223 protein-coding genes and 1 tRNA gene (2 of these 224 cut by a window edge) are annotated in these 226,651 nt (G+C 70.2%); 135 read left to right on the top strand and 89 right to left on the bottom strand.

Features of this window, described 5'->3' with window-relative positions; all coding sequences use genetic code 11:
• Both ACYVC6_RS19810 and ACYVC6_RS19805 read left to right on the top strand, forming a co-directional pair.
• Positions 1-212, top strand: the 3' portion of a protein-coding gene (locus tag ACYVC6_RS19810; protein ID WP_460716189.1) for an SDR family oxidoreductase. Its footprint begins 670 nt before the window's first position; only the last 212 of its 882 coding nucleotides appear in the window; its start codon lies off the left edge, out of view; the stop codon is at positions 210-212.
• A gap of 163 nt (positions 213-375) precedes the next feature.
• Positions 376-1,548, top strand: a complete 1,173-nt coding sequence (locus tag ACYVC6_RS19805; protein WP_460716188.1) for a serine hydrolase domain-containing protein — start codon at positions 376-378, stop codon at positions 1,546-1,548.
• A gap of 12 nt (positions 1,549-1,560) precedes the next feature.
• Here ACYVC6_RS19805 and ACYVC6_RS19800 read toward each other — a convergent pair whose 3' ends face one another.
• Entirely contained in the window at positions 1,561-2,724 is a 1,164-nt protein-coding gene (locus tag ACYVC6_RS19800; protein WP_460716187.1) for a steroid 3-ketoacyl-CoA thiolase, read from the bottom strand.
• A 163-nt stretch (positions 2,725-2,887) separates the two neighbouring features.
• On the opposite strand from ACYVC6_RS19800, the gene ACYVC6_RS19795 reads away from it, so the two are divergent.
• Both ACYVC6_RS19795 and ACYVC6_RS19790 read left to right on the top strand, forming a co-directional pair.
• The gene (locus ACYVC6_RS19795; protein WP_460716186.1) at positions 2,888-4,156 is read left to right on the top strand and encodes a cytochrome P450; all 1,269 of its coding nucleotides are present in this window, start codon (positions 2,888-2,890) and stop codon (positions 4,154-4,156) included.
• A gap of 19 nt (positions 4,157-4,175) precedes the next feature.
• On the top strand, positions 4,176-5,411 hold the full coding sequence (locus ACYVC6_RS19790) for a cytochrome P450 (RefSeq protein ID WP_460716185.1): 1,236 nt from the start codon (positions 4,176-4,178) through the stop codon (positions 5,409-5,411).
• Between the two features lie 162 nt (positions 5,412-5,573).
• Here the strand turns inward: ACYVC6_RS19790 and map are convergent, their stop codons facing one another.
• Positions 5,574-6,341: a type I methionyl aminopeptidase gene (map, locus tag ACYVC6_RS19785; protein WP_460716184.1), complete on the bottom strand. Its 768-nt coding sequence runs from the start codon at positions 6,339-6,341 to the stop codon at positions 5,574-5,576.
• A gap of 80 nt (positions 6,342-6,421) precedes the next feature.
• Between map and ACYVC6_RS19780 the strand changes: the two genes are divergently transcribed.
• The 4 genes from ACYVC6_RS19780 to ACYVC6_RS19765 all read left to right on the top strand — a co-directional run bounded on the left by ACYVC6_RS19780 (position 6,422) and on the right by ACYVC6_RS19765 (position 9,473).
• Positions 6,422-7,141 (top strand): SDR family NAD(P)-dependent oxidoreductase, encoded by a 720-nt coding sequence (locus ACYVC6_RS19780; RefSeq protein ID WP_460716183.1) that lies wholly within the window; start codon positions 6,422-6,424, stop codon positions 7,139-7,141.
• On the top strand, positions 7,138-8,118 hold the full coding sequence (locus ACYVC6_RS19775) for an S-adenosylmethionine:tRNA ribosyltransferase-isomerase (RefSeq protein ID WP_460716182.1): 981 nt from the start codon (positions 7,138-7,140) through the stop codon (positions 8,116-8,118). The genes ACYVC6_RS19780 and ACYVC6_RS19775 overlap by 4 nt, the downstream gene beginning before the upstream one ends.
• A 120-nt stretch (positions 8,119-8,238) precedes the next feature.
• Positions 8,239-8,865, top strand: coding sequence for an ATP-dependent Clp protease proteolytic subunit (locus ACYVC6_RS19770; protein ID WP_460716181.1), 627 nt, complete (start codon positions 8,239-8,241; stop codon positions 8,863-8,865).
• Positions 8,862-9,473: a ClpP family protease gene (locus tag ACYVC6_RS19765; protein WP_460716180.1), complete on the top strand. Its 612-nt coding sequence runs from the start codon at positions 8,862-8,864 to the stop codon at positions 9,471-9,473. The genes ACYVC6_RS19770 and ACYVC6_RS19765 overlap by 4 nt, the downstream gene beginning before the upstream one ends.
• 4 nt (positions 9,474-9,477) lie before the next feature.
• Here the strand turns inward: ACYVC6_RS19765 and ACYVC6_RS19760 are convergent, their stop codons facing one another.
• The 5 genes from ACYVC6_RS19760 to ACYVC6_RS19740 form a co-directional block, all read right to left on the bottom strand.
• Complete coding sequence (locus ACYVC6_RS19760; RefSeq protein ID WP_460716179.1) at positions 9,478-9,789, bottom strand: helix-turn-helix domain-containing protein; 312 nt, start codon at positions 9,787-9,789, stop codon at positions 9,478-9,480.
• A 68-nt stretch (positions 9,790-9,857) separates the two neighbouring features.
• Positions 9,858-10,079 (bottom strand): putative signal transducing protein, encoded by a 222-nt coding sequence (locus ACYVC6_RS19755; protein WP_460716178.1) that lies wholly within the window; start codon positions 10,077-10,079, stop codon positions 9,858-9,860.
• A gap of 49 nt (positions 10,080-10,128) precedes the next feature.
• Positions 10,129-11,292: a thiolase domain-containing protein gene (locus ACYVC6_RS19750; protein ID WP_460716177.1), complete on the bottom strand. Its 1,164-nt coding sequence runs from the start codon at positions 11,290-11,292 to the stop codon at positions 10,129-10,131.
• 1 nt (position 11,293) lies between these two features.
• Positions 11,294-12,358 (bottom strand): thiolase domain-containing protein, encoded by a 1,065-nt coding sequence (locus tag ACYVC6_RS19745; protein ID WP_460716176.1) that lies wholly within the window; start codon positions 12,356-12,358, stop codon positions 11,294-11,296.
• Positions 12,359-12,377: 19 nt separating this feature from the next.
• On the bottom strand, positions 12,378-13,352 hold the full coding sequence (locus tag ACYVC6_RS19740; RefSeq protein ID WP_460716175.1) for a Zn-ribbon domain-containing OB-fold protein: 975 nt from the start codon (positions 13,350-13,352) through the stop codon (positions 12,378-12,380).
• A gap of 56 nt (positions 13,353-13,408) precedes the next feature.
• Between ACYVC6_RS19740 and ACYVC6_RS19735 the strand changes: the two genes are divergently transcribed.
• Entirely contained in the window at positions 13,409-14,452 is a 1,044-nt protein-coding gene (locus ACYVC6_RS19735) for an LLM class F420-dependent oxidoreductase (protein WP_460716174.1), read from the top strand.
• Between the two features lie 8 nt (positions 14,453-14,460).
• Positions 14,461-14,868, top strand: coding sequence for a PaaI family thioesterase (locus ACYVC6_RS19730; protein ID WP_460716173.1), 408 nt, complete (start codon positions 14,461-14,463; stop codon positions 14,866-14,868).
• Between the two features lie 34 nt (positions 14,869-14,902).
• On the opposite strand, the gene ACYVC6_RS19725 is transcribed toward ACYVC6_RS19730, so the two are convergent.
• Positions 14,903-15,148, bottom strand: a complete 246-nt coding sequence (locus ACYVC6_RS19725) for a hypothetical protein (protein WP_460716172.1) — start codon at positions 15,146-15,148, stop codon at positions 14,903-14,905.
• A gap of 345 nt (positions 15,149-15,493) precedes the next feature.
• Entirely contained in the window at positions 15,494-17,077 is a 1,584-nt protein-coding gene (locus ACYVC6_RS19720) for a hypothetical protein (RefSeq protein ID WP_460716171.1), read from the bottom strand.
• A gap of 99 nt (positions 17,078-17,176) precedes the next feature.
• On the opposite strand from ACYVC6_RS19720, the gene fadD8 reads away from it, so the two are divergent.
• From fadD8 to ACYVC6_RS19705, 3 genes are all read left to right on the top strand, one after another.
• On the top strand, positions 17,177-18,772 hold the full coding sequence (gene fadD8, locus ACYVC6_RS19715) for a fatty-acid--CoA ligase FadD8 (protein ID WP_460716170.1): 1,596 nt from the start codon (positions 17,177-17,179) through the stop codon (positions 18,770-18,772).
• The gene (locus tag ACYVC6_RS19710; protein WP_460716169.1) at positions 18,769-20,007 is read left to right on the top strand and encodes a hypothetical protein; all 1,239 of its coding nucleotides are present in this window, start codon (positions 18,769-18,771) and stop codon (positions 20,005-20,007) included. The genes fadD8 and ACYVC6_RS19710 overlap by 4 nt, the downstream gene beginning before the upstream one ends.
• Before the next feature lie 88 nt (positions 20,008-20,095).
• Positions 20,096-21,550, top strand: coding sequence for a sensor histidine kinase (locus ACYVC6_RS19705; protein ID WP_460716168.1), 1,455 nt, complete (start codon positions 20,096-20,098; stop codon positions 21,548-21,550).
• Between the two features lie 35 nt (positions 21,551-21,585).
• Here the strand turns inward: ACYVC6_RS19705 and ACYVC6_RS19700 are convergent, their stop codons facing one another.
• The 4 genes from ACYVC6_RS19700 to ACYVC6_RS19685 are packed head-to-tail and all read right to left on the bottom strand — an operon-like array spanning position 21,586 to position 24,265.
• Positions 21,586-22,140, bottom strand: a complete 555-nt coding sequence (locus tag ACYVC6_RS19700) for a LemA family protein (protein WP_460716167.1) — start codon at positions 22,138-22,140, stop codon at positions 21,586-21,588.
• Positions 22,137-22,835, bottom strand: a complete 699-nt coding sequence (locus ACYVC6_RS19695; protein ID WP_460716524.1) for a DUF3137 domain-containing protein — start codon at positions 22,833-22,835, stop codon at positions 22,137-22,139. Before ACYVC6_RS19695 ends, ACYVC6_RS19700 begins: the two co-directional genes overlap by 4 nt.
• A 24-nt stretch (positions 22,836-22,859) precedes the next feature.
• A complete protein-coding gene (locus ACYVC6_RS19690) occupies positions 22,860-23,402 on the bottom strand; it encodes a hypothetical protein (RefSeq protein WP_460716165.1) in 543 nt (180 codons plus the stop codon).
• A 44-nt stretch (positions 23,403-23,446) separates the two neighbouring features.
• Positions 23,447-24,265 (bottom strand): crotonase/enoyl-CoA hydratase family protein, encoded by an 819-nt coding sequence (locus ACYVC6_RS19685; RefSeq protein ID WP_460716164.1) that lies wholly within the window; start codon positions 24,263-24,265, stop codon positions 23,447-23,449.
• Between the two features lie 46 nt (positions 24,266-24,311).
• Here ACYVC6_RS19685 and ACYVC6_RS19680 point away from each other — a divergent pair, with 46 nt between their 5' ends.
• The 7 genes from ACYVC6_RS19680 (at position 24,312) to ACYVC6_RS19650 (ending at position 34,726) form a co-directional block, all read left to right on the top strand.
• On the top strand, positions 24,312-25,943 hold the full coding sequence (locus ACYVC6_RS19680) for an acyl-CoA synthetase (RefSeq protein ID WP_460716163.1): 1,632 nt from the start codon (positions 24,312-24,314) through the stop codon (positions 25,941-25,943).
• On the top strand, positions 25,924-27,024 hold the full coding sequence (locus ACYVC6_RS19675) for an NAD(P)H-dependent flavin oxidoreductase (protein ID WP_460716162.1): 1,101 nt from the start codon (positions 25,924-25,926) through the stop codon (positions 27,022-27,024). Before ACYVC6_RS19680 ends, ACYVC6_RS19675 begins: the two co-directional genes overlap by 20 nt.
• Entirely contained in the window at positions 27,024-28,502 is a 1,479-nt protein-coding gene (locus ACYVC6_RS19670) for an LVIVD repeat-containing protein (RefSeq protein WP_460716161.1), read from the top strand. The genes ACYVC6_RS19675 and ACYVC6_RS19670 overlap by 1 nt, the downstream gene beginning before the upstream one ends.
• A gap of 73 nt (positions 28,503-28,575) precedes the next feature.
• Positions 28,576-29,265 carry a response regulator transcription factor gene (locus ACYVC6_RS19665; protein WP_460716160.1) on the top strand — a complete coding sequence of 230 codons (690 nt, stop codon included), beginning with the start codon at positions 28,576-28,578 and terminating at the stop codon, positions 29,263-29,265.
• Positions 29,258-31,843: a DUF4153 domain-containing protein gene (locus tag ACYVC6_RS19660; protein ID WP_460716159.1), complete on the top strand. Its 2,586-nt coding sequence runs from the start codon at positions 29,258-29,260 to the stop codon at positions 31,841-31,843. The genes ACYVC6_RS19665 and ACYVC6_RS19660 overlap by 8 nt, the downstream gene beginning before the upstream one ends.
• A 52-nt stretch (positions 31,844-31,895) precedes the next feature.
• Positions 31,896-34,133: a glycoside hydrolase family 3 C-terminal domain-containing protein gene (locus ACYVC6_RS19655; RefSeq protein WP_460716158.1), complete on the top strand. Its 2,238-nt coding sequence runs from the start codon at positions 31,896-31,898 to the stop codon at positions 34,131-34,133.
• Positions 34,130-34,726: a class I SAM-dependent methyltransferase gene (locus ACYVC6_RS19650; protein WP_460716157.1), complete on the top strand. Its 597-nt coding sequence runs from the start codon at positions 34,130-34,132 to the stop codon at positions 34,724-34,726. Before ACYVC6_RS19655 ends, ACYVC6_RS19650 begins: the two co-directional genes overlap by 4 nt.
• Here ACYVC6_RS19650 and ACYVC6_RS19645 read toward each other — a convergent pair.
• The 3 genes from ACYVC6_RS19645 to ACYVC6_RS19635 all read right to left on the bottom strand — a co-directional run bounded on the left by ACYVC6_RS19645 (position 34,713) and on the right by ACYVC6_RS19635 (position 38,120).
• Complete coding sequence (locus ACYVC6_RS19645; RefSeq protein WP_460716156.1) at positions 34,713-35,990, bottom strand: HNH endonuclease signature motif containing protein; 1,278 nt, start codon at positions 35,988-35,990, stop codon at positions 34,713-34,715. The two genes, ACYVC6_RS19650 and ACYVC6_RS19645, sit on opposite strands and share 14 nt — an antisense overlap.
• A gap of 332 nt (positions 35,991-36,322) precedes the next feature.
• Positions 36,323-36,826, bottom strand: a complete 504-nt coding sequence (locus ACYVC6_RS19640) for a HEPN domain-containing protein (protein WP_460716155.1) — start codon at positions 36,824-36,826, stop codon at positions 36,323-36,325.
• 91 nt (positions 36,827-36,917) lie between these two features.
• Positions 36,918-38,120, bottom strand: a complete 1,203-nt coding sequence (locus tag ACYVC6_RS19635) for a GmrSD restriction endonuclease domain-containing protein (protein ID WP_460716153.1) — start codon at positions 38,118-38,120, stop codon at positions 36,918-36,920.
• Positions 38,121-38,583: 463 nt separating this feature from the next.
• Between ACYVC6_RS19635 and ACYVC6_RS19630 the strand changes: the two genes are divergently transcribed.
• The 4 genes from ACYVC6_RS19630 (at position 38,584) to ACYVC6_RS19615 (ending at position 41,565) form a co-directional block, all read left to right on the top strand.
• A complete protein-coding gene (locus tag ACYVC6_RS19630; RefSeq protein WP_460716152.1) occupies positions 38,584-38,874 on the top strand; it encodes a hypothetical protein in 291 nt (96 codons plus the stop codon).
• 96 nt (positions 38,875-38,970) lie between these two features.
• Entirely contained in the window at positions 38,971-39,291 is a 321-nt protein-coding gene (locus ACYVC6_RS19625) for a hypothetical protein (RefSeq protein ID WP_460716150.1), read from the top strand.
• A gap of 415 nt (positions 39,292-39,706) precedes the next feature.
• Positions 39,707-40,498: a hypothetical protein gene (locus ACYVC6_RS19620; RefSeq protein WP_460716149.1), complete on the top strand. Its 792-nt coding sequence runs from the start codon at positions 39,707-39,709 to the stop codon at positions 40,496-40,498.
• A 92-nt stretch (positions 40,499-40,590) separates the two neighbouring features.
• Positions 40,591-41,565, top strand: coding sequence for a DUF4268 domain-containing protein (locus ACYVC6_RS19615; protein ID WP_460716147.1), 975 nt, complete (start codon positions 40,591-40,593; stop codon positions 41,563-41,565).
• Positions 41,566-41,666: 101 nt separating this feature from the next.
• On the opposite strand, the gene ACYVC6_RS19610 is transcribed toward ACYVC6_RS19615, so the two are convergent.
• The gene (locus ACYVC6_RS19610) at positions 41,667-42,776 is read right to left on the bottom strand and encodes a hypothetical protein (RefSeq protein WP_460716145.1); all 1,110 of its coding nucleotides are present in this window, start codon (positions 42,774-42,776) and stop codon (positions 41,667-41,669) included.
• Between the two features lie 191 nt (positions 42,777-42,967).
• Positions 42,968-43,285, bottom strand: coding sequence for a hypothetical protein (locus ACYVC6_RS19605; protein WP_460716143.1), 318 nt, complete (start codon positions 43,283-43,285; stop codon positions 42,968-42,970).
• 388 nt (positions 43,286-43,673) lie between these two features.
• On the opposite strand from ACYVC6_RS19605, the gene ACYVC6_RS19600 reads away from it, so the two are divergent.
• Positions 43,674-44,594 carry a tyrosine-type recombinase/integrase gene (locus tag ACYVC6_RS19600; RefSeq protein ID WP_460716142.1) on the top strand — a complete coding sequence of 307 codons (921 nt, stop codon included), beginning with the start codon at positions 43,674-43,676 and terminating at the stop codon, positions 44,592-44,594.
• Positions 44,595-44,706: 112 nt separating this feature from the next.
• On the opposite strand, the gene ACYVC6_RS19595 is transcribed toward ACYVC6_RS19600, so the two are convergent.
• Positions 44,707-46,002, bottom strand: a complete 1,296-nt coding sequence (locus tag ACYVC6_RS19595; RefSeq protein ID WP_460716141.1) for a Shedu anti-phage system protein SduA domain-containing protein — start codon at positions 46,000-46,002, stop codon at positions 44,707-44,709.
• A gap of 283 nt (positions 46,003-46,285) precedes the next feature.
• Between ACYVC6_RS19595 and ACYVC6_RS19590 the strand changes: the two genes are divergently transcribed.
• Positions 46,286-47,044 (top strand): DUF4259 domain-containing protein, encoded by a 759-nt coding sequence (locus ACYVC6_RS19590; protein ID WP_460716140.1) that lies wholly within the window; start codon positions 46,286-46,288, stop codon positions 47,042-47,044.
• A gap of 106 nt (positions 47,045-47,150) precedes the next feature.
• Here ACYVC6_RS19590 and ACYVC6_RS19585 read toward each other — a convergent pair whose 3' ends face one another.
• On the bottom strand, positions 47,151-48,359 hold the full coding sequence (locus tag ACYVC6_RS19585; protein ID WP_460716139.1) for an IS110 family RNA-guided transposase: 1,209 nt from the start codon (positions 48,357-48,359) through the stop codon (positions 47,151-47,153).
• 389 nt (positions 48,360-48,748) lie between these two features.
• On the opposite strand from ACYVC6_RS19585, the gene ACYVC6_RS19580 reads away from it, so the two are divergent.
• From ACYVC6_RS19580 to ACYVC6_RS19565, 4 genes are all read left to right on the top strand, one after another.
• A complete protein-coding gene (locus tag ACYVC6_RS19580) occupies positions 48,749-48,964 on the top strand; it encodes a hypothetical protein (RefSeq protein ID WP_460716138.1) in 216 nt (71 codons plus the stop codon).
• Positions 48,965-49,101: 137 nt separating this feature from the next.
• Complete coding sequence (locus tag ACYVC6_RS19575) at positions 49,102-50,199, top strand: SRPBCC family protein (protein ID WP_460716137.1); 1,098 nt, start codon at positions 49,102-49,104, stop codon at positions 50,197-50,199.
• A 195-nt stretch (positions 50,200-50,394) separates the two neighbouring features.
• Positions 50,395-50,742, top strand: coding sequence for a histone-like nucleoid-structuring protein Lsr2 (locus ACYVC6_RS19570; RefSeq protein WP_460716136.1), 348 nt, complete (start codon positions 50,395-50,397; stop codon positions 50,740-50,742).
• 186 nt (positions 50,743-50,928) lie between these two features.
• A complete protein-coding gene (locus ACYVC6_RS19565; RefSeq protein WP_460716135.1) occupies positions 50,929-51,162 on the top strand; it encodes a DUF3099 domain-containing protein in 234 nt (77 codons plus the stop codon).
• A 246-nt stretch (positions 51,163-51,408) separates the two neighbouring features.
• On the opposite strand, the gene ACYVC6_RS19560 is transcribed toward ACYVC6_RS19565, so the two are convergent.
• A complete protein-coding gene (locus ACYVC6_RS19560; RefSeq protein WP_460716134.1) occupies positions 51,409-51,882 on the bottom strand; it encodes a GyrI-like domain-containing protein in 474 nt (157 codons plus the stop codon).
• A 104-nt stretch (positions 51,883-51,986) separates the two neighbouring features.
• Positions 51,987-52,466 (bottom strand): methyltransferase family protein, encoded by a 480-nt coding sequence (locus tag ACYVC6_RS19555; protein ID WP_460716133.1) that lies wholly within the window; start codon positions 52,464-52,466, stop codon positions 51,987-51,989.
• 93 nt (positions 52,467-52,559) lie between these two features.
• On the opposite strand from ACYVC6_RS19555, the gene ACYVC6_RS19550 reads away from it, so the two are divergent.
• Positions 52,560-53,084 (top strand): 2'-5' RNA ligase family protein, encoded by a 525-nt coding sequence (locus tag ACYVC6_RS19550; RefSeq protein ID WP_460716132.1) that lies wholly within the window; start codon positions 52,560-52,562, stop codon positions 53,082-53,084.
• Between the two features lie 40 nt (positions 53,085-53,124).
• A complete protein-coding gene (locus ACYVC6_RS19545) occupies positions 53,125-54,063 on the top strand; it encodes a GNAT family N-acetyltransferase (protein WP_460716131.1) in 939 nt (312 codons plus the stop codon).
• A gap of 10 nt (positions 54,064-54,073) precedes the next feature.
• Here the strand turns inward: ACYVC6_RS19545 and fadD1 are convergent, their stop codons facing one another.
• Genes fadD1 through ACYVC6_RS19530 form a run of 3 tightly spaced genes read right to left on the bottom strand, consistent with a single transcriptional unit; the run spans position 54,074 to position 57,992 of the window.
• Positions 54,074-55,663, bottom strand: coding sequence for a fatty-acid--CoA ligase FadD1 (gene fadD1, locus ACYVC6_RS19540; RefSeq protein WP_460716130.1), 1,590 nt, complete (start codon positions 55,661-55,663; stop codon positions 54,074-54,076).
• Between the two features lie 7 nt (positions 55,664-55,670).
• Positions 55,671-56,783: an acyl-CoA dehydrogenase family protein gene (locus ACYVC6_RS19535; protein WP_460716129.1), complete on the bottom strand. Its 1,113-nt coding sequence runs from the start codon at positions 56,781-56,783 to the stop codon at positions 55,671-55,673.
• Positions 56,784-56,789: 6 nt separating this feature from the next.
• Entirely contained in the window at positions 56,790-57,992 is a 1,203-nt protein-coding gene (locus tag ACYVC6_RS19530; RefSeq protein ID WP_460716128.1) for an acyl-CoA dehydrogenase family protein, read from the bottom strand.
• Between the two features lie 64 nt (positions 57,993-58,056).
• Between ACYVC6_RS19530 and ACYVC6_RS19525 the strand changes: the two genes are divergently transcribed.
• The 3 genes from ACYVC6_RS19525 (at position 58,057) to ACYVC6_RS19515 (ending at position 60,801) form a co-directional block, all read left to right on the top strand.
• Positions 58,057-59,211 (top strand): Rieske 2Fe-2S domain-containing protein, encoded by a 1,155-nt coding sequence (locus ACYVC6_RS19525; protein WP_460716127.1) that lies wholly within the window; start codon positions 58,057-58,059, stop codon positions 59,209-59,211.
• A 164-nt stretch (positions 59,212-59,375) separates the two neighbouring features.
• Positions 59,376-59,678, top strand: a complete 303-nt coding sequence (locus tag ACYVC6_RS19520) for a hypothetical protein (protein ID WP_460716126.1) — start codon at positions 59,376-59,378, stop codon at positions 59,676-59,678.
• Between the two features lie 16 nt (positions 59,679-59,694).
• Positions 59,695-60,801 (top strand): 2Fe-2S iron-sulfur cluster-binding protein, encoded by a 1,107-nt coding sequence (locus ACYVC6_RS19515; RefSeq protein ID WP_460716125.1) that lies wholly within the window; start codon positions 59,695-59,697, stop codon positions 60,799-60,801.
• Between the two features lie 331 nt (positions 60,802-61,132).
• Here ACYVC6_RS19515 and ACYVC6_RS19510 read toward each other — a convergent pair whose 3' ends face one another.
• Genes ACYVC6_RS19510 through ACYVC6_RS19500 form a run of 3 tightly spaced genes read right to left on the bottom strand, consistent with a single transcriptional unit; the run spans position 61,133 to position 64,099 of the window.
• On the bottom strand, positions 61,133-62,029 hold the full coding sequence (locus ACYVC6_RS19510) for a phosphatase PAP2 family protein (RefSeq protein ID WP_460716124.1): 897 nt from the start codon (positions 62,027-62,029) through the stop codon (positions 61,133-61,135).
• On the bottom strand, positions 62,026-63,426 hold the full coding sequence (locus ACYVC6_RS19505; RefSeq protein ID WP_460716123.1) for a hypothetical protein: 1,401 nt from the start codon (positions 63,424-63,426) through the stop codon (positions 62,026-62,028). Before ACYVC6_RS19505 ends, ACYVC6_RS19510 begins: the two co-directional genes overlap by 4 nt.
• Positions 63,419-64,099: a winged helix-turn-helix transcriptional regulator gene (locus tag ACYVC6_RS19500; protein ID WP_460716122.1), complete on the bottom strand. Its 681-nt coding sequence runs from the start codon at positions 64,097-64,099 to the stop codon at positions 63,419-63,421. Before ACYVC6_RS19500 ends, ACYVC6_RS19505 begins: the two co-directional genes overlap by 8 nt.
• 71 nt (positions 64,100-64,170) lie before the next feature.
• Here ACYVC6_RS19500 and ACYVC6_RS19495 point away from each other — a divergent pair, with 71 nt between their 5' ends.
• Positions 64,171-65,331 (top strand): acyl-CoA dehydrogenase family protein, encoded by a 1,161-nt coding sequence (locus ACYVC6_RS19495; protein ID WP_460716121.1) that lies wholly within the window; start codon positions 64,171-64,173, stop codon positions 65,329-65,331.
• A 1-nt stretch (position 65,332) separates the two neighbouring features.
• Here ACYVC6_RS19495 and ACYVC6_RS19490 read toward each other — a convergent pair whose 3' ends face one another.
• Together ACYVC6_RS19490 and ACYVC6_RS19485 are read right to left on the bottom strand one after the other, a co-directional pair.
• Complete coding sequence (locus ACYVC6_RS19490; protein WP_460716523.1) at positions 65,333-66,010, bottom strand: MBL fold metallo-hydrolase; 678 nt, start codon at positions 66,008-66,010, stop codon at positions 65,333-65,335.
• Between the two features lie 2 nt (positions 66,011-66,012).
• The gene (locus ACYVC6_RS19485; RefSeq protein ID WP_460716120.1) at positions 66,013-66,732 is read right to left on the bottom strand and encodes a maleylpyruvate isomerase family mycothiol-dependent enzyme; all 720 of its coding nucleotides are present in this window, start codon (positions 66,730-66,732) and stop codon (positions 66,013-66,015) included.
• Between the two features lie 71 nt (positions 66,733-66,803).
• On the opposite strand from ACYVC6_RS19485, the gene uvrA reads away from it, so the two are divergent.
• Positions 66,804-69,776, top strand: coding sequence for an excinuclease ABC subunit UvrA (gene uvrA, locus ACYVC6_RS19480; RefSeq protein ID WP_460716118.1), 2,973 nt, complete (start codon positions 66,804-66,806; stop codon positions 69,774-69,776).
• Between the two features lie 69 nt (positions 69,777-69,845).
• Positions 69,846-70,334 carry a Rieske (2Fe-2S) protein gene (locus ACYVC6_RS19475; RefSeq protein ID WP_460716117.1) on the top strand — a complete coding sequence of 163 codons (489 nt, stop codon included), beginning with the start codon at positions 69,846-69,848 and terminating at the stop codon, positions 70,332-70,334.
• Between the two features lie 51 nt (positions 70,335-70,385).
• Here ACYVC6_RS19475 and ACYVC6_RS19470 read toward each other — a convergent pair whose 3' ends face one another.
• A complete protein-coding gene (locus tag ACYVC6_RS19470; RefSeq protein WP_460716115.1) occupies positions 70,386-71,069 on the bottom strand; it encodes a hypothetical protein in 684 nt (227 codons plus the stop codon).
• Between the two features lie 143 nt (positions 71,070-71,212).
• Here ACYVC6_RS19470 and uvrC point away from each other — a divergent pair, with 143 nt between their 5' ends.
• The 10 genes from uvrC (at position 71,213) to ACYVC6_RS19420 (ending at position 80,583) form a co-directional block, all read left to right on the top strand.
• Entirely contained in the window at positions 71,213-73,201 is a 1,989-nt protein-coding gene (gene uvrC / locus ACYVC6_RS19465) for an excinuclease ABC subunit UvrC (RefSeq protein WP_460716114.1), read from the top strand.
• The gene (gene rapZ, locus ACYVC6_RS19460; RefSeq protein WP_460716112.1) at positions 73,198-74,058 is read left to right on the top strand and encodes an RNase adapter RapZ; all 861 of its coding nucleotides are present in this window, start codon (positions 73,198-73,200) and stop codon (positions 74,056-74,058) included. Before uvrC ends, rapZ begins: the two co-directional genes overlap by 4 nt.
• Complete coding sequence (locus ACYVC6_RS19455; RefSeq protein ID WP_460716111.1) at positions 74,055-75,032, top strand: gluconeogenesis factor YvcK family protein; 978 nt, start codon at positions 74,055-74,057, stop codon at positions 75,030-75,032. Before rapZ ends, ACYVC6_RS19455 begins: the two co-directional genes overlap by 4 nt.
• Before the next feature lie 32 nt (positions 75,033-75,064).
• Complete coding sequence (gene whiA, locus ACYVC6_RS19450) at positions 75,065-76,051, top strand: DNA-binding protein WhiA (RefSeq protein ID WP_460716110.1); 987 nt, start codon at positions 75,065-75,067, stop codon at positions 76,049-76,051.
• 19 nt (positions 76,052-76,070) lie between these two features.
• Entirely contained in the window at positions 76,071-76,715 is a 645-nt protein-coding gene (locus ACYVC6_RS19445; RefSeq protein ID WP_460716108.1) for a hypothetical protein, read from the top strand.
• A gap of 100 nt (positions 76,716-76,815) precedes the next feature.
• The gene (gene gap, locus ACYVC6_RS19440) at positions 76,816-77,811 is read left to right on the top strand and encodes a type I glyceraldehyde-3-phosphate dehydrogenase (protein ID WP_460716107.1); all 996 of its coding nucleotides are present in this window, start codon (positions 76,816-76,818) and stop codon (positions 77,809-77,811) included.
• Between the two features lie 2 nt (positions 77,812-77,813).
• Positions 77,814-79,022, top strand: coding sequence for a phosphoglycerate kinase (locus tag ACYVC6_RS19435; RefSeq protein ID WP_460716106.1), 1,209 nt, complete (start codon positions 77,814-77,816; stop codon positions 79,020-79,022).
• 72 nt (positions 79,023-79,094) lie between these two features.
• Positions 79,095-79,889, top strand: a complete 795-nt coding sequence (gene tpiA / locus ACYVC6_RS19430) for a triose-phosphate isomerase (RefSeq protein ID WP_460716105.1) — start codon at positions 79,095-79,097, stop codon at positions 79,887-79,889.
• A gap of 79 nt (positions 79,890-79,968) precedes the next feature.
• Complete coding sequence (secG, locus tag ACYVC6_RS19425) at positions 79,969-80,205, top strand: preprotein translocase subunit SecG (RefSeq protein ID WP_460716104.1); 237 nt, start codon at positions 79,969-79,971, stop codon at positions 80,203-80,205.
• 18 nt (positions 80,206-80,223) lie between these two features.
• The gene (locus ACYVC6_RS19420; protein ID WP_460716103.1) at positions 80,224-80,583 is read left to right on the top strand and encodes an RNA polymerase-binding protein RbpA; all 360 of its coding nucleotides are present in this window, start codon (positions 80,224-80,226) and stop codon (positions 80,581-80,583) included.
• Positions 80,584-80,788: 205 nt separating this feature from the next.
• Here ACYVC6_RS19420 and pgl read toward each other — a convergent pair whose 3' ends face one another.
• From pgl to tkt, 4 genes are read right to left on the bottom strand one after another with little or no spacing between them, the layout of a single operon-like run.
• Positions 80,789-81,541, bottom strand: a complete 753-nt coding sequence (gene pgl / locus ACYVC6_RS19415; RefSeq protein WP_460716102.1) for a 6-phosphogluconolactonase — start codon at positions 81,539-81,541, stop codon at positions 80,789-80,791.
• A complete protein-coding gene (gene pgi, locus ACYVC6_RS19410) occupies positions 81,541-83,181 on the bottom strand; it encodes a glucose-6-phosphate isomerase (RefSeq protein ID WP_460716101.1) in 1,641 nt (546 codons plus the stop codon). The genes pgl and pgi overlap by 1 nt, the downstream gene beginning before the upstream one ends.
• Before the next feature lie 10 nt (positions 83,182-83,191).
• Positions 83,192-84,304, bottom strand: coding sequence for a transaldolase (gene tal, locus ACYVC6_RS19405; protein ID WP_460716100.1), 1,113 nt, complete (start codon positions 84,302-84,304; stop codon positions 83,192-83,194).
• Positions 84,301-86,406, bottom strand: coding sequence for a transketolase (gene tkt, locus ACYVC6_RS19400; RefSeq protein WP_460716099.1), 2,106 nt, complete (start codon positions 86,404-86,406; stop codon positions 84,301-84,303). Before tkt ends, tal begins: the two co-directional genes overlap by 4 nt.
• 94 nt (positions 86,407-86,500) lie before the next feature.
• Between tkt and ACYVC6_RS19395 the strand changes: the two genes are divergently transcribed.
• The 7 genes from ACYVC6_RS19395 to ACYVC6_RS19365 all read left to right on the top strand — a co-directional run bounded on the left by ACYVC6_RS19395 (position 86,501) and on the right by ACYVC6_RS19365 (position 97,209).
• Positions 86,501-87,460: a heme o synthase gene (locus tag ACYVC6_RS19395; RefSeq protein ID WP_460716098.1), complete on the top strand. Its 960-nt coding sequence runs from the start codon at positions 86,501-86,503 to the stop codon at positions 87,458-87,460.
• A gap of 222 nt (positions 87,461-87,682) precedes the next feature.
• Positions 87,683-88,510 (top strand): glycosyltransferase family 2 protein, encoded by an 828-nt coding sequence (locus ACYVC6_RS19390; RefSeq protein WP_460716097.1) that lies wholly within the window; start codon positions 87,683-87,685, stop codon positions 88,508-88,510.
• 20 nt (positions 88,511-88,530) lie between these two features.
• Positions 88,531-89,640, top strand: a complete 1,110-nt coding sequence (locus ACYVC6_RS19385; protein WP_460716096.1) for a glycosyltransferase family 4 protein — start codon at positions 88,531-88,533, stop codon at positions 89,638-89,640.
• A gap of 32 nt (positions 89,641-89,672) precedes the next feature.
• A complete protein-coding gene (locus ACYVC6_RS19380; RefSeq protein WP_460716095.1) occupies positions 89,673-91,985 on the top strand; it encodes a hypothetical protein in 2,313 nt (770 codons plus the stop codon).
• The gene (locus ACYVC6_RS19375) at positions 91,982-94,492 is read left to right on the top strand and encodes a hypothetical protein (RefSeq protein ID WP_460716094.1); all 2,511 of its coding nucleotides are present in this window, start codon (positions 91,982-91,984) and stop codon (positions 94,490-94,492) included. Before ACYVC6_RS19380 ends, ACYVC6_RS19375 begins: the two co-directional genes overlap by 4 nt.
• Positions 94,493-94,814: 322 nt before the next feature.
• Positions 94,815-96,041: a glycosyltransferase family 4 protein gene (locus ACYVC6_RS19370; protein WP_460716093.1), complete on the top strand. Its 1,227-nt coding sequence runs from the start codon at positions 94,815-94,817 to the stop codon at positions 96,039-96,041.
• Positions 96,042-96,051: 10 nt separating this feature from the next.
• A complete protein-coding gene (locus tag ACYVC6_RS19365; RefSeq protein ID WP_460716092.1) occupies positions 96,052-97,209 on the top strand; it encodes a glycosyltransferase family 4 protein in 1,158 nt (385 codons plus the stop codon).
• Here ACYVC6_RS19365 and ACYVC6_RS19360 read toward each other — a convergent pair.
• The 6 genes from ACYVC6_RS19360 to ACYVC6_RS19335 all read right to left on the bottom strand — a co-directional run bounded on the left by ACYVC6_RS19360 (position 97,167) and on the right by ACYVC6_RS19335 (position 102,196).
• The gene (locus ACYVC6_RS19360; protein ID WP_460716091.1) at positions 97,167-98,051 is read right to left on the bottom strand and encodes a COX15/CtaA family protein; all 885 of its coding nucleotides are present in this window, start codon (positions 98,049-98,051) and stop codon (positions 97,167-97,169) included. The two genes, ACYVC6_RS19365 and ACYVC6_RS19360, sit on opposite strands and share 43 nt — an antisense overlap.
• The gene (locus ACYVC6_RS19355) at positions 98,042-98,815 is read right to left on the bottom strand and encodes an ABC transporter permease (RefSeq protein WP_460716090.1); all 774 of its coding nucleotides are present in this window, start codon (positions 98,813-98,815) and stop codon (positions 98,042-98,044) included. Before ACYVC6_RS19355 ends, ACYVC6_RS19360 begins: the two co-directional genes overlap by 10 nt.
• Positions 98,812-99,744 (bottom strand): ABC transporter ATP-binding protein, encoded by a 933-nt coding sequence (locus ACYVC6_RS19350; protein ID WP_460716089.1) that lies wholly within the window; start codon positions 99,742-99,744, stop codon positions 98,812-98,814. The genes ACYVC6_RS19355 and ACYVC6_RS19350 overlap by 4 nt, the downstream gene beginning before the upstream one ends.
• Before the next feature lie 26 nt (positions 99,745-99,770).
• Positions 99,771-100,430, bottom strand: coding sequence for a glycerophosphodiester phosphodiesterase (locus tag ACYVC6_RS19345; RefSeq protein WP_460716088.1), 660 nt, complete (start codon positions 100,428-100,430; stop codon positions 99,771-99,773).
• Positions 100,427-101,194, bottom strand: coding sequence for a phosphatase PAP2 family protein (locus ACYVC6_RS19340; RefSeq protein WP_460716087.1), 768 nt, complete (start codon positions 101,192-101,194; stop codon positions 100,427-100,429). Before ACYVC6_RS19340 ends, ACYVC6_RS19345 begins: the two co-directional genes overlap by 4 nt.
• A 132-nt stretch (positions 101,195-101,326) precedes the next feature.
• Positions 101,327-102,196: a lysylphosphatidylglycerol synthase domain-containing protein gene (locus ACYVC6_RS19335; protein WP_460716086.1), complete on the bottom strand. Its 870-nt coding sequence runs from the start codon at positions 102,194-102,196 to the stop codon at positions 101,327-101,329.
• A 146-nt stretch (positions 102,197-102,342) separates the two neighbouring features.
• Here ACYVC6_RS19335 and ACYVC6_RS19330 point away from each other — a divergent pair, with 146 nt between their 5' ends.
• The 12 genes from ACYVC6_RS19330 to ACYVC6_RS19275 all read left to right on the top strand — a co-directional run bounded on the left by ACYVC6_RS19330 (position 102,343) and on the right by ACYVC6_RS19275 (position 113,119).
• Complete coding sequence (locus tag ACYVC6_RS19330; protein WP_460716085.1) at positions 102,343-103,053, top strand: helix-turn-helix transcriptional regulator; 711 nt, start codon at positions 102,343-102,345, stop codon at positions 103,051-103,053.
• The gene (sufB, locus tag ACYVC6_RS19325) at positions 103,050-104,468 is read left to right on the top strand and encodes a Fe-S cluster assembly protein SufB (protein WP_460716084.1); all 1,419 of its coding nucleotides are present in this window, start codon (positions 103,050-103,052) and stop codon (positions 104,466-104,468) included. The genes ACYVC6_RS19330 and sufB overlap by 4 nt, the downstream gene beginning before the upstream one ends.
• A 48-nt stretch (positions 104,469-104,516) precedes the next feature.
• Complete coding sequence (sufD, locus tag ACYVC6_RS19320) at positions 104,517-105,698, top strand: Fe-S cluster assembly protein SufD (RefSeq protein WP_460716083.1); 1,182 nt, start codon at positions 104,517-104,519, stop codon at positions 105,696-105,698.
• Complete coding sequence (locus tag ACYVC6_RS19315; protein ID WP_460716082.1) at positions 105,698-106,033, top strand: non-heme iron oxygenase ferredoxin subunit; 336 nt, start codon at positions 105,698-105,700, stop codon at positions 106,031-106,033. The genes sufD and ACYVC6_RS19315 overlap by 1 nt, the downstream gene beginning before the upstream one ends.
• Positions 106,030-106,788: a Fe-S cluster assembly ATPase SufC gene (gene sufC / locus ACYVC6_RS19310; protein ID WP_460716081.1), complete on the top strand. Its 759-nt coding sequence runs from the start codon at positions 106,030-106,032 to the stop codon at positions 106,786-106,788. The genes ACYVC6_RS19315 and sufC overlap by 4 nt, the downstream gene beginning before the upstream one ends.
• Positions 106,788-108,023: an aminotransferase class V-fold PLP-dependent enzyme gene (locus ACYVC6_RS19305; RefSeq protein ID WP_460716522.1), complete on the top strand. Its 1,236-nt coding sequence runs from the start codon at positions 106,788-106,790 to the stop codon at positions 108,021-108,023. Before sufC ends, ACYVC6_RS19305 begins: the two co-directional genes overlap by 1 nt.
• 6 nt (positions 108,024-108,029) lie before the next feature.
• Entirely contained in the window at positions 108,030-108,488 is a 459-nt protein-coding gene (gene sufU / locus ACYVC6_RS19300; protein ID WP_460716080.1) for a Fe-S cluster assembly sulfur transfer protein SufU, read from the top strand.
• Positions 108,489-108,532: 44 nt separating this feature from the next.
• The gene (locus ACYVC6_RS19295) at positions 108,533-108,868 is read left to right on the top strand and encodes a metal-sulfur cluster assembly factor (protein ID WP_460716521.1); all 336 of its coding nucleotides are present in this window, start codon (positions 108,533-108,535) and stop codon (positions 108,866-108,868) included.
• Positions 108,869-109,029: 161 nt separating this feature from the next.
• Entirely contained in the window at positions 109,030-109,650 is a 621-nt protein-coding gene (locus ACYVC6_RS19290) for an acVLRF1 family peptidyl-tRNA hydrolase (RefSeq protein WP_460716079.1), read from the top strand.
• 43 nt (positions 109,651-109,693) lie between these two features.
• Positions 109,694-110,632 carry an ABC transporter ATP-binding protein gene (locus ACYVC6_RS19285; protein WP_460716520.1) on the top strand — a complete coding sequence of 313 codons (939 nt, stop codon included), beginning with the start codon at positions 109,694-109,696 and terminating at the stop codon, positions 110,630-110,632.
• Positions 110,629-112,200: an ABC transporter permease gene (locus tag ACYVC6_RS19280; RefSeq protein ID WP_460716078.1), complete on the top strand. Its 1,572-nt coding sequence runs from the start codon at positions 110,629-110,631 to the stop codon at positions 112,198-112,200. The genes ACYVC6_RS19285 and ACYVC6_RS19280 overlap by 4 nt, the downstream gene beginning before the upstream one ends.
• Before the next feature lie 10 nt (positions 112,201-112,210).
• Entirely contained in the window at positions 112,211-113,119 is a 909-nt protein-coding gene (locus tag ACYVC6_RS19275) for a phosphotransferase (RefSeq protein WP_460716077.1), read from the top strand.
• Positions 113,120-113,121: 2 nt separating this feature from the next.
• Here ACYVC6_RS19275 and ACYVC6_RS19270 read toward each other — a convergent pair whose 3' ends face one another.
• The gene (locus ACYVC6_RS19270; RefSeq protein ID WP_460716076.1) at positions 113,122-114,111 is read right to left on the bottom strand and encodes an AraC family transcriptional regulator; all 990 of its coding nucleotides are present in this window, start codon (positions 114,109-114,111) and stop codon (positions 113,122-113,124) included.
• Between the two features lie 118 nt (positions 114,112-114,229).
• Between ACYVC6_RS19270 and ACYVC6_RS19265 the strand changes: the two genes are divergently transcribed.
• Positions 114,230-114,481 carry a DUF4242 domain-containing protein gene (locus tag ACYVC6_RS19265; protein ID WP_460716075.1) on the top strand — a complete coding sequence of 84 codons (252 nt, stop codon included), beginning with the start codon at positions 114,230-114,232 and terminating at the stop codon, positions 114,479-114,481.
• Positions 114,482-114,496: 15 nt separating this feature from the next.
• On the opposite strand, the gene ypfJ is transcribed toward ACYVC6_RS19265, so the two are convergent.
• Positions 114,497-115,411: a KPN_02809 family neutral zinc metallopeptidase gene (ypfJ, locus tag ACYVC6_RS19260; RefSeq protein WP_460716074.1), complete on the bottom strand. Its 915-nt coding sequence runs from the start codon at positions 115,409-115,411 to the stop codon at positions 114,497-114,499.
• A gap of 21 nt (positions 115,412-115,432) precedes the next feature.
• Between ypfJ and ACYVC6_RS19255 the strand changes: the two genes are divergently transcribed.
• From ACYVC6_RS19255 to ACYVC6_RS19240, 4 genes are read left to right on the top strand one after another with little or no spacing between them, the layout of a single operon-like run.
• Positions 115,433-117,031: an ABC-F family ATP-binding cassette domain-containing protein gene (locus ACYVC6_RS19255; RefSeq protein ID WP_460716073.1), complete on the top strand. Its 1,599-nt coding sequence runs from the start codon at positions 115,433-115,435 to the stop codon at positions 117,029-117,031.
• Between the two features lie 30 nt (positions 117,032-117,061).
• Positions 117,062-117,850, top strand: coding sequence for an enoyl-CoA hydratase/isomerase family protein (locus ACYVC6_RS19250; protein ID WP_460716072.1), 789 nt, complete (start codon positions 117,062-117,064; stop codon positions 117,848-117,850).
• A gap of 25 nt (positions 117,851-117,875) precedes the next feature.
• Complete coding sequence (locus tag ACYVC6_RS19245) at positions 117,876-119,753, top strand: ABC transporter ATP-binding protein (RefSeq protein ID WP_460716071.1); 1,878 nt, start codon at positions 117,876-117,878, stop codon at positions 119,751-119,753.
• 25 nt (positions 119,754-119,778) lie between these two features.
• Positions 119,779-120,534, top strand: a complete 756-nt coding sequence (locus ACYVC6_RS19240; protein WP_460716070.1) for an SDR family oxidoreductase — start codon at positions 119,779-119,781, stop codon at positions 120,532-120,534.
• Here ACYVC6_RS19240 and ACYVC6_RS19235 read toward each other — a convergent pair.
• A complete protein-coding gene (locus ACYVC6_RS19235) occupies positions 120,420-121,301 on the bottom strand; it encodes an SURF1 family cytochrome oxidase biogenesis protein (protein ID WP_460716069.1) in 882 nt (293 codons plus the stop codon). The two genes, ACYVC6_RS19240 and ACYVC6_RS19235, sit on opposite strands and share 115 nt — an antisense overlap.
• Before the next feature lie 75 nt (positions 121,302-121,376).
• On the opposite strand from ACYVC6_RS19235, the gene moaA reads away from it, so the two are divergent.
• The gene (gene moaA / locus ACYVC6_RS19230; RefSeq protein ID WP_460716068.1) at positions 121,377-122,366 is read left to right on the top strand and encodes a GTP 3',8-cyclase MoaA; all 990 of its coding nucleotides are present in this window, start codon (positions 121,377-121,379) and stop codon (positions 122,364-122,366) included.
• On the opposite strand, the gene ACYVC6_RS19225 is transcribed toward moaA, so the two are convergent.
• Positions 122,363-122,803 (bottom strand): MarR family winged helix-turn-helix transcriptional regulator, encoded by a 441-nt coding sequence (locus tag ACYVC6_RS19225; protein WP_460716067.1) that lies wholly within the window; start codon positions 122,801-122,803, stop codon positions 122,363-122,365. The two genes, moaA and ACYVC6_RS19225, sit on opposite strands and share 4 nt — an antisense overlap.
• 68 nt (positions 122,804-122,871) lie before the next feature.
• On the opposite strand from ACYVC6_RS19225, the gene ACYVC6_RS19220 reads away from it, so the two are divergent.
• Complete coding sequence (locus tag ACYVC6_RS19220; protein ID WP_460716066.1) at positions 122,872-123,495, top strand: maleylpyruvate isomerase family mycothiol-dependent enzyme; 624 nt, start codon at positions 122,872-122,874, stop codon at positions 123,493-123,495.
• A 12-nt stretch (positions 123,496-123,507) separates the two neighbouring features.
• Here ACYVC6_RS19220 and ACYVC6_RS19215 read toward each other — a convergent pair whose 3' ends face one another.
• Both ACYVC6_RS19215 and ACYVC6_RS19210 read right to left on the bottom strand, forming a co-directional pair.
• Positions 123,508-123,714 carry an acetone carboxylase gene (locus ACYVC6_RS19215; RefSeq protein ID WP_460716065.1) on the bottom strand — a complete coding sequence of 69 codons (207 nt, stop codon included), beginning with the start codon at positions 123,712-123,714 and terminating at the stop codon, positions 123,508-123,510.
• Between the two features lie 130 nt (positions 123,715-123,844).
• Complete coding sequence (locus tag ACYVC6_RS19210) at positions 123,845-124,195, bottom strand: DUF3099 domain-containing protein (protein WP_460716064.1); 351 nt, start codon at positions 124,193-124,195, stop codon at positions 123,845-123,847.
• Positions 124,196-124,250: 55 nt separating this feature from the next.
• Here ACYVC6_RS19210 and ACYVC6_RS19205 point away from each other — a divergent pair, with 55 nt between their 5' ends.
• The 4 genes from ACYVC6_RS19205 (at position 124,251) to ACYVC6_RS19190 (ending at position 127,802) form a co-directional block, all read left to right on the top strand.
• Positions 124,251-124,463 carry a dodecin gene (locus tag ACYVC6_RS19205; RefSeq protein WP_292670818.1) on the top strand — a complete coding sequence of 71 codons (213 nt, stop codon included), beginning with the start codon at positions 124,251-124,253 and terminating at the stop codon, positions 124,461-124,463.
• Between the two features lie 69 nt (positions 124,464-124,532).
• Positions 124,533-125,243, top strand: coding sequence for a 3-oxoacyl-ACP reductase FabG (gene fabG, locus ACYVC6_RS19200; protein WP_460716063.1), 711 nt, complete (start codon positions 124,533-124,535; stop codon positions 125,241-125,243).
• 1 nt (position 125,244) lies between these two features.
• Positions 125,245-126,030, top strand: a complete 786-nt coding sequence (fabI, locus tag ACYVC6_RS19195; protein ID WP_460716062.1) for an enoyl-ACP reductase FabI — start codon at positions 125,245-125,247, stop codon at positions 126,028-126,030.
• Positions 126,031-126,071: 41 nt separating this feature from the next.
• Positions 126,072-127,802, top strand: coding sequence for a Mur ligase family protein (locus tag ACYVC6_RS19190; protein ID WP_460716061.1), 1,731 nt, complete (start codon positions 126,072-126,074; stop codon positions 127,800-127,802).
• Positions 127,803-127,869: 67 nt separating this feature from the next.
• Here the strand turns inward: ACYVC6_RS19190 and cphA are convergent, their stop codons facing one another.
• Both cphA and ACYVC6_RS19180 read right to left on the bottom strand, forming a co-directional pair.
• On the bottom strand, positions 127,870-130,647 hold the full coding sequence (cphA, locus tag ACYVC6_RS19185) for a cyanophycin synthetase (protein ID WP_460716060.1): 2,778 nt from the start codon (positions 130,645-130,647) through the stop codon (positions 127,870-127,872).
• Entirely contained in the window at positions 130,644-131,633 is a 990-nt protein-coding gene (locus ACYVC6_RS19180) for a cyanophycinase (RefSeq protein WP_460716059.1), read from the bottom strand. Before ACYVC6_RS19180 ends, cphA begins: the two co-directional genes overlap by 4 nt.
• Positions 131,634-131,667: 34 nt before the next feature.
• Here ACYVC6_RS19180 and ACYVC6_RS19175 point away from each other — a divergent pair, with 34 nt between their 5' ends.
• Entirely contained in the window at positions 131,668-132,171 is a 504-nt protein-coding gene (locus ACYVC6_RS19175) for a SixA phosphatase family protein (protein ID WP_460716058.1), read from the top strand.
• Positions 132,172-132,208: 37 nt separating this feature from the next.
• Here the strand turns inward: ACYVC6_RS19175 and serB are convergent, their stop codons facing one another.
• Positions 132,209-133,438, bottom strand: coding sequence for a phosphoserine phosphatase SerB (serB, locus tag ACYVC6_RS19170; protein ID WP_460716057.1), 1,230 nt, complete (start codon positions 133,436-133,438; stop codon positions 132,209-132,211).
• Between the two features lie 51 nt (positions 133,439-133,489).
• Positions 133,490-134,224 carry a hypothetical protein gene (locus ACYVC6_RS19165; RefSeq protein ID WP_460716055.1) on the bottom strand — a complete coding sequence of 245 codons (735 nt, stop codon included), beginning with the start codon at positions 134,222-134,224 and terminating at the stop codon, positions 133,490-133,492.
• 37 nt (positions 134,225-134,261) lie between these two features.
• On the opposite strand from ACYVC6_RS19165, the gene ACYVC6_RS19160 reads away from it, so the two are divergent.
• The 4 genes from ACYVC6_RS19160 (at position 134,262) to ACYVC6_RS19145 (ending at position 137,530) form a co-directional block, all read left to right on the top strand.
• The gene (locus ACYVC6_RS19160) at positions 134,262-135,053 is read left to right on the top strand and encodes an ABC transporter ATP-binding protein (RefSeq protein WP_460716054.1); all 792 of its coding nucleotides are present in this window, start codon (positions 134,262-134,264) and stop codon (positions 135,051-135,053) included.
• A 21-nt stretch (positions 135,054-135,074) separates the two neighbouring features.
• Positions 135,075-135,536, top strand: a complete 462-nt coding sequence (locus ACYVC6_RS19155; protein WP_460716053.1) for an NfeD family protein — start codon at positions 135,075-135,077, stop codon at positions 135,534-135,536.
• 89 nt (positions 135,537-135,625) lie between these two features.
• Positions 135,626-136,756, top strand: a complete 1,131-nt coding sequence (locus ACYVC6_RS19150) for an SPFH domain-containing protein (RefSeq protein WP_460716052.1) — start codon at positions 135,626-135,628, stop codon at positions 136,754-136,756.
• Positions 136,757-136,759: 3 nt separating this feature from the next.
• Positions 136,760-137,530, top strand: a complete 771-nt coding sequence (locus tag ACYVC6_RS19145; RefSeq protein ID WP_460716051.1) for a sulfite exporter TauE/SafE family protein — start codon at positions 136,760-136,762, stop codon at positions 137,528-137,530.
• Positions 137,531-137,533: 3 nt separating this feature from the next.
• Here the strand turns inward: ACYVC6_RS19145 and ACYVC6_RS19140 are convergent, their stop codons facing one another.
• From ACYVC6_RS19140 to ACYVC6_RS19110, 7 genes are all read right to left on the bottom strand, one after another.
• Positions 137,534-137,890: a hypothetical protein gene (locus ACYVC6_RS19140; RefSeq protein ID WP_460716050.1), complete on the bottom strand. Its 357-nt coding sequence runs from the start codon at positions 137,888-137,890 to the stop codon at positions 137,534-137,536.
• 9 nt (positions 137,891-137,899) lie between these two features.
• Entirely contained in the window at positions 137,900-138,895 is a 996-nt protein-coding gene (locus tag ACYVC6_RS19135; RefSeq protein ID WP_460716049.1) for an alpha/beta hydrolase, read from the bottom strand.
• Positions 138,892-139,605, bottom strand: coding sequence for a gamma-glutamyl-gamma-aminobutyrate hydrolase family protein (locus ACYVC6_RS19130; RefSeq protein WP_460716048.1), 714 nt, complete (start codon positions 139,603-139,605; stop codon positions 138,892-138,894). The genes ACYVC6_RS19135 and ACYVC6_RS19130 overlap by 4 nt, the downstream gene beginning before the upstream one ends.
• Before the next feature lies 1 nt (position 139,606).
• A complete protein-coding gene (locus ACYVC6_RS19125) occupies positions 139,607-140,386 on the bottom strand; it encodes a 3-oxoacyl-ACP reductase (RefSeq protein WP_460716047.1) in 780 nt (259 codons plus the stop codon).
• A gap of 67 nt (positions 140,387-140,453) precedes the next feature.
• Positions 140,454-141,812: an aldehyde dehydrogenase family protein gene (locus tag ACYVC6_RS19120; RefSeq protein WP_460716046.1), complete on the bottom strand. Its 1,359-nt coding sequence runs from the start codon at positions 141,810-141,812 to the stop codon at positions 140,454-140,456.
• Positions 141,809-143,194 (bottom strand): glutamine synthetase family protein, encoded by a 1,386-nt coding sequence (locus ACYVC6_RS19115; protein WP_460716045.1) that lies wholly within the window; start codon positions 143,192-143,194, stop codon positions 141,809-141,811. Before ACYVC6_RS19115 ends, ACYVC6_RS19120 begins: the two co-directional genes overlap by 4 nt.
• A 7-nt stretch (positions 143,195-143,201) precedes the next feature.
• Positions 143,202-143,933, bottom strand: coding sequence for a FadR/GntR family transcriptional regulator (locus ACYVC6_RS19110; protein ID WP_460716044.1), 732 nt, complete (start codon positions 143,931-143,933; stop codon positions 143,202-143,204).
• Between the two features lie 149 nt (positions 143,934-144,082).
• On the opposite strand from ACYVC6_RS19110, the gene ACYVC6_RS19105 reads away from it, so the two are divergent.
• Together ACYVC6_RS19105 and ACYVC6_RS19100 are read left to right on the top strand one after the other, a co-directional pair.
• Positions 144,083-145,627, top strand: a complete 1,545-nt coding sequence (locus ACYVC6_RS19105) for an amino acid permease (protein WP_460716043.1) — start codon at positions 144,083-144,085, stop codon at positions 145,625-145,627.
• A 50-nt stretch (positions 145,628-145,677) separates the two neighbouring features.
• The gene (locus ACYVC6_RS19100) at positions 145,678-146,808 is read left to right on the top strand and encodes a PP2C family protein-serine/threonine phosphatase (protein WP_460716042.1); all 1,131 of its coding nucleotides are present in this window, start codon (positions 145,678-145,680) and stop codon (positions 146,806-146,808) included.
• On the opposite strand, the gene ACYVC6_RS19095 is transcribed toward ACYVC6_RS19100, so the two are convergent.
• From ACYVC6_RS19095 to ACYVC6_RS19080, 4 genes are read right to left on the bottom strand one after another with little or no spacing between them, the layout of a single operon-like run.
• Positions 146,774-147,736, bottom strand: a complete 963-nt coding sequence (locus ACYVC6_RS19095) for an ABC transporter ATP-binding protein (protein WP_460716041.1) — start codon at positions 147,734-147,736, stop codon at positions 146,774-146,776. The two genes, ACYVC6_RS19100 and ACYVC6_RS19095, sit on opposite strands and share 35 nt — an antisense overlap.
• A complete protein-coding gene (locus ACYVC6_RS19090; protein ID WP_460716040.1) occupies positions 147,736-148,557 on the bottom strand; it encodes an ABC transporter permease in 822 nt (273 codons plus the stop codon). The genes ACYVC6_RS19095 and ACYVC6_RS19090 overlap by 1 nt, the downstream gene beginning before the upstream one ends.
• Position 148,558: 1 nt before the next feature.
• Complete coding sequence (locus ACYVC6_RS19085; protein ID WP_460716039.1) at positions 148,559-149,359, bottom strand: ABC transporter permease; 801 nt, start codon at positions 149,357-149,359, stop codon at positions 148,559-148,561.
• Between the two features lie 21 nt (positions 149,360-149,380).
• A complete protein-coding gene (locus tag ACYVC6_RS19080; RefSeq protein WP_460716038.1) occupies positions 149,381-149,962 on the bottom strand; it encodes a hypothetical protein in 582 nt (193 codons plus the stop codon).
• Positions 149,963-150,051: 89 nt separating this feature from the next.
• Here ACYVC6_RS19080 and ACYVC6_RS19075 point away from each other — a divergent pair, with 89 nt between their 5' ends.
• The 4 genes from ACYVC6_RS19075 to ACYVC6_RS19060 all read left to right on the top strand — a co-directional run bounded on the left by ACYVC6_RS19075 (position 150,052) and on the right by ACYVC6_RS19060 (position 153,022).
• Entirely contained in the window at positions 150,052-150,630 is a 579-nt protein-coding gene (locus ACYVC6_RS19075) for an ArsR/SmtB family transcription factor (protein ID WP_460716037.1), read from the top strand.
• On the top strand, positions 150,627-151,424 hold the full coding sequence (locus tag ACYVC6_RS19070; RefSeq protein WP_460716036.1) for an SRPBCC family protein: 798 nt from the start codon (positions 150,627-150,629) through the stop codon (positions 151,422-151,424). Before ACYVC6_RS19075 ends, ACYVC6_RS19070 begins: the two co-directional genes overlap by 4 nt.
• A 140-nt stretch (positions 151,425-151,564) precedes the next feature.
• The gene (locus ACYVC6_RS19065) at positions 151,565-152,455 is read left to right on the top strand and encodes a hypothetical protein (protein WP_460716035.1); all 891 of its coding nucleotides are present in this window, start codon (positions 151,565-151,567) and stop codon (positions 152,453-152,455) included.
• Positions 152,456-152,593: 138 nt separating this feature from the next.
• Positions 152,594-153,022, top strand: coding sequence for an SRPBCC family protein (locus ACYVC6_RS19060; protein ID WP_460716034.1), 429 nt, complete (start codon positions 152,594-152,596; stop codon positions 153,020-153,022).
• 37 nt (positions 153,023-153,059) lie between these two features.
• Here the strand turns inward: ACYVC6_RS19060 and ACYVC6_RS19055 are convergent, their stop codons facing one another.
• The gene (locus ACYVC6_RS19055) at positions 153,060-153,533 is read right to left on the bottom strand and encodes a VOC family protein (protein WP_460716033.1); all 474 of its coding nucleotides are present in this window, start codon (positions 153,531-153,533) and stop codon (positions 153,060-153,062) included.
• Positions 153,534-153,560: 27 nt separating this feature from the next.
• On the opposite strand from ACYVC6_RS19055, the gene ACYVC6_RS19050 reads away from it, so the two are divergent.
• Positions 153,561-154,403: a DUF6597 domain-containing transcriptional factor gene (locus ACYVC6_RS19050; protein WP_460716032.1), complete on the top strand. Its 843-nt coding sequence runs from the start codon at positions 153,561-153,563 to the stop codon at positions 154,401-154,403.
• Between the two features lie 3 nt (positions 154,404-154,406).
• Here ACYVC6_RS19050 and ACYVC6_RS19045 read toward each other — a convergent pair whose 3' ends face one another.
• On the bottom strand, positions 154,407-154,934 hold the full coding sequence (locus tag ACYVC6_RS19045) for a YbhB/YbcL family Raf kinase inhibitor-like protein (protein WP_460716031.1): 528 nt from the start codon (positions 154,932-154,934) through the stop codon (positions 154,407-154,409).
• Positions 154,935-155,003: 69 nt separating this feature from the next.
• Here ACYVC6_RS19045 and cobA point away from each other — a divergent pair, with 69 nt between their 5' ends.
• Genes cobA through ACYVC6_RS19030 form a run of 3 tightly spaced genes read left to right on the top strand, consistent with a single transcriptional unit; the run spans position 155,004 to position 157,663 of the window.
• Complete coding sequence (cobA, locus tag ACYVC6_RS19040; RefSeq protein WP_460716030.1) at positions 155,004-156,227, top strand: uroporphyrinogen-III C-methyltransferase; 1,224 nt, start codon at positions 155,004-155,006, stop codon at positions 156,225-156,227.
• Positions 156,227-157,030 (top strand): TrmH family RNA methyltransferase, encoded by an 804-nt coding sequence (locus ACYVC6_RS19035; RefSeq protein WP_460716029.1) that lies wholly within the window; start codon positions 156,227-156,229, stop codon positions 157,028-157,030. Before cobA ends, ACYVC6_RS19035 begins: the two co-directional genes overlap by 1 nt.
• An 18-nt stretch (positions 157,031-157,048) precedes the next feature.
• Positions 157,049-157,663: a hypothetical protein gene (locus ACYVC6_RS19030; RefSeq protein ID WP_460716028.1), complete on the top strand. Its 615-nt coding sequence runs from the start codon at positions 157,049-157,051 to the stop codon at positions 157,661-157,663.
• A 1-nt stretch (position 157,664) separates the two neighbouring features.
• Here ACYVC6_RS19030 and def read toward each other — a convergent pair whose 3' ends face one another.
• On the bottom strand, positions 157,665-158,258 hold the full coding sequence (def, locus tag ACYVC6_RS19025) for a peptide deformylase (RefSeq protein WP_460716027.1): 594 nt from the start codon (positions 158,256-158,258) through the stop codon (positions 157,665-157,667).
• Positions 158,259-158,475: 217 nt separating this feature from the next.
• Between def and ACYVC6_RS19020 the strand changes: the two genes are divergently transcribed.
• Both ACYVC6_RS19020 and ACYVC6_RS19015 read left to right on the top strand, forming a co-directional pair.
• On the top strand, positions 158,476-159,819 hold the full coding sequence (locus ACYVC6_RS19020; RefSeq protein ID WP_460716026.1) for an acyl-CoA dehydrogenase family protein: 1,344 nt from the start codon (positions 158,476-158,478) through the stop codon (positions 159,817-159,819).
• Positions 159,816-161,030 (top strand): acyl-CoA dehydrogenase family protein, encoded by a 1,215-nt coding sequence (locus ACYVC6_RS19015; RefSeq protein WP_460716025.1) that lies wholly within the window; start codon positions 159,816-159,818, stop codon positions 161,028-161,030. Before ACYVC6_RS19020 ends, ACYVC6_RS19015 begins: the two co-directional genes overlap by 4 nt.
• Before the next feature lies 1 nt (position 161,031).
• On the opposite strand, the gene ACYVC6_RS19010 is transcribed toward ACYVC6_RS19015, so the two are convergent.
• From ACYVC6_RS19010 to galK, 5 genes are all read right to left on the bottom strand, one after another.
• Positions 161,032-162,459: an LLM class flavin-dependent oxidoreductase gene (locus ACYVC6_RS19010; RefSeq protein ID WP_460716024.1), complete on the bottom strand. Its 1,428-nt coding sequence runs from the start codon at positions 162,457-162,459 to the stop codon at positions 161,032-161,034.
• 3 nt (positions 162,460-162,462) lie between these two features.
• Positions 162,463-162,837 (bottom strand): hypothetical protein, encoded by a 375-nt coding sequence (locus ACYVC6_RS19005; protein ID WP_460716023.1) that lies wholly within the window; start codon positions 162,835-162,837, stop codon positions 162,463-162,465.
• Positions 162,838-162,878: 41 nt separating this feature from the next.
• Positions 162,879-163,343 (bottom strand): hypothetical protein, encoded by a 465-nt coding sequence (locus tag ACYVC6_RS19000; protein ID WP_460716022.1) that lies wholly within the window; start codon positions 163,341-163,343, stop codon positions 162,879-162,881.
• Positions 163,344-163,403: 60 nt separating this feature from the next.
• Positions 163,404-163,694, bottom strand: a complete 291-nt coding sequence (locus ACYVC6_RS18995; RefSeq protein ID WP_460716021.1) for a YiaA/YiaB family inner membrane protein — start codon at positions 163,692-163,694, stop codon at positions 163,404-163,406.
• Positions 163,695-163,765: 71 nt separating this feature from the next.
• Positions 163,766-164,953 (bottom strand): galactokinase, encoded by a 1,188-nt coding sequence (galK, locus tag ACYVC6_RS18990; RefSeq protein WP_460716020.1) that lies wholly within the window; start codon positions 164,951-164,953, stop codon positions 163,766-163,768.
• A 17-nt stretch (positions 164,954-164,970) separates the two neighbouring features.
• Between galK and ACYVC6_RS18985 the strand changes: the two genes are divergently transcribed.
• On the top strand, positions 164,971-166,410 hold the full coding sequence (locus tag ACYVC6_RS18985) for a GuaB1 family IMP dehydrogenase-related protein (RefSeq protein WP_460716018.1): 1,440 nt from the start codon (positions 164,971-164,973) through the stop codon (positions 166,408-166,410).
• A 1-nt stretch (position 166,411) separates the two neighbouring features.
• Here ACYVC6_RS18985 and ACYVC6_RS18980 read toward each other — a convergent pair whose 3' ends face one another.
• The 3 genes from ACYVC6_RS18980 to ACYVC6_RS18970 all read right to left on the bottom strand — a co-directional run bounded on the left by ACYVC6_RS18980 (position 166,412) and on the right by ACYVC6_RS18970 (position 168,725).
• Entirely contained in the window at positions 166,412-166,942 is a 531-nt protein-coding gene (locus tag ACYVC6_RS18980) for a LysR substrate-binding domain-containing protein (protein ID WP_460716017.1), read from the bottom strand.
• A gap of 24 nt (positions 166,943-166,966) precedes the next feature.
• Entirely contained in the window at positions 166,967-168,553 is a 1,587-nt protein-coding gene (locus ACYVC6_RS18975; protein WP_460716016.1) for a sulfatase family protein, read from the bottom strand.
• Between the two features lie 86 nt (positions 168,554-168,639).
• Positions 168,640-168,725 (bottom strand) — tRNA-Leu (locus ACYVC6_RS18970).
• A 77-nt stretch (positions 168,726-168,802) separates the two neighbouring features.
• Between ACYVC6_RS18970 and ACYVC6_RS18965 the strand changes: the two genes are divergently transcribed.
• On the top strand, positions 168,803-170,122 hold the full coding sequence (locus ACYVC6_RS18965; protein ID WP_460716519.1) for a M20/M25/M40 family metallo-hydrolase: 1,320 nt from the start codon (positions 168,803-168,805) through the stop codon (positions 170,120-170,122).
• Here ACYVC6_RS18965 and ACYVC6_RS18960 read toward each other — a convergent pair.
• Both ACYVC6_RS18960 and ACYVC6_RS18955 read right to left on the bottom strand, forming a co-directional pair.
• Positions 170,119-170,331 carry a DUF5703 family protein gene (locus tag ACYVC6_RS18960; protein ID WP_460716015.1) on the bottom strand — a complete coding sequence of 71 codons (213 nt, stop codon included), beginning with the start codon at positions 170,329-170,331 and terminating at the stop codon, positions 170,119-170,121. The two genes, ACYVC6_RS18965 and ACYVC6_RS18960, sit on opposite strands and share 4 nt — an antisense overlap.
• A gap of 2 nt (positions 170,332-170,333) precedes the next feature.
• Positions 170,334-171,287, bottom strand: a complete 954-nt coding sequence (locus ACYVC6_RS18955) for an aldo/keto reductase (protein WP_460716014.1) — start codon at positions 171,285-171,287, stop codon at positions 170,334-170,336.
• Between the two features lie 34 nt (positions 171,288-171,321).
• On the opposite strand from ACYVC6_RS18955, the gene ACYVC6_RS18950 reads away from it, so the two are divergent.
• Positions 171,322-172,146: an undecaprenyl-diphosphate phosphatase gene (locus ACYVC6_RS18950; protein WP_460716013.1), complete on the top strand. Its 825-nt coding sequence runs from the start codon at positions 171,322-171,324 to the stop codon at positions 172,144-172,146.
• 73 nt (positions 172,147-172,219) lie between these two features.
• On the opposite strand, the gene corA is transcribed toward ACYVC6_RS18950, so the two are convergent.
• The gene (gene corA, locus ACYVC6_RS18945) at positions 172,220-173,200 is read right to left on the bottom strand and encodes a magnesium/cobalt transporter CorA (protein WP_460716012.1); all 981 of its coding nucleotides are present in this window, start codon (positions 173,198-173,200) and stop codon (positions 172,220-172,222) included.
• A gap of 49 nt (positions 173,201-173,249) precedes the next feature.
• On the opposite strand from corA, the gene ACYVC6_RS18940 reads away from it, so the two are divergent.
• Genes ACYVC6_RS18940 through mshC form a run of 4 tightly spaced genes read left to right on the top strand, consistent with a single transcriptional unit; the run spans position 173,250 to position 176,594 of the window.
• Positions 173,250-173,969, top strand: coding sequence for a histidine phosphatase family protein (locus ACYVC6_RS18940; protein WP_460716011.1), 720 nt, complete (start codon positions 173,250-173,252; stop codon positions 173,967-173,969).
• A gap of 9 nt (positions 173,970-173,978) precedes the next feature.
• On the top strand, positions 173,979-174,557 hold the full coding sequence (locus tag ACYVC6_RS18935; RefSeq protein WP_460716010.1) for a DUF3090 domain-containing protein: 579 nt from the start codon (positions 173,979-173,981) through the stop codon (positions 174,555-174,557).
• A 4-nt stretch (positions 174,558-174,561) separates the two neighbouring features.
• Positions 174,562-175,329, top strand: a complete 768-nt coding sequence (locus ACYVC6_RS18930; RefSeq protein ID WP_460716009.1) for an SCO1664 family protein — start codon at positions 174,562-174,564, stop codon at positions 175,327-175,329.
• Positions 175,330-175,352: 23 nt separating this feature from the next.
• Positions 175,353-176,594: a cysteine--1-D-myo-inosityl 2-amino-2-deoxy-alpha-D-glucopyranoside ligase gene (gene mshC / locus ACYVC6_RS18925; protein ID WP_460716008.1), complete on the top strand. Its 1,242-nt coding sequence runs from the start codon at positions 175,353-175,355 to the stop codon at positions 176,592-176,594.
• Positions 176,595-176,805: 211 nt separating this feature from the next.
• On the opposite strand, the gene ACYVC6_RS18920 is transcribed toward mshC, so the two are convergent.
• Positions 176,806-177,654, bottom strand: a complete 849-nt coding sequence (locus ACYVC6_RS18920; RefSeq protein WP_460716007.1) for a PAC2 family protein — start codon at positions 177,652-177,654, stop codon at positions 176,806-176,808.
• Between the two features lie 148 nt (positions 177,655-177,802).
• On the opposite strand from ACYVC6_RS18920, the gene metH reads away from it, so the two are divergent.
• The 7 genes from metH (at position 177,803) to ACYVC6_RS18885 (ending at position 188,398) form a co-directional block, all read left to right on the top strand.
• A complete protein-coding gene (gene metH, locus ACYVC6_RS18915) occupies positions 177,803-181,528 on the top strand; it encodes a methionine synthase (protein WP_460716006.1) in 3,726 nt (1,241 codons plus the stop codon).
• A 24-nt stretch (positions 181,529-181,552) separates the two neighbouring features.
• Entirely contained in the window at positions 181,553-182,191 is a 639-nt protein-coding gene (locus ACYVC6_RS18910; protein ID WP_460716005.1) for an HAD family hydrolase, read from the top strand.
• Positions 182,192-182,316: 125 nt separating this feature from the next.
• Complete coding sequence (locus ACYVC6_RS18905) at positions 182,317-183,939, top strand: ABC transporter substrate-binding protein (protein ID WP_460716004.1); 1,623 nt, start codon at positions 182,317-182,319, stop codon at positions 183,937-183,939.
• Between the two features lie 104 nt (positions 183,940-184,043).
• Entirely contained in the window at positions 184,044-185,072 is a 1,029-nt protein-coding gene (locus tag ACYVC6_RS18900; protein WP_460716003.1) for an ABC transporter permease, read from the top strand.
• Positions 185,073-185,095: 23 nt separating this feature from the next.
• Positions 185,096-186,064, top strand: a complete 969-nt coding sequence (locus ACYVC6_RS18895) for an ABC transporter permease (protein WP_460716002.1) — start codon at positions 185,096-185,098, stop codon at positions 186,062-186,064.
• Positions 186,061-187,101 (top strand): ABC transporter ATP-binding protein, encoded by a 1,041-nt coding sequence (locus ACYVC6_RS18890; RefSeq protein ID WP_460716001.1) that lies wholly within the window; start codon positions 186,061-186,063, stop codon positions 187,099-187,101. Before ACYVC6_RS18895 ends, ACYVC6_RS18890 begins: the two co-directional genes overlap by 4 nt.
• A complete protein-coding gene (locus ACYVC6_RS18885) occupies positions 187,085-188,398 on the top strand; it encodes an ABC transporter ATP-binding protein (protein ID WP_460716000.1) in 1,314 nt (437 codons plus the stop codon). The genes ACYVC6_RS18890 and ACYVC6_RS18885 overlap by 17 nt, the downstream gene beginning before the upstream one ends.
• Here ACYVC6_RS18885 and ACYVC6_RS18880 read toward each other — a convergent pair.
• A complete protein-coding gene (locus tag ACYVC6_RS18880; protein WP_460715999.1) occupies positions 188,371-189,264 on the bottom strand; it encodes a RecB family exonuclease in 894 nt (297 codons plus the stop codon). The genes ACYVC6_RS18885 and ACYVC6_RS18880 overlap by 28 nt on opposite strands.
• Positions 189,265-189,318: 54 nt before the next feature.
• Between ACYVC6_RS18880 and ACYVC6_RS18875 the strand changes: the two genes are divergently transcribed.
• The 17 genes from ACYVC6_RS18875 to ACYVC6_RS18795 all read left to right on the top strand — a co-directional run bounded on the left by ACYVC6_RS18875 (position 189,319) and on the right by ACYVC6_RS18795 (position 208,368).
• Positions 189,319-190,464 (top strand): M50 family metallopeptidase, encoded by a 1,146-nt coding sequence (locus ACYVC6_RS18875; RefSeq protein ID WP_460715998.1) that lies wholly within the window; start codon positions 189,319-189,321, stop codon positions 190,462-190,464.
• 47 nt (positions 190,465-190,511) lie between these two features.
• Positions 190,512-191,495 carry a tRNA (adenine-N1)-methyltransferase gene (locus ACYVC6_RS18870; RefSeq protein ID WP_460715997.1) on the top strand — a complete coding sequence of 328 codons (984 nt, stop codon included), beginning with the start codon at positions 190,512-190,514 and terminating at the stop codon, positions 191,493-191,495.
• Between the two features lie 72 nt (positions 191,496-191,567).
• Positions 191,568-193,319, top strand: a complete 1,752-nt coding sequence (gene arc, locus ACYVC6_RS18865) for a proteasome ATPase (protein WP_460715996.1) — start codon at positions 191,568-191,570, stop codon at positions 193,317-193,319.
• 194 nt (positions 193,320-193,513) lie between these two features.
• The gene (gene dop, locus ACYVC6_RS18860) at positions 193,514-195,022 is read left to right on the top strand and encodes a depupylase/deamidase Dop (protein ID WP_460715995.1); all 1,509 of its coding nucleotides are present in this window, start codon (positions 193,514-193,516) and stop codon (positions 195,020-195,022) included.
• Positions 195,023-195,275: 253 nt separating this feature from the next.
• Positions 195,276-195,473 (top strand): ubiquitin-like protein Pup, encoded by a 198-nt coding sequence (locus ACYVC6_RS18855; RefSeq protein WP_460715994.1) that lies wholly within the window; start codon positions 195,276-195,278, stop codon positions 195,471-195,473.
• Complete coding sequence (gene prcB, locus ACYVC6_RS18850; protein WP_460716518.1) at positions 195,473-196,330, top strand: proteasome subunit beta; 858 nt, start codon at positions 195,473-195,475, stop codon at positions 196,328-196,330. Before ACYVC6_RS18855 ends, prcB begins: the two co-directional genes overlap by 1 nt.
• Entirely contained in the window at positions 196,327-197,262 is a 936-nt protein-coding gene (gene prcA, locus ACYVC6_RS18845; protein ID WP_460715993.1) for a proteasome subunit alpha, read from the top strand. Before prcB ends, prcA begins: the two co-directional genes overlap by 4 nt.
• Positions 197,263-197,340: 78 nt before the next feature.
• On the top strand, positions 197,341-198,546 hold the full coding sequence (locus ACYVC6_RS18840) for an acyltransferase family protein (protein WP_460715992.1): 1,206 nt from the start codon (positions 197,341-197,343) through the stop codon (positions 198,544-198,546).
• 93 nt (positions 198,547-198,639) lie between these two features.
• Positions 198,640-200,001 carry a Pup--protein ligase gene (gene pafA, locus ACYVC6_RS18835; RefSeq protein ID WP_460715991.1) on the top strand — a complete coding sequence of 454 codons (1,362 nt, stop codon included), beginning with the start codon at positions 198,640-198,642 and terminating at the stop codon, positions 199,999-200,001.
• A 65-nt stretch (positions 200,002-200,066) separates the two neighbouring features.
• A complete protein-coding gene (locus tag ACYVC6_RS18830; protein ID WP_460715990.1) occupies positions 200,067-201,017 on the top strand; it encodes an FKBP-type peptidyl-prolyl cis-trans isomerase in 951 nt (316 codons plus the stop codon).
• A gap of 16 nt (positions 201,018-201,033) precedes the next feature.
• Complete coding sequence (locus tag ACYVC6_RS18825; protein WP_460715989.1) at positions 201,034-202,011, top strand: helix-turn-helix transcriptional regulator; 978 nt, start codon at positions 201,034-201,036, stop codon at positions 202,009-202,011.
• A complete protein-coding gene (locus ACYVC6_RS18820; protein WP_460715988.1) occupies positions 202,008-203,012 on the top strand; it encodes a helix-turn-helix transcriptional regulator in 1,005 nt (334 codons plus the stop codon). The genes ACYVC6_RS18825 and ACYVC6_RS18820 overlap by 4 nt, the downstream gene beginning before the upstream one ends.
• Positions 203,013-203,025: 13 nt before the next feature.
• Positions 203,026-203,355 carry a twin-arginine translocase TatA/TatE family subunit gene (tatA, locus tag ACYVC6_RS18815; RefSeq protein WP_460715987.1) on the top strand — a complete coding sequence of 110 codons (330 nt, stop codon included), beginning with the start codon at positions 203,026-203,028 and terminating at the stop codon, positions 203,353-203,355.
• Between the two features lie 27 nt (positions 203,356-203,382).
• Positions 203,383-204,222 carry a twin-arginine translocase subunit TatC gene (gene tatC, locus ACYVC6_RS18810; protein ID WP_460715986.1) on the top strand — a complete coding sequence of 280 codons (840 nt, stop codon included), beginning with the start codon at positions 203,383-203,385 and terminating at the stop codon, positions 204,220-204,222.
• Entirely contained in the window at positions 204,219-204,602 is a 384-nt protein-coding gene (locus ACYVC6_RS18805) for a hypothetical protein (RefSeq protein ID WP_460715985.1), read from the top strand. The genes tatC and ACYVC6_RS18805 overlap by 4 nt, the downstream gene beginning before the upstream one ends.
• Positions 204,603-204,640: 38 nt before the next feature.
• A complete protein-coding gene (locus ACYVC6_RS18800; protein ID WP_460715984.1) occupies positions 204,641-205,513 on the top strand; it encodes a YegS/Rv2252/BmrU family lipid kinase in 873 nt (290 codons plus the stop codon).
• Between the two features lie 23 nt (positions 205,514-205,536).
• Entirely contained in the window at positions 205,537-208,368 is a 2,832-nt protein-coding gene (locus ACYVC6_RS18795) for a DEAD/DEAH box helicase (RefSeq protein WP_460715983.1), read from the top strand.
• On the opposite strand, the gene ACYVC6_RS18790 is transcribed toward ACYVC6_RS18795, so the two are convergent.
• From ACYVC6_RS18790 to ACYVC6_RS18765, 6 genes are all read right to left on the bottom strand, one after another.
• Positions 208,344-208,988: an urease accessory protein UreD gene (locus ACYVC6_RS18790; RefSeq protein ID WP_460715982.1), complete on the bottom strand. Its 645-nt coding sequence runs from the start codon at positions 208,986-208,988 to the stop codon at positions 208,344-208,346. The two genes, ACYVC6_RS18795 and ACYVC6_RS18790, sit on opposite strands and share 25 nt — an antisense overlap.
• Positions 208,966-209,652 carry an urease accessory protein UreG gene (gene ureG / locus ACYVC6_RS18785; protein ID WP_460715981.1) on the bottom strand — a complete coding sequence of 229 codons (687 nt, stop codon included), beginning with the start codon at positions 209,650-209,652 and terminating at the stop codon, positions 208,966-208,968. Before ureG ends, ACYVC6_RS18790 begins: the two co-directional genes overlap by 23 nt.
• Entirely contained in the window at positions 209,645-210,295 is a 651-nt protein-coding gene (locus tag ACYVC6_RS18780; RefSeq protein WP_460715980.1) for an urease accessory UreF family protein, read from the bottom strand. The genes ureG and ACYVC6_RS18780 overlap by 8 nt, the downstream gene beginning before the upstream one ends.
• A gap of 18 nt (positions 210,296-210,313) precedes the next feature.
• Complete coding sequence (locus ACYVC6_RS18775; protein WP_460715979.1) at positions 210,314-212,017, bottom strand: urease subunit alpha; 1,704 nt, start codon at positions 212,015-212,017, stop codon at positions 210,314-210,316.
• Positions 212,010-212,630 (bottom strand): urease subunit gamma, encoded by a 621-nt coding sequence (locus ACYVC6_RS18770; protein ID WP_460715978.1) that lies wholly within the window; start codon positions 212,628-212,630, stop codon positions 212,010-212,012. Before ACYVC6_RS18770 ends, ACYVC6_RS18775 begins: the two co-directional genes overlap by 8 nt.
• Positions 212,631-212,855: 225 nt before the next feature.
• Positions 212,856-213,758 carry a 5'-3' exonuclease gene (locus tag ACYVC6_RS18765; protein WP_460716517.1) on the bottom strand — a complete coding sequence of 301 codons (903 nt, stop codon included), beginning with the start codon at positions 213,756-213,758 and terminating at the stop codon, positions 212,856-212,858.
• Between the two features lie 84 nt (positions 213,759-213,842).
• On the opposite strand from ACYVC6_RS18765, the gene ACYVC6_RS18760 reads away from it, so the two are divergent.
• Positions 213,843-214,301, top strand: a complete 459-nt coding sequence (locus ACYVC6_RS18760; RefSeq protein WP_460715977.1) for an Lrp/AsnC family transcriptional regulator — start codon at positions 213,843-213,845, stop codon at positions 214,299-214,301.
• 233 nt (positions 214,302-214,534) lie between these two features.
• Here the strand turns inward: ACYVC6_RS18760 and ACYVC6_RS18755 are convergent, their stop codons facing one another.
• On the bottom strand, positions 214,535-215,989 hold the full coding sequence (locus tag ACYVC6_RS18755) for a KamA family radical SAM protein (RefSeq protein WP_460715976.1): 1,455 nt from the start codon (positions 215,987-215,989) through the stop codon (positions 214,535-214,537).
• Positions 215,990-216,076: 87 nt separating this feature from the next.
• On the opposite strand from ACYVC6_RS18755, the gene kdd reads away from it, so the two are divergent.
• The 7 genes from kdd to ACYVC6_RS18720 all read left to right on the top strand — a co-directional run bounded on the left by kdd (position 216,077) and on the right by ACYVC6_RS18720 (position 223,063).
• Positions 216,077-217,114, top strand: coding sequence for an L-erythro-3,5-diaminohexanoate dehydrogenase (gene kdd, locus ACYVC6_RS18750; RefSeq protein WP_460715974.1), 1,038 nt, complete (start codon positions 216,077-216,079; stop codon positions 217,112-217,114).
• Positions 217,111-218,724 carry a lysine 5,6-aminomutase subunit alpha gene (kamD, locus tag ACYVC6_RS18745; RefSeq protein WP_460715973.1) on the top strand — a complete coding sequence of 538 codons (1,614 nt, stop codon included), beginning with the start codon at positions 217,111-217,113 and terminating at the stop codon, positions 218,722-218,724. Before kdd ends, kamD begins: the two co-directional genes overlap by 4 nt.
• Positions 218,721-219,458 carry a lysine 5,6-aminomutase subunit beta gene (gene kamE / locus ACYVC6_RS18740; RefSeq protein WP_460715972.1) on the top strand — a complete coding sequence of 246 codons (738 nt, stop codon included), beginning with the start codon at positions 218,721-218,723 and terminating at the stop codon, positions 219,456-219,458. The genes kamD and kamE overlap by 4 nt, the downstream gene beginning before the upstream one ends.
• Before the next feature lie 35 nt (positions 219,459-219,493).
• On the top strand, positions 219,494-219,859 hold the full coding sequence (kal, locus tag ACYVC6_RS18735; RefSeq protein WP_460715971.1) for a 3-aminobutyryl-CoA ammonia lyase: 366 nt from the start codon (positions 219,494-219,496) through the stop codon (positions 219,857-219,859).
• A 425-nt stretch (positions 219,860-220,284) separates the two neighbouring features.
• Positions 220,285-221,835, top strand: a complete 1,551-nt coding sequence (gene lnt / locus ACYVC6_RS18730) for an apolipoprotein N-acyltransferase (RefSeq protein ID WP_460715970.1) — start codon at positions 220,285-220,287, stop codon at positions 221,833-221,835.
• A gap of 23 nt (positions 221,836-221,858) precedes the next feature.
• Complete coding sequence (locus ACYVC6_RS18725) at positions 221,859-222,596, top strand: polyprenol monophosphomannose synthase (RefSeq protein ID WP_460716516.1); 738 nt, start codon at positions 221,859-221,861, stop codon at positions 222,594-222,596.
• A complete protein-coding gene (locus ACYVC6_RS18720; RefSeq protein WP_460715969.1) occupies positions 222,593-223,063 on the top strand; it encodes an FxsA family protein in 471 nt (156 codons plus the stop codon). Before ACYVC6_RS18725 ends, ACYVC6_RS18720 begins: the two co-directional genes overlap by 4 nt.
• Before the next feature lie 14 nt (positions 223,064-223,077).
• Here the strand turns inward: ACYVC6_RS18720 and ACYVC6_RS18715 are convergent, their stop codons facing one another.
• From ACYVC6_RS18715 to ACYVC6_RS18705, 3 genes are all read right to left on the bottom strand, one after another.
• Entirely contained in the window at positions 223,078-223,464 is a 387-nt protein-coding gene (locus tag ACYVC6_RS18715) for an RNA polymerase-binding protein RbpA (protein WP_460715968.1), read from the bottom strand.
• A 204-nt stretch (positions 223,465-223,668) separates the two neighbouring features.
• Positions 223,669-225,063 carry an MFS transporter gene (locus tag ACYVC6_RS18710; RefSeq protein ID WP_460715967.1) on the bottom strand — a complete coding sequence of 465 codons (1,395 nt, stop codon included), beginning with the start codon at positions 225,061-225,063 and terminating at the stop codon, positions 223,669-223,671.
• Complete coding sequence (locus ACYVC6_RS18705; RefSeq protein WP_460715966.1) at positions 225,050-225,862, bottom strand: glycerophosphodiester phosphodiesterase family protein; 813 nt, start codon at positions 225,860-225,862, stop codon at positions 225,050-225,052. The genes ACYVC6_RS18710 and ACYVC6_RS18705 overlap by 14 nt, the downstream gene beginning before the upstream one ends.
• Positions 225,863-225,926: 64 nt before the next feature.
• Here ACYVC6_RS18705 and ACYVC6_RS18700 point away from each other — a divergent pair, with 64 nt between their 5' ends.
• On the top strand, positions 225,927-226,178 hold the full coding sequence (locus tag ACYVC6_RS18700; protein WP_460715965.1) for a zf-TFIIB domain-containing protein: 252 nt from the start codon (positions 225,927-225,929) through the stop codon (positions 226,176-226,178).
• Between the two features lie 65 nt (positions 226,179-226,243).
• On the opposite strand, the gene ACYVC6_RS18695 is transcribed toward ACYVC6_RS18700, so the two are convergent.
• On the bottom strand, positions 226,244-226,651 hold the end of the coding sequence (locus ACYVC6_RS18695; protein WP_460715964.1) for a UDP-N-acetylglucosamine 1-carboxyvinyltransferase. It continues 1,164 nt past the right edge of the window; 408 of the gene's 1,572 nt are visible here — the last part of the coding sequence; its start codon lies off the right edge, out of view; the stop codon is at positions 226,244-226,246.

Genomic DNA, 226,651 nt, shown 5'->3' with positions numbered 1-226,651 from the left:
CCCCGGTGGTCGCCTGGCTCGCCTCCGAGGAGGCCGGGGACGTGACCGGCCGGGTCATCGAGATCGACGGGTCGGTGATCACGGTGGAGAACGGCTGGTCCCATGGCCCCGCGCGCGATGCCGGCCGCCGCTGGGCCGCGGCCGAGGTTGGACCCGCCCTGCGTGACCTACTCGCCCAGGCGCCTACCCCTGAGCCGGTGTACGGCGCCTGAGGGAAGCCCGCCGACAGTGCCGGGCGGCGGTTCATCAAGGGATGTAGGCAGACCCGCACTTCCCCAGCCGAGCTCAGCCAGGGGAGTGTCGTCAGCCCGACATACCTTGATGAACCGCCACCGGGCGAGAGCTTGTCCACACGCCCGCACCTAGGCTCGGGGCGTGAGGACGGCGGTCGCATGGCTCTGTGTGGTGCTGGTGCTGGCCGGGTGCTCGGACGCCGACTCGGAGCCGGAAGCATCCCCGAGCGGCGAGCCGAGGACCAGCGAAGCGTCGCCAACCGCTGCCACGTCGAGCCCGGACGTCAGCCCACTGCCGACCGCCGACCCCGCGTCACTCGGCTTCGACGCCAAGGTCCTGGAGCGGCTGGCAAAGGACGCGAAGGACGCCGGCTCGACCTGCCTGCTCGTCGCCCGCGACGGGGTCGTGGCGGGGGAGTGGTACTGGAACGACGGCGCCTCGGACAAGCCGCAGGAGGTCTTCTCGGTCACCAAGTCGGTCACCAGCACGCTGGTCGGGCTGGCCCAGGCGGACGGGGCCCTGGATCTGGCCGACCGCGCCGCCACCTACATCCCGGAGTGGCAGGGCACGCCGTCGCGGAGGGTGACGGTCCGCAACCTGCTGAGCAACGACAGCGGCCGGTTCTGGAGTCCCGAGAGCGACTACCAGGCGCTCCTGCAGGCGCGGGACCGCACGGCGTACGCCGTGGGGCTCGAGCAGGCCGCCCCGCCGGGCACGGTCTGGGCCTACAACAACGCGGCCATCCAGACACTCGACCGGGTCATCCGCAACGCGACCGGCACCGCCACTGACGCCTACGCCCAGGAGCGGCTGTTCGCCCCGCTGGGCATGACCAGCACCCGGATGACCCCGGACGCGAGCGGGCGGTCGACGCAGGCGTTCTTCGGGATGCAGTCGACGTGCCCCGACCTGGCGCGGTTCGGGCAGCTTTTCGAGCAGCGCGGCGAGTGGGAGGGCGAGCAGCTCCTGCCGGCCGCCTGGGTGGACGACGCGACCGGCCGCTCGTCACAGGAGCTCAACGCGGCCTACGGGCTGCTCTGGTGGGTCAACCGGGTGGGCCCCCAGCGCCAGCCTGTCGATGACGACAACCCGGGCCTGCCTCCAGGTGTCTCCGGGGTCGGGCAGCTGGTGCCCGGCGCCCCGGAGGACCTGTACGCCGCGTTGGGCTTCGGCGGCCAGGTCGTGCTCGTCGACCCCGGCAGCGGGACCGTCGTCGTGCGGCTCGGCACGCTGGGCACCGGGGCTGCGGACGGCGCGGCCGCCTATACGGTCGCCGATGCGGCCCGCGTGGTGACCGAGGCGCTGACGGAGTAGAGGACCGCCGGCTCAGATCCGCTCGATGACCGTGCCGGTGGCCATCGCGCCGCCCGCACACATCGAGATGAGCGCGGTCGAGGCGTCGCGCCGCTCGAGCTCGTGCAGGGCGGTGGTGATGAGCCGGGTGCCCGTCGAGCCGACCGGATGACCGAGCGCGATCGCACCCCCGTTGACGTTGACCTTGTCCATGTCGACGCCGTGGACCGCGGCCCAGGAGAGGACCACGGAAGCGAAGGCCTCGTTGACCTCGAACAGGTCGAAGTCCGAGATCGCCATGCCGGTGCGGTCGAGGATCCGCTGGGTCGCGTCGATCGGGCCGTCGAGGTGGTAGTAGGGGTCCGACCCGACCAGGCAGTGGTTGACGATCCGGGCCCGCGGGGTCAGGCCCAGGGCGCGGGCCTTGCCCTCGTCCATGATCAGGACCGCGGAGGCGCCGTCGGAGATCTGGGAGGAGGTGCCGGCCGTGTGCAGGCCGTCGGGCAGCACCGCCTTGAGCTGGGCGAGCCCCTCGAGCGTGGTGTCGCGCAGGCCCTGGTCGGCGTCGACCGTGCGGGTCTCGCCGGTGGGCTGGCCCTCGGCGTCGAGGACTGGCGCGGTCAGCGGGGCGATCTCACGCTTGAAGCGCCCTTCGTCGACGGCCACCCGGGCCTTCTGCTGGGAGGCCAGGCCGAACTCGTCGATGAACTCCCGCGTGAAGCCGCGGTTCCTGGCGATCCGGTCGGCCGCCTCGAACTGGTTGGGCATGTCGATGTCCCAGTCGTCCGGTCGCGGGTCACCCAGGCCGGGAGGGACGTTGCCGCCGAGGGGGATGCGCGACATCGACTCGACGCCGCACGCGATCCCGACGTCGATCGTGCCGGCGGCGACCATGTCGTGCACCAGGTGGGCCGACTGCTGGCCGGAGCCGCACTGGGCGTCGACGGCGGTGGCACCCGTGTGTTGCGGCAGCTTCGCGTGGAGCCAGGCGCGCCGGACCATGTCGTTGGACTGCTCGCCGGCCTGGGTCACGCAGCCGCCGACGACCTGCTCGACCAGATCGGCGTCGATCCCGCTGCGGCGGATGACCTCGGACTGGGCGAAACCCAGCAGGACGGCGGGATGTACTCCCGCGAGCCAGCCCTTCCGCTTGCCGAGGGGCGTGCGGACGGCATCGACGATCACTGGGGTGCCCATGGGAGAAAACTAGAACACGTTCTTGTTTCGGACAAGAGGATGCCCTTCCCTTCCGTACCGCGAGTATGTAACCTCGGGCACTAGAACGTGTTCCAGTTGTGCCCGCGAGAGCCAGGGAGAGATCTGCGTGACCAGCACCGTTGACCCAACCGTGGACCCAACCGTGGACGCAGCTGCCGGGCTGCCGGCCGGCTTCGACCCGACCGACCCGGACGTCATGCAGACCGCTGTCCCACACCAGGGGCTGCTGACGCTGCGGCGTACGGCGCCGGTCTCGTTCATCGAGCAGGTCACGGAGGCGCGAGCCGGGTTCCCGGAGCACACCGGCTACTGGGCGCTCACCAAGCACGCCGATGTCGCCGCGGTCTCGAAGGACCAGGCGAACTTCTCGACCTATCTCAACAACGTGATCATCCGGTTCGGCCCGGACATGGATCGCGAGAGCCTGGAGCAGACGCGCTTCCTGCTGATCAACCACGACGCCCCGGACCACACCAAGCTCCGCCAGATCGTGTCCCGCGCGTTCACGCCGCGCGCCATCGCCCAGCTCCACGACGACCTCGAGCGACGCTCGCACGAGATCGTGAAGCAGGCCGTCGAGCGCGGCGAGGGCAACTTCGTCGAGGACGTCGCCGCCGAGCTGCCGCTCCAGGCGATCGCCAACCTGCTGGGGGTCCCGCAGGAGGACCGCGGCAAGCTCTTCGAGTGGTCCAACCAGATGATGAGCTACGACGACCCCGAGGTGGAGGGCGACCAGGAGGTCGCGTTCATGGAGATCCTGGCCTACTCCATGGCCCTGGCCGACGAGCGTCGCAAGAACCCCCAGGACGACATCATCACCAAGCTCGTGACTGCGCAGATCTCTGGGCCCGAGGCCGGGCCCGGCGACGAGGGTGAAGAGCGCGGGCTGACTGACGACGAGTTCGGCTTCTTCATGGTCCTGCTCGCAGTGGCCGGCAACGAGACCACCCGCAACGCCATCTCGCACGGCATGCACGCGTTCTTCCAGTACCCCGACCAGTGGGAGCTCTACAAGCGCGAGCGCCCGGCGACCGCCGCCGACGAGATCATCCGGTGGGCCACGCCGGTCACGGTCTTCCAGCGCACCGCCATCAACGACGTGGTGATCGGGGGGGTGCCGATCGCGAAGGGCGAGCGGGTGGGTCTCTACTACGCGAGCGCGAACTTCGACGAGGACGTCTTCACCGACCCGTTCCGCTTCGACATCACCCGCGACCCCAACCCGCACCAGGCCTTCGGAGGGCACGGTGCGCACTACTGCATCGGCGCCAACCTGGCCCGCCTCGAGGTCAACCTGATCTTCCAGGCCCTCGCCGAGCACGCCCCGGACATCCGGCAGCTGGGGGAGCCGCGCCGGCTCCGTCACGGCTGGATCAACGGCGTCAAGGACCTGCAGGTCGCCTACCGCTAACCCTTCTGCAAGGAGCAAAGTGACCGACATCCTGCCCGAGGGCTTCGACTTCACCGACCCCGACGTCAACTGGGAAGCCATTCCGCACGAGCACTTCGCCGCGCTCCGGAAGACCGCGCCGGTGTTCTGGGTGGAGCAGCCGCCCGAGTCACGAGCGGGCATCGCCCCCGAGGCCGGCACCGGCTACTGGGCGGTGACCAAGCACGCGGACGTCTCCGCCGTCTCCAAGGACAGCAAGAACTGGTCGTCGGCCGAGAACGGCGCGATCATCCGCTACGGGCCCCACATCCAGCGTGAGGACGTCGAGCTGCAGCGGGTGATCCTGCTCAACCAGGACCCTCCGGAGCACACGGGCACGCGTCACATCATCAGCCGTGGCTTCACCCCGCGGGCGATCGGCGCCCTCGAGGAGGTCATGACCGAGCGTGCCAACCGGATCGTCAAGGAGGCAGCGGCCCGGGGCTCGGGCGACTTCGTGGAGGAGCTCGCCGCCGAGCTGCCGCTGCAGGCGATCGCGGACCTGATCGGCGTACCGCAGGAGGACCGCAAGAAGCTGTTCCACTGGTCCAACCAGATGCTCGCCAGCGAGGACCCCGACTTCGAGGGCGACCCGCAGGCGGCGGCCACCGAGCTGCTCGTCTACGCGATGGGCATGGCCGACGAACGCCGCAGGCACCCGCAGGACGACATCATCACCAAGCTGATCAACGCCGACAAGGACGGCCGCGGACTCAACGACGACGAGTTCGGCTACTTCGTGATGATGCTCGCGGTCGCGGGCAACGAGACGACCCGCAACGCGATCACCCACGGCATGCACGCCTTTCTCACCAACCCCGACCAGTGGAAGCTGTGGGTCGAGGAGCGGCCGGCGACCATGGTCGACGAGGTCATCCGGTGGGCGAGCCCGATCATCGTGTTCCAGCGCACCGCCATCAACGACACCATGGTCGGTGACGTCCTGGTGAAGAAGGGCCAGCGGGTCGGGCTGTTCTACGGCAGCGCCAACTACGACGAGGACGTCTTCGAGGACCCCCACACCTTCAACATCCTGCGTGACCCCAACCCGCACCTCGCCTTCGGCGGGCACGGCGCCCACTACTGCATCGGCGCCAACCTGGCCCGTCAAGAGATCCGGCTGATCTTCGAGGCGCTGGCCGACCACATGCCCGGCATCCACCTGGTGGACGAGCCGCGCCGGCTGCGGCACGGGTGGGTCAACGGCATCAAGGAGATGAGGGTCGCGTACTCATAACCCCCGCGAGCTTCGGCCGGCACCCGCGACGGACCGCTTGCTTCGCTGCGCGAAGCTGCGCCGTCCATCGCGGGCGACGGCCGATCGCGGGGCGCGCGCCCTTCGGGCGCCACGCTCGCTCCGCTCGCCCGCTCCGATTACGGACGAGGGCTGGTCTCTCGTTCAGTCGCGGGCGGTGAGGACGATCGGGCCGTCCTTGGTGATAGCCACCGTGTGCTCCATGTGTGCGCCCCGGGACCCGTCGGCGGAGCGCAGCGTCCAGCCGTCGGCGTCGGTGTAGATCTCGTCGGTGGTGTGCAGGAACCACGGCTCGATGGCGATCACGAGACCTGGCTTGAGCTTGAGACCCCGGCCCGGACGGCCGTCGTTGGGCACGTGGGGGTCGCCGTGCATGGTGCGACCCACTCCGTGCCCGCCGAACTGCAGGTTGACGCCGAGACCGGCTGCGCGGGCGGTCTCGCCGATGGCCGAGGAGATGTCCCCCAGCCGGTTGCCCGCCCGGGCCTGCGCGATCCCCGCCGCCAGTGCCCGGGTGGCCACGTCGATGAGGTCGAGGTCCTCCTGGCGCGGCGTGCCGACCACGAGACTGACGGCCGAGTCCGACACCCAGCCGTCGACGCTGCAGGCGAAGTCGAGGGAGAGCAGGTCGCCGTCCTGGAGCGCGTAGTCGTGGGGGAGGCCGTGCAGGACCGCGTCGTTGACAGACGTGCAGAGCACCTTGCCGAACGGCGAGGCGCCGAACGACGGGTGGTAGTCGATGTAGCAGGACTCGGCGCCGCGCTCCTTGATCATCTTGTGGGCGAGCGCATCGAGGTCGAGCAGGTTGACGCCCACGTCGGCGGCTTCCGTCAAGGCGGTGAGGACCTCGGCGACGAAGCGCCCGGCGGGCCGCATCTGCTCGATCTGCGCAGGGGTCCGGAGCTCGATCACGCGGAAAGCCTAGGGCCAGGGGAGCGACAGCCGGAATCGAGGCTTGACCTCAAGCAAACTTGAAGTTCCATCCTGGTTGCATGACTGATTCGAACCGACCTGTTGCTGTCGTCACCGGGGCCTCCCAGGGACTGGGTCTCGCCCTCGCGACCGGGCTTGCGTCCCGCGGCTGGACCCTGGTCGTGGACGCCCGCCACGGCGACCGGCTCGCCACGGCCACCGCCGGGCTGCCCGGAGGTCCCCACCCGATGGTCGCAGGCGACGTCGCCGACCCGGCGCACCGCCGCGAGCTCGTCGACGTCGCGGCCGAGCTCGGCGGAGCCCGGCTGCTGGTCAACAACGCGAGCACGCTGGGTGCCAGCCCGCTGCCGGCATTCGGGGAGCTCGACCCGGCGACGTACCTCCGGCTGCTGGAGGTCAACCTCGTTGCCCCGCTGGCCCTGACCGCGGGGCTGCTGCCGCAGCTGCGCCGGCACGCCGGCACCGTCCTGAACATCTCCTCCGACGCGGCCGTGGAGGCCTACGAGACGTGGGGCGGTTACGGCTCGGCCAAGGCGGGTCTCGACCACGCCTCGCGGGTCCTGGCCGCCGAGGAACCGCGGCTGCGGGTCTACGCCGTCGACCCGGGGGACATGCGCACGCAGATGCACCAGGACGCCTTCCCGGGCGAGGACATCTCCGACCGACCGGAGCCTGAGTCGGTGGTGCCTGCGCTGCTGCGGCTCGTCGAGGGCACCCTGCCCAGCGGCCGCTACCGCGCGAGCGAGCTCTCGGTGTCGACGTTGGGTGTGCCTGCATGAGCGTCGCGTCCGCCACCCTCACTCCCGAGGCCCGCGGCCTGGCGCGCGACGAGGTCCGGCTCGCCGTCGTGACCCCCGGGGGCACCGAGCACACGCTGGCCCGGGAGCTGCCGCGCTGGCTCACGCCCGGCGACCTGCTCGTGGTCAACACCAGCGCGACCCTGCCCGCGGCCGTCGACACGGCGTACGGCGCCGTGCACGTCTCCACTGAGCTGGACGACGGCGCCTGGGTCGTCGAGCTGCGCCGGTCGGACGGCCACGGACATCGCACGCCGCAGCCGCGTGAAGTGATCGGGCTCCCAGGCGGTGTCCGGCTGCGGATCGACACACCGCACCCGGCCGGGCAGACCCGCCTCTGGCGGGCGACCAGCCTGCCCCGGGTGCGGCGCGTGGATTACCTCAGCGAGCACGGTCGCCCGATCCGCTACCCCTATCTGGAGCGGCCGGTCCGGCTCGAGGACCTCCAGAACGTCTACGCAGACCGCCCCGGCAGCGCCGAGATGCCGAGTGCCGGCCGGCCGCTGACCCGAGAGCTGCTCGTCAGGCTCATGGCCTCAGGGGTCTTGGTCGCGCCGCTGCTGCTGCACACCGGGGTGGCCAGCCAGGAGTCGCACGAGCCGCCGCAGCCGGAGTGGTTCTCGGTCCCGGCTCACACCGCCCGGCTCGTCAAGCTCACCAAGCTGACGGGCGGACGGGTCATCGCGGTGGGGACCACCGTGGTCCGGGCCCTGGAGTCGGTGGCGGCGACCGGTGTCCGCGAGGGCTGGACCGACCTCGTCCTCGGTCCCGAGCGGCCCGCCCGGGTCGTCGACGGGCTCCTCACCGGGCTGCACGAGCCCGAGGCCAGCCATCTGCACCTGCTCGAGTCGGTGGCCGGACCGGCTCTGGTCGGACGCGGGTACGCCGACCTGGCCACCGAAGGCGCTCCGTCGTACCTGTGGCACGAGCTCGGCGACTCGATGCTGCTGCTGCCCTGAGGGGCGACCTCCAGGTTCGGGGGTGACTCCCACCAGCCTGAGCGGCTCCTCTGCCCAGGGCAGAACTGCCCTGGGCGGATCCTCTTGTCCGCCGGGCGCCGGGGTCCGCAGGCTCGCAGCATGAGCCATTCACTCACCTCCGGGTCCGACCGGGTCGGCCTGTCCGCGTCCGACCGACTCCTGCACCAGCGCATCCTCGTCCTCGGCCAGGAGGTCGACGACGCGATCGCCAACAAGCTCTGCGCCGAGCTGCTCCTGCTCTCCGCCGAGGACCCGCGACGCGACATCGCGCTCTACATCAACTCGCCCGGCGGATCGGTCTCGGCCGGCCTCGCCATCTACGACACCATGCGGCTGATCCCCAACGACGTGGCCACGCTGGCGATGGGGCTCGCCGCGAGCATGGGCCAGTTCCTTCTCTCGGGTGGTACGCCGGGGAAGCGGTTCGCCCTTCCGCACAGCCGGATCCTGATGCACCAGGGCTCGGCCGGGATCGGCGGCACGGCGATCGACATCGAGATCCAGGCCCAGAACCTGGAGCACACCAAGAACGTGCTGATGCACCTCATCTCCGAGCACACCGGCCAGGACATCGAGACGATCGAGCGGGACGCCCGGCGGGACCGGTGGTTCACGGCCGAGGAGGCCCGGGGCTACGGGTTCGTCGACCAGGTCCTGACCGACGTCGAGTCGGTGACACCGCAGCGGTTCGCCGGTGCCACGTTCGGCGTGGGGATCGCCCGATGAGCAGCTACACGATTCCGAGCGTCGTCGAGAAGACCCTGCGCGGTGAGCGTGCGGTCGACATCTACAGCCGGCTGCTCACCGACCGGATCGTCTACATCGGCACCGAGATCGACGACGGGGTCGCCAACGTCGTGATCGCCCAGCTGCTGCACCTGGAGTCGGAGAGCCCGGCCTCCCCGATCGACCTCTACCTCAACTCACCGGGCGGCGCGGTCACCGCGATGCTGGCGATCTACGACACCCTGCAGTTCATCAGCTCACCGGTGGGCACGACGGCGGTCGGCCAGGCCGGCTCATCGGCGGCGGTGCTGCTGGCTGCGGGTGAGCCGGGGCGGCGGTCGGTGCTGCCACATTCGCGGGTGGTGTTGCACCAGCCATCGGGAGGGGTCCAGGGCACGCTGCCCGATCTCGCGCTGCACGCCAAGGAGATCGTCCGCCTTCGGGCTCAGATGGCGGGGATCCTGGCGCGGCACACCGGCCGGGACGCCGCGACGATCCGGGAGGACACCGAGCGCGACCTCGTGCTGTCGGCCGAGGAGGCGGTCGCCTACGGGGTGGCCGACTCGGTCCTCGACCCGAGGAAGCTGGCGGAGGCGTCGCGACTCTAGGGCTCTACGCCGCCAGGCACACCGGGCCGCGGACCTGCCCGAGCCGTCGGGCCACCCGGGCGGTCAGGTCGAGCAGACGCAGCCCCAGCGCGCCCGCCACCGCTTGGAGCACCTCCGAGCTCGGCTCCTTGCGGCCCCGCTCGATCTCGGAGAGGTACTGCGTCGAGACGCCCGCCTGCTCCGCGACGTCGGCGAGCGTCCGGCCGACCGCGCAGCGTTCCTCGCGGAGCTCGCGTCCGACCGCCTCCCGCCAGAGTGGCTCGGGCTCGGGAGTCCGCTCGGGATCGGGGGTCGGGAACGGGATCAGCTCGCCCATGACCGGAGGCTACGCCGACCCCAGCCTCGGGCCGGCGCGTCGCCCGCGGCGTTCGCGGACGGCGAACGTCAGGCCCGGAGCCACTCCCCGAGGTCGGCGTCGGTGATGAGCTCGCGCGCCGCCGCCTCCGCCTCGTCGGGCACGAGGACCCGCATCTGCAGCCAGTTGAGCCCGCCCTCGAGCGTGCTGGTGTGCCGGTCGGCGACGTGGACGGGGATCTCCGCCTCCTGGAGAAGGCCTTCGACCACGGCGATCAGGGCCAGGTCGTTGGTGCGGATCAGCTCAGCCATGTCCGGTCCAACGAACGGTGGGGCGGATCAGTTGCCGGTCAGTTGCCGGTCAGTTGCTGGGCTTGTCCGCGCCCACCACCCACATCGCGAAGAACTGCGAGCCGCCGCCGTAGGCGTGGCCCAGGGCCTTGCGGGCGCCGTCGACCTGGTGCTCCCCGGCCGCGCCGCGGACCTGGAGCGCGGCCTCGCCGAAGCGCAGCATCCCGGACGCGCCGATCGGGTTGGAGGAGAGCACGCCACCGGAGGCGTTGACCGGGATCCGGCCGCCGATCGCGGTCTCGCCCGACTCGGTGAGCTTCCAGCCCTCGCCCTCGGCGGCGAAGCCCAGCGACTCCAGCCACATCGGCTCGAACCAGGAGAACGGCACGTAGATCTCCGCCTCGTCGATCTCGTCGATGGGGTTGGTGATGCCGGCCTGCTTCCACAGGGCCGCGGCGGCGTCGCGGGAGGCCTGCGGGTTGACCTGGTCGCGCTCGGCGGCCGTGGTGGCCTCGGACCGCATGACGGTGCCGTGGATCCAGGCCGGGTTGCTCGACCGGGCCGCCTCGTCCTCCGACACGATCACCAGGGCGCACGCGCCGTCGGAGGACGGGCAGGTCTCGTCGTAGCGAATCGGGTCCCACAGCATCTGCGAGGCCAGCACCGACTCGACCGTGGTGTCGGGGTTCCGCAGGTGCGCGTAGGGGTTCTTCAGCGCGTTCTGCCGGTCCTTGGCGGCGACGATCGCCCCGATGTGGGTGGGTGCGCCGGAGCGACGGATGTAGGAGCGGACGTGCGGCGCGAAGTAGCCGCCCGCGCCCGCGTGCACCGGCATGTTGAACGGGATAGGCACCGAGAGCGCCCACATCGCGTTGGACTCCGACTGCTTCTCGTAGGCGACGGTCAGCACCTTCTTGTGCACTCCCGCCTGGACCAGGCTGGAAGCGACGATCGCGGTCGAGCCGCCGACCGACCCGGCCGTGTGCACGCGGAGCAGAGGCTTGCCGGCGGCGCCGATCGCGTCGGCGAGGAACAGCTCGGGCATCATCACGCCCTCGAACAGGTCGGGCGCCTTGCCGACCACGATCGCGTCGATCTCGTCGAGCGTCATCTGGGCGTCCTCGAGCGCACGGTCGATGGCCTCGCGGAGCAGGCCCGGCATCGAGACGTCCTCGCGCTTGGCGCGGTGGTGGGTCTGCCCGACGCCGATCACCGCTGCTGGCTGCTTGGCCATGTCAGCTTGCTCCGATCCTGGTAGAGCCCATCGTGCAGACGAGGTTCTGCTGGAGCGCCGGACCGCTGGTCGCGTGGCCGAGCACCTTGGTTGCCTCGCCCGACCAGATCCGCTTGGCGGCCTCGCCCACGCGGATGCCGCCGGCGGAGAACATCGGGTTGCTGGCGAGCGCGCCGCCGGAGGGGTTGATGCGTACGTCGTCGCCCAGGCCGAGCTCGCGGCGCAGGATCAGCTCCTGGTGGCTGAACGGCGCATGCAGCTCGGCGACCTCGACGCCGTCGACGCCGGCCCCTTCCCCCGCCCGCTGGGCGCTGGGGGAGCGGGTCAGGTCGCGGGTGCCCAGGCTCATCGGGTCGACGTAGTGGGAGATGCCGGTGATCCATGCCGGCCGGTCGCAGACCTCGTTGGCCTTGTCGCCCGCCGCCAGGACCAGCGCGGCCGCGCCGTCGGTGACCGGGGCACAGTCGTGCTTGCGCAGCGGGTCGGCGTACATCGGCCGGGCGAGGAGCTCGTCGACCGACGAGCCGCCCTTGCGGATCGCGTACTCGTTCTTCTCGGCGTCGGTCAGCGAGCGGTCGACGACCTCAGCCATCGCCCGCTCGTCCCAGAGTCCGGCGTCGATGCCCGCGCGGGCCTGGAGCCCGGCGAGGGACACCGTGTCCGGCCAGATCGGCGTCATCGTGTAGGGCTCGAGCTGGAGCGAGAGCGTCCGGCGCAGCACGCCCGCGGAGCTCTTGCCGAAGGCGTAGACGAGCGCCGTGTCGACCTCGCCGGTCTGGATCTTGATCCAGGCCTCGTACATCGCCCAGGCCAGGTCCATCTCGACGTGGGACTCGTTGACCGGCGGGATGACGCCGATCGCGTCGACCGCCTGGACGAACGAGAAGGACCGGCCGGCCAGGTAGTCGGAGGACCCCGAGCACCAGAAGCCGACGTCCCTGCGCGTCCAGCCGGTCTGCTCGTAGCACTCGGCGAACAGGGGGACCAGGAGCTCGACGCAGGTCGGCGACCCGTCGAAGTCCTTCATCTGCCGCTGGGCGAACCCGACGACCGCGACGTCTCTCATCTCTTGTGGGCCTGCCCTCTCAGAGGTGCTGCTTGTAGGACTCGAAGTCCGCGTCCGGCTCGCCGGTCGGCGCGAAGTGGCTGATGTTCTCGATGGTGGTGCCCCACTCGTCCTTGGGCTTCCACACCGCCTTGACCCGCATGCCCATCCGGACCTCCTCGGCCGGGATGTCGAGGATCAGGTGGAGCAGTGCGATGTCGGCGCCGTCGAGCAGGACGTACGCCGAGACGTACGGCGGGGTGATCCGCTGGCCGAGGAACGGCACGTTGACGATGCAGAACGTCGTGATGGTGCCCGTGTCGGAGAGTGGCACCTCCTCCGAGGTCGGGGTCCCGTCGGCGGGGCAGGCACTGCGTGGCGGGATGTAGACCTTCTGGCAGGTCGGGCACCGCTGGCCGACGAGCTTGCCCTCGGCGACCGAGCTGTAGAAGAGCGACTCCTCGGGCGAGGCGGCGTAGAGGTAGTCCAGCTCGATGGGCACGACGATGCCGGTGACGGGGTCGGGGATCTCGCGAGGCTCGGTGGTCGAGGTGCGAGCGGAGCGAGCCTCGAAACCACCCTCGTCCGGCTCGAAACATGCGATGTCGGTGATGTCGCCGACCCGCTCCTCGCGCCAGCGGACCTTCACGCGCATGCCGGTCCGCACCTCGTCAGGGCTGCTCACGTCGAGCGCGTGCAACAGGGGCGTGTCCGCGCCGTCGAGCTTCACCAGGGCGAACGCGAAGGGCCTGTCGAACGGCTGTCCCTTGACCGGCTCGGGCACCCATGTCCAGCTCGTGACGGTGCCGGTGTCGGCGACCTCCACGAACTCCTCGGTCTGTTGGTGGGTGACCGGGTCGTACTCGGGCGGGGGCACCACGACCGTGCCCTCCGACGTACGCCCCCCGAGGATCTGGCCGTCACGGAGACCGGTCAGGAAGCGACCCACCACGGGGCCGGTCGAGCGGGTGTAGTCGAACGCTACGGTGATCGGCGCCGACAAGGTGCGAGGCATGGACCAAAAACTAGAACACGTTCTAATGTGTGGCAAGTGAACCCAGGGGTGACCTCATGAAGCTCGGACTACAGCTCGGCTACTGGCAGGCCCAGCCGCCGACCAACCACGCCGAGCTCGTCGCGGCGGCCGAGCAGTCCGGCTTCGACTCGATCTTCACCGCCGAGGCGTGGGGCTCCGACGCCTTCACGCCACTGGCGTGGTGGGGCCGCGAGACCTCCCGGGTCCGGCTCGGCACCTCGATCGTCCAGATGAGCGGCCGGACGCCGACGTCCATCGCGATGCATGCGCTGACGCTCGACCACCTGTCGGGCGGCCGGATGGTCCTCGGCATGGGCGTCAGCGGACCGCAGGTCGTCGAGGGCTGGTACGGCCAGCCGTTCGGCAAGCCGCTGGCCCGCACCCGCGAGGTCGTCGACATCATCCGCAAGGTCCTGGCCCGCGAGGGGCCGGTCACCAACGACGGCCCGCACTACCCCCTGCCGTTCACCGGCGAGAACTCCGTCGGCCTCGGCAAGCCGCTCAAGCCGATCACCCACCCGCTGCGTCCCGACATCCCGATCTGGCTGGGCGCAGAAGGCCCCAAGAACGTCGCTCAGACCGCCGAGATCGCCGACGGCTGGATCCCGATCTTCTACACGCCCAAGTCCGCTGGGATGTACGGCCCGTGGCTCGACGAGGGGTTCGCCCGGCCCGGCGCACGGCGCACCCGTGACGACTTCGAGATCGCGGCCACCTGCCACGTGCAGATCGTCAAGGACGCCGACGAGAAGAAGGCGGTCATCGACGGCATGAAGCCGATCGTCGCGCTCTACATGGGCGGCATGGGCGCCAAGGACCAGAACTTCCACAAGCAGGTCTTCGACCGGATGGGCTACGAGGCGATCACCGGCAAGGTCCAGGAGCTCTTCCTGGCCGGCGACCGCGAGGCCGCCACCGCGCTCATCCCCGACGACCTGGTCGACGACATGCACATCATCGGCACCGAGGCCGAGGTGCGTGACACCGTCCAGGCCTGGGAGGGCACCGGCGTCACGACCCTGATGCTGTCGGCTCACTCCGGCGACGAGATCAGGCGGATCGCCGAGGTGCTGGCCTGACCGGAGGGTTGCGGCTCGTCCAGGCCCTGATCGAGGCCGACGAGCCGCCATCCCCAGTCGCAAAGCTGTTCGGCACCACCATCGTCGAGGCGTCCGTTGGTTCGGTGACCCTCACGTCGACTCCGGGTCCCGACGCGATGAGCCGCCGCGGTGGCGTGCACGGCGGTGTCGTGGCCACCCTCCTCGACACGGCGCTGGTGCTGGCGGCCGTGACCGCACTCGACACGGTCGACGACTTCTCGACGGTCGAGCTGTCGATCCACTACCTCCGTCCGGTCCCGGCGGACGTGACCGTCCTCCTGACCCGCGCGGAGGTCCTGAAGGCGGGACGGCGGCTCTCGTTCTGCCAGGCGCGCGTCGAGGATGCCGCCGGGACGGTCTTCGCCACCGCGACCGGCACGGTGGCGGTGGGCTGATCCGCCTACACCACCGGGCGCGCTGCGAGGAACGTCAGGAAGGCGGGCCGTAGATGCCGGACGTCCCGCGGTCGAGCGTGCCGACGGTGAGTCCCTGCTGCTCGGCCAGGTCGCGGACCTCGAGCTCGACGAGCTCCAGCAGCTCGGCGTCGACGAGCTCGCTGTTGGTGATCACGACATCGACGGTGGTGGCTCCCTGGCCCTTGAGTGCCTTGAGCTGGTCGACCGTCTGGGGGAGGGGTCCGTCGGTCGCGCTCACCACCAGCGGTGCGGATGTCATGGGCTGACGCTATCGGAGACGCTGTCTCGTCTTGGGTCGGGACTCACGCGGCCCAGTCGAGTCTGGTCTCGGGAAGGTTGCGGTAGATCTCGACCACGAGGGGCTTGAAGTCCGTGAGGAACTGAGCGCCGCCGGGCTCGGATTCCTTTCTGCACGAGGAGCTCCGAGTGACCCGAGTCGACCAGGAATCGTCCACAGAGCACCGATTCAGAGACCCGTCCACAGTCCTAGCCCGCGGAGTCGCCGTGGTGTCGGTCGCCCTCCCCAGGGTCGTACGCACACGACGGAGGAGGTTGAGGGTCCGCGCGCTGTGAGCGCGTCACGCCGGCGCCCGTGCGCCACCTCTCAGCAGGCGTCGGAGTACGGCACGCCGTCGAGCGCGCGGCCGGACTTCTTCTGCTTCCCGCGCTTGATGCTGAACGCGCGCTGCCAGTCCGAGTCGACCTGGGCACCGTTCATCTCCTCCTGCTGGCCGACCAGGCTCAGCCGGGGGACCAGCGGTACGCCGGGCTGGGCGCGACGACCCTTGAGGGTGAAGAGAGGCTTCGCGTCACGGAACCAGGTGATGTGCTTCTTGCCGACCTCGACGGCCATGTTGAAGGGGGCCTCGGCCAGCAGGGCCTGGGCGTCCCGGGCGGTCCAGACCGAACCAGCGGCCCGGGATCGGACACCCAGGCCAAGCCCCGGCGTGCCCATGACGACGTCGGCGACCACGATGCTGGCGGGGGAGCAGGTCACGACCGGCGCGCCCTCCGGCACCAGCTCCAGGAGGAAGCGGTAGGGCCGCGGACCCGACTCCCACGCGTGGCCCTGCAGGCGGAACTCCCACCGTCCGCGCTTCTGCGCGCTGCCCTGCAACGTCGCCGTGGACGTGCCGTGGTCGCCGTCGCCCGTGTGGGTGAGCTTGCTCTGCAGGACCAGCCCGCCGTTGAACGGCACGGCCCGGCCCGAGCCGTCCGAGGTGTCGAGCCAGCGCCCACCGAGCCAGGTGCCGCGGTACGGCTTGGAGTCGAAGTCCTCCCCGAACCCCCAGTCGTAGTCCCACAGCGAGCCTCCCCAGCCCCAGGTCTGGCTGGCGGTCGGCCGCAGCGGGTCCTTGCGCTCGGTCACCGGCGACGCATGTGTGCGCGTCCGCGCCAACGGTCGGCGTTGCGACCGGTCGGGGAGGAGGCCGATGCCGAAGTACGTCGGGAAGGACGCGAACCAGCCGATCTCGTCACGCCCTTGTGTCCAACGTTCCTGCCGCGCCCGCAGCACCAGGGCACCGACCAGCGGCGCGGCGACCGAGAACGTGGCCTGGCCGGCCAGGTCCGTGGACGACGTGCGGATCGTCTGCCAGCGGTTGCCGTCGACCCGCTGCTGGAGGCTGACCACGCGGCCGGGAAGGACGGGCGGCGTGCCCAGGGCAGCCCGGACGGTCGGGACGGTGTCGACCACGACCTCGAAGGGGAGACCGGGCAGCACGGCGTAGGAGATCCGGTTCGGCTCGGCGTCGGCCAGGCTCACCGTCAGCTCCTGCTGGCGTGCCTTCAGCTGGTAGTCCGGTGTCTTCAGTGCTCCCGCCACCACCCGGAGTCCGATCGGGATCCCGACTGCGGATGGAGCCGGGAACGTGAAGTCGAAGCGCCCCTTGCGATCGGTCTTGTGGGTCGTGTCGGCGACGTCGACCCAGACGTCTCCCGGCCGGTTCATGTGCCATTGCACGTGCACCTTTCGCCGACCCTGGGCGCCGATGCTGCCGGTCATTCGCACGGCCTGGCCGCCCACCACCACCGACGGGGTCACCGACAATGTGCCGGTCGTCCGCTCGATGACCGGGGGCTCCGCCGACGACGGGTTGTGGCCGAGCGCCGGGAGCAGCGCAAGCCCCGCCAGGGCGGCGGTCCAGCGGCGCGCGGTTGGAGGGACGTGAGAACGCCGAGTCGACATCACCCATCCATGGTCATTCGGACGGCCGCGCTGCGCTGGCGTTTCGACAAGACGCCTGCTTCGTTGCCCGAAACTGAAACACGTTCTAGTCTCAGCGTCATGGTTTCACCTGACGAAGAGCTGCGGATCGGCACGCACAACGGCCACCTCATGGTGGCCGCCCTCAAGCGTCACCACGACAAGCCGGTGATCCACCTCGGCGACGTGACGTTGACCGGACGCGAGGTCTCGGACCGGATGAGCCAGTACGTCCAGGCCTTCGAGAGCCTCAATGCCGGCCAGGGCTCGGCGGGGGCACTGCTGGCGCTCAACCGCCCCGAGGTGCTGTTCATCATCGGCGCGAGCCAGACCCAGGGCTACCGGCGTACGTCGCTGCACCCGCTGGGCAGCCTCGATGACCACGCCTATGTCATCAACGACGCCGAGATCACCACCCTGATCGTCGACCCGGTCTTCGTGGAGCGGGCGGTCGGCCTGCTCGACAAGTGCCCGGGGCTGAAGCAGGTCCTGACGATCGGCCCGGTCCCCGAGGCGCTGAGCGCGGTGGGCACGGATCTCGTCGCCGCGGCTGCCCAGTTCGACCCGAAGCCGCTGGAAGCGGTGCTGCTGGCGCGCGACCACATGACCTCGATCACCTACACCGGCGGCACGACCGGCAACCCCAAGGGCGTGATCGGCCGGGTCGAGTCCTTCTCGACGATGACCAACATCCAGCTCGCCGAGTGGGAGTGGCCGGAGAACCCCCGGTTCCTCATGTGCACCCCGCTCTCCCATGCGGGAGCGGCGTTCTTCGCACCGGTCGTGATCAAGGGCGGCTCGCTCTACGTGATGTCGAAGTTCGACCCGGGCGAGGTCCTCGAGTTCATCGAGGCGAACAAGATCCAGGCCACGATGCTGGTGCCCTCGATGCTCTACGCACTCATGGACCACCCCGACTCGCACACCCGCGACCTGAGCAGCCTCGAGACCGTCTACTACGGCGCCAGCGCGATCAACCCGGTGCGTCTCAAGGAGGCCATCGACCGGTTCGGGCCGATCTTCGCCCAGTACTACGGCCAGTCCGAGGCGCCGATGGTCATCACCTACCTCGGCAAGCAGGACCACGTCTCTGGCGACGACAGCCGGCTGTCCTCGTGCGGCCGGCCGTCGGCGTTCATCCGCACGGCACTGCTCGACGAGGACGGCAACCCGGTCAAGCAGGGCGAGCCGGGGGAGATCTGCGTCGCGGGTCCGCTGCTGTCCGGGGGCTACTGGAAGCTGCCCGAGGTGACCGCCGAGACCTTCCGCGACGGCTGGATGCACACCGGCGACGTGGCTCGTGAGGACGAGGACGGCTTCTGGTACATCGTCGACCGGACCAAGGACATGATCGTCACCGGCGGCTTCAACGTGTTCCCGCGTGAGGTCGAGGACGTCGTGGCCGAGCACCCGGCGATCGCCCAGGTCGGGGTGATCGGCACTCCCGACGACAAGTGGGGCGAGGCCGTCACCGCGATCGTCGTCCTCCGCCCGGGCCACGAGCTGACCGACGAGGTCGTCCACGAGATCCAGGACATGGTCAAGGAGCGCAAGGGCTCGGTGCAGGCGCCCAAGCAGGTCATCGCCACCGACGCGCTGCCCCTGACCGGCCTGGGCAAGCCCGACAAGAAGGCGCTGCGGGCGCAGTACTGGACGGGCGAGCGGGCCGTCGGTTGACCCGCAGTCGGTACGCCGACCTCACCCGGGACGAGCTCGCGAGGCTGGTGCCGGAGCTGCTGCTCGTCGGGCAGCTGATCGACCGCTCCGGGATGGCCTGGTGCATCTCGGCGTTCGGCCGCGAGGAGATGGCCCGGATCGCCATCGAGGAGTGGGCCGGCTCGTCGCCGATCTACACGCGTCGGATGCAGGACGCGCTGCGATACGCCCCGGTCACTCCCGGGACCGGTGACGTGGTGACCATCTTCAAGGGCCTCCAGCTCGACATCGGTGCACCGCCGCAGTTCATGGACTTCCGCTACACCGTCCACGACCGCTGGCACGGCGAGTTCCACCTCGACCACTGCGGCGCGCTGATGGACGTCGAGCCGATGGGCGAGGACTACGTGCGCTCGATGTGCCACGACATCGAGGACCCGACCTTCGACGCGACGGCGGTGGCCTCCAACCCCAAGGCGCAGGTCAGGCCCATCCACCGGCCTCCGCGCAGCGCCGACGAGCTGGCGGCCGACCGGCGCCCGCACTGCGCCTGGACGGTGACCATCGACGAGTCCTACCCGGACGTGCAGCCGATCCCTGCGCTCGCCGAGGTCGGGGCCAGCCGGGCGGCCAACCTGCTGCTCGACCCGGTCGACGAGTCCGACGAGGGGCGCGCCGACTACACCGGGCCGCTGCTCTCCGATCTCGACTTCGCGGCCTTCTCCCACTCCGCGCTGGTGCGGATGGCCGACGAGGTCTGCCTCCAGATGCACCTGCTCAACCTGTCGTTCCTGGTTGCGCTGCGCGCCCGCTGCGACAGCGGCGAGCTGCTCCGGGAGATCGCGACCAAGCAGCTGGTCGGCGTAGCCGGCATCGGCGCGGAGCGGATCAGCCGCGCGCTCGGCACCGACGCCGTGCGGACGCTCGAGCTGCACCCGCTGCTCAACCCCGCGGCGTACGTCGAGGCGCAGGTCGAAGACGGCACGCTGGCGGTCGCCCACGGCCCGGCCCACGACGACGGTGCGTGGATCTCGCTCTGCGGCCCCGGCCGGCTGCGTCCGCTCCAGGCTGCGGTCCAGGCGGTCGACCCGATGCTCGACGTCGAGGTCACCGGGTCGGACACGAGCTGGGTCGCGGCGCTGGTGCCTCGCGACCAGCCCGCGGCGCAGCCGGACGAGGTGGCGCTGACCCGTTTCAGCAGCGGCGCCGGCTTCGCCTTCCAGCCGCGGAAGGCGATCCCGATCACGCCGGTCTGAGCGGACGACTTACGTAGAGGACGACCTCCGGACCAGCCAGGACCTAGGACCCTCGGCTCGGCTGCGGCCTGGCCACTAGGTTCCCTGCATGGGACCCGTCGCCGTCGATGACGTGCGCCTGCTCAGGAGGCTGCTCGACCAGCTGCCCGCACTCATCGCCTACTGGGACCGCGACGCACGCAACGTGGTGGCGAACGCCGCCTACGTCGAGTGGTTCGGGTTCCAGCCGGCGCAGATGCATGGCTTGCACATCAGCGAGGTGCTCGGCGCGGAGGTGTATGCCAAGAACCTGCCGTTCATCACCGGCGCCCTCGCCGGCGAGGAGCAGCTCTTCGACCGGACCCTGGTCGACCAGTCCGGGCGGGTCCGCCACACGCAGGCCTCCTACGTCCCCGACATCGTCGACGGAGACGTCCGCGGGTTCTTCGTGCTGGTCACGGACGTAACCCCCCGGGTCGAGGCCCAGCGGGCCATGGACGAGGCCCAGGCGCTCGCCAAGCTCGGGAGCTGGGAGCTCGACACGGTCACCGACGAGATCATGTGGTCTCGTGAGCTGTTCAGGATCATCGGACTCGAGCCCGGCCCTGGTGGCCGGCCACCCTCGCGGGAGACGCTGTCCGACTACCTCCACCCGGACGATCGCGAGCGCGTCCTTGACAACGTCGACCGCGCCACCCGAACCGGCACTCCCTACGCGATCGACTACCGGCTCATCACCGCGGCGGGCGACACGCGCGAGGTGGTCAGCCACGGCAACCCGGTCCGTGACCACGAGGGCAGAGTGGTGCGGATCAACGGCACGCTCCAGGATGTGACGGAGGCGAACGCCGCCGCGCGACTTCTCGCCCGGGTGAACAACGAGCTGCGCCTGGCCAACGAGCTCAACGCCGACGTCATCGCGATGCTCGGCCACGACATCCGCTCGCCGCTCGCGGGACTGCGCGGGTTCCTCGAGATCCTCGACGAGTCGTGGGAGACGTTCGGCGATTCCGAGCGCCGGGGGATCGTGGCCAAGACGCGGGCAGCCGCCACCCGGCTCAGCGAGATGGTCGACCGCATCCTGGCGCTGGCCACGGTGGACGCCGGGAGGATCGAGCCACGTCCCGAGGACCTGGACCTGGCCGAGACGCTGTCGCTGCTGGCGCAGGGGTCCGGACTGCCGTCCGTGCCCACGGTCGTGGTCGAGGCCGAGGCCCCGTCGACGGTCTCCTTCGACCCGGTGCACTTCGACCAGATCGTCGGCAACCTCCTCACCAACGCGTTCCGCTACGGAGCCGAGCCGGTGGACGTGACCGTCACCCGTGACGAGGGGGCGGTCAGCATCGTGGTGACCGATGCGGGTCCCGGGGTGCCGGACGACCTAGTCGACACGCTGTTCACCAGGTTCCCTCGCGCCGGGGCCCGCCGAGCCGCTGCGGGCGGCACGGGCTTCGGCCTCTACCTGGCCGGGCGCCTCGCCGAGGCCAACGGCGCCGGCCTGCGCTACCGGCGACCGCAGGACGACCGGCCGCACGCGTTCGTCCTGTCCGTTCCCGAGCGGTAAGGGACCTGGGGGTCGAGTGCCGGATGCGCTGACGGTCAGACGCTCGGAGCGGTCCGGGCGTTCGCGTCGGTGATCTCGAAGAAGTCCCGGGCCTTGAAGCCGAACATCGCGGCGACAAGGTTGGAGGGGACCGTCGCGACCCGCGTGTTGTAGGCGCGCACGTTGCCGTTGTAGAAGCGCCGGGCGGCGGCGATCCGGTCCTCGGTGTGGGTCAGCTCGTCCTGGAGCTCCAGGAAGTTGCGGCTCGCCTGGAGCTCGGGGTAGGCCTCGACCCGGGCCAGCACCTCGGTGAGCGCCCGACCGACCGTCTCCTCGAACTCCTGGCGCTGGCCCGGGCCGTCGGTGCGGTGCGCGGTCGCGGCCTCACGGGCCCGGGTGAGGTTCTCCAGGACCGTTCGCTCGTGCGTGGCGTACCCCTGGACCGTCTCGACCAGGTTGGGGATCAGCTCGTGCCGGCGGGTGAGCTCGACGTCGATGCCGCCCCACGACTCGTCGACCAGCGTGCGCTGCCGGACGAAGCGGTTGTACATCACCACGAGGCAGAGCAGCAGGAACGCGACCACCCCGAGGACGACGTAGAGCACGGTCACGAGGGACCTCCTTGTTGTCCTCTGAGCTGGCGCCACACGAAGTCCGGGATCCGGTCACTGATCTGGTCCATCAGGGCCAGGGTCGCGTCGATCTGGGCGACCGAGCGCCGGGAGTCGGACACCATGAGCATCGAGTCGCGCTCGAAGCGCCAGCCGACGTCTCGGTGCTGGAGCAGGAACTCCATCATCTGCGGGTGCAGGACATCGGAGGCGAACTTGCGGTCGGGGCAGGAGACCGTGAAGGCGCGGTTGAACTCCTCGAGCTCCAGCTCGATGTCGGAGTTGGTGACCCGCCCGACCACCCGCTCGAGGAAGTTCTCCGGGTCCACCCGCAGCGACGGGAGCGAGATGCCCATCGACAGCGCCACAACAGAGAAGGTGTGGGTCGTGGTGCGGCGGTCCTTCCCGGACCCGCTCGTCGTCTTGTACTCGTAGTCGAAGGACACGAAGTCGCGACCGTCGTGCTGGCCGTAGACGGCGTTGGTCGCGAGGCGCGCGTGGCCCAGGCCGAACGGCGGTCCGTCGAAGCGGTCGACCAGCAGCGGCTGCTCCGCCTCGTAGCGCCAGCCGCGCGAGACGGCGTACGTCGCCATTGCCTCGCGTCGCTTGGCCGCCTGGACGAACGAGTAGACGACCAGGCCGATCCCCGCGAAGACGACGAGGACCACGAGGACCACGAAGCCGCTGCCCAGCATCACGCCGGACAGGGTACGGGTCCGTCAGCGCAGGTCGCGCTTGATCCGCACGATGTCGAGGCCGTCGATGTCGTACGTCGCCAGCAGCAGCAGCGTGTTGATCCTGCGCGGCGAACCCAGACGACCCCACGGCAGGGTCAGCTTGGCGACGTTGCCGTCGACCGACCGCTCGGCGCCGCGGCTGGACGACTTCTCGCCGTCGCGGATGACGGTCACCCGGCCGCCGATGTCCCACTTGACGGTGACGTGCTCGCCGGTCGTGGCGAGCTCCCACTGGAGAGTGATGTCCGAGGAGACGCTCTCGGCGAACCGGACGGTCATGACCAGCCGGTTGTTGGGGCCGGGGCCGGTCCGGTAGTGGTCGTAGACCACCTTGCGGACGTCGACCGGGCGGGTGCTGTCGCCCTTCACGTCGCCGGCCGGGTCGCGCTTGGAGACACGGTCATGGAACACGGGCACGCCGTCGCCGGCGCTGGCAGGGGAGGGAGCCACCTGGGTGAGGGACACGAGGGCGAGCGAGACCGAGAGGGCGGCGGCGAACACCGCGCGCGGGAGCAGGCGAGTCATGCCCCGCGGTCTACCCGTCGACGTGTGCCGGCAAACGACCGGGGTCAGGAGCCCGTGTAGTTCGCGGGACGCCTCTCCAGGAAAGACTTGGGCCCCTCCTTGGCATCGTTGGACGAGAAGACGGCCGCCCCGACCCGCGCGTCGTCCTTCCAGCAGTCGTCCTCGTGCTTGCCCTCGGAGTCGCGGACCGTCTTGAGGATGGCCTGCACCGCGAGCGGGCCGTTGGCGGCGATCTGGTCGGCGATCTCGTGAGCCTTGGCCAGCGCCTGGCCGTCGGGGACGACGTGACCGATCAGGCCCACCTCCTTGGCCTCCGGCGCGAGCATCACGCGTCCGGTCAGCAGGAGCTCCATCGCCACCGTGTAGGGGATCTGACGGGGGAGCCGGACCGCGGAGCCCCCCATCGGGTAGAGGCTCCACTTGGCTTCGGCGACGCCGAACTTCGCCGACTCCCCGGCGATCCGGATGTCGGTGCCCTGCAGGATCTCGGTGCCGCCTGCGATCGCCGGGCCCTCCACCGCGGCGATCAAGGGCTTGGTGAGCCGGAAGCCCTTGAGCAGCGACTTGATGACCGAAGGGTCGAACTCGCCGGACTCGAAGCTCTCGCTCGGCGGCTTCTTGTCGGCCGCCTTGAGGTCCATCCCGGCGCAGAAGTAGCCGCCGGCGCCGGTGAGGATGCAGACCCGGATCTCCGGGTCCTCGTTCACCCTGTCCCAGGCCTCGGACATGATCGCGAGCATCTCGCCGGAGAGGGCGTTGCGGGCATGCGGCCGGTTCATCGTGACGATGAGCTTGTGACCGTCCTGCTCGACGAGGCAGTCGGGTCCTGGGTCAACGACGGGGGCTGCATCTGCGCTGGTCACGGGGGGAGCGTAGTCAAAAACGAGAACGTGTTCTAGTCTTGCCGCCGTGGCTCTGAACATCGCCGATCTCTTCGAGCATGCCGTCGACGCGGCCCCGGACAGCCTCGCCGTCAAGGTCGGGGACCGGGTCGCGACCTACGCCGACCTGGAGCGGGACAGCAACAAGCTGGCCCACTACCTGGCCTCCCAGGGGGTGAAGGCCGGCGACCATGTCGCGCTCTACGCGAAGAACAGCCTCGAGCACGTGGTCGGGCTGCTGGCCACCCTCAAGCTCCGCGCGGTCACCATCAACGTCAACTACCGCTACGTGGAGGCCGAGCTCAACTACCTCTTCGACAACGCCGACGTCGTGGCGCTGCTCTTCGAGCGCTCGTACGCCGACCTGGTGGCGAAATGCGCACCGCAGCACCCGCGTCTCACCACCTTCGTGGCCCTGCCGGACGTCATGGCCCCGGACGACGCCAGCGACATCAGCTCGTTCGGCGGCGTGACCCTCGAGGAGGCGACGGCCGGCCAGAGCGCCGAGCGCGACTTCGAGGAGCGCAGCGCCGACGACATCCACATCATCTACACCGGTGGCACCACCGGGTTCCCCAAGGGCGTCATGTGGCGCCATGAGGACTTCTGGCGCACGCTCGGCGGCGGCATCGACTTCTACACCGGCGAGCCACTGGAGGAGTACGACCAGTCCAAGCAGGCCAACGACCCGCGGATGATCACCTTCCCGCTCAGCCCGCTCATGCACGGCGGCGCACAGGCGGGGCTGCTCATGCACCTCTTTGCCGGGCACCTGACGATCCTCGAGCCGAAGTTCGACGCCCAGCGCACCTGGGAGATCATCGACCGGGAGAAGGTCCAGCTCATCTTCATGACCGGTGACGCGATGGCGCTGCCGCTCATCGACGAGTTCGACCGCCAGGCCGCGACGGGCACGCCGTACGACGGCTCGAGCCTGTTCGCCATCTCCAGCAGCGCCGCGATCTTCAGCCCGCAGGTCAAGAAGCGCTGGATGGATGCCTTCCCGGGCGCGGTCTTCACCGACTCCATCGGCGCGACCGAGACCGGCTTCACCGGCATGGGGATGCAGGACAAGGACGGCCCCATCAGCACCGACGGCCCGGTGGTCGCGCTCGGGCCCAACACCGTGGTCCTGGACGACGACAACAAGCCGATCGACCCCAGCAACGTCGGCGCGGTCGGCCGGATCGGCCGGGGCGGCTCGGTGCCGGTCGGCTACTACAAGGACCCCGAGAAGTCCGCCAAGACGTTCCTCGAGGTCGACGGCCAGCGCTTCTCCGTGCCCGGCGACAACGCCCGGATCGAGGCCGATGGCAAGGTCACGCTGCTCGGCCGCGGCTCCAACTGCGTCAACACCGGTGGCGAGAAGGTCTACCCCGAGGAGGTGGAGATGGCGATCAAGAACCACCCGGCCGTCTACGACACCCTCGTGGTCGGCATCCCGGACCAGAAGTACGGCCAGGCGGTCGCCGCCGTCGTCTCGCTGCGCGACGGCGCCACGCTGGAGCTCGACGAGCTGCGCAGCTTCCTGCGCGACCACCTCTCCGGCTACAAGCTGCCGCGCTCGCTGACCGTCGTGGACGAGGTGCCGCGCAACGCCACCGGCAAGGCGCAGTACCCCGCTGCCAAGGAGATCGCTCTTGCGCACGCCGCTGTGTGACGAGTTCGGGATCGACTACCCGATCTTCGCGTTCACCCCCTCCGAGCACGTCGCGGCCGCGGTCTCCCGCGCCGGGGGGCTCGGCGTGCTCGGCTGCGTGCGGTTCAACGACACCGACGAGCTCGAGAAGACCCTGAGCTGGCTCGACGACAACACCGACGGCAAGCCCTACGGCGTCGACATCGTGATGCCGATGAAGATCCCCACCGAGGGCACGTCGGCCGACCTGTCGACCTACATCCCGGAGGAGCACAAGAAGTTCGTCGACGAGACGCTGCTCAAGCTTGGTGTCCCGCCGCTGCCGGAGGGGGAGGGCCGTGAGGGCGTGCTGGGCTGGCTCCACTCGGTCGCCCGGTCGCACCTCGACGTCGCGCTGCAGCACCGCCCCGTGCTGATCGCCAACGCGCTCGGCTCACCGCCGGTCGACGTGATCGACAAGTGCCATGAGCACGGCATCAAGGTCGCCGCGCTCGCGGGAGCCGCGAAGCACGCGCTGTCGCACGTCGCCAACGGTGTCGACATCATCGTGGCGCAGGGCTACGAGGCAGGCGGCCACACCGGCGAGATCGCCAGCATGGTGCTGACCCCGGACATCGTCGACACGGTCGGCCCCGACGTACCCGTCCTCGGCGCCGGAGGCATCGGCTCGGGACGCCAGGTCGCCGCCTCGCTCGCGCTCGGCGCACAGGGCGTGTGGACCGGCTCGATCTGGCTCGGCACCGAGGAATACCGCAACCTGGCCACCAACCGGGGCTGGGAGACGGCGTTCACCCGCGCCACCTCGAGCGACACGGTGCGGACCCGGATCTACACCGGCAAACCAGCCCGGCTGCTCAAGACCAAGTGGACCGAGGCCTGGGCCGAGGAGGGTGCCCCGGAGCCGCTGCCGATGCCACTGCAGAACCTGCTGGTCGCCGAGGCGCACAACCGGATCAACGCCGCCCACGACCCCGACGTCATCTCGATGCCCGTGGGCCAGATCGTCGGCCGGATGAACGAGGTCCGCCCGGTCTCCGACGTCATGGAGTCACTGGTCTCGGAGTTCGAGGAGACGGTGAAGAGGCTCGATAGCCTTCGGTGATGGTCATCACGGGGACTGCTGCTCTACGACGCCTGCTCGTCGTCCTGGTCGCGCTCGCGGTCGGTGTTGTGGGTCTGACGCTCACGGGCGTGACGCCCGCCGACGGTGAGGCGTTCCCAGCCGCCACTCCACCGGCGACGTGTGGGCCGGGCGCCCGCCCCGAGACCGGCATCCAGGGGCGGGTGCCGCTCTCCGACTACACCTCCGGACGGGTAGCCCAGGGATACCGGTGCAACACCAGGCCGCTGGCCCGGCAGGGCAAGACGGGCGGCTTCAAGGTGCTGCGCTACCAGGACGCCGCCGGCCACACCTGTGCGTTCTACGACTCGACGCTGCTGTTCCCCAAGGACGTCCTCTACAACGCCGCCGAGGGGCTGGGGGTCGTCGTGCTCGACATGGACGATCCCAAGCAGCCTCGCAAGGTCGCGACCCTGAGCTCACCGGCGATGCTCAGCCCCCACGAGTCCCTGGTGCTCAACGAGCGGCGCGGCCTGTTGGCCGCGGTCCTCGGCAACCCGTTCACAAACGTGGGCGTCCTCGACATCTACGACGTCCGCACCAACTGCCGCAAGCCCAAGCTGCTGTCTTCCACCAACACCGCGGTGCTCGGCCACGAGAGCGGGTTCGCCCCGGACGGCCGGACCTTCTATGCCTCCAGCACCGGTGGCCAGACCCTGGCCGCGGTCGACGTGTCGGACCCGCGCAAGCCCAAGCGGGTGTTCTTTCAGTCCGGGGTCAACTACCACGGCCTGCGCCTCTCCCCGGACGGTCGGACGATGTACGTCGCCAACATCGGCAACCCGAGCGGCGTGCGGCTGTCGTCCGGCGGGCTGCGCATCCTCGACGTGTCCCAGATCCAGGACCGCAAGCCGGATCCCAAGGTCAAGGTGGTCGCCGACCTCGACTGGCCGGAGGGGTCGCTGCCACAGGTGGCCGAGCCGTTCACCAAGAAGGGCCGTGACTATCTTCTCGAGGTCGACGAGTTCGTCGACTTCGGCCTCGACGGCGGACCGACCCAGGCATCGGCGCCGGTGGGTGCGGCCCGGATCATCGACGTCGAGGACCCGGCCCACCCGAAGGTCGTCTCCCACCTGCGGCTCGCCGTGCACCAGCCCGGCGCCCGCGCCGGTGACCAGCAGCTCGACCCCGGCGCGCTCATCCCCGTCCAGGGGTACGCCGGCCACTACTGCTCGCTGCCGCGGACCAGGAACCCCAGGATCGTCGGCTGCTCGATGATCCTGTCCGGCCTGCGGCTCTTCGACATCCGGGATCCCCAGAACCCGCGCGAAGTGGCCTACTTCAACGACCCGACGATGCCGGGCGCGGACTCCCAGAACCCGACTGCCCTCGGCGCCTTCGCGATGTCCGCCCCGGCCTGGGACCCGGCGCGCGGAGCGGTCTGGTTCACCGACGCCAACAAGGGCTTCTTCGTGGTCGCGCTGACAAACGGCGTCGAACGGCTGCTGCGGAAGAAGTAGCCGCAGTAGACCTGCACACAACCTTCACGAGTCGTCCCGGTCTTCTGACCCTGCTCGCTCCTACGGTTGTCGTGTGCCCCCTCCGATGTCGCGGATCCTGGTCGTCGAGGACGACCGGGTCATCAACCAGGCGGTCACCGACCGGCTGAGCGGCGAGGGCTACGACGTCGTCCAGGCCTATGACGGGCCGGACGCCGTCGCGCGGTTCGTCGCCAGCTCGCCCGACCTGGTCCTCCTGGACGTGATGCTGCCCGGGTTCGACGGACACGAGGTGTGCCGGCGCATCCAGGCACAGCGGCCGGTCCCGGTCCTCATGCTCACCGCCCGCGACGACGAGGCGGACATCCTCGTGGGGCTTGGCGTCGGCGCCGACGACTACCTGACCAAGCCGTTCCGGATGCGGGAGCTGGTCGCCCGGGTGGCCGCCTTGCTGCGTCGGGTCGAACGGGCCGCCGAGCTCGCCGCGCGGGCCACGACCGACCTGGGGGACATCCGGGTCGATCCGGGAGCACGGAAGGTCTGGGTCGGCGACGACGAGGTGCACCTGACTCCCACCGAGTTCGACCTCCTCCTCTGCCTGGCCGGCGCTCCGGGGACGGTGCTCACCCGCGACCAGCTCTACCGCGAGGTGTGGGGGTGGTCAGGGGCGTCCGGCACCCGCACCGTCGACAGCCACGTCAAGGCCCTGCGGGCCAAGATCGGCGCCGACCGGGTCCGGACCGTGCACGGCGTCGGCTACGCGCTGGAGATCGCCGGTGGCTAGCGGTCCGCTCGACCTGATCGCGTCGGTGAAGGTCAAGCTCGGCGTACTGGTCGCCGTCAGCGTCCTCGTCGCCACGCTGGTCGGCTCGCTGGGCTCGGTCAGCGACGTCCCCCTCTGGCTGAGCATCCCGGTCACGGTGGCCCTGGCCCTCGGGGTCACACAGCTCCTGGCGGTCGGCATGACCTCACCCCTGCGCGAGATGACCAAGGCCGCCCGCCGGATGGCCCGCGGCGACTACTCCGGCCGGGTGACGGCGACCTCCAACGACGAGGTCGGCGAGCTCGCGCGCGCCTTCAACCGGATGGCCGAGGACCTCCAGGCTGTCGACCGGCAGCGCCGTGAGCTGATCGCGAGCGTCAGCCACGAGCTCCGCACACCGCTCGCCGCGCTCTGCGCGGTCCTCGAGAACCTGGTCGACGGCGTCGGCGGACCGGACCCCGTCGCCCTGAGCACCGCCCTCGACCAGGCCGAGCGGCTGTCGGCCCTGGTCTCCGACCTGTTGGACCTGGCGCGCGTGGACGCCGGCGCGGTGACGCTCTCGACGTCGCGGGTCTCCGTGCCCGATCTCCTGCAGCGCGCGGTCGCCGAGGCGCGGGCGACCGGCCGCGACGTCACGTACGACGTCCGCGTCGACCCGGAGGGCCTGAGCGTCGACGCGGACCCCCAGCGCCTGCACCAGCTGGTCGCCAACCTGCTGGACAACGCCTCGCGGCACAGCCCCGCCGGCGGCACCGTCGTCGTCACCGCGACCGACAGGCCGAGCGGGCATCAGGGCGGCTGGCGACTCGAGGTCACCGACGACGGGCCGGGCATCCCGGCCGCCGACCGTGACCGCGTCTTCGAGCGCTTCGGCACGCTCGATGCCCATGACCAGGCCGGCGGTGGCACCGGCCTGGGGCTGGCCATCGCCCGCTGGGTGACCGACCTGCACCGAGGCGCCATCCGCTTCCTCGACCCCGACCCAGGCCACACCGGTGCCCGGGTGCGGGTCGACCTTCCCCACGACACCGAGGAGCCCGCGATGACCGTCCCCACTCCGCCGACTCCGACGCCGACACCCACGCCTACACCGGCGGCCGTCACGTCGTCGCCGGTGGCGCGTCCGAGCGACTCGATGGACGCGCTGTTCGGTGCCTTCTGGCCCGAACGCGCCCTGCCCGGCAGCCCGCGGGCACTGCTCGGCGCGCTCGCAGCCGGGGTGCTCGCGGGCGTCGTGCTGCCGTTCCGTGACCACGGGCTCGGCACCTTCCTGGTCCTGATGGCCTGTGGGTTGGCCGTGCTCGCGGTAGCCGTGCACCGTCGCTCGGCGTTCACCCTCGCCTGCTCCGGCCTCGGCGTGCTGCTGGCCGGCACGCTGCTGCTGCGCGACGCCGAGTGGATCGTCTTCCTCTGCGTACTCGCCGCGGCCGCGATGTTCGTGATCGGGCTGGTCGAGGGTCGCACCCTCCAGGGCTTCCTGCTCGCCGGCATCGCCTGGCCGCTCGCCGCCCTGCGCGGGCTGCCGTGGTTGGGCCGGTCGCTCACGCCGGTGACCGGGTCGGGCAGGCGAGGTGCTGTGCTGCGCACGGCGCTGCTGTCCCTCGTGGCGGTCGCGGTGTTCGGACTGCTCTTCGCCTCGGCCGACGCCCTCTTCGCCGAGTGGGCGGACCGGCTGGTGCCCGACGTCGAGCTGGGCTCGATCGTGCTGCGCGCCTTCCTGGCGGCGTTCGTCGCCGGGGTCGTGCTCGCCGCGGCGTACGTCGGCATCAACCCACCGCGGGTCGAGCCGACGAACGGCTCGGCCGCGCGGCCGGTCGCCCAGCGCTACGAGTGGCTGGTCCCGGTGCTGCTCGTCGACGCGGTGTTCCTCGTCTTCATCGGGGCACAGGCCACCGTCTTCTTCGGCGGCCACGACTACCTCGAGCGCACCACCGGTCTGACCTACGCCGACTACGTCCACCAGGGCTTCGGGCAGCTCACCGTGGCCACGGGGCTCACCCTGCTCGTGGTGTGGGCGGCGGCCCGGAAAGCGCCGCGCGAGACGCCGTCGGACCTGCTCTGGATCCGTGGCTCGCTGGGCATGCTCTGTGCCCTCACCCTGGTCGTGGTGGCCTCGGCGCTCTACCGGATGCACGTCTACCAGGAGGCCTACGGCTTCACCCAGCTGCGGCTGCTGGTCGACGTGTTCGAGGGCTGGCTCGGGTTGGTGGTGCTCGGAGTCATGGTCGCCGGCATCACGCTGCGCGGGGCCTGGTTGCCGCGCGCTGCCGTGCTGAGCGGAGCCGCGGCACTCCTCGGGCTGGCGCTCCTCAACCCGGACGCGTGGATCGCCGAGCGCAACCTGGACCGCTACGCCGAGACAGGCAAGGTCGACTGGGAGTACCTCCAGGGCTTCCTCTCGGAGGACGCCGTGCCGGTGCTGGCCGAGCTGCCCGATGAGGTCGTCGAGTGCGCGCTGATGGGTCACGGCACCGGCGAGGACACCGACGACTGGTTGGAGTGGAACCTGGGCCGGCACCGGGCCGGGCCGATCCTGCGCGAGCAGCACGAGGACTTCGACTACTCCGACGCCGTCTGCGCGGCCGCCGATGCGCAGTAGCGAGCGCGTCACACCGGCGTAACCTGCGCCGCCGCGGTCGCGTTGGTCGGGCATGCGTCGTACCGCCCGAACCGCTAGCGCCATTCTCGCCGTCGCGCTGACCGCAGCCACGGCGACGGCCCTGCCCTCGAGTCCGGCGGCCAACGCGGCCGCCGACCCGTGCGCGGCTTGGATGGACAAGTCGAAGTCGCCGGAGCAGCGCAGCAAGGCGCTGGTCGGGGCGATGAGCCTGGACCAGAAGCTCCACATGGTCACGTTCAGCGACCCGCCGTGGTTCCTCTACTACGGCACTGCGGGGCACATCACCGGGATCGAGGAGCTGTGCATCCCCGAGCTCGTGCTCAGCGACGCCGGGTCCGGGGTGGCGGGGATGCAGTACGGCACGACGACGTTCCCGTCCGGCATCGCGCAGGCCTCGACCTGGGACCCGAAGCTGCAGCGCACGATCGGCCGCACCATCGGGGCCGAGGCCCACGCCAAGGGCATCAACGTGATGCTAGCGCCCGGCATGAACATCGCGCGGACGCCCTACAACGGCCGCAACTTCGAGTATTTCGGCGAGGACCCCTACCTCGCCTCGCGGACCGCCGTCTCGGTCATCCGCGGCATCCAGGACAACCCGGTGATCGCGGACGCCAAGCACTACGCGCTCAACAACCAGGAGGTCGACCGGATGACCGTCGACGCCCGGGCGACCGAGCGGGTGATGCGCGAGATCTACCTGCCGGCGTTCGAAGCCTCGGTCAAGAAGGCCGACGTCGGCTCGGTGATGTGTGCCTACAACAAGGTCAACACCAAGTACGCCTGCGAGAACCCGACCCTCCTCACGGACTACCTGCGCGAGGACTGGGGCTTCGACGGCTTCGTCGTCTCCGACTGGGGCGCCGTGCATTCGACCGCCCCGTCGGCCAACGCCGGCCTCGACCTCGAGATGCACGCCTACGCAATGCCCGCCCCGGCGACCCCGGTCACCGGTACGGGCGGCCGGTTCTTCGACGCCGGCCAGCTCAAGGCGGCGATGGCGGACGGTTCGCTGTCGAAGGCCCGCCTCGACGAGATGGTCGGCAACATCCTGCGGACCATGTTCAGGCACGGCCTCTTCGACAAGCGCACCAACCAGAACGCGGTCGGCTTCACCGCCGACGTCAGCGCCCCGCACCAGGCGATCGCCCGCCGCGCGGCCGCCGAAGCGACGGTCATGCTCAAGAACCGCTCCGGCCTGCTCCCGCTCGCGACGGTGCCCGGGGGCCGCACCATCGCGGTGATCGGCTGGGCGGCGGGGCCGATCGGCGCCATGCACTCCTACTCGGGTGGCGGTTCTTCGCGCACCGGTCTGCCCGGACGGGTGATCAGCCCGCTCGAGGGGATCACCAACCAGGCCCAGGCCAACGGAGACCGGGTCGTCTACGTCGACGGATCGAGCCAGGCCGACGCCGTGGCCGCGGCGGCCGCGGCGGACGTCGCGGTCGTGGTGGCCAACGACGGCTCGTCCGAGGGCGCCGACCGTCCCGACCTCGGGCTGCACCCCGGCATCTGCGCCACGATCTTCTGCCAGAACCTCCCGATCGACCAGACCGACCTGATCGCGGCGGTCACCGCTGCCAACCCGAGCTCGGTCGTCGTGCTCGACATCGGCGCGCCCGTGAAGATGCCCTGGCTCGACCAGGCCGGTGCCGTCCTGGTGCCGTGGTTCGCCGGGCTCCAGCACGGCAACGCGCTGGCCGACGTCCTCTACGGCGTGGCCGAGCCTGGCGGCCGGCTGCCGCAGACGTTCCCCGTCGACGAGAAGCAGGCGTCGTTCCCGGCCGCGCACTACCCCGGGGTCGGCGGCGTCGCGCGCTACGCCGACGGTCTTCTAGTCGGCTACCGCGCCTACGACGCCGCGCGGCGTACGCCGCTCTTCCCGTTCGGCTACGGCCTGGGCTACACGACGTTCTCCTACCGCGGCCTCAAGGTCAGCCCGAGAGGCCGCACCGTCAAGGTCTCCCTCGTCGTCAAGAACACCGGCCAGCGCGCCGGCGCCGCGGTCCCGCAGGTCTACGTCGGGTTTCCGAAGGACACCGGCGAGCCGAAGCGCCAGCTCAAGGGCTTCCGCAAGGTCCGGCTCGCGGCCGGGGCCTCCAAGCGCATCACCATCAGGCTCTCGCCGCGGGCGTTCGCCCACTGGAGCACCAAGCAGGACCAGTGGGTGATCGAGGAGGGCCGCTACCGGATCTGGGTGGGCTCCGACTCGCGGACGCTGCCCCTGCGGGGATCGGTCCAGGTGAAGCGTGCTTTGCTCGCCAGGTGAGCGACGCCTTCGACCGGGACTCCTGGGAACGGCGCTGGGCGGAGGTCCTGCGCAGCCACGCCGACGCGATCGCGGCACGCCCGGCCAACGCCGAGCTGGTGGCGGTGGCGTCGTCGTCGCCCCCGGGTCGGGCGCTCGACGCCGGTTGTGGCCACGGCGCCGAGACGCTCTGGCTGGCCGGGCACGGGTGGCGGGTCACCGCGGTCGACTTCGCCGATGCCGCCCTGGAGGCCGGTCGAGCCACTGCGGCATCGCTGGGTGACGGAGTCGCGGAGCGCATCGACTGGGTGCAGGGCGACCTCGGCGTCTGGGAGCCCGATCCAGCGGCGTACGAACTGGTCGTGTGCCTCTATGTCCACGTCGACGGGGCGGTCGAAGAGATGGTCGGCCGGCTCGGCTCGGCCGTCGCACCCGGCGGGACCCTGCTGCTGGTCGGCCACGTCGACGCGCCCGGACAGCAGCAGGTGACGGTCCCAGCGGCGACGGCCGTGCTGACTGCCCCGGAGTGGGAGGTCCTCGTCGCCGAGGAGCGGACGCGCTCGCACGGGTTGGCGGGCACGGACGCGGTCGTCCGAGCAGTCAGAGCCTGGTGACGCGGTCACCGTCCACCACGAATCGTCGTCCATGCGGGCTGGTCCAGCTGTAGGAGCCGTCGGGGTCGCGCGTGTAGCTCCAGCCGCGGAAGGTCTTGGCCCGGTGATGTCGCCGGCACAAGGGTGCGAGGTTGTCGGGTCGGGTCTGGCCCGGGGGTCCGCCATCGTCCATCTCCACGTAGGCCTCGATGTGGTCGAGGTCGCAGCCGCGGGAGCCCTTGGTGCACCAAGGGAACACACACTCGGGGTCGCGAAGGACGACCGTCTCGCGCATCCACGCGGGCGGGTCGTGTTGGTCGACGGCATCGGTGCGGTCCATCCGGAGGACGGGCTGCAGGGTGAACCGGCTGGTGCCGAGCCACTCCTTGATGGTCCTGATGGTCAACGGCCCGAGCCGCTCGACCGCGCCGACGGCCAGCTTGTCGGGGAGGTCGGCCAGGTCGAAGTGCAGGTAGGCCGTGGTCGGGACACCGGTGGTCGTGGCGGAGATCAGCGAGTTGAGCGCCGCGATCTTGCGGTGCTCGAGGCTGGGCTGCTCCTCGGCGGGACGCGAGGGGTCGAGCTGGTCGTGGGCGCCTTTGGACAGCAGGTCCCTGAAGCGGTGCAGGGTGGGGGTGTCGCCGATCAGCTCCATCCGGCTGGTGCCGACCCAGCCGTCGATGGTGTAGTCGTCGACCCGGACACCCCAAGACGCCTTGGCGGCGTCCTCAACCTCGGCCCGCTCGACCGGGTCGAACCTCGCGGCGGCGTCGTTGACGATCCGCTCGAGCTTGACCGGACCGCAAGAGTCGGCGATCTCGAGCACCTGTGCCTCGACGTACGCCGCGGCCTTCGGCGAGAGGCCGTGGGTGGCCTTCGCGATCCGACGGGCCCGCCACGGTGCGAGGTCGAGCGCCTCCATCAGTGCCCACAGACGGGGGAGCCGGTAGTAGAGGTCGAGGGCGTCGGACAGCAGCTGCAGCGCCGTGCTGGTGCTCACCCCGAGCGCCACGGCGAACGGCTCGACGCAGCCGGCCGCGACCAGGGGTGTGCCTTCGCCGCCGATGGTCTCCTCGATGTCCTTGATATCGCCGTCGCACCAGTGGGCGGCCTTGAGCACATCGCTGACCTGCTTCCGCAGCGCCCACTCCCGGGCGAACCGCAGCTTGCGGCGGTCGGCCTCACGGGACTGGAGCTCGGAGTCCCCGACCAGCCCGAGGAACTCGGCATCGTCGACGTGGTCGGTCACCACCACGTCACCCGAGAGGTCGAACTCCGTCACCATGCGACCACTCAAACACTCGCCGCCGACAGTCATCGGCTCTCCAGTGAAGGGTCTGTGGACAGGCCGTGCGCTGCCGATCCGGGCCAAGCGGCGGCGGGCAGTTGCGCACGGATCAAGCAGCCGAGAGTCGGACGCTACACGGCGCGTCACTCCGCCCAGTTAGACGTGCTTGGACCCTCCGGTGTGGCGCTCACGCACGCTTCAACGCGCTAGACGAGCGCCATACCGAGGTAGTGCAGATCGAAAGACCTCGCGGACGTGGCGCGCAACGGTCGGCACGGGATCGGCCCCGGATCCAGAGCGCTAGAGATCCCGACTGAAACGACGACTACCTACTTGCGCCGGAGTGAGACGAGTAGCGGTTCTAGTTGCTGAAGTCCCGCAAGGACATCGTTTACCGTCTTCAGTGAGATTCCAGGGTCCGGGGGCGTCTGAACACGCCTAGCCGAGTTGTGCGCCACGACGCCCCGAAGAGAGCCAAATGTGTCCATGTCTCCAAGCCAGATGGGATCGAGGTCATTGTCCGTCACGCCGATAGGAAGTAGCAGTCGAAGCAGATTCTTCTGCTTGACCCCGTGATTGTCCTTGGTGACATAGTCGCCGTGCTTCTTGATGACGCTCTTGATAGTTGCATCCAAGGTTTCATTGGGGTTTTGCTTCCCCAACGACGGAGGCGGGATCAGTTGCTTGTCGTTGTACATCATTAACGTGGTCACACAGCGCCCCAACGCCTGTCTATTGACCCAGCGATTCTTGGCGGCGTCAAGCACGCTGCCGACCATATCTTCGACATAGGTCTCCACTTCGGCATGCACAAGCAGGATGAAGCCGCGCACCAAGTCGTACTCTGTGGCTGAATATCGGGCCTTAGCGGGAGGCAAAAATCGGTCGCGCAACTGTTTGGCTCGCCGGTCGAGGAGGTTGTATCTAGCTGTAGGCAATGCGGCCATCCGCGCCACGAGTAGGGATGGAGAGCTGCGCCTGCGACCCGACGACCACCGCAAGCATTGCTCCCCAAATCGACAGCCGGTCGTAGATGGAGTCGGTGCTCTTCGTCGTCGTCGTGACTGACTCTCGGAACTGCGGGTCTTCACACGCCCTCTTGAAGGCTTCGACAACCTCGTCGGCGACAGCCAACATCGCTTCTCGCACTGTTTCGTTTCGGGCGTAGAACATCAGGGTGTCAAACACGGCCCGGTTGAAAGGGCGCTCGTACTGATCAACGTTCCAACGACGGAAGGCGTCGCTCCCGAAAATGGTCCGAATCGCACGGAGACCCGCCAGGCAGTCCTCCGCTTCTTGGTGGACGGCCGACGCGTCTCGCTCCATTTCGCCATTCAAGGATTGACACGTGTAGTCGAACAAGTCCTTCAAATTGCCCGTGTACGTCGGGAGAAAGCGAGCGAACGCGAAGAAGCGCACCAACAACTCCACATCGCGCATTCTGAAGTCGGGACGACCATCGCGCCGAAGGAGTGAGGCGAAATCGGTGTTGTCAGCGGTGTAGTCGTTGACGAAGGCGACAAACTTCCCTGGATGGAGCGCTTGGCGAAGCTCCTGAGGGCTGAGGGGGACATTGGCGGTGTTGAGACGAAGGAAGACCAGGTATAGAAACTCTTCTCGCTTCCAATTCCGCACAACCATGGTTCGAATGGTCTGCGTGTCCAGGGCGAGTCGGTCGCTCTCCGGGAGACTTTCGTATGACGCGCGGTTCAGGTCGCCGCGAAGGTCGAGGCCGCTTAGTTTGAAGTCTCCACGCGCGAACTGCTCGATACTGAGGAGGCGCTGCTTCCCGTCGAGGACCAGGAACTCCCCGCGGCGGCCTTTCCGCTCTGCGAGTACGACCTGGGGGACCGGAAGGCCGACGATCAAAGATTCAATGAACCGGCTCTTCTTGCGACGATCCCAAGCGTCTCGGCGTTGAAAGATCGGATCCAGTTCAAGGTTGCCGCGAACTATCTGACTTAGCAGTGTCTCTGTCGTCCAGTCGGTGGACACCACCATGGCATCGAAGGTGTCGTCAGCGGAAAGGTCACCGAGGTCGTCTTCGGTTTCGGCAAAAAGTTCCTCCTCCTCGTTGGTTACTCGGACCTCGTCCTCTAGATGCTCATTCATCTCGTCCTTCGTCATACGGGAGGTGCGTCAACGGGCGCCGGGTGACTCAGGATAGACATCTACCGTCCACTTGGGCGCTCTGTCGGGGGTCTCCTCCCTCGTGCGAGGGTGAGCGGAAATGCTCACCCTCTACTCAGGCGTGCCGCCGAGGCTCGTGAGTGCATCGCTCTCCGAAGCCGTCACCCAAAACGCGGGGACGGAGACATCCTCCAGAGGCAAACTGCGTGTTTTCCGCCGCTAACGCGCATGGTCGGTGCAGTGCTCGGAAGCGGCGCCGTCGGCGAGGTCTACCCGCCAAGACGTTGGCGCGCCGCTGCTGATGCTGGGTCGCGGCAGACTTCGCGGCATCGCTTTTCTGGGGTTGGGTTTGCGGGCGCACGGTGTCGTGTGACTGCCGAACTGGAGAGTTCCCGTGCAGGCCGAACATCAGCTCCCGGATGGCATGCCGGGTCTCGGCCGAGGTCATAGGGTCTGGGGCGTGAAGTCAGTCGAAGAGTTGGCGACCCGGGCGCGTCGCTACGCCGAAGAGGTGCGGCGAGACATGCGGCACCAGCCCGACACCGGGTTCGGGGAGTACTGGCTTCCCAGCGACGGCAAGGACATCGGGAAGATCAGGGCCCGAGCGACCGCGGCACTGGATTTCTTGCGCGTGTACGCGGGCGACGAATCACAGTGGTTGAAGCGGGCCCAGGGCGTGTACGACGAGAACGAATCGCATGACTCACCCGCGAACGGTGCTTACCAGATAGGAGACGTTCTGGATGCGTGAGCTGATTCTGTAGAGGAAGGCTTCACGTCGATCGTCGGCGACCAAGCCCTGGCCATCCGCGCCGTCGTCGGCACAGACCTCATGGAGCAGGTGCGGGTGCTCAACGAGGACAGGACCGTCACGCCCGCGGCCCCCATGGTGCTTGCGGGGGCGGCCTTAAAAGTCGCGCTTCGCGGGGCAGTTGAGGAAGCCGGTCTGACGGTCACGGGAGCCGGAAACATCAACGCCTACTCCACCGCGCTGCGGTCCGCCGACCTCATCACGAAGCAGGACAAGAAGGACATCGACGCCATGGCGGGCCTGCGCAATGCCGCCGCGCACGGCGAGCACGAAGACCTGAGCCGGGAACGCGCTGGGATGATGGAGCAGCAGGTGAATCTGCTCCTGTCCAGGCTGAGCCCTCTACTCGGCGACTGACGCCACGTTCGGCGCAGCGCGGTGAGCGCCTCCCCGCCCGAGAGCCGATCGCCTTCGGGGTGGGACCGTCGAGCGCCGGAAGACCGCCTGATCTCGCCGTCGCGGCGACGCATCGGACGTCGTCCCTGCCGGCCCGAAGACTTGCCGGATGCCAACGATCGCGTCGTTTCGACCTCGACCGCCGGTGCACTGACGCGACCGGTCGAGCCGCTGCACGGCTATCGTCCCCGGCGTCGTTCGAGAGCGACAGCATTTGCCTCACACCGCCGCGTGCCGGCGTCTCCGCCGCGAAAGTCGACGAGGTGCCGACGGACGGGATCGCGCCGCGAGTCCGGACAGCGCGCTGCTCAAAGCCCGCGAAGTGATGTCCGCAGTCCAGCGGTGTGAGGAGGTCGCCCTCTGTTTCACTTCGGAGGTGAGCGCTGACGATCCGAGTCCCGACGAGGCTGTGGCGTATGCCGTGGTCGAGTCGATCCTTGGCGCCAGGGTCGAGCACCACGACCGCGGCGGACGACAAGCCGTTGTGGATGCCTTTCTGCACCTCTCCGATCGCCGTTGCGGCGCCCTCGAGGTGACCTCCGTCAGGAGCGCTGATCGCCTCAGCCTTGACTCCGCGCTGGCGAAGATCCGCCATCGTCTCCCAGCGGTAGGGCGATGGACTTGGTACATCACCATCCCGCCGGGTGTGAAGCTCCGGGATGTGGAGTCGCGATATGGCGTTGCGCAACGGTGGTTTGAGCAACAAGGCATGCGCTCGTCAGTCCTGCAGCGCCATCGCGAAGCTCCCGACGAGGTGATCTGGCTCAGGAAGGCCAAGGTCCGGATGCACGCATCTGTTGAGTCCGACCTCCCACCCCGAGTTTTCGTGCTCGCTGCAGGTGACGGCGGATTTGCCGACGAAACACTGGACACCCTGCGCGATTCGCTGGCCGACATCTTTGCCAGTCCGTCCATTCAAAGTCGGCTGCGGAAACTGCTTGCCGTCGATGCCGACGAACGTCACATGTTCATCTGGATCACCATCGGAGGCCTCCCGTTTCCGCTGTTGGATGGGATTGGCCGAGGCGACGCGCTTCCGTCAGCACCACCGCCAGTGCCGGCTGCGCTCGACGGACTATGGCTGGGCACGGAGTTCGGCAGACGCGTAATCGTATGGCGAGACAATGAATGGACCGCGCAGCCGGTACCGGCGGAACTCATCGGCTGACGACAGAGCCTCGTTCCGATGCGTCCTTCCGCTGCGGCGAGCGATCACGCGGACCGCTCCGCGTGTCAACGGTTCGTGAGATTGTCGCGTCCATGACAGTCGTTCCTTCGCTTGGTCGTCTCCAGGTCGTCCGACCTCGAGACGTATGGCCTCATGAGGCCCTCGACTTCACGCCGTGGTTGCTCGCGAACGTTGATGTCTTGTCCGATCTTCTCGGGATGGATCTCGTCCTTGAACGGGCTGAGCACCCGGTGGGCGACTTCAGCCTCGACCTCATCGGCTACGACCAGGCCACAAGCGATGTCGTCATCGTCGAGAACCAGCTCGAGATCTCCGATCACACCCATCTCGGCCAGATACTCACCTACGCCGCGGGTACGGACCCGACCACGATCGTTTGGATCGCGACCGGCTTTCGACCCGAACATCGCGCGGCACTCGACTGGCTGAACGAACGGACTGACGACCACACCCGCTTCTTCGGGGTGCAGATCGAAGTAGTCAGAATTGGCGAATCCGAGCCAGCTCCTGCGTTCAGACTTGTGGCTCAGCCGAACGATTGGGAGAAGTCCGTACGGAAGACCACGGCCGCTGCGGGTGAGGTCTCCACGCGCACCGCTACATACCGACGCTTCTGGGAACTGCTGCTTGACCGGATTCGATCCGAACATCCGAGCTGGACCCGCGGACGCACCTCCGACCAGAGCTGGGTCAACACGATCTCGGGCATCCCCGGGGCGGTACTCTCGATGGCCTTTCGGCGGGACGGACTCGTCATGCAGCTCTACTTCGAGGACCGCGACGCAGCCGCGAATGCCACTCGGTTCGAGCTGTTGCGGGCGCGAAAAGCGGAGTTCGAGTCCGCGCTAGGAGCCGCGCCCATCTGGGACGCCATGCCTGAACGCAAGGCTGCTCGTGTTGTTGTCGTCTCCGAGGAATTCAAGGACGTCTCGGATGAAGACCAATGGCCGGCGATGATCGATTGGCTTCTTGACTGGCAGCTCCGCTTCAGAGCCGCCCTCGATGCCGTCGATGTGTTTGACGAAGGTAGTGCCCGAGGAACATAGAGGTTCTGGTTGCCTCCGTACTGCGTCTTTCCGCCCGCGTAGCGGCCGCTCATGTCTTGACGTGGCGGGCACGCGCCTGACACCCAACTTCGTCAACGTGACTAAGCACTCTCGTCCTCCGAGGAGCCCGTGGGGTCTCTGCCCTCAGGCAAACTGAGGATCGCCTGGCCGGTTCTGTTGATGTACTTCAAGTTGGGCGAGGCCGCGACGATGCGCTGCGTGGCAGCTTGAACGTCTGCATCGACGTCAGACTCGTCGGTCTCGGGGTCCGGTTCTGGGGCCCGAACATCGAAGTTGAAGCCGTGGTCGATTCGGTTGGCCATCATCCTCAGCGAACGCAGCAGCTCGATCTCGAGCTCGTAACCGCGACCTGAACGGTCGTCGTCCGCAAACCGCTCCGCGACCACCTCGTCGACGTATTCGCGGATCTTCTCGTCCATCAACGTGTTGACCCGCTCGTCTATGGGTCCGAGCTGATCTTCCAGACCTTGGTCGGCCAGGCCCTGTCGCAGAGTTCTGATCTCGAGGAGGGTCTTGTAGCCGGCAAGGAGCCGCTCGATGGAAACGGCGATGAACGCACCGACGTGCACCGCAGTTTCGAGGTAGACGCCGTAGTCCGACGACGCGATCGTGCGTACCCGCATTGGCTCACGGCCACCGGTCTCGATCTCGACGAAGACACCGAGGATCTTGTTGAGCTCCTCAAACTCGCGACCCAGGTCAACGAGTCGCTCGCTGACCTCGCCGCGCGGGATGGTCACCGCGACCTCGGCCTCTCCGATCTCAAGTTCCTCGGCAGCGATGCTGAAGCGGTCGAAGACAGCGAGCATCTCGGTGAGCGACTTGTCGACCGAGGCCAGATCGGCCGAAAGCTCTTGGACGGCTGTAGACGCGGTGGCCGGCGTGATCTCGTTGGACACGATCGCGCCTTCGACCCGCAGAGCCAGGTTGGAGCCGACGAGGTCGTCCACACCGAGGTCCTCAAGGGTCGCTCGCCAAGCTGCTGGCCAGTCGTCGACGCCCGACGACGCCACCGCTGCTTGGACGGCTTCGCGCGCGGTTGTCACTTGCTGCTGATAGGTGGACTCGCCTGGCTGGCTAGCTAGATTCTGAAGTGCCTCAGCGAGCGAGCTGAGGTGTTGCACCAGCGCCGCCCGTTCGAGGTCGTTGTGGAGTTCCCGGGCGATGAGGTGAAGCCGTTCGACGTTCATGCACGTGCCTCCGTAGGTCGGGCCAACTTCTTGTCACCGCTCCGGTGCACGGACGCCGTTCACGGCCGGTTGGGCCCAGGCTCTGAAACGACTTCACCGTACGCTGGACGGCCGACACCTCCAGTTCTGTGCGCGGGGACTTGCGTCATGTGGCCACTGAGACGGCAGTGCGGACCGAACCGGGCGTCGCCCTAGTCGATCGGCTCGAATCCATCTTCCATGCGCCGGTATCGCGCCGGCGGAGTCTCGATGATCCGCTGCAACTTGAGGGCGCCGCGCGCGTAGTCGAAGTTTGTCGCGTCGTCGTTTGAGGCGCGCACGTAGTCGTGGATCAGTTCGGTCAGCCGTGTGTGGGCGAACAGGTAGCGGTCGACGGAGCTCAGGGCTTTCTGGACACGGCTCACCTTCCGCTGATCGAGTGCGAGTCCATCGAGGCCAGGCTGGTGGTCGTCGACGCTGGTACGGGCGGTGTCTTCGAGGAGTTGCGAGAGCCCGGAATATGCGGTCATGACGCGGACCGTATGCATTGACACGGGCGTTTGGGAATGGCCTTGCACTGACAACTTTGGATATTCCCAAATCGGCACGACTTTGAAACGGTCTTGCGCAGGTCTACCCCGTGGAAAGGTGCTCGAAAGGCATCAACGCTTACCGGGCTCAGTCGTCCATTAGTCGTCGGAACAGTGCCGATATCTCTTTTCGTTCTCAGGCGCGGCCCTGCCCTGCGTACCGAGGACGACATCGCCAACTGTTGAGTACCAAGTCCCTCGGAATGCGTCTTTTCGCCGCCTGCGGACGCATCGGGACTTCTCCGGCGGCGTAGCGTCGGACTGTTTCAAGTGCCTCGCCGCGTTGGCGGCGGGCGGGGTTGAGGCCTGACCGCTTTTGCCGCGTGAGGTGACCCCGACGCCCAACACCAGTCTTCTGCCGTTCCAACCGCTGGCGATGTCGCCGGCCCAGCTGGCCGCGGTGTCCTACCTGGCCCGCTACTCCGGCCGCACCCACACCCTCTACGCCTTCCAGTTGCGCCGCTGGTTCGCCTGGTGCGAGGCCAACGCGCTCGATCCCTTGGTGGGGATCCAGCGAGCCCACGTCGAGCTCGACATCCGCCACCTCGGGGAGTCCGGGCTGATGGACTCCTCGGTGGTCACGATGATGCACGGTGTCCGTGGGTTCTTCCGCTACGCCCACATCGACGGCCTCATTGGCGCCGATCCCGCGGTCTACGCGCGGTTGCCGAAGGTCCACCGCGACGCGTCGCGCACCCAGGGGCTGGATCGGCTCGAGCTGATCCGGTTCCTCCAGATGTCCCAGACCCTCACCGTCCACCACGGTGCGCTCGCGTTCCTGCTCGGCATCAACGCGCTGCGCGCATCGGAGGCCGCGGCGGTGCGGATCGAGGACTACGCCGAGACCCTGCGCGGCCACCGTGTCCTGCACCTGGTCGGCAAGGGCAACAAGCCCGCCACCATGCCTCTGACCGTGCCCGTGCCAGGCGTCATGGAGGCATGCCGCGGCGAACGCAGCACGGGTCCCCTGAACTTGCGTCCGCAGGCCGGCAACCCGATCGACCGGCGGGACGCCTACCGGATGGTCCAACGCATCGCACGAGCCGCGAGCATCCCGCGCCACATCAGCCCGCACTCACTACGGCACGCCGCGATTACCAACGCCCTCGACGCCGGGGTTCCCCTCCGAGACGCCCAGATCCTGGCGCGGCACGCCGACCCGAGGACCACCGAGCACTATGACCGCGCCCGCGGCAACCTCGACCGCCACGGCGTCCACTTCCTCACCGCCCACGTCGCAGGCGTGTAGCCCAGTCGCTGCGCGACGGCGTGCGTCAGCTCCGCCCCCTCTGACGCAGATTGGCCCGTGGCGTCCTCCTCGGAGACTGGCTGGCTGAGTCAAGCGAGGGAGCCACGCGCGCTCAGCGTGGGTCGTTCGGTGCGTGCTCGAGATACTTCGCGATGTTGTCAAGGGTGGTCTGCGCTTTATCTGCAATCTGGTCGTAAGGGATGATCTGCACTCGATGGAGCGAGCGGTTCAATTCGAGTAGAACTTGTCGCTGATGCTCCTCCAATGAGGTCAGTCGGCCAAGCACGATCAGGAGCCTCGGCTCCCGAGCGTTGCGAATGCCTCCTAGTTCCTCAGCAGCACTGGCGTATCGCGTAAGTCGGTCGCGATAGGCCAAAGCCTGTGCGAGCGCCTGGGACAGCCCCGCACTCAACTTGTAGCTGTGTGGACTCGGTACCGGCGCACCCGCCTCGTGCCGAGGGGCCTTGATGATCTTGTCGCTCGGGCCCTTCAGTTCGACTAGGTCGTTGTACCCGTCCAATCGCTCGAGAATAAAGTCCATCGAGCCGCTCGGCCCTCTGAGCTGTGGGCGAATGCGTGCGTATTGAAGCCCGAACAGGAGAGGGTGCTCGGCTAGATACCGCTGCATGTCGGTCTCCGTGGCCTTTGGCTTCACCAGCAAGGCCCTGTATCCCGCCAAGTCCCTTCGCGCGTCCTCGAGGCGGTCTTCGATGCGCTCGCTGAGGACTTCGCCTGTGACCTCCCGCCCTTCCTTGGTCGCGGTCGCATGCCGAATCAAGTCTGCCCGCTGGGCATCATCGGTCACCTTGAGCACGAACTCGATGAGGCGCTGTACTCCCTCTTCGTCGAGCCCGCCGAGAGCGCCAAGGGCGTCGAGGGCCTGCTTCACGGTGGCCGGGTGAGTGTGACCGACATCGACCAGTTCAGCGAGGCGCTGCATCCGTGCGGGATCCTGCTCCAACCACCCTGCTACGTGCTCAACATCCAGTTGCCGCTCAACAAAGGCCCGAACCTCGTCGGCACCCCCCAGTTCCGAGAGTTGTGCGAAGCCGCCCAGTTCCCTTGGGTCGACGCTTAGATGGTTCGCGAGATAGGCGAGAGCCGGGTTGTCGGGAGTGTTCAGCCACTCATCGATATTGAGCACGAATAGTGAATACGTCTCGGTGCTAACAAACCCCTGCTCGACATCGTCCCTTCTCGTTAGCAATAGGGCTGGGGTGAGCCCCGAAGGGCATCGGTCGATCACAGTGCGAGCGAGTACCTGGCCTCGACGGAAGTGGGTCCGATGATCAGGAAAGACATCGCGCCATTGGAAGTCGTAGAAGACAAGGATGCCGCACAGACGCTCCGGAGCGCCCCATCGGTAGTACAGGGGTTCTCCGTCCCAGTCGAGCGGCTTTGCCACCACGGTCAGAGACTAAGTCACGCGTCAACGACGACCCCAGCACAGCTGGGGCCGATGTGAATGCCGTCGAGAGCCATTGCAAGACTGCCCTCGGCACCCGCCTCACGGACTCAACAAGAACTGACAGATCAAGGCCAAACGATGGATCGGCTCAAGGTCTGACGTGCCCCATTCCGCCGCGAGTCGGCGCGCAGGGAGGCATCCGGATCTGCCGATGCGGACGGCAACCAATGCAGAGCCCATGCGATCTGGACACCCGTTGATCGCGACGTGATGCAATGTCTCCGTGGGTGCATGGGGGCCGGCCGTCTTCTCCGACGACACGGCCTGCGACATCCGTTCGGATTACCGGGAGATGCTCGAAGACGGTGTGGACGATGCCGAGGCGATGCAGCGAGTCATCACCGAGTACCGGCACCTCGCGGACGACGAAGGGCACGTTCTCTGGCTTGCGCTTGCTGCCGCCCAGGTTGCCGTGGGACGGCTCGATGCCACGGTAAAGACCGAAGCGTTGCGCATCATCGACGAAGGCATCGGGCTCGACCTATGGGTTGAGGCAGGGCCGAAGGCACTGGCCAGCCGCAAAGCAGCCTTGGCCAAGCTGCGGAAGGCTCTCACCGGTGAGCAGAAGGCTCGCACGAAGGTTCTCAAGCCGTGGGTCCACGTCACTGACTTGCTCCCCGGCGACGTGCTGGCCTACCGCCGTCATCCCGAGGGCAGGTACGCCCTGTTTCGAGTTGCCCGAATAGAAGACGGCCGCCTCGGCGCGGCACCCATTCTCAGACAGTTGAAGTGGGACAAGGCTTCGCTACCGGCGGATTGGCGACTGCGCAGCCTGCGAACACTCGCAGAGACAAAGGCAGGAGGGCCGGAGCCGAGTACGTCATTTCACGTCGCACGAAACAAGAAGAAGGACCCAGATTGGCGGGATGTGGGGTTGTCGCGCATCTCGCGGGTTGACGTGGCCCCAGACGACAACGGGTACTCGCCCAGGTCCTACTGCGATTGGCGAGCGCTAAGTCGCAATCTCGACAACCGCTGGTAGCCGACCACCTTCGAGTGACACAACGACACGTTCGCCCATGCCGCGCCAGCGCGGTTCTGTCGATGGCGTAGTCCTCGGGACGCGTCATACCGGCTCCCTTCTGTTGTCAACCGGTCGCGACGAGGGCGTCTTGGTGGGTCTTCCGGGCCCGCGCTGCCGGGCGTAGCGTCGGGTCTGCGGGTCCGGGAAGTGGCTGATCCGAAGTGTCGATGTGCGGGGGAAGGTCGACCGCGCTGGATTCTTGAGTCGCCCCGCAGTGCCCTCCCGGGCCCGTGCCTGACGCTTCCTTTGCGTCGGCCAGGAGCTGGCGATAGATGGCGTCGGAGATCCTTCGCTTGAGACACCTGATCGCCTCGAGGGGCTTCTTGCCCTCGGCTAGTTTGCGTCGGTAGTAGACGCGGCCGTCGGTGTCGAGGCGGATCTGGCTGATCGCGGCGATGTGGATCATGTGGTTCATCCGCCGGTTCCCGGCCCGAGACAGTCGGTGTCGGTTCTGCTCACCGGAGGACGCATCGAGGGGTGCGGTGCCGGTCCAGGATGCGAAGCAGTTGCGGTCGGCGAAGCGGGTGACGTCGCCGACGTCGGCCAGGACCCTGGCGGCGACGACGGGGCCGACTCCGTGGAGGTCCATCAGGTGTGAGCCGCGGGCGAGCACGAGGGTCTTGAGCTCGGCGGTGGCCTTCTTGATCTTGGCCTCGACCGCAATGAGTTCTGCGAGCTCTTCGGCGGCGATGCGTCGGCGGGTCTTCCCGGCGACGTCGCGGGGGCGGACGCTGGCCAGCATCGCCTTGGCCTGGCCGGTGGTGAGGTCGCGTTTGGCCTGCCCAGGCAGCAGTTCTGCGAGCAGGGCCTGAAGCCGGTCGACGGTCTGGACCCGACGCCTGGTGAGTGCTTCGCGTCGGTCGGTGAGCATCCGCAGGGCCTCGAGCTCGCCGTCGACCTGCAGGACTCGCAGGGTCTTGGTGCGGACCGCAACTGCCGCAACCGCGTGGGCATCGTGGGCGTCGGTCTTGCGGTTGTGGCCGGTGTCGAAGAGCCGGACTCGAGCAGCGAGTTTCGCGGGGACGTCGACGACCTGCTCGCCGTCTTCGAGGAGCCGCTGCGCGAGCGGCCGGCCGGCACCGTTGCTGCCCTCGACCGCCCAGACCCGGTCGGGCCACTTCTTCGTGTAGGTCCGCATCGCTGCGTAGCCGGCCCGGTCGGTGGTGAACCGACCTGACCCGAGCAACTGCTCGCGCTGGTCGACGACCTCGATCGTGGCCGACAGCTTGTGGGGATCGACCCCGATGATGACCCGCTCCGCTTGCTGACTCATGTGTTGCTCCCGCCTGTGCTCGATCCGATGTGGACGGCGAGGTGGGCATTGCTACTACGAGCAGGGCAGTCCCTTCTTGAGCCACGCCTCGTCACGGTGACCGACGGGCTGCAGACCGATAGTGAGCCACACCAGATCAGCCGGTGGGCAGCCGCATGAAGAGCTTCCCGCCGATCACCTGGACCGAGTCTGGCCAGACGCCGGTCCTAGAGGAATCGTCTAGTAGCCGCGTAGGCGGCGCTGCCTCATGAGCCCTCTACTGCCAGTGTCGGGTCGTGTTCGCTCGAGGCGACTGGATCTGCCATCGGCTGAGTACCCTCGCTGCTATGTCCGGCCAGTCGCGACGGCGGACCGCGCGGGAGAGTGTCGCGGCATACCATGAGGCGCGGTTGGCTGAGCTGATCGGGCACGTGGAGGAAGCCGTTGACCGACTGCGCGCCGGCGAACTCGACGCCTTCGAGACCGACCAGGTCATCTTCCACTACAGCCGCGCCGCGAAGGAGTTGTGGAAGTTCTGCAACCTTCCTGACGCCGAGTTCACCGCGTCTTTGATTGACGAGCGTGCACCGATCGACTGGTGGGAACGCGGCGCGCCCAAGCGATGAGCCGGTGCTCTCATCAACCCCCACTGGAATGGCGGGCCGATGCCGTTTCATGCCGCAATGCGGGGGCGGCGCCCAACCATCCGCCGAGCAGGGCGGAGCTGCGGACTCAGCCACGGACAGACGTCTAGGGTGCGACCGTGACCCAGCAGGAAGTGGCAATTGTCATCGAGTCGGGCTACAGCTGCTTTGCAGTCTTCGGAGCCGAGCCGGTTGGGGCGGAAGACGATGCGCTGGGAGGGACGCTGCTGGAGTGGCTTCAACCAGCAGCCGATATGCCGCCTGACCTCATCGTGAAAGCCGGAGCCCAGTTCGGCACGTACGACGTCACGATTCGAGTCAGCGATGGCGCTGCCCCGCCCTCGATCGAGTCGTCATGGGAGGACGTCTCTGAGGTCAGCGTCGCCTGCCAAGGGCCACTTGCTCTCGGCGACCTCGAGGACGGCCCAGGCGAGGAACTGCCCGTCTCACCGGGCGCCTACAGACTGCGCGTCAGCGCACGGGGGCGAACCGAGAGTGCAGCACGCGAAGCCCAGTTCCCCGACGACGCCCAGCCCGACGGGGCCGAGGAGCCTCTTGAGCACTACCTGCTCGAGCTGTGGCCAGCAGCCATCGCGCCACCCTCTGTGGTCCGCGAGCAGAGTCAGTTCGCGCGCGACCTCGTGTCCCCGCCTACCCCGGACTGGCCAGTGGAACGTGAACCCGGCCTCGAGGCCGCCAGACGCGTGGCAGCGGACCTGCGCGGACCTGATGGAAGCCGCCGCCTCTCAGGTGACCTGGGCGAAGTCCTGGTGATCGTCGAAGTCCCTGGAACACCAACGCGGATCTTCAACAGGGTCAAGCACGCGAACGGCTGGCCACCCAGCAACGGTGGGGCTCTCAGCCTCAACGAGAGCGTAGGCGACCGTTGCTCGCACTACGGGGCCCCGCCCGACAGCAATGGACTCGCACCTCTCCTCGGCATGCTCGAAACCACCGTGCTCGAAATCGACAAGCCGAAGCGGTTCGCCATGTCATGGAACTGGCGCGTAGCTGGACCTGACGGCAGGCCGTACCCCACGAACCCGCGACTGCTGCAGACCGACAGCACCGTGACTATGTCGTTCGCCAAGGGAAACGCAAAGGACGAGGAAGCGCGCACTCGCGTGAAAATCCACCACGTGGGTGTCCCCGTTGAGTGGGTGGATGACCTACACGCGCTATGGGCGTGGGACGTCACTGTCTTCACCCGGCGCTGAGCCGCCTCGGCAATTTGTATGCCCGCGACGAAAAGTCCGCAGGTGACGCGGACCATGCGTGAAAGCCGTCCGCATCCACCGAAGGACCTCGTTCCTGGCAACTGCAGTTGGTCAGCGTCTGGCGGGCCGCACCGTCCCTGAGCCAGAAAAGGCCGCCAGTTGGACAATCGAGAAACGAGGCGGGACGATCCAGCCATGGCAAAGACCACCATCGTTCAGGTCAGCGACGATCTCGACGGCTCCGCAAATGCAAGCGAAGTTCGCTTCGCATTCGAGGGAACCGAATACACGATCGACCTCAGCGGCAAGAACCGAAAAGCCCTTGAGAAAGCCCTTCGGCCATACATCGAGGCGGGCACCAAAGTGAGTGGCCGGCATTCAGGTACGGCCCGCTCCGCGCGATCCAAGCGCTCCGGGTCCGCCAGAAACTCCGCGGTGGATCTGACCGCTGTCCGCGCGTGGGCAAGGGAGAACGGACACCAAGTGTCAGACCGTGGTCGACTCCCGAAGGCTGTGCTCGACGCCTATACCGCTTCGCAGTAACCAGCTCAGTTGCGTCCTCCGACAGCGGCATCACCTCGTCGCGCGCAGTCACAGACGCAGCTCTAGGAGCAAGTTGGGGTCTCGGCTCGTTGCGTCACACCGCCGCCTGCTGGACACAGGATTCTCCGATGAGCGAACTCGTTGCCGCCCCGCGTTTCGGACAGCCAGCGTGGGATCGTGGAGACGATGAGGCGACACCAGCGCGTCACAGCCAGCGAGGTGCGCTGGCCGCAGAGCGAGCGGCTGCGCCGACGTCAGCGGTGGTACTTCGCCCTGATGGGCGTTTGTCTGGTGCTGATTCTGCTGGCCTGGAACCTGGTCCGGTTGTGGTCGACGACGGCAGCCGTGGTCATGTCAGTCGTCGCTGCCGTGCTCCCAGCGATAGCCGTGGTCATCGCCAACTGGGGCGAGGACCACTGACGACGCGCGCGCCGGTAGTCATCTGCCCGGCGCCGACCCAGGCGACTCCGCCGGTGCGTCGGAATCTCGACGCCCGCGACGTGCGCTGCGGCGTCCGGATCTAGCGCGATCCGCTCGCCACCAAGGTGCCCCATTGCGCCGCCTGTCGGCGCTTCGATCACCCGCATCAGCTGCGCCCAACGCGGCACCGCCGATCAGGCCGCGCGAGCGGTGACCCGCGGCAAGGCGTGCGATGACGGCCGGGGATCACTCCGCGGCGAGCGGCCAATAGACCTCCGTGCGCGTCTGGTCGTCCGGCGTGTTCGGCCCGCTCCAGTATTCCTCCCACATCGGGCCGTCCTCGTCGACTGCCCGGCCCTGGCGGGTGACCTCCGCTTGCAGGTCCTCGTAGGCCGAGGGCAGCTCGGTGTAGGAGCCGAGGTGGGTGGTGTGGGCGACCTCGCATGCGCCGATGTCCAGACGTTCCAGCCCGGGTGGTGCGGTGAACGTGTCCACGACCCCGAAGCCCGCGGCGACGTCGAAGCCGCCGTCCGCCGGCGTGTACGACGCGAAAGCCGGCCCGGCCGGGGAGATGCCCGCCTCGCCGAGTCGGCGGGCAACCATTGTGAAGGCCTCACCCATCTTCTCGCCGATGGTCGGCATGGCGTCCGGGGCGACGTGGATGTGCGTCACCGCCGTCGACCTCGCCGGCGCCTGCACGATCTCCACCGTGTGCGTCACGTCCGGCACCTCCTCAGCCCGTGTGGCCATTCACCCACAGGGGCGCCCGGCACGGGAGGGTCGTTGGTCCCGAGCTCGCCGGCTCCGGGCACCCGAGCGAGGACTCAGGGGCGCATCCGCAGGCGCGGCCACCAGCCCGGCACGTCGTCGCGGTATCGGTCGTACGACGGGCCGAACTGCTCGCGCAGCCGAGGCTCCTCGTAGGTCGCCACGAAGGTCGCGACCACGACCAGAAACGCCACCAACCAGAGCGCGACGCCGACGCTGCGGAACAGCAACGCCTGGCCGGCAATGGCGGAGGCCACGCCGACGTACATCGGGTTGCGCACGTAGCGGTAGAGCCCGCCCACGACGAGCTCCTCGGTCGGGGCCGGCGGCGCCGGCGTACCCCGCCCCTCGGTCACGAACCTTACGAAGCAGGCCACCACCACTGCTACGCCGAGCAGCGCGAGAGCGACTCCGGCCACACCACGCAGGCCGGTGTCCGGCTGGTCCCAGCCGGTGATGAGCCACGGGACGAGCCCGGCCGTCGTGCCGGGTGCCGCGAAGAAGAACAGCGCCGTGAGGATCGCCGGGCGGCTCATGCCTCAGTGTGACAGGCCCTCGCTGCGTGACCACACCCAAGCCGTCCGGCCGGCCGCTGGAGCCGGACACCGCGGACGGACGATGCTGGGTGGGTGGCGCTCGCCGTGTGCTTGCTCTTCGACGCCCGGTCAGACCTCCTGATGCGGGAGCTGTGGTCGCGACTCGAGGACGCGGGAGTCTCCACGCTGGCAACGCACACGCATGGTCGTCACCACCCGCACCTGTCGTATGCGGTGCTCCGAAGCTGGGACGTGGAGAGGGCGCAGGAGGCGCTCGCCGCGCTGCCGGCCGCGGAGCCGTTCACGATGTCCTTCCACGGCACGCTCGCGTTCCCGCGCGGCCGGGCCGCGCTCGCGCCGGCGATCACCGCCGACATGGCCGTGCGCCAGTGGCGCATCGTCACCGCACTCGAGGCCACCGGCGCGGAGCTGCACCGGAACTACGTTCCGGGCCAGTGGGTGCCGCACGTCTCGGTGGCCACGCGGGCCCAGGGCGCTCAGCTGGCCACCGTCGTGAAGGCGATTGCCGACGTCCTGCCGCTGACCGCTCGCGTCGACCGGGCCGCACTTATCGACAGCGCCACCGGTCAGACCTGGCGGCTGCCACACATCCCCTGAGTGACGCACATCCCCTGAGTGAGTGGCCACACTGGGCACCATGGTGCTGACCCTGGCCCCGCTGCCCGCCGAGGAGTACGCCGGGTGGCGGGAGGGCGTGATCGCCCGCCAAGCGGCGTCGCCGCGTTCGCGCGGTGTCCCCGAGGCGCTCGCCGCCCTGCGAGCCCGGGAGATGATCGACCGGCACCTACCCCCGGCCGGGCTGCCCGAGGGCACCGAAGTGCTCGCGGTCGAGGCCGGCGGCCGGCGTGCGGGCACCTTCTTCCTCCTGACGACGGGAGAGGCCGTCCACCTCGGCGACCTGCAGCTGGCCGACCCGACCGACGCGCCCACCCTCCGCGGGGTCCTGGTCGAGCGACTACGGGGCCGGGGTGTCGGAACCCTCGGGGTGGGTGTGACCACCGGCGACCTGGCGGGTGAGGCGTTCGTCGACGGCGCGGGGTTCGGTCTGGTCGCCACGCAGATGCAGCTCGACCTGGCCACCGCGCCTCCCCCTCGCGACCCCGGGCGGGTGACGGTGCGCCCGATGACCGCTGACGAGGTCGCGGTGTACTTCTCGGACGCCGTGGAGACGTTCGCCGACGAGACCATGGCCGCCGACCCCTCACTGACCCGCGAGCGAGCGCTGGCGAACGCACGCGAGGAGCACGAGCGGATCCTGCCGCAGGGGGCCGACACCCCTGGCCACGACTTCCTGGTCGCGCTGGACGCGGCGGCCGGCCGGCGCATCGGGATCACCTGGCTCTTCCACGAGGAGCTGGCCGCGTTCGTCTACGACGTCGAGGTGGACGAGGCGGAGCGCGGAAAGGGGTACGGCCGCGCACTCATGCACGCCGCGGCCGATCACGTGCGTGGCCTGGGGATCGAGATCCTCGGCCTCAACGTCTTCGGCCACAACCACGTGGCGCATGCGCTGTACGACGCCCTCGGCTACGCGGTCGTCGACCAGAGCTTCAACCTGGTGCTCGGTGAACGGTGACCGGACGCGATCAGCCCGCGGCGTACGCCGTCCCGCGTTCCTCGCGCACCCACAGCACACCGTCGCCGGCGGTCGGGCCCTGCGAGATCAGCTCCCGCTTGAGCACCTTGTTGGTGGCCGTGGAGGGGAGGCTGGCGGCGATCCGGACGTAGCGGGGCCAGCCTTTCGTGGACAGGTCGGCCTGGTCGGCGAGGAACGCCTCGAGCTCGGCGGGGGAGAGGCTCGCGTCGTCCTGGAGGACGAGTGCGGCCATCACTTGGTCACCTACGGCGTTGGCGTCGAGGTGGTCGGGGACCGCGTAGACGGCGACCTGGCTGACCGCGGGTAGGCGCAGGAACACCCGCTCGATGGGCGCTGCGGCGAGGTTCTCGCCGTCGACCCGCATCCAGTCGGCGGTGCGACCGGCGAGGTAGATGAAGCCGTCGGCGTCCTTGTAGGCGAGGTCGCCGGACCAGTACATGCCGTGCCGCATCCGCTCGTCGTTGGCCGACGGGTCGTTGTAGTAGCCCTGGAAGAAGCCGGCGCCCTGGGTGTTGACCAGCTCGCCGACGGCCTGGTCGGCGTTGAGCAGCGCGCCGTTCTCGTCGAACTCAGCGACCGCGCACTCGGTCACCGTCTCGGGGTCGTAGATCGCGACGCCCTCGTAGCCCTGCCCGATCGAGCCGCGCGGGGTGCCCTCGACCCGGGTCACGATCACGGCGGACTCGGTGGAGCCGAAGCCGTCCACGACCTGGCAGTCGAAGCGGCGGGCGAACTCCTCGATGTCCCGGTCGCTCGCCTCGTTGCCGAAGGCCACCCGCAGCGGGTTGTCGGCGTCGTCGGGCCGCTCGGGCGTGGCCAGCACGTAGGCGAGCGGCTTGCCGACGTAGTTCATGTACGTCGCGCCGTAGTGGCGGACGTCGTCGAGGAACCGGGACGCCGAGAAGCGGGACGGTGCGATGCCCGCACCGCTGCAGGCCGCGACCGCCCACCCGGCCACCACCGCGTTGGAGTGGAACAGCGGCATCGAGACGTAGCAGACGTCGTCACTGGTCAGCGAGAAGCGGTCGACCAGGTTGGCGCCCGAGAACAGCGGGAAGATGTGCGGCACCTGCACGGCCTTGGGCTCGCCGCTGGTGCCCGAGGTGAAGATCATCATGAACGTGTCCATCGCGCCGACCTCGGCGTGCGGCGTCAGCGGACCCGCGGCCGCCACCGTCTCCGCCCACTCGGCGGAGTCCACGTCGACGACCCGCACCCCGTCGAGGTCGAGACCTTCCAGCAGACCGGCGTGCTCGCCGTTGACCAGGACCAGCTGGCAGTCCGCCCGGCGTACGTCGGCGACCAGGGCGTCGCCGCGACGGGTCGTGTTGAGGCCACCCAGGACGTAGCCGCCGAGCGCGGCCGCGGCCATCGAGCGCAGCATGTCGGGGGTGTTGCCGAGCAGGACGCCGACGTGCAGGGGGCGCTGGGGGTCGGCGACCGCGATGACGGCGGCGGCCTCGGCGGCCGCGTCGGACAGGTGCTCGCGCCAGGTCCACGACATGTCGCCGTAGAGCACCCCGACTCCATCGTCCTCGAGCCGTTCGCGCAGCAGCTGCTGCAGGGTCTCGGCAGGCATGGGTCAGTCAGGCCGGCTCGGCGGCGAGGGTCCTGCCGATGTTGAGGGCCTGTTCGGTGGCGCCGCCGTGCAGGAACTCGAACCGTTTGGCGCCGGTGAAGTAGCGATGCGCCTCGCCGTCCAGGTCGATGCCCACGCCGCCGTGCACGTGCACGGTGGTGTGGGCGATCCGGTGCCCGGCGTCGGCGGCCCAGAGCTTGGCGATGGACACCTCGGTGTCCGCGGGCAGGCCCTCGTCGAGGCGCCAGGCGGCCTGCCAGAGCGTCAGCCGCTGCCCGAGCGTGTCGATATAGCCGTCGGCGAGCCGCTGGGAGACCGCCTGGAAGGTGCCGATCGGGCGGCCGAACTGCTCACGGACCTTGGCGTACTCCGCGGTCAGCCGCAGCGCCCCCTCGGTGATGCCGAGCTGCTCCGCCGCGCCGGCGAGGACCAGCAGGTGCCGCAGCCGCCGGGCCGCCGAGCCGTCGGCCGGCCCGACCTGGCGGGCGCTCGAGACCGCGACGCCCGACAGGTCCAGGCGGGCCACCTCGTCGCCGTCGGAGAAGCGCTGCGGTGTCACCGTGACGCCCTCGTCGCCCGGCTCGACGACGAAGACCGCGACCCCCTCGGGAGTCTCGGCAGGCACCAGGAACGCCGCTGCGACAGTGCCCGCGGGCACGATCGTCTTGGTCCCGGTCAGCCGGAAGCCTTCGGTATCGACGGTCGCCACCGTCGTCGGCCGCTCCGGGGCGAAGGCCCGGTCCTCGGCGACCGCGGCGGTGAGCACGAGCTCGCCGGAGGCGGCGCCGGGGAGCCACTGCTCCTTGAGCTCGTCGCCGGCCAGCTCGGCAACCAGCCGTGAGGCGGGCCCGTGGGCGGCCAGGGGCACGGGCGCGACGGTGCGGCCCACCTCGACGAGGATCCGGCAGAGCTCGACGAGGCCGAGGCCGGCGCCGTCATAGTCCTCCGGGAGCGCGAGGCCGAGCAGCCCCGCTGAGCCCAGCTCGGCCCACAGCTCGCGGTCGAAGCGCGAACCCTCGGCCTCGACGGCCTTCATCCGCTCGTTGGTCGCCCGGTCCTTGAGGATCTTGGCGGCCAGCTCGGCGGCCTCGTCCTGCTCGGGGGTGAAGGTGAAGTCCACGGTGCCCTACCTCTTCGCTGCCGGCAGGCCCAGGCCCACGTAGCCGATGATGTCGCGCTGGATCTCGTTGGTGCCGCCGCCGAACGTCATGACCAGGGCCGAGCGGTAGAAGCGCTCGACCCGGCCGGCGAGGACCGCCCCGTCGGACCCGGCCACGACGCCGGCGTTGGGGCCTACGACCTCCATCAGCGACCGGTAGACCTCGGTGGCGAGCTCGGAGCCGTAGATCTTGGTGGCCGAGGCCTCGGCGGGGGAGAGCGGCACCCCGGCGTCGGCGTCGGCCGCCAGCTTCCAGTTGATCAGGGTCAGCGCCTCGATCTTGGCGTGCGCGCGACCGAGCGCGATCTGCACCCACTCGGAGTCGATCACCCGGTTGCCGTCGGGGTTCTTGGTCTCCTGCGCCCAGTTGCGGACCAGCTTGAGCGACATCGTCAGCGGCGCGGACGACGTCAGCGAGACCCGCTCGTGGTTGAGCTGGTTGGTGATCAGCGGCCACCCGCCGTTGAGCTCGCCGACCAGGTTGGTCACGGGGACCCGGACGTCCTGGTAGTAGGTGGCGCTCGTGGAGACGCCCGCGACGGTGTGGACCGGGGTGTAGGAGAAGCCCTCGGCGTCGGCGGGCACCAGGATCATCGACAGACCCTTGTGGCGAGGCAGGTCGGGGTCGGTGCGGCAGGCGAGCCAGATCCAGTCGGCGTACTGGATCAGCGAGGTCCACATCTTCTGGCCGTTGATGACGAACTCGTCGCCCTCGCGGACCGCCTTGGTCTTCAGCGAGGCCAGGTCGGTGCCCGAGCCGGGCTCGGAGTAGCCGATGGAGAAGTGCAGGTCGCCGGCCAGGATCCTGGGCAGGAAGTAGTTCTTCTGCTCGTCGGTTCCGTAGCGCATGATCGTCGGCCCGACGGTGTTGAGCGTCAGGTAGGGGATCGGCACCCCGAAGTCGGCCGCGACGTCGGTGAAGATCAGCTGCTCGATCATCGAGCGGTTCTGGCCGCCGTACTCCTCCGGCCAGCCGATCCCGAGCCACCCGTCGGTGCCGAGCTGCCGGATGACCGCTCGGTAGACGCCCGCCTCCCCGAACTCCCCTTGATCGAACTGGCCGGTCGCGGAGGCCAGCCCGGCCTTCACCTCCGGCGTGACCAGCTCGGCGAAGTAGCCTTGGAGCTCTTCCTTGAGAGCCACCTGCTCGGGCTCGAGGGCGATGCGCATGGCGCAAAACTATAACGTGTTCTAGTCTTAGTCGAGAGCTTCATCCGACCGGGAGGCCACTCTGATGAGCGACACCGCTACTCGTGCCCTGGATCACGGCGCACCGCCCGAGCGTTTCGCCCGCGGCTGGCACTGCCTGGGTCTCGAGTCGATGTTCAACGACGGTCAGCCGCATGCGGTCGAGGCCTTCGGCGGCAAGCTGGTGGCCTGGTCCGACACGCAGGGCAACATCAACGTGCTCGACGGCTACTGCCGGCACATGGGCGGCGACCTGACCCAGGGGGCCGTCAAGGGTGACGAGATCGCCTGCCCGTTCCACGACTGGCGCTGGGGTGGCGACGGCAAGTGCAAGTCGATCCCCTACGCACGCCGGGTCCCGCTGCGGGCCCGTACGCAGAAATATCCCGTGGTCATCCGCAACGGGCACGTGATGATCTGGCACGACGTCGAGGGCTCCGAGCCCGACATGGACGTGCTGCCCCCCGTGCTGCCGGGCGTCGGGACCGATGAATACACCGACTGGACGTGGGAGGTCCTCGACGTCCCGACCGCGCACTGCCGCGAGATCATCGACAACGTCGTCGACATGGCGCACTTCTTCTACATCCACTTCGCCTTCCCGACGAGCTTCCGCAACGTCTTCGAGGGGCACGTCGCCTCGCAGTTCATGGAGTCGAAGGGCCGCCCCGACATGGGCGGCAGCGGCTACGGCGACGCCAACCTGGTGCTCAAGTCCGAGGCGTCCTACTACGGCCCGTCCTACATGATCAACTGGCTCCACGTGGACTACAAAGGGTTCGAGACCGAGGTCATCCTGATCAACTGCCACGTCCCGACCAGCCAGAACTCCTTCAAGCTCCAGTACGGCGTGTGCGTCAAGAAGCCCGAGGGCGTCGACGAGGAGACCGCGCAGTACATCGGCCGTCGCTACTCCGAGACCTTCAAGGAGGGCTTCGAGCAGGACGTGCACATCTGGCTCAACAAGGCGCCGGTGCAGAATCCTCTCCTGTGCGAGGAGGACGGGCCGGTCTACCAGCTGCGCCGCTGGTACGAGCAGTTCTACGTCGACAAGGCGGACGTCACCGCCGAGATGACCGACCGGTTCGAGTTCGAGGTCGACACCACCAAGGCCAACGAGTACTGGCAGGAGGAGGTCGCCGACAACCTCCGTCGCAAGGCCGAGGCGGAGGGCACCGCCACCGTGCCCACGGCAACCTAGGCGATGACTCCTGCCGTCACGCCCTGCTACGCGACGCCCCACGGGCGCTCCGCCGCGTTGCCGTCGCTCGCAAGACAACCCCGGTATGGCTTCACTCCGGCGCCTTGCGGAGCATCCCGTGGATGCGCCGCTCGCGACGGACGTGAGACAGGAGTCATCGCCTAATGGCCTCATTCGTCCCCTCCAGCCCCGAGACGCTCGAGGACCAGCGTCTCTACACCCAGGCCCGGCTCACCGACGTGGCGTGCCTGGACTGCTTGGCGCGGGTCTCGGTGAAGAAGAACAGCGACCACCACACCTCCATCCAGTGGAACGACCAGGCGCTGCACCAGTGCCCGGAGTTCGCGCGGATGGACCGCAGTCCCGGAGGCCGGCCGGTCCACGCCGCCTGTCCCCGCCTGGTGGCCAGCATCGAGGCCGCCACCCGCGAGGGGCTGGTCCCCATCGGCGCCGAAGACGGTTGGTGACGGGGACCCCCACGACATGGACACCCACGTCTTCGACCTGACCGTGGTCGACGTGGTCGAGGAGACCACGGACGCCCACAGCGTGAGCTTCGCCGTGCCCGAGGGCGCCGAGGCGGAGTTCGACTACAAGCCCGGCCAGTTCCTGACCCTGGCGGTGCCGAGCGACCAGACCGGGGTGGCGGCCCGCTGCTACTCGCTGTCGTCCTCGCCGCACGACGGCGGGCCGCTCACCGTCACGGTGAAGCGCACCGTCGACGGCTACGCCTCCAACTGGATCTGCGACAACCTCCGCGAGGGCGACACCATCAAGGTGCTGCCGCCGTCCGGCATCTTCACGCCCGCCTCCCTGGACGCCGACCTGCTGCTCTTCGCCGGCGGCAGCGGCATCACGCCGATCATGTCGATCACCCGCACCGCGATCGCGCACGGCTCTGGCCGGATCGTGCTGTTCTACGCCAACCGCGACGAGACCTCGGTGATCTTCGCCAAGGAGCTCGCAGCGCTCGCGGCGGCCCACCCGGACCGGCTCGTCGTCGTGCACTGGCTGGAGTCGGTCCAGGGGCTGCCCACCCAGGAGCAGATGAAGTCGTTCATCGAGCCTTTCCTGACCTACGACGCCTTCGTCTGCGGCCCCGCGCCGTTCATGAAGCTGACGATCGCGGCCCTGCGCGACCTGGACTTCCCCCGCGAGCGTCGCCACCAGGAGAGGTTCGTCTCGCTCGGGGGCAACCCGTTCGGCGACGCGATCGAGGTCGAGAAGGCCGAGCACGAGCTCGAGGAGGCGGAGGCGGACGACGCCTTCACCGAGGGCGCGCCCGAGGCGGCCCCCGAGCCCGGCCCCGAGGGTCCCGTCCATCTCGAGGTCGAGCTGGACGGCCAGACCTACGAGTACGACGACTGGGAGCCCGGCACCAAGCTCCTCGAGCACCTGGAGTCGAAAGGCGTGAAGGCGCCCTATTCGTGCCGCGAGGGCGAGTGCTCGGCCTGCGCCATCCGCCTGCTCGAGGGCGAGGTCAAGATGATCCACAACGACGTCCTCGACGACGAGGACATCGCGGAGGGGATCAGGCTCGGCTGCCAGTCGCTGCCGGTGACCGACGTCGTCAGGGTGACCTATCACTGATGCTCGCCGGCCCTAGCGTCATCCGGAGCGTGGGTCAGAGACCTGGATGTGAATGACGTTGCTGATCTCGCGTCGACGGAGCCCTTCCGTCGGTATGAACGGGTGCGGGCGTTTGATCGATCGATCGGTCAAACGCCGAGGAGCAGCGTGGGAGCGCGCTAGCTGCGGCATGGGCGGACGCGTCCGGCTCCCCGTCGGTTCATCAGGGGATCCAGACGAACCTGCAGTTCCCATGCCGAGTTCACCTCGGGGAGTGCGGGTTGAGCGACATCCCTTGATGAAACTGCGGCGACCCCCACTCGGCACGAGCGGACGTCTCAGGGATGACCCCTCATCCCGCGGCATCGACCGGCGACGTCTCCACGTGCTCGACTGATGACGTTCTTGACCGCCGGTCCCACCAGGCCCAACCAGCCATCACCGCACCGGCGGCCGCGACGCCCGCGATCTCGTCGACGACGTAGTGCTCCCCGAAGTAGCAGAGCGCCAGGCCCATGGCGACCGGGTAGAGCAGCAGCACCCAGCGCCACGGTGAGCGCAGGCGGCTCACGGCGTAGAGCGCGACCAGCGCGGCGATGCCGGTGTGGAGGGAAGGCATCGCCGCGACCCGGTTGGGCATGCCGAGCAGGATCATGTTCTGGCGCTCGAGGCCGAGCTCGCCCCAGGCACGGCTGGTGATGCGGGCCGCGTCGATGCCCATCCAGGGGGGAGCGGTCGGGACCAGGAAGTAGCCGGTGAGCCCGACGAACAGCAGCGTGACGTAGCGACGCATCCAGGCCCGCCAGGCGTCCTTGTTGCGTACCCAGAGCGCCAGCCCCAGCAGCATGGCGACGTAGAAGTGCGACGCGTAGACGGTGTTGAGCACGAGGTCCCACCAGCGGGGGTCTCCGCTCCTGAGGCAGGGGACGCCGCACCAGGCGTCCTGCAGCTGCTCGGTCGGTGTCCGGCCGTCGCCGACGAGGCCGCCGAGCCACCGGTCGAAGCGAACCGTGTAGTCGAAGTGGACGTCGAGGAAGGTCTCGTCGGCGAGACCCCGGAAGAACCAGTAGGCGACCAGGGCGACCACGTAGGGGCGCCAGTCGCGCCAGAATCCCTCGTGCCGGTGCGCGATCAGCAGCGCCAGCCAGCCCCACAGCAGGATGCCGAGCGGGTCGTTGGGGATGCCGACGACGGCCGACCAGACGACCAGGGCGGCCAGGTAGGCCACCACGACGAGCCCGCGAGTCACCGGTCCAGCCGGAAGATCGTGAAGTCGCCCGTGGTCGCCGCGAGCCGGTAGCGGTCCCGGAGCGCGCGGTCGGCCGTGGCACCCTCGACACCCCAGGTGTCGATCTCGGCGCCTTGGGTGACGACCCAGGTCGGCGCCCGGTCCCCGAGCAGCACCTCTGTGAACTGCTCGAGCTCGGGGTCGAGGACCCGCACCGGCAGGCTCCAGAGATGCTCGTACGGCGAGGTCAGCCGGGCCTCGCGGAGGATGTTGGCGCCACCGAAGGCGACGACCGCCGTGTCGCCGGGAGTCGCCTCCGCCTGCAGGTAGTCGATGACCGGCGCCTCCTTGCGCTCGATCGGGACCGCGACGACGTAGGCGACCGTGGCCAGCGTCGAGACGACAGCAGCGGCATAGGGGAGGACGATGGTCGGTCCGGCCTGGAGCCGGCGCTGCGACGCGGCAGCCGCCAGGAGCACCAGACCGGGCACCAGCCCCATCAGGTAGTGCAGCCAGAAGCTGCCCCCCAGGAGCACCACGAAGAGCTCCCAGCCGAGCACCGCGACCGCGGGACGACGCAGGTCGCCGACGCCGTACGTCGCCGGGCCGCGCAGCCTGACCAGGAGCCCGACCGCGACGAACGGCGCCGCGCTGGCGACCAGGGCGCCGATCATGCCCGCGAACCGGCGTGGCGTGGTCTCGGTCGACGCCGCCGCGATCACCTGCGCGGCGTCACCGCGGAAGGTGACCACGGCGCTCCACAGCTCACCGGCGGGCGTGCCGAGGTCCTGGCTGACCTGCAGCGCGACCAGCACCGTGAGCCCGGCGCCGGCGAGTGCGCCGACCAGCAGCCGGCGGCGCCGCGTCACCAGGGCGAGCACGAGGACCGCGACGAAGACGTCGAGCTGGCTCTGCTTGGTGAGAGCGGCCAGGGCACCCGCGACTCCGGCCGCGGTCGAGAGGGTCAGCGCTTGCACGTCCGACCTGGCCGTCGACGCCGCGATCACCGCCGCGAGACCCGCCATGACGAAGGGCAGGGCCAACAGCTCCCCGTGGACCACGCTCCCACCGAAGAGGGGCGTGGCGGCGAAGGTCGCCGCGGTGCCGGCGGTCAGCAGCGGGCCGATCCGGGTGGCGGGCGCGGCCAGCCTGCCGATGACCGCCGCGAGCAGCACCGTGAGGAGGACGGCCCCGCAGCCCAGCAGCCGCAGCGCCCACGGGTCGCCGATGCCGTCGGCGAGTGCAAAGAGTCCGATCAGGACCGGGGGACGGTCGACCCAGTAGTCGCCGTACAGGGACGAGCCAGGCCCCCACTGCGAGGCGATGATGAGATAGCCGCCCTCGTCCGGGCTGAGGGGACGCCACAGGAACGGCAGCCAGCCGACGAGCGCGGCCAGGGCCAGTGGTGCCTCACGCATCGATCGGCCGCGCCAGGGCTCGACGGACGTAGGGCGCCACGGGGGAGAACTTCAGTGCCTCGGGGAAGACCAGCACCAGGTCCCGCCGGCCGGTGAGCCGGATCAGGCCGTCGCGCAGGGCGCTGCGCAGCTCGAAGACGCCCTCCCACATCTGGTAGAGCGTGCCGAGCTCGGACTCCAGGAGCAGGTCGACCTCGTGACCGGGGTCGTTGAAGCACAGGGAGACGTCGTGCTTCTCGATGACGAACCAGAAGCGGGTGCGCCGGCCCTCCGGGAGCACGACGTGCAGCACCACCCGGCGGTCGCCGAACGGTTCAGGATCGATACCGCCGCGGATCCACCACATCAGCACGGTCGGGTCGAGCTCGTCCTCGCGGGGCTCGCTGAAGGCCCAGCGGGCACCCCACTCGGCCAGCCCGAAGATGATCGGCCTCAGCTCCTCGCACGCCAGCGTCGGCTCGTAACCCTCGTCCGTGCGGTGGACGAGCCCGGCCCGATCGAGCTGGTCGAGCCGCTTGGACAAGATTGCCCGCGACATCCCAGGGAGGCCGCGGGCGATCTCGTTGAACCGGCGGGCCCCCACGAGCAGGTCGCGGACGATGAGCAGCGTCCAGCGGTCGCCCAGGATCTCCAGGGAGCGCGTGATCGGGCAGTACTGCCCGTACCGGGTCATGTCCCGATCATCGCCCAGCCGGTTCAGTTTCGGAACTAGTCCCCGGCCCGTGTCGAGCCCAACCTGGCGGCATGACACTCATCGAGACCGCTCCCGAGACCGCTCCCGCAACCGCTCCCGCAACCGCTCCCGCAACAGCCCAGTCCCTGACCGACGCCGACATCGTGGCCCTTGCCGCCGAGATGGGCCGGGTCGCTGCCGAGCACGACGCCGGCCACGACCGCGACGCGACGTTCGTGACCGAGGCCTACGACGCCATGCACGCGGCCGGCTACCTGCGGCTCGCCGTGCCGGCCGAGCTCGGCGGGGCCGGAGCGACCATGCGCCAGCTCGTCCTGGCCCAGCACGAGCTCGGCAAGCACTCGGGTGCCGCCGCGCTCTCCTCGACCATGCACCACTACCTGACTCTCGTGCAGTGCTGGCGGCGCCGGCGCGGGGCCCCCGACGCCGACGGCGTGCTGGCGAAGGTCGCCGACGGCCTGGTGATGGCGACCAGCGGCGGCTCGGACTGGGTCGCGCCCACGACGGTCGCCACCGAGGTCGAAGGCGGCTACCTGTTCTCGGGCCGCAAGGTGTTTTGCTCCCAGGCGCCGGTCGCGGGAGTGGTCTCGACCTGCGCGGTGCTGGGCGAGCCAGGCCCGGGCGCCACCGTCCTGCACGCCGGCGTACCGCTGTCCGCTCCGGGAGTCTCGATCGTCGAGACCTGGGACACCCTCGGCATGCGCGGCACGGCCAGCCACGACCTGGTCCTCGAGGACGTCTTCGTGCCGGCCGAGAAGGTCGCCGGCACCAGGCCGTACGGCGAGCTGACCGGCCCGCTCCTGGTTGCGGCCATCCATTTCGCGCCACTGGCCGGTGCGGCCTACCTGGGTGTCGCCGCCGGGGCCTGCGACGAGGCGAACCGCCTCGCCAAGCCCGGTGCGGTGCGCCAGATCGGTGAGATGCGGTCGCGGCTCCGAGTCGCGCTCTGGGCGCTGCTCTCGGCGGTCGACGAGATCGGTGAGGACCCGGCGGCCGACGAGGCGACCCTGGAGACGGTGATGCTCGCCAAGCGGCACGCCGTCAACGAGGCCCGGGCCGTGGTCGACATCGCCCTCGAGGTGGCCGGTGGGTCGGCGTTCTTCCGCGGCTCACCGATCGAGCGCGCCTACCGCGACGTCCGAGGCGGCCCGTTCCACCCGCTCACGCCCGAGGCCACCCTCGAGCTGATCGGCCGGCGGGCGCTGGGCTGAGCTACCAGCCCCGGTCGCGCCACTCCTGCAGGTGCGGCCGCTCGACGCCGAGCGTCGAGTCGTTGCCATGGCCGGGGTAGAACCACGTGTCGTCGGGCAGCCGGGCGAACAGCTTGGCCTCGACGTCGTCGATGAGCTGCTGGAAGGCCGCGGCGTCGCCGAAGGTGTTGCCGACGCCGCCGGGAAAGAGCGAGTCGCCGGTGAACAGGTGCGGGTGGCCCGACGGGTCGCTGTAGAGCAGGCAGATCGAGCCCGGCGTGTGGCCGGTGACGCGGATGACCTCGAGGGCGCAGTCGCCGACCGCGACGGTGTCACCGTCGCCGACCCGGCGGTCGACATCGACCTGGGTCTGCTCGGTGATCGCGTCCGCATCGGGCTCGCCCGCGACCGGCTCCGCGCCGGTCGCCTCGACGAGCGCCTTCAGGGCCCGGTGGTGGTCCCAGTGCTGGTGGGTGGTGACCACGGCGGCCAGCCCGCCGTCGCCGACGAGCGGGAGCAGGATCTCGGGCTCGGCGGCGGCGTCGATGAGGACCTGGTCGCCGGTGTGCTTGCAGCGCAGCAGGTAGGCGTTGTTGGACATCTGCTCGTCGACGGCGACCTTGGTGATCGTCAGGTGCTCGAGCTCGCGAACCTGGGGGCCGCCGCCCGGCTTGACCTCACCGGTGTAGTCGTCAGCCATGGTCACCACGCCTCCATCCTCGGCAGTTCGCCGTCGTCGCTGGTCAACCCGTCGCCGGGGTCCCGGCCCGTTGCCCACCATGCCAGCAGCGGGCCAGGGCCGGACACGGTGGGACCACCCTTCTCTTCGGCTGGGCCGAACGACCAGGACCGGCCGAGGTCGACCGCGTGCGCGGTGAACGGCGGTCCGTCGTGCACCGTGCTGCGGTTGTCGAGGAGCAGGACCGTGAAGTCGCTCGGCCAGTCGGCCCACGTGTAGGCGAGGTCCAGGTCGGCGTGGTGGATCTCCACCTCGCGCAGCCGCATCTCACCGACCCGGCCGGCGGTGAACGTGCGGTCGCTGCCGGGGGTCCGCTCGATCCGGCCGCCGTAGAGCTCCTCGGGGAGTTCCTCGACGCCCTCGTGGATGGCGGAGGTCGACCCCAGCAGCCGGTCTCGCAGGACGGCTGGGTCAGCGCCGGACAGCCGGTCGATATCCCCGTCCCGGGCCTCCTGGGAGGCATACATCGGCACTGCGCGGTGCTCACGCACCCCTTCCAGGGCACCGGCGAGGCCCTCGGCGTTGAGGACCAGGTGGGCGACGACGTGACCGCGGGTCCAGCCGGGCAGCAGGCTGGGCTCGGCGAACTGGAAGTCGGCCATCGCGTCGACGGTGCGGACCAGCCGCCGGGTCGCGGACTCCAGCAGGTGGACCACCTCGGCGTAGGCGGGAGAGTCGGTCATGCGCCCATCGTGCACCACCCTTTGAGGCGACGGATTCAGGACTGTCGGCGGCCCGTGACAGAGTTGGCGACGTGGCGGATCAGCTGATCATCCGGGGTGCCCGGGAGCACAACCTCAAGGACATCTCACTCGACCTGCCGCGGGACTCGCTGATCGTGTTCACCGGCCTGTCCGGTTCTGGGAAGTCCTCCCTCGCCTTCGACACGATCTTCGCCGAGGGCCAGCGGCGCTACGTCGAGTCGCTGTCGGCCTACGCCCGCCAGTTCCTCGGCCAGATGGACAAGCCCGATGTCGACTTCATCGAGGGCCTGTCCCCGGCGGTGTCGATCGACCAGAAGTCGACGTCCAAGAACCCGCGCTCGACGGTCGGCACGATCACCGAGGTCTACGACTACCTCCGGCTGCTCTACGCCCGCGCCGGCCGCCCCCACTGCCCCGTCTGCGGCGCGCCGATCGAGCGGCAGACGCCGCAGCAGATCGTCGACCGGGTGCTCACCCTCGAGGAGGGTGCCCGGTTCCAGGTGCTCGCCCCCGTCATCCGCGGCCGCAAGGGGGAGTACGTCGAGCTGTTCAAGCAGCTCCAGACCCAGGGCTTCTCCCGCGCCCGCGTGGACGGCGAGACCCACGGCCTCGACGATCCACCCAAGCTCGACAAGCAGAAGAAACACACCATCGAGGTGGTCGTCGACCGACTGGCGGTCAAGGAGTCGTCCAAGCGCCGGCTCACCGACTCGGTGGAGACCGCGCTCGGCCTGGCGGGCGGTCTGATCACCTTCGACTTCGTCGACCTGGACCCCAAGGACCCCCACCGCGAGCTCCGGTTCAGCGAGAAGATGTCGTGCCCCAACGACCACACCATCGACACCGACGAGCTCGAGCCGCGCTCCTTCTCGTTCAACAGCCCGTTCGGCGCCTGCCCGGAGTGCCACGGCCTCGGCACCCGCATGGAGGTCGACCCCGAGCTGGTGGTGCCCGACCCGGGCGCGACGCTGGGGGAGGGCGCCATCCAGCCGTGGAGCATGGCCCACGTCGCCGACTACTTCCTCCGCCTGATGGGCGCCCTGGGTGACGAGCTCGGCTTCGACCTCAACACGCCGTGGGAGGACCTCCCGGCCAAGGCCCAGCAGTCGCTCCTCGACGGCCACTCCACCAAGGTCCACGTCGTCACCACCAACCGCTACGGGCGCAAGCGCGCCTACTACGCCGAGTTCGAGGGCGTGCGCACCTACATCGAGCGCCGGCACCGCGAGGCGGAGTCCGACACCAGCCGCGAGCGCTTCGAGGGCTTCATGCGCGAGGTGCCGTGCCCGGTGTGCAAGGGGAGCCGGCTCAAGCCGGTCTCGATGGCCGTGACGCTGGGTCCCAAGGACCCTGTCAACGGCCCAGCCGGTCTCAACATCGCCGACGTCTGCGCGATGCCCATCAACGAGTCTGCCGAATTCCTCCGCAATGTCGACCTGAGCGCCCGCGAGCGTCAGATCGGCGAACGGGTGCTCAAGGAGATCCAGGAGCGTCTCAACTTCCTGCTCGACGTCGGCCTCGACTACCTCTCCCTCGACCGTCCTTCCGGGTCGCTGTCCGGTGGCGAGGCCCAGCGGATCCGGCTCGCCACCCAGATCGGGGCCGGCCTGGTGGGCGTCCTCTACGTCCTCGACGAGCCCTCGATCGGGCTCCACCAGCGGGACAACCAGCGGCTCATCGAGACGCTGGTCCGGCTCAAGGACCTCGGCAACACCCTGATCGTCGTCGAGCACGACGAGGACACCATCAAGACCGCCGACTGGGTCGTCGACATCGGGCCGGGGGCTGGTGAGCACGGTGGCCAGGTGGTCCACAGCGGCACCGTCCAGGGGCTCTACGAGCACCCCGACTCGATCACCGGCCAATACCTCTCCGGCCGTCGTGAGATCCCGGTCCCGGCCGTCCGCCGCCCGCGCACCCCGGGCCGCGAGCTGGCCGTGCTCGGCGCCCGGGAGCACAACCTCCAGGACGTCGACGTCACCTTCCCCCTCGGGCTGTTCGTCGCCGTCACCGGAGTCTCCGGCTCGGGCAAGTCCACGCTGGTCAACGACATCCTCTACACCTCGCTCGCCAAGCAGATCTACCGCTCGCGCACGGTGCCGGGGCGACACCGGACGATCACCGGCGTCGACAACGTCGACAAGGTGATCCACGTCGACCAGTCGCCGATCGGGCGCACCCCGCGGTCCAACCCGGCGACCTACACCGGCGTGTTCGACCACATCCGCAAGCTCTTCGCCTCGACCCCCGAGGCCAAGATGCGCGGCTACCTCCAGGGCCGGTTCTCGTTCAATGTCAAGGGTGGACGCTGCGAGGCGTGCGCCGGCGACGGCACGATCAAGATCGAGATGAACTTCCTCCCCGACGTCTACGTCCCCTGCGAGGTCTGCCACGGCGCCCGCTACAACCGCGAGACGCTCGAGGTGCACTACAAGGGCAAGACCATCGCCGAGGTCCTCGACATGCCGATCGAGGAGGCGGTCGACTTCTTCGCCGCAGTGCCGCCGATCGCCCGCCACATGAAGACCCTGGTCGAGGTGGGGCTGGGCTACGTCCGGCTCGGTCAGCCGGCCACGACGCTGTCCGGCGGCGAGGCGCAGCGTGTGAAGCTGTCGTCCGAGCTCCAGAAACGGTCGACCGGCGGCACCGTCTACGTGCTCGACGAGCCGACGACCGGCCTCCACTTCGAGGACATCCGCAAGCTGCTGCTGGTCCTCGGCCGCCTGGTCGACCAGGGCAACACCGTGCTGGTGATCGAGCACAACCTCGACGTCATCAAGACTGCCGACTGGATCGTCGATATGGGCCCCGAGGGCGGCTCCCGCGGCGGCACCGTCGTCGCCGAGGGCACCCCCGAGGCCGTGGCGGCCAACCCGGAGAGCTACACCGGCCAGTTCCTCAGACCGATTCTCGACGGACGTGAGGCGGCCCAACCCAAGCGGACACGCCAGGCCGGCGCCAAGAAGGCTCCGGCGAAGAAGGCCGCTCCGTCGAAGAAGTCGGCGGCTCGCAGGAGCGCGTGAGGGCCTTCTCAGCGAACTCACATCTGGGCCTCAGTCGGCCCGCAGCAACAACTGGCTAAGGTTTCAACCATGACTCGGGTCTCCCGCCGCACCGTGACCGGGCTGGCCACCGCCGGTCTCAGCCTCCCGTTGCTCGCCGCCTGCGGCGACGACGGCGACACCGGCAGCGCCAGCGACAGCACCAGTGACACCACGAGCGACCCGGGCTCGGGTTCGAGCTCCGGCGGCGCCACCCCCAGCCCGGCCGAGAGCTCGGCGGGAGGGTCCGGCGGCGACGCGCTCGCCTCGACGTCGGACATCGAGGTGGGCGGCGGCTCGATCTTCGCCGACGAGCAGGTCGTTGTGACCCAGCCCAGCGAGGGCGAGTTCAAGGCCTTCAGCTCGACCTGCACCCACCAGGGCTGTCAGGTCGAGTCCGTGTCCGACGGCACCATCAACTGCCCGTGCCACGGCAGCAAGTTCTCGATCGAGGACGGGTCACCGGACGCCGGCCCGGCGACCTCTCCGCTCAAGGAGGTCGCCATCACCATCGACGGCGACTCCATCGTCCTGGCGTAGTCGGGCTGTCGCGGGGTCGGGCCTCTCAGCGAGTCCCGACCCCACGCGCGATCAGCGCACGACGTACGTCACCAGCCGGCTGTTCGCGCCGCCCTCGTCGTCGGCGTCCTCGTCCGCGTCGTCGCAGTCGTCGTCCACGCTGTCGTCGGCGTCCTCGTCGTCCACGCCGTCATCGTCGGAGTCCTCGTCCCCGTCGGAAGTGCCGTCATCGTCGGAGTCGGGGTCGTCCGGGCTCGTTCCGTGCTCTGCCTCGTCCTCGTCGGCGACGCCATCGTCGTCGCTGTCGTCGTCGTCGGCCACGCAGGTCTCGTCGCTGTCGTCTGCATCCTCGTTGTCGATGCCGTCGTGGTCTGCGTCTTCGTCGCCGTCGCTGGTGCCGTCGTCGTCGGTATCCGGGTCGTCGACGTGCGTGGACGTGCTGTGGTCGTGCACCTCGTCGCCGTCGTCGTGACCGTCACCGTCCGTGTCCTCGTCCTGAGGGTCGGTGCCCTTCTTGAACTCACCCAGGTTCTTCAGCCCGTCGTGGTCAGCGTCCTTCTTGGCGTTGGCCTGGTGTGGGTTGAGCCCGTGGCGGGCCTCCCAGCGGTTCGGCATCCCGTCGTGGTCGGAGTCGCGCATACCGGCAACCGCGTCGGAGGACAACGAGCCCAGGGACAGCGGGACTGCGATGCCGGCCAGCCCGGCGGCGAAGTAGGCAGTGGCGCGACGGCGAGTGGTGGGGGGCGTGCTGGTCATCTTGGCTCCTCAGCGGGGTGATAGGACGGCTCACGCTAGGGACGCGAATGTTGTCCGGACCTCAAATCCGGCCAAACTCGGGGTGAGAGAGTTCTTAGGCCGCGCCGCCTCGCGCCGTCGGCGGGCCGCCGTAGGGTTGTTGCGTGCCTGCCGACTACCGCCCGGAGCCGGGGTCGATCCCGACCCAGCCGGGCGTCTACCGGTTCCGGGACGCCCTGGGCCGGGTGATCTACGTCGGCAAGGCCAAGAACCTGCGCGCCCGGCTGTCGTCCTACTTCCAGGACCTCGGCAACCTCCACCAGCGCACCGCCGCGATGGTCACCACCGGTGCCAGCGTGGAGTGGACGGTGGTCAACACCGAGGTCGAGGCTCTCCAGCTCGAGTACTCCTGGATCAAGGAGTTCGACCCGCGGTTCAACGTCAAGTACCGCGACGACAAGTCCTACCCGTGGTTGGCGGTGACCGTGGGCGACGAGTTCCCGCGCGTGATGGTCGGGCGGGGCGCGAAGCGCAAGGGCACCCGCTACTTCGGCCCCTACAGTCACGCCTGGGCGATCCGGGAGACCGTCGACATCCTGTTGCGGGTCTTCCCGATGCGCTCGTGCAGCAACGGGGTGTTCAAGCGCTCCAGCCAGATCGGCCGACCCTGTCTGCTCGGCTACATCGGCAAGTGCGTGGCCCCGTGCGTCGGCAACGTCACCGCCGAGGAGCACCGGGAGATCGTCGACGACTTCTGCGACTTCATGGCGGGGCAGACCCGGCCGTTCATCCGGCGCATCGAGAAGGAGATGTACGCCGCCTCGGACGCCGAGGACTACGAGCGGGCCGCCCGGCTCCGCGACGACCTGGGCGCCATCAACCGGGCGCTGGAGAAGCAGGCGGTCGTCCTCGGTGACGGTGCCGACGCCGACGTCGTGGCGCTGGCCGAGGACCCGCTCGAGGTGGCGGTGCAGATCTTCTACGTGCGCGGCGGACGGGTGCGCGGCCAGCGGGGCTGGGTCGCCGACCGCGTCGAGGAGGGCGGGACTGCCGAGCTCGTCGAGGACTTCCTGCTCCAGCTCTATGCAGGGGCGGACCCCGACTCGATCCCACGGGAGATCCTGGTGCCGGCGCTGCCGCCGGACGTGGCGACGTTCGAGCAGCTGCTCGGCGACCTGCGGGGGAGCCGGGTGCGCATCCGGGTGCCGCAGCGCGGCGACAAGAAGGCGTTGCAGGAGACCGTCGCCCGCAACGCCGGCCAGTCCCTCGCGCTCCACAAGACCAAGCGCGCCAGCGACCTCACCACCCGCAACCTGGCCCTGGAGGAGCTCCAGCAGTCGCTCGGGCTGGACGAGGTGCCGCTGCGGATCGAGTGCTACGACGTGTCCAACCTGCAGGGCACCGAGGTCGTCGCGTCGATGGTCGTGTTCGAGGACGGGTTGGCGCGCAAGAGCGAATACCGCCGGTTCGTGATCAAGGGCTCAGGCACCGAACCAGTCGGCCAGAACGACGTCGCCGCGATGCACGAGGTGATCACCCGGCGGTTCCGGCGGCTGCTCGACGAGCAGGCCCGCAGCGAGCTGCGGCCGGGGGACGAGACCACCGGCCCGATGCTGGTCGATCCGGAGACCGGCCGCCCGCGCAAGTTCGCCTACGCGCCCGGGCTGGTCGTCGTCGACGGAGGCGCGCCCCAGGTGGCGGCCGCCCAGCGCGCACTCGACGAGCTCGGCATCGACGACATCCCGGTCTGCGGCCTGGCCAAGCGCCTCGAGGAGGTCTGGTTGCCCGGCCAGGAGGACCCCGTCATCCTTCGTCGTTCGTCGGAGGGTCTCTACCTGCTCCAGCGGGTGCGGGACGAGGCCCACCGCTTCGCGATCACCCACCACCGCGGCCGCCGGTCCAAGTCGATGGTCGAGAGCATGCTCGACGACGTGCCCGGCCTCGGAGAGGTCCGCCGCAAGACCCTGCTCAAGCACTTCGGGTCGTTGAAGAAGCTGCGCGAGGCCAGCGCCGACGACATCGCCCAGGTCCCGGGCATCGGGATGCGCACCGCAGGTGCCATCAAGGAGGCTGTCCTCGCAACCAGCGGCAACGCCGGCCCCGCAGGCCGCGGCGTGTCCGTCAACACCGCGACAGGGGAGATCGACGAATGAGACCGGGCGAGCTCGTGGTGGTCACCGGCATGACCGGTGCCGGGCGCAGCACGGCGGCCAAGGAGCTCGAGGACCTCGGGTTCTACGTCGTCGACAACCTGCCGCCGAGCCTGCTCAAGGACGTGGTCGCGCTGGTCGACGAGAGCCGCGGCCCGGAGCAGCCGATCGCCGTGGTCGTCGACGTCCGCTCGGGCTCGTTCTTCGCCTCCCTCGAGGCCAACCTGGCCCACGGGGCCACGGGCCGGCACGCGACCCTGGTCTTCCTCGAGGCCACCGACGAGGTGCTGGTCCGGCGGCAGGAGGCGGCCCGGCGGCCACACCCGCTCCAGGGCGACGGGCGCCTGCTCGACGGTCTCCAGATGGAGCGCGTCGTCCTCGCCTCCCTGCGGGCGGATGCCGACCTGGTGATCGACACCTCGGCCCTCAACGTCCACCAGCTCACCGACCGGATCGCCGAGGAGTTCGGCACTCCGGAGACGGTCCGGCTGCGGGTGAGCGTGGTGAGCTTCGGCTTCAAGTACGGCATCCCCGTGGACGCCGACTACGTCGCGGACATGCGGTTCCTGCCCAACCCCCACTGGATCCCCGAGCTGCGGCCGCAGACCGGCCGGTCCGCGGCCGTGGCCGACTACGTGCTTGGCCAGGAGGGCGCCGAGGAGTTCCTGGCGACCTACACCGACCTGATCGCGGGCGTGGCCGACGGTTACCTGCGCGAGGGCAAGCGGTTCGCGCAGGTGGCGATCGGCTGCACCGGTGGCAAGCACCGCAGCGTCGCGATGGCCGAGGAGCTGGTGCGCCGGCTCACCGAGCGCGGGGTCGAGGCCCGTGCCGTGCACCGGGACCTGGGCCGCGAATGAGCCCAACTCCCCGTGAGGTCGCCCAGTCCGTCGTCGCCTTCGGCGGTGGCCACGGGCTGCACGCCTCCCTCTCCGCGCTGCGCCTGCTCGTCGACGAGCTCGTGGTCGACGACCTCACCGCGGTCGTCACGGTCGCCGACAACGGCGGTTCGTCCGGGCGGCTGCGCGGCGAGTTCGGCGTCCTGCCCCCTGGTGACCTGCGGATGGCCCTGGCGGCACTCTGCGGCACCGATGACTGGGGGGTCACCTGGTCCAAGGTGCTTCAGCACCGGTTCGCCGGTGAGGGCGACATGAACGGCCACGTCGTCGGCAACCTGCTCATCGTCGGGCTCTGGGAGCTGCTCGGCGACCACGTCGACGCCCTGGACTACGTCGGCCGGCTGCTCGGTGCGACCGGCCGCGTGCTGCCGATGGCCCTGACCCCCATGGACATCACCGCCGAGGTCCGGGGGCTTGTGCCCGGAGACCCTGACCGGCTCACCCCGGTCCGCGGCCAGGTCGAGGTCGCGACCACCGAGGGCGTCATCGACTCCATCGCCCTGGTGCCCGCGGACCCCCCGGCCGCCCCCGCCGCCCTGGAGGCGATCGCCGCCGCCGACTGGGTGGTGCTCGGCCCGGGATCGTGGTTCACCTCCGTCATCCCGCACCTTCTCGTCCCGGCCCTGCGCCGGGCGATAGTCAGCACCGACGCCCGGGTGATCGTGGTGCTCAACCTGGTCGACGAGGCGGGGGAGACCACCGGCTTCGCGCCGGCCGACCACCTGGCGGTCCTGGCCGAGCACGCCCCCGACCTCAAGGTGCACACGGTGCTCGTGGACGCCGGCGGCCCGGCCCAGGAGCTCGCGGAGCTGGCCGACGTCGTGTCGGCCTACGGCGCCTCGCTCGCGGTCCACGACGTGGCCGAGAGCCCGGGCAGCGCCCGCCACGACCCGGCCAAGCTGGCCGCCGCATTCGCCTCGATCCTCAGCCCGTAAAGGGTTGTTGACGTGCGTGCGAGGATCGGCCCATGGCGATGACGGCGCAGGTGAAGTCCGAGCTGGCCAGCACCCAGACGACCAAGACCTGCTGCCGCAAGGCCGAGGTGGCGACCATGCTGCGCTTCGCCGGCGGGCTGCACATCGTCAACGGCAAGATCGTCGTCGAGGCCGAGCTCGACACCGGCGCCGCCGCCCGGCGGCTGCGCACCGACGTCGCCGAGGTCTACGGCCACCAGTCCGACGTCGTCATGGTGCAGGGAAGCGGGATCCGCAAGGGGAGCCGCTACCTCGTCCGGGTGGTCAAGGACGGCGAGGCGCTGGCCCGCCAGACCGGTCTGCTCGACCAACGGGGCCGTCCCGTCCGTGGCCTGCCGCCGGCCGTCGTCTCCGGTGGGGGCTGCGACGCGGTGGCCGCATGGCGGGGTGCGTTCCTGGCCCACGGGTCGCTGACCGAGCCCGGGCGGTCGTCCTCGCTGGAGGTCACCTGCCCCGGCCCCGAGGCCGCCCTGGCGCTGGTCGGGGTGGCCCGTCGACTGGGCATCCAAGCCAAGGCGCGCGAGGTGCGGGGCGTCGACCGGGTCGTGCTCCGCGACGGCGACCTGATCGGCCAGCTCCTCACCCGGTTGGGCGCCCACGAGTCGCTGATGGCCTGGGAGGAACGCCGGATGCGTCGCGAGGTCCGCGCCACGGCCAACCGGCTCGCGAACTTCGACGACGCCAACCTGCGCCGGTCGGCCCGGGCCGCCGTGGCGGCCGGCGCGCGCGTCGAGCGGGCCCTGGAGATCCTCGGCGACGAGATCCCCGACCACCTGCGCCAGGCCGGCGACCTCCGCCTGGAGCACAAGCAGGCCTCGCTCGAGGAGCTCGGACAGCTGCACGACCCCGTGCTCACCAAGGATGCGATCGCCGGCCGGATCCGGCGCCTCCTCGCGATGGCCGACCGTCGCGCCGAGGAGCTCGGCATCCCGGACACGGAGGCGTCGCTGACCCCGGAGATGCTGGCCGACGAAGGCTGACCGAGCCTAGTCTCGGCGCGTGTTCCCACGCTTCCGCCGGGTCATCTCCCAGCAGCCACTGGGCCTTCTCGCGCTCGTCGTAGCCATGTCGGGGACGGCGTACGCGGCGTCGTTGCCACGCAACAGCGTGGGTCCCGACCAGATCCGGTCCAACGCTGTCCGCAGTGCCGAGATCAAGGACGGTTCCCTGAGAGCCAAGGACTTCAGGGAAGGTCAGCTCCCACCGGGACCAGCCGGACCCGCCGGGATTTCGGCGAAGAGACTCAGCGGGGCCTTGCACGGCACTGGTACCGCGGCGCTCGGCAGCGTCCTGGGCTATTCGTTCGCCCTCCGCTGTGTGAGCAGCCCGGCGGCGGCGACCGCCTACCTGACGGTCAGCGGCCCGAGCTCGATCGCCGCCGTCAGCCAGTTCCAGTCGATCAACGACGGTCCGGTCACCAGCAAGGTCGACAGGTACGTGGTCGGCACCGACACAGACGTGCTGAGCGCCGAGTCCACGGACGCGACCTCGTTCCTGGAGCTGAGTGGCACGGTGCAGCTGCGGGGGGTCGACAACGACACACCGGTCGTGTCGGTCTCGGCGCACATCATCGTTATCGACAACCCCTACAACACGAAGGACGACTGCGGGATCCTCGGCACCGCGGTCCCCGCGGTGGACTGAACGCGGTTACTCGCACGTACGCCGGACCGCGGACGCCCTGGAGGCGGCTGGCCTATAGGGTCGGTTTGAACGTTCCATCCACCTCCAGGAGCAACTGATCGTGACTGTGCGCGTAGGCATCAACGGCTTCGGCCGCATCGGCCGCAACTTCTTCCGGGCCGCGGTGGCCTCGGGTGCCGACATCGAGATCGTGGCCGCCAACGACCTCACCGACAACAAGACGCTGGCGACGTTGCTGAAGTACGACTCGATCCTGGGCCGGCTCGACGGCGACGTGACCCACACCGACACCGAGATCAGCGCCGCCGGCCACACCTTCAAGGTCTTCGAGGAGCGCGACCCGGCCAAGCTGGACTGGGCCGGCGTCGGCGCCGACGTCGTCATCGAGTCCACCGGCTTCTTCACCGACGCGGTGCAGGCCCGTGCGCACGTCGACGGCGGCGCCAAGAAGGTCATCATCTCCGCCCCCGCGAAGAACGAGGACGTCACCGTCGTGATGGGCGTCAACGAGGGCGACTACGACCCGGCCGCGCACACGATCATCTCCAACGCCTCGTGCACGACCAACTGCCTGGCCCCGATGGCCAAGGTCCTCAACGACGAGTTCGGGATCGTCAAGGGCTTGATGACCACGGTGCACGCCTACACCGGTGACCAGAACCTGCTCGACGGTCCCCACAAGGACCTGCGTCGGGCCCGCTCCGCGGCGACCAACATCGTCCCGACCTCGACGGGTGCCGCCAAGGCCATCGGCCTGGTCCTCCCCGAGCTCAAGGGCAAGCTCGACGGCTACGCGCTGCGCGTGCCGGTGCCGACCGGCTCGGCCACCGACCTCACCTTCGAGGCCGGCCGGGAGACCACCGTCGAGGAGGTCAACGCGGTGGTCAAGGCGGCCGCCGACGGACGCATCCTGCGCTACAGCGAGGACCCGATCGTCTCCAGCGACATCACCACCGACCCGGCGTCCTGCATCTTCGATGCGCCGCTCACCAAGGTCATCGGCAACCAGGTCAAGGTCGTCGGCTGGTACGACAACGAGTGGGGCTACTCCAACCGGCTGGTCGACCTGATCGAGTACGTCGGCAAGACGCTCTGACCATGGGGGAGTACGCCGGGCTCGGCGAGGTCGCGGGAAAGCGCGTCCTGGTCCGCTCCGACCTCAACGTGCCCCTGGACGGTGCGCGGATCACCGACGAGGGCCGGATCCGGGCGAGCCTGCCGACGATCCAGGCGCTGGCCGAGGCCGGTGCGCGCGTCGTCGTCACCGCACACCTCGGCCGGCCCAAGGGCGCCCCCGAGGAGCGCTACAGCCTCCGTCCGGTCGCCGGACGGCTGGGTGAGCTGCTCGGCAGGCCGGTGGCGTTCGCGACCGACACGGTCGGCGAGTCCGCCCGGGCGGTAGTCGGCGGGCTGGGCGACGGGGACGTCGCGGTGCTGGAGAACGTCCGGTTCAACCAGGGCGAGACGAGCAAGGACGATGCCGAGCGAGGCGCGTTCGCCGACGAGCTCGCGGCCCTGGCCGACGCGTTCGTCAGCGACGGCTTCGGGGTGGTGCACCGCAAGCAGGCCTCGGTCTACGACGTGGCGCAGCGGCTCCCGCACGCCATGGGCGGCCTGGTCGCGGCGGAGCTGGAGGTGATGCGCCGGCTGACGGAGGACCCTCGGCGGCCCTACGCGGTGGTCCTGGGCGGCTCGAAGGTTTCGGACAAGCTCGGGGTGATCGACAACCTCCTGGACAAGGCGGACTCCCTGCTCATCGGTGGGGGAATGGTCTTCACGTTCCTTGCCGCCGAGGGCCACGAGGTGGGCAAGAGCCTCCTCGAGGACGACCAGGTCGAGACCTGCAAGGCCTACCTGGCCCGCGCCGAGGAGTCGGGCGTGCGGATCGTCCTGCCGACCGACATCGTGGTCGACACAGCATTCCCCTCCGCCGACCGCGAGGCGCAGCCGCAGGTCGTCCCCGCCGACGAGATCCCGGCCGACGCGCTCGGGCTCGACATCGGCCCGGACTCCGGCCGTGACTTCGCCGAGATCGTCGCCGAGGCCGCCACCGTGTTCTGGAACGGCCCGATGGGGGTCTTCGAGACTGCGGCGTTCGCCGACGGAACCCGGGCGGTGGCCGAGGCGTTGACCGAGGTGACCGCCAAGGGCGGGCTGTCCGTCGTCGGTGGCGGTGACTCGGCCGCGGCGGTCCGCAAGCTGGGCTTCGCCGACGACGCGTTCGGCCACATCTCCACCGGTGGTGGCGCAAGCCTGGAGTTCCTCGAGGGCAAGACCCTCCCCGGTATCGCTGTACTCGAAGACTGATGCACGGGGGCTCCGCCCCCGTGGACCCCCGGGCTGGCACCCTGTCCCAGCCCCCCGACACGAGAGAACCAGATGGCAACCACTCGTACTCCGCTGATGGCGGGCAACTGGAAGATGAACCTCAACCACCAGGAAGCGGTGGTGCTGGTCCAGAAGCTCGCCTGGACGCTGGACGACAAGAAGCACGACTACGGGCGTGTCGAGGTGGTGGTCGTGCCGCCGTTCACCGACATCCGCTCGGTGCAGACGCTCGTCGACGGCGACCGGCTCTCCATCAAGTACGGCGCCCAGGACGTCTCGACGCAGGACTCCGGCGCGTTCACCGGTGAGATCTCCGCCTCGATGCTCGCCAAGCTGGGCTGCTCCTACGTCGTCGTCGGTCACTCCGAGCGGCGCGAGCACCACGCGGAGACCGACGAGGTGGTCAACGCCAAGGCGCACAAGGCGCTGGGCGCCGACATGACCCCCATCGTGTGCGTGGGTGAGGGCCTGGAGGTCCGGCAGGCCGGCGAGCACGTGCCCTACACGATGTCGCAGGTCGAGGGCTCGCTGGCCGGGTTCACCGCCGAGCAGGTCGCCGGCCTGGTGGTCGCCTACGAGCCCGTCTGGGCCATCGGCACCGGCGAGGTGGCCACTCCGCAGGACGCCCAGGAGGTCTGCCAGGCGATCCGTGGCCAGATCCGGGAGGCCTACGGCGATGCCGCGGCGGGCGGCGTACGCATCCTCTACGGCGGCTCGGTGAAGGCATCCAACGTCGCCGGGATCATGGCCGAGGCGGACGTCGACGGGTGCCTCGTCGGTGGCGCCAGCCTCCAGGCCGACGAGTTCGGCGGCATCTGCCGCTTCTACGACATGCCGGCCCTCTGACCTGCGGCTACCCGGCCCGCTCCCGCCACTCGATCACCCCTTCGGGTGATTGACCGAACCTGACGTAGGATTCCCCAACGTGGACCTGTTCTTCACCGTCGTGCTGATGATCTCTAGCGCGCTGATGATTCTTCTCGTGCTCCTCCACAAGGGGCGCGGGGGTGGCCTCTCCGACATGTTCGGGGGCGGCGTCTCCAGCTCATTGGGCGGCTCATCCGTCGCCGAGCGCAACCTCGACCGGCTGACCGTTGGCATCGGTGCCATCTGGTTCGCCTGTGTCATCGCTTTGGGCCTCTTGCTGGCCTACCAGAGCTGAAAGCCTGAGGAAGACACCATGGCTGGTGGTGGAAACGCGATCCGGGGAAGCCGGGTCGGCGCTGGGCCGATGGGGGAGGCGGAGCGCGGCGAGTCCGCGCCCCGGCAGGCGGTCACCTACTTCTGCTCGCACGGACACCGGTCCGTGGTCACCTTCGCGGTCGAGGCCGCCGTCCCCGAGACCTGGGACTGCCCCAAGTGCGGTCTGCCCGCCAGCGTCGACTCGGACAACCCGCCGCCGGCGCCCAAGATCGAGCCCTACAAGACGCACCTCGCCTACGTGAAGGAGCGCCGCTCCGACAAGGAGGCGGCGGACATCCTCGACGAGGCGATCCAGCTGCTGCGCACCCGCCGCAAGGCCGGCGAGATCATCTTCTAGCCCCACGCGCGGCGAGCGAGCGCAGCGAGCGAGACGCGCGAGGGCGGCGCTGGTCGAGGAGGCGCGCTAGCGCCGTCACGAGACCAGGTGAGCTGTCGCTCCCAACACGACCGAGGGCTTGAGTCCCAGCGTCCGTCACCACGTCTCGTGACGCCCGCTGCGCGGGCTCCTCGACGACCGCCGCTCGCCTCGCTCGCTGCGCTCGCTACAGCTCGCTCGCAGCGGCCCGGTCGAGGAACCAGATCGTCTCGATTTGCCCTGACACCCCGGCCGCCGGCGCGTCGTGCACGTCGGTGCCGTCGGCCAGGGCCAGGGCGACCGCATCGGCCTTGTCCTCACCGCTGACCACGAACCACACCGAACGGGCCCGGTTGAGGCAGGGCAACGTCAGGCTGATCCGGTCCGGCGGCGGCTTGGGGGAGTCGTGGACCGCCACCGCGATCTCGTCGGCATCGAGCTGCGGATAGCCGGGGAACAGCGAGGCGACGTGGGCGTCGGGCCCCAGGCCGAGCAGCACGATCTCGAAGGTGCCGCTGCCGTGGGCGCGGAGCTCCTCGGCGTACGCCGCCGCACCGGCCTCGGCCGACTCCGCGGACTCCGTCGACGGCATCGGGTGGACGAGGGCCGGGTCGACGTCGACCTGGTCGAGGAACGCCTCGCGGGCCTGGCGTTCGTTGCGGTCGGGCGAGGCCGGCTCCACGAACCGCTCGTCGCCCCACCAGAAGACCACCCGGGACCAGTCGACCTCGCTGCCGATCTCGCTCTCATGGGTCAGCCGGAGCAGCTCGCGGTGGACCGCGTCGGCGACCGAGCCGCCGGTGAGGGCGATCTGGGGCACGCCGCCGTCTGCCTGCGCGTCGACGAGCCGGGCGACCAGCTCGCCGGCGACGGCCACCGCCAGGTGGTCGCGGTCCTCGTGGACCTCGATAAGCGGTTCGTGTTCGTGGATGTCGGTCATCAGCGGCGATGCCTCCGGTAGTAGGCGATCAGTGCCTGGGTCGAGGAGTCCTGCTGGGCCGCGACGGCCTCGTCACCGGCGACGGCCGGGGCGAGCTGCTGGGCGAGCTGCTTGCCAAGCTCGACCCCCCACTGGTCGAAGCTGTCGATGCCCCAGACCACGCCCTGGGTGAAGGTGATGTGCTCGTAGAGCGCGATGAGCTGCCCCAGCACGGCCGGGGTCAGCTCCGGCGCCATGATCGACGCGGTGGGCCGGTTGCCGGTGAACACCCGGGCCGGGACGATCTCCTCCGCGGTGCCCTCCGCCCGCACCTCCTCGGCGGTCTTGCCGAAGGCCAGCGCCCGGGTCTGGGCGAAGAAGTTGGCAAGGAACAGCTCGTGGACGTCGTTGGTCTGTCCGTCGTGGACGTCGGTCAGCGGGTACGCCGGGTTCGCGAAGGCGATGAAATCCGCGGGCACCAGGCGGGTGCCCTGGTGGATCAGCTGGTAGAACGCGTGCTGCCCGTTGGTGCCGGGCTCGCCCCAGAACACCTCGCCGGTGTCGCTGGTGACCTGCGTGCCGTCCCAGCGGACGCTCTTGCCGTTGGACTCCATGGTCAGCTGCTGGAGATAGGCCGGGAAGCGGTGAAGCAGCTGCGAGTAGGGCAGCACCGCGTGGGTCTGGGCCCCCAGGAAGTCGGCGTACCAGACGTTGATCAGCCCCATCAGGAGCGGCACGTTGCGGGCCGGGTCCGTGGTCCGGAAGTGCTCGTCCATGGCGTGGAGGCCGGCCAGGAACTCGGCGAACCGCACCGGGCCGATCGCCACGACCAGCGACGTGCCGATCGCCGAGCTGACCGAGTAGCGGCCGCCCACCCAGTCCCAGAACCCGAACGCGTTGGCCGGGTCGATGCCGAAGTCCTCGACCTTGTCCAGCGCGGTGGAGACGGCGACGAAGTGCCGGGCGACGGCCTCCTTCTCGTCGTGCTCGCTGAGGCCGTCGAGCAGCCACGACTTGCACAGCCGCGCGTTGGTCAGCGTCTCGAGCGTCCCGAAGGTCTTGCTGGAGACGATGAACAGTGTCGTCGCCGGGTCCAGGCCCTTGAGGGTGGTGCCCGCGTCGGTCGGGTCGATGTTGCTGATGAACCGGCACTCGAGGCCGTCCTGCCGGTACGGCTCCAGCGCCTCGTAGGCCATGACGGGACCGAGGTCCGAGCCGCCGATGCCGATGTTGACCACGGTGCGGATCCGCTCGCCGGTCACCCCGGTCCAGGCTCCGGAACGGACCTGCTCGGCGAAGGCGTACACGCGCTCGAGGACCTCGTGGACATCGGCGACGACGTCCTGGCCGTCGACCTCCAGCGTCGCATCGGCGGGCAGCCGGAGTGCCGTGTGCAGCACCGCCCGGTCCTCGGTGACGTTGATGTGCTCGCCGCGGAACATCGCGTCGCGTCGGGTGGCGACGCCGGTCTCCTCGGCCAGGTCGAGCAGCGCGACGAGGACCTCGCCGTCGACCAGTCCCTTGGACAGGTCGACGATGAGGTCCGCGGCCTCGAACGTCAGCGAAGAGGCGCGCTGCGCGTCCTCCGCGAACCAGGCGCGCAGGTCCGGCGAGAAGTCCGCCGCGAGGTCGGCGAGCCGGCCCCGGGCAGCAGCGGTCACACCCGCCCCACTACGCCTGGTCCATCTGGCTCTGGACGGTCTCGACCAGCTCGTCCCACGACTTCTTGAACTTGTCGACGCCCTCGGTCTCTAGCACCACCAGCACGTCGTCGAAGTCGATCCCGACGGCGGCGAGCTCGTCGAAGACCTCTTGGGCTTCCGCGGCCCGTCCGGAGACCTGGTCGCCCTGGACCTCACCGTGGTCGGCGAAGGCCTCCAGGGTCTTCTCCGGCATCGTGTTGACGGTGTCGGCGACCACCAGGTCGGTGACGTAGAGGGTGTCGGGGTAGTCGGGGTTCTTGACGCCGGTGGAGGCCCACAACGGCCGCTGCGGGTTGGCACCCTTCTCGAGCAGCCTGCGCCAGCGGTCGGAGTCCAGGACCTCCTCGAACGCGGCGTACGCCAGCCGGGCGTTGGCGATCGCCGCCTGGCCGCGCAGGGCGAGGGCGTCGTCGCTGCCGCTCCGTTCGGCGATGGCCTCGAGGCGCTTGTCGACCTCCGTGTCCACCCGGGACACGAAGAACGACGCGACCGACTGGATCCGGGCGAGGTCGAGGCCCGCGTCGAAAGCCCCCTCAAGTCCGGTCAGATAGGCGTCCATGACCTCGCGGTAGCGCTCGGTGCTGAAGATCAGGGTCACGTTGACGCTGATCCCCTCCGAGATGGCCGTGGCGATGGCCGGCAGTCCTTCCTTCGTCGCGGGGATCTTGATCAGCGCGTTGGGCTTGCCGACAGCGGACCAGAGCGCGCGGGCCGAGTCGACGGTGCCCTCGGTGTCGTTGGCCAGGTCGGGCTCGACCTCGATGGAGACCCGGCCGTCGGCCCCTGTCGTCTCCGCGACCGGCGCCAGCACGTCGCACGCGTTGCGCACGTCCTCGGTGGTCAGCTCGAAGACGACCTTGGTGACGTCGGCGCCGCCCGCCACCAGCTTGCGGACCTGGTCGTCGTAACGCTCACCATCTGCGATCGCCGAGGCGAAGATCGTCGGGTTGGTGGTGACGCCGACGACGTGCTTCTCCTTCACGAGGTCGGCCAGGTTGCCGGTCTCGATGCGCTCCCGGGAGAGGTCGTCGAGCCAGATGGACACCCCTGAGTCGGCGAGCTCCTGCAGACGGTCACTCATGAACTGCTCCCTTCTCGGACGCTGTCACGCGCCGCGTCGGCGACTGCCGCAGCGGTGATGCCGTACTCCTGGTAGATCCGCGCGTAGTCGGCCGAGGCGCCGTAGCGGTCGATGGACACGATCCGGCCGCGGTCCCCGACGTACTCTCGCCAACCCTGCTTGACTCCCGCCTCGACGGCCACGCGGGCCTTGACGATCGGCGGGAGGACGGTGTCGCGGTAGGCGGCGTCCTGCTCGTCGAACCACTCCAGGCACGGCAGGGAGACCACCCGGGCCGAGATGCCGTCGGCGGCCAGCAGCTTGCGCGCCTCGACTGCCAGCTGCACCTCCGACCCCGTGGCCATGAGCACGACGTCAGGGGTGCCACTCTCGGCGTCGATGAGCACGTAGCCACCGCGGTGCACCTCCGTGGTGTCGGCGAACCCGTCGACACCACGGGGGAAGACCGGCACGTTCTGCCGGGTCAGGGCGAGGGCCGCCGGGCGGTCGCTGTGGGACAGGACGGTCTGCCAGCAGGCCGAGACCTCGTTGGCGTCGGCCGGGCGGACGACGTCGAGCCCCGGCATCGCCCGCAGGGCGGCGAGGTGCTCGATCGGCTGGTGGGTCGGGCCGTCCTCGCCGAGGCCGATCGAATCGTGGGTCCAGACGTAGGTCACCGGCAGCTGGCTGAGCGCGGCCACCCGCACCGCACCGCGCATGTAGTCGGAGAACGTGAGGAAGGTGCCGCCGAAGACCCGGGTCAGGCCGTCGGCCGCGATGCCGTTCATGATCGCGCCCATGCCGTGCTCGCGGATCCCGAAGTGGAGCACCCGGCCCTGGTAGGGGTCGCCCTGCCACTCCTTGGTCGAGCGGCTCTCCGGGATGAAGGACGGCGCCGACTTGATCGTGGTGTTGTTGGAGCCGGCGAGGTCGGCCGAGCCGCCCCAGAGCTCCGGCATGACCTCGGCGATCGCGTTGATCACCTGGCCCGAGGCCGACCTGGTCGCGACGCCCTTCTCGCTGGGCTCGAAGGTCGGCAGCGCGTCGGCGAAGCCGTCGGGGAGCGTGCGGGCCTTGAGCCGGTGCAGCAGGGTGGCGGACTCGGGGAAGGCCTGTGCCCAGGCGGCGTACTGCTCGTCCCAGGCCGCGCCCCACTCGGCGCCGCGCTCGCGCAGCCGACGGGTGTGCTCGATCACGTCCGCCGGGACCTCGAACGTCTTGTCGGGGTCCCAGCCGAGGATCTTCTTGGTCGCCGCGACCTCCTCTTCGCCGAGCGCGCTGCCGTGTGCCTGCTCGGTGCCCTGGGCGTTCGGTGCGGGCCAGGCGATGATCGTGTCGAGGACGATCAGCGACGGCTTGTCAGTGACCTCGCGGGCCGCGGCCACGGCGGCGAACAGCGCGGGGACGTCTTCTCGGTAGTCGGTGCCGCCGTTGGTCCAGTCGACCACCTGGACGTGCCAGCCGTAGGCCTCGTAGCGGCCCGCGACGTCCTCGGTGAAGGCCACGTCGGTGTCGCCCTCGATCGAGATTCGGTTGCGGTCGTAGATCATCGTGATGTTGCCCAGCTGCTGGGTGCCGGCGATGGAGCTGGCCTCGCCGCTGACGCCCTCCTCGAGGTCGCCGTCGGAGCAGATCACGTAGACGTGGTGGTCGAAGAGGCTCTCGCCGGGCGCGGCGTCGGGGTCGAGCAGCCCGTGGAGGCGACGGCCGGACATCGCCATGCCGACGGCGTTCGCGACACCCTGACCCAGGGGCCCGGTCGTCACCTCGACGCCCGGTGTGTGGTGCAGCTCCGGGTGACCGGGGGTCTTGGAGCCCCACGTGCGGAGCGCCTGGAGGTCCTCCAGCTCGAGACCGAACCCGCCCAGGAAGAGCTGGGTGTAGAGGGTGATGCTCGAGTGTCCGCAGGAGAGCACGAAGCGGTCGCGGGCGATCCACTCGGGGTCGGCGGGGTCGTGACGCATGACCTTCTGGAACAGGAGATACGCCGCCGGTGCCAGGCTCATCGCGGTTCCGGGATGGCCGTTGCCGACCTTCTGGACGGCGTCCATGGCGAGCACCCGGGCGGTGTCCACCGCCTTGTCGTCGAGCTCGGTCCAGTCGAGGGTGGGGGCAGCGCTCACAGGTGTCCTTCCAGGGACTTCGGGTCCTGCCGAGCCTACTCACCGACCGCCGTAGACTCTCCCCGTCCCAGTGCCCGATCTCGCGAGGAAACACGTGACCTACGTCGGCCAGTCCGTGCCGGGCCTCGGGCACCCGGAGGACGCCCGACCCCAGAGCGACGTGGCGACGTGGCGCGACGTCGTCGCGGCCTACGTCGGCCTCACCAAGCCCCGCGTGATCGAGCTCCTGCTGCTGACGACGGTGCCGGTGATGTTCTTCGCCGCTGGGGGAGTCCCGGAGCTGGGCCTGGTCGTGGCGACGGTGGTCGGTGGCGCGTTCTCCGCCGGGTCGGCGTCGGTCTTCAACTGCGTCTACGACCGCGACATCGACGAGCAGATGCGGCGCACCCGCCGTCGGGCGCTGCCGCGCCACCTCGTGTCCCCGCGCTCCGCGCTGGTCTTCGGCTTCGTCCTGGCAGCCCTCTCGACCATCGTCCTGCTGCTCTGGGTCAACCCGTTGTCCGCGGCGCTCGCGCTGCTCGCCAACGCGTTCTACGTCTTCGGCTACACGATGCTGCTCAAGCGCCGCACGACCCAGAACATCGTCTGGGGCGGACTGGCCGGGTGCTTCCCGGCCCTGATCGGCTGGACCGCGGTCACCGGCGAGCTGGCCTGGACGCCGGTCGTGCTGTTCGCGGTGGTGTTCTTCTGGACGCCGCCGCACACCTGGGCGCTCGCCCTGCGCTACCGCGAGGACTACGCCAACGTGGACGTGCCGATGCTGCCGGTGGTGGTGCCCGCACGGGAGGTCGGGCGGCAGGTCGTCGTCTACAGCTGGGTGATGGTCGCGGTATCGCTGCTGCTGTGGCCGGTCGCGCACACCGGGGTCGTCTACCCGGTCGCCGCCATGGTGCTGGGTGCCGGCTTCCTGCTCGAGGCACACCGGATGTGGGGCCGGACGCGGGGGACCGAGGACCTGAGCGTCATCGCGCCGATGCGCCTCTTCCACTCCTCCAACCTCTACCTGTCCCTGCTCTTCGTGGCCGTCGCGCTCGACCCCCTGCTGACCCGTTAGTCAGCGCGCCCCGGACCGCGTCGCCGGGTAGGTCGCCGGCATGTAACGGATCGGGCACGTCCAGACATGATCATCCTGTCGGTCAGTTACGAGTAGCCCAAACGGGCCATGCTCGCTAGCCTGACGACCTGAGTTGACACGTGTCGGGTGCTCCCCCGAGACGTGCCGACGCTGACTGGGGGGTCAGCGCCTGACCTCCCTACCTATGGGGGGTAATCAGCAATGACAGTGGGGATGTCGCGCGGGCAGCGCGACCCGTTCGGACATCTGCGTGGGCGCCGGTCTCGGCAGCCGCGGATCAGCATCGTGGTGCCGGCACTCAACGAGGCTCGAAACCTCGAGGCCGTCCTGCCGACGCTGCCGCCGGTCCACGAGGTGATCCTCGTGGACGGTGGGTCGGTCGACGGCACGGTCGAGGCCGCCCAGGCGACCCTGCCCGGCATCCAGGTGGTGCGTCAGCTCCGCCGCGGAAAGGGCAACGCGCTGGCCGCCGGGTTCGCACAGGTCACCGGTGACATCGTCGTGATGTTCGACGCGGACGGTTCGGCGGATCCGGCGGAGATCCCGCTGTTCGTGGAGGTGCTGGTCAGCGGTGCCGACTTCGCCAAGGGCTCGCGCTTCTGCCCCGGAGGCGGCAGCTCCGACATCACACCGATCCGCAATGTCGGCAACAAGTTCCTCAACACCCTCATGAACGTGTCTTTCCGGACCCGTTTCACCGACCTCTGCTACGGCTACAACGCGTTCTGGGCCGACCTGATCCCGCTCCTGGATCTGCCGGACCACGAGCTCGTGGTGCCGAGCGAGATCGGGATGCTCTGGGGCGACGGCTTCGAGATCGAGACACTCATCAACTGTCGCTTCGCCGCCGCCGGGGTGTCGATCGCCGAGGTGCCCAGCGTCGAGCGCGACCGCATCCACGGGACGAGCAACCTTCGGGCCGTCTCCGACGGGCTGCGCGTGCTGCGCACGCTCCGCACCGAGTACGCACGGTCGCGCGCGGTCATCGCTCACAACGTCTCGCGGAGCACTGCCCCCCTGGCGTCTTGAACCTCTGGCATCCTGACGGGATGGGGTTACGCGTCGGGATGATCGCGACGCGTTGTCAGCCGGAGATCGGGGGCATCGAGTCCCACGTCGCCGAGGTCGCCGGACGGCTGGTCGCACATGGCTACCAGCTCGAGATCCTGACGACCGACCGAAGCGGGACGCTCCCGAAGGTCGAGCGCACCGCCGGTGGCTACACGATCCGGCGTTTCCGCGCCTATCCGGCCTCGCGGGACTGGTACTTCAGCCCCGGCCTGTTCCTCGCGGCGCTGCGCGCGGACTACGACCTCGTGCACGTGCAGGGGGTCCACACCCTGGTGCCGCCGATGGCCATGCTCGCGGCGCTGCTCCGCCGTCGCCCCTATCTGCTGACATTCCACACCGGGGGCAACTCCAGTGCGTTCCGGGAGCGGGCGCGCAGCACCCAGTGGCGCATCCTCGCCCCGCTGCTGCGCCGTGCGGAGCGACTGGTCGGGGTCTCGGTCTACGAGGGCCACCGTTTCGACGAGGTGCTGGGCTGGCCACCGGGCACGATCACGGTCATCCGCAACGGCGGGTCCTTGCCCGCCGTGGACGAGTCGGTCGAGCGAGTGCCGGGACGCATCGTCAGCGTCGGACGGGTCGAGCGCTACAAGGGCCACCACCGAGCCATCGAGGCGCTGCCGCACCTGCTCAAGACCCATCCCGACGCGCACGTGCAGGTGCTGGGCAGCGGACCCTACGAGGACGAGCTGCTCGCGCTCGCGAGGTCCCTGGGTGTGGGCGACCGCGTCAGCGTGGAGTTCATCCCACCCGTGGACCGGGCACTGATGGGGGAGCGGATGGCGTCCGCCAGTGTGATGACCCTGCTGAGTGACTACGAGGCCCATCCGGTGTCGGTCATGGAGGCCCTCACCGCGGGCACCCCGGCCGTGGTCAGCCGCACCTCGGGCCTCACCGAGCTTGCCGACCTGGGGTGGGTGGTCGGCGTCGACCAGCACGCGACGCCGGAGGAGACGGCCGCGGCGATCGCACGCCAGCTCGAGGACCCGGTGCTACCCGATCCGTCCACCTTGCCCACTTGGGAGACGTGTGTTGCTGGTGTGGCGGATACTTACGACTCGATCGTCAAGAACGTAGAGCAGGCTGGTTGATCCTGTTCCACCGCGACCCGGAGGAGACGGGCATGCCGAGGGCGCTGCGCGAGCCGGAGGTGCCCGTAGGGCACAGCTCCGGTGGCTCGGCGGACCAGTCGACCGCCAGCGGCCTCCCCGACTGGGTCGCGCGCCGCCCCGAGACCATCGCGATCCTCGTGTCCCTGGTCGGCCTCTTCGTGCAGGTCGTCGGCTACAGCCTCGGCTGGGCCGGGGACGACGGCACGGCCATCGTGCTCTGGTACGTCGGCTTCGGCCTCATCATCTCGCCCTTCGCCGCGCTGCTCGTGCTCGAGGGCCGCAGCGCCCACCAACGCCTCGGAGCGTCCTTGGCGCTGACCCTGGTCGTCTACGCGTCGTGGCTGCTCTCCAACCCGGTCATGTCCACCCGGTTCGACGAGAACCTGCACGTGACCACCCTGGTCGACCTGATCGAGCACGCCGAGTTCTTCCAGGTCAACAGCATGCTGCCGGTCTCGCCCCACTTCCCTGGGCTCGAGCTGGCCACCGCGGGGATCCACTGGCTGACCGGGCTGCCTCTGTTCGCATGCCAGGTCATCGTGGTGGCGACCGCACGGATCACGTTCGTCACGGCGCTCTTCCTGCTGGCCAGCCGGGTCGGCCGGTCGACCACCGCGGGCGGTTTCGCCGTCCTGGTCTACGCCGCGAGCACGCAGTTCTACTTCTTCAACGCCCAGTTCTCGTACCAGACGGTGGCCATCGCCATGGTGATGGCGGCGTTCTACCTCCTGACCCGCGCGTTCGACAGCCCCGTCGAACGGCCATGGACGCTGCTGGTGACCGCACAGATGTGCCTGGCGGCACTCGCGGTCACGCACCACCTGACCAGCTGGATCACGCTGGCGACACTGTGGGTGCTGGCCTTCTTCTTCTGGTGGGGCGGGGAGCGGCGCCGGTTCCAGCTCACGCTCGTGACCGCCGAGCTGGCAACCGCGGCGGTCGCCGCGTGGACCGCGGTGATCGCGCCGCTGCTCATCGACTACCTGCGCCCCATCTTCAGGGAGGCGACCGACCAGCTCTCCACCGTCCTCGCGGGCGGGACGTCTCGAACCATCGGCGTCGCCGGCGACGGGTCCGCCGCTCCGCAGTGGGAGACCGCGGTGATGGCTGCCTCGGTGGTGCTCTGGTGCCTGCTGCTCCTGCCGGCCGGCTGGCGCGCCTGGCGAGGTGGCTCCATCGGGGCGACCCGGGCCCGCTACGTCCCGCTGCTGGTCGCGCTGGCGTTCCCGGCGCTGCAGGCGTCCCGGTTCTCGACGGCAGCCGGCGAGATCGGCGACCGCGCCTCGACGTTCGTCTTCATGGCCATGGCTCTGGTCGTCGGCGCCTGGGCGGCCGCCAACGTGACCGCGGTCCGCACGGTGGTGGTCCCGTCGGCGCTGGTGCTGGTCCTGGGCGGGACGATCATCGGGAGCGGCCCTGACTGGCAGCGGGTGCCCGGCCCGTTCCTGGCCGGCGCCGAGCAGCGCTCGATCGACGAGACCACGGTCGCGGTGGCCAAGTGGTCGGGCAAGCACCTGCCGGACGGCTCGACGGTCGCCGCTGACTTCACCTTCAGCAGGCTCATCCCCAACTTCGCCGACGTCACCGCCGTCACCCAGCCGGCGGGCTTCGAGAGCGTCACCCCGATGTTCATCTCCGAGTCGATGAACCAGTTCTCCCTCGAGCTGATCCTGCGCAACGAAGTCGACTTCGTCGTCGTCGACACCCGGCTGGTGGGCCAGACGCAGAAGTCCGGCTGCTTCTACGAGGGTTGCGCCGGCTACGGCGCGGAGGCCGCCACGGTGACCGCCGCGATGGTGCAGAAGTTCGAGGACCAGCCGGGGTTCGACCTCGTGCTCGACGGCCCGGTGAGGGTCTACGACGTCCGCGAGCTGCGAGGGGTGCCGGCGCCGTTCGAGGACCGGCCCGACCCGGGGCTGCCTGGTGCGTGGGTTCCCTGGCAGGTGGGACTGGCCGCGCTGCTGGTGCTCGTCGGGGTGGTCCTGCGGCGGAACCTGCTCCACTTCCGCCGCTTCCGGGCCCCTGACGCCTGGCGGTTCGCGCTCTTCCTCCCGGCGGCCATGGCGCTCGGTGCCATCGGCGTACCGCTGGGCTTCACCCCGCTGGCCGGCGCCGTCGCCGCGGGGGTCCTGTTCTACATCCTGCTGCGCCTGAGCACCGACCCGGAGCCCCTGCCGAGCAGGTGGACCCGCGAGTCGTGGCTCTGGGGCGGCGTGATCGGGGCGCTGGGACTGGCCTGCGTCGCCCTGGCGTTGCTCTCGGCCTATCACGGCCTCATGCAGGGGACACCGCTGCTTGCGCCGCTCGGCGGAGGTGGCTCGTGAGGCGGCTCGCGAGCCCGTTCCGGGGCGGGGGAGAGGGTGGCATCTGGTCGCCGTTCCGCTCCCTGCTGACCGCGCAGGTCGTGGGGGCCGTGCTCGGGCTGGTCTTCTGGGTGCTGGCGGCCCGGTTGGTCGACGCGCACGAGGTCGGAGTGGCGGCGGCCGCGATCAGCGCCCAGACCCTCCTGGGCATCGTGACCGTGCTCGGCATCGGGACCGTGCTCATTTCCGACCTGCCCCTGCACGCGCCACACCGTCAGCGGCAGCTGGTCCTCCGTGGCCTCCTCGTGGTCATGGTGTCGTCGGCCGGCCTCGGGTCGGTGCTGGTCGCCCTGAGCCCGCTGTTCACCACGAACCTGAGGGAGGCGCTCGGTGACCCGATCGGGGCCGTGACCTTCGTCGTCGGGGTTGTCGCGGCCGCCTGGTCGATCGTGGCCGACGAGGCCGCGCTGGGTGTGAAGAAGTCGTCTGTGCAGGTGCATCGCAACCTGCTCGCCTCCAGCCTCCGCTTCCCGATCACCGCAGGCCTGCTGGCCCTCGGCCTCACCGATGCCCACGTACTCCAGGTGTGCTGGGTGCTGCCCCTGGTGATCTCGGTGCCGTTCGCGCTGTGGCGGTTGCGGCTGCCGAGGCGGGCCGCCGGCGACGTCTCCAGCCCCTCGCTGCGCAGCGACCTGGCGACCTTCCGCGGCCCTGCCCTGCGCAACCACGCGCTCAGCCTGTCGTTGGCGTCTGCGTCGCAGATGGTCCCGGTGGTCGCGGGTGTCACACTCGCCTCGGTGCCCAACGCGGAGTTCGCGATCGCCTGGCTGATGGCGACGTTCGTGTTCCTTCCGCCGTACCTTCTAGCGATCGCCCTGTTCGCTCACGGCGCCAACGTCTCGACCGAGGAGTTTCGCAAGAGCATGGAGAAGACACTGCCCGCTTCGTTGCTGCTGAGTGCCACGCTCTGCGTCGGCGCTTGGCTGCTCGGCGAACCCGTACTGCGCATCTTCGGAGGGGACTACGCCTCCGAGTCGTGGAAGATCCTCGCGCTCCTGGTGCCCGCCGGACTCTGGATGTGCTTCAAGGACCACCTCGTGGCGCTCTGGCGCTCGCAGCGGCGCTTCGGGCTGGCGACCAAGCTGGCCGGTTCAGCCCTGCTCATCGAGGTCACGGGCGCCACGATCGGTGCAGTCGCAGGCGGTGCGGTCGGGCTGTGCGTGGGGTGGCTCATCGCCATGGCGGTCGAGGCCCTGCTGGCCACCCCATGGCTCCGCGAGGCCTTCGGCGGGCTGCACTGGCAGTCCCCGATCTCGTTGCGACAGCGTGCCGAGACAGGTCGTACGTCGCCGTCCGTCGTCGCCATGGTCGCGATCGTGGCCCTGGTCGTGTCCGTCGGGGTCTGGGCCTCGACCCGTGGCTCGGATGCCGGCCCGGGACCTGCAGGGCCGTCCGCGGATGCCACGACCACCGGCACCACCGAGGACCCCGACGCCTGCGCTCGCACCGATTCGAGTCCCGGGCCGATGATCGACCTCGGGATCCAGGCCTCCCGAGGCAACCAGAGGCCCGCCCAGCTCTCCGTCGCCCAGGTGCGCACGCTGGTCCAGAAGGCCCGGGCTGCAGGTGCCGGGATCATCTCGACATCGGCCTCGTTCAAAGCGCTCAAACCGACCGAGGAAGGCGCCTACCGGTTCGAAAACCTCGACCGTGTCGTCGACCTGGCCCGCGAGGCCGGGCTCGAGGTCAAGCTGCGGATGACCTGGACGCCGCGCTGGGCCCTCGACGAGGACCCGGTCGGTGCCCGTCAGGCACCCCGCAGCGACGCCGAGCTGGCCCGCTGGGAGACCTTCGTCCGCGACGTCATGCGGCACGTCGACGGCAAGGTCGGCTACGTCGAGGTCTGGACCGAACCCAACTCCCAGCGTTACTGGCCGACCGGCCCGGACCCGGTGGAGTTCGCCCGGCTTCTCGACGTCAGCTCCCGGGCGATCCACTCCGCCTCCCCGGATGTCCAGGTGATCGCAGGCGGGTTGCGCGGCAACGACATCGGCTTCCTCCAAGAGATGTACGACGCCTTCGAAACCCTCGGGCTCGAGGGCACCCCGTTCGACATGCTCGGCGTGGAGCCGTTCAACGGCGGCGCCGCACCGGAGGCCTACGACGAGGGTCAGATCTACACGGTCGAGCCCTACGGACAGGTCGACGGCAACTTCCTGGGCTTCGAGACCCTGCGCGACATCATGGTCCAGCACGGCGACGGGGACCTGTCGATCTACATCACCCTGTTCGGCTACTCCACGACCGGCACCCAGCACTCCGCGGGCGTCGACGACGCCACGCGGGCTGCCTACCTCACCTCCGCGCTGGATCTCGCCGCCTGCCGCAGCTATGTCGGCGCGTTCTCGTGGTATGCCTTCCACCCCAACCCGTGGGACCCGTCGCCCTGGACCCTCCTCGACAAGGCGGGCGAGCCGACCGAGACCTACGACGCTCTGGTGGCGTGGAGCGGCGGCACCCCAGAGTGACCAACGATTTTCTCCGTTCTCCACGCGCGGGCTTCCTCGTGGTGCCAGACTTCGAGGTGAAGGCACTCGGGTTGCGTCAGGAGGTGAGTCCGGGTGGCGGCCACGCACTTCGTCCCCCCGGCGGAAGAGCACGCCTCGGACGCAGGGGCGAGCGGCCCGTCGACGGGCGCCCCGGTGGCGACCGGCAGGGCCTGTCAGTGCGGTCACATCGAGGGCGCGCACGAGCACTACCGCCGGGGCACCGACTGCGCGCTCTGCCCGTGTGCCCGGTTCCGGAAGGCGGACCGCCACCTGCGCCGGCAGTCCTAGCCCTCAGCCGTACGTGAGGGTCCTCCAGCTCGCCCAGTTCTACCCTCCCGTCATCGGCGGTGAGGAGCGCCATGTGCGCAACCTGTCGAGCGAGCTCGCGCGTCGCGGGCACGAGGTGCACGTCGCCTGTCTCGACGTCGGCACAGAGCCGGAACACGACCCCGGCGTCACGGTGCACCCGCTGGCCAACGTGGGTGCGAAGATGCCCGCGCTCTACCCGACCGCAGATCGGCCGCTGGCATTGCCCGTGCCGGACCCGTTGGTCGTCCGCGCGCTGGCGCGTGTGGTGCGCCACGTCCAGCCGGACATCGTGCACGCACACAACTGGATCATCAACTCCTACCTGCCGCTGCCCTCGGCACGACGACTGCCGCTCGTCTACTCACTCCACGACTACAGCCACCTGTGTCCGACCAAGCGGCTGATGTACCACGAGGAGCCTTGCTCCGGTCCGGCACCGCGGAAGTGCTTCGAGTGCACGACCGACTGGTACGGCGCGGGTCGCGGACCGGCCATCCAGGCGCTCGTCGCGACCGGCCGGCCGGTGCGCAACCGGCTCGTCGACCTCTTCACCCCCGTGAGCACGTTCGTGGGCCGGGCCAACCAGCTCGACGACCAGGGAGTGACGTGGCGGACCGTTCCCAACTTCGTCCCGGACTCGCTGACGGTCCGTCCGGTCGCCGAGCGGGATCCGGCACTGCCCCCGGGGGACTACCTGTTCTTCGCCGGTGACCTGAGTGCCCAGAAGGGCGTCCCGACGTTGCTGGCGGCGCACCAGCGTCTCGACCCTCGCAGCAGGCCGGCACTCATGCTGGTCGGCAACCCCTCCACGCCGCTCGGCGAGGTCTCGCAGGACGTCCACTTCGGTGACAAGTGGGCCCACGAGCGGGTCGTCTCCGGCTTCCAGCACGCGCTCGGGGCGGTCCTCCCCAGCGTGTGGCCCGACCCGTGCCCGACGACCGTGCTCGAGGCGATGGCGCTGGGCACCCCGCTGGTGACCACGCCCATGGGTGGCATCGCCGACATGGTCACCGACGGCGAGTCCGCGTTGGTGGTGGGACCCGGGGACGTCGAGGCCACCGAGGCGGCACTCAGCCGGCTGGTCGCGGAACCCGGGTTGAGGGACCGACTTGCGGCGGGGGCACGCGTCCGGGTCCAGCCCTACCTGCAGAGCGCGGTGGCGGACACGTTCACCGGCATCTACGGGGACCTGCACTCCCGCTACCGCGACGACCACTAGGTTGACGCGGGTGAACAGCGGCCCGCGGGTGTGCATCGTGGGCCCGGGAACCCGGTTCCTGAGCGGGATCACCTACTACACCTTCGGCCTGGCCGGTGCCCTCGCCGGCGACGTCCGGGTGTCCGCGGTGCTGATGCGCCGGCTGCTGCCGCGCTTCCTCTACCCGGGCAGGGGCCGGGTCGGCGCGGAGATCAGCACCATCGCGATGCCGGACGGCGTCCGGACCTACGACGGCGTCGACTGGTTCTGGCTCCCCAGCATGCTGGGGGCTCTGCGGTTCCTGCGTCGGGAGAGGCCCGACGTCCTCGTGCTCCAGTGGTGGACCGGCACCGTCCTGCACACCTTCCTGGCCCTGGCGATCGCCGCCCGCCGCCGCGGCGCCCGCGTGGTCATCGAGTTCCACGAGTCGCTGGACACGGGCGAGGACCGGGTCGCCCTCTTCAGCAGGTACGTCAACCTGCTGGCCCCCCGGCTGTTCCGGATGGCCGACCAGTACGTCGTGCACTCCGAGTTCGACAGGGACCTGATCGCGCACCGGTTCGGCTTGCCGGTGGACGCCTTCCATGTGGTGCCGCACGCCAGCTACGACAACTACACGAACGCTGCCGACGAGGTGCACCGGGAGGCGCCGGAGGGTGTGCTGGCCATGCTGTACTTCGGGATCATCCGGCCGTTCAAGGGCGTCGAGGACCTGGTCCGGGCGTTCGAGGCCATCCCGGACGACCAGGCGGAGCGGTTCTGGCTGACCGTTGTGGGCGAGACGTGGGAGGGGCACACCCTGCCCACCGAGCTCATCGCGGCGAGCCCCCGGCGGGACCGGATCACGTTCGTCAACCGCTACGTCCAGGACGACGAGGTCGACGCCTACTTCCGTGGCGCGGACATCGTCGTGCTGCCCTACCACCGGTCCTCGATGAGCGGACCCCTGCAGGTCGCGATGGCTTACGGTCTGCCCGTCGTGGTCACCTCCGTCGGGGGACTGGTCGAGGCGGCCTCCTCCTACGGCGGTGCGGTGTTCGTGGCGCCCAGGGACCCCGAGTCACTCCGCGACGGGATCCTGCGGGCCGCCGGGCTCGTCGGCCAGGAGTTCTCCGCCCCGCACGACTGGGACGCCACCCGCGTGCTCTACGGCGAGGTGATCTCAGCCGCTCTCGCGGCGCGAGGGTGACGGACCTCGAGCAGCGCCCACGTGGCCGCTGCCGAGATCAGCGCGGCTCCGAGCAGGTGCAGGCCGACCAGGACGACCGGCAGGTCGGTCGCGTACTGGACGAAGCCGACCGCACCCTGAGCGACCTCGAGGCCGAGCAGCCAGCCGACGGCACGCACGGCGCCCGGCCGGGAACCGGTGGCGAGCAGCGTGAACAGCAGGCCGACGGTCAGCCCCACGAACAGGAACACCAGGTCGGCGTGCAGCCGGCTCATGTTCCCCGGGTCGAGTCCGGTGCGCACCGCGTCCTCGTCGCCTGCGTGTGGGCCCGAGCCGGTGACCACCGTGCCGACGTAGAGGACCACCCAGGCACCGGCGAAGACCACCCAGGCCAGGGTGGTGACCCGGTCGTCGTGCGGCTGTGGGAGTGGCTCGTCCAGCGACATGAGCAGGCGCACCGCCAGCCCGATGATCGCCAGGGACACCAAAAGGTGGAACGCCACGACCCACGGGTTGAGGTCCGTCAGCACGGTGACGCCGCCGATCACCGCCTGAGCCGGGATGCCCAGCGCGAGGACGGTCACCAGGATCCGGACGTCGCGACGTCCGGTGCGCCAGCCCGCGACGAACGTCGCGACGGCCACTGCGGTCAGCACGAAGGTCAGGGTGCGGTTCCCGAACTCGATGGCCGAGTGGTAGTCGAGCTCGCCGTGCGGCACATAGGACTCATCCGTGCACCGCGGCCACGTGGGGCAGCCGAGCCCCGAACCGGTGAGCCGGACCGCGCCCCCGGTCAGCACGATGCCGACGTTGGCGACCAACGTGGCCCAGGCCGCGGGGCGGAGCCAGCGGTTCACTCCCACGAGAACGTCCTCGACGCGGTCACCGCACCCAGGGCCGCCCAGCCGCCCAGAACCGCTAGGTCGCGTCCCGCGAGGCTGCCCTTCAGCAGCGCCTCGCGCATCGCCTCGCCCAGCGCCCCGGACGGCAGCCAGGTCGCGACCTCGCCGAAACCGCCGTACGCCGCGGCGGGCAGGACGACCGCGCCGCCGACCAGCAGGAGCAGGTAGACCAGGTTGGCCATCGCGAGGGTCGCCTCGGCGCGCAGGGTGCCGGCGACCAGGAGCCCGAGGGACGCGAAGGCGGCGGTGCCGACCAGGACCGCGAGCGCCGCACCGACGAGGCCCGCGACGCCGGGCGAGGGCGACCAGCCCAGCAGCGCGCCAGTCACCGAGATGACGGCGACCTGGAGGAGCTCGACGAGCAGCAGCGCCAGGATCTTCCCGGCGAGCAGGCCGGCGCGGGGGAGCGGCGAGGTGCCGAGCCGCTTGAGCACGCCGTAGCGACGCTCGAAACCGGTCGCGATCGCCAGCGAGGTGAACGCCGTGGACAGCACGGCCAGGGCCAGCACCCCGGGCGTGACCACGTCGACCACGGGGTCGTCGTAGTCGAGTCCCAGCGAGTCGGCGGCGCTCACCAGGCCGACCAGGACGATCAGCGGGATCACGATCGCGATCAGCAGCTGCTCGCCGTTGCGGAGCATCAGCCGCGACTCCATGCGCGCCTGGGTCAGGACCATCCGCGGCAACGACGCCGCGCCCGGCATGGGGGTGAAGGTGCCCGTCATGTGGCGAGCTCGCGACCGGTGACCTCGAGGAACACGTCCTCGAGGGTGCGCGTGCCCAGCGTCAGGGACTCCGGGAGGACCTCGTTGTCCTCGCACCAGTGCGACACCCGGGCCAGGGTGGAGGCGTCTGCGAGTCCGGTGACGAGCAGGCTCAGCTCGTCGATGACCACCACCTCGATGTGCTCTCCGAGCGCCGCTTTCAGGGACTCGGGGGCGCCGGGCGGGAACGGCCTGGTCACGACCAGGCGGATGCTCGAGGTCCGGCCGCCACGGGTCAGCTCGATCGGTGAGCCGCTGGCCACCATTCGGCCCCGGTCGATGATGTGGATCCGGTCGGCGAGCCGCTCGGCCTCGTCCATGTAGTGAGTCGTCAGGACCACCGTCACACCGTCCGCGCGCAGCTCCTCCATGATCGCCCAGACATCGCGCCGGACCGCGGGGTCCAGTCCCGCGGTCGGCTCGTCGACGAACACGACCTCGGGCCGGCCGACCAGCGCCATCGCCAGCCCCAGCCGCTGCTTGAGGCCGCCGGAGAGCCGACGGTAGGGCGTCCGGCCGCATTCCGCCAGACCGAGCCGCTCGGTCAGCATGGAGACCTCGAGCGGGTGCGCGTGCAGCGCGGCGATGTGCCTCAGCATCTCGTCGGCGCGGGCTCCGCTCCAGGCGCCGCCCTCCTGCAACATCACGCCTATCCGGGGGAGCAGCGCCCGGGCTTCGCGGACCGGGTCGAGGCCCAGCACCCGGACCGACCCGGACTGTGGGGTCCGGTAGCCCTCGCAGGTCTCCAGCGTGGTGGTCTTGCCCGCGCCGTTGGGCCCGAGGACGGCGGTGATGGTGTGCGGCTCCACGGTCAGCGACAGGCCGTCGACGGCGACGTTGTCGCCGTAGCGCATCACCAGCCCGTCGACGGAGACGGCGGGCTCGGACACGCTGGCGAGTGTAGGAGCCGGGCGGATCAGCCGGCCCGGCGGCGTACCTCGGTGAGGATCTCCGGCTCGTTGGTGATCAGGCCGTTCGCGCCGAGACCGACGACACGGTCCAGCGTCGGCAGATCGTCGACCGGCCAGGTCATCACCACCTCCACGTGGTCACGCAGCATCGCCACGACCGGCTCGTCGAGCAGCGAGGCGTGGACCGAGACACCGTACGGCGTCCCCGGGCCGCCGGCTCGGAGTCGGCGGCGGAGCGCGGCGAGCTCGGCGCGGTTGCGTGCCGAGAGGACCGGACGCACGAAGCCGAGAGCGGCCACCGTGTCCACGTTGGCCCAGAAGCGTCCGCACACGAGGACGTCATGCGCGGGCGCCCAGGAGTGCAGCAGCTCGGCGACGGCGCGGCCGGTGGAGGCCCGGCGGCCTTTCAGGTCGAGCATGAACGTGGTCCCGCGGTGCTCGGCGTCGAGCAGCTCCTGGAGGCCGAGCCGTGGCGCGGAGGCGGACGCCAACTCCCAGGTGTCCCAGAGGAACGGCAGGGGACCGGCGGTCTTCAGGTGGCGGACCTCGAGACGGCCGCGGTGGGCGTGGACGTCGCACTCGATGACGTCGGCTCCCAGGAGGTTGGCCGCATGCAGGCCCGCGAGGGAGTTGCCGGCCCGGTGGGCGATCGCGAGCAGGGTCATGGGCCCGCCCGGGCTCGGCTCGCCCGGACGGGCGACGGCGATCGAAGACCGCGGCGTCGCTCGAGGGCGATCGCGACGGCCAGCCCGAAGAGGGCCAGGGCGACCCCGGCCACCACGTCGACGAGGTAGTGGTTGGCGGTGGCGACGACCGCGAACGCCATGAGCAGGGGCAGGATCCACCCGATGAGACGGACCGCCAGGACCGTGCCGGCACCGGCTATCGAGATGCCGACGAGCAGGTCCCAACCGGCGTGCAGGCTCGGCATCGCGGCGTACTGGTTCACGAAGTTGGGCGGCTGGAGGTAGCGGTAGGCGGAGGAGCGCTCCGTCACCGTGTCGACCAGGTCCTGGTCCACCAGTCGCGGCGGGGCGACCGGGTAGGTGACGAAGACGACCAGCCCGAGGCCGCCGGAGACCAGCATGGCGTCCCGGAGTCGGAGGAAGACCTCCCGGTGTCGCCAGGCGAGCCAGAGCATCGTCGCGATGATGACCGGCCAGTGCCCCCAGATGTAGATCCAGTTTGCGAAGGTCACGAACGCCTCGGAGGGCGCGACTGCGTCCTGAACGGCCGCCTCGACGTCGATTCCCAGGGCGTGCTCGAACCGGATGAGGTCGTGGGCGTGGTCGACGGCGGTGTCCGGATCTGCGGCGGTGAGCCCACGCACCTGGAAGTAGAAGAACACCCCTGAGGCGACGATGAGCGCCTGCCACAGCACCCAGCGGACGCGGCGGTGCCGGAGCGCGACCGCGCGAGGCAGCAGCATCCACAGACCTCCTCGTCCCTCGGCGCGAGCGTGCTGTTAGGTCTCGATACTGACGCTGCCCCAAACTCGCGGGGAGCGCGACGGAATAAGGTCCCGATCCTGGGGACCACCGACCCCCGGGCCGAGGCGACGTCAGGCGAGGGCTGGGGTCATGGCGCGCTGCCTCCGGGTGACCAGCAGGCTCACACCTCCCAGGCTGAGCGCGGGCAGCCAGGCGAGGGCTGCCTTGAGCGTGACCGCCGCGGCGGCTGCCGTCCACGGGACGCCCGCCGCGACCAGACCCACCACCAGCGCCCCGTCGCGAGGGCTGGCGCCGTGCGGTCCCGGAAGGACCCCGGCGAGCTGGCTGGCGCCGAAGGCGCCGAGGACGGTGAGGGGCGAGAGGGTGTGGCCGGTCGCTGCGATCGTGCCCACCAGCAGCGCGGCGATGGAGAGCTGGTAGCCCGCGGACAGCACCAGGGCATGCGCGAGGGCGCGCGGGGGTGGCAGCGGTCGGCTCGGGAGCAGCCCCGGGCGGACCTTGCGCAGCACGAGGACCGCCACGATGGCGGCCAACGAGACTCCCGCGAGCGGGAGGACCAGGGTCAACGGCAGCGCGGTGCCGGCGAAGGCGACGAAAGCGGCCAGCCCGAGCGCGCCCACGAGCCGGTCGGCGCCGACACTGAGGACCGCGTCGCCACGGCCGAGACCGGCTCGCCTGAGCCGGTGCAGCCGCCACAGGTCCGCGCCGACGTGACCGGGGGTGAGCAGTCCCAGGAGCTCGGACTCGGCGTAGGCGCGCACGTGCCAGCGGCGGGACAGTGCGGCGTCGGTGAGTGCCCGCCAGCGGAGGGGGCACAGCAGGTACTTGCCGACGACCCACGGCAGCAGGCCGAGGAGCAGCGGCCAGACGGTGACGTGGGGGAGCTGCGGGAGGGTGAGCACGGGGACCAGGAGGCTCACCAGCACGCCGAGGACGAGCACGACGCGCGATCCCAGCACGGCACGGATACGGGAGAGCACGAAGGTGGATCCTTGGGGAGGGGAAGAACTGCGGGGTTACCCCCATTGTCCGGGGTGGCTGCAACTCGTGGTCGCGGAACCCCGAAATGCGATGGTTAGGGTTGCCTTCCTTGAAGCGCTCGAGCCATTAACGGCACACTGGTGTTGTGATATTCGAGGCGGACCACCCCACGCGGGAGCGCGTGGCCCGGTCGATCCTCGAGCACGGCCCGTCGACCGCTGCCGCGCTCGGTGAGCGCCTCGCCCTCACTCCGGCCGCGGTCCGCCGCCACCTCGACCAGCTGCTCGAGGAGGGCGCGGTCGAGGCGCGTGAGGCGCGCTCGCCGGTGCGACGTGGCCGGGGCCGGCCGGCCAAGGTCTTCGCTCTCACCGAGCACGGCCGCGAGGGCTTCGACCAGCAGTACGACGACCTCGCCGTACAGGCGCTCCGCTTCGTCGCCGAGACCGGCGGGGAGACGGCGGTCCGCGAGTTCGCCAACCGGCGAGTGGCCTTCATCGAGGACCGGTTCGAGGAGGTCACGACCGCCAACCCGCACCTGAGCCCCGCCGAGGTGCTGGCCCAGGTCTTCACCGACGAGGGATACGCCGCCGGCGTACGCGCCCTGCCCCTGGTCAACTCGCAGAGTGCGGGGGAGCAGCTGTGCCAGCAGCACTGCCCGGTCTCCCACGTCGCCCACGAGTTCCCGCAGCTGTGCGAGGCCGAGACCGAGGCGATCAGCCGCGTGCTGGGTCGGCACGTGCAGCGGCTCGCCACGATCGCCCACGGTGACGGGGTGTGCACCACGTGCATCCCGGCCACCCCCATTCCAAGCACGCACACGAGCAAGCCCGCGAAGAAGAAGGAGAAGGTCTCTTGACCTCCATCGAGGAGCGCAACCCCGAGCTCGAGGGACTGGGTCGCTACCAGTTCGGCTGGGCCGACAGCGACGTCGCCGGCGCGGCCGCCAAGCGCGGACTGAGCGAGGAGGTCGTCCGCGACATCTCCGCGAAGAAGAGCGAGCCGCAGTGGATGCTCGACCTGCGGCTCAAGGGGCTCAAGCTGTTCCATCGCAAGCCGATGCCGACCTGGGGCTCGGACCTGTCGGGCATCGACTTCGAGAACATCAAGTACTTCGTCCGTTCCAGTGAGAAGCAGGCGACGACCTGGGACGACCTCCCCGAGGACATCAAGAACACCTACGACAAGCTCGGCATCCCCGAGGCGGAGAAGCAGCGCCTGGTGTCCGGTGTGGCGGCTCAGTACGAGTCCGAGGTCGTCTACCACTCGATCCGCGAGGACCTCGAGGAGCAGGGCGTCCTGTTCCTGGACACCGACACCGCGCTGCGCGAGCAGCCGGAGCTCTTCAGGGAGTACTTCGGGACCGTCATCCCGGTCGGTGACAACAAGTTCGCCGCGCTCAACACCTCTGTGTGGTCGGGCGGCTCGTTCATCTACGTGCCCAAGGGCGTGCACGTCGACATCCCGCTCCAGGCCTACTTCCGGATCAACACCGAGAACATGGGCCAGTTCGAGCGGACGCTGATCATCGTCGACGAGGACGCCTACGTGCACTACGTCGAGGGCTGCACGGCGCCGATCTACTCCAGCGACTCGCTGCACAGCGCGGTCGTGGAGATCATCGTCAAGAAGGGCGGCCGCTGCCGCTACACCACCATCCAGAACTGGTCCAACAACGTCTACAACCTCGTGACCAAGCGCGCGACGTGCGAGGCCGGGGCCACCATGGAGTGGGTCGACGGCAACATCGGCTCGAAGGTGACGATGAAGTACCCCGCCATCTACCTCATGGGCGAGCACGCCAAGGGCGAGACACTCTCGGTCGCATTCGCCGGCGAGGGCCAGCACCAGGACGCCGGCGCCAAGATGGTGCACGCGGCACCGCACACCTCGAGCTCGATCCTGAGCAAGTCGGTGGCGCGCGGTGGCGGGCGGACCTCCTACCGAGGCCTGATCCAGATGAACGAGGGCGCCTACGGCTCCAAGTCCAACGTGCTCTGCGACGCGCTGCTCGTCGACCAGATCAGCAGGTCAGACACCTACCCCTACGTCGACATCCGCGAGGACGACGTGTCCATGGGCCACGAGGCCTCGGTCTCCAAGGTGTCCGACGACCAGCTCTTCTACCTCATGTCGCGTGGCATGGAGCAGGACGAGGCGATGGCGATGATCGTGCGCGGCTTCATCGAGCCGATCGCCAAGGAGCTCCCGATGGAGTACGCGCTCGAGCTCAACCGGCTCATCGAGCTGCAGATGGAGGGCGCTGTCGGCTGACGCTGACAGCCCTCCGACACCCGCACCCGCACGTAGAGAGAACAGGTAGTGACACTCACCGATGCTGCACGCGAGAGCGTGGAGTCCGTGCTCGAGCAGAAGCGCCTCGCGAGCCACCTCAACCCGCCCCCGTCCTACGACCTGGCGGACCACCCGGTCCCCAACGGTCGTGAGGAGATCTGGCGGTTCACGCCGCTCAAGCGGTTGCGCGGGATCCTCGACGGCGAAGCCTCCGACGCACACCTGGCGTGGGAGACCTCTCTGCCCTCCGGGGTGACCCTGACGCAGATCACGGCCGCCGAGGCGCGCGACATCGGCGAGCTCGCGCCCACCGACCGGCCCTCGGCGCTGGCCGTCGCCAACGCGGGCGGGGCGATGCTGCTCGACGTACCTGCCGAGGCGCAGGTCGAGGAGCCGATCGTGCTGCGGCTGCACGGCGACTCGGTCGATGACCTGGTCTGGGGCCAGCTGGTGATCCGGATCGGCCGCTTCGCCAACGCGACCGTCGTGCTCACCCACACCGGCTCGGCGCGCTACTCCGCGATCACGACCGTGCTCGTCGGCGACGGCGCCACTGCCAACGTGCTGACCCTCCAGGACTGGGACGACGACGCGGTACACCTGGGCCGCGACGCGATCCGGGTTGGCCGTGACGCCACTGTCAAGCACACCTCGATCTCCTTCGGCGGAGACCTGGTGCGGATGCACGCCAACGTCGAGTACGACGGGAGCGGCGGCGAGGCCGAGCTGCTCGGGCTCTACTTCGCCGACGAGGGCCAGCACCTCGAGCACCGCCTCTTCGCCGACCACACCGCCCCGCGCACCAAGAGCCACGTGCTCTACAAGGGCGCGCTGCAGGGTCAGGGCGCGCACACGGTCTGGATCGGCAACGTGCTGATCCGCAAGGTCGCCGAGGGCATCGAGACCTACGAGGAGAACCGCAACCTGGTCCTCACCGACGGTTGCCAGGCGGACTCGGTGCCCAACCTGGAGATCGAGACCGGTGAGATCGTGGGCGCCGGACACGCCTCGGCCACCGCCCGCTTCGACGACGAGCAGCTGTTCTACCTGCGCTCACGCGGCGTCTCGGAGAAGGAGGCACGGCGCCTGGTCGTGCACGGCTTCTTCAACGACCTGATCCGCAAGGTCGGGATCCCCTCGGTCGAGGCACAGCTGCTCGAGACCGTCGAGGCCGAGCTGGCCAAGAACGTGCTCAAGGACGTCTTCTGATGACGTTCGAACGCGCGTGCGCCCTCGCCGAGGTCCCCCTCGACGAGGCCCTCGGCGTGACGATCGGCCGCTACGACATCGCGGTCGCCCGGCACGGCGACGAGGTCTTCGCCGTCCAGGACCTGTGCTCCCACGCCGCTGTCCCGCTCAGCGAGGGCGAGGTCGAGGACTGCACCGTCGAGTGCTGGCTGCACGGGTCGCGCTTCGACCTGCGCACCGGCAAGCCCACTGGGCTCCCCGCCACCGAGCCGATCGCCACGTTCCCTGTCGACGTACGAGACGGAGACGTCTACGTGGACATCACCACCACCCTGAACGGAGTCACCCCCTCATGAGCACTCTCGAGATCAAGGACCTGCAGGTCTCCGTCGCGACCGACGACGGCGCCAAGGAGATCCTCAAGGGCGTGACGCTGACCATCAAGGACGGCGAGACGCACGCAATCATGGGGCCCAACGGCTCCGGCAAGTCGACCCTGGCCTACTCGATCGCCGGTCACCCGAAGTACGACGTCACCGGCGGCAGCGTGACCTTCGACGGTGAGGACGTCCTCGCGATGTCGGTGGACGAGCGGGCCCGGGCGGGGCTCTTCCTCGCGATGCAGTACCCCGTCGAGGTGCCCGGCGTCTCGGTGTCCAACTTCCTGCGGACCGCGAAGACCGCGCTCGACGGCGAGGCCCCCAAGCTCCGCACCTGGGTCAAGGACGTCAACCGGGCGCTCGAGCAGCTCAACCTGGATCCGACCTTCGGCACTCGCAACGTCAACGAGGGCTTCTCCGGTGGCGAGAAGAAGCGCCACGAGATCGCCCAGCTCGAGCTGCTCAACCCGAAGATGGCGATCCTCGACGAGACCGACTCCGGCCTCGACATCGACGCCCTCAAGATCGTCGCCGAAGGCGTCAACCGGTTCCGGGCGCAGGAGGGCAAGGGCGTCCTGCTCATCACCCACTACACCCGGATCCTGCGCTACATCGAGCCCGACTTCGTCCACGTCTTCGTCGACGGCCGGATCGCCGAGCAGGGCGGACCCGAGCTGGCCGAGGCCCTGGAGGCCGAGGGCTACGACAAGTATCTGCGAGCCGCCGTGTGATCGAGGGACTGCTCCCCGAGCTGGAGGTCATCCGCAAGGACTTCCCCATCCTCGAGCGCACGCTCGCGGGCGGGAAGCCCTTGGTCTACCTCGACAGCGCCAACACCTCGCAGAAGCCCCAGGTCGTCATCGACACGATGGTCGACCACCTCGAGCACCACAACGCCAACATCGCCCGGGCCATGCACCAGCTCGGCGCCGAGTCGACCGCGGCCTTCGAGGCGGCCCGCGACAAGGTGGCGTCCTTCCTCAACGCGCCCTCGCGCAACGAGGTGGTGTTCACCAAGAACGCCACCGAGGCCCTCAACCTGCTGGCCCGCACGATCCCGCTCGGTCCGGGCGACAACGTCGTCATCACCGAGATGGAGCACCACTCCAACATCGTGTCCTGGCAGCTGGCCTGCGAGCGGACCGGCGCCGAGCTGCGCTGGTTCGGCCTGACCGACGACGGGCAGCTCGACCTCGCCAACGCCGACCGGCTGGTCGACGAGAACACCAAGGTCGTGGCCTTCACATGGGTGTCCAACATGCTCGGCACCATCAACCCGGTCGCCGAGCTCGCGGCCCGGGCTGCGAGCGTCGGCGCCTACTCGGTCATCGACGCCTCCCAGGCGGTGCCCCAGCTGCCGGTCGACGTGGCGGCCACCGGTGCCGACTTCCTGGTCTTCACGGGGCACAAGACGGTCGGCCCGACCGGGATCGGCGTGCTGTGGGGACGCGAGGAGCTGCTCAACCAGCTCCCGCCCTTCCACGGTGGCGGCGAGATGATCGAGACGGTCACCATGGCGGGGTCCACGTACGCCAGAGCGCCGCACCGTTTCGAGGCCGGCACCCCGCCGATCGTCGAGGCCATCGGGCTCGGGGCGGCCGTTGACTACCTCGCCCACATCGGCATGGACGCCGTGCACGCGCACGAGCAGGCCGTCACGGCGTACGCGCTCGAGGGCCTGGCCACCGTGCCTGGCCTCACCGTGCTCGGGCCCCTGGACGCCGCCTCGCGCGGGGGAGCGATCTCCTTCGAGCTCGACGGGGTGCACCCGCACGACGTCGCCCAGGTGCTGGACTCCCAGGGCATCGCGGTCCGGGCCGGCCACCACTGCGCCAAGCCCGCGCACGCGCGGTTCGGCGTGCAGAGCTCGACCCGGATGTCGTCCTACCTCTATACGACACCGGCCGAGATCGACGCACTGGTCGAGGGCCTGGAATACACCCGTTCCTACTTCAAGTTGACCTGAGTAGCCATGGACCTCGACAGCCTCTACCAGGAGATCATCCTGGACCACTACAAGCACCCGCACCACGCGGGCTTGCGTGACCCGTTCGAGTCCGAGGTGCACCACGTCAACCCGACCTGCGGTGACGAGGTGACCCTCCGGGTGCACCTGGACGACGGGGTGGCCGGGGAGAAGGTGGTCAGCGACGTCTCCTACGACGCCGTGGGCTGCTCCATCTCCCAGGCCTCGGCCTCGGTGATGACCGACCTGGTCATCGGCAAGACCGTCGACGAGGCGCTGGCCGTGCACGGCGAGTTCCTGGCGCTGATGCAGGGCAAGGGCACCGTCGAGCCCGACGAGGACGTGCTCGAGGACGGCATCGCCTTCGCCGGGGTCGCGAAGTTCCCGGCGCGCGTGAAGTGCGCTCTACTGTCGTGGATGGCCTGGAAGGACGCCACGACCCAATCTCTGGAGGCTCAGCCATGACCGCCCAGCCCGACCACAGCGACCTTCCCGACGTCCCCGAGGCGATGCCATCGGCGAGTGGCGGCACCTCGACGGTCACCGTCGAGGACGTCACGGAGGCGATGAAGGACGTCGTCGACCCCGAGCTCGGCATCAACGTCGTCGATCTCGGACTGGTCTACGACGTGCACCTCGACGATGGCTCCAACTGCGTCCTCGACATGACGCTGACCTCGGCGGCCTGCCCACTGACCGACGTCATCCAGGACCAGACCAACTCGGCCCTCGAGGGCCTGGTCAACGACGTGGCGATCAACTGGGTCTGGATGCCGCCGTGGGGCCCGGACAAGATCACCGACGACGGCCGCGAGCAGCTGCGCGCCCTCGGCTTCAACGTCTGAGTCCGAGCCGCGACACCGCGAGGAACGAGCGGGGTCGCGACGCGAGGAGGTCGAGCGAGCCCGCGGCCGTGTCTCGACGACGCTCGCTGCGCTCACGGCTCGACAACCAAGCTTGCGAACCCGCGACGGCGGGTCGAGACCCAGCCGCTAGCGTCGCGACAGTGACCACCGTCCTCGTCCCGAGCGACCGGGTGGAGCGTTGGGTCGCCAACTTCTCCGATCGCCACGCCGGCGCCGAGCTCCGGGTGACTGACGGGGCGCTCTCCGGCGTCGCAGTCGACGGCTCGAGATTCCAGGCGCGGCTGCCGTTCGTCGGCGACTACGACGGGCTGGCGGACGCTGCGGCGTTCGTGGCGGCGATCCGACCCCCAGACGACTGGGGTGTGCTCCTGGTCCGCAAGGGCGGGTTCGCGGTCGCTCGGCTGGCGGGGGAACGGACCGTCGAGTCCAAGGTCGGCCAGCGGCACGTGCAGGGCCGGACCAAGGCGGGCGGGCAGAGCCAGCAGCGGTTCGCCCGGCGTCGCGACAACCAGGCGCGGCAGGCGTACGAGGCGGCCGCCGAGCACGCCGTCCGCATCCTCGGGCAGCGGCCGCTGCTGGTGGTGGCCGGAGGTGACCGGGCCGCGGTCGACGAGGTGCTGTCCGACCCGCGGCTACGGGGCGTCGTCGTCGTGGAGCCGTGGCTGCCGGTGCCCGACCCCAGGCGAGGAGTGCTCGAGAAGGCGATCGACGACGCGTGCTCGGTCCGGATCGAAGTCCACAATGCCGAAGGACCCGGCTGATCGGGCCATTGGCCCTTCCGCGACCACCGGTCGCTCGGCCAGGCTGGGTGGCGTGACAGACACGTCAGTGATCGACGTCCACGGCCTGGTCAAGACCTTCGGCAACGTCCGGGCCCTCGACGAGCTCGACCTGCACGTGGCCCGCGGCGAGATCCATGGATTCCTCGGGCCCAACGGGGCCGGCAAGTCGACCACGATCCGGGTGCTGCTCGGCCTGTTGCGCAAGGACGCCGGGACGGTGCGGCTGCTCGACGGCGACCCGTGGCAGGAGGCGGCCGAGCTCCACCAGCGGCTCGCCTATGTCCCCGGCGAGGTCAACCTGTGGCCGGGGCTGACCGGTGGCGAGGTGATCGACCTCCTCGGCCGGCTCCGCGGGGGGCTCAACGAGGCCCGGCGCGCCGAGCTCATCGAGCGCTTCGAGCTCGATCCGACGAAGAAGGCACGCAGCTACTCCAAGGGCAACCGGCAGAAGGTGGCCCTGGTCGCGGCGCTCGCCTCCGACGTGGAGCTCCTGCTGCTCGACGAGCCGACGTCGGGACTGGACCCGATCATGGAGTCGGTCTTCCAGGACTACGTCGACGACTTCCGCGACCGCGGCAACACCGTTCTGCTCTCCAGCCACATCCTCGCCGAGGTCGAACGGCTCTGCGACCGGGTGAGCATCATCCGCACCGGCCGGTGTGTGGAGACCGGCACCCTCGGCGAGCTGCGCCACCTCACCCGGACCTCGGTGATGGCCGAGCTCGCGGCGCCACCGCAGGGCCTGGGTGACCTCGCCGGGGTCTACGACCTGCAGGTCGACGGCAACCGCGCCATGTTCGAGGTCGACACGGTCGAGCTCGACAACGCCGTGGGGGTGCTCCACCGGGCCGGCATCGTGTCCCTCACCAGCCAGCCGCCGACCCTCGAGGAGCTGTTCCTGCGTCACTACGGCGACGAGATCCCCCAAGCCCCCGAAGATGTCGAGGCCCAGGTGTCATGACCGGCACCTGGTCGTTCGTCCGGGTCTTCCTGCGGCGTGACCGATGGATGTTCCTGTGGTGGAGCGTCGGCGTCGCGATCCTCTACTGGAGCCAGGCCTGGAGCGTCGACGGTCTCTACACGTCCCAGGCCGACTTCGACCGAGCCGCCGCGAGCATGGAGGGCAACGCCGGGTTCATCGCCATGACCGGGCCGGCGCGGGCGCTCAACACCATCGGCGGCCAGGTGACCTGGCAGTCGGCAGCGTTCGGCGCGATCGCCGCCGGCCTGATGAGCATGTTCCTTGTGGGCCGGCACACGCGGGCCGAGGAGGAGTCGGGGCGCGACGAGATGCTCCGTTCGGCGGCCGTCGGACGGCACTCGACCACGGTCGCGGCGTACGTCACCGCGCTCCTTGCCAACCTGCTGCTCGGCACCCTGGTGGCCGTCAGCCTGGTCACCTACCCGCTCGAGGCCGCCGACTCGGTGGCTCTGGGCGTGGGGGTGGCGCTCTGCGGTGCCTTCTTCAGCGGGATCGCGCTGGTGGCCGCGCAGCTCACCTCGACCACCCGCGCGATGTACGGCATCACCGGCGGCGTGCTCGGCCTCGCCTACGCCCTGCGGGCGATCGGCGACGTCGGCAACCCGGCGTTGAGCTGGATGTCTCCGATCGGGTGGTACCAGGCGATGCACCCGTTCTCCGGACTGCGCTGGTGGCCGGCGCTGCTGCTGTTGGCGGGCTCGGTTGTCGCTGCGGCAGCGGCGTACGCCGTGTTCCTGCGCCGGGACTACGGCTCGGGGGTGCTCGCCGCGCGTCCCGGACCGGCGCGCGCCGCCGGGAGCCTGCATCGCGCTCCCGGGCTCGCCTGGCGCCTGCAGCGGGGATCCGTGCTGGGCTGGACGTTCGGGATGTTCCTCGGCGGTGTCGGCTACGGCACGCTCGGCGACGACGTCGAGGACCTCATGGGCGACTCCGACCTCATCCTGGACATGTTCGCGCAGGGCGGCGGCGCCCTGGTCGACGCGTTCTACGCGACGATGATCCTGACCCTGGCCCTGATCGGTTCGGGCTTCGCGATCTCCTCGGCGCTGCGCCCTCGTGGCGAGGAGGAGGCCGGCCGGGTCGAGGCGCTGCTCGCCACCGGGCTGACGCGGCGCGACTGGCTGCTCGGCCACGTGCTGGTGACCCTGGCCGGCACCGTGCTGGTGCTGATGGTGGCGGGTCTGGGGATGGGCATCGGCTATGCCCTGGTCACCGGCAAGGGCTCGGCGGTCGGCGACTACGTGCTACCGCTGCTCTCCCACCTCCCAGCCGTCCTGGTGCTCGCGGGAGCCGCGCAGCTGCTCTACGGCCTCGCCGCGCGCGTGGCGTTGCTGGCGTGGCTGGGACTGCTGTTCGCCTTCGTGGTCATGATGTTCGGCGCGATCTTCCGGATGCCGCAGTGGCTCCAGGACCTCTCGCCGTTCGAGCACCTGGCGCTGGTGCCGGCCCAGGACTTCGAGTGGACGCCGTTCCTGGTGCTCGGCGCGGTGGCGGCGGCGCTGAGTGTCGCGGGCCAGTTGGCCTTCCTGCGCCGGGACGTGCACTAGCGTCCGAGCCATGTGGCAGCCCGAGCCCGGCTGGGTGGCCCTGCGCAGCGGCACCGGGACCTCGACCGTCGGAGTGTGGCGGACGGTCCTCGGCGGCCGCCCGGTGGTGGTCAAGAGGCTCGGCGCGCCGGGTGAGCACGATCCGCCCGAGCTGAGAGACCCGACGCACTTCGCCTATTGGCGGCGGGCCGCCGACGTCGTCATCTCGGGGGTCGTCCTGCAGACACCCGGTCTCCGTGCGCCCGAGCTCACGTCGGTCGAGGAGGACCCCGAGGGCATCACGCTGACCGCGGACTGGGTGGAGGACGCCGCAAACAGCGGGCTCTTCGCCGCCCACGCCCTGGGCCGGTTCGCGGGCGCCCACCTCGGGGACAGGTCCTGGCTGGCCCGCGACCAGCTCAGGGACCGGATGCGCCGGGTCGAGCACCGCGGCGGCTGGCCCACCCTGGCGCGGACCACGGTCGCCGACATCGCCGACCACCTCTGGCGGCGGCGCGGAGCCCTGCTCGACGAGGCAGACCGGCTGCCGCAGGTGGCGCAGCACGGTGACCCGGTCCCGGCGAACCTGCCCGGCCGCCTCGGCGACGACGTTCTGGCCATCGACTGGGCCACGCTGGGGCACGGCCCGGTCGGCGCCGACCTCGGCTACTACCTCCTCAACGCACGGGAGGAGTTCGAGCCGCTCCTGGACGCCTACCTGCTCGGGCTCCCTGCGGGTCTCGCGACCCGCGAGGAGGTCGCCCACGGCGCTCGCGTGACCGCCGTCCTGACCGCGCTCAGCCGCGCCGAGTGGGCGCTGGCCAGGGTCGCCCGGGGAGAGGGGGCGCTCGCCGGGAAGTACCGTCATCCCGCGGTGGCCCCGCACCTACGCGTTCTCCAGCGACAGTTCCCGCTGATCGAGCAGCTCGTGGAGGGCTGAGGTCAGGGTTCGCCGGGGGCGCCGCGCGAGTGCAGCCGCCAGACCGCCGGTGGCGTCCCGCACTCGCGCTTGAACGCCCGGCTGAACGCCTCCTCGGCGTCGTAGCCGACCTGACGCGCGATCGCGGCGACCGACTGCGTCGTTTCCTGCAGGAGGTGCTTGGCCCGGTGCATCCGCCAGGTGGTGACGTAGTGCATCGGCGCGATGCCGAGGACGGAGCGGAACCGGTCGTCGAGGAGGGACCTGGAGACGCTGACGGCGGACGCCAGCTCGACGACGGTCCACTTGTGGCCGGGGGCGCCGTGCACGAGCGCCAAGGCACGGCCGAGGACCGGGTCGCGCAACGCGGCCAGCAGACCGCTGGGTGAGGTGGGCGCGGTGGCCAGGTGGAGCTTGAGCACCTCGATGAGCAGCATCTCGGGCAGGCGGGTCGTCACGCCGTCCGGGGCGCCCGCACCGATGCTGGTCTGCCGCGCGGCGTACTCGATGTTGGCGCGCACCCAGTCTGCGACGGGTCCCTCCGGCGGACGGACCACGAACACCGGAGGGAAGACCTGGAGTGCGGGGTCGAACAGGACGTCGTCGCTCAGCAGGTAGCCGCAGACGACGTCGGTGCGGGCGCCGTCTGCGCCGTAGCGGATCACCGGCATCTGGGGCCACGGGGGAGGCGGGATGAACGAGCTGACCGAGACCACCTCGGCCGGCTGCGTGCCACCCATCCGGTGCTGGTGACCGTAGGCCAGCACGACCACGTCGCCGGCGTCGGCCCAGTGCCGCTGCTGGTCCACCTCGACCCAGCAGCGGCCCTGGGCGATGAGGTGGAAGAAGGCGATGCGGTCGTTGCCCGGGGCGAGGAAGCCCGCCGTGGCCGGACCGGTCAGCGACTCGTAGGCCCAGGGCTCCTGGTACTCCGCGCGCAGGAAGATGGCGCCCTCCAGGCGGACCTGCTCGAGGGCGGACCGGAGCGCGTGGGTGGTTGCTGGCTGAGCCACCATGGCGCTCCGATCATCCGCCTCGGTCAGGGAGTCATGGTGGTCCTGCGCCCCCGCACCGAGACTCTCACTGTGACACGCCGACCGCGGCGTGACCACAGTCGAAGGGGGAACCGCGATGCCGCTCTACATGGACGTACACCACATGGGGGACCAGGTCGCCGCAGGCGATGTGGCCAAGGCGCACGCAGCCGACCTGGCCACGCAGGCCGCCTACGGCGTCGACTACCGGAGCTACTGGGTCGACGAGAGCAAGGGCAAGATCTTCTGCCTGGTCGAGGCCCCGGACGCCGACACCGCCGCCCGGGTGCACCGCGAGGCGCACGGCCTCGTGGCCGACGAGATCTACGAGGTCACCGAGGGCGTCTGACAGACCCCCGGCAGATCAGAGCTGCGCCGCCGAGAAGGTGTCGCAGTCGTCGATGGAAGCAGCGGCGAAGCCGGTCTCGAACCAGGCGACCCGCTGCTTCGACGAGCCGTGCGTCCAGCCCTCCGGGTTGACCTCGCCACCGGAGGCCTCCTGGATCCGGTCGTCACCGACGGCCTTGGCGGAGTCGATCGCCTCCTCGATGTCGGCGCGGTCGATCGCGTCGAAGATCTTCACGCCCTTGGCGTCGGTGGTGCTCATCGCGCCCTTGGTCCACATGCCGGCGTAGCAGTCGGCCTGGAGCTCCAGGCGCACGGCGTCGCTCTTGGGACCCTGCTGGGTCTGCACCTTGCCCAGGGTGCCCAGCAGGTTCTGGATGTGGTGGCCATATTCGTGCGCCAGCACGTAGGGCTCGACGAAGTCGCCGCCGCTGCCGCCGAGCTGGCCCTCGAGCACGTCCTCGAAGAACGTCGAGTCGAGATAGATGGTCTTGTCGAGCGGGCAGTAGAACGGGCCGACCGCCGAGCTCGCGTTGCCGCAGCCGCCGGTGGACACCGCCTCGGTGAAGGTGACGATCTCGGTGGGCGTGAACGCGGTCCCGGTCTGCGCCTCGAGAGTGCTCTGCCAGTAGGCCCGGAGCGAGTCCTCGACGAGCTCCCGCGCGCAGTCGGCGTTCTTGTTGGCGTCCGCCCCAGTCCTGCACTCGTTGTAGCGGTCCGTGGCGGTGTCGGTACCGGTGCCGCCGCCACCCCCATCGCCGCCCCCGGCGAACTGCACCACCAGGAAGATGATGATGATCAAGATGACGCCCCCGATGCCGCCACCGGCGGCGCCCGAGGGGATCGGCAGCCCTTGGAGTCCGCCCCCGGAGCGACCTCGGCCGGCGTCGCGGACGCCGCCTTTGTCGACGGTGGCCTTCGGGTTGAACCTCACCCCAATACACTAGTCACAGTCATGATCACCGCTCATCAGCTCGAGGTCCGAGCCGGTGCGCGGCTCCTCATGGAGGATGTCAGCTTCCGCGTCGCCCCCGGTGACAAGGTGGGGCTCGTCGGGCGCAACGGCGCCGGCAAGACGACGCTCACCAAGATCCTTGCCGGGGAGGCGCTGCCTGCTGCGGGCACGGTGCACACCACCGGCACCGTCGGCTACCTCCCCCAGGACCCGCGCACGGGCGACCCGACCGTCCTCGCCCGAGAGCGGATCCTGTCCGCGCGCGGGCTCGACGACGTCGTACGCCGCCTGCGTGCCTCGGAGAGCGAGATGGGCAGTGACGACCCGGAGGTACGCGACCGGGCGATGCGCCGCTACGAGCGGGCCGACGCCGACCTGCACGCCGGTGGGGGCTACGCCGCGGAGGCCGAGGCCGCCCAGATCGCCTCGAGCCTCGGCATCGAGGACCGGATCCTGGGACAGCCACTGTCGACGCTGAGCGGCGGTCAGCGGCGTCGCGTCGAGCTGGCCCGGATCCTGTTCTCTGGTGCGGACTCGATGCTGCTCGACGAGCCCACCAACCACCTCGACGCGGACTCGATCATGTGGCTGCGCGAGTTCCTGGCGTCCTACAAGGGCGGCCTGATCGTGATCAGCCACGACACGGGGCTCTTGGAGAGGACGGTCAACAAGGTCCTTCACCTCGACGCCAACCGGGCTGAGATCGACGTCTACAACATGGGCTGGAAGCCCTATCTGCTGCAGCGCGAGACCGACGAGAAGCGCCGCAAACGAGAGCGGATGAACGCCGAGAACAAGGCGAAGACGCTCACCGACCAGGCCAACCGGATGCGCGCCAAGGCCACCAAAGCGCAGGCGGCCCAGTCGATGCTCAAGCGGGCCGAGCGGCTCATGGCGGGCGTCGAGGCCGAACGGCAGTCTGACAAAGTCGCGCGGATCAAGTTCCCCGCCCCGGCGCCCTGTGGCAAGACGCCGCTGACCGCCAACGAGCTGTCGAAGTCCTACGGCTCGCTCGAGGTCTTCACCGACGTCGACCTGGCCATCGACAAGGGCTCACGCGTCGTCATCCTGGGCCTCAACGGCGCCGGCAAGACCACTCTGCTGCGCATCCTGGCAGGCGTCGACCGGTCCGACACGGGGCGCGTCGTCCCGGGGCACGGACTGAAGATCGGCTACTACGCCCAGGAGCACGAGACCCTCGACACCGACCGCACCGTGCTCGAGAACATGCAGAGCGCAGCCCCGCAGCTGACCGACACCGATGCCCGCTCGGTCCTCGGCGCGTTCCTGTTCTCCGGGGACGACGCCCACAAGCCGGCTCGTGTCCTCTCGGGTGGCGAGAAGACCCGGCTGGCCCTCGCCTCCCTCGTCGTCTCCAGCGCCAACGTGCTGCTCCTCGACGAGCCCACCAACAACCTCGACCCGGCCTCGCGCGAGGAAGTGCTCGCGGCGATCCGGACCTACGAGGGCGCGATCATCCTGGTGACCCACGACGAGGGCGCGGTGACGGCGCTCGACCCCGACCGGGTGCTGATCCTCCCCGACGGCGTCGAGGACCTCTGGAACGACGACTACGCGGACCTGGTGGCACTGGCCTGACCGTCGGCACCTCGCCGTACGCTCACCGCCATGACTCCCGACGACCTCACCGAGGCCGGACTGCGCCTCGATGTGACCGACACCGTCGCTACGGTGACGCTCGACCGGCCGGAGGTGCGCAACGCGCAGACGCCGGCGATGTGGCAGGCACTGCGCGAGATCGGCAGGACGCTCCCCGAGGCGGTCCGGGTCGTGGTGGTGCGGGGGAGCGGGCACAGCTTCTCGGCGGGCCTGGACCGGGCGATGCTCGACCCCGGCACGGGTGACGTCGCTCGGCTGCTGCAGCTCGACGACGCCGGGCTGAGCGCAGCCATCGACGGCTACCAGCAGGGCTTCACCTGGCTGCGCGACCCGCGCTTCGTCACCATCGCGGCTGTCCAGGGCTACGCCATCGGCGCGGGCTTCCAGCTCGCCCTGAGCTGTGACCTGCGGGTGGTGACCGAGGACGCCCAGTTCTCCATGAAGGAGGCGGCGCTCGGGCTGGTGCCCGACCTGACGGGAACAAAACCGCTGGTCGAGGCGGTTGGGTACGCCAGAGCACTCGAGATCTGCGCCACGGCGCGGATGGTTGGCGCCGCGGAGGCCGTGGACCTCGGTCTGGCACTGACCGCCGTCCCGGCCGACCGGCTGGACGCCACCGTCGCGGACCTCGTCGCCGCTCTGACCGCCCCGCTCGCGGGTGCGGTGTCCGAGACCAAGAGGCTGTTGCAGAGCGCGGCGGCCGCCGACCTGGAGACGCAACGCCGGGTGGAGCGGGAGGCTCAGTGCCGGCGGTTCCGCGAGCTGGCGCCGCTGATGGGTGCCCAGCCCGCGGGCTGACCCGGGAGCAGCACGGAGGTAGTCGATGAGCATGCACGGACCAGGGCCGGGGGCGGCGTTCCGCCACCTGCGCTCGGACCGCAGCGTCGTCAACAACCGGCTCGACCGGGGCACTGTGCGCCGCGTCATCGGCTTCGCCCGGCCACACCGCCGGCTGATCAGCGTCTTCCTCGGGCTGACCGTGGTCGACGCCGCGATGGTGGTGGTGATCCCCCTGCTGGTGCAGCGCATCGTCGACGAAGGGATCCTCAAGGGCGACAACGCCCTGGTGGCGTGGCTGGCGCTGGCCATGGCCGGGGTCGCGCTGATCAGCGCCGTGCTGGCCGTGCTCGGTGGCTGGCTGTCCTCCCGCATCGGCGAGGGGCTGATCTTCGACCTGCGCACCCAGGTGTTCGGCCACGTGCAGCGCCAGTCGCTCGCCTTCTTCACCCGCACCCAGACCGGCGCCCTTGTGAGCCGCCTCAACAACGACGTCATCGGCGCCCAGCGGGCGTTCACCAGCACCCTGTCGAGCACCGTCGCCAACTCGATCGCCGTGGTCGTCGTCGGCATCACCATGCTCGCCCTGAGCTGGCAGGTGACGCTGATGTGCCTGGCGCTGTTCCCGTTGCTCTTCCTCGTGTCCCGGTTCGTGGGCACCAAGCTCGCCGGCCTGACCCGGCAGCAGATGGACGGCAACGCGGACCTCGGCAACCTGATGACCGAGCGGTTCAACGTCGGCGGGGCGATGTTGCTCAAGCTGTTCGGCCGGCGCGGCGAGGAGGACGAGCAGTTCGCCGTCAAGGCGGCCAGGGTCCGCGACCTCGGGGTCCGCATCTCGCTGATCACCCGGCTCTTCTCCGCCTCGATGATGGCGGTGCCTGCGCTCGCGACCGCCATGGTCTACGGCCTCGGCGGCCAGCTGGCCATCGACGGCACGCTCACCGTCGGCACCCTCCTGGCGCTGGCCACCCTGCTCCTGCGCCTGCTGGGGCCTTTGCAGGGTCTCTCCAACGTGCGCATCGACGTGATGACCGCGCTGGTCAGCTTCGAGCGGGTCTTCGAGGTGCTCGATCTCCCCTCCCTGATCCAGGAGAAGTCCGGAGCCGTCGCCCTGCCACGCACCGCCTCGCGCCTCGAGTTCGACCACGTCGCCTTCACCTACCCCGGTGCCGACGACATCTCGCTGGCCTCGCTCGAGGCGGTGGCCCGGACCGAGTCGCGGGAGACCGTCCAGGTCCTCCACGACATCTCGTTCACCGCCGACAGCGGTCAGATGGTCGCCCTGGTGGGTCCGTCCGGCGCCGGAAAGACGACCATCACCCACCTCGTCGCCCGGCTCTACGACGTCGACTCCGGTGCGGTCCGGGTCGGCGGCCAGGACGTCCGCGACGTGACCCTGCAGTCGCTCGAGGACGTGGTCGGCTACGTCACCCAGGACGCCCACATGTTCCACGACACGATCCGCGCCAACCTGGTCTACGCCCGGCCCGGAGCCAGCGACCTGGAGATCTGGACCGCCCTCGAGGCTGCGCAGATCGCCGGCCTGGTCCGCGGGCTCCCCGACGGCTTGGACACCGTCGTCGGGGACCGGGGCTACCGCCTGTCGGGCGGCGAGCGGCAGCGCCTGGCCATCGCCCGGCTGCTGCTCAAGGCGCCGGCCATCGTGGTCCTCGACGAGGCGACCGCACACCTGGACAGCGAGTCCGAGGCGGCGGTGCAGCGGGCGCTCGACGCGGCCCTGGAGGGCCGCACGTCCCTGGTCATCGCCCACCGGCTCTCCACGGTCCGCGACGCCGACCTGATCCTGGTCGTCGAGGACGGCCGGATCGTCCAGCAGGGCACCCACACCGGCCTGCTCCGCGAGGGCGGTCTCTACGCCGATCTCTACCGCACCCAGTTCGCCGAGGACGTGCCTGCCTAGAGACGTGCCTGCCTAGAGTCGGGTCATGGACCTCGACCTCAAGGACCGCGTCTACATCGTCACCGGGGGGACCCGGGGGCTCGGCCGCGCTACCGCCGAGGTCCTGGTCGGCGAGGGAGCCCGGGTGGTCGTCTCCGGGCGGTCCCAGGAGGCACTCGACGACGTCGCGGCGGCGTACGGCGACTCAGCCCTGCCCGTCCGCGCCGACAACGCCGAAGCCGACACCCCGGGCCGACTGCTCACGGCCGCACGTGATCGCTGGGGCCGGCTCGACGGCGCGCTCATCAGTGTTGGTGGCCCGCCCGCCGGGCAGGTGAGCGCGATCGAGGACGAGCAGTGGCGGGCGGCGTTCGAGTCCGTCTTCCTGGGCGGTGTGCGGTTGTGCCGCGAGATCGGCGCGGCGCTGGGGGAGGGGGGCGCGCTCGCGCTGGTGCTCTCCTCCAGCGTGCGACAACCGGTCGGCAACCTGGCCGTCTCCAACGGGCTACGCCCCGGGCTGGCGATGGTCGCCAAGACCCTGGCTGACGAGCTCGGTCCCCGTGCGGTGCGGGTCAACGGGCTCCTCCCCGGCCGGATCGGCACCAACCGGGTCGCCGAGCTCGACGCTGCGACCGGCGACGCCGCGGCCGCCAAGGCTGCGGCGTTGTCGACCATCCCGCTCGGCCGCTACGGCGAGCCGGAGGAGTTCGGCCGGGCGGCGGCCTTCCTGCTGTCGCCGGCAGCCTCGTTCGTCACCGGGGCCATGCTCCCGGTCGACGGTGGGATGCTCCGCGCACTCTGAGCCGTCCTCGAGTCGCGCTTGCGCCCCTGCCGCTCACCACGCGGGCCGTTCTTCCTCTCGTCCCACGCGAGGTAGCAGAAGCCGAACACCGCCAGCACCCCGAAGAACCACCACTGCAGGCCATAGAAGAAGTGCGGGCCGTTGTCGAGCTCGGGCAGCTCGACGGGCGCCAGGCCCTCGGCCGGGGCCCCGTCCTCGGACCGGAGCTCGACGAACCCGCCGTAGACCTCGCGGCCCAGGGCCGCACCGATCTCCCTGCTGGAGATCGCCCGGGTCGACTGGTCGGTCACCCGGGTGCTGTCACCGGTGCCGTCGGCGCGCGCCCAGCCCGTCACCGTGACCACCCCGGACGGCGGTCCGGGGATGTCGCTGCGGTCGGTGCCGTCTGGTCTGGCCTCGAGCCAGCCCCGGTCGACGAGCAGGGCCGGCCCGTCGGCGGTCACCAGCGGTACGACCACGTCGATCCCGGAGACGCCCTCCCGGCTGCGGTAGCGGACCACCACCGCCTCCTCGGCGGCGTAGGTGCCGGTCGCCTCGACGAGACGCCACTCGTCGGTCTCGGCGACCGGACGGCCCACCGCCAGTACGTCGTCGACGGGCGCCGGGTCTTTGGTCTCGTTGGCCCGGACGACCTGGTTGTCGGCTTTGCGGTCGGTGAGCCGGTCGAACTGCCAGCTGCCGAGCCAGATCGTGCCCGCGACGAGGGCCGCCACCGTCAGGGCGAAGAGCACCCATCGACGGCTGAGCAGGAACCCCCACGAACGCACCCCTCGAGGCTAGCCGGGCCGTTCACCCGCGCGGGACCCGCCGCCGGGCACCCGCCGGGCGCCTACAGTGGGGCCATGCAGCTGGCAGACAGGTACGGGCGGGTCGCCACGGACCTGCGTGTCTCGCTGACCGATCGCTGCAACCTGCGCTGCTCCTACTGCATGCCCGAGGAGGGTCTCGACTGGCTCCAGAAGGCGACGCTGCTCACCGACGACGAGGTAGTGCGCCTGATCCGGATCGGGGTCGAGCTCCTGGGCGTGACCGAGGTCCGCTTCACCGGTGGCGAGCCCCTGCTCCGTCGGGGGCTGGCCGACATCGTGCGGCGTACGGCGGCGCTCGAACCCCGTCCCGAGACCTCGCTCACCACCAACGCACTCGGTCTGTCCCGGACGGCAGGGGCTCTCGCGGCCGCCGGCCTCAACCGGGTCAACGTCAGCCTGGACACGGTGCGGCCCGACACCTTCTGGGAGATCACCCGCCGCGACCGGATCGAGGAGGTCTTCGAAGGCCTCGCCGCCGCGAAGGCGGCGGGCCTGGGACCGGTCAAGGTCAACGCGGTGCTGCTGCGCGGCCTCAACGACGACCAGGCGCCGGAGCTGCTCCACTGGTGCCTCCAGCACGGCTACGACCTGCGCTTCATCGAGCAGATGCCGCTGGACGCCCAGCACGGGTGGAACCGCGACTCGATGGTCACCGCCGAGGAGATCCTGGCCTCGCTGGAGACCCGCTTCTCCCTCTCGCCCGCTTCGGAGCCGCGTGGGAGTGCGCCCGCCGAGCTCTGGACCGTGGACGGGGGCCCCGCCACGGTGGGCGTCATCGCCTCGGTCACCCGCCCCTTCTGCGGTGACTGCGATCGGGTGCGGCTGACCGCTGACGGTCAGGTCCGCAACTGCCTGTTCGCCCGTGACGAGTCGGACCTGCGCACGGCGCTGCGGGCCGGGGCCGACGACCAGGAGATCGCCGAGCGGTGGGTCATCGCGATGCGCGGCAAGCTGCCCGGGCACGGCATCGACGACCCGACCTTCCTCCAGCCCGACCGGCCGATGTCGGCCATCGGCGGCTAGGTCGCCTGCTGCTCCGTGGCCGTGACGAGCTCCGCCAGCAGCTCGCGGAGGGTCTGCACACGGCGCCGGCCGAGCGTGGCCGTCCACTCCGCCTCGATCCGCTCGACGACCGGGCGGCTGAGGGCAACCAGCTCCGCCCCGCGAGGCGCGATGTGCACGACCCGGGCGCGCGCGTCGGCAGGGTCCGGCTCGCGCCGGACGTAGCCGCGGCGCTCGAGCTGGTCGAGGATCGAGGTCAGCGTCTGCTTGGTGACCTGCGCCGCCTCGGCGAGGTCGGCCATCCGCGTACCGTCGGGCGAGATCCGCTGGAACACCCGCGCCTGGCTGATCTGAAGATCGTGGCCGTGCTGCCGGAGCTCGTCGAGGACCGCGGTCTCCATGGCCCGGTAGGGGATGAAGAGAAGCAGTCCCAGATTGAAGGCGGACGGGCCGGTCACGCTTCCTCCTTGCATCAGTCCGAAGTTCGGACCATAGTAGTACGAAGTTCGGACTAACGGAGGCTTCGATGCAGGACGACGCGTACTGGGAGACCGTGGCCCGGCTCCGCCTCGGTGTGGCCGACCAGCTGGAGACCTTGTCCGACGCCGACTGGGACGCACCCTCGCTGTGCGAGGGCTGGCGCGTGCGAGACGTCGCCGGTCATCTGTCGATCATCCCGACCGTGACCACGGCGGAGCTGGTGGCGGCCATGCCGCGCAACGGCTTCAACCTGCACCGGGTCAACACGTTCATTGCGCGCCGCTACGGGGCAGGTGAGCCGGCCGCCATCGTGGCGAGCATCCGTGAGCACGCCCACGACCGCACCACGGCGAAGGCACTCAACACTGCGGACTCGTTGTTCGACCTGGTGGTACACGGCCAGGACATGTTCAGGCCGCTGGGACAGCGTTTCGAGGTGTCGGCGGACGTCGCGGCCGCCGGGCTCGATCGCGTGTGGGAGATGGGGTGGCCGTTCCGGGCCCGACAGCGGCTCGCGCACGTGACTCTGACCGCCACTGACGCCGCTTGGACCACGGGCAGCGGGCCTGAGGTGCGAGGGCCTGCAGTGGCGCTGCTCCTGCTCCTCACGGGCCGCACGCGTGCCGCCTCCGGCGACCTGAGGGGACCCGGCGTCGAGCTGGTGCGGTGACCGTCCTGGCGCTCAGACCGAGAGGTCGGCCCCTGGCTCGTGCGCGACAGTGTCGCGAAGGAAGCCCCGTGCGCCCAAGAAGTCGCTGAGTGACTGCCGGTGGTCGTCGCAGGCCAGCCAGACCTTGCGGCGCTCGGGGGTGTGCAGCTTGGGGTTGTTCCACAGCAGCGCCCAGACGGCCTCACGCTGGCAGCCTTTGGCGGAGCAGAGGTCGGTCACGCCGGGCACTCCGAGGGGGGAGGGGAAATACAAAGTGGTGCCGGCCAACCACGGGGAGAGCTGTCCGGCACCACACCGACCGAGGACGAACCTGGTCGGCCTCCCAAGTCTGGCACGCGCTTGGTTGAAGTCAACTCCGCGCGGTGCCCGGACGGGGGGTGGTGTGGACCGTTTGGCTCCCGGGCCCGAGCTCCGGGCGTCCGGATCCGTCATCCAAGAGCGCGAACCCGTCCGCACGGCGGCTGGAGGCGTTGGCCATGACGACCGCGACGTAGGGCAGCACGAGGGCTCCCACGATCAGGATCGGCCACAGCCAGTGGATCCCGGCCAGGGACGCGAGGATGGCGCCGACGAAGCAGAGGGTGCGCAGCGTCATCGACAGCAGATAGCGGCGCTGGCGCGCCGCGATATCCGCGTTGCGGCTCTCGGCCGCCGTGGTGATGCGGACCGCGTCGTGCCGGTCGCGCCGCTCCCGGGCCATACCGCCACTGTACGACCGGCTCGGTGGACCGGCTGGGTCGCCTAGGCTCGGCGGCATGACGAACAGGACGTACCGCGTGACCGAGATCGTCGGGACCTCGCCGGAGGGCCTCGAGCAGGCCATCCACAACGGGGTCGAGAGAGCCGCCAAGACGCTGCGGCACTGCGACTGGTTCGAGGTCACCGAGGTTCGCGGCCAGGTCAAGGACGGCAAGGTCAACCACTTCCAAGTCGGACTCAAGATCGGGTTCCGGCTCGAGGACGACTAGCCTGCGCGTCACCAGCCGCGGCCCGGCCCGGTTTCGGGCTACCCGGCGGTAGTCGCTAGCGTCGCCGGGGTGAGCGAACCAAGATCCGTCCTGGTCACCGGCGGCAACCGCGGGATCGGGCGCGCGATCGCCGAGGCGTTCGTCGAGCTCGGTGACAAGGTCGCCGTGACGACGCGCAACGGCGGGGCGCCCGAGGGCACTCTCGACGTGCGCTGCGACATCACCGACGCCGCCGCCGTCGAGGCGGCGTTCGCGCAGGTGGAGGAGGCGCACGGTCCCGTCGAGGTGCTGGTCGCCAACGCCGGCATCACCAAGGACACGCTGCTCCTGCGGATGTCTGAGGAGGACTGGTCAGACGTCATCGACACCAACCTCACCGCCTCGTATCGGCTGGCCAAGCGCGCGTCCAAGGGCATGCTTCGGCTCAAGCGGGGCCGCATCATCTTCGTCTCCTCTGTCGTCGGCCTGCTGGGCTCGGCCGGGCAGGTCAACTACGCCGCGTCCAAGTCCGGCCTGGTCGGCATGGCCCGGTCGATTGCGCGGGAGCTCGGCTCGCGCTCGATCACCGCCAACGTCGTGGCGCCCGGGTTCGTCGAGACCGACATGACCGGGGTGCTGAGCGACGAGCAGAGGGCGGCGATCAAGACGCAGGTCCCGCTGGGGCGCTACGCCGTCCCGGAGGAGGTCGCCGCCGCGGTGACCTGGCTGGCCGGAGACGGAGCGGCCTACGTGACCGGGGCCGTGATCCCGGTCGACGGCGGACTCGGAATGGGGCACTGACATGGCAGGCACAGGCACAGGGATCCTCGAGGGCAAGCGCATCCTGGTCGCGGGCGTGACCATGGACAGCTCGATCGGTTTCGCGACCGCCAAGGTGGCGCAGGAGCAGGGCGCGACCGTCCTGATCTCCAACTTCGGTCGCGCGCTCGGCATCACGCGCCGGATCGCGAAGCGGCTCCCGACCGAGCCCCCGGTGCTCGAGCTGGACGTCACTGACGACGACCACCTGGCGGGTCTCGCCGACCAGGTCCGCGAGCACGTCGACGGCCTCGACGGCGTCGTCCACTCGATCGCCTACGGCAACCCCGAGACGTTGCTCGGCGGCAAGTTCCTCACCGGCCCGTGGCCCGACGTCGCGCAGGCCGTGCAGGTCTCGGCCTACTCGCTGAAGTCGCTGACAGAGGCGTGCCGCCCGCTCATGTCCAGCGGTGGCTCGGTGGTCGGCTTGACCTTCGACGCGACGGTCGCGTGGCCGGCGTACGACTGGATGGGCGTGGCCAAGGCGGCCCTCGAGTCCACCTCGCGCTATCTCGCCCGCGATCTGGGTCCTGAGGGCATCCGGGTCAACCTGGTCTCCGCCGGCCCGCTCAAGACGCTCGCGGCCAAGGCGATCCCCGGGTTCGAGGATCTGGAGAACATGTGGAGCACCCGAGCCCCGCTAGGGTGGGACAACACCGACCACGACCCGACGGCACGTGCTGTCTGCGCACTGCTCTCGGACTTCTTCCCCGCGACGACCGGCGAGATCGTGCACGTCGACGGCGGCCTGCACGCGATGGGGGCCTAGCCTCGGACGACCGAGGAGCCGCGGCCGGTAGCGTCCCGCGGGTGACCTCGGAACCGGAGTCCCTCGTCGAGCTGCGTGTCCTGGAGGGCCCGAACCTCTACTTCCCGCGGGCGGCCATCAAGCTGACCCTCGACATCAGCGGGTTGGCAGTCGCCTCCGAGGACTCGGTGCTGCGGTTCGCCGCCCGGATCGGGCTGCGGAACGCCCGACCGGGAGCGCCCGACTCCGGCTTCCGGCAGCGGTTCGCCCTGCGGGCCGTGGGCAGGCTGGTGCGGTCGATCGCCACGGAGGCCGGGACCTCTCGGCTCGGCGTACGGGTGCGACCGACGAGCGACCCGCACCAGATCGTCGTGGCCTACCCATGGGCGCACCGCGAGCGGGCCCGGGTGATGGGTCGAGCGGTGGCCGAGGTGCTCGACGCGCTGCCGCGCGGTGATGTCGAGGAGACCGTCGGCCACGCTGCGGAGATGGTGCGAGCGTCCGAGCCGGGCGCCAAGCCCCACACGATCACGCCGAAGGTGCCGGTGGTGGCCGTCACCGGCACCAACGGCAAGACGACGACCTCGCGGATGATCGCCCACATCGCGCGCACCGACGGTCGGCTCGTCGGCTGGTCCAACACCGACGGCATCTACATCGACGGCGAGCTCATCGAGGCGGGGGACTACTCGGGGCCGAGCGGGGCGGGCCGGGTGCTGGCTCACCCCGAGGTCGAGCTCGCGGTCACCGAGACCGCCCGGGGCGGCATCCTGCTCAAGGGGATCGGGCTGACCCGCAACGACGTCTCGGTCGTGACCAACGTGAGCGCCGACCACCTCGGCCTGCACGGGATCGACACGCTCGACCAGCTCGCCGAGGTCAAGGGCGTCGTGCCGCGGATCACCCGAAGGAGCGGCTGGGCGGTGCTCAACGGCGACGACCCGCGGGTGCTCGCCATGCGCAGCACCATCGTGGCGCAGCCCTGGGTCTTCTCGCGTGACCCGGCCTCGCCGGCGATCCGCGAGGTGATGGACGCGGGTGGGCGGGCGACCACCGTCATCGATGGTTGGGTGGCCGTGCTCAAGCCGGGCGCCGACCCCGACCCGCTGGTCGAGCTGGTCGACGTGCCCATGACCCTGGCCGGTCTCTCCCGCTTCAACGTCGAGAACGCGCTGGCGGCGGCCTCGGCCGCCCTGGCTGTGGGCATCCCGCGCGACGTTGTCGCCGAGGGGCTGCGCAGCTTCCTCCCGGACGCCGAGCACAACCCGGGCCGGATGAACCTCTTCTCGCTGCCGGCGACCCAGGGCGAGGTCAGCGTCGTCATGGACCTGGCCCACAACGAGGCGGGCCTCGAGGCGCTGCTGGAGATCATGGACGGCGTCCGCCGGCCGGGCTCACGCCTCCTGCTCGGCATCGGCGTGGTGGGGGACCGCACGGACGACCTCATCGAGTCGATCGGGGAGATCGCCGCGCGTGACGCGGACGTGATCGCGATCGGCCACAAGGAGCGCTACCTGCGGGGCCGGACCGTCGAGGAGCTCGACGCGCTGATGCGGGCCGGCGCCGAGCGCGTGGGCGTCACCGGTGTCCCGGCCTACCCCACCGAGGTGGCCTGCCTCGCCGCCCTGGTCGGCCAGGCCCTCCCCGGCGACGTCGTGGGCCTGATGTGTCACGCCGAGCGCCAGGAGGCCTACGACTGGATCGCCGAGCACGGCGGCACGCCGGACAGCCCGGACGTGCTCGTCGCCAAGGTGCGCGCCGCCCAGCGAGTCGGCGCTACTGACGAGCAGTAGCGCCGACTCGCGGGTGGGTGGGGTGGCGAGTCGTCGTTACTGACGAGCAGTAGCGCCGACTCGCGGCTCAGGCCTCCGACGGCGCGGCCGGCTGGTAGTCCGGGTCTGCGGCGGGTGCGTCGGCACTGACCCCGGCGCCCGCCTGGGCCTGCGGCGACCAGTTCTCCAGCTCGGTCATCACCTCGGCGTGCATGTCGACGCAGATCACGACGAGGTCGCCCTTGTTGGCGCGGGCCATGGCGTGCCGGACCGCCTCGATCTCCTCGTGGCACTCCTCGACCTGCTTGCAGCGCGCACCCTCGGCCATCGCGGTCCGCACCCCCTCGGCGACCAGCCCGGCCACGTCGCCACGCTCCCGGCCGCGCAGCGCCACGTCCTCGCGGACGATCACCACGTCGAAGTGCTGTGCGGCCACCTGGCCCAGCTCGCGCATGTCCTCGTCGCGGCGGTCTCCGGCGGTCGCGACGACGCCGATCCGGGAGGGACGAGCCAGCTCGTGGGCAGACTCCATGGAGTCGCCCATCCGGTCGACGAAGTCGCCGAGCATTCTCATGCCGGGGGCGTTGTGGCAGTAGTCGACGATGACGTTGACGCCGTTGACCTCGACCTCGTTGAGCCTGCCCGGGGAGAGGTAGTAGTTCGTCGAGAACGAGCGCAGGCCCTGGCGGATGTCATGCAGCGGCGCCCCGGTGGCGAACGCCGCGGCGGCGGCGGCGAGCGCATTCTGGACGTTCATCCGGGCCCGGCCGCCGAACGTGGCGGGCAGCAGGTGGGTCCAGGCGAGCTGCATCTCGCGCGGGCCGTGCTTGACCACGATCATCTCGCCGCGCTCGGACGGGTTGAGGACGAGGGCCTTGCCGCCGCGGCGGCAGTGGGCGTCGATCATGTCCCTGATCTCGGAACCCGGCTCGTCCATGGAGAACCAGACGACCTGGCCCGAGCAGCGGCGACGCATCTCCCGGACCAGTGGGTCGTCGGCGTTCAGCACCGCGTGGCCGTCGCGCGGGACGGCCTCCACCAGGACCGCCTTGACGTCCGCCAGCTGCTCGACGGTGTCGATGCCACGCAGCCCCAGGTGGTCGGGCTGGACGTTGAGGACCACCGCCACGTCGTTGCGCTCGTAGCCGAGGCCCTCGCGCAGGATGCCACCCCGGGCGACCTCGAAGACCGCGGTGTCGACACGCGGGTTCTGGAGCACCATCCGCGCCGACCGCGGACCGGAGGCGTCGGCCCGGATGACCAGCCGCTCGTCGATCACCACGCCGTCGGTGGAGGTCATGCCGACCTTGCGGCCCATGCCCTTGAAGATGTGGCTGATCATCCGCGAGGTGGTCGTCTTGCCGTTGGTGCCGGTGACCGCCACGATCGGGATCCGCGACGTCGCGCCCGGTGGGAAGAGCATGTCGACGACCGGCTTGGCGATGAACTGGGGCTCGCCGATCGTGGGGTGGGTGTGCATCCGGAAGCCCGGGGCCGCGTTGACCTCGCAGATCGCGCCGCCGGTCTCCCGCACCGGCTCGGTGATGTCGGGGCAGATGAAGTCGATCCCGGCGATGTCGAGGCCGACCATCCGGGCCGCCTCCTCGGCGATCTCGACGTTCTCCGGGTGCGCCTCGTAGGTGCGGTCGATGGAGATGCCCCCGGTGGACATGTTGCCGGTGAGCGCGAGCTTCACCATCAGGCCCTCGGGGGGTACGTCGGTCATCTCGAAGCCCTGGTCGCGGACCCGCTCGACCGCCGCGTCGTCGACCTTGATCCGGGTGAGGACCTTCTCGTGGCCGACGCCGCGCCGCGGGTCGGCGTTTGCGGTGTCGACGAGCTGCTCGACGGTGGACGTCCCGTCGCCGGTGACCGACGCGGGTACGCGCTCGGCGATGGCAGCGACCCGGCCGTCGATGATCAGGCAGCGGTAGTCCTTGCCCAGGATGAGCGACTCGACGACGATCACGCCGCGCCGGGACTCGGCCTTGGCGACCTCGAACGCCTCGCGGACCTCGGCCTCGCTGTTGAGGTCGAGGCAGACGCCGCGGCCGTGGTTGCCGTCCAGCGGCTTCAGGACGACCGGGTAGCCGATCCGTTCGGCCACCCGGACCGCCTGGTCCGCGGTGCGCACCGACTCCTGCTTGGGCACCGGCAGCCCAGCGGCGCCCAGGAGGCGGGTGGTGAGGTCCTTGTCCGAGGCGATGTCGACCGCGATCGCCGAGGTCGCCGACGTCATGGTGGCCCGGATCCGCTTCTGGTGGACACCCTGGCCGAGCTGGACCAAGGAGTACTGGTTGAGGCGGAGCCACGGGATGTCCCGGGAGACGGCCTCGTCGAGGATCGCCTGCGTCGAGGGACCGAACGCCGTGCGCTCGGCGCGCAGGATGAAGCTCTCGAGCTCGGCGTCCCAGTCCAGCTCCGGGTCGGGCTGGACGAGGTGGTTGACCAGCCGCACGGCGAGCTTGGCCGCCGCGAGCCCGACCTGCTCGTCGACGTAGCCGAAGATCACGTTGTAGTGGCCGGGTTCGCCCTTCACCGCCCGGGTCTTGCCGCGGCGGATGTCGTGGCCCACCACCTGCTGCAGCGCCAGGGCGGCGTGCTCGGCGACGTGTCCGAGCCACGTGCCCTCGTGCAGGCGCTCGACGAACCCGCCGCGCTTGCCGCGCGAGCACGAGTGTTCGCGCAGGCCGGGGAGCATCTCGAGGATGTGGTCGGTGAAGCCGGGGATCGTGTTGGTCGGGAACTTCTCGAGCGACCCCAGGTCGACGACGAGGTGGATGGCCTTGTCGTAGGACCAGATGTTGGCCCCGCGGTAGACCCGGGTCTCGAGGATCGCGAGGTCGGGCGTCGGGCGTTCGGTCATGGGGTAGTGCCCTCCTGGTCGGAGCGGATCGTCCGTCGGGCGGCGCGCGAGCGTCTCAGCCGGCGCCGCAGCGTGGTGGGCGAGGCGTCGGCGGCGGCGATGTCGCGGGCCATCTGGCGCAGGTCGTGGCCGGCCTCGACGATCTCCAGCTCCTCGAGCGGGTCGACCACCTGCACAGTCGGGAGCAGCGTGCGCGTGGTGAGGTCGAACCTGGACCCGTCGGGAAGCACGTGCAGGACCACCCCGCTGGCGAGGATCGGCACGGAGCGCTTCGCCTCGTAGGCGTTGGTCACCATCTGGGCCGGATCCATGACCGTCACAGCGCCCCGGCCGACGACCCGCAGGATCTCGTGGGGCCCGTCCAGCTCGTCCTGCGTCTCGACGACCGCGGCAGTGTCCTCGTCCACACCCAGACCGAGCAGCGATGGCGACTGGGAGACGATCATCAAGAGCCGACCGTAGCGGTTGCGCTGGTCGAAGTGCTGGTCGATCACCGTGGACCGGAGCAGGCCCAGCCCGGCCGCGACCTGCGTCATCCGCTGCTTGGGGGTGGCGCCACCCACACCGAACGCGACCATGTGGCTGGACTGGATGCTGGCGCCGGCCGACGTGCCTGCCACGACGACGCCCCGTCGGTGTGCCGCGACGATCGCGTCGCCGACCGGCGTACCGCAGATGACCGCGCTCAGCTTGAGCTGGTTGCCACCGGTCATGAAGATGCCGGTGGCGTCCTCGATCCGTTTGACCAGCCCGTCGCTCGACGCCTCCTCACGACTCTGCGGCCGGACCTCGGTCACCTCCGCCGCTCCCTCGGCGCGGAACAGGGCGTCGTAGACGTCGACGATCTCCGGACCGAGCGACGACGCAGTCGGGATCACCGCGATGCGGGCGTCGAGGCCACCCGCGGCCGCCGCGAACTCCTTGAGGATGCGGCGCTTGCGCAGCTTGTCCTCCGCCCCTCCGATGATCATCAGCGGGCCAGCCATGAGCGCAACCCTAGGTCCTGACAGAGTGGGACCCGTGAGGACCATCGTCGTGATGCGCCACGCCAAGGCGGAACACACGGGAGCGACCGACTTCGAGCGCCACCTGGCCCAGCGCGGCCGCGCCGACGCCGCGGAGGCGGGCCGCTGGCTGGCGGCCCGTGGGGTGGAGCCCGAGCTGGCCCTGGTGTCGGCCGCGGTCCGGACCCAGGAGACCTGGGACGCCCTGGTCGAGGGCGCCGGCTGGGACCTGGACGCCGAGCTGCTCGACGGTCTCTACTCCGCGGGCACCCAGACCGCCCTGGACCTGCTGCGCGAGGTCGACGACGGGATCACGAGCGTGATCGTGGTCGGGCACAACCCGACCATCGCCTCGCTGGCCGCGATCCTCGACGACGGCGAGGGCGACGAGGAGGCCGGCAACCAGCTGGCGCTGGGCTACCCGACCTCGGCGCTCACCGTGTTCGAGTACGACGGCAGGTGGTCCGAGCTCGACGAGGCCAGCGCCAGCGTCGTGGCGTTCCACGTCGGGCGCGCGTGAGTTTCACCGGCTAGCCGGTGAAACTCCTCCGCCCCGCTCACACCGGCGGCGCGGGGGTCACCACGCCGGCCTCGAGGTCGGCGGCCTCGATCTCCTCGCGGCTGATGCCGAGCAAGTACATGATCGCGTCGAGGTAGGGGACGTTGACCGCGGTGTCGGCCGCGTCGCGGACGAGCGGCTTGGCGTTGTAGGCGATGCCGAGCCCGGCGGCGTTGAGCATGTCGAGGTCGTTGGCGCCGTCCCCGATGGCGATGGTTGCCGCCTCGGTCAGGCCGAGCTCGGCGGCGAACTCGCGCAGGGCGCGGGCCTTGCCGGCCCGGTCGACTACGTCGCCGACGATGTTGCCGGTGAGCTTGCCGTCCACCACCTCGAGCTCGTTGGCGCGGGAGAAGTGGATGCCGAGGTCCGCGGCCAGCCGGTCGGTGATCTGGCTGAAGCCGCCCGAGACCAGCGCGAAGCGGTAGCCCAGGCGGCGCAGCACCCGGACCAGGGTGCGGGCGCCCGGGGCGAGCACGATGGCGTCGTAGACCTCGTCGAAGGCGGAGACGTCGACCCCCTCGAGCAGCTTGACCCGCGAACGCAGCGACTCCTCGAAGTCCAGGTCGCCGCGCATGGCGGCCTCGGTGACCTCGGCGACCTCGTTGCCGTAGCCGGCGTGCTCGGCGAGCATCTCGATGACCTCGCCCTGGATCAGGGTCGAGTCGACGTCCATGACGATCAGCCGCATGCTGCGCCGCAGCAGGTTGGCGGGCTGGACCGCGACGTCGACACTCTGGGCGGCCGCCTCACTGGCGAGGATGGCCCTGAGCTTCTCGGGTTCGACGCCGGAGACGTGCAGGTCGATGGCGGTGACCGGGTAGCGCGCCATCCGGACGATCCGGTCGATGTTGGCGCCGCTGTCGGCGATCCGCCCGACGATGGCCGCCATCGCCGACGCCTTGAGCGGGGTGCCGATGACCGTGACGTGGGAGCGACCGCCGCGCCGGGCCTTGTTGTCACCGCTGCCGCGCTCGACCTCGACGTTCATACCGAGGCCGGCCGCGGTCTCCTCGACCGCGGCCCGCAGCTTCTTCCAGTCCCGGGGGGCGGTCACCAGGACGCCGAGGACCAGACGGCGCCGCAGCACGATCTGCTCGATGTCGAGGACCTCGACACCCGCCCGCGCCAGCGTCGCGAAGACCGCGGAGCTCACCCCGGGGCGGTCCTTGCCGGTCAGCGTGATGAGCAGGGTGTCAGGGCGTCGTTCGCCGTGCAGGTCACCGTCCATCGCGCCTCGAGGCTATCGCCGCTCGACTGGTGTCGGTGGCAGGGTCCACGGTCAGAGGTCCGGCGGCCAACCCTCCGGCGACGCCGCGGCCACCAGCGCTCGGCGTCCTGCGCGCCCGAGTGGCGCGAGCGCCGAGCGGCGCGCCTGCGCGTCGTGGGCCGTCAGTGCTCCGCCGTCGTCCTCGAGCCCCAGCTCGGCGATCTCCAGTGCCTGCAGCCCACGGGCCGCCAGGTCGGCGCAGCGAGGTGGCACCCCGTTCGGGGCGACCAGTCGGGGCCGGTGCCGCAGGTTCATCAGCCGGTCGGCGACCTCGGGTCGCCAGCGGGCCACCTCGAGCCGGGCGAGCGTGTCGGCGGCCTCCAGCAGGGCCACGCGGAGCTCGCGGTCCGCCTCGCCGACGTCGGGCAGCTGGCGACGGTCGGCCGGGTGGGGGCGCCAGGTAACGGCGGCGCCGACGCGTTCCGGCACCAGCCCGCTGATCGGGAACGACGCCGCGTCCAGCACCAGGACCGCCTCACCGGCCTCGAGCGCCGCGGTGTTGAACGCCGCCGGTCCGCCCAAGCCCACCAGGTCGCCGTCGGCGGGGATCGCCGCCCCGATCGCGTCGGCACCTCTGGACCGTAGGGCCCCGAGCCCGGTCACGAGCGACTCGGCTGGGGTGTCGTGGGCGCCCAGGAGGTGCGTCGCGTCATCGCCCACGACCGCGTCGATCAGCTCGTCCGCGACCACGTGACCGCGCAGCCAGGAGGTGCCCCACCAGGCGAGCCGGATCGATGCAGGGAGCACGACGGAGACGGTAGTGCCACGGCATAGGGTGACGGCCATGGCCGCCGTGATCGAGTTCGCCGGCGTGACGGTCCGGCGGGGAGACGCGGTGCTCCTCGACGAGATCGACTGGGTGGTCGAGGAGGACGAGCGCTGGGTGATCCTCGGGCCCAACGGCGCCGGCAAGACCACGCTGCTCCAGGTCGCCGCCGCCCAGATCCACCCGACCACCGGTGTCGCCGCCGTCCTCGAGGAGGTGCTCGGCACCGTCGACGTCTTCGAGCTCAGGCCCCGGATCGGGCTGACCAGTGCCGCGCTGGGGGAGCGGATCCCCCGCGGCGAGCGCGTGCACGACGTCGTCGTGTCCGCGTCGTACGGCGTGGTGGGCCGCTGGCGGGAGGAGTACGACGACCTCGACCACGGACGGGCCGACCGGCTGCTCGGCGAGCTCGGGGCCGCCCACCTGGCCGACCGGACCTTCGGCACCCTCAGCGAGGGGGAGCGCAAGCGGGTGCAGATCGCCCGGGCACTGATGACCGACCCCGAGCTGCTGCTCCTGGACGAGCCCGCCGCGGGGCTCGACCTCGGCGGCCGCGAGGACCTCGTCGCCACCCTCTCGGTGCTGGCCATGGACCCCGACTCCCCGGCCACTGTCCTGGTGTCGCACCACGTCGAGGAGATCCCGCCCGGCTTCAGCCACGCGCTGCTGCTGCGTGAGGGCGGCACGGTGGCCTCCGGGCTCCTGGACGACGTGCTCACCGAGGAACACCTGTCCACGACGTTCGGGATGCCCTTGGTCCTGGACAAGGCCGACGACAGATGGGCCGCCCGACGGCGGCGGATGCACTAGTCGATGCACTAGGTTTCCGGCATGGACTGGATCAGCGACCACCTCGCCGCGGTGTTCCTCGGTCTGGCGATCGTGCTCGGCGTGGCCGAGCTGGCCAGCATGGACCTGATTCTGCTGATGCTGGCAGCCGGGGCCCTGGCCGGCATGGTCAGCGCCATCGTCGGCGCCGGGTTCGTCGTCTCGGCGCTGGTTGCGGCCGGAGTGGCCACCGCGTGTCTCGCGCTGGTCCGGCCGTCGCTGGTCAAGCGGCTGCACTCCGGCCCGGAGCTGCAGATCGGCCACGGCAAGCTGGTCGGTGCCCAGGGCGTGGTGACCGAGAAGATCACCGGCCTCCAGGCCGGCCGGATCAAGCTCGCCGGCGAGTTCTGGACCGCGGCGCCCTACGACGACACGGTCTCGATCGAACCGGGGGAGACCGTCGAGGTGCTCGAGATCAAGGGCGCCACCGCCTACGTCCACCCGGTCCCCCGGCTGGAGTCCTGACGCGGGGACCGACTGTTGGGAACCGAGGCAGAGTCGTCGTACGTCTTGTAGTGCACAACTGACGCATCACCCAGAGTGAGGAGACGCCCATGGGCGGTCTGATCGTCCTGATCCTCTTGCTGTTGCTGTTCATCCTCGTGATCACGGTGCTGGCCAAGACGGTGCGCATCGTGCCGCAGGCGCGGGCGGGGATCGTGGAGCGCTTCGGCAAGTACAAGCAGACCCTGCCGGCGGGTCTCAACATCGTCATGCCGTTCATCGACCGGGTGCGCTACCTCATCGACCTGCGCGAGCAGGTCGTGAGCTTCCCTCCGCAGCCGGTGATCACCGAGGACAACCTGGTCGTGTCGATCGACACCGTCATCTACTTCCAGGTGACCGACCCGATCGCGGCGACCTACGAGATCGCCAACTACATCCAGGCCGTCGAGCAGCTCACCATGACCACCCTGCGCAACATCGTCGGTGGCATGGACCTCGAGCAGACGCTGACCAGCCGCGAGGAGATCAACCACGGCCTGCGCGGCGTCCTCGACGAGGCGACCGGCAAGTGGGGCATCCGGGTCAACCGGGTGGAGATCAAGGGCATCGACCCGCCGCCGTCCATCAAGGACGCGATGGAGAAGCAGATGCGAGCCGACCGTGACAAGCGGGCGTTGATCCTTACCGCCGAGGGTCAGCGGCAGTCCGCCATCCTCACCGCGGAGGGCAACAAGCAGTCTGCGATCCTCAACGCCGAGGGGGATCGCGAGTCTCTGATCCTCCGGGCCCAGGCGGACCGCGAGTCGTCCATCCTTCGAGCCCAAGGTGAGGGGCAGGCCATCCAGACCGTGTTCCAGGCGATCCACGACGGTCAGCCGGACCAGTCGTTGCTGGCCTACCAGTACCTCCAGATGATGCCCAAGATCGCCGAGGGCGACGCCAACAAGGTGTGGGTCATCCCCTCCGAGATCACCAAGGCGCTCGAGGGCCTCGGCTCGTCGATCCACGAGATCGCCGGCATCCCGAAGCATTCTGGCGGTCCCCGCACCCGGGTGGACATGGGCAGCATGGAGCCGGCCACGCTCGAAGGCAGCGGGGCGCTTCATGATCGGGAGCTGAGCGAGGCCAACCAGGCGGTGCAGGAGGCGATCGCGGCCGCCGAGGACGCCGCCAGCCCCGGCGCCGACACACCGGCCGACGACTCCGGAACGCCGCCGGCGGCGCCGCCCACCTCATAGCGGGTGTCGCTGCTCGAGGCGCTCCTGATCGGGCTGGCCGGGCTCGCGGCGGGGACCATCAACACCGTCGTCGGGTCCGGCACGCTGATCACGTTCCCCACCCTGCTCGCCTTCGGTGTGCCGCCCGTGACGGCCAACGTGTCCAACACCATCGGCCTGGTGCCGGGTTCGCTGTCGGGAGCGATCGGCTACCGGCGTGAGCTGGCCGGCCAGCGCGCTCGGGTCCTGCGGCTCGCGGTCGCGTCCCTCGTCGGGGGTTTCGCCGGCGGAGTGCTCCTCCTGGTGCTGGACGAAGCAGCCTTCGAGGCGATCGTCCCGGTGCTGATCCTGCTGGGCCTGTTCCTGGTGGTCTTCCAGCCGCGGATCTCCGCCTGGGTGGGTCGGCGCCACGAGGCGCTCGGCACCGGCCCGCGTGGCCTCACCGGAGCGTGGTGGGTGTGGCCGGCGGTGCTGCTGACGGGGGTCTACGGCGGCTACTTCGGCGCCGCCCAGGGCGTGCTGCTGATGGCGGTGATGGGCATCGGCATCGCCGAGAGCCTGCAACGGCTCAACGCCGTGAAGAACGTGCTGGCCATGCTGGTCAACGCCGTTGCTGGGGTGCTGTTCGCGATCGTCGCCGACGTGGACTGGCTGGTGGTCGCGCTCATCGCGGTGGGCTCGATCATCGGCGGTCAGGTGGGCGCGACCGTCGGGCGCAGGCTGCCGGACCCGGTGCTGCGGGTGACGATCGTGGTCGTCGGGCTCACCGCGCTCGGGGTGTTCCTGTTCGCCTGAGAGCTACTTCCGGCGCAGGCTGACGATGCCCTGGCCCACCCCCAGCAACGCGGCGCCGGCGAGCAGCGCGGCCCGGGCCGGCTTGACGGACTTGTCCTGGAGACCGAGGGCGGCCGCGCCTGCGTCGGCCGCGTCGACCGCGACCCCGGCCACGATCAGGTTGCGGCGGGCGGTGCCCTTGGCGAGCAGCGTGGCGGCACCCAGCGCCACCTCGCGGGAGCCGGAGAACCGGGTCCCCAGCGCCAGGTCGGGGTTGCGCTGCAGGTCCTGGCCCAGGAGCCGAGCTGCGAGGTCCGGACGCACGAAGAACAGGAGACCGACGACGATCCGGCCGAGCGACAATCCGATGATCGGGTTCATAGGGGGAGCCTAGGGTGCGTCGACGTACGCCTGGCGCCAGGTCTCGATCTCCTCATAGACCTTGGCGCGCGGACCGGGCCGCGACAGCACGACGTCGTGGCGGGCGCCATCGATGGCGACGTAGGTGACGTGCGGGCCGAACGACGTGGCCCAGCGCCGGATCTGGGCCACGTCGAGCACGATGTCGGTCCCGTGGACCTCCTCACCCATCTCGGTGGGCTGCGAGGAGCGGCCGGACGACAGGACCAGGACCGGGCAGCCGACGTTGAGCCCCTGGTGCAGCTGGGTGTGGCCGTTGCGGATGGCCCGGAGCCAGCCCGCGTAGACGGTGAACGACTGGACCGGCTTCCAGAGCAGGTCGAAGTCCCACTCGCCGTCGTGGTCGCGATGCAGGCTGCGGGCGTAGAAGCCGGTGACCTGGCGCTTGATCTCGCGCATCGGCTGGCGCACGCCGACCTGGTTGAGGACCGGTGTGCTCGCCAGGCGCAGCGCGGTGCTGCCGGGGAGGTCGGTCCACGGGGAGTTGAGCACCATGCCGGCGAGCTGCTCGGGCTGGAACGCGTTGGCCCAGAGGCCGATGATCAGGCCTCCGGTGGAGTGCGCGGACAGGACGACGTGGTCGTGCCCGTCGCGGGCGACGATCCGGTGCCAGGCCTCCTCGATCTCGTCGAAGTGCTCCTTCAGGTCGCCGACGTAGTTCGGTGTCTGGTGCCCCCGGAGCGAGCGGCCGTACTTGCGCAGGTCGAGCGCGTAGAAGTCGTAGCCGCGCTCGGTCCACCACTCGGCGAACTCGGTCTGGAAGAAGTAGTCGGCGAAGCCGTGCACATGGAGCACGGCCTTGGTCGTCGTCCTCGCGCGGCTCCTGGTGCCCGCCTTGGTCGGGTAGGCCGGCCGGTGCACCAGCGTCGCGACCACCTCGCCCTCGTGGTCGTCCGGAAGGGTCAACGTCTCGGCGAGGTAGGGCTTGCCGAGCACGTCCGGGACCCAGGTCGTCTCCGTGCTCACGAGGCAGAACGGTACGCCGTCGCGGCTTCGACCAGCCCGGCGAGCAGGCCGACGTCGGCAGCGGTCTCCGGGTGCCACTGCACCCCGACGCAGAACCTTTCGCCGGGGCTCTCCATCGCCTCCAGGGTGCCGTCGGCGGCGCGGGCCGACGCGGTGAAGCCGGGGTGCTCGCGCACGGACTGGTGGTGGTGGCAGCTCACCGCGAGCGACGGGCCGACCAACCTCGCCACCCGGGAACCGGGCTCGGTGGTCACCTCGACCTCGCCGAACACGTCGCCGCCGGGGCTGTGCTCCTCGTGACCGACCAGGTCCGGCGTGTGCTGGTCCAGACTGCCCCCGGCGTGCACGGCCAGGACCTGCATGCCGCGGCACACGCCGAGCACGGGCAGGCCTACGTCGTCCGCCGCGTCGAGCAGCGCCGACTCCCACGCGTCCCGGTCCGGCCGCCAGCCGGCGGTTCGCGGGTGCGGGTCGGCGCCGTAGCGGCTGGGGTCCACGTCGGCGCCGCCGGAGACGACCAGCCCGTCCAGCCGGGACACCGCCGCCTCGGCCGCGCCGGGTGCGGCCGTCGGTGGCAGCAGCACGGGTACGCCGCCCACCGAGGTGACCGCCTCGGCGTACTGCGCCGGCAGCAGGTCGGCGCGCTGCCGCCAGACCCCCCAGGCCGCCTCCTCGCGGTAGACGGTCAGCCCGATGAGCGGTGGTCGCATCTCAGAGCGGCGTCACGTAGGCCGCCGAGATGCCGCCGTCGACGAGGAACGTGCTGGCCGTCATGAACGACGACTCGTCGGAGGCCAGGAACAGCACCGCGTTGGCCATCTCCTCGGGCTCGCCGAACCGGCCCATCGGGACATGCACCAGGCGCCGCGCGGCACGCTCCTCGTCCTTGGCGAACAGCTCCTTCAACAGGGGGGTGTTGACCGGTCCCGGGCACAGCGCGTTGACCCGGACGCCCTCACGGGCGAACTGCACACCGAGCTCGCGGGTCATGGAAAGCACTCCGCCCTTGGACGCCGAGTAGGAGATCTGGGAGGTGGCCGCGCCCATCACCGCCACGAACGAGGCGGTGTTGATGATCGAGCCGCGCTGCTGCTCGAGCATGTAGGGGAGTGCCGCCTTGCAGCACAGGTAGACCGAGGTCAGGTTGACCTCCTGCACCCGGCGCCAGGCGTCCAGGTCCGTGTCCAGGATCGAGTCGTCGTCGGGTGGGCTGATGCCGGCGTTGTTGAACGCGATGTCGACCGAGCCGTAGGTCTCCTTCGCCATCCGGAAGAGCGCGTCGACCGCGTCCTTGCTGGTCACGTCGACGTGGACGTAGGTCGCCACGCCCTCTCCGCCGAGCTCGTCGACGACCTGGGCACCGGCCTCGTCGTTGACGTCCCCGATGACGAGCTTGGCGCCTTCCTCGGCGAACCGCTTCGCGGTCGCCAGGCCGATGCCGGAGCAGCCGCCGGTGATGACCGCCACCCGGTCCTGGATGCGTCCTGCCACTGGTTGCGTACCAGCCTTTCCTTACGAGGTCTCGAGACGGTCGCTGCGCGACCTCCTCGACCACCGACTAATGTGCGATGAAGACGTTCTTCTCCTCGGTGAACGCCAACGGGGCGTCCGGACCGAGCTCGCGGCCGAGGCCTGACTGCTTGTAGCCGCCGAACGGCGTCCAGTAGCGGACCGACGAGTGGCTGTTGACGCTGAGGTTGCCGGCCTCCACCGCCCGGGCGACCCGCAGGCCGCGCCCTAGGTCGTTGGTGAAGATCGAGCCGGAGAGGCCGTACTCGGTGTCGTTGGCCCGGGCGACGGCGTCCGCCTCGTCGTCGAAGGGCATGACCGCCACCACGGGGCCGAACACCTCCTCGCGCCAGATCCGGGTCGCCGGGTCGTCGACGGTGACCACGCTCGGCGGGACCCACCAGCCGGCGCCGTCCGGCCGCGACCCGGTGAAGGCGACCTCCACCTCGTCGAGGTAGGCCTGGACCGAGTCCCGCTGGCCCGAAGACACGAGCGGGCCCATCTCGGAGGCTTCGTCCGCCGGGTCCAGCACCCGCAGCGCCGCCACCGAACGCTGGAGGCCATCGAGGAACTCGTCGTACGCCGACCGCTCCACGAGGATGCGCGACCGCGCGCAGCAGTCCTGGCCGGCGTTGTCGAACACGGCATAGGGCGCCGAGGCGGCGGCGGCCGCGATGTCGGCGTCGGCGAAGACGATGTTAGAGCTCTTGCCGCCGAGCTCGAGGGTGACCGGCTTGACCTGCTCCGCACATCCGGCCATCACCCGCTTGCCCACCTCGGTCGACCCGGTGAAGACGATCTTGCGGACCAGGTCGTGGGTCACGAAGCGCTCGCCGACGACCGAGCCCTTGCCGGGCACCACGTTGAGGACGTGCTCGGGCAGTCCGGCCTCCAGCGCCAGCTCACCGAGCCGGACGGCCGTCAGCGGGGTCAGCTCGGCGGGCTTGAGCACCACCGTGTTGCCGGCCGCCAGGGCGGGAGCGAAGCCCCATCCCGCGATCGGCATGGGGAAGTTCCAGGGGACGATGATGCCGACGACGCCCAGCGGCTCGTAGAAGGTGAGGTCGGTGCCGCCGGCGACCGGGATCTGCTTGCCGAACATCCGCTCCGGGGCTCCGGCGTAGTAGTTGAGGCAGTCGCGGACGTTGCCGGCTTCCCAACGCGCGTTGCCCCAGGTGTGCCCGGCGTTGCGCACCTCCAGCTCGGCGAGCTCCTCGACGTGCTCGTCGACGACCGCGGCGAACCGGCGCAGCAGCCGGGCGCGCTCGCCGGGGGCGACGTCGCGCCACGCCGGGAACGCGGCGTGGGCGCCCTCGATGGCGGTGTCGGTGCCGGCGAGGTCGGTGAGCGGGACGTCGACGACCGGCTGCTCGGTGGCCGGGTTGATGACGGTGAAGGTGCTGGTCACAGTCGCTCGAACCCTCGGTAGAGCTCCCAGTCGGTGACCGCAGCGCCGTACGCCGCCAGCTCGACGTCGGCCATGTTGACGTAGTGGTCGACCACCTCGTCGCCGAAGCACGCGCGGGCGACCTCGGATGCCGCGAACCGGTCGCGGGCCTCGAGCATCGTCGAGGGGACGTGCGGCTTGTCGGAGTCGTAGGCGTTGCCGACCAGCTCCGCCTCCAGCGGCAGCCCCTGCTCGATCCCGTGGAGCCCGCCGGCGACCATCGCGGCGAGCGCGAGGTAGGGGTTCACGTCGGCGCCGGGCACCCGGTTCTCCATCCGCGCACCGGCGCCCTTGCCGACCAGCCGGACCGCGCACGTGCGGTTGTCCTGGCCCCAGGCGATCGCGGTCGGGGCGAAGGACCCGGCTGCGAACCGCTTGTAGGAGTTGATGTTGGGCGCGTAGAGCAGCGTGAAGTCGGCCATCGTCGCCAGGACACCGGCCACGAACGAGTCGTAGAGCGGAGTCGACGTCCCCGCCTCCTGGTCCCAGAACACCAGCGACCCGTCCTCGCCACGGAGTGAGAGGTGGATGTGGCAGGAGCTGCCCTCGCGCTGGTTGTACTTGGCCATGAAGCTGATCGCCTTTCCCTGCTGGGCCGCGATCTCCTTGGCGACGGTCTTGTAGACCGCGTGGTTGTCGGCGGTGGTCAGGGCGTCGGCGTAGAGGAACCCCACCTCGTGCTGGCCGAAGTTGCACTCGCCCTTCGCGCCCTCGACGTCCAGCCCCGCGTCGTACATGGTGTTCCGGATGGCGCGCAGCAGCGGCTCGACCCGGCTGGTGCCGAGGATGGAGTAGTCGACGTTGTACTGGTTGACCGGCGTCAGGTCGCGGTAGCCCGCGTCGGCGGCCGCCTCGTAGGTCGTGTCGAAGGCGATGAACTCGAGCTCGGTTCCGGCGAGCGCTTGCCAGCCCTGGGCGGCGGCCTTGTCGAGCTGGGCCTGGAGGATGCTCCTCGGCGACTGCACCACGGGGGAGTGGTCGAGCCACACGACGTCGCACTGCACCATCGCGGTCTTCGGCAGGTGGGTGAGGAGCCGGATGGTGCGGTCGTCGAGGACGAACTCCATGTCGCCGTAGCCACGCTCCCAGGACGAGATGGCGTAGCCGCCGACGGTGTTCATGTCGACGTCGACGGCCAGCAAGTAGTTGCAGCCCTCGGTGCCGTGCTCGACCACGTGGTCCACGAAGTAGCGGCCGTGCAGCCGCTTGCCCTGGAGCCGGCCCTGCATGTCGGTGAACGCGACGACAACCGTGTCGACCTCACCGTCCTCGATCCGGACGATCAGCTGTTCCATCGACAGGTGTCTGTCGTTGCGGAGCTGGCTCTGGCGGTTGCGGGTCACACTTCCCCTATCCCACGAGGCCGCGCAGGAGCGCGGCCGTGTCGTCGCAGTGCTCTTCCATGACCTTGCGCGCCCGGTCCGGCTTGCCGGCCAGGATCGCGGCGACGAGCCGGGCGTGCTGGCGGTCGGAGTGAGCGATGTTGGTGCCCAGCACGGGGATCGCGAGGAGCATCTCGTTCAGCACGGACTGGACCGACGTGACTGCCTCGATGGTGCGCGGCGAGCCGGTGACCGAGGCGATGGTGAGGTGGAACCGGGAGTCCGCCTGGCGGTGCGCGGCCGGCTTGTCGGCGGAGGCCACCTCGGCGTGCGCCGACTCGAGCTGCTGTCGGCGTACGTCGTCGAGCGGGCGGGCGGCCGCCAGCGCGGCCGCCCCTGGCTCCACGATCCGGCGGAAGTCCAGCGCGTCCAGCCAGTCCTGGCGCCGCGTTCGTGAGATGCGGGCCGCGGCCCGCGCCGATGTGGTGCCCGGCTTGAGGGTGACCACGGTGCCGCCCCCGCGACCGCGGGTGGTCTCGACCAGACCCGCCTGGCGCAGTGCGGCCATCGCCTCGCGCAGCGTCGCCCGGGACACCCCGAGGAGCTCGGCCAGGTCCCGCTCGGCCGGGAGCGTCGTCCCGCGGGGATAGACGCCCAGCCGGATCGCGGTCGCCAGCTGCTCGACGCACGCCTCGAAGGCGTGGTGGCCCCGCACCGGCCGCAGCACTGCCGCGGGGAGGTGGGGGGAAGGCAGGGCCATGGCGGACATCCTCAGGACGAGGCACGGCCAGTGTCAATGTGACCGGCGGGTAAAGGTCTGAGTTCATACCAATTTTTCACAAGGGTGTTTACACCCCGCGAACCGCAGGTCTAGGTTCCCATGCGTCGAGTCGAACCTAGGAGACGACCATGACCAACCAGAGGCCGACCCAGCCGGCGGCACAGCTCGGCGGAGTGACCTACTCCCACGCCGGCGAGGGCTACTTCGAGAAGCGTCAGCTCAGGCGGACCGCGGGTTTCTGGGGCCTGTGGGGCATCGGTGTAGCCGCCGTCATCTCCGGTGACTTCTCCGGCTGGAACTTCGGCATCGGTGAGGCCGGCTGGGGCGGGCTGCTCGTCGCCTCCCTGGTCATCGTGGTCATGTACTTCGGCATGCTCTTCTCGATCGGGGAGATGGCGGCGGCGATGCCGCACACCGGAGGTGCCTACTCGTTCGCCCGGTCGGCGATGGGCCCGTGGGGTGGCTTCGTCACCGGCCTCGCGGAAACCGTGGAGTACGTCTTCACCACAGCGGTGATCGTCTACTTCTCGGCCGGCTACGCCAACGCTGCCACCGACGAGCTCGTCGGGCTCGACCTCACCGACTCGATGTGGGTCTGGTGGGTCATCCTCTACATCGCCTTCGTGGCGCTCAACTCCGTCGGCGCCGAGGTGTCCTTCAAGTTCGCGATCGTGGTGGCGGTCATGTCGATCGCCATCCTGGTGCTGTTCGCGGTCCTTGCCCTGGCCAACGGTGCCGTCGACCTGGGCCGCCTCGACGACATCGCGCCGGAGGCGGGCAACAGCTCGTTCCTCCCCTTCGGCTGGGAAGGCGTGCTCTACGCACTGCCCTTCGCGGTGTGGTTCTTCCTGGGCATCGAGGAGCTCCCGCTGGCCGCCGAGGAGTCCCACGACCCGGCCACCGACATCCCGCGAGCCGGCATCATCGGGCTCATCACCCTGTGTGCGACCGGGGCCATCGTCCTGGTGCTCAACCCGGCGGTCTCCGGCTCGGCGGCGTTGGCGGCCAGTGATGAGCCGCTGCTCGACGGGTTCCGTGCGTTCATGTCCGACGACTGGGCCGCGGTCCTGTCCCTGTTCGCCCTGGTCGGTCTGCTCGCCAGTCTGCAGGGCATCATGTTCGCCTACGGCCGGAACATGTACTCCCTGTCCCGCGCGGGCTACTACCCGAAGGCCCTCTCCCTCACCGGAGCCCGCCAGACCCCGTGGATCGCCCTCGTGGTGGGTGGGGTGATCGGACTGGTCGCGATCATCATCGTTGACGAGGTCGGGGGCACGGCCGGCGACATCATCCTCAACATCGCGGTCTGGGGTGCGGTCATCGCCTACGTGCTGCAGATGGTCTCCTACGTCCTCCTGCGCCGCCGGTTCCCCAACGTGGTGAGGCCGTACGTCAGTCCCGTCGGTGTCCCGGGAGCAGCGGTCGCCGGGGCGATCGCGGTGCTCACCTTCGTCGGGATCCTCTTCAACGAGGCCTACCGCCCCGCGATCATCGCGATCGCGATCGTGTTCGCTGCCGGCCTGCTCCTGTTCGGCCTCTTCGGGCGGCACCGGCTCATCCTGTCGCCGGAGGAGGAGTACGCCATGAGCGGCGGCGTGCACCGAGACCCGCAGGTCGAGCACTACGGGTCGGAGCTCGAGGCGGAGCTGCCGCCGGAGGACTTCACCAGCTAGGCCGGCAAACGCGGACCGCGGGCCCCCACCGATCGCAGTAGGCTTCATCGGTGGGGGACTCTCGGGCCACGCAGAGCGGGGCCGTCGGGTTCGCCGGCGGCAGGATCCGTGGCTGGCGCACCGGTTCGCGTGAGTCGCAGGTCTTCGTGATGGGCCTGCTGCTGATCGGGATCTCGGTGTCGTTCACGATCTCGCTGGCCCGGCCGCAGTGGATGCCGCTCGCGGCCTACTTCGTCTGGCTGCTGCTCTGCATGCTCCTGCTCAAGTTCGTCCCGCTGGTGGTCGCGGCGCTGTGGGACTGTCTGGCCGCCGTCGTGTCGACGGCCGCCGGGGGTCCCGTGTTGGGCGCCCGGGCGGTCGCGATTGGGCTGTTCCTGGTGGCCGTCGCGATCGTGCTGTTCGAGGCCAGCCGCCGGCGAGGCGGCTTGCCGGTCACGGAGAGCGAAGCGTTGTTCAGCGAGCTGCGCGACCGGCTGCAGCGCCAGGGGACCATCCCCGAGCTGCCGGCCGGCTGGCACGCGCAGTCGGCCATGATCGCCTCACACGGCGTGGACTACGCGGGCGACTTCCTGGTTGCCGACCTCAGCGACGACCAGCGCCGGCTGGAGGTGATCCTGGTCGACGTGGTCGGCAAGGGCACGACCGCCGGTCCGGCCGCTCTCCAGTTCGCCGGGGCACTCGGTGGGCTGCTGGGCGCGCTGCCGCCGGTCGAGCTGTTCCGGGCCGCCAACCACTTCTTGCTCCGCCAGAAGGAGGACGAGCAGTTCGCCACCGCTGTCCACCTGGTCCTCGATCTCGCCGAGGGCACCTATGAGATCACGAGCGCGGGCCACCCACCGGCCCTGCGCTACGACCTGCCGACCGGCGAGTGGGTGATCGACAACGCCCGCGGCACGGCACTCGGCGTGCACAAGGACCCCGAGCTGCACCGGACCGACGGCCGGATCTTCCCCGGCGAGGCGCTGATGTTCTACACCGACGGGGTCGTCGAGTCCCGCACCGAGCACCTGGACGTCGGCATCGCCTGGTTGCAGCGCACCGCCCGCGAAGCAGTCCGCGGCGGCTTCCCGGGCGCCGCCAAGCGGCTCATCGGGCAGGTCGACAGCGGGGAGGACGACCGGGCGGTGCTGATCCTGAGCCGTGATGTCACGCCGGAGGGCTCGAGTAGAGCTCCCGGATGACGTCCTCGATGTCCGGTTCCTGGATGGACAGGTCCGCCACGTCGTACGCCGCCGCGACGGCGGCGACCAGCGGGGCCGCTGACGCGTCTGCGGGGAACGTGAGCCACTGACGCGGTCCTTCGACCCGCCGGGTGGTGGCGCCCGGGACGTCGATGGGTGGCGCCTCGTCGACCAGGTCGACCACCAGCGTCCGGGTCGAACCGCCGCGCTGGTGCAGCCCGGCCAAGCCGCCGTCGTACACCGCGGTGCCGTGGTCGATGACGATGACCCGGTCGCACAGGGCCTCGATGTCCTGCAGGTCGTGGGTGGTCAGGACCAAGGTCGTGCCGTGCTCGGCGTTGAGGGCGCGCAGGAACTCGCGCAGCCGCCCCTTGCTGATCACGTCGAGCCCGATGGTGGGCTCGTCGAGGAAGAGGATCTCGGGGTCGTGCAGGAGCGCCGCGACGATGTCGCCACGCATCCGCTGCCCGAGGCTGAGCTGGCGGACGGGGGTGTCGAGCAGGGCGTGCAGGTCGAGCAGGTCGACGAAGCGCTCGAGGTTGTCCCGGTGACGCGCCGCGTCGACGCGGTAGATCCTCCGCAGGAGGTCGAAGGAGTCGCGCAGCGGCAGGTCCCACCACAGCGTCGTGCGCTGGCCGAAGACCACGCCGATCCGCCGGGCGAGCTCGACCCGGTCACGCTGTGGCTCGAGGCCCGCAACCCGGATCGCACCTGCGGTCGGGACCAGGATCCCGGTGAGCATCTTGATGGTCGTCGACTTCCCGGCACCGTTGGGGCCGATGTAGCCGACCATCTCGCCGGCCTCGACGGCGAAGGTCAGGTGCCGGACCGCGTGCACGACGTCGGTCGTCCGCCGCAAGGCACCGCGCCTGCGTCGGACGACGAAGGTGCGCTCGAGATCCTTCACTTCGATGAGCGGGGTGTCCATCAGGATCCTGTCGAGGTGTAGCGGCGGACGCCGGCGCGCCAGACCACGAGCGCGACGGCGACCATGACCAGGGCGGCGACGGGGGAGCAGAGCTGGAGCCAGCCGGGCAGGCCGAACGGGTCGTCGCGGCCGAGCAGGAAGAGACACGGATACCAGTTCACGAAGGCGACCGGCACGACGAAGGTCAGGGAGCGCATCAGCTCGCGCGGGAAGATCGTGAGCGGATACTGCGTCAGCGTCGCGCCGCCGTAGGTGAATGCGTTGGCGAACTCCGTGGCGTCCTTGGTCAGGAACTGGATGCACGAGAACGCCACGAACAGCCCGAAGAAGATCGCCCCTCCGGAGACGACCATCATCACCGCGACGCCCACCCGGGCCGGCGTCCACTCGACGTACGTCGCCGCCCAGGCGAACACGATGGCCGCCTGCGTGATGCGGCCGAGCCGGCGCAGCGTGAACTGGTCCGCGCAGACCTGGAGGAGCAGGGGCAGCGGCTTGGTGAGCATCTGGTCGAGACGACCGGTCCGGATGTACTCACCGATCCGCTCCACGCTGCCGATCAGGGTGTCCGCGATCCCGAGCCCGAGCGAGGAGGCGCCGTAGAGCAGGGCCACCTCGTGCAGCCCGAACCCGCCGAGGAGGTCGAGCTGGCTGAACATGATCCAGATGGCCACCGCGTCCAGGCCGGTGATCAGCCCGTTCGCGATCACGAGGGTGATGAACGACGTGCGGTAGACCCACGCCGAGCGCACCCAGAGGCCGGCGATCGCGGCGTACATCCCGACGTGTCCCCGGACGGACGACCCGGTCGGCTGTGACACGTCAGCCACCCTGGACCACCACCTTGCGGGTGGCGGCGCGGAGCATCAGCGAGCAGCAGCCGAGCAGCACGATGATCCAGACGACCTGGAACCCGAGGTAGCCCACGATCGCGGAGCCCTCGTGGCGGCCGAGCCACAGGTCGGCGGGCACCTGCATCATGCCGGCCCAAGGCAGCGCCTCCGCGAGCGTCCCGAGCGAGCCTGGGAAGATCACGAGCGGGAGCGTCATCCCGCTGAAGAAGATCGCGAACGCGTCGGAGAGCACTCGGACCCCGTTGGCGTCGAGCAGCCAGAAGGCCGTGCACGCGACCAGGAACCGGATCGCGAAGCTGACCGTGACGGCCAGCGGGACGCTGAGCAGGAACGCCGCAGCGTTCGGGATCGACGGCGGCAGCGTGAGCTCGAACAGCGCGAGGCCGACCACCATCGGCGCCAGCCCGCGGGTGAGCAGGTGGTAGAGCGCACGTCCGAGGTCGCCCGCGAGGTACCAACCGATCAGCCCCACGGGGCGGTAGAGGTCGATCGCGACGTCGCCGGAGCGGATCCGCTCGAGCAGGTCGGTCGTCGTCCCGCCGCTCCAGATCGCCACGGTCATCAGCAGCGCCTGGCCGAGCCAGACGAAGGTCACCGCATCCACGGAGTCGTAGCCGCCGGCGTCCGGGTTCGCGTGCCACAGGGCGAGGTAGGCGTAGGAGTAGATGACCCCGAACACCGAGTTGGTGAAGATCCCGGCCAGCGTGGCCGCCCGATAGGTGGAGTAGCGCCGGAAGGCTCGCGTCGCGACCGCGACGTAGAGGCTCACGGGCGGATCACCGGCGAGAGGTTACCCGCGCTTCGCCCTGGCCACTATCAGCGCGGCAAGCGTGCCGCCGAGGGTGCCCAGCGTCATGTCCCCGAGCGTGTCCTCGTAGGCCGTCTCGATCTCGGTGCCGTGCCGGATGAACGTGTACCACTCGCCGATCTCCCAGCCGAGCGCGAGCATCGAACCGATCCCGGCCACCAGCACCACCCGGGCCCAGGGCGGCCGCACGGCGCCCACGATCAGCAGCCCGATGCCGGCGTTGAGGAAGACCCAGTTGACGAAGTGGTTGAGGTCGTCCCACCACACGAGCGTGTCGTAGAAGTCCAGGCTGTTGCCGGTCGTGTCGACCAGGAAGCCCAGCATGACCAGGGCGAACGCGACGTAGGGGACCTCGGCCTCGGGTCGCCTCCGCTTGACGGCCAGCCACCAGACTGCGGGGACGAACAGCATCATCACCGGGTAGGCCGCCAGCCGGGCGCCGAACGCCTTGTCCTCGAACCGCTCGATGCCCGGCACGAACGTCGCCACCGCCAGCTGGCCGACGGTCGCGAGCAGGATCAGGGCCGGCAGCCAGACCAGGCCGCGCCTCCCCGTGCGTTCCACGGGACGCATCATGCCGGTTCGCCGAGCGTCGCTGTGCTGAGTGGCCCGACGGCCTTGACAACTATTCTTGTCAATGACACGGTTGCCGCGTGTGGGACGTCGAGATCATCGAGAGCGCGGAGGCGGCCGCCGCCGCGCTGGATCCGGTCCGAGCCCGGCTGCTCGGCGAGCTGGCGGTCCCGGCCTCCGCCGCCGGACTCGCCGCCCGGGTCGGCATCGCGCGCCAGAAGGTCAACTACCACCTCAAGGCGCTCGAGGCGCACGGCCTGGTGGAGCTGTCCGAGGAGCGTCGGCACGGGGGTATCACCGAGCGGGTGCTGCGGGCGTCGGCGGCGTCCTACGTCGTGTCGCCGGCGGCCGTCAGCGCGTCCGCGGCCGACCCGGACGCCAACGCCGACCACCTGTCGGCGGGCTACCTCGTCGCGCTGGCCGGCCGGCTGGTGCGCGAGGTCGGAGCCTTGGCGCGCCGGGCCGGCGCGTCCGGGAAGCGCCTGCCGACGCTGACCATCGACACGCACATCGGCTTCCGGTCGGCCGCCGACCGGGCTGCCTTCGCCGACGACCTGACCGCGGCGGTGCTCGACCTGGCCGCCCGCTACCACCACGACGACGGGCGCCCGCACCGGCTCGTCGTCGCCGCCCACCCCCTTCCCGAGGAGAGCGCATGAGCACGACCCCGAACGTTCCCTACCGCCTGGAGTTCAGCGTCGAGGTCCCTGGCACCCCGGAGCAGGTCTGGCAGGCCATCGCCACCGCCAAGGGCATGAGCGCCTGGTTCCTGCCGACCGAGATGGAGGAGCGCAAGGGCGGCCGGCTGCACTTCTCCATGGGTGCCGAGATGGGCTCTGACGGCCACGTCACCGGCTGGGACCCACCGCGCCGCCTCGTCTACGAGGAGGACTGGGCCGCCCTCATGGGCAAGGACCCGGATGCGCTCAGTCCGCTGACGTCGGAGTTCCTCGTCGAGGCGCAGTCCGGCGGCACCTGCGTCGTACGAGTCACCAGCAGCGGCTTCGGGACCGGCGCCGGCTGGGAGTCGGAGTTCTGGGACGACATGGGCGCCAACTGGATGCCGTTCTTCGACAACCTGCGTCTCTACCTGGCGCACTTCCCCGGCCAGGAGGCCACGCAGCTGGAGGTCACGGCCAGCCACCCCGGCGACGCGGACGCGGTCTGGTCGACCCTCTACGAAGCGCTCGGGTTGAGCGAGGAGGGCGCGAGGGTCGAGGTGCGCGGCACCACCGGCACGGTCGAGCGGCTCGGCGAGCGGCAGGCCCTGGTGCGGCTCACCGCGCCGGTCCCCGGGATGCTCAGCGTCTTCGCCCACGCCTACGGCGAGGGCGCCGGGGAGGCGACGGCGGGCCTACGGGCCTACCTGTTCTCCGCCGACGCGGCGGACTACGTGCGACGTGAGGAGCCCGCCTGGCGGGCCTGGCTCCAGGGGCTCTCCGTCCCGGCCTGATCTTCTGCGCGGAATGCTGGTTCGACCCGTGACCTTCGGCCCTGTTCCCCTGGTGGTCGGGGTGATTGTGTGGCCATCGAAGGCGGGCAACAGAGCCGCCGGAACGGCCGATGGGTCCCGCCCTGGAAGGGAGCGGGACCATGTCCGTCGACATCAACCAACCTCGAGACGACGGCACCAGGGTTCTTGATGGGCCGCTGCACGGTCCTGCCCGCCTCGCGGGGGTGACGCGGGCCAATAGGTGGACGGTGACGACGGCCCTGCTGGCGCTGGGTGCCTCCGTGCTCGGGTTGTCCCTCGACGGCGTCTACACCGGCGCAGCGTCCACAGCCGAGATGCTGAGGGGCTACGACCTCGTCACGGCGGGAGTGGTTGTGCCGGTGCTCGCCGTGGTGACGCGGCTGACCCACCGTGGCTCGGTCCGGGCACAACTGGCATCGGTGACCCTGATCGCGTACCTGCTCTACACCTACGCCTACTACCTGTTCGGAACGGGATTCAACGATCTGTTCCTGCTGCACGCCGCGGTCTTCGCAACGGCAGTGGTCGCGATGATCCTGCATCTGACCAGCATCGACACCACTGCCCTTGCCCCAGAGCATCAGGCCGGCAGGTGGCGCGGTGCCGCGGGCGTCCTCGGTGTTCTGGCAGCCGCCTTGGGCGGCATGTGGGTCTACTTCGCCCTCGACAACGCGCTCACCGGCGATGTCCCCGCTGGTAGTCAGCTGGTGGAGACCGACACGATCGTGCACCTGGGCATGGCGCTCGACCTGACCCTGCTGGTGCCGTTGTACGCGGCGGCCGCACTCCTGCTGTGGCGGGGAGCCGCGTGGGGCTATGTCCTCGGCGCGATTTCGCTGGTTGCAGGTCTCCTGCACCAGGTGAGCTACATCGTCGCGCTGCCGTTCCAGGTCGCGGCCGACATCCCCGACGCCGTCCTCTACGACCCCGGAGAGCCGATCGTCGTGCTCGCGTATCTGCTCGGTGCCTTCCTCCTGCTCCGCCGCCACGGGCCGACGCTGAAAGCCTGAACGGAGGCCACTCATGACGCGGATCGAGGGACGCACCACCTTCGCCCGGGACCCGAACACCGGTGAGTCATCCTCCGTCCGGGACCGTCCCCGTTCCGGTCCGCCCAGGAGATCCCGATCCCTGGGACGATGGAGCACATGGAGGTTCGCACCAGCATCGACGTGGCCGCCTCCACGAACCACGTGTGGGAGGTGCTCGTCGACTTCGAGCGGTGGCCGGAATGGACGGACTCGGTCAGCAGCGTCCGCCCGCTGGACGCCGGACCCCTCGCGGTCGGGTCGCGAGTCGAGATATCCCAGCCGCGGCTTCCGACCGCCACCTACACGGTGACAGCGCTCGAACCCCGCCGCGCCTTCACCTGGGAGCAGCAGCAGCCAGGCAGCAGGGTGTCCGCGCACCACGAGTGCGCCCCGCTGCCGGACGGCGGGACGCGGGTCGAGCTGAGGGTCGTGATGAGCGGACTCCTCGGCAGCATCATGGGCCGGCTGTACCGCCGGCTCACCGAGCGCTACCTCGCGATGGAGGCCGCTGGTCTCAAGTCCCGGGCGGAAGGCATTGCCCACTGAGCCGCGCGGTCCGCGGTCCTGTGGCCAGCTGCCCCGATCAGGCGGACGCCGCCTGCTCGGCGATCCAGGCATCGACCCGCCGCTGCGCCTCCTCGGGGCTGACGTCCTCGACCCGGGTGAGGACGGCCCAGCGGTGTCCCCAGGGGTCCAGCAGCGAGCAGAACCGGTCGCCGGTCACGAAGGTCTGCGGCGCCTCGTAGCTCCTCGCCCCTGCGGCGACCGCCTTGCCGTGGACCGCGTCGACGTCGGGGACGTAGACGACGGTGGAGTGGTGGACGTCGTCGACACCCGACGGCGGCACCAGGTGGTGCGCGGGGTCGGGGTCGCTCAGCTGCATCCGGCCGCTGGGCAGCTGCAGCTCGCAATGGGCGACCGTCCCGTCCGGTCCGTCGTTGCGCGACACGACCTGCGCGCCGAACACCGAGGTGTAGAAGTCGATGGCCGCGGCGGCCCCGTCGACGCAGAGGAAGGGGGTGAGGCTGGTGTAGCCGTCCGGCATGAAGTTCGTCATGTCCGTGATCCTCCCTACGCTCCAGCCGTGGGTTCTTGGACGAACACGACAACCGAGCGCGCCGTGGGGATCCTGCGCCCCGAGCTCCACGACTCCGTCGTCCGCCGCGACAGGCTTGCACCCGCCGCCGCCCTCACGGCCTGGGTCGAGCACTACTGGTCTGTCGAGTGGGACCTCGAGGACAGGTCTCCGTTCGTGGCAGAGGTCGTCTCCCACCCCTCGATACACATAACGGTGGAGAGCGGCAGCCGGCCGCGGTTCGGCCACACCATGCCGGCCGGCCTTCTGCACGGCGTGGTCACCCGAAGGTTCAGCCACGAGCTCGTCGGCTCCGGCCGGGTCTTCGGGGTGAAGTTCCACCCCGGCGGCTTCGGGGCGTTCACAGGTGCGGACGTCGCCGCGTGGACCGACCGGGTGCTGCCGCTGTCGGTGGCGTTCGGAGGCTCTGCAGAACCCCTCGTCCGAGCCGTCCTCGCCGCGCCGGCCGACGCCGAGCGGGTCGACGCCGTCGACGACTTCCTCATGACCCGGGCGCCCGAGCGCGACGAGCGCTACGACGCGGTCCTGGACCTGGTCCGGGAGATCCGGGACGACCCGACGCTGACGACGGTCGAAGCTGCCGCGCGCCGGCACGCCCTGTCCGAGCGCACACTCCAGCGGCTGTTCCGGCGCTACGTGGGGGTCGGGCCCAAGTGGGTGCTGCGGCGGGCCCGGCTGCTCGATGCCGTCGACCGGATCGACACCGGCCGTTACGACGACCTCGCCTCGCTCGCCCACCAACTGGGCTGGTTCGACCAGGCGCACTTCACCCGGGACTTCAGCGCGCTGGTCGGGCAGCCGCCGGCGGCCTACGCCGCCCGCCGGGCCTGAGCCTCAGTGCTGGTAGGTCCCGTGGATGATCGCCCGGGCGGCGGTCTTGAAGGCCAGGTTGAACGACACCACCGCGGGGGAGGCGTCGGAGTCGACGCCGAGGCTCTCCTCCTTCACCGCGTGCACCACGAAGAAGTAGCGGTGCACCTGGTCGCCCTGCGGAGGAGCGGCGCCCATGAAACCCTTGACCCCGCCGTCGTTGCGGCACATGAAGGCGCTGCCGGGCAGCGAGGCGCCCTCGGCGCCGGCACCCGCGTCGAGCGAGGTGCAGTCGGCAGGCAGGTCGACGAGAACCCAGTGCCAGAAGCCGCTGGGGGTGGGCGCGTCCGGGTCGAAGCAGGTGACCGTGAAGCTCTTGGTGTCCTCGGGGAAACCCGACCAGGACAGCTGCGGCGAGCGGTCTCCGTGAGCGTTGACCTGGTCGTCCTTGAGCGGCTGTCCGTCGGTCACGTCGTCGCTGGTGACGGTGAACGACGGGACCGCCGGCAGCAGGTCGTAGGGGTCTGGGGCGACGGGACGGTCGAGGCTCATCACGGCTCCTGTGTCTTACGGCGGCTGGACGGTTCCCGACCCTAGTCCGCGGACCGCGATGATGGACCAGTGGACGAGGAGGCGACGTACCCCGCGGGGCTGCGGCTCGGTGGACGGCGCGTGGTGGTCGTGGGCGGCGGGCACGTCGCCCAGCGCCGCGTCCCCCAGCTGATCGCTGCGGGGGCCGAGGTCGTCCTCGTCTCGCCCCTGGTCACGCCCGCCATCGAGGGGATGGCGGCCGACGGCGAGATCCGGTGGGAGCCGCGTGGTTTCGTCGACGCCGACCTGGACGGAGCCTGGTACGTCATCGCGGCCACCGACGACCGCGAGGTCAACGAGCAGGTCAGCGCCGGTGCCGAGGCGCGACGGGTCTTCTGCGTGCGGTCGGACGACGCCACCCGGGCCAGCGCCTGGACGCCCGCGGTCGGCCGGCACGCCGGGGTGACGGTGGCGGTTCTCGGCAACCGCGAGCCGCGCCGCTCGGCCGCGGTGCGTGACGAGATCCTCGAGGGTCTGCGCGAGGGTCGGATCTCCGCGCGGCACCAGCGCGACCACACCCCCGGCGTGACCCTGGTCGGTGGCGGACCGGGCGACCCCGAGCTCATCGCCGTCGCGGGACGCAAGGCGCTGATGGAGGCCGACGTCGTGGTCGCCGACCGCCTAGCGCCACGCGAGCTCCTGGGTGAGCTGCCCGCCGACGTCGAGCTCATCGACGTCGCCAAGCTGCCCCGCGGACGCTCGGCCCAGCAGGAGGAGATCAACCGGCTCATCGTCGAGCACGCCCGCGCCGGCAAGCGGGTCGTGCGTTTCAAGGGCGGCGACAGCTTCGTCTTCGGCCGGGGCTACGAGGAGGTGCTGGCCTGCCGTGCGGCCGGCGTACCGGTCACCGTGATCCCCGGCCTGACGAGTCCCGTGTCCGTGCCGGGCCTGGCGAGCATCCCTGTCACCCACCGGGGTGTCGCCCACGACTTCACGGTGATCTCCGGTCATCTCCCGCCCGGCCACCCCGACTCGCTGACCGACTGGGGCGCGGTCGCGCGCCTCACCGGCACCCTCGTGCTGATGATGGCCGTCGAGAACGCATCGGCGATCGCCGACGTGCTGCTGGCCGGGGGCCGCAAGCCGGACACCCCGGTGGCGGTCATCTGCCAGGGCAGCATGCCGGCGGAGCGGACCGTCCTGTCGACGCTCGCCGGGCTGGGCGACGACCTCGTCCGTGAGTCGGTCGCACCGCCCGCGATCCTGGTGATCGGTGAGGTGGTCGCCGTGGCCCACCCCGAGCGCTACCCCTGATGGCGGCGCTGATCGAGGTCACCGACCCGGCCGACCCCAGGCTCGCCGACTATCGCGACCTGCGCGACGTCGAGCTGCGCAAGCACCTCGAGACCGAGCACGGGCTGTTCCTCGCCGAGGGCGAGAAGGTCGTACGCCGGGCGGCGGCCGCCGGCTTCACGCCGCGCTCGTTCCTCATGGCGCCGCGCTGGCTGGAGGGTCTGCGCGACGTGCTCGACGCGACGAGCGCCCCCTGCTTCGTCGTGAGCGAGGAGCTTGCCGAGGAGGTCACCGGGTTCCACGTCCACCGCGGCGCGCTGGCCTCGCTCGAACGCCGACCGCTGCCGGCGGTCGAGGACGTCCTGGCGGGCGCCCGCACGGTCCTGGTGCTCGAGGACGTCGTCGACCACACCAACGTCGGCGCGATCTTCCGCTGCGGTGCGGCGTTCGGCTTCGACGCCGTCCTGCTGGCGCCCCGCTGTGCCGACCCGCTCTACCGTCGGTCGGTCAAGGTGGCCATGGGCGCCGTCTTCGCGCTGCCCTGGACCCGGCTCCCGGACTGGGCGGACGCCCTGCCGTCGCTGAGCCGCCTCGGCTTCACGACGGTCGCCCTGACGCTGGCGACGGACGCTCGGCCGGTGGAGGACGCGGTCGCCGGCCTCGACCACGTCGCACTCGTCCTGGGGTCCGAGGGGCACGGTCTCTCCCGGCGGTGGGAGGAGGCTGCCGACCGGCGCGCCATCATCCCCATGTCGGGCGACGTCGACTCCCTCAACGTCGCCGCTGCTGCGGCCGTCGCGTGCTACGTGACCGCCCGCCGCTGAGCCGTCTACGGTCGGCGGGTGACCGACTACCGCACGCACGAGGCCGACTCGCCCTACCACCGCACCCTGCCGATCGGCGAGCGGCTGGACAGCTCACCTCTGGTCGCGGACTCACTCTCCTGTTTCGAGAGTGTGACGCTCAAAGCGCTCGAGCCGATGCTGGTGCCGGAGGAGCCGCGATACGCCGTCGGTGACCCCGAGAGCTGTGGGCACTGCCAGCCGTCGGAGCACACGATCTGGACCGACGACCTGTGGCACGTCAACGCGGGCTGGACCCGGATGGGCATCCCGTACGTCGGCGGTCTGGCGCCCAACCGGCACTGCACGCTCAACACGGCACCCCTGGACGTGCTGGCGACGCTCGGGCCGCTGATGCAGCGGCTCAACATCGCGGTGAAGTCGATCCCCGGGGTGGCGCGCACCCACTTCGCCCGCTGGGGCGACGGCAGCGAGCACTTCCACATGTGGGCACTGGCCCGCCCCGAAGGGATGATGCAGGGCCGCGGCCCGATGCTCGCGTTCTGGGATGACGTGCTCCCAGCGATGCCCGACGACCTGATGGCCGAGCACCTGCGGATCGTCGCCGAGAGCCTGGCCTCCGGTGGGGGTACGGCCTTCCCGAACCGGACCTGAGCTAAGCGGGCCAGGACTCCGGGTAGTCCTCCGCGGCCTTCTCCATCGCCTTCTGCAGCCGCTTGCGAGCCTTGGTCGGGAGCCGGTCACCGAAAACCGTGCCCACGGTGTGGTCGGTCTCGTGCTGCAGGCACCTGGCCAGCAGGCCGTCGCCCGAGAACTCGACGGGCTCGCCGTCGAGCCCGGTGCCGGTGACCGTGGCGAAGTCCGGACGCGCCAGCTCGACGAAGGCGCCGGGGTAGGAGAGGCAGCCCTCGTCCGTCTCGTCGAGGCGCCGGTCGCGCCCCTCCGGCAGCGTCAGCACCGGGTTGCAGACCACTCCTACGGTGCGCTGGCCTGACTCGTCGGGGCAGTCGAAGACGAACATCGCGAGGTCGACGCCGATCTGGCAGGCGGCGAGACCGACCCCGTCGGCGGCGTACATCGTCTCGACCATGTCGGCGGCGAGGCTGCGCAGGTCGTCGTCGTACGCCTCGACGGGCTGCTGGGCCCGGTGCATGACGGGCGTCCCCCAGCGGGTGATCGGACGGACGCTGCCGCCGCGTGGGAGTGGCCCGTGGGGTGCGCGCCCGAGCTCTGAGGACACGTCGGCCATGCCGGTGATCCTAGGTCGCGGCAGGAGACGCGCGGATCTGGCCTCCGGCGGGGATCCGCGGTGACCGAGGAGTCCGCGTGAGCGCGGTGCTTCGGCGGTGTGAGGCGAGACACCAGACCAACGTGTAGCCGCGTGTGTAACTCGGAGTTACATTTGCCGCATGTCGTTGTTGCCCAACCTCCGCCCAGGTGGACGCCCCGTCAGTAGGCACGGCGTGGTGTCCACCGAGACCCGTGACCCGATCGGTTACCTCGTCGCCGGCCTGAGCCGGCTGGCGCAGGCCGACCTGCTCGACCGGCTCAAGCTGCGCAAGCAGGCCGAGCAGACCGTGTTCACGGTGACCAGCGGCGGCTTCAAGGTGGTCACCGCCGCCAGCCGCCAGTTCTCGCGCCGTGGATCCAGCAAGAAGCAGGGCGTCCGGGCTCCGGGGGTGAGCGCTCCCGGCACTTTCGACCTGACGCCCACCGAGGACGAGCAGCTGCTCGTCGACGTCGTCACCGAGTTCGCCGACGAGGTGGTCCGGCCGGCCGCAGCAGAGGCCGACGAGTCCTGTGCGGCGCCGGTGGAGCTTCTCGAGGCGAGCCTGGAGATCGGGCTCCCCATCCTCGGCGTTCCCGAGGCGCTCGGCGGGGTCTCGGAGGCGCGCTCGGCGATGGCCGGCACGCTCGTCGCGGAGGCGCTCGGGAAGGGCGACATGGGCCTGGCCGTCGCCGCCCTGGCCTCGGGCTCGGTCGCCACGGCCATCGGTCTGTGGGGGACCGACGAGCAGCAGCAGACCTACCTGCCCGCGTTCACCGAGCCCTCCAACGGTGGCGCGAAGGGTGAGCAGGTGCCGGCCGCCGCCCTGGCGCTGGCCGAGCCGGCCGTGCTGTTCGACGCACTCTCCCCGGCGACCACCGCCACCAGGTCCGGCGACGGGTTCGTGCTCGACGGGGTGAAGTCGATGGTGCCCCGCGGTGCCGAGGCCGAGCTGTTCGTCGTCGGCGCCATGCTGGACGACGCGCCCGCGCTGTTCCTCATCGAGTCCTCGACCTCCGGCCTCACCGTCGAGGCCGACCCGTCGATGGGTGTGCGGGCCGCGTCCCTGACCACCCTGCGGCTCGACGGCGCGCAGGTCGGCGCCAACGCGGTGCTCGGCCCCAGCGACGGCTCGACGTACGCCGAGTGCGTGCGGCTGTCCCGGCTCGCCTGGTGTGCGCTCGCGGTGGGCACCGCCCAGGCGGTGCTCGACTACGTGACGCCCTACGTCAAGGAGCGCGAGGCCTTCGGTGAGCCGATCGCGCACCGCCAGTCGGTCGCCTTCATGGTCGCCGACATGGCCACCGAGCTGCAGGCGATGCGGCTGCTCACCTACAAGGCCGCGGCCCGCGCCGCCGCCGGCAAGGACTTCGCCAAGCAGGTCGCGATGGCCCGCCAGCTGTGTGCGGACAAGGGCATGCGGATCGGCCTCGACGGGGTCCAGCTGCTCGGCGGCCACGGCTTCGTCAAGGAGCACCCGGTCGAGCGGTGGTATCGCGACCTCAGAGCCGTCGGCATCGCGGAAGGAGCCGTTCTCGTATGACCATCTGGCTGGACGACCCGAAGAAGTTCCGGACCCTGACCGGGCAGGCCCACCAGGTCGCGATGAACATGCTGCGGCCGATCTCCCGGACCTATGACCGCGCCGAGCACGAGTATCCCAAGGAGCTCGACATGCTGGCCGCCATGATCGACGGGCTCGCCGAGTCAGGCGCCAGCGAGGGCGCGGGCGCGGGCGGCGTACGCCGGGACGAGTCCGGTGGCGATACGGGCGTGAAGAACGGCACCAACCTCGCCTCGGTGTTGTCCATCGCCGAGATGTGCTGGGGCGACGTCGGCCTGCTGCTGTCGATGCCCCGCCAGGGACTCGGCAACTCCGCGATCGCCTCGGTTGCCGACGACGAGCAGCTCAAGCGGTTCGAGGGCGTGTGGGCCGGGATGGCCATCACCGAGCCCGGCACCGGCTCAGACTCGGCCAACATCAGGACCACGGCCGTCCTCGACGGCGACGAGTACGTCATCAACGGCGAGAAGATCTTCGTCACCTCGGGCGACCGGGCCGACCACGTCGTGGTGTGGGCGACCCTGGACCGCGACCTCGGTCGGTCGGCCATCAAGTCGTTCGTGGTGCCCAAGGGCACCCCGGGGATGCGGGTGGAACGGCTGGAGCACAAGCTCGGCATCCGGGCCTCCGACACCGCCACGATCATCTTCGAGAACTGCCGGGTGCCGAAGGACAACCTCCTCGGCTCGCCCGAGGTCGACCCCAAGCAGGGCTTCGCAGGCGCGATGGCGACCTTCGACAACACCCGGCCGTTGGTGGCCTCCATGGCCGTCGGCTGCGCGACCGCGGCGCTGGACCTGACCCGCGAGCTCCTGGCCGAGGCCGGAGTGGTCGTCGACTACGACCGTCCGGCGCACCTCCAGTCGGCCGCCGCGGCGAAGGTGCTGCAGATGGAGGCCGACCTCGAGGCGGCGCGGCTGTTGATGCTCCAGGCCGCCTGGATGGCCGACAACCGCAAGCCCAACTCGCTGGAGGCCTCGATGGCGAAGGCGAAGGCCGGCCGGGTCGGCTCGGACGTCACGCTGAGCTGCGTGGAGCTGTGCGGCACGGTCGGTTACAGCGAGAACGAGCTGCTCGAGAAGTGGGCGCGCGACTCCAAGATCCTCGACATCTTCGAGGGCACGCAGCAGATCCAGCAGCTGATCATCGCCCGCCGGGTCCTGGGTCTGTCGAGCGCCGAGCTGAAGTAGCTCAGGCCAGCACCGGAGCGAGCCGAGCGAGGTCCTCGGGGGACTCGAGGTCGGCGAGCGCCACGAACACGGTGTCCACGCCGGCTTCGGCCAGTGCGCCGTAGCGGTCGCGCTGCTGAGCGCCGGTGCCGGCATGCGTGCGCGCGGCGTACGCCGCCGCGGGCGTCCGTCCCCGGAGCCGCTCGACCCTGGACCAAGTGTCCTCCCGGTCCCGGCCCACGGTCGGAAGGTCCAGCACGGTGACCAGGACGGTCTCGGAGTGGCGGCGCAGGGTCGCGATGTGGCCGTCGAGCGCGGGCTGGGCGGACGGCACGTTCGCAGCGTCGCCGAGCGTGGCGGCGACCCGCAGCGTCCGCGCACCTGCGCCACCGACGATCACGGGGATGCGACCTGTCGGCCGCGGGTACGCCGTCGTCTCTGGGAGCGACACGCGTTCGCCGTCGTAGGCCTTGGTGCCCGGGGCCCACAACGCGCGCATCGTCTCGATCCCGCGCTCCAGTGCGTCCAGCCGGTCCTTGGCCGGCGGGAACGGCAGCCCGAAGGCGGCGTGCTCGCGTTCCCACCAACCGGCGCCCACCCCCACGAAGGCGCGTCCACCCGTCAGCGCGTCGAGCGTCGCCGCGGCCTTGGCCGTGATCCCCGGTGCTCGAAAGCTGATCGGCGTGACCAGGGTGCCCAGCTCGAGGTCCGTGCCCAGCCCAGCGACGGCGCCCAGGGTCACCCACGGCTCCGGGATCGGCGACCAGGCGCGATCGACCTGCGGGATCTGGATGAGGTGGTCCATGAAGGCCAGCCCCGCGAACCCGGCGCGGTCCGCCTCGGTCGCCATCTCCCGGACCCAGGCGAAGGGATCCTCGCCCCAAGGGAACCGGCTGAGCTGGAGCACGACCTTGAGCCCCTGGGAGGTACGGAGGTCCCCGGAGGTATGCGGCTCCGGGACCCGCGTGATGTCCACCGGCGGCTCGTCACCGGTCACCGTGTGGACCACGTCCCAGCCCTCGTCCCGCAGGCGGGCCACGTGCTCGCGGTGACGCTTCAGCTGTGCGGCGAGCACCGCGGCCGGGACCGGGACGGTGCGGCCGGCGTTTCGGGCCCGGCAGGTGGCCTCCGGTACGTCGAGGACGACGGCGACGGCCGGCAGCCCGGCGGCCCTGGCCCGGGCCAGCCATCCGAGGCGGCGACCTGTGTCGGTGCCGAGGGTGTCTACGACCGTGCTGAGCCCACGGCCGAGCCGCGCGGCGACGATCGTCTCGAGCAGCGCGAACGCCTCGTCGGAGGCGTCGAGGTCGTGCGGGCCGCTGCCCACCACGCCGCGCAGCGCGTCCGAGGAGACGATCTCAGCGGGCCGGTAGCGTCCCGCGGCCCACGTGGACTTGCCGGAACCCGACGGCCCGACCAGCACGACCAGCGCGGGGTCGGGCAGCGGCATGGCTCAGGTGCTGGGGCGGGTGACCGGGAGCTTGGCGCCGGGCACCGACCGGGGCTTGCGCTTCGCCGGGCTCTTGGCCGTGGGCCGGGGCCCGGCGACGTTGCGGGCCACGATGGCGGGGGAGGGCGCTCCGGTCCTCGCAGCGGCGGGCTCGGCCACCGACACCGCGGGAGCAGGCTCGTCGACCGCCGCCGGAGCGGGGGTGAACGTCTCCGGGGGCGAGGGTGCCGGGCGCGACCGCCGAGGCAGGTGCGAGGACACCCGCCCCGCGACGCCGACCACGATCGGGCCGGCCGTGCGGACGGCCCGGTCCGCGACACCGCGGGCGAAGGGGATCGCAGTGGAGAGGGTCCAGTTGAGTGAGGGGATCCGCGCCATGGGCCGAGTCAACCACGGCTCCGAAGCGACGCGGCACGGTCTCAGCCGGGGGACCGGCCCGACCCCGGGGACTTCTTGGTCGGGGCCCTTCTCGCCGTCTTCTTGGCCGCCGTCTTCTTGGCCGCCGTCTTCTTGGTGGCTGTCTTCTTGCCCAGGGCCGTCTCGTCCGGAGTGGGGATCTCGGGCCGGCCCGCCGACGCGAGCTTCTTGGCCGCTGCCTTCTTGGCCGGCGCCTTCTTGGCAGCGGGCTTCACCGGGTCACCGTGTGAGCGAGTAGGCGCGTCCTGGGGGACGGCGTGCAGCGTCGAGGACTCCGGATCGTGCCGAGACCTCGGGGACTTGCGGCGACCGGGCACCCGGGAGGTGACGGCGCCTACCGCGCCGGCCGCTTGTCCGATCGCCTGGCCCACGACCTTCTGGCCGGTGTCGACCACCGTGACGACGGCGGCGCCGGTCAGCTGGCCGGCGGTGTCCTTGATCTTGGCGATCGGGCTCTTGCTGGGCACGGGCGTCCTTCCGGTCGGGTGAGGCGGGTGCTCCAGGTGGCAGCACCCGCCTGGTACCCATCAGGACACGGATCGGAACGGGTCGTGCTCCGCGAGGAGCTTGTCGACGCGGGCCTGGTCGAGGCGGGTGACCACCGCGGCGTCCTCCTGCGCGTCTCGGATGCACTTGGCGAGCGTGAAGGCCGAGGTGGTCAGGTAGAGCGTGCCGAGCCCGAGGAAGGAGCGGACCCACGGGTCCACGGGCAGGTAGAGGATCGCGAAGAGCATGGCCCCGAGCGCGATGGCGAACGAGAGGCCGGCCTGGGCGAAGAAGGCGGGGGTGTTCTTGGTCTGTGCGGGAGAGTTCGTCATGGCTCAAGGCTCGTCCGCCGCGAGAGCATCGGCGCTCGTCCTCGTACTCGACCTGGTCTGAGTACGGTGCCTCAGATGATCGAGGCGCCAGCGGACGGGACCGCGCGGAGGTGACCGGGCGCCGCGAAGCCCTCGAGTGCGAACGCCGCGTCGATCGCGCGCATGACCGCGTCGACGCGCTCGTCGGGGACGACCGCGACACTGGACCCGCCGAAGCCCCCGCCGGTCATCCGGGCGGCGACGGCACCCGCCTCGACGGCGACCGCGACCGCGACGTCCAGCTCGGGACAGCTGATCTCGAAATCGTCGCGCATGGACGCGTGTGACGCGGCGAAGAGCGCTCCGACGGCCGCCAGGTCGCCGGACGTCAGGGCTTCGACGCACCGGGAGACCCGGGCGATCTCGGTGACGATGTGCGTCGCCCGGCGACGCACGCGGTCGTCGGCCAGCGTCGCGACGGCGCTGAGGTCGGCCTGTCGCAGCGACGGCACACCGAGGGCAATGGCTGCCTCCTCGCAGTCCGCCCGGCGCTGCCCGTAGCCCCCGTCGACCAGCGCATGGGAGACGCGCGTGTCCGTGACCAGGAGAGTGTGGCCCTCGAGGGCGAGTGGGACCGGAGTGGTGCGTCCCCGGTCGGCGGGCAGGTCGAAGTCGATGAGGAGTGCGGCACCGAGCTCGCCCAGCATGGCGACCGTCTGGTCCATCCCGCCGGTGGGGGCGCCGACCACCTCCGTCTCCGCGCGCATCCCCACCTCCACGAGCTCGCGACGCAGGTCAGCGGTGAGCCGGAGGCCAAGCGCACCGGCGACGGCCACCCCCACCGCGCACTCGAGCGCCGCGGAGCTGGACAGCCCGGCACCCAGTGGCACGGTGCTGTCCACGAACAGGTCGACACCTGGGATGTCATGACCCGTCTCACGCAGCGCCCACACCACGCCCACGGCGTATGCCGCCCAACCCGAGACGGCGCCCGGCCCGATCGCGGACAGCGGCCCCTCCCAGGTCTCCGGGATCTGGGCGCTGGCGACGCGCACCGTGCCGGCCGGCGAGCCCCCGTCGATACGGGCCGCGGCGTACGTCGCATGCGGGAGGGCGACCGGTAGGACCAGTCCGTGGTTGTAGTCGGTGTGCTCGCCGATCAGGTTCACTCGCCCGGGCGCCCGGCCGACGGTGGCGGGTTCGACGCCGTACCGTTCCGCGAACCCGGCCCGGACCGAGCTGGCGCAATCGTGCGGGTCGCCCGCCTCGACGTAGGTCACGGCAGCAGACTAGGTGCGTGCGCTTCCTCGACGACCGGGTCCCCGCCCACGAACTGACCTACGACGACGTCTTCATGGTTCCGCGGCAGTCCTCGGTGGCCAGCCGCTACGACGTCAACCTGCGGACGGGGGACGGGACGGGGGCCACCATCCCGCTCGTGGTCGCCAACATGACCGCCATCGCCGGCAAGCGGATGGCCGAGACGGTAGCGCGCCGGGGCGGGCTCGTGGTGATCCCGCAGGACATCCCGATCCCCGTGGTCGCCGAGGTGATCTCCTGGGTCAAGTCCCGCCATCTGGTCGTCGACACGGCGATCGAGCTCGCACCGACCCAGACCGTCGCCGAGGCCATCGCGCTGATGCCGAAGCGGGCGCACCGAGCGGCCGTGGTCGTCGACGGGTCGGGCACCCCGCTGGGCGTCGTGACCGCGGAGGACTGCGCCGAGGTCGACCGGTTCGCCCAGGTGCACCACGTGATGCGGCCCGCCGACGCCACCATCTCCGCCGACAGCGATCCGCGGGAGGCGTTCGAGCGCATCGACGCGGCCCGGGCCGCCTTTGCCGTCGCGGTCGACGACGCCGGCCACCTGGTCGGGGTCCTGACTCGCGACGGCGCCCTGCGCGCCACGCTCTACGAGCCGGCCGTGGACGGATCCGCCCGGCTGCGGGTCGCGGCCGCGGTGGGCGTGACCGGCGAGGTGGCCGACAAGGCCGGCCGGCTCCTGGAGGCCGGCGTCGACTGCCTGGTGGTGGATACCGCCCACGGCCACCAGGACCGGATGGTCGAGGCGCTCGGCGCCGTCCGGTCGCTCGGACCGACCGTGCCGGTGGTCGCCGGCAACGTCGTCTCGGCGGAAGGGACGCGCGCGCTCCTCGAGGCCGGCGCGGACATCGTCAAGGTGGGTGTCGGCCCGGGTGCCATGTGCACGACCCGGATGATGACCGGGGTCGGCCGGCCGCAGTTCTCGGCCGTGCTGGAGTGCGCCTCGGCCGCGGCCGAGCTCGGCAGCCACGTGTGGGCCGACGGGGGAGTGCGGCACCCGCGCGACGTCGCGCTCGCCCTGGCCGCCGGCGCCTCGTCGGTGATGATCGGCTCGTGGTTCGCGGGCACGCACGAGTCACCGGGTGACCTGCTCGAGGACTCGTCGGGCCGCGCCTACAAGATCTCGTTCGGCATGGCCTCCGCCCGCGCGGTGGCCAACCGGACCGCCGGCGAGTCGGCCTACGACCGCGCCCGCAAGGGGCTCTACGAGGAGGGCATCTCGTCCTCGCGGATGTACCTCGACCCGGCGCGCCCCGGCGTGGAGGACCTCATCGACGAGATCTGCTCGGGCGTGCGCTCGGCCTGCACCTATGCCGGCGCGGGGACCCTCCAGGAGCTGCGTGAGCGGGCCGTCGTGGGCGTCCAGTCGGCCGCCGGGTTCACGGAGGGCCGGCCGCTGGCGACGTCCTGGTGACTCAGGACCGCGAGCTGCGCTCGCTGCGGCCGCGGACGATGCCGATGAACCTCTGGACCCGCTCGTCCTCGTCGTCGACGCGCCAGGCCAGGCCCACGGTCGTCGGTGGCAGGTCGACCACGGTCCGGTAGGTGACGTCCTTGCGGTGGTGCAGCCTGGCCACCGACATCGGCACCACGACGACGCCGGTCCCGGCCGCGACGGTCGCCACGACGTCGGCCGTCGACAGGTCGCCCCAGTCCTGGTGCTCCTCGGCGAGGTCGGTCCGCGTGACCTCCTCGAGCAGGGTCAGGGTGTTGTCGACGCTCATGACCGCGACCGGCAGCTCCTCGTAGAGCGGGATGAGGTGCAGTCCCTCACGCTCCACCGGCAGGCGGACCAGCGCCATCGACTGCGTCCCGTCCCGAACCCCGTCGAGCTGGGTGTCCTCAGTGAGAGGGACCAGCTCGAGCCGCTCCTTCGTCCGCTCCCGCCAGACACGCGCCCACTTGTCGGGGGTCGCGCCGGTGACGAAGCCGACGGTGAAGGTCATACGGGCAGTGTCACAGGCTGAGCCTCACAGCCGGCAGCCGGCCGCCTCGCACCTGAGCAGCAGGTGGAGCGTCCGCCGGAGGTCGCGGACCAGCTCCTGCTGCCACGGTGGCATCAGCTTGAGCGACTGCCAGCCGCCCACCATCAGGTTGTCGAGCTCGTAGGGGTCGCGGCGCAGGTCGTAGAGCTCCTCGCGATCGCTGTTGATGTAGTCGACGAGCTTCCAGCGCTCGGTGACCACGGCGTTGAAGTCCGAGAGCCGCGCGTGCCGCGGGCTCTCGACGATCGTCTCTGGGAACTCCTCGACAGCCGACAGCGCCTCCTTCTCCAGCGGGATCAGGCCTCGGCTGAGGAGGAGGTGGTCGCGGGGCAGGGACCGGTCCGCTCCGGTCAGGAGGGGAAGGAGCGACAGACCGTCGACCCGGTCCGGCGCGGGAGTACCGGTCATGTCGGCGATGGTGGGCGCGAGGTCGATGTTGCCGGCCAGCTCGCTGATCGTGGTGCCGGGCTCGATGCCCGGGCCGCGCACCAGCAACGGCACGCTGACGGTCTCCTCGAACTGGTTGTACTTCGCGATGTCGAGGCGATGCTCGCCCATGTTGTAGCCGTTGTCGGAGGTGAACACGATGTAGGTGTTGTCGAGGGTGCCCTGCGCCTCCAGCCTCCGGACCAGCGCCCCGACATTCGCGTCGAGGACCTGCACCGACCTGATCCGCTGCCGGAAGGTCTCGTCGATCTCGGCAGCCTTCTCGGCGGTCATCGGCCCGCGGACGGCGCTCAGCCCGTACTTGTCGCTGACGTCGGCCTCGTCGAAGCTCGGCCTCCGGGGGTAGCGCACGGCGCGGAACTCGGTGTCATAGCGGTCGGGCGCGGCGTACGGCGAGTGCGGCGCGTAGGACGCGTAGTAGAGGAACTTGCCGCCCTCGCGCAGGTTCATCCCGTCCAGGCCGTCGACCAGGTCGAGCATGCGGTCGCCCATGAGCTGGTCGAGGAAGTCGGTGCGCGGCGCCTCGTCCACGACGCCGTTGACGTTCACGACCGTGTCGCGCTGGCGGTAGGGCGTCCCGTCGACGGGGCTGAACCACGACTGCCAGCCGGGCGGGACGAACTCCTCGAGGGCCTGCTTCTCGGCCGCGGTGCCGTTGTATCCGCCCGGGTAGGGGTACTCGTTCAGGTACTTGCCGAGCAGTGCGCTGCGGTAGCCGTTGGACTCCAGCCAGGTCGGCAGGGCAGTCGACTCACGCCCCTCGTGCCAGCGGAAGAACCCTCCGGCCGGGTAGTGGTTGCCGCGCACCCCGTGGTTGTGGGTGTACTCACCGGACAGGATGCTCGCCCGCGAGGTGCAGCAGGTGGACTGCTCGACGTAGTAGCGGTCGAAGGTCGCTCCCTGGTCCGCGACCAGGCGCCGGGTCTGTGGCATCCACCTGAGCAGCAACTTGTCGAGGTCGTCCGCGACGATCACGACCACGTTGGGCCTCGGTGACGGCTTCGTGGCGTCCGAGGGGTCCGCTGCTGAGTGAAGGGCCGCGACACCGCTCCAGTTGGAGCCGACGAGTCCCAGGAGGACGGTCACGACCACCAGCCCGAACGCGGCCGACCAGCCCCTAGCCACGTGCGCTACCACTCCCTGGTCGTCGTCGTCCCCGTTGTCAGCGAACCAAGAACCCGCAGGTCAGAGGGCCTGCGGGTTCGGATCTGTGTCCGAGGGGGGACTTGAACCCCCACGCCCGATAAAGGGCACTAGCACCTCAAGCTAGCGCGTCTGCCAATTCCGCCACCCGGACGAGTGCGCCGAAACCCTAGCAAAGCAGCAGGCCGATCCTCGCATCGGTGGAACGGGCTCCGTGCAGCCGTGGATGACATGCTGGACGGCATGTCGGAGAGCAGCGAGCCGGGCGTGGACGCCGAGGTCGTCGACCTCTGCCGCGAGCTCGTCCGGATGGACACGAGCAACTACGGCGACGACTCCGGGCCGGGGGAGCGGAAGGCTGCGGAGCACGTCGCAGCGCTGCTCGACGAGGTCGGGATCGAGTCCCGGCTCTACGAGTCCGAGCCGGGCCGAACGTCACTGGTGGCGCACTGGGGCGGATCCGACGGGGACGCGCTCCTGCTGCACGGCCACCTGGACGTCGTACCAGCGGCCGCCGAGGACTGGCAGGTCGACCCGTTCGCCGGCGAGATCCAGGACGGCTATCTCTGGGGCCGCGGCACCGTCGACATGAAGGACTTCGACGCCATGCTGCTCGCGGTGGTCCGGCACCGCCAGCGCACGGGCCGGGTCCCCGACCGGCCGATCGTCCTGGCCTTCACCGCCGACGAGGAGGCGGGCGGCCACCTCGGCGCCCAGGTCCTGGTCGAGCAGCACCGTGAGGAGCTGGAGCGCTGCACCGAGGCCGTTGGGGAGGTCGGGGGCTTCAGCACCACGGTCCGGGGCCGGCGCCTCTACCTGATCGAGGCCGCCGAGAAGGGCATGGCCTGGCTCAAGCTCACCGCCCGGGGCACGGCCGGGCACGGCTCGATGATCAACCCGGACAACGCGGTGGCGCGCCTGACCGCGGCGGTGGCCCGACTCAGTGCCTACGAGTGGCCCGTCCGCCTGACTCCGACGATGGAGATCCTGCTGGCGACGGTGGCTGATCTCGCCGGCACCGAGGTCACCCCGGACAACGCGCCTGAACTGGTGCAGGAGTTCGGCGGCGCGGCGCGGATGCTGGGCGCGGTCATCAGCAACACCTTGCAGCCGACGATGCTGCAGGCCGGCTACAAGGTCAACGTGGTGCCCACCGAGGCGTCCGCCTACGTCGACGGCCGGTTCCTGCCCGGCTTCGAGGACGAGTTCCGGACCACGCTCGAGGAGCTGGTGGGCGAGGACATCACCATCGACGCGCTGAGCTGGCAGCAGCCGTGGGAGACGCCGTACGACGGTGCGCTGGTCGCGTCGATGGAACGGAGCATCCTCGCCGAGGACCCCGACGGGATCGTCGCGCCCTACCTGATGAGCGGCGGGACCGACGCCAAGCACTTCCGCGCCCTGGGCCTGCGCTCCTACGGGTTCGCACCGCTGCGGCTACCGGCCGATCTGGACTTCACTGCCCTCTTCCACGGCGTCGACGAGCGGGTGCCGACCGAGTCGCTCGAGTTCGGCGCGCGGGTGCTCGATCGCTTTCTGGACGAGGTCTAGGCGGTCCTGACGGCCCTGATGATCTTGCGTCGCAGGATCACCCGGCGTACGCCGTCGGACCCGATCCGCACCCGGTCGAGCTCCCAGCCGCCGTGCTCGGCACGCTCGACGAGCAGCTTGGTGACCACGGTGCGCGGGAACTCACGGTCGAAGACGACCTTGTCGAACTCCCACTCGACTCGTCGGGTCCCGGCTGTGCTCCTGGTCACGCTCACCAGACGCCCCCCGATACGTCATCGAGTGCCGAGGCGATCTCCTCCGGTAGCACCTTGTCCTCGATGTCGAGCGCGTCCTGGAGTTGTGCGGAGGTGCGCGCCCCGACGATCGGCGCAGTCACCCCGGGCCGGTCCCGCACCCAGACGAGCGCGACCTGGAGCGGTGTCCAGCCGAGCCCGTCCGCGGCCTTGGCCGTCGCCTCGACGATGCCGCGGCCCCGGTCGTCGAGATATGCGTCGACGAAGCCGCTGAAGATCCGGGAGGCGCCACGGGAGTCGGACGGGGTTCCGGTGCGGTACTTGCCGGTCAGGACGCCGCGGCCGAGCGGCGACCACGGCAGGACGCCGAGGCCCAGCGCCCGCGCCGCCGGCAGCACCTCCTGCTCGACCTTGCGGTTGACCAGCGAGTATTCGACCTGGGTCGAGGCCAGCGGCGCCCGGCCCGGCACTGATCGCTGCCAGGTGGCGGCCTGGCCGGTCTGCCAGCCGTTGTAGTTGGAGATGCCGACGTACGCCGCCCGCCCGGTGCTCACCGCGAAGTCCAGCGCACCGAGCGTCTCCTCCACGGGCGTCTCGTCCGTCCACACGTGCACCTGCCACAGGTCCACGTGGTCGACGCCGAGCCGCTTGAGCGAAGCGTCCAGGGTCGCCAAGAGCGTGCCCCGCGAGGTGTCGAGCACCCGGGTTCCCGTCCGCCGTGAGATGCCGGCCTTGGTGGCGATGACGACCTCGTCGCGCGGCACCACCGACCCGACGAGCGAACCGAGCAGCTCCTCCGAGCGGCCGTCGGTGTAGCCGGCCGCGGTGTCCACCAGGTTGCCGCCGGCACCGAGGAACCCGGTGAGCTGGTCGCGGGCCTCGTGCTCGTCGGTGTCGCCGCCCCAGGTCATGGTGCCGAGGCCCAGCCTCGAGACTCGAAGACCGGTGTGTCCCAGAGCCCTCCGCTGCATGGCGGAAACCGTAGTCCCCATAGGGTCGGGAGCCGTGGAGGACGTGCTGAAGGCTGTGGTGCTCGGTCTCATCCAGGGCCTCACGGAGTTCCTGCCCATCTCCAGCAGCGCTCATCTGCGGATCTACCCCGAGCTCGTCGGCTGGGGCGACCCGGGCGCGGCGTTCACGGCGGTCATCCAGATCGGCACCGAGCTCGCCGTGCTCATCTACTTCCGCAAGGACATCTGGCGGATCTTCTCCACCTGGGCGCGTTCCCTGGTCCGCCCGGAGTACCGAGGGCACCTCGATGCCCGGATGGGCTGGTACGTCATCGTGGGCTCGGTGCCGATCGTGGTGCTCGGCATCCTGCTCAAGGACGTGATCGAGCGCGACTTCCGCAGCCTCTGGCTGATCGCCGGGACCCTGGTCGTCTTCGGTGTGATCCTGGGGATCGCCGACCGGGTCGGCTCCACCGACCGGCAGATTCGGGAGATGCACCTCACGCACGCCGTCCTGCTGGGTCTGGCCCAGGCCTGCGCGCTCGTCCCTGGTGTCTCCCGCTCGGGTGCCACGCTGTCGATGGGCCGCTTCCTCGGCTACGACCGGGAGGCCGCGACCCGCTACGCGTTCCTGCTGGCCATTCCGGCGGTCGTCGGCGCCGGGCTGTTCGAGATCCCGGAGATCAGCTCTGGCGACAACGCCTACGGCTGGGGGCCGACGATCACCGCCACGGTGGTCTCGTTCGTCGTCGGCTACACCGCGATCGCGTGGCTGCTCCGCTACGTCTCCACGAACTCCTACACGCCGTTCGTCCTCTACCGCGTCGCTCTGGGGGTCGCCACGTTCGCCCTGCTGGGAACAGGCGTCCTCAGCAGCTAGCCGAAGGGGGCGAAGCCTTGCGAGCGCAGCGAGCGTCGCCATGGTCCCGGGGCCGAAGCTCACGAGGGTTATGTCACAGCCAGCCCGACTTCTTGAAGAACACCAGGAGCCCCGCTGACGACAGCACCATCAGGAGCAGGGCGAACGGGTAGCCGAACACCCAGCCGAGCTCGGGCATGTCGTCGAAGTTCATGCCATAGACGCCGGCGATGAGGGTCGGCATCGCGACCAGGCCGATGCCTGCCGAGATCGTGCGCATGTCTTTGTTCTGCTGGACCGACACGCGGGCCAGGTGGGCGTCGAACGCCGTCGACAGCAGGCTGTCCAGGGTCTCGACCATGTCGGCGGTCTGGTTGAGGTGGTCGAGGACGTCGCGGAAGAACGGGCCCGACTCCTTCTCGATTCCGGGGACCCGGGCCTCGGCGAAGCGGCGCATCGGCTCACGCAGCGGCATCACCGCCCGGCGGACCTCGGCGATCTCGCGCTTGAGGGTGTAGATCCGGACCGAGTCGTTGGTCCGGGACGGGGAGAACACCGACTCCTCCACCTCGTCCACGTCGACCTCGAGCTCGTCGACGACCGCGACGTAGCCGTCCACCACGGTGTCGCAGACGGCGTAGACGACGGCCGAGGGTCCATGGGTGAGCACGCTCTCCCGTGACTCGAGGAACGCTCGTGCCGACTGGAGCTGCAGGCCCTGGCCGTGCCGCACGGTCACGACGAAGTCATGGCCCAGGAAGATGCTGATCTCGCCGGTCTCGACCGCGTCGGTCTCGTCGACGTACCAAAGCGTCTTCAGCACCAGGAACAGGCTGTCCTCGTAGTGCTCGAGCTTGGGGCGCTGATGGGCCTTGACGGCGTCCTCGACGGCCAGGTGGTGCAGGCCGAAGGACTTGGCCACGTCCGCCAGCTCGTCCGCGGTGGGCTGGTAGAGCCCCACCCAGACGAAGTCGCCCGGTTCGGTGGCATGGGCGCGCAGCGTGTCGTACTCGTGGGTCTGGCAGTCGACCTCGATCCGCTGCCCCTTGCGGTAGAGGGCGCCGTCGACGATCACACCAACGAGGGTAGGCCTCGCGGCGGGCCGCATCGCTACTGTTCGCGGCATGGCGACGGTGATCCTCGTGCGGCACGGCCGAACCACCGCCAACGTCTCGGGGGTGCTCGCCGGTCGCGCCTCAGGGGTCTCCCTCGACGACCTCGGACGGACCCAGGCCGCCGCCGTGGGGGAGCGGCTGGCCGCGGTGCCCCTGGTGGCCGTCGTGAGCAGCCCGCTCGACCGCTGCAAGCAGACGGCCGCGGCGATCGCCGGCGCCCAGCAGGGCAAGCCGGCCCGGCTGACCGACAAGGGGCTCACGGAGTGCGACTACGGCGAGTGGCAGGGCCGCGAGCTCAAGACCCTGGCCAAGGAGGCGCTGTGGAAGACCGTTCAGACACAGCCGTCGGCGGCGGTCTTCCCGGGCGGCGAGTCCATGACCGCGATGCAGGCGCGTGCGGTCACCGCCGTACGCCGTCGTGACGCCGCCTTCGAGCAGGAGCACGGACCCGGCGCGGTGTGGGTCGCGGTGAGCCACGGCGACGTCATCAAGTCCGTGCTGGCCGATGCCCTGGGCATGCACCTCGACCTGTTCCAGCGCCTCCACGTCGACCCGGCCTCGGTCTCCATCATCCGCTACACCTCGGCCCGCCCGTTCGTGCTGGCGAGCAACACCCACGCCGGGGACCTGGCCTGGTTGGCGCCCCGGAAGCGGGGGCGGGGGCGGGGATCGGCCCGGAGCGACGCGATGGTGGGCGGAGGCGCCGGTCCCTCCCCAGCAGCCTCATAGGGTGAGGACATGCCTCCGCTGATCCACGGCTTCGACCCGCCGGAGCGCTTCGTCACCGGCACCGTCGGCCCGCCCGGGCAACGCACCTTCTTCCTCCAGGCGCGCAGCGGCAGCCGCCTGGTCAGCGTGTCGCTGGAGAAGCAGCAGGTGGTTGCCCTGGCCGAGCGGGTGGACCAGCTGCTGGACGAGGTGATGAGCAGCCGCAGCACCGAGGGGATCGTCCCAGCGCTCGCACCGCTCGACCTGGAGGACTCCGAGCCGCTCGAGCAGCCGATCGAGGAGGAGTTCCGCGCCGGGACGATGACGCTCTCGTGGGACCCCGACGACGAGCGGGTCGTCATCGAGGTCTTCCCGTTCACCGAGGCGGCGGTCGTCTCGCCCGACCAGGTCGACGAGGACTTCGAGGAGCCGGAGCCCGAGGAGATCTTCCTGGTGCGCCTCGACGCCGGCAGCGCCCGGGCCTTCGTCAAGCGCGCGGAGCGGGTACTCGAGGCCGGCCGCCCCACGTGCCCCTTCTGCGGTGGCCCTATCGACCCGGACGGCCACCTGTGCGTGCGGGCCAACGGCTTCCGGCGCCGGGATCCCTAGACAGATGGCCCGCGCGGGCAGCCTCATGGAGGACGAGCTCGTCCTGCACGGGCGGATCATGCCGGCCTCCAACGCGACGTTCCTCGGAGAGATCGGGGACGTCCGAGTCGTCTACAAGCCGGTGTCGGGCGAGCGCCCCCTGTGGGACTTCCCGCACGGCACCCTGGCCGACCGGGAGGTAGCCGCCTACCTCGTCTCCGAGGCCATGGGCTGGGACGTCGTGCCCCGCACCTGGATCCGCGACGGGCCGCACGGCCGGGGCATGGTGCAGGTCTGGCAGGAGCCGGACCCGGACCAGGAGGCGGTCACCCTGGTGCCGCAGGGCCAGGTCCCCGAGGGGTGGCGGCTCGTCTTCGACGGCATCGACGGGCACGACCGGCCCATCTCGCTCGTCCACGAGGACACCGTGCCGCTGCGCCGGATGGCGGTGTTCGACGCGGTCGTCAACAATGCCGACCGCAAGGGCGGGCACGTCCTGGAGATGGCCGACGGGCACCGGTACGGCGTGGACCACGGCGTGTCACTGCACGCGGAGGCGAAGCTGCGCACCGTGCTGTGGGGCTGGGCGGGGGAGCCGCTCACCAACGACGAGGTGACCGTGGTCGCCGACCTGCGCGCCGCCGTTCTCGGCGAGCTGGGCGAGACCCTTTCCCAGCACCTGACGCCGCGCGAGGTCGACGCCCTGGCCCGCCGTTGCGCCAGACTGGCGGACCGCGGAGTCCTGCCGCAGCCGCGGGGGGACTATCCCGCCATCCCGTGGCCGCCGTTCTGACCTGTCCCTACTAGGCTCCCCGCATGCGTGCGTGGCCCTCTCCGGACGTCCCGGAGCTCACCGAGACCGGCCCACCCGTCGCTCTTCACGACACCGCGACCGGGACTTTGGTGACCACCGAGCCGGACGGTCCCGCGCGGATGTACGTCTGCGGCATCACGCCCTACGACGCCACCCACCTGGGCCACGCCGCGACCTACGTCGCCTTCGACCTCCTCAACCGGGCGTGGCGCAACGCCGGGCTCGAGGTCGTCTACGTCCAGAACGTCACCGACGTCGACGACCCGCTGCTGGAGCGGGCAGAGCGCGTGCACGTCGACTGGCGCGAGCTGGCCGAGCGCGAGACCGAGCTGTTCCGCCAGGACATGACCGCGCTGCGGGTGCTCGCACCCGACCACTACGTCGGCGCGGTCGAGTCGATCCCGCTGGTCATCGGCCTGGTGGAGCGGCTCCAGGCCGCCGGCACGGTCTACCGGGTCGACGACGACCTCTACTTCTCGGTCACCTCGGACCCGGCCTTCGGGGAGGAGTCGGGTCTCACCCGCGACGAGATGCTCGAGATCTACCCCGAACGCGGCGGCGACCCGGAGCGCCCCGGCAAGAAGGATCCCCTCGACTGTGTCGTCTGGCGCGGGCCTCGCGACGGTGAGCCGAGCTGGGACAGCCCGTTCGGCCCCGGACGGCCCGGGTGGCACATCGAGTGCACGGCCATCGCCCAGGAGCACCTCGGTGCCGCCTTCGACGTCCAGGCGGGCGGCAGCGACCTCGTCTTTCCCCACCACGAGATGTGCGCCGGGCACGCCCAGGTCGCGGACCCGTCGGCACCGTTCGCCAGGGTCTACTCGCACGCCGGGATGGTGGCCTACGACGGCGAGAAGATGTCGAAGTCGCTGGGCAACCTGGTCTTCGTGTCGGCGCTGCGCAACAGCGATGTCGACCCGATGGCGATCCGGCTGGTGCTGCTGCGCCACCACTACCGGTCGGACTGGGAGTGGCTCGACGCCGAGCTCTGGGATGCCGTCGACACCCTCGAGTCGTGGCGCCGCGCGCTGTCCCTGGGCGCCGGGGCTCCCGCGGGGCCGGTGGTGACCGAGGTGCTGGCCGCACTGGCCGACGACCTCGACGCCCCGCGCGCGGTCGCCGCCGTCCAGGCCTGGGTCGACGCGACCCTGGGCAGCACCGGCCACCTGGCCGAGACCTCGGATCCCGATGCCGCCCTGACGATGCACGCGCTGTTGGATGCGGCGCTAGGGCTGGCCCTCTAGTCCCTCGGTGGTCGAGAGGTCGCGCAGCGCGTAGGTCTGTGCCGGCTTCTCAGGCGAACCTGCCTCCCCCGCAACGCTTCACCCCACGACCTTGAGTGCTCCCCCGCTTCGCTCCTCCGCACACAAGCCCGCGGGGACCCCGAAGCCGCTCCTCCGTCAGTTTCACCCGAGAAGGCGGCAACGTGGTCGCGTTGGGCGTTCGCCTACGAGTTCAGCCTTCATCCTCTTTGCGCTTCAAGAACTTCTCGAACTCCCGGGCGATGGCCTCGCCGGACGCCTCGGGGAGGTCCGCGGTGTCGCGAGTCTCCTCAAGGGAGCGCACGTAGTCGGCGACGTCCTCGTCCTCCTCGGCGAGCTCGTCCACGCCGCGCTCCCAGGCGCGTGCGTCCTCCGGGAGCTCGCCGAGCGGGATGCTGCACTCGAGCAGGTCCTCGAGCTGGCCCAGCAGGGCGAGCGTGGCCTTGGGGCACGGCGGCTGGGCGACGTAGTGGGGGACCGCCGCCCAGTAGGACACCGCCGGGATGTCGAGACGAAGGCAGGCGTCCTGGAACACGCCGACGATGCCGGTGGGCCCCTCGTAGGTCGACTGCTCGAGCTTGAGCCGGTCGACGAGGTCCGGCTCGGAAGCGGTCCCGGTGACGGGGATCGGCCGGGTGTGGGGCGTGTCGGCCAGGAGAGCACCGAGGGTCACCACGAGGCTGCCGCCCAGGTCGTCGCAGGCCGCCAGCAGCTCGGCGCAGAAGAGCCGCCAGCGCATGTTGGGCTCGATGCCCCGGATGAGGATGACGTCCCGGTCGAGGTCCGGTGGGGAGGCCACCGCGATCTGGGTGCCGGGCCACTGGATCCTGCGGTGGCCGGACGCGTCGGTGCCGACGTAGGGACGGTTGACCTGGAAGTCGTAGAACTCGTCAGGGTCGATCGTGCCGACGACGCGCGCCGACCAGACGGTCATCAAGTGGTCGACCACCGAGGAGGCTGCATCCGCTGCGTCGTTCCACCCCTCGAACGCCGCGATCACCACAGGATCCACCAGGCCCGGCACGTCCTCGATCTCGATCACTCAGCAAGTCTAGGGAGAGGGCAGGTGGCGCCGAGGATTTAGATCGAGCGGCGGGCGAGTGTCACCATCTGGGAATCCTGTCCGTTCCTCGGACTGCCCGGAAATGATGATGCCTAGGCTCGATGGACGCAGGGGAAGGGGGGTCACCGTGAGCGAGTCGTTCAGGCCGGACGCGACCGAGGCGCTGACCGCGACCCTGCGCGAGCGGATCATGGTGATCGACGGTGCGATGGGCACCGCCATCCAACGGGACCGACCCTCTGAGGAGGGCTACCGCGGTGAACGGTTCGCCGACTGGCCGAGCGACCTCCAGGGCAACAACGACCTGCTCACGCTGACCCAGCCCGAGATCATCGCCGGCATCCACCGGGAATATCTCGAGGCCGGGGCCGACATCCTCGAGACCAACACGTTCAACGCCAACGCGGTGTCGCTGGCCGACTACGGCATGGAAGAGCTCGCCCACGAGCTCAACCTCGAGGCCGCCCGGCTCGCCCGGCGGGTCGCCGACGAGGTCTCGACGCCCGATCGACCGCGCTACGTCGCGGGCGCCCTCGGCCCGACCACCCGCACGGCGTCGATCTCGCCGGACGTCAACGACCCCGGCGCACGCAACGTCTCCTACGACCAGCTCGTCGCTGCGTACGCCGAGGCCACGCGCGGCCTGCTCGAGGGCGGTTCCGACCTGCTGTTCATCGAGACGATCTTCGACACCCTCAACGCCAAGGCGGCGATCTTCGCCGTCGAGAGCGTCTTCGAGGACTACGGCCGGCGCTGGCCGGTGATCGTCTCCGGCACCATCACCGACGCCTCCGGGCGCACCCTCTCCGGGCAGGTCACCGAGGCGTTCTGGGGCTCGGTGCGTCACGTCAACCCCCTCGCGGTCGGCCTCAACTGCGCGCTGGGCGCCAAGGAGATGCGGCCCTACATCGCGGAGATGTCCCGGATCGCCGACTCCTTCGTGTCCTGCTACCCCAACGCCGGCCTGCCCAACGCCTTCGGCGAGTACGACGAGGCGCCGGAGGAGACCGCGGCCTTCCTCGGCGAGTTCGCCGAGTCCGGCTTCGTCAACCTGGTCGGCGGCTGCTGCGGCACCACCCCCGACCACATCGCCGCCATCGCCGCCGCGGTCGAGGGCAAGGAGCGCCGGGAGCCGCGCGCCATCGAGCCCGCCATGCGCCTGGCCGGCCTGGAGCCGTTCACGATCACCGAGGACAGCCTCTTCGTGAACGTGGGGGAGCGGACCAACATCACCGGCTCGGCGAGGTTCCGCAACCTGATCAAGGACGGTGACTACGACGCCGCACTGACCGTCGCCGCGCAGCAGGTCGAGAACGGCGCGCAGGTCATCGACATCAACATGGACGAAGGGATGATCGACGGCGTCGCTGCGATGGACCGGTTCACCAAGCTGGTCGCGAGCGAGCCCGACATCAGTCGGGTGCCGGTGATGGTCGACTCCTCGAAGTGGGAGGTCATCGAGGCCGGGCTCAAGAACGTCCAAGGCAAGCCGATCGTCAACTCGATCTCGATGAAGGAGGGCGAGGAGAAGTTCCGCGAGCAGGCCCGGCTGTGCCGCAAGTACGGCGCGGCCGCCGTGGTGATGGCCTTCGACGAGGACGGCCAGGCCGACAACCTCGAGCGTCGCAAGGCGATCTGCGAGCGGGCCTACCGGATCCTGGTCGACGAGGTGGGGTTCCCGCCCGAGGACATCATCTTCGACCCCAACGTCTTCGCGGTCGCGACGGGCATCGAGGAGCACGCGTCCTACGGCCTGGACTTCATCGAGGCGACCCGCTGGATCAAGCAGAACCTGCCGGGCGCCAAGGTCTCCGGCGGCATCTCCAACGTGAGCTTCTCGTTCCGCGGCAACAACCCGGTGCGGGAGGCCATCCACGCGGTGTTCCTCTACCACGCGATCGAGGCCGGACTCGACATGGGCATCGTCAACGCCGGCGCCCTGGTGGTCTACGACCAGGTCGAGCCCGAGCTCCGCGAGCGGATCGAGGACGTCGTCCTCAACCGGCGGCCGGACGCCGCCGAGCGCCTGCTCGAGATCGCCGAGGCCCACAACAAGCAGGGCGAGGCCGTCGAGGCGGAGGCGGAGGAGTGGCGCGCTCTGCCCGTCGGCGAGCGGATCACGCATGCCCTGGTCAAGGGGATCGACGCCTACGCCGAGAGCGACACCGAGGAGCTGCGGCAGGAGATCGCCGCCCGCGGTGGCCGGCCAATCGAGGTGATCGAGGGGCCGTTGATGGACGGCATGAACGTCGTGGGCGACCTGTTCGGCGCCGGCAAGATGTTCCTCCCGCAGGTGGTCAAGTCGGCGCGCGTGATGAAGAAGGCCGTCGCCTACCTGATCCCGTTCATCGAGCAGGAGAAGCTCGACAACCCCGAGTACGCCACCGCCAAGGACACCAACGGCACCATCGTGATGGCCACGGTCAAGGGCGACGTCCATGACATCGGCAAGAACATCGTCGGCGTGGTCCTCCAGTGCAACAACTACGAGGTCGTCGACCTCGGGGTGATGGTGCCGACCCAGAAGATCCTCGACACCGCCCAGGAGATCGGCGCGGACGCCGTCGGCCTGTCGGGGCTCATCACGCCCTCGCTCGACGAGATGGTCGGCGTCGCCACGGAGATGCAGCGCCGAAGGTTCGAGATCCCGCTGATGATCGGCGGCGCCACGACGTCGCGCGCCCACACCGCGGTCAAGGTCGACGGGAAGTACGACGGTCCGGTCGTCTGGGTCAAGGACGCGTCCCGGTCAGTGCCGACCCTGGCCGCCCTGCTGAGCGACGCGCAGCGTCCGCAGCTGCTCGCCGATCTCAAGGCCGACTACGACTCGCTGCGCACCCGGCACGCCGGCAAGGGCGACCGCAAGCTGCTGACCTACGAGCAGGCCAAAGCGGCGGCGACGCCCATCGACTGGGAGGGCTACGTCCCTCCGTCCCCCAAGGCCCCCGGTGTCCACGTGCTCGACGACTACGACATCGGCGAGCTGCGCGAATACATCGACTGGCAGCCGTTCTTCAACGCCTGGGAGATGAAGGGGAAGTTCCCCGACATCCTCAACAACCCGACCAGCGGTGAGACCGCCCGAAAGCTCTACGACGACGCCCAGGCGATGCTCGACCGGATCGTGGCCGAGAAGTGGCTGGTCGCCACGGGGGTCTTCGGCATCTTCCCGGCGGCCGGGAGCGGCGACGACACCCTCGTCTACGCCGACGACGCCCGCACCGAGGTGGTGGCCACGCTGCACCACCTCCGTCAGCAGGGTGTCCACCGTGAGGGGGTGCCCAACAGGTCACTTGCCGACTTCATCGCTCCCCGCGAGACCGGGGCAGCGGACCACGTCGGTGGCTTCGCGGTCACGGCGGGGATCGGTCTCCCCGAGCGCGTCCAGGCGTTCAAGGACGAGCACGACGACTACAACGCCATCCTGCTCGAGTCCCTGGCCGACCGGCTCGCCGAAGCGTTCGCCGAGCGCCTGCACCAGCGGGTGCGCACCGAGTTCTGGGGCCACCAGGCCGACGAGTCACTGAGCAACGACGACCTGATCGCCGAGCGCTACACCGGCATCCGGCCGGCGCCCGGCTACCCCGCCTGCCCCGACCACACCGAGAAGCAGACTCTCTGGGAGCTCCTCGACGCCGAGGCGGCGGCGGGGATCACCCTCACCGAGTCGATGGCCATGTGGCCGGGCGCCTCGGTGTCGGGCTGGTACTTCAGCCACCCCGACTCGCAGTACTTCGTGGTCGGGCGGCTGGGTCGCGACCAGGTCGCCGACTACGCCGAGCGCAAGGGATGGACCCTGGCAGAGGCTGAGCGCTGGCTCTCGCCCAACCTGGGCTATGACCCGGATGACTGAGCCGGCTCCCGGCGGGACGCTCGCGTGAAGGCCGTCCTCTGGGACCTCGACGGCACGCTCGTGGACACCGAGCCCTACTGGATCGCCACCGAGTTCGCACTCGCCGAGCAACACGGCGCGACGTGGAGCCACGAGCACGCGCTCGAGCTCGTCGGCAACGACCTGCTGGCGTCCGGCCACTACATCCGCGAGGTCATGGGCCTGGAGATGAGCGCCGAGGAGGTCGTGGACTACCTCGTCGAGGGCGTCGTCTCACAGGTGGAGCACGCAGTGCCCTGGCGACCGGGAGCCGTCGAGCTGCTCGAGGGACTCCGCGCGGCCGAGATCCCGTGCGGTCTCGTCACGATGTCCTACCAGCGCCTGGTCGCCCCGATCCTCACTGGCCTGCCCCCCGAGACGTTCCGGGTGATCGTCACCGGCGACCAGGTCGAGCGCGGGAAGCCGCACCCCGAGCCCTACCTGACCGCGGCCGCCGCCCTCGGCCTGGCTCCGGCGGAGTGCGTGGCCATCGAGGACTCCAACACGGGGGCCACCTCGGCACAGGCCGCCGGCTGCCCGGTCCTGGTCGTCCAGAACCACGTCGAGGTCACCCCCGCCCGAGGCCGGACCTTCGCCGCCTCTCTCACCGGGGTCACCGTGGAATCTCTCGCCGGATTGGCCTGATCCCGCGAAGTTCCTCGCCGAATCGTTGCCGGATCGCGACCTGTCCGGAGCCGCTGGGCTCTGGCGACCCCGCTGCTGCGGGGTTAGGTTCCTGAGGGCAACTCGGCCTATCGGGAGGTACACACGTGTTTCGAGCACGACGGGCTCTGGCCCTGGCCGGCGTGAGCGGCCTGATCCTCACGCTCGCTGCCTGCGGCAGCGACGACGACGGTGACGGTGACGGCGGCGGCGGCGGCGGAGACGCCGGGGCCAGCGCGCCCTGGGTCCTCGGCACCACTGAGTCGGTGACCGCGATGGATCCCGCCGGGTCCTACGACTTCGGCTCCTGGAACGTGCAGTACCAGGTCTTCGAGCAGCTACTCACCATCCCCGCGGGCGCGGAGGAGCCGGTCAGCGACGCGGCAGAGTCCTGCGCCTACGACGACCCGCAGACGATCACCTGCACGCTCCGCGAGGGCCTGAAGTTCTCCAACGGCAACGACCTCACGTCGTCCGACGTCCTGTTCTCGCTGAAGCGCAACATCGAGATCGCGGACCCCAACGGCTCCTCGGTCCTCCTCTACAACATCAGCAACGGCGACGAGGAGGCCCCGGCCCTGGCCGACGGCGCCATCGAGACCCCCGACGACCTGACGGTGGTCTTCCACCTCAACGCGGCGGACACGACGTTCCTCAAGCTGCTGTCGACCGCCACCACGTCGATCGTGGACGAGGAGACGTTCCCCGCTGACGCGCTGATGGCCGACGACGCCATCATCGGCTCCGGGCCCTACATGCTCAGCCAGTACAAGGCCGGCGAGCAGGCGGTCTTCGAGGCCAACCCGGAGTACGACGGCCCGCGGACCCCGAAGGCCGACCAGGTCGCGGTGCAGTACTTCGCCGACCCGGCGCCGCTGAAGACCGCGATCGAGACCGGGCAGGTCGACATCGCCTGGCGCACGCTGAGCCCCACCGACATCAACGACCTCGAGCAGGGCGGCGAGGTCGAGGTGCTCCGTGGTGAAGGATCGGAGTTCCGCTACTGGGTCTGGCAGCTCAACAACGAGGTGGCCAAGGACAAGGCGGTCCGCCAGGCAGCCGCGCAGATCATCGACCGTGATGCGATCACGGCGAACGCCTACGACGGCACGACCGCGCCGTCCTACTCGATCGTGCCTCCGGGCTTCGGCGGGCAGAAGGACTCGTTCAAGGAGAAGTACGGCGCTCCTGACCCGGCGAAGGCCAAGGCGATCCTCGATGAGGCGGGCGTCAAGACCCCCGTGAGCATCACCCTCGGCTACACGCCTACGCACTACGGCCCCAACGCCGTGGACGAGGCCAACGAGTTCGCCGACCAGCTCACCTCGAGCGGCCTCTTCGAGGTCGAGCTCGCCGATGCCGAGTGGGAGGAGTACCAGACGCTCTACAAGGAGGGCGCCTACGACCTGTTCATCCTGGGCTGGTACCCCGACATCCTGGACGCGGACAACTACCTGACCCCGTTCATCCGTGACGGGGGCTTCTTCGCCAACGGCTACAGCAACGAGGAGGTCAACGCCCTGCTCGACTCCGAGCTGGCGGAGACCGACGAGGCAGCCCGCGAGGAGCAGATCGGCCAGCTCCAGGACATCGTGGCCGAGGATGTCCCGCTCATCCCCTCGTGGAACGGGCAGAACGTCGCGGTCACGACCGACCAGATCGAAGGCGTCCAGGAGACGCTGGACCCGACGTACATCTTCCGGTTCTGGGGGATCAGCAAGTCCGAGTGACGTGGGACCCCTCGGGGACCCACTCTGACGGCGGTGGGCGCCGGACCTGATAGACCAGGGTCCGGCGCCCACCCACAGACCCGACTCGGAACGGAGACGCGCTCTTGAGCTCCTCGTCAGGTTCCCTGGCCCGCTACATCGCGGTCCGGCTCCTGCTGGTCATACCGATGATCTGGGTGCTCCTGACCATCGTCTTCTTCCTGCTGCGGGTGGCGCCGGGAGACCCGGTGTCCGCGGCGGTGGGTGGCAAGCTGAGCGAGGAGGCCCTGGACACCCGGCGCGCCGCGCTCGGCCTCGACCGCCCCTTGGTGGTGCAGTACCTCGACTACCTCGGAGACGTCGCCCGCCTCGACTTCGGGGCCACGATCAGCGACAACCGACCGGTCCTCGACATCATCCGCGACCAAGGCGGCGCGACCCTGACGCTGACCCTCGGCGCCTTCCTCTTCGCGCTGCTCATCGGCCTGCCGCTGGGGCGGCTGGCCGGGCGTCGCCGGGACACCGCCCTCGACGCCGGGATCCGCGTATTCGGCGTCGTGAGCTACGCCGCGCCGATCTTCTGGGTCGGCATCATGCTCGTCCTGCTCGTGGTCAAGCTGTTCCCCGGCTGGCCGACCTATGACATCGCCAGCGTCACGACCAAGTTCACGACCGAGCCCGTCACCCATGTCCTGTTGATCGACACGATCCTGGCCGGTGACGGCGCGGCGGTGCAGGACGTCCTCAAGCACCACGTCCTGCCGTGTTTCGCACTCGGTCTGCTGTTGTCCGGCGTCATCATCCGGCTGGTCCGGGTCAACGTCATCCAGGCCATGCAGGGCGACTACGTCGAGGCCGCCCGGGCCCGCGGCATCCCCGAGCGACAGGTCGTGCGCCGGCACGCGTTCCGCAACGCGCTCGTCCCGGTCATCACGGTGATCGGCCTGCAGGTCGCGCTGACCCTGTCGGGTGCGATCCTCACCGAGCGCACGTTCAACTGGCCGGGCCTCGGCACTGAGCTGGTGCAGTACGTCACCGCGCGTGACTACGTCGCGGTGCAGGGCCTGGTGACCTTCTTCGCCCTGGTCGTCGTGATCGTGAGCCTGCTCGTCGACGTCCTCAACGCCCTGGTCGACCCGAGGGTGAGGTACTGAGGTGACGGGGAGGTGAGACACCGATGAGGCACTGGTTCAACACGATCTGGAACACGCGTGGCCTGGCCCGGTGGATCCTGGTCGCCGGGCTGGTCATCGTGGTCGCCTTCGTGGTGCTGGCGGCCCTGGCTCCGTGGGTCGCCCCCTACGAGTTCAACCAGTCCAAGGTCGACGGCACCAAGCTGCCGAAGCTCGCGCACCCGTCGGGCGAGCACTGGCTCGGGACCAACGACCAGTTCTACGACGTCTGGTCCAGGGTGATCTGGGGGGCCCGCACCGCACTGGAGGTCATCCTCCTCTCCGTCGCGTTCTCGATCTTCCTGGGCGTCCCGCTCGGGCTGGTGTCGGGGTTCGTCGGGGGCTGGGTCGACCGGGCCCTGGTCTTCGTCATGGACTCGCTCTACGCGCTGCCCTCGCTCCTGCTCGCCATCGTGTTCTCGTTCCTCCTGCGCGGGCCGCTCGGCGGCGGCGTCGTCGCGGCCGCGCTGTCGCTGACGTGCATCTACATCCCGCAGTACTTCCGCGTCGTGCGCAACACGACGGTCTCGACCAAGGAGGCCGTCTATGTCGAGGCCGCGCGCGCGATCGGCGCCCCGCCGCGGACGATCATGCGCAAGTACCTCTTCGGCAACGTCGTCCAGTCCGTGCCCGTGATCGGGACCCTCAACGCCGCCGACGCGCTGAGCACCCTGGCCGCACTCGGCTTTCTCGGCTTCGGCATCCAGCCCACGGAGGCGTCCGAGTGGGGCTACGACCTCAGCCGGGCGCTGGACGACGCGCAGGCCGGCACGTGGTGGCCGGCCCTGTTCCCGGGACTCGCGATCATCCTGCTGATCACCGGTCTGACGCTGGTCGGTGAGGGGCTCAACGAGACCCTCAACCCGGCGCTGCGCCGGCGGCGGCTGATCCCGGTGCGGATGCCCTCGCTCGCGGTCACCGACCACGCGGGGGCGCTGCCCACGATGGGCGGACGGGGAGGGCAGCGGCCGTGAGGACCGACGACGTGGTGATCTCCGCCCGCGACCTGCGGGTCTGGTACGGCACGGCCGGCCTGCCCGTGCGGGCGGTCGACGGCGTGAGCTTCGAGATCCGGGCGGGGGAGATCCTGGGCCTGGTCGGGGAGTCCGGCTGCGGCAAGTCCACCCTGGGGCGTGGCCTGCTCGGCCTGCTCCCCGAGGGCGCGGCCCGGGACGGTCAGCTGTTCTTCCGGGACCGCGACATGCTCCGCCTGAAGCGGCGTGAGCAGCACGCCCTCCGTGGCCGCGAGCTGGGCCTGATCTTCCAGGAGCCGCTGACCCGGCTCAACCCGCTGATGCGGATCTCCGAGCACTTCTCGGAGACGTTGAGGACGCACCACCGGGGGATCGGCAAGGACGAGATCGAGGCCCGGTCGCTCGAGGCGCTCCGGGTGATGGGCATCCCGCCCACCCGGTTCCGGGCCTATCCCCACGAGTTCTCGGGTGGGATGCGACAGCGGCTGATGATCGCCCTCACCCTGGTGCTACGACCCTCGTTCGTCGTCGCCGACGAGCCGACGACCGCGCTGGATGTGCTGGTCGAGGCACAGATCATCAGGATGCTGCACGACCTCCGCGACACCTACGAGACATCGCTGCTGCTGATCACCCACAACCTCGGGATCATCGCCGAGGCCTGCGACCGGGTCGCGGTGATGTACGCCGGGCGGATCGTCGAGATCGGCGACGCCCACACCGTGTTCCGGTCGCCGCAGCACCCCTACACCCGCGAGCTGCTGCGCTCGACGATCTCGCTCTCCACGACCGGCCTCAACTACATCGAGGGTGCGCCCCCGGATCTGAGCGACCCGCCCCCGGGCTGCCGGTTCCACCCGCGGTGCCCCGACGCCATGCAGGTGTGCGAGCGCCAGGCGCCCGGACCGAAGGAGATGCCGGGGGGCAGCCGGGTGGAGTGCTGGGCCGCCGATCTCGCCCACGGCCTGGTGCGGCTCACCGAGGACGAGCGCATTCCCTTGGCCAAGGAGGTGATCTCGGTTGCCGACGAAGCCTGAGAGCCAGACACGCACCGCCGCCGACGCAGTCGTCGAGGCCCACGACCTCGAGGTGCACTTCGCCCTCCAGGGCAGCGCCCTGGCGCGGCTGCTCGGCCGTCGGGGCCGCACGGTCAAGGCGATCGACGGGGTCAACGTCGCCCTCCGCCGGGGCGAGGTGCTCGGCCTGGTGGGGGAGTCCGGCAGCGGGAAGACGACCCTGGGGCGCGCCATCCTCGGCCTGGTGCCGGCCACAGCGGGGAGCATCACCTACCACGGCCGGGACCGCGGGGACGTCGTCGTCTCCGAGCTCGGCGGGCGGGACCTCCGGGCCCTGCGCACCAGCATGCAGATGGTCTTCCAGGACCCCGGCGCGGCGCTCAACCCCGGGATGACCATCGAAGAGGCGATCGGGCACCCGCTCGTCATCCACCGCAAGCTGAAGGGAGCCGAGCTGCGGGCCCAGGTCTGCGAGGCGCTGGAGCGGGTCGGGCTCTCCCCGGTCGAGCGCTACCTCACGAAGTACCCCGCCGACCTCTCCGGCGGCCAGAAGCAACGGGCCGTCATCGCCCGCGCGATCATCCTCGAGCCCGAGGTCCTGATCGCCGACGAGCCGGTGTCGATGCTGGACATGAGCGTCCGCGCCAAGATCCTGCAGCTGATGCTCGACCTCAAGGCCCAGCTCGACCTCAGCTACGTCTACATCACCCACGACCTCGCCAGTGCGAAATACATCTGCGACCGGATCGCGATCATGTACCTCGGCCGGATCGTGGAGATCGGGCCGAGCGACGAGATCTTCGCCAACCCCCGCCACCCCTACACCAAGGCGCTGCTGAAGGCGATCCCCGAGCCGGACCCTGACCGGATGGTGCCTCGTGACCTGCCCCGGGGGGAGATCCCCGACGCCGCCGTGCCACCGCTCGGCTGCTCGTTCCACCCCCGGTGCCCGGTCGCGGTCCAGGAGTGCGGCTGGGAGTCGCGGGACCTGCGCACGCTGTTGGAGGAGCACTGGACCCGCAACCCGGGCGCGACCTACGACGTCGAGCGCGACATGGTCGGTGACCTCGACAAGCTCGACAAGCCGGAGCTGTCGGCCCACCTGGGCGTCAAGGACAGCCAGGGCACCCTGGCCCTGCTCAACCGGATCCGTGCCGAGAACCCCGAGGAGCCCTTCTGGCGCGGCGTCGCCGGGATCGAGGAGGACGGGAGCGGGGTGCGGCTCGAGTTCCACCCGCCGCACGACCCGGCCCTGCGGCCCGTCGGTGGGGTCGAGGTGGCGTGCGTGCTCTATCCGGACGAGCGCGAGAAGAGCTGACGCAGCCGGGCCTTGAGACGTGCCCAGCGTGACGCCGGGGTCCGCGGCCGCCGGGGCGGGAGCGGCGGCGGGGTGCCGCCGAAGACTGGGCACAACGCGTGGTGGGCGCACCAGTCGCAGTTGCGGCCGGGGCTCGGCTGGTAGTCCCCGGTCTCCCGGGCCGCCTGGATCGCCGCCCAGATCGCCTGGATCTTGCGCTCGGTCGCGACCAGGTCGGCCTCGTCGGGCTCGCAAGAGACGATCTGGCCGTCGCCGAGGTAGACGAGCCGGATGACGCTCGGGATCACGCCCCTGGTGCGCCAGATCATGAGCCCGTAGAACCGGAGCTGGAACAGTGCCCTGGCCTCGAAGCCCTCGGCGACGGCGTTCCCGGTCTTGTAGTCACTGATCCGCACGGCACCGTCGGGCGCCACGTCGATCCGGTCGATGATGCCGCGCAGCATCAGGCCGGAGTCGAGCAGACACTCGACGAGCGCCTCCCGCTCGGCGGGCTCGAGACGGGTCGGGTCCTCCAGCTCGAACCAACGATCCACGGCCTCCTGCGCGGACCGCAGCCAGGCGCTCTCGTCCAGGCCGTCCAGGATCCCTGCCGCTCGGGGCTCCTCGGCCTGCAGGGCCGCCCAGGTGGGCTCGAGCATCGCGTGCGCGGTCTCCCTGGTCCGCTGGGCGGCGGGGAGGTCGAAGACGTCCTCGAGGACCTTGTGCACCAGCGTCCCGCGCACGGCGTCGGGCGAGGAGGGCTCGGGCAGCCGGTCGACGGTGCGGAACCGGAACATCAGCGCGCAGCTCAGGAAGTCCGCGGCGCGGCTGGGCGACAGCGAGCCCACGACCCGTGGACTCGCGGCCCCGCTGACGCCGCCGGTCATGCGGCGAGCGTAGGGGGCAGCGCCGACGGTGGGAGGTCGACGTAGATTGGACACGTGTCCGAGCCCGCGTCGTCCCCCACGCCGCGACCGCCGGGCACCTTCCGGATCGGCACCCTCGCCGGCGCCGATGTCCTGGTGTCGTCCACCTGGTTCGTCATCGCGGGGCTGATCGCGATCCTCGTCGCCCCGCGGATCGAGCAGGTTCAGCCCGACCTCGGAGCCTTCAAGTACGTCGCGGGCCTGGCGTTCGCGGTGATCCTCTATCTGTCCGTGCTCCTGCACGAGGCCTCGCACGCCTACATGGCCCGCCACTACGGCTACCGGGTCACCTCGATCACCCTGCACTTCCTGGGCGGCATGACCGCGATCGACTCCGAGGCCCGGAGGCCGAGACAGGAGTTCTGGATCGCGGTCGTCGGGCCGTTCACGTCGCTCGTCGTGGGCGCCGGGGCGGTCGGGCTCTGGTTCGTGACGCCGGACGGCCTGCTCCTGGTGGCGGTCGAGGGACTCGCCGGGGCCAACCTGCTGGTCGGCGCGCTCAACCTGGTCCCAGGGCTGCCCCTGGACGGCGGCCGGGTGCTCAAGGCGGCCGTCTGGGGAGCGACCGGCGACCCCCACCGGGGATCGATCGTCGCGGGCTGGACCGGCCGGGGCGTGGCGGGTCTGGTGCTGTTCTGGCCCGTCGCCCAGGAGCGTCTGCTCGGCGAGCCCCCGGACGTCGTGGACTACATCCTGGCGTTCGTCATTGCGATGTTCCTGTGGACCGGGGCGACCGCGGCGATCAACGCCGCCCGGGTGCGCCGGCGGTTCCCCGTCCTGGTCGCCCGCAGCCTGGCGCGCCGCACCCTCGCCGTTCCGGGTGATCTCCCGCTCGCCGAGGCCGTACGCCGTGCCCAGGACGCCGAGGCGGGGGGCATCGTCACCGTCACCAGCGGCGGCGCGCCCGTCGGTGTGGTCAACGAGGCGGCCCTGCTGGCGACCCCCGTCGACCGTCGGCCGTGGGTCGCCACCTCCACCGTGGCCCGGGAGCTGGCGGACGGGCTACGGCTGCCTGCCGACATCTCAGGTGAGGCGCTGGTGCGCGCGATCACCACGACGCCCGCTACCGAGTACCTCCTGGTCGAGCCGGACGGGTCGATCTACGGCGTGCTGACCACCGCTGACGTGGACCGGGCGTTCCGTGAGGCCGGGCGACCCTGAGCCTGGATCCGGGCTGAGCAGCGGTCGGGCCGACTAGGGTTCCGCAGGTGTCCGATGAGCCCGAGGTTTCGCAGCACGCCTGGTCCGGAGTCCAGCGTGGCCCGCTCCGTGAAGGCGAGTGGGTCCGGCTGGTGGACCAGAAGGGCCGCCGCCACAACTTCGCGCTCGAGGCGGGCAAGAGGTTCTTCTCCAACCGCGGTCATCTGGAGCACGACGAGCTGATCGGGCGGGAGGAGGGCTTCACGGTGACCTCGTCGGCCGGCGGCGACTATTTGGTGTTCCGGCCGCTGTTGAGCGAGTTCGTGGTGTCGATGCCGCGTGGTGCTGCGGTGGTCTACCCCAAGGACGCTGCGCAGATCGTCGCGATGGCCGACATCTTCCCGGGTGCCCACGTGGTGGAGGCCGGGGTCGGCTCCGGCGCGCTGACCTGTTCGTTGCTCCGGGCGGTCGGCCCCGAGGGCCGGGTGTCGTCCTACGAGCTGCGCGAGGAGTTCGCCGAGGTGGCCCGCGCCAACGTGACCCAGTTCTTCGGCGTCAAGGACGGGCAGAGCCACCCGGCCTGGCACCTCACGCTGGGTGACCTGGCCGAGGCGCTGCCGGCCTCGGGGGAGCGGTGCGACCGGATCATCCTCGACATGGTCAACCCCTGGGCGTGCGTGGACGCCGCGGCGGACGCCCTCCGTCCCGGCGGCATCATCTGCGCCTACGTCGCCACCACGACCCAGCTCTCGCTCTTCGTCGAGACGGTCCGCGTGCACGGTGGCTTCACCGAGCCGCACGCCTGGGAGTCGCTGGTGCGGGACTGGCACGTCGAAGGCCTCGCGGTGCGCCCCACCCACTCGATGATCGGGCACACCGCCTTCCTGGTCACCGCGCGGCGGATGGCGCCGGGAGAGCGTCCGCCGGTCAAGAAGCGACGGCCGGCCCCTGGTGCCTACGGCCCCGACTACACGGGTCCGCGTCCGCCCGGAGTGCCCGAGCAACCCCCGCACGACACTGCTGAGGATCCGGCCACCGCTGCGAAACCGTGACCAACACCGCCCGGTATGCGCTTTTCTGGGTGGTGAACGCAGGTAGGGTCGCAAACACAGGAGGTGACACCTATGCCGACATCGGACAGTCGTTCCAACGGGGACCTGAGTCCCGAGGAGCTGGCCAGCCAGGTGCGTTTCCTGGAGGCCGAGGTCTCCGACCTCCGGCGTCGGCTCTCCGACGCGCCGACCGGCTCCCGCGGACTGGAGCTCCGCCTCGCCGACGCGCAGCGCTCCCTGGCCGCGGTGACGTCGCAGAACGAGCGCCTCGCCCAGACTCTGCGTGAGGCCCGCGACCAGATCATGAAGCTGAAGGAGGAGGTCGACCGGCTCGCCCAGCCGCCGGCCGGGTTCGGCACCTTCCTGACCCGCAACGACGACGACTCCGTCGATGTGTTCACCGGTGGCCGCAAGCTCCGGGTCAACGTCAGCCCCTCGGTCGACATCGAGTCCCTGCGCCGCGGCCAGGAGGTCATGCTCAACGAGGCCCTCAACGTGGTCGCCGCCTTCGACTTCGAAGAGGTCGGCGAGGTCGTGATGTTCAAGGAGCTGCTCGCCGACGGCGAGCGTGCCCTGGTGATCGCGAGCGCCGACGAGGAGCGGGTGGTCCGCCTCGCCGAGCCACTGCGCAACGAGACCATCCGAGCCGGCGACTCGCTGCTGCTCGACTCGCGGGCCGGCTACGTCTACGAGAAGGTCCCGAAGTCCGAGGTCGAGGAGCTGGTCCTCGAGGAGGTCCCGGACATCGCCTACGAGTCGATCGGTGGGCTCGCGGGCCAGATCGAGCAGATCCGGGACGCTGTCGAGCTGCCCTACCTCCACCCCGAGCTCTTCAAGGAACACCAGCTGAAGCCGCCCAAGGGTGTGCTGCTCTATGGCCCGCCCGGCTGTGGCAAGACGCTGATCGCCAAGGCGGTCGCCAACTCGCTGGCCAAGAAGGTCAGCGAGAAGACCGGCCAGGAGGGGAAGTCCTACTTCCTCAACATCAAGGGCCCAGAGCTGCTCAACAAGTACGTCGGCGAGACCGAGCGCCACATCCGGCTGGTGTTCCAGCGCGCCCGCGAGAAGGCGAGCATGGGCACCCCCGTGATCGTGTTCTTCGACGAGATGGACTCGCTGTTCCGAACCCGCGGCTCCGGGGTGTCCTCCGACGTGGAGAACACCATCGTCCCCCAGCTGCTCAGTGAGATCGACGGCGTCGAGCTCCTCGAGAACGTCCTGGTGATCGGTGCCTCCAACCGCGAGGACATGATCGACCCGGCGATCCTCCGACCCGGGCGCCTCGACGTGAAGATCAAGATCGAGCGTCCGGACGCCGAGTCCGCCCGCGACATCTTCAGCAAGTACCTCCTCACCTCGCTGCCGCTGCACGCCGACGACATCGCCGAGTTCGGCGGTGACCGTGACGCTTGTGTCGCCGGGATGATCCAGGCGACCGTCGAGCGGATGTACACCGAGACCGAGGAGAACAGGTTCCTCGAGGTCACCTACGCCAACGGTGACAAGGAGGTCCTCTACTTCAAGGACTTCAACTCCGGCGCGATGATCCAGAACATCGTCGACCGGGCCAAGAAGATGGCTATCAAGGACTTCCTCGACCACGACCAGCGCGGCCTGCGCGTGTCACACCTGCTCCAGGCCTGCGTGGACGAGTTCAAGGAGAACGAGGACCTCCCCAACACCACCAACCCCGACGACTGGGCGCGGATCTCGGGCAAGAAGGGCGAGCGGATCGTGTTCATCCGCACCCTCATCACGGGCAAGTCCGGCACCGAGCCGGGCCGGTCCATCGACACCGTCGCCAACACCGGCCAGTACCTCTAGGGGCTCCACGCGTGCTACCGGGCCGTTGCGGGTACCGGTCCGGCATGCGAACCGTACTCATCATCCTGGCCGTCATCGGCGTCATCGCCCTCGTCCTCATGCTCATGCGCGGACGGGGTCGCAGCAGGATCTGAGGCGGTCGCCACACGCCCATCCGGCCCTGCCCGGCGAGGCGCCCCGCGTAGTCTCGTGCCATGAGCGTGCGCCGGGTGATGGGCACCGAGGTCGAGTACGGCATCTCGGTGGTCGGTCAGCCGACGGCTAACCCGATGGTGGCCTCCTCGCAGGTGGTCAACGCCTACGCCTCGGCCACGCTCAAGGCCCGACGGGCGCGCTGGGACTTCGAGGAGGAGTCGCCACTGCGCGACGCCCGCGGCTTCGACATGTCCCGCCAGGTCGCTGACCCGAGCCAGCTCACCGACGAAGACATGGGCCTGGCCAACGTCATCCTGACCAACGGGGCGCGGCTCTACGTCGACCACGCACACCCGGAATACTCCACACCCGAGGTCACCACCCCGCTCGACATCGTGCGCTGGGACAAGGCGGGGGAGCAGGTGATGCTCGACGCCGCACGCCGGGCCAGCCAGCTGCCGGGTGGAGCGCCGATCGTGCTCTACAAGAACAACACCGACAACAAGGGCGCGTCCTACGGCGCCCACGAGAACTACCTGATGCGGCGCTCGACGCCGTTCGCCGACATCGTCCGGCACCTCACCCCGTTCTTCGTCAGCCGGCAGGTCGTGACCGGGGCCGGCCGGGTCGGGATCGGCCAGGACGGCCGCGACGACGGGTTCCAGATCAGCCAGCGCGCCGACTTCTTCGAGGTCGAGGTCGGCCTGGAGACCACGCTGAAGCGGCCGATCATCAACACCCGCGACGAGCCGCACGCGGACCCGGAGAAGTACCGACGGCTGCACGTCATCATCGGCGATGCCAACCTGTCCGAGGTCTCCACCTACCTCAAGGTCGGCACCACCGCGCTGGTGCTGTCGATGATCGAGGACCGGTTCCTCGGCGCGCCGCTCACCGTGGATGGGCCGGTGTCGGCACTGCGCGCCGTGTCGCACGACCCGACGCTCAAGCAGACCGTCACGATGGCCGACGGACGTGTGCTGACGGCCGTGCAGCTCCAGCTGGAATACCTCGACCTCGCGAAGAAGTACGTCGAGGACAGGTACGGCGCGGACGCCGACGCGCAGACCGTCGACGTGCTGGCGCGCTGGGAGTCCGTGCTGGACCGGCTGGAGCGAGACCCGATGCTGTGCGCCTCGGAGCTCGACTGGGTGGCCAAGCTGAAGCTCCTCGAGCAGTACCGGCAGCGCGACGGCCTGGACTGGGGCGACGCCAAGCTCGAGCTGATCGACTACCAGTACTCCGACATCCGCCCGGAGAAGGGCCTCTACCACCGGCTCGTCGCGGCCGGCCGGATCGAGCGACTGCTCGCCGACGCGGAGGTCGACGCCGCGATGCACGAGCCGCCGGAGGACACCCGGGCCTACTTCCGGGGCCGCTGCCTCTCCAAGTTCGCCGGCGCGGTCGCCGCAGCCTCATGGGACTCGGTGATCTTCGACCTGCCCGGCCGCGAGTCCCTCCAGCGCGTGCCCACCATCGACCCCCTGCGCGGCAGCAAGGCGCACGTCGGAGACCTGCTCGACCGCTCCGAGACCGCTGAGGCCCTGGTCGCGGAGCTGACGAGGTAGCTCCGAGGAACGAGGAGCAACCGCGTCGATGCTGGTCGAGCAGCGACTGCGACCGAGGGACGAGGTCGCAACGGAGCGTGACGAGACCTCCGCAAGGTTCGCTGGGACCTAGCCCAGGTCGTTCGGGTTGGCAGCGCCCGGTTTCGGTGGGTCTCGACCCGCCCGTCGGGACCTCGTTCCTCGGTCCCGGGGCTTGCTCGACCTCCCGAGACACGTCGAGTGCTCCTGCGTCCCACTCGACTAGTCTCGTGACATGGCCCAGGAGCAGAAGCAGCCGCGCAAGTCCACGGAGGCGGAGGAGACGACCGAAGAGGTCGTCGAGACCGACGTCGCGGAGCGCAAGGAGGCGCTCGACGACGACATCGACGCGATCCTCGACGAGATCGACGACGTGCTCGAGACCAACGCCGAGGACTTCGTCAAGTCGTTCATCCAGAAGGGCGGCGAGTGATCGCGCCCCACGGCGACAGCCGTCTCCCGGCTGCCTATCTCCAGCCGGGCACGTCCTCCTTCGCCGACTTCCTGGCCGGGCAGGCGCCAGACCTGCTTCCCGCCCGCCGTGGCCTTCCGGGTGGTGACGCCTCCGACCTGGCGCCCCACGGCACCACGATCGTGGCCGCCACCTTCCCCGGCGGGGTCGTGATGGCCGGCGACCGCCGGGCCACCATGGGCAACATCATCGCCCAGCGGGACATCCAGAAGGTCTTCCCGGCCGACGAGTTCTCCGCCGTCGGGATCGCCGGCGCAGCAGGACTCGCGGTGGAGCTGGTCCGGCTCTTCCAGACCGAGCTCGAGCACTACGAGAAGATCGAGGGCATCACGCTCTCGATGGACGGCAAGGCCAACCGTCTCGCCGCACTCATCCGCGGCAACCTGGGGATGGCGATGCAGGGCCTCGCCGTGGTCCCGCTCTTCGCCGGCTACGACCTCGAGGCCGGCCAGGGCCGGATCTTCAGCTACGACGTGACCGGCGGGCGCTACGAGGAGACCGCCTTCCACTCGGTCGGCTCCGGCTCGATGTTCGCCCGCGGGGCGCTCAAGAAGCTCTACCGCGACGACCTCGACGTCGAAGGCTGCATCACAGCGGTCATCCAGGCGCTCTACGACGCCGCCGACGACGACTCCGCCACCGGCGGACCGGACCTGGCCCGCCGGATCTTCCCGGTCATCCAGGTGATCACGGTCGAAGGCGGGCGCCGGGTGCCCGACGCCGACGTCGCCGCCCTGGCCGACCGCGTGATCGCCGGCCGGATGACCCGCCCCGACGGGCCCGCCTCCGAGCTGACCGGCGGGGGTGACGACGCATGAGCATGCCGTTCTACGTCTCGCCCGAGCAGCTGATGAAGGACCGGGCGGACTTCGCGCGCAAGGGCATCTCCCGGGGGCGTTCGGTGGTCGCGGTGCAGTACGCCGACGGCGTGCTGTTCGCCAGTGAGAACCCGTCCCAAGCCCTCCACAAGGTCTCCGAGATCTACGACCGCATCGCGTTCGCCGCGGTCGGCCGCTACAACGAGTTCGAGAACCTCCGGATCGCCGGCGTCCGGCTCGCGGACATGCGTGGCTACGCCTACGACCGCCGCGACGTCACCGGTCGCGGACTGGCCAACGCCTACGCACAGACCCTCGGCACGATCTTCTCCAGCGGCGGTGAGAAGCCCTACGAGGTCGAGCTCTTCGTGGCCGAGATCGGCGACGCGCCCGGCGACGACCAGATCTACCGGCTCACCTACGACGGACAGGTGGCCGACGAGCACCGCTACGCCGTCATGGGCGGCGCGGCCGACGTCGTCGCGGGCTACCTCGCCGAGCACTACCAGGAAGGGTCCGCCCTGGCCGAGGCCGTCGCCCTGGCGGTCGCCGCCCTGGGTCACACCACCGACGAGCGCGGCGAGCCGCAGGACCGGGTGATCCCGGTCAAGGATCTCGAGGTGGCCGTCCTGGACCGCACCCGCGCCCAGCCACGCAAGTTCGCCCGGATCGGCCCCTACCGGCTCGAGGCACTCCTCGGCGACCGTGGCCCGTCCTCGCCGGCACCGGCCGGTGACATGGCACCGGCGGCCGAACCGGACGCCCATGCGCCAGGTGCGGCCTCGACAGACGGCACCCCCGACGACCCCACGGACCCGACCGACCAGGTCAGCGGCGACGTGCCGCCTCTCCAGGACCCGGTCGCACCTCCGCCGGTGTCACCGCCTCCCACCGACGCTGAGCAGGAGCCTGGCGGCGGTCCGCCGGACTGAGCGCCGGGCGGGTCCGTCCCAGGCCTCCGAGGTCCTTCTTCCCTGGCGGAGCACCGCCACCTCGGCCGAGCATGAAGCATGGACGCCGGCTCGCCGGGCGGCGGGCCTGCGCCCGCTGGGAGCGCCGATGCGGCCGACAGGCGCGCTTCCACCCGGCACGTCTACGTGGACAACCTCAAGACGCTGCTGATCGGCGCGATCATCGTGGTCCACGCCGTCCTGGGATACGCCGACGCCCTCGAGGTGTGGACCTACACCGAGTTCCGCGAGGTGACGCTGACCCAGGTGACCCAGGTCGCGCTGTTCGTGGTGGCCGGCCCGTTCGGCCTGTTCGTGATCCCGCTCTTCTTCCTGGTGGCCGGGCTCCTGACGCCCGGGTCCCTGGACCGCAAGGGCACCAAGCGCTTCGTCTCGGACCGGCTGTTGCGACTGGGGGTCCCGTTCCTGGTCTACGTGCTGCTGGTGCAGCCCGGGTTGAAGTACGCCCTGGTGCACCAGGTGGGCAGCAGCGACGGCCCGTATCGGGTGGACAGCGGGTTCTGGGACCTCTACCTGGTCCAGGGCCGGCTCGACACGGGCCCGCTGTGGTTCGTCGGCGTCCTCCTGGTCTTCTCGCTCGCCTACGCAGGCTCACGGCGGCTCACCACCTCGCGGTCGCGCAGCCCTCGCGACCTGACCGTCGGACGGCTGCTCCTGCTCGCGGCCGCGATCGCACCCGTCTCCTTCGCCGTCAGGCTGCTCTGGCCGTACGGGTCGGAGAGCGGGTTCACCGACCTGAACTTCTGGGAGTGGCCCGCGTGCGCCGCCGTGTTCGTCCTCGGCACGCGAGGCGCGAGGGGGAGCCTGGCCACGGCGGTTCCGGCGCCCCTCCTGAGGGGCTCGCGTACGGCGACCCTGCTGGCCGCGGGAGCCATGGCCATGCTCACGGCGCTGGCCGTGCTGCTCGACCGCGTGGACGACGCACTCGGAGGCTGGAGCTGGCCCGCCGCGGCGTTCGCAGCGGTCGAGGCGGTGCTCACGCTCACCGGGTCCATCTGGCTTCTCGGTGTCGCCCAGCGCCGCCTCGACCGCAGGTTCCGCGGCGACAGGGTGCTCAACCGGGCCGCCTACGGCGCGTTCATGCTGCAGACGGTGTTCCTCCTGGGGATCGCGGTCCTGATCCGGCCCCTCGAGCTGCCTGCGGAGGTCAAGGCGGTGGTCGTCGCCATCGCGGCGGTGGCTTCCTCCTTCGCGGCGGCGCACCTGCTGATCCACCGGGTTCCCGGAGTCCAGCGGCTCCTGTGAGGTGCTCCTGACCGGCGGCGTCGCCGCAGAATGATCCCCGACGACCCGGCGCGACGTGCACCCCGACCGCGCTGCGCCCCGTAGGCTCGTACCGTGGACCGCCGGATCTTCGGGATCGAGAACGAGTACGGCGTCACGTGCACGTTCAAGGGCCAGCGGCGGTTGAGCCCCGACGAGGTCGCCCGCTACCTGTTCCGCAAGGTGGTCAGCTGGGGGCGCAGCAGCAACGTGTTCCTGCGCAACGGCGCCCGCCTCTACCTCGACGTGGGCAGCCATCCCGAGTACGCCACCCCCGAGTGCGACGACGTCGTCGAACTGGTCACCCATGACAAGGCGGGGGAGCGGGTGCTCGAGGGCCTGCTCCTCGACGCCGAGCAGCGGCTCCACGACGAGGGCATCGCCGGCGAGATCTACCTGTTCAAGAACAACACCGACTCGGCGGGCAACTCCTACGGCTGCCACGAGAACTACCTGGTGGGCCGGGCGGGCGAGTTCAGCCGGCTCGCAGACGTCCTGATCCCGTTCCTGGTGACCCGCCAGATCATCGTCGGCGCGGGCAAGGTCACCCAGACCCCGCGCGGGGCGTCCTACTCCGTCTCCCAGCGGGCCGAGCACATCTGGGAGGGCGTCTCGAGCGCGACCACCCGGAGCCGGCCGATCATCAACACCCGCGACGAGCCGCACGCGGACGCGGAGAAGTACCGCCGCCTCCACGTGATCGTCGGCGACTCCAACATGAGCGAGACGACGACGCTGCTGAAGGTCGCCAGCTGCGACCTGGTGCTGCGGATGATCGAGGAGGGCGTGGTGATGCGCGACCTCACGATGGAGAACCCGATCCGCGCGATCAGGGAGATCTCCCACGACGTCACCGGACAGCGGAAGGTGCGGCTGGCCAACGGGCGGGAGGCCAGCGCGCTGGAGATCCAGGCCGAATACCTCGGCAAGGCGCGTGACTTCGTCGACCGGCGCGGCATCAGCACGCCGACGATCGAGCGGACCCTCGACCTCTGGGAGCGGGCCCTCAAGGCGGTCGAGTCCGACGACCTCGGTCTCGTCGACCGGGAGATCGACTGGGTCATCAAGTGGAAGCTGATCGAGCGCTACCGGGCCAAGCACGGCCTTCCGCTCGGTCACCCGCGGATCGCCCAGCTGGACCTGGCCTACCACGACATCCATCGCGGCCGAGGGCTCTACTACCTGCTGGAGAAGCGCGGGGCGGTGGCCCGGGTGACGACCGACCTCAAGATCTTCGAGGCCAAGTCCGTGCCGCCCCAGAACACCCGGGCCCGGCTGCGCGGCGAGTTCATCCGGCGGGCGCAGGAACGCCGCCGCGACTTCACCGTCGACTGGGTGCACCTCAAGCTCAACGACCAGGCGCAGCGCACCGTGCTGTGCAAGGACCCGTTCCGTGCCTACGACGAGCGCGTTCAACGGCTCATCGACGGCATGTAACAACTCTCAGGCGAGCCCGTTAGGGTTTCGCCCGGTACTTGCCGCCCTTACTCGAAGGTCTCCACGTGTCTGCCCTGCGCCGTCTGCCCCTGCTCGTCCCTGCACTGCTGAGTCTGTGCCTGTCCTTGGCTCTGGCCGCCTGCGGCGACGAGCCCGCCCCTGCCGAGCCCACGAAGGAGCGCCTGGCCGCCGTGGAGATCAGCGGCGAGGTCGGCCAGGAGCCGCAGGTGAGCTGGACCAGCCAGATGACCGCCGGAAAGATCGAGGCGGAGACCCTGGTGACCGGCGAAGGTGCCGAGCTCGAGGACGGCGACCAGGTCCTGGCGCACCTGTGGATCGGCAACGGGTTCACCGAGACCAAGGCGTTCAGCACCCACGACGAGGACGCCACCGCCGAGCTCGTGACCGTCGACGACCAGCTCCCGCCGTTCCTGACCTCCATCAAGGGCGCCACCATCGGGTCCCGGATCGCCGTGACGAGCTCGGCGGAGGAGGCGTTCGGCGAGGCCGGCAACGCCACACTCGGCATCGGCAACAAGGACTCCGTCCTGGTGATCGTCGACCTGGCCTCGGGCATCGACGACGGCCCCACGGGCACCCGCCCGCCCGCGCCGGCCTGGGTGCCGGCCCTGGAGTTCAAGAAGGGTGTTGTCTCGGGGTTCGACTTCGAGGGCGTGCCCGAGCCGACTCCCGACCTCCAGAAGGCGGTGCTGTTCGAGGGCGACGGCGCCGTGGTCGAGACGGGCAACGCGATCGTGGTGCGCTACCTCGGCCAGGTCTACGGCGGCAAGAAGCCGTTCGACGAGAACTTCAGCACCACGCCGACCTCGTTCGCGATCGGCAAGGGTGCGGTCATCAAGGGCTGGGACCAGGCGCTCGTCGGAGCCACCGTCGGCACCCGGATGGTGATCGCGGTCCCACCGGACCTGGGCTACGGCGAGGAGGGCAACCCCGACGCCGGGATCAAGCGCACGGACACCCTCTACTTCGTGATCGACGTCCTGGCCACGGCCTGAGCGACCGGGACCCGGGGTGTCGACCACGAGCAAGAGCGAGCGGCTGCTCAACCTGCTCATCATGCTGCTGGTCCAGCGCCGCTACGTCAGCAAGGACCGGATCCGGGAGATCCTCTACCCGGACTCCACCGTCGACGCCTTCGAGAAGATGTTCGAGCGCGACAAGGAGGAGCTGCGCAGCCTCGGCGTCCCGATCGAGGTCGGCCAGATGGACGCCTACTTCGACGACGAGCCCGGCTACCGGGTGCAGGCCGACCTGCTGGCGCTCCCCGACATCAGCCTGACCGCCGACGAGATGGCCGTGGTCGGCCTGGCGACCAAGGTGTGGCAGCACGCCAAGCTCGCCCGGGCGACCACCGAGGCGGTCCGCAAGCTGACCGCGCTCGGGGCCGACCTGGACGTCTCGGCCCTCGACATCGTCGAGCCCCGCCTCAACGCCGACGAGCCGTCCTTCGACGTGTTCCTGGAGGCGACCCAGGAGCGTCAGGCCGTCACCTTCGGCTATCGACGCCCCGGCCAGACCGAGTCCACCACCCGTCATCTCCAGCCTTGGGGCGTCACCCGCTACTCCGGCCGCTGGTACGTCGTCGGCTTCGACACCGACCGCGGGGCAGAGCGGGTCTTCCGGCTGTCCCGGGTGGAGGGGCAGCCCCGGAAGGTCGGCCCGGCCGGGGCCTACGAGGTGCCCGACGACGTCGACCTGGGCGAGGTCGCCCGGCGGCTCGCGCCGCCGGTCTCGACCGAGCGTGTGGTGCTCCTCGTGCGTCGCGGGGCCGGGCTGTCACTGCGCCGCGGCGCGGACGTCGTGGCAACCGCGGTCACCGGTCCGGACGGCGCGAGCGACTGGGACCGCGTGGAGATCGACCGCGCCCCGGGCCGTGTGGTCGACGAGGTGCTCGCCTTCGGCCCCGACGTCGTGGTCGAGGGGCCACCCGAGGTCCGGCAGCGGGTCGTCGACCGGCTCGCCGCCGCGCTGGCGGAGGCCACCCCGTGACGGCGTCCGCCGCGGTCGGCGCGAAGGACCAGGTCGCCCGCCTGCTCACCCTGGTGCCCTACCTGAGGGCCCGCGGCGAGGTGCGCCTCGACGAGGCGGCCACGGCGCTCGGGGTGAGCGCGGAGCAGCTCCTCAAGGACCTCAAGGTCCTCTGGATGTGCGGGACACCCGGCGGGTTGCCCGACGACCTCATCGACGTCGACGTGGCGGCGCTGGAGCCCGAGGACGGCGACGGCATCCGGACCGACGGGATCATCCGGGTCTCCAACGCCGACTACCTCGCCAAGCCGCTACGACTGACCACGACCGAGGCCACGGCGCTGATCGTCGCGCTGCGGGCGCTGCGTTCCGGCGCCGGCGACGACACTCGCGAGGTCGTCGACCGGGCCCTGGCCAAGCTCGAGGCCGCCGCCGCGGAAGGGGCCGAGGCGGCCCGCGTCCATCCCGGCAACGACGCCGCGAACACCGACCAGGCCCTGCTCGCCACCCGGCTGCAGGGCGCCGCCGACCGGCGGCGACAGGTGCGCCTCAGCTACTACGTGCCCTCACGCGACGAGCAGTCCGAGCGCGTGGTCGATCCCCGGGGGGTCGTCAACCGCGACGGCCACGCCTACCTCGACGCCTGGTGCCACCTCGCCGAGGCGCCGCGGCTGTTCCGGCTCGACCGGATCGTCAGCGCCGAGGTCCTCGCCGAGCCGATCGCGACCGAGCCGATCGCGCCGCGCGACCTCGGCGACGGCTTCTTCACCCGTGACACCGAGGTGACCCGGGCCACCGTGCTCCTCGAGCCCGCCGCCCGCTGGGTCACCGACTACTACCCGGTGGAGGCTCTCCGTGAGCTGGGGGAGGGCCGACTGGAGGTCGACCTCCTGGTCGCCGACCAGCGGTGGCTCACCCGGCTGGTCCTCGGGCTGCTGCCCCATGCGCGGGTCCTCGCGCCGCAGTCGGCGGCGGACGCGGTCATGGCGGCCGCACAGGAGACGCTCAGCCTGTACGGATGACCGTGGTCGTACGATGGAGGACGACCGCACCACCCACGTGAGGACCGACATGTCGCCGCTCGTCATCGGAGGGCTTGGCACGACCGAGCTCCTCATCATCCTGGCCGTCCTGGTCCTGCTGTTCGGCGCCACCAAGCTCCCCGAGCTCGCCCGCGGCAGCGGCCGGGCCCTGCGCATCTTCAAGGCTGAGACCAAGGGCCTGATGGACGACGAGGACTCCGTCGACGGTTCAGCGATGAAGACGCCCGAGCAGCTCGAGATCGACAAGCGCCACGCCGCCGAGCAGCGCGCCGCCGAGCTCGAGGCCGAGGCCGAGCGGTTGCGCCGCGGCGAGACCGCCTGATCGACGTCCTCTGATCCTGAGCAGCCGTTGATCCGACGCCTGGCCGGCCTCCTGCGAGGCGCGCCCGTCCACCCTGTCGGCCCGGACGGCCGGATGGCGCTCTCCGACCACCTGCGCGAGCTCCGGGCCCGGCTGGTGCGGTCGGCGATCGTCGTGGTCGTCCTCTTCGGCGTCGCCATCGTCTTCTACGACCAGCTGCTCGACCTGCTGCTCATCCCTTACAACGAGGCACTGGACGAGCTCGGCCAGAAGAAGGTCGAGTCCGAGATCGTCGTCAACGACATCACCGGTCCGCTGATGCTCCAGCTGAAGCTGTGCGGCGTCTCGGCGGTGATCGGGGCCAGCCCCTACTGGCTCTACCAGATCTGGGCCTTCATCCTGCCCGGGCTCCACTCGACCGAGCGCAAGTGGTCACGGATCTTCGCGGCTATCGCCGGACCGCTGTTCCTGGCCGGCGTGGCGACCTGCTTCTACATCCTGCCGAAGGCGATCTCCGTCCTGGTCGGGTTCACGCCGGACTTCGCGACCAACCTGGTGGAGTTCCAGAGGTTCTTCTCGTTCATCATGCGGATGGTGCTGGTCTTCGGCATCTCCTTCGAGATCCCGCTGTTCGTCGTGATGCTCAACCTGGCCGGCGTCGTCTCCGGCAAGACCCTGGGCCGCTACCGGCCCTGGATCGTCATCGGCACCTTCGTCTTCGCAGCGGTGGCCACACCCTCCACCGACCCCTTCGGCATGCTCTTCCTCGCGGTGCCGATGATCGTCCTGTTCCTGGTCGCCGAGGTCATCGCCCGGATCATCGACCGGTCGCGCGGGCGCGACGACGAGCTCGCCGGGCTGGCGGACGACGAAGCCTCGGTCCTGTGACGCCCCTCGACGCGTTCGACCTGCCGGACTGGCTGGGGGAGGGGGAGGTCACCTGGACCTCCGACGACGTCACCCGCAGCGGCGCATCGGTGGCGGGGTGCCTGGTCGGACCCGGCGCGGAGAGGCAGCCCTGCGACCTGCTGGCCGTCGACCTGGCCTACCCGGCGCCCGTCGTCGGCGACCAGATCCGCACGGCCGCCCACCAGGCCTGGAAGCACGGCCAGGTGCTCCTGCTGGACCGCGACGGTCGACCCGCCCTGGCGGTGCCCGGCACGTCGTTCACCGCGGACACCGTGCTCGATGCGATCACCCGGCTGGCCAGAGCGGTCGGTGCCGCCCCTGCGGACTACTCGGTGCGGTTGCGGCTCGGCGGCGACTGAGCACCCCACCACCGGCCAGCACGCACTAGCCTGCCCCCGTGCCCCGCGAGATCGCGCTCCTGACCAACCCCACCGCCGGCAAGGGCCGGGGGGCCAGGGCCCGTGCCGCGGTGCGCGACCGGCTGGCCGCCTCGGGCGCGCAGGTGCAGGACCTCCAGGGCCGCGACGCCGACGAGGCGCTCGACCTGGCCCGAGGGCTCGTGGCGGACGGCGTCGAGGCGCTGGTCGTCATCGGCGGGGACGGCATGGTGCACCTGGGCGTCAACGCCGTCGCGGGGACACAGACCACGCTGGGCATCATCCCGACCGGCACCGGCAACGACGTCGCCCGCTACTTCGACCTGCCGCGCAAGGACCCGCTCGCCGCCGCGGACCGGGTGGTGGCCGGGGCGACCCGCACCAGTGACCTGGCCCGCAGCGGCACGAAGTACTACACGACCGTGCTGTGCGCAGGGTTCGACGCCGTGGTCAACGAGCGCGCCAACGGCATGACCTGGCCCAAGGGACAGATGCGCTACAACCTGGCCACGGTCGCGGAGCTGCGCACGTTCACCCCGCTGCAGTACACCCTCGACCTCGACGGGGCGACCCGCCGGGTCGAGGCGATGATGGTCTCGGTCGGCAACGGGCCGTCGTTCGGCGGGGGTCTTCGGATCACCGAGGGCGCCAGCCTCGACGACGGTCTCCTCGACGTGGTGATCATCAAGCCGATGGGTCGCGCGGAGCTGGTCCGGACCTACCCGAAGCTGTTCAAGGGAACCCACACCACCCATCCGCAGTACGAGCGTCACCAGGTGCGCCGGGTCACGGTGGCCTCGCCGGGCATCACCACCTACGCCGACGGCGAGCGGTTCGGCGCGCTGCCCCTGACCGTGGAGTGCGTGTCGGGGGCGCTCACGGTCTACGCGTAGGTCCCAGTACATACTCTGGGGCAATGAGCACCGACGAGCGGTCGCCGTCGGAGCGCTACGCCGAGTTCCAGCGGGACCGGGAGCACCCGGTCACCAAGGACTTCCAGGCCCTCTACGCGTTCCCCCTGGATCCGTTCCAGGTGCAGGCCTGCCACGAGATCGAGGACGGACGCGGCGTCCTGGTGGCCGCGCCCACCGGATCCGGTAAGACGGTGGTGGGGGAGTTCGCCATCCACCTGGCCCGCGCCACCGGGCGCAAGTGCTTCTACACGACGCCGATCAAGGCGCTGTCCAACCAGAAGTTCCACGACCTCGTGGACCGCTACGGGCCCGAGGACGTCGGCCTGCTCACCGGTGACAACGTGGTCAACGGCGAGGCACCGATCGTGGTGATGACCACCGAGGTGCTCCGCAACATGCTCTACGCGGGCTCCCAGACCCTGCTCGGGCTCGGGTTCGTGGTGATGGACGAGGTGCACTACCTCGCCGACCGCTCGCGCGGCGCGGTGTGGGAGGAGGTGATCATCCACCTGCCGGAGTCGGTGTCAGTGGTCAGCCTGTCGGCCACCGTCTCCAACGCCGAGGAGTTCGGCGAGTGGCTGGCCACAGTTCGGGGGGAGACGACCACGATCGTCGAGGAGCGCCGCCCGGTCCCGCTCTACCAGCACGTGATGGTCGGCCGGCGGCTGCTGGACCTGTTCGCCTCCTCCGACGTCGACGCCTCCGCGGGCTTCGTCAAGGAGGGCGCCCCGGTCAACGACGAGCTGGTCCGGATCGCCCGCGACGACTGGGCCAGCACCCGGCTGATGCGCGACCGGAGGTCGCCCCGCAAGGGCCGCCCGGGCTCGTCGAAGAACCCCAGGTCGGTCGGCAACGGCCGACGGGTCTGGATCCCGAGCAGGGCCGACGTGGTCGACCGGCTCGACCGCGAAGGGCTGCTGCCGGCCATCGTGTTCATCTTCAGCCGGGTCGGCTGCGACGCGGCGGTCACGCAGTGCCTCAACGCGGGGGTCCGGCTCACCTCTCCGGAGGAGCGCGACGAGATCTACGCCTACGTCGAGGCGGCCTGCCGCGACCTGCCGGACGACGACCTGCACGTCCTCGGCTACCACGACTTCCTCGACGGTCTCACCCGCGGCATCGCCGCCCACCACGCGGGCATGCTGCCGGCGTTCAAGCAGGTGGTGGAGGAGCTCTTCGTCCGCGGCCTCTGCAAGGTCGTCTTCGCGACCGAGACGCTGGCCCTGGGCATCAACATGCCGGCCCGCACGGTCGTCATCGAGAAGCTCAGCAAGTGGAACGGCGAGACGCACGCCGACATCACCCCGGGGGAGTACACCCAGCTGACCGGCCGCGCCGGCCGCCGGGGTCTCGACGTCGAGGGCCACGGCGTTGTGCTGTGGCAGCCGGGCATGAACCCTCGCGAGGTGGCCGGGCTCGCCTCGACCCGCACCTACCCGCTCCGGTCGTCGTTCCGCCCGTCGTACAACATGGCGGTCAACCTGGTGCACCAGTTCGGCCGGGACACCTCGCGCGAGCTGCTCGAGCAGTCCTTCGCGCAGTTCCAGGCCGACCGGGCGGTCGTCGGCCTCGCCCGCCAGCTCCGCAAGAGCGAGGAGGCCCTCGAGGGCTACCGGGAGGCCGCTGCGTGCCACCTGGGCGACTTCATGGAGTACGCCGCCCTCCGGCGCCGCATCGGCGAGCTCGAGAAGGGCGCCAGCAAGGCCAAGCGTGCCGACCGGCGCGAGGAGGCCCTCGAGTCGCTCGCGCAGCTCAAGCCGGGCGACGTGATCGAGATCCCCGCCGGCAAGTTCGCGGGCTACGCCGTCGTGGTCGACCCCGGCTACGCGCCGGAGGGTCCCCGGCCCTACGTCGTCACCGCCGACCGGCAGGCCCGGCGCCTGGCGATGGTCGACTTCCCGACCCCCGTGGTGGCGCTGGCCCGGCTCAAGATCCCCAGGTCCTTCAACGGCCGCAACCCCCAGATGCGCCGCGACCTCGCCTCGGCACTGCGCAGCCGCACCCATGACCTGGCACCCCCTCCGCCCAACCGCCGTGGCGGACCGGACCGGAACAGGTCCGCCTCCAGGTTCGACTCCTCGCCGGTCGACCGCGAGATCGGGGCACTGCGGGCCGAGCTGAAGGCACATCCCTGTCACGCCTGCCCGGACCGGGAGGACCACGCCCGGTGGTCCGAGCGCTACTTCAAGCTGGAGCGGGACGCCGCGACACTCAAGCGGCGAGTCGAGCGGCGGACCAATACGGTGGCCCGGCAGTTCGACCGGGTCTGCGAGGTGCTGACCACACTGGGCTACCTGGAGCAGGACGGCGCCGAGGCCAGGGTCACCGAGCAGGGCCGGCACCTGATGCGGCTCTACTCGGAGCTGGACCTGGTCGCGGCCGAGTGCCTGAGGCGAGGCCTTTGGGACGGTCTGTCCGTGCCCGAGCTGGCCGCGGTGCTCTCGGTGCTGGTCTTCGAGGCCAGGCGGCCCGACGACGCGTCGGCGCCGAGGATGCCGGGAGGCCCGGTCAAGCAGGTCCTCGCGGAGATGGTGAAGCTGTGGGCCGAGCTCGACGAGCTCGAGCGTGAGCACCACCTCGACTTTCTCCGCCAGCCCGACCTCGGGTTCACCTGGGCCGCCTACCGATGGGCCGAGGGCGACGAGCTCGACGACGTGCTGAGCGAGGTCGACCTGGCCGCCGGCGACTTCGTCAGGTGGATGAAGCAGCTGCTGGACGTGGCGGGCCAGGTGGCGGACGCCGCCGGAGACGCCGCGCTGCGGGACACGGCCCGCGAGGTCGTCCGGGCGCTGCGCCGTGGCGTGGTGGCCTACTCGGGGCTCGCCGACGAGTGATGGACGCGGAGCGGGCTGGCGTGCGTCTCCGCGCCCAGCCAGCGGTCCAGCGTGTCTCCGGACTCCAGGACCATCGAGTGCTCCCCGACCTCGCAGGCAGCGCCCAGGTGGACAATCTGGTCGAGCACCCGATGCGGGCCGAGACCCGTGGCGCAGTCCAGGTCCTCGACCAGCAGGGGTGACCCCTCCCTCGCGATGTCCGTGCGGCACCGCAGCCGGCCGGGTGCCTCGCCCGTCCGGCCCAGGACCATGGTCTCCCGCAGCACGAGTGACGCCCCGGCGCCGAGACCGACACCGAGCGTGCGGCGTACGTCGGCGCCCTCGGCGACGACGAACGGCTCGCCGTGCCACAGCAGGCGCCCGGCCTCCTCGACCTCGATGTGCACGTCCCACCTCGCTTCGTGGCCGCGCATCGCGTAGGCGACCGTCCCTCCGGGCTCGATGACCTCCAGCGAGCGGCCGGCGGGCACCCGAACCGACACCGTCACGTGGTCACCGGCCAGCAGGACGGCCTGCTCAGGGACCAGAGCCAGCCGGTCGACCCCGTCGACCGTGGGGAGCCGGAACGCCCGCAGGTGGCTCGACCGGACCTCGACGTCAGCGATCGTGGGCGTGCGCATGGGAGTGTGCCGCCATCGGACCGGGGTCGACGGGCACCAGGCCGCCGGCCCGGAAGTGGGCCAGCCGCTCGGTGACCCAGCCGACCAGGCCAGCGACCGAGGCCGGGTCAGTGCGGGACAGCGCGAGGACTGGCCGTCCGTCGCGCGCGTGCTCGGCGTCGAGGACCATCCGGTCGACGTCCACCTCGACGTACGGCGCCAGGTCGGTCTTGTTGATGACCAGCAGGTCGGCCCGCTCGATCCCGGGGCCGCCCTTGCGGGCCACGTCGCCGCCGCCGGCCACGTCCAGGACGAAGATCTGGGTGTCCACGAGCGCGGGGGAGAAGGTCGCAGTGAGGTTGTCGCCACCGGACTCGACCAGCACGACATCGAGGGGCGCGAAGCGCTGCTCGAGGTCCTCCACCGCCATCAGGTTGGCCGTCACGTCGTCGCGGATCGCCGTGTGCGGGCACGCGCCCGTCTCGACACCCACGATCCGCTCCTTCGGCAGCACGCCGGCCGAGCGCATGAACCGGGCGTCCTCGTCGGTGTAGATGTCGTTGGTCACGACGGCGAGCTCGAGGCTCCCGGCCAGCTCGCGGCAGATCGTCGCGATGAGCGAGCTCTTGCCGGTGCCCACGGGCCCGCAGACCCCGAGGCGCAGCGAACGGGTGGAGTCAGGCACTGAACAACCTCCTGGTCGTGCGGGCGTGGGCCTGCGCCCACGCCTCGATCTGCGGTGACCCGGTGGCCGGGATGTCGGCGGCGTCGGTGAGGTCCTGCAGGTCCACGGCGAACCGGTCGATGTCCGGCAGCAGCCCGACGCACCACGAGGCCGCGTCGGCGGGGTCGAGTGGGAGCAGCTTGAGGGCGGCGGCCAGCACGGTCTGGACGTCGTCATAGGCGACGACCCGCGCGAGGTCGACGGCCGGCAGCCCGGCCTGTGCCGCGACCGCGCCGAGCACCAGGGGCCGGGGCGGCCGGTCGTCCGGAGACCAGCGGCCGACGGCTCCGGGCCAGGCGGTCCGGGCCAGGCGGATGAGCCCTCGGCCGAGCGCCCGCGACGTGGCGCGGATGGCGTCGCTCGGGGTGCGGGCCGCCCACGCGGCCTCGACCGGACCCAGCGGGGCTTCGAGCCGGGCCTGGTGACGCGCCACCACCGCGGTCGCCGCCTCCGTCCGGGTGACCGTCACCAGCCGGGTGCGGCAGTACGCCGGCAGCCCGGCCGGGTCCAGCCCGCGGGCCAGCCCCGGCTCGAGACCGGCGGACTGGGTGTGGCCGGCAGCAGGAAGCCGAGCGTCGGCGAGGAGCAGGGCGAGAGCGGTCATGTGGCTGGGAATCCGTGGTCAGAACATCGAGTAGAGCTGCGCGAGCGGGAGCTCGGCGGCCGGCTGCGGCTCGACGAGGTCACCGTCGATGGTGATCGCGAACGTCTCGGGGTCGACATCGATGGCCGGCAGCGCGCTGTTGTTGACCATGTCCGCCTTGCCGACGTCCCGGGTCGGGGTGACCGCCGCGAGCCGGCGCCGCAGCCCGAGCCGCGCGGCGAGGCCGTCCTCCAGTGCCGCCGGTGCCACGAAGGTGACCGCGTGGTCGCTCCCGTCGGCGTCGACCAGCGTGGGCCGCATCAGCACCGGCTGCGGTGTGGGGATCGAGGCGTTGGGGTCGCCCAGCGCGGCCCGGACCAGCGCACCGCCCTTGATCACCAGCTCGGGGCGGATCCCGAAGAACCGCGGGTCCCACAGCACCAGGTCCGCCAGCTTCCCGACCTCGACGGACCCGACCTCATGGGCGATGCCGTGCGCGATCGCGGGGTTGATCGTGTACTTGGCGACGTAGCGCCTGGCTCGCTCATTGTCGGCGGGCAGGGACCCGCCGAGCGGCCCCCGGCGGGCCTTCATCACGTGCGCCACCTGCCAGGTGCGGCAGACGACCTCGCCGATCCGGCCCATCGCCTGCGCGTCGGACGACGTGATCGACAGCGCCCCCATGTCGTGAAGGAGGTCCTCGGCGGCGATCGTGGTCGCCCGGATCCGGGACTCGGCGAACGCCAGGTCCTCGGGGACCCGGGGGCTGAGGTGGTGGCAGACCATCAGCATGTCGAGGTGCTCGGCCACCGTGTTCACGGTGTGCGGGAGGGTCGGGTTGGTGGACCCGGGGATGACATGGGGCAGCGAGGCGACCTCGATGATGTCGGGCGCGTGACCGCCGCCGGCGCCCTCGGTGTGGAAGGCGTGGATCGAACGTCCCGCGATGGCCGCGACGGTCGACTCGAGGAACCCGGCCTCGTTGAGCGAGTCCGAGTGCAGCGCGACCTGGAGGCCGTGCTCGTCGGCGGCCCGGAGCGCCGCGTCGATGGCCGCGGGCGTGGAGCCCCAGTCCTCGTGCACCTTGTACGCCGCCGCGCCGGCGAGCGCCTGCTCGGCGAGCCCCGCCGCGCTGACGGTGTTGCCCTTGCCCATCAGCAGCACGTTCACAGGCAGGTGGTCGAGGGCCCGGTGCACCGACTGCAGGTGCCAGGCGCCCGGGGTGACCGTCGTGGCCCGTGACCCCTCGGACGGTCCGGTCCCGCCGCCCCCGACGGTCGTGATGCCGGTGGCGAGCGCCTCGTGCACCTGGGAGGTCGAGAGGAAGTGGACGTGCATGTCGATGGCCCCGGCCGTGAGGATGCGCCCCTCGCCGGAGACGACGTCTGTCGACGGTCCGATCGCCAGGGCGGGATGGACACCGTCGGCGATGTCGGGGTTGCCGGCGCGTCCGAGCGCCGCGATCCGGCCGTCCCTGATCCCGACGTCGGCCTTGACCACGCCCCAGTGGTCGAGGACCACCACGTTGGTGATGACGGTGTCGGGTGCTCCCTCGGCACGGCTGGTGGTGCCCTGCGCCATCGACTCTCGGATGGATTTCCCGCCGCCGAAGACCGCTTCCTCCCCGCCGAACGTCAGGTCCTGCTCGACCTCGACCCACAGGTCCGTGTCGCCGAGTCGGACCTGGTCGCCCGTCGTGGCGCCGTACAGCGCGGCGTACCCGGCCCGGCTGAGCTCAGCCATCGGCCCGCACCTGGATGCCGGGCACGACGCGACGCCCACGCAACGCGACGGTCGCCACTTCGCGGGAGGCGCCCGGCTCGAACCGGCGTGACGTCCCCGACGGGATGTCCAGCCGGAGTCCCTGGGCTGCCGCCCGGTCGAACTCGAGTGCCGGGTTGGCGTCGGGCAGGTGGAGGTGCGAGCCGATCTGGACGGGCCGGTCCCCGGTGTTGACGATCACGAGCCGGCGGCGCTCGTCGGGGTCGCGGTCCGCGTTCAGCTCGACGGTGCCGCTGGCGACGCGGGTTGCACCGGGGGACTCGTCGGCGCCGTGCCCGAGCGGGTCGTGGATGGTGACCAGCTTGCGACCGTCCGGGAAGGTCGCCTCGACCTGCACGTCGTGCAGCATCTCCGGGACGCCCGGCATCACCTGGTCCGGGGTGAGGACGGTCCTGCCGTCCTCCATGAGCTGGGCGAGGCCGACACCCTCGCGGGCCCGCTCGATGATCCACGTGCTGAGCAGGGCGACGGTCTCGGGGTGGTTGAGCAGGACCCCTCGTTCGAGACGGTCCCGCGCCACCATGCCGGCCACGGCCAGTAGCAGCTTCTCGGTGTCGCCAGGCGTCAGGTGCATCCGGCGACGGTAGGTGCGGCGTGTTTCAGGCGTGTATCAGCCTGCGAACCCTCCAGCAGCGCCGGATGCGAGCGCGAACCGCTTGGGGTTCTCCGGTTCGACACGGAGCGGGATCCGGTCGCCCGGAGACGGCCAGACGCCCATCTCGTAGAGCATCGCCAGGGCACCGCGGTAGGTCCCGGAGCCGTCAGCAGACGATCATCACCACGACCTGCGTGACGCGACTCATCGCGTGAGCGCCTGCACGAGCCGGGCTGCCGGGCTCTCCAGGTTGTAGCGCTCGGCCAGCTCGAGTACCCGCCCCGGATCGGACGGAGTCACTGGACAGGCGAACCCGCTGCGGTCCAGGTCGAGATCGCGTGCGACCGCGACGACCTGCGGTGCCACGGCCAGGTAGTCCGCGGCCGCCCTGATCTTGCCACGCGGGCCGGGGCCGAGGTCCGAGGCGGGGTCGTCGACCGCCGCCAGGATCCCGGCCATGTCGCCGAACCGGTTGAGCAGCGTCGCCGCGGTCTTGTCGCCGACCCCGGGCACGCCTGGCAGCCCGTCGGAGGGGTCGCCGCGCAGCGTCGCGAAGTCGGCGTACTGCCGGGCGTCGATGCCGTACTTCGTGCGGACCCAGTCGTTGTCGACGCGCTCGTGCTTGGCGACTCCACGGCCGATGTAGAGCACTCGCACGTCGGCCTCGTCGTCGACGAGCTGGAACAGGTCGCGGTCGCCCGTGACGACGTCGACCGGCTGCCCGGCGCCGGTCGCCAGGGTGCCGATGACGTCGTCGGCCTCGGCGGCCGGGGCACCGACCACGCAGATCCCGAAGGCGTCGAGCACCTCCAGGATGATCGGGATCTGGACCTCCAGCGGGTCGGGGACCTCCTCGATGTCGACGGCGCTCGGCCGGGCCACCACCACGCGGTGCGCCTTGTAGGTCGGCAGCAGGTCGACGCGCCACTGCGGGCGCCAGTCCTCGTCCCAGCAGCACACGAGGTCGGTGGGGCGGTACTCACCGACCAGCCGGGCGATCATGTCGAGCAGCCCGCGCACCGCGTTGACCGGCGTGCCGTCGGGAGCAGTGATGTCGGGGACACCGAAGAAGGCACGGAAGTACATCGAGGCGGTGTCCAGGAGCATCAGCCGGCCGGGCTCCGCGTCACTGCGGGCTTGCGTTGTGGTCACGCCGGGCATCGTGCCAGAACGCGCTCTATCGTTTGACTCGTGACGCTGTCCGATGTGGAGCCCACCGATCGCAAGATCCTCGAGCTGCTGGCCGTCGACGGCCGGATGTCCTTCACCGACCTCGGCAAGGCCACCGGACTTTCCACGTCGGCGGTCCACCAGCGGGTCAAACGGCTGGAGCAGCGCGGGCTGATCCTCGGTTACGGCGCCACGGTCAACCACGACGAGATCGGGCTGCCGCTGACCGCGTTCATCTCGATCCGGCCGATCGACCCGTCCCAGCCGGACGACTCGCCGGACCGGCTGCGCGACATCCCCGAGATCGAGTCGTGCTGGTCGGTGGCCGGCGAGGAGTCCTACATCCTCAAGGTCCGCCTCGGCACGCCATCCCAGCTCGAGGAGCTGCTGGCCCGCATCCGGGCTGCCGCCAACGTCTCGACGCGCACCACCATCGTGCTCTCGACCTACTACGAGAACCGCCCCGTCACCGGAGGGTGACGGGGCAATTCTCTACGGTGTGTCCGGGTCCACCCTCCCTCAGGAACAGGGGAGATAGGTCCGGGTCACGGTTGCGGTGCCCTTGCCGCGTACCTTCAGCCTGGCCTCGATGACGAGCTCGTCGGTGTCCGGCAGGCCACTGAGGGTCACGTTGGTCCTGGACGCCCGTCGGCTCGGGTCGACGCTATGGGCACCAGTGGGGCCGGCGCATGACCCAGACGGGCCATTGAGGGTCAGTGCGCTTGGAGCGCGGCCAGCCGTCTCGACGCCTCGGCCATCTCGGCCGCCTTGAGCGCCGTGTCGTCGTCGCGGGCGTGTTCGGCCCACCACTCCTGGCCGGCCGCGGGCAGCGTGTGGATCGGGTCGTAGTAGGCGTAGGTGCGGGTCAGCGCCTCCGGATCGGCCGCCTCGATGGAGGTGCGGTAGTTCTTGGTCCAGTAGGAGATGCCACGTTCGGTGTCGTAGTCAGCCAGCTGGTGGACCCAACGCTTGCCGACGAACGGGACGTCGCAGACGATCCGCGGGGTCGCGAAGCCGGGCAGGTAGCCCATGATCGCGTGCTGGAGGCGCTGGGCGTCGGCGACCGAGACCCGCCAGTGCTCCGAGAACGGGATCATGTCGCACATGTAGAAGTAGTAGGGCATGATCTGCGCGCCGTCTAGCAGCCGGAAGCACAGGTCGAGCAGGGCGTGGGGGTCGGCGTTGACGCCGTTGAGGATCACGCCCTGGTTGCGGACGTCGCGCAGCCCGGCGTCGAGCATCGCCCGGGTCGCCTCGGCCACGATCGGGGTGATCGAGTGCGCGTGGTTGGCGTGGGTGTGCATGGCGATCGAGACACCGCGCTGGCGGGCGATCGTCGAGACGCGGGTGACCCCCTCGACGACGTCGGGCTGGAGCCAGTGCTGGGGCAGGCCGATCAGGGCCTTGGTGGCGAGCCGGATATCGCGGATGTTGTCGATGGCCAGGACCTCGGTGAGGAACGCCTCGAGCCGGGGCCACGGCATGTTCGCGACGTCACCGCCGGACACGACCACATCGCGCACGGCCGGCGTCCGTCGCAGGTAGTCGAGCATGTCGGCCAGCCGGTCGTTCGGCTTGGCGACGAACTTGAGTTTGTCGATGACCGGCGTCGAGTTGCCGACCAGGTCCATGCGGGTGCAGTGCCCGCAGTACTGCGGGCAGGTGGGGAGGAGCTCGGCGAGCACCTTGGTGGGATAGCGGTGCGTCAGCCCCTCGGTCGCCCACATGTCGTGCTCGTGCAGCGAGTCGCGGGTGGCGTGCGGGTGGGACGGCCAGTCGGTGCGGCGGTCGGAGAAGACCGGCAGCATGTAGTGGCGGATCGGGTCGGCGTAGAACGCATCCGTCAGCGACCCGGGGCCGCCTGGGACGGCGTTCGGGACCATCGTGTTCATCATCTGCGGGGGGACGAGCATCGACATGGTCGCGCGCTCGTTCTGGTCGCGCTCGAGGTCGGCGTAGAACCGGTCGTCGACGAGGTCGCCGAGCAGCTCGCGCAGCTGCTTGACGTTCTTGACGCAGTGGGCCCGCTGCCACTGCACCGAGGCCCAGTCCACGGCGGTGACGTCACGCCATCCGGGGAAGCGGGTCCAGTCCGGCTCGACGAGCTCGACACGCTGGTAGGGGTAGGGCTGCCCGGTCCCGAGCCCGATGGACGTTTCAATGGTCACTATGACACTGTAGGTGGAGGATCTACGGCGTGTCCAAGCACGCGCCGCAAATCCTCCTGTCCCGTTAAGTTACCGAGGAGAAACTTCGTGCGCGCCAGCGATCCGACCGGGTTGCACCGGGTGCTGGACCGGCCGGCGGTGCTGCCGCAGGCCGCCACCCACCTCGACACCCGTCCGGAGCTGTGGCCCGACGAGGTCCGGGTGCGCGTCGAGCGGCTCAACCTGGACGCCGCCTCGTTCCGTCAGCTGGAGCGGGTGCACGGGGGAGACGGCGACGCCGTTCGTGCGCACGTGCTGCAGATCGTGGCCGAGCGGGGCAAGATGCAGAACCCCGAGACGGGCTCGGGAGGCATGCTGGTCGGCACGGTCGAGGAAGTGGGCCCCGAGTCACCGCTCGGCCTCGCGGTGGGCGACCGGGTCGCCACCCTGGTGTCGCTCACCCTCACTCCGCTCGTCATCGAGGACGGACTGGCGGATTGGGACGGCCGGTCGGAGCAGGTTCCGTGCGACGGGTACGCCATCCTCTTCGGGCGCTCCATCGCCGCGGTGATCCCCGACGACCTACCCGCCGAGCTCAGCCTCGCGATCATGGACGTCTGCGGTGCCCCGGCACTGACTCACCGGGTGGTCAGCCGTTACGAGCAGCCCGTGGTGGCGGTGATCGGCGGGGCCGGCAAGTCCGGGTCGCTGAGCCTGGCCGCCGCGGCGAAGGCGGGTGCGCGCCGGACGGTAGGGGTCGTGCCCCACGAGCCGGAGGCGGAGCTGCTGCGCGGCACCGGCCTCGCCGACGACGTCGTGGTCGCGGACGCCCGCGACCCGATCGCGACCCGGGACGCCGTGGTGTCGGCCGTCGGAGGGACGGCCGACATCACCGTCGTCTGCGTCGACGTGCCCGGCTGCGAGGGCGGCGCCATCCTGTCCACCTCTTCGGGCGGGACCGTCATCTTCTTCTCGATGGCGACGTCCTTCTCCGCCGCCGCCCTCGGTGCGGAGGGCTTGGCCGCTGACGTGACCATGCTGGTCGGCAACGGCTACGTCCCCGGTCACGCGGACTACGCGATGGGACTGCTCCGGGACAACGACGCGGTCCGGCGCCTGTTCGAGGGTCGGCTGGTGCACGCATGAACACCCCACGCGTGACCAAGCGAAAGCCCGTCCTGCAGCTCGACCCCGCCGACGTACGCCGGGCGCGGAGCCTGGCCCGCAAGGCCGCCAGGCCCATCGTCAAGCTGGCCCAGCAGCACACGACGGTCTCCGTGGAGCGCGCCACCCTCCGGCTCGCGGGGCTCGCGGGTGCCGACGCGGAAGGCACTCCCTGGGTCAACCGGCTCACCGACGTCGTCCGGGCCGACCTCGACGACTCTGCCGACTCTGGGGGAGGCCTCGCCCACGGCGTGGCGCTGCCGGTGTGGGACGCGCTGCTGCGAGGCGAGGCTGAGGACCTGGCCACCCTGGCGCAGAAGGCGAGCGCGGGATCGGTGCGGTTCCGTCTCCCCGAGGGCCGCGACGCACAACGCGCCCGGACCGCGGCCAAGCGCCAGGTCGGCGCGGGCCTCAGGCTCATCGACAAGCGCCGGCTCGAGCGGGAGCGGATGATCGCCAAGCATGGGGACGCCCCACGCCAGCCGTGGATCTACCTCATCGTGGCCACCGGCGACATCCTCGAGGACATCCCGCAGGCCCAGCAGGCGGCCCGCGAGGGCGCCGACGTGATCGCGGTGATCCGCTCGACCGGCCAGAGCCTGCTCGACTACGTGCCCGAGGGGGCCACGCGCGAGGGTTTCGCCGGCACCTACGCCACCCAGGAGAACTTCCGGCTGATGAGGGCCGCGCTCGACGAGTCGAGCAAGGAGCTGGGGCGCTACGTGCGGCTCACCAACTACGCGTCAGGTCTCTGCATGCCCGAGATCGCCACCCTCGCCGGGCTCCAGCGTCTCGACATGATGCTCAACGACTCGATGTACGGGATCCTCTTCCGCGACATCAACCCGATCCGCACCTTCGTCGACCAGCGCTTCAGCCGGCAGATCCACGCCCGCGCGGGGATCATCATCAACACCGGCGAGGACAACTACCTGACCACCGCGGACGCCGTCGAGGCCGCGCACACGGTGACGACGAGCCAGCTGCTCAACGAGTACTTCGCCAAGGAGGCCGGCCTCGAGGACTGGCAGCTGGGCCTGGGCCACGCCTTCGAGATCGACCCGGACGTGCCGGAGTCGTTCCGCCTCGAGCTGGCGCACGCCCTGCTCGCCCGGGAGCTGTTCCCCGACGCGCCGCTCAAGTGGATGCCCCCGACCCGCCACATGACCGGTGACGTGTTCCGCGGCTACCTGCTCGACGGGTTCTTCAACCTGGTCGGCGCGCTCACCGGGCAGGGCATCCTCCTCGTCGGGATGATGACCGAGGCGGTGGTGACCCCGTGGCTGTCGGACCGCGACCTCGCCCTGCAGAACGTCCGCTACGTCATGAACGCCGCCGGCAACCTGCACGAGGACTTCCGCCCGGCGCCCGACGGCTTCATCGCCAACCGAGCGCGGGAGGTCCTCGGGGAGTCGGTGGAGCTGCTCGAGCGCATCATCGACCACCCGGGCGGCCTCCTGGACGCCATCGCCGACGGGACCTTCGGGCTGATGAAGCGTCCCGCCGACGCGGGCCGCGGCCTGGACGGCGTGGCCCGCCGGTCGGCGGCGTACTACAACCCGGCGACCGACCTGCTGGAGTCGGGGCAGTGAGCATCATCCGGCCCTACGGCGACACGACCGGCGACGGGATGGTGCAGACCAGCTTCACGCTGCCCATCCCGCACTCGAAGCATGCCGAGGGGGCCGCGCTGCAGCTCGCGAACAAGATGGGCATCGACCCCGCGCTGGTGGTCCACAGCAAGGCGATGGGGCCCGGCTTCACGTTCTTCGTCGTCTACGGGCGGGTGAACCACCTGGTCGACACCGACGCGGTCGAGATCGTCGAGCGCGACTTCCCCCTGCTGACGCCCAAGGAAGTCAACGCCGCGGTGAAGCGCAGCCTGCGGCGCCGGCTGGTCGTGGTCGGTGCGTGCATCGGCACCGACGCACACACCGTGGGGATCGACGCGATCCTCAACATCAAGGGGTTCGCTGGCGAGAAGGGCCTCGAGTACTACCGCGAGCTCAAGGTCGTCAACCTGGGAGCCCAGGTGTCGGTGCCGCAGCTCGTTGCCCGCGCCGCCGAGGAGAAGGCCGACGCGGTGCTCGTCTCGCAGGTCGTCACGCAGCGCGAGGCGCACCTCCTCAACACCCGGGAGATGTCGGCGGCCTTCCGCGAGGCATACCCACCCGCCAGGCGACCGCTGCTGGTCGTCGGCGGGCCGCGCTTCGACGAGGCGATGGCCGACCAGCTCGGCGTCGATCGGGTGTTCACCCGGGGTACCACGCCCGGGGAAGTGGCATCGTTCCTGGTGCACAGGCTCGTCCAGAGGAAGGCTTCGTGATGGCGTCCCCCGCAGGGGCACGGGTGGGAGCGTCCGTGACCCATCGGCACTACGTGCCCTACTCGCACGCCCACTACGCCGGCTCGCTGGTCGACGGCGCCTACGGCCTCGGGCTCTTCGGCGACGCCGCCACGGACCTGTGCATTGCGACCGATGGCGACGAGGGCCTCTTCGCGAGCTATGCCGACGTGCAGTTCCTGGCGCCGGTCCGCGCGGGCGACGTCGTCGAGGTGACCGCCGAGCTGGTGCGGGTCGGCAGCCGCTCGAGGGAGATCGCGTTCACCCTGAGCGTGGTCGCTCGAGGGGAGCCCACCGAGTCGGCGCCAGGGGCGGCTCGGCCACTCACCCCGCCAGTGGTAGCGACGACCGCGACCGGCACCGTCGTGGTGCCGCCGCGCTGAGCGCGGCACGGCCACGCACCGGCGTGTCGTCGGCGACACGCCGGGCCAGGCAAAAATCCCGCGGGAATTCTGTAAACGGGCCGTTAACAACAGGTGCCCTTTGACCTGCGAGGACGCGCGTTGTCGCAGGTCACGAGGCGGTTGACAACGCCGCGCCCGGAGAGTGAAAGTGTCGGCCGTCCGCTCATGCAGATCGTGGGAGGCGCACCGGTTCACCGGGCCTGACCGAGGGTGAGATGCCATCACCTGAACGGCCGGGACAGGGAGATCGGAGCACTCCGCGAGAGTGGGGGCGGAGGGGCCCACACCCCCTAGACAACAGCCCGACCACGTCATCCAGTCGCTTCTCGGGCTGGACCGAAGGGTTGTGGGACCCCTCCGACCTCTGCAGGCCCAGCAGAAGCACGAGCAGGTAGCGTTGGCGCGTGACTGCGCGCCGCCTTCTCTGCGCCGTCGTCGCGGGGCTGGCGCTGAGCGCCGCCTTCGAGCCTGTGACGCTGCCCTGGCTCATCCCGTTCTCCGTGGCGGCCTTCGCCCTGGTCACCCGTGGGCAGCGGGCGCGCTCGGCATTCGTCCTCGGCCTGGCGTTCGGCGCCCCCTTCTACTTCACTCACGTCATCTGGATGCAAGCCGTCGGACTCCCGGCGTGGATCGCCCTGTCGCTGCTGGAGACCTCGTTCTACGCCGTGCTGGGGTCGGTTTCGGCGGTGCTGCAACGGCACCGGCTCTGGCCCCTGTGGTTCGCCGCCGCCTGGACCTCGGCCGAGGTCCTGCGCAGCGGCTGGCCCCTCGGTGGCATGCCGTGGGGACGTCTGGCCTTCGCGGTCGTGGACACTCCCGTCGCCTCGGCGCTGCCCTACGTCGGCGCCGTCGGTGTCAGCTTCCTGCTCGCTGCGCTGGGCGCGCTGCTCGCCGCCCTGCTCGTGGCGATCCACGACCGGACTCCGGTCCGACCGGCGGCACTGGCGCTGACCGGTCTGTGTGCCGGACTCGCGGTGCCGGTCGTGCTGCCCTGGCAGGCCGCCGAGGAGGGCGACCCGAGCGTGCAGATCGCCGTCGTCCAGGGCGACGTGCCCGGACGCGGCGACGACATTCTCTACGACCACCAGCAGGTCACCCGGAACCACGCCGACGCGACCGTCGCGCTCGGCCGGCGCGTGGCCGATGGTGAGGTCCCGGAGCCGCAATTCGTGCTGTGGCCGGAGAACTCCACGGCGACCGACCCCTTCGAGAGCGAGCCGATCCAAGCCGAGATTCTCCGGGCCAGCGACGCGGTCGGTGTCCCGATCCTGGTGGGTGCCATCGTCGACGGCGGACCCAACCAGGTGCTCAACCAGGGGATCGTCTGGGATCCGCAGACCGGGGCGGGGGAGCGCTACACCAAGCGGCATCCCGTGCCCTTCGGGGAGTACGTCCCGCTGCGCTCGGTCTTCCTGCGCTACAACTTCTTCGACCGACTCCGCGATGTGGGTCGCGACATGCTGACCGGAACCCGGGACGAACCCCTCGACGTGGGAGGCGTGAGTGTGGCCGACGCCATCTGCTTCGATGTCGCCTACGACGACGGCATCCACGCCCAGGTCTCCAGGGGGGCCGAGCTGCTCGTGGTGCAGACCAGCAACGCGACGTTCATCCGGACCGACCAGATCGACCAGCAGTTCGCCATCACCCGCGTGCGCGCCATCGAGACCGGCCGGTGGACTGCGGTCGCATCGACCAACGGGGTCAGCGGTGTGATCGCCCCCGACGGCGACGTCGTCGACACGGCCGAGCCACGCACCCAGGACGTGCTGCTGCAGGAGGTGCAGCTCATCGACACGTTCACTCCCGCGACCCGGATCGGTCCCTGGACCGGACGTCTGGCCGCCGTGGGCACGCTCGTCGGCCTCGGGCTCGCCCTCGGCCGCCGCCGTCAGGTACCGCGACCGGAGGGTCCCGCCACCCAGGCCGACCCCGAGTTGGTGGAGGTCCGGTGACGGGCGACCTGGGACGCGTCGTCATGGTCGTGCCGACCTATGACGAGGCGCAGAACCTGGAGTGGATCGTCGGACGGCTCCGCGCGGCCCAGCCCGAGGTCGACGTGCTCGTGGTCGACGACGCGTCGCCCGACGGCACCGGGACCCTCGCCGACGCACTGGCCGCGAAGGATGCCGGCGTCCACGTGCTGCACCGGCACCAGAAGGCGGGCCTGGGCGCTGCCTATCTCGCCGGCTTCGCCTGGGCGCTGGACGCCGGCTACGACGTCATCGGTGAGATGGACGCGGACGGCTCCCACCAGCCCGAGCAGCTGCAACGGCTGCTCACAGCGCTGACCGACGCCGACCTGGCGATCGGGTCGCGGTGGGTGCCGGGCGGGTCGGTGGTCAACTGGCCGCTGCGCCGCGAGCTCCTCTCCCGCGGGGGCAACCTCTACGTGCGGCTGCTCCTCGGCATCGACGTGCGCGACGCGACCGCGGGCTTCCGGCTGTTCCGCCGGTCCGCCCTGGAGAAGATCGACCTCACGTCGGTGAAGTCCACCGGCTACGTGTTCCAGACCGACCTCGTCACCCGGTGCCTGCGCGCCGGACTGACTGTGCGGGAGGTGCCGATCGAGTTCGTCGAGCGGGTGCGCGGCGACTCCAAGATGAGCGGAGCGGTCGCCACCGAGTCCCTGCGCCGGATCACCGCGTGGGGGCTGCGCGAGCGCCGCGACCAGCTGCGGCAGAGCCTGCGCCGCGATCGGCGTCCGCCGTCGTGAGCGGCCGGCGCAGGGGAACGCTGGGTTGGGCGCTGGTCGCCGCCTTCGTCGTGGTGCCCCTGGTCGAGATCTACGTCCTGATCCAGGTCGGTCAGGCCATCGGGGCCTGGTGGACGATCCTCATCCTCATCGCCGACAGCATCCTGGGCACCTGGCTGATCCGGCGCGAGGGCGGACGGGCGTGGAGGGCGCTCCAGAACGCGCTCAGCAGCGGCCGGATGCCCGCCCGGGAGCTCGCGGACGGGGCGCTGATCCTGATCGGCGGCACGCTGATGCTCACCCCGGGATTCGTCACGGACGTGTTCGGGATCCTGCTGATCCTGCCGTTCACGCGGCCGGTGGCCAGACGTCTGCTCACCACCGTGGTCGCGCGACGGCTCGTGGTGATCCCATCCTCACGGCGCCCACCCGGCGATGACGGCAGTGACGGCGGCCCGGTGGTGCCGGGCGAGGTGGTCGACCCCTGACGAGGGCCGGCCGCTCAGGCGGAGGCGCGACGCTTGCGAGCGTTGGCGCGGTGCAGGTGTGCGGGGCCGATCTGACCGTCGCGCAGCAACTCGAGACGCTCCTTGAGGATGTCCTCGAGCTCCTTCTCCGAGCGCCGCTCGAGCAGCATGTCCCAGTGGGTGCGGACCGGCTTCTCGGCCTTGACGACCTTCTCGATCCCGTCGGTGCTCAGCGCCTCGGCGCCGCACCGGGGGCACTCCCACACGGCTGGGATCTCCGCCTCGATGGACATGGTGATCTCGAACGCGTGTCCCTCGGGGCAGCGGTAGCCGACCTGCTGACGAGCAGCGAACTCGATTCCGCGCTCGTCCTCGAAGCTCTGGCCTCCCAGGCGTGCACCACGCAATGTGCGCTCAGCCATGAGGCACCTCCCAGTCTGTGTTCCCCGTTGTGTCTGACGTCCCGGGGGGTTGGACGCTAGGCGCGACACACAAGTTGCACCGTCGGTGCATCCCGCACTCCCGAGAGGTTCAACGCTACCGGTAACCACACTGTTCCTGAAATTTCAATACATACCGAGAGTACGGCCCGCAACTGACTAGACAGCTACGGCCGGAAGGGGCGGTCAGAGATTGCGAGGCACGGTGTTGCCGGCCTCCTGGATGCCCTTCTCGGGGTCGACCTTGTAGAGCAGGATGCCGCCCACTAGGAAGAACAGGATCAGCGCGAAGATGGCGGGGCGGTAGGAGTCCGTGACCTGGTGGACGAGCCCGAACACCAGGGTGCCGAGCCAGCTGGTGCCCCGTTCGGCCGCCTGGTAGAGGGAGAAGTACTCCGCCTCCCGGCCGTGTGGGATCAGCTGGCTGAAGAACGAGCGGGACAGCGCCTGGGTGCCGCCGAGGACGAGCCCGATCGCTGCGGCCAGGGCCAGGAAGAGCCCGAGGTTCTTCTCGGGGAGGAAGAAGCCCGCGATGACGACCAGCATCCAGACGCCGAGTCCACCGAGGATCACCGTCCGGGCCCCGCGGCTCTCCGCGAGCCTGCCGAAGATCAGTGCGCCGAAGAAGGCGACGAACTGCACCAGCAGGATCGTGACGATCAGAACGGAGGTCTCGAAGCCCAGCTCCTTCTCGCCGTAGACCGAAGCGGAGACGATCACCGTCTGGATGCCGTCGTTGTAGAAGAGGTAGCCCACGAGGAAGGTCAGTGTCACCGGGTAGCTGCGCATGTCGCGCAGGGTGGTGAAGAGCTGTCCGAAGCTCTGCCGGACGAGCCCGCCCGACTCGGGCACCACCCCTCGGGGCTGGCGGTTGCGGATGCCTCGGTACGGGATGATCGTGAAGATCCCCCACCACGCCGCGGCGGACAGCAGGCTGATCCGGACCGCCATGGACGTGCTGAGCCCGAGGCTGTCGTGCAGGGTGACGATCGCCAGGTTGACGGCGAGCAGGAGGCCGCCGCCGAGGTAGCCCAGCGCCCAGCCCCGCGAGGACACCCGGTCACGCTCGTCGGGCTCGGCGATCTCGCAGAGGATGGCGTCGTAGACGACCAGCGACGACCCGAGGCAGATGTTCGCAGCGAACAGCAGGATCACCCCGAGCTGCCAGTTCTCGCCGGCGACGAAGAACATCAGGGCTGCGGACAGGCTGCCGGCCCAGGCGAAGCCGGCCATGATGTTCTTCTTGCGGGCGGACCGGTCGGCCGCCGCCCCCACGATCGGCAGCACGAGTGCGGACACGATGGTGGCGATCGTGAACACGTAGAACACCAGGGACCCGGGCGAGATACTGATCCCCAGGACGTCCAGGTGCTCGGAGCACTTGAGGCCCTTGTCCTCGTCGGTCACGAAGCCGCAGGCGGCCCGCTCGGCCACCGATGTCAGGTAGGGGGCGAACAGGACGGTCGCGACCACGGTCACGTAGGCGCTGTTCGCCCAGTCGTACCAGTACCAGGACCTCTGTTCCTTGGCTCGCTCGAGCGGCCCGAGATCCGCGATCCCCGCAGGGTCAGTGGTGGTCATGCGAATCCCTCCAGTCGCCGCGCTCGGTGAGCACGTGCTTCAACACATCCGTGCGGTCGGTGAAGATGCCATCGACCCCGCGGTCCAGTAGCTCCTGCATCTCGTCGGGGTCGTCGATCGTCCAGACGTGGACGGGGCGCCCCGCCGCGTGCGCCCGGCGCACCAGCCCCCGTGAGGCCACAGTCAGCCGCCCTCGGCGGTGTGGGATCTGAAGGGCCGCCACCGTACGACCGGTGAGCCGGTCGGCGAGCCGCCCGCTGGGCAGGAAGCGGAAAAGCACGATGTCGAACGCCGTCGCGGAGGTCGGCACCCGCCCCTGGGTGAGCCGGCGGAACTCGCGCAGGCGGCGGCGACTGAACGAGCCGACCAGCACCCGGTCCCAAGCCTCGCGCTCGGCGATGAACCCCGCGAGCGCCGCGGCCCCTCCGTCGGACTTCAGGTCGATGTTGAAGCGGGCCGCGGGGAACTCGTCGAAGAGCTGGGCCAGGGTGGGCACCTGCTCCCGGCCGCCCACCAGGGCCCGGCGTACCTCCTCGAAGGTCAGCTCCGAGATCGCCCCCTCCTGGTCGGTGACCCGGTCCAGGACGCTGTCGTGGAAGGCCAGCAGCACTCCGTCAGAGGTGACGTGGACGTCTGTCTCGAGGTAGTCGTAGCCGAGTGCGACGGCATGCTTGAACGCCGCCAGCGTGTTTTCCAAGCCCTCGATCTCAGGGTGGTAGGCACCGCCCCGGTGCGCGAACGCGAGCACGCCTCCCGGCGTGGCCCACTCACTCGCCGGCCTGGACGCCTCCCCAACCACGCTGTGCAGTATGTACCCGGCGCGGGTCCCCGGCGAGCAGCCACGACCGGGCTAGCCTCGGGGTATGCGCTGTCCCGTGTGCGAAGCCGAGATGGACGCCCGGCCGCTCGGCGACGGCGAGGTCAACAGCTGCCCTGCCGGTCACGGGGTGTTCCTGCGGCGCGCCGATCTCGGCAGCCTGGTCGAGGCGGAGTCCGACTGGCACCGGCATGCCGGCCAGCACACCCAGCCGCTGCCCCGCATCACCGCGGACATGACCGCACCGCCCCAGGGCAAGCCGCCGGCGCGGGCCTGGGTGGAGACCCTGTTCGGCTGAACCGGGCCGAAGCTCGCGCGCACCGAGCCGAGCATGGCCAGGCTCACGAGTAAGGGCTTGCGAGGCTAAATATCCCGGAACGGCTCGATGTTGGCCCCGAGCTCGTTGAGGCGCTCGGCGAGGTCCTCGTAGCCGCGGTGGATGACGTAGGTCGAGCGCAGGACCGATGTGCCCTTCGAGGCCAGCATCGCCAGCAGGATGACCACAGCGGGACGTAGTGCCGGCGGACAGACGATCTCGGTGCCGGAGAAGTGGGTCGGGCCCTCGATCATCACGCGGTGCGGGTCGAGCAGCTTGACCTGTCCGCCGAGCTTGTTGAGCTCGGTGAGGTAGATGGCGCGGTTCTCGTAGACCCAGTCGTGCAGCAGGGTCTGGCCCTCGGCGACCGCGGCGATCACCGCGAAGAACGGCAGGTTGTCGATGTTGAGGCCTGGGAACGGCATCGGGTGGATCTTGTCGAGCGGCGCGTGCAG

It is taken from the genome of Nocardioides dilutus, assembly GCF_054779555.1.
Note: the sequence above shows the minus strand (reverse complement) of the source record. Positions and strands in the feature narration are given on the sequence as shown.

Excerpts from the sequence above, each read along its gene's own strand:
- ACYVC6_RS19605 (WP_460716143.1), bottom strand. The coding sequence starts at position 43,285 with ATGACCGCATATTCCGGGCTCTCGCAACTCCTCGAAGACACCGCCCGT.
- ACYVC6_RS18710 (WP_460715967.1), bottom strand. The coding sequence starts at position 225,063 with ATGACCACCACTGACCCTGCGGGGATCGCGGATCTCGGGCCGCTCGAG.
- ACYVC6_RS19065 (WP_460716035.1), top strand. The coding sequence starts at position 151,565 with ATGTCCGTCGACATCAACCAACCTCGAGACGACGGCACCAGGGTTCTT.
- ACYVC6_RS18940 (WP_460716011.1), top strand. The coding sequence starts at position 173,250 with ATGGCGACGGTGATCCTCGTGCGGCACGGCCGAACCACCGCCAACGTC.
- dop (WP_460715995.1), top strand. The coding sequence starts at position 193,514 with ATGAGCGTGCGCCGGGTGATGGGCACCGAGGTCGAGTACGGCATCTCG.
- ACYVC6_RS18795 (WP_460715983.1), top strand. The coding sequence starts at position 205,537 with ATGAGCACCGACGAGCGGTCGCCGTCGGAGCGCTACGCCGAGTTCCAG.
- ACYVC6_RS18780 (WP_460715980.1), bottom strand. The coding sequence starts at position 210,295 with ATGACCGCTCTCGCCCTGCTCCTCGCCGACGCTCGGCTTCCTGCTGCC.
- ACYVC6_RS19150 (WP_460716052.1), top strand. The coding sequence starts at position 135,626 with ATGGGCGGTCTGATCGTCCTGATCCTCTTGCTGTTGCTGTTCATCCTC.
- ACYVC6_RS19315 (WP_460716082.1), top strand. The coding sequence starts at position 105,698 with ATGACGTTCGAACGCGCGTGCGCCCTCGCCGAGGTCCCCCTCGACGAG.
- ACYVC6_RS19095 (WP_460716041.1), bottom strand. The coding sequence starts at position 147,736 with ATGGACACCCCGCTCATCGAAGTGAAGGATCTCGAGCGCACCTTCGTC.
- ACYVC6_RS19210 (WP_460716064.1), bottom strand. The coding sequence starts at position 124,195 with ATGGCCCGGGAGCGGCGCGACCGGCACGACGCGGTCCGCATCACCACG.
- rapZ (WP_460716112.1), top strand. The coding sequence starts at position 73,198 with ATGAGACCGGGCGAGCTCGTGGTGGTCACCGGCATGACCGGTGCCGGG.
- ACYVC6_RS19035 (WP_460716029.1), top strand. The coding sequence starts at position 156,227 with ATGGCGGCGCTGATCGAGGTCACCGACCCGGCCGACCCCAGGCTCGCC.
- ACYVC6_RS19485 (WP_460716120.1), bottom strand. The coding sequence starts at position 66,732 with ATGACCGACTCTCCCGCCTACGCCGAGGTGGTCCACCTGCTGGAGTCC.
- ACYVC6_RS19240 (WP_460716070.1), top strand. The coding sequence starts at position 119,779 with ATGGACCTCGACCTCAAGGACCGCGTCTACATCGTCACCGGGGGGACC.
- ACYVC6_RS19005 (WP_460716023.1), bottom strand. The coding sequence starts at position 162,837 with ATGGCGCGGATCCCCTCACTCAACTGGACCCTCTCCACTGCGATCCCC.
- ACYVC6_RS18790 (WP_460715982.1), bottom strand. The coding sequence starts at position 208,988 with ATGCGCACGCCCACGATCGCTGACGTCGAGGTCCGGTCGAGCCACCTG.
- ACYVC6_RS18935 (WP_460716010.1), top strand. The coding sequence starts at position 173,979 with ATGCCTCCGCTGATCCACGGCTTCGACCCGCCGGAGCGCTTCGTCACC.
- ACYVC6_RS18715 (WP_460715968.1), bottom strand. The coding sequence starts at position 223,464 with ATGGCTGAGCGCACATTGCGTGGTGCACGCCTGGGAGGCCAGAGCTTC.
- ACYVC6_RS19490 (WP_460716523.1), bottom strand. The coding sequence starts at position 66,010 with ATGGCTGACGACTACACCGGTGAGGTCAAGCCGGGCGGCGGCCCCCAG.
- ACYVC6_RS18895 (WP_460716002.1), top strand. The coding sequence starts at position 185,096 with ATGAGGCACTGGTTCAACACGATCTGGAACACGCGTGGCCTGGCCCGG.
- ACYVC6_RS18725 (WP_460716516.1), top strand. The coding sequence starts at position 221,859 with ATGGTCGTGCCGACCTATGACGAGGCGCAGAACCTGGAGTGGATCGTC.
- ACYVC6_RS19340 (WP_460716087.1), bottom strand. The coding sequence starts at position 101,194 with ATGCTGCTGCCTCGCGCGGTCGCGCTCCGGCACCGCCGCGTCCGCTGG.
- ACYVC6_RS19355 (WP_460716090.1), bottom strand. The coding sequence starts at position 98,815 with ATGACGGGCACCTTCACCCCCATGCCGGGCGCGGCGTCGTTGCCGCGG.
- ACYVC6_RS19775 (WP_460716182.1), top strand. The coding sequence starts at position 7,138 with ATGAGCGTCGCGTCCGCCACCCTCACTCCCGAGGCCCGCGGCCTGGCG.
- ACYVC6_RS19265 (WP_460716075.1), top strand. The coding sequence starts at position 114,230 with ATGCCGCTCTACATGGACGTACACCACATGGGGGACCAGGTCGCCGCA.
- ACYVC6_RS19670 (WP_460716161.1), top strand. The coding sequence starts at position 27,024 with ATGGTCATCACGGGGACTGCTGCTCTACGACGCCTGCTCGTCGTCCTG.
- ACYVC6_RS19250 (WP_460716072.1), top strand. The coding sequence starts at position 117,062 with ATGACTCCCGACGACCTCACCGAGGCCGGACTGCGCCTCGATGTGACC.
- ACYVC6_RS19735 (WP_460716174.1), top strand. The coding sequence starts at position 13,409 with ATGAAGCTCGGACTACAGCTCGGCTACTGGCAGGCCCAGCCGCCGACC.
- mshC (WP_460716008.1), top strand. The coding sequence starts at position 175,353 with ATGCGTGCGTGGCCCTCTCCGGACGTCCCGGAGCTCACCGAGACCGGC.
- whiA (WP_460716110.1), top strand. The coding sequence starts at position 75,065 with ATGGCGATGACGGCGCAGGTGAAGTCCGAGCTGGCCAGCACCCAGACG.
- ACYVC6_RS19015 (WP_460716025.1), top strand. The coding sequence starts at position 159,816 with ATGACCATCTGGCTGGACGACCCGAAGAAGTTCCGGACCCTGACCGGG.
- ACYVC6_RS19160 (WP_460716054.1), top strand. The coding sequence starts at position 134,262 with ATGGCCGCCGTGATCGAGTTCGCCGGCGTGACGGTCCGGCGGGGAGAC.
- ACYVC6_RS19615 (WP_460716147.1), top strand. The coding sequence starts at position 40,591 with ATGACAGTCGTTCCTTCGCTTGGTCGTCTCCAGGTCGTCCGACCTCGA.
- ACYVC6_RS19380 (WP_460716095.1), top strand. The coding sequence starts at position 89,673 with ATGCCGAGGGCGCTGCGCGAGCCGGAGGTGCCCGTAGGGCACAGCTCC.
- ACYVC6_RS19750 (WP_460716177.1), bottom strand. The coding sequence starts at position 11,292 with ATGGCCAAGCAGCCAGCAGCGGTGATCGGCGTCGGGCAGACCCACCAC.
- ACYVC6_RS19455 (WP_460716111.1), top strand. The coding sequence starts at position 74,055 with ATGAGCCCAACTCCCCGTGAGGTCGCCCAGTCCGTCGTCGCCTTCGGC.
- ACYVC6_RS19655 (WP_460716158.1), top strand. The coding sequence starts at position 31,896 with ATGCGTCGTACCGCCCGAACCGCTAGCGCCATTCTCGCCGTCGCGCTG.
- ACYVC6_RS19180 (WP_460716059.1), bottom strand. The coding sequence starts at position 131,633 with ATGGCTGGCCCGCTGATGATCATCGGAGGGGCGGAGGACAAGCTGCGC.
- ACYVC6_RS19155 (WP_460716053.1), top strand. The coding sequence starts at position 135,075 with ATGGACTGGATCAGCGACCACCTCGCCGCGGTGTTCCTCGGTCTGGCG.
- ACYVC6_RS19570 (WP_460716136.1), top strand. The coding sequence starts at position 50,395 with ATGGCAAAGACCACCATCGTTCAGGTCAGCGACGATCTCGACGGCTCC.
- ACYVC6_RS19500 (WP_460716122.1), bottom strand. The coding sequence starts at position 64,099 with ATGACCCGGTACGGGCAGTACTGCCCGATCACGCGCTCCCTGGAGATC.
- cphA (WP_460716060.1), bottom strand. The coding sequence starts at position 130,647 with ATGACCGAACGCCCGACGCCCGACCTCGCGATCCTCGAGACCCGGGTC.
- fabI (WP_460716062.1), top strand. The coding sequence starts at position 125,245 with ATGGCAGGCACAGGCACAGGGATCCTCGAGGGCAAGCGCATCCTGGTC.
- ACYVC6_RS19205 (WP_292670818.1), top strand. The coding sequence starts at position 124,251 with ATGACGAACAGGACGTACCGCGTGACCGAGATCGTCGGGACCTCGCCG.
- ACYVC6_RS19295 (WP_460716521.1), top strand. The coding sequence starts at position 108,533 with ATGCCATCGGCGAGTGGCGGCACCTCGACGGTCACCGTCGAGGACGTC.
- ACYVC6_RS19765 (WP_460716180.1), top strand. The coding sequence starts at position 8,862 with ATGAGCAGCTACACGATTCCGAGCGTCGTCGAGAAGACCCTGCGCGGT.
- ACYVC6_RS19045 (WP_460716031.1), bottom strand. The coding sequence starts at position 154,934 with ATGAGCCTCGACCGTCCCGTCGCCCCAGACCCCTACGACCTGCTGCCG.
- ACYVC6_RS18770 (WP_460715978.1), bottom strand. The coding sequence starts at position 212,630 with ATGCACCTGACGCCTGGCGACACCGAGAAGCTGCTACTGGCCGTGGCC.
- ACYVC6_RS19275 (WP_460716077.1), top strand. The coding sequence starts at position 112,211 with ATGTGGCAGCCCGAGCCCGGCTGGGTGGCCCTGCGCAGCGGCACCGGG.
- ACYVC6_RS19140 (WP_460716050.1), bottom strand. The coding sequence starts at position 137,890 with ATGAACCCGATCATCGGATTGTCGCTCGGCCGGATCGTCGTCGGTCTC.
- ACYVC6_RS19515 (WP_460716125.1), top strand. The coding sequence starts at position 59,695 with ATGGACACCCACGTCTTCGACCTGACCGTGGTCGACGTGGTCGAGGAG.
- ACYVC6_RS19470 (WP_460716115.1), bottom strand. The coding sequence starts at position 71,069 with ATGACCAGCACGCCCCCCACCACTCGCCGTCGCGCCACTGCCTACTTC.
- ACYVC6_RS19130 (WP_460716048.1), bottom strand. The coding sequence starts at position 139,605 with ATGCGACCACCGCTCATCGGGCTGACCGTCTACCGCGAGGAGGCGGCC.
- ACYVC6_RS19255 (WP_460716073.1), top strand. The coding sequence starts at position 115,433 with ATGATCACCGCTCATCAGCTCGAGGTCCGAGCCGGTGCGCGGCTCCTC.
- ACYVC6_RS19435 (WP_460716106.1), top strand. The coding sequence starts at position 77,814 with ATGGGGGAGTACGCCGGGCTCGGCGAGGTCGCGGGAAAGCGCGTCCTG.
- ACYVC6_RS19110 (WP_460716044.1), bottom strand. The coding sequence starts at position 143,933 with ATGGCCCTGCCTTCCCCCCACCTCCCCGCGGCAGTGCTGCGGCCGGTG.
- ACYVC6_RS19505 (WP_460716123.1), bottom strand. The coding sequence starts at position 63,426 with ATGCGTGAGGCACCACTGGCCCTGGCCGCGCTCGTCGGCTGGCTGCCG.
- ACYVC6_RS18765 (WP_460716517.1), bottom strand. The coding sequence starts at position 213,758 with ATGCTCCTGGACACCGCCTCGATGTACTTCCGTGCCTTCTTCGGTGTC.
- ACYVC6_RS18880 (WP_460715999.1), bottom strand. The coding sequence starts at position 189,264 with ATGACCGGCGGCGTCAGCGGGGCCGCGAGTCCACGGGTCGTGGGCTCG.
- ACYVC6_RS19705 (WP_460716168.1), top strand. The coding sequence starts at position 20,096 with ATGGGACCCGTCGCCGTCGATGACGTGCGCCTGCTCAGGAGGCTGCTC.
- ACYVC6_RS18700 (WP_460715965.1), top strand. The coding sequence starts at position 225,927 with ATGCGCTGTCCCGTGTGCGAAGCCGAGATGGACGCCCGGCCGCTCGGC.
- ACYVC6_RS19010 (WP_460716024.1), bottom strand. The coding sequence starts at position 162,459 with ATGCCGCTGCCCGACCCCGCGCTGGTCGTGCTGGTCGGGCCGTCGGGT.
- ACYVC6_RS19385 (WP_460716096.1), top strand. The coding sequence starts at position 88,531 with ATGGGGTTACGCGTCGGGATGATCGCGACGCGTTGTCAGCCGGAGATC.
- ACYVC6_RS19565 (WP_460716135.1), top strand. The coding sequence starts at position 50,929 with ATGAGGCGACACCAGCGCGTCACAGCCAGCGAGGTGCGCTGGCCGCAG.
- ACYVC6_RS19220 (WP_460716066.1), top strand. The coding sequence starts at position 122,872 with ATGCAGGACGACGCGTACTGGGAGACCGTGGCCCGGCTCCGCCTCGGT.
- ACYVC6_RS19525 (WP_460716127.1), top strand. The coding sequence starts at position 58,057 with ATGAGCGACACCGCTACTCGTGCCCTGGATCACGGCGCACCGCCCGAG.
- ACYVC6_RS18980 (WP_460716017.1), bottom strand. The coding sequence starts at position 166,942 with ATGACCTTCACCGTCGGCTTCGTCACCGGCGCGACCCCCGACAAGTGG.
- ACYVC6_RS18840 (WP_460715992.1), top strand. The coding sequence starts at position 197,341 with ATGGACGCCGGCTCGCCGGGCGGCGGGCCTGCGCCCGCTGGGAGCGCC.
- kamD (WP_460715973.1), top strand. The coding sequence starts at position 217,111 with ATGAACACCCCACGCGTGACCAAGCGAAAGCCCGTCCTGCAGCTCGAC.
- ACYVC6_RS19770 (WP_460716181.1), top strand. The coding sequence starts at position 8,239 with ATGAGCCATTCACTCACCTCCGGGTCCGACCGGGTCGGCCTGTCCGCG.
- fadD8 (WP_460716170.1), top strand. The coding sequence starts at position 17,177 with ATGGTTTCACCTGACGAAGAGCTGCGGATCGGCACGCACAACGGCCAC.
- ACYVC6_RS19105 (WP_460716043.1), top strand. The coding sequence starts at position 144,083 with ATGACCAACCAGAGGCCGACCCAGCCGGCGGCACAGCTCGGCGGAGTG.
- ACYVC6_RS19555 (WP_460716133.1), bottom strand. The coding sequence starts at position 52,466 with ATGAGCCGCCCGGCGATCCTCACGGCGCTGTTCTTCTTCGCGGCACCC.
- moaA (WP_460716068.1), top strand. The coding sequence starts at position 121,377 with ATGCAGCTGGCAGACAGGTACGGGCGGGTCGCCACGGACCTGCGTGTC.
- ACYVC6_RS19740 (WP_460716175.1), bottom strand. The coding sequence starts at position 13,352 with ATGCCTCGCACCTTGTCGGCGCCGATCACCGTAGCGTTCGACTACACC.
- ACYVC6_RS19690 (WP_460716165.1), bottom strand. The coding sequence starts at position 23,402 with ATGACTCGCCTGCTCCCGCGCGCGGTGTTCGCCGCCGCCCTCTCGGTC.
- ACYVC6_RS19520 (WP_460716126.1), top strand. The coding sequence starts at position 59,376 with ATGGCCTCATTCGTCCCCTCCAGCCCCGAGACGCTCGAGGACCAGCGT.
- def (WP_460716027.1), bottom strand. The coding sequence starts at position 158,258 with ATGGCCGACGTGTCCTCAGAGCTCGGGCGCGCACCCCACGGGCCACTC.
- ACYVC6_RS19645 (WP_460716156.1), bottom strand. The coding sequence starts at position 35,990 with ATGGTGACGGAGTTCGACCTCTCGGGTGACGTGGTGGTGACCGACCAC.
- ACYVC6_RS19695 (WP_460716524.1), bottom strand. The coding sequence starts at position 22,835 with ATGCTGGGCAGCGGCTTCGTGGTCCTCGTGGTCCTCGTCGTCTTCGCG.
- ACYVC6_RS19780 (WP_460716183.1), top strand. The coding sequence starts at position 6,422 with ATGACTGATTCGAACCGACCTGTTGCTGTCGTCACCGGGGCCTCCCAG.
- ACYVC6_RS19800 (WP_460716187.1), bottom strand. The coding sequence starts at position 2,724 with ATGGGCACCCCAGTGATCGTCGATGCCGTCCGCACGCCCCTCGGCAAG.
- ACYVC6_RS18930 (WP_460716009.1), top strand. The coding sequence starts at position 174,562 with ATGGCCCGCGCGGGCAGCCTCATGGAGGACGAGCTCGTCCTGCACGGG.
- ACYVC6_RS19720 (WP_460716171.1), bottom strand. The coding sequence starts at position 17,077 with ATGTCGACTCGGCGTTCTCACGTCCCTCCAACCGCGCGCCGCTGGACC.
- ACYVC6_RS19545 (WP_460716131.1), top strand. The coding sequence starts at position 53,125 with ATGGTGCTGACCCTGGCCCCGCTGCCCGCCGAGGAGTACGCCGGGTGG.
- tatA (WP_460715987.1), top strand. The coding sequence starts at position 203,026 with ATGGAGGACGACCGCACCACCCACGTGAGGACCGACATGTCGCCGCTC.
- tpiA (WP_460716105.1), top strand. The coding sequence starts at position 79,095 with ATGGCAACCACTCGTACTCCGCTGATGGCGGGCAACTGGAAGATGAAC.
- ACYVC6_RS19070 (WP_460716036.1), top strand. The coding sequence starts at position 150,627 with ATGAGCACGACCCCGAACGTTCCCTACCGCCTGGAGTTCAGCGTCGAG.
- ACYVC6_RS19530 (WP_460716128.1), bottom strand. The coding sequence starts at position 57,992 with ATGCGCATCGCCCTCGAGCCCGAGCAGGTGGCTCTCAAGGAAGAGCTC.
- ACYVC6_RS19280 (WP_460716078.1), top strand. The coding sequence starts at position 110,629 with ATGACCGGCACCTGGTCGTTCGTCCGGGTCTTCCTGCGGCGTGACCGA.
- ACYVC6_RS18775 (WP_460715979.1), bottom strand. The coding sequence starts at position 212,017 with ATGGCTGAGCTCAGCCGGGCCGGGTACGCCGCGCTGTACGGCGCCACG.
- tal (WP_460716100.1), bottom strand. The coding sequence starts at position 84,304 with ATGAGTGACCGTCTGCAGGAGCTCGCCGACTCAGGGGTGTCCATCTGG.
- ACYVC6_RS19495 (WP_460716121.1), top strand. The coding sequence starts at position 64,171 with ATGACACTCATCGAGACCGCTCCCGAGACCGCTCCCGCAACCGCTCCC.
- ACYVC6_RS18855 (WP_460715994.1), top strand. The coding sequence starts at position 195,276 with ATGGCCCAGGAGCAGAAGCAGCCGCGCAAGTCCACGGAGGCGGAGGAG.
- ACYVC6_RS19610 (WP_460716145.1), bottom strand. The coding sequence starts at position 42,776 with ATGAACGTCGAACGGCTTCACCTCATCGCCCGGGAACTCCACAACGAC.
- ACYVC6_RS18955 (WP_460716014.1), bottom strand. The coding sequence starts at position 171,287 with ATGCAGCGGAGGGCTCTGGGACACACCGGTCTTCGAGTCTCGAGGCTG.
- ACYVC6_RS18965 (WP_460716519.1), top strand. The coding sequence starts at position 168,803 with ATGCTGGACGGCATGTCGGAGAGCAGCGAGCCGGGCGTGGACGCCGAG.
- ACYVC6_RS19420 (WP_460716103.1), top strand. The coding sequence starts at position 80,224 with ATGGCTGGTGGTGGAAACGCGATCCGGGGAAGCCGGGTCGGCGCTGGG.
- ACYVC6_RS19245 (WP_460716071.1), top strand. The coding sequence starts at position 117,876 with ATGAGCATGCACGGACCAGGGCCGGGGGCGGCGTTCCGCCACCTGCGC.
- ACYVC6_RS19055 (WP_460716033.1), bottom strand. The coding sequence starts at position 153,533 with ATGACGAACTTCATGCCGGACGGCTACACCAGCCTCACCCCCTTCCTC.
- ACYVC6_RS19060 (WP_460716034.1), top strand. The coding sequence starts at position 152,594 with ATGGAGGTTCGCACCAGCATCGACGTGGCCGCCTCCACGAACCACGTG.
- fadD1 (WP_460716130.1), bottom strand. The coding sequence starts at position 55,663 with ATGCCTGCCGAGACCCTGCAGCAGCTGCTGCGCGAACGGCTCGAGGAC.
- ACYVC6_RS19585 (WP_460716139.1), bottom strand. The coding sequence starts at position 48,359 with ATGAGTCAGCAAGCGGAGCGGGTCATCATCGGGGTCGATCCCCACAAG.
- ACYVC6_RS19390 (WP_460716097.1), top strand. The coding sequence starts at position 87,683 with ATGACAGTGGGGATGTCGCGCGGGCAGCGCGACCCGTTCGGACATCTG.
- ACYVC6_RS19745 (WP_460716176.1), bottom strand. The coding sequence starts at position 12,358 with ATGAGAGACGTCGCGGTCGTCGGGTTCGCCCAGCGGCAGATGAAGGAC.
- ACYVC6_RS18995 (WP_460716021.1), bottom strand. The coding sequence starts at position 163,694 with ATGACGAACTCTCCCGCACAGACCAAGAACACCCCCGCCTTCTTCGCC.
- ACYVC6_RS19725 (WP_460716172.1), bottom strand. The coding sequence starts at position 15,148 with ATGACATCCGCACCGCTGGTGGTGAGCGCGACCGACGGACCCCTCCCC.
- ACYVC6_RS19635 (WP_460716153.1), bottom strand. The coding sequence starts at position 38,120 with ATGACGAAGGACGAGATGAATGAGCATCTAGAGGACGAGGTCCGAGTA.
- serB (WP_460716057.1), bottom strand. The coding sequence starts at position 133,438 with ATGGACGGTGACCTGCACGGCGAACGACGCCCTGACACCCTGCTCATC.
- sufC (WP_460716081.1), top strand. The coding sequence starts at position 106,030 with ATGAGCACTCTCGAGATCAAGGACCTGCAGGTCTCCGTCGCGACCGAC.
- ACYVC6_RS19760 (WP_460716179.1), bottom strand. The coding sequence starts at position 9,789 with ATGGGCGAGCTGATCCCGTTCCCGACCCCCGATCCCGAGCGGACTCCC.
- ACYVC6_RS19345 (WP_460716088.1), bottom strand. The coding sequence starts at position 100,430 with ATGACCCTGCTCGCGATCGCCCACCGGGCCGGCAACTCCCTCGCGGGC.
- ACYVC6_RS19475 (WP_460716117.1), top strand. The coding sequence starts at position 69,846 with ATGACTCGGGTCTCCCGCCGCACCGTGACCGGGCTGGCCACCGCCGGT.
- prcA (WP_460715993.1), top strand. The coding sequence starts at position 196,327 with ATGAGCATGCCGTTCTACGTCTCGCCCGAGCAGCTGATGAAGGACCGG.
- sufU (WP_460716080.1), top strand. The coding sequence starts at position 108,030 with ATGGACCTCGACAGCCTCTACCAGGAGATCATCCTGGACCACTACAAG.
- pgl (WP_460716102.1), bottom strand. The coding sequence starts at position 81,541 with ATGACCGACATCCACGAACACGAACCGCTTATCGAGGTCCACGAGGAC.
- arc (WP_460715996.1), top strand. The coding sequence starts at position 191,568 with ATGCCGACATCGGACAGTCGTTCCAACGGGGACCTGAGTCCCGAGGAG.
- ACYVC6_RS19755 (WP_460716178.1), bottom strand. The coding sequence starts at position 10,079 with ATGGCTGAGCTGATCCGCACCAACGACCTGGCCCTGATCGCCGTGGTC.